This window comes from Rhodococcus sp. NPDC060176, from assembly GCF_042728675.1.
Classification (GTDB): Bacteria; Actinomycetota; Actinomycetes; order Mycobacteriales; family Mycobacteriaceae; genus Rhodococcus_F.
In genome coordinates this window covers 1033247-1260135 of record NZ_JBHWYS010000001.1, presented here as the reverse complement: position 1 = coordinate 1260135, position 226889 = coordinate 1033247, and the positions used below count along the sequence as shown (strand labels likewise).

General features: G+C 61.9%; 228 protein-coding genes and 3 pseudogenes (2 of these 231 running past the window's edge). 108 read left to right on the top strand and 123 right to left on the bottom strand.

Annotated features, from left to right (window positions below; genetic code table 11):
* The 7 genes from ureA to ACFWEM_RS06090 all read right to left on the bottom strand — a co-directional run.
* On the bottom strand, positions 1-292 hold the 5' portion of the coding sequence (gene ureA / locus ACFWEM_RS06120) for an urease subunit gamma (RefSeq protein WP_003939800.1). The gene continues 11 nt to the left of window position 1, outside the view; the window shows 292 of its 303 coding nt (coding positions 1-292); its start codon is at positions 290-292; the stop codon falls past the left edge of the window.
* Between the two features lie 281 nt (positions 293-573).
* Positions 574-1350 carry a phosphate ABC transporter ATP-binding protein PstB gene (gene pstB / locus ACFWEM_RS06115; RefSeq protein WP_230814665.1) on the bottom strand — a complete coding sequence of 259 codons (777 nt, stop codon included), beginning with the start codon at positions 1348-1350 and terminating at the stop codon, positions 574-576.
* A gap of 58 nt (positions 1351-1408) precedes the next feature.
* Complete coding sequence (gene pstA / locus ACFWEM_RS06110) at positions 1409-2317, bottom strand: phosphate ABC transporter permease PstA (RefSeq protein ID WP_003940100.1); 909 nt, start codon at positions 2315-2317, stop codon at positions 1409-1411.
* Positions 2318-2320: 3 nt separating this feature from the next.
* Positions 2321-3412 (bottom strand): phosphate ABC transporter permease subunit PstC, encoded by a 1092-nt coding sequence (pstC, locus tag ACFWEM_RS06105; protein ID WP_378531991.1) that lies wholly within the window; start codon positions 3410-3412, stop codon positions 2321-2323.
* Between the two features lie 68 nt (positions 3413-3480).
* The gene (pstS, locus tag ACFWEM_RS06100) at positions 3481-4599 is read right to left on the bottom strand and encodes a phosphate ABC transporter substrate-binding protein PstS (protein ID WP_378531989.1); all 1119 of its coding nucleotides are present in this window, start codon (positions 4597-4599) and stop codon (positions 3481-3483) included.
* A gap of 193 nt (positions 4600-4792) precedes the next feature.
* Positions 4793-5692 (bottom strand): mycothiol synthase, encoded by a 900-nt coding sequence (gene mshD / locus ACFWEM_RS06095; protein WP_378531987.1) that lies wholly within the window; start codon positions 5690-5692, stop codon positions 4793-4795.
* 1 nt (position 5693) lies between these two features.
* On the bottom strand, positions 5694-6446 hold the full coding sequence (locus tag ACFWEM_RS06090; RefSeq protein ID WP_003939728.1) for a response regulator transcription factor: 753 nt from the start codon (positions 6444-6446) through the stop codon (positions 5694-5696).
* A gap of 141 nt (positions 6447-6587) precedes the next feature.
* Between ACFWEM_RS06090 and ACFWEM_RS06085 the strand changes: the two genes are divergently transcribed.
* From ACFWEM_RS06085 to ACFWEM_RS06050, 8 genes are all read left to right on the top strand, one after another.
* Positions 6588-7367 (top strand): LmeA family phospholipid-binding protein, encoded by a 780-nt coding sequence (locus ACFWEM_RS06085; protein WP_347874593.1) that lies wholly within the window; start codon positions 6588-6590, stop codon positions 7365-7367.
* On the top strand, positions 7364-7840 hold the full coding sequence (locus ACFWEM_RS06080) for a thioredoxin family protein (protein ID WP_378531985.1): 477 nt from the start codon (positions 7364-7366) through the stop codon (positions 7838-7840). The genes ACFWEM_RS06085 and ACFWEM_RS06080 overlap by 4 nt, the downstream gene beginning before the upstream one ends.
* 10 nt (positions 7841-7850) lie before the next feature.
* Positions 7851-7937 carry a putative leader peptide gene (locus ACFWEM_RS06075; RefSeq protein WP_350318872.1) on the top strand — a complete coding sequence of 29 codons (87 nt, stop codon included), beginning with the start codon at positions 7851-7853 and terminating at the stop codon, positions 7935-7937.
* Positions 7938-8068: 131 nt separating this feature from the next.
* On the top strand, positions 8069-8539 hold the full coding sequence (locus tag ACFWEM_RS06070; protein WP_124567684.1) for a DUF4395 domain-containing protein: 471 nt from the start codon (positions 8069-8071) through the stop codon (positions 8537-8539).
* 74 nt (positions 8540-8613) lie between these two features.
* Positions 8614-9447 carry a sulfurtransferase gene (locus ACFWEM_RS06065; RefSeq protein WP_003939859.1) on the top strand — a complete coding sequence of 278 codons (834 nt, stop codon included), beginning with the start codon at positions 8614-8616 and terminating at the stop codon, positions 9445-9447.
* Between the two features lie 2 nt (positions 9448-9449).
* Positions 9450-9755 carry a DUF1416 domain-containing protein gene (locus ACFWEM_RS06060; RefSeq protein WP_003939797.1) on the top strand — a complete coding sequence of 102 codons (306 nt, stop codon included), beginning with the start codon at positions 9450-9452 and terminating at the stop codon, positions 9753-9755.
* Between the two features lie 291 nt (positions 9756-10046).
* Positions 10047-10652, top strand: coding sequence for an FABP family protein (locus tag ACFWEM_RS06055; protein WP_378532754.1), 606 nt, complete (start codon positions 10047-10049; stop codon positions 10650-10652).
* 144 nt (positions 10653-10796) lie between these two features.
* A complete protein-coding gene (locus tag ACFWEM_RS06050; RefSeq protein WP_378531982.1) occupies positions 10797-11837 on the top strand; it encodes a type IV toxin-antitoxin system AbiEi family antitoxin domain-containing protein in 1041 nt (346 codons plus the stop codon).
* A 233-nt stretch (positions 11838-12070) separates the two neighbouring features.
* Here ACFWEM_RS06050 and cydC read toward each other — a convergent pair whose 3' ends face one another.
* The 5 genes from cydC to ACFWEM_RS06025 all read right to left on the bottom strand — a co-directional run bounded on the left by cydC (position 12071) and on the right by ACFWEM_RS06025 (position 19066).
* Positions 12071-13759 (bottom strand): thiol reductant ABC exporter subunit CydC, encoded by a 1689-nt coding sequence (cydC, locus tag ACFWEM_RS06045; RefSeq protein ID WP_378531980.1) that lies wholly within the window; start codon positions 13757-13759, stop codon positions 12071-12073.
* The gene (gene cydD, locus ACFWEM_RS06040) at positions 13749-15437 is read right to left on the bottom strand and encodes a thiol reductant ABC exporter subunit CydD (RefSeq protein WP_378531977.1); all 1689 of its coding nucleotides are present in this window, start codon (positions 15435-15437) and stop codon (positions 13749-13751) included. Before cydD ends, cydC begins: the two co-directional genes overlap by 11 nt.
* A gap of 58 nt (positions 15438-15495) precedes the next feature.
* A complete protein-coding gene (gene cydB, locus ACFWEM_RS06035; protein ID WP_003939727.1) occupies positions 15496-16539 on the bottom strand; it encodes a cytochrome d ubiquinol oxidase subunit II in 1044 nt (347 codons plus the stop codon).
* 9 nt (positions 16540-16548) lie between these two features.
* The gene (locus ACFWEM_RS06030; protein WP_378531975.1) at positions 16549-18048 is read right to left on the bottom strand and encodes a cytochrome ubiquinol oxidase subunit I; all 1500 of its coding nucleotides are present in this window, start codon (positions 18046-18048) and stop codon (positions 16549-16551) included.
* Between the two features lie 154 nt (positions 18049-18202).
* Positions 18203-19066, bottom strand: a complete 864-nt coding sequence (locus ACFWEM_RS06025) for an aminodeoxychorismate lyase (RefSeq protein WP_378446594.1) — start codon at positions 19064-19066, stop codon at positions 18203-18205.
* 79 nt (positions 19067-19145) lie between these two features.
* On the opposite strand from ACFWEM_RS06025, the gene ACFWEM_RS06020 reads away from it, so the two are divergent.
* From ACFWEM_RS06020 to ACFWEM_RS06005, 4 genes are all read left to right on the top strand, one after another.
* Positions 19146-20267, top strand: a complete 1122-nt coding sequence (locus ACFWEM_RS06020) for a YgfZ/GcvT domain-containing protein (RefSeq protein WP_378531973.1) — start codon at positions 19146-19148, stop codon at positions 20265-20267.
* Entirely contained in the window at positions 20264-20932 is a 669-nt protein-coding gene (locus ACFWEM_RS06015) for an MOSC domain-containing protein (protein WP_378446596.1), read from the top strand. Before ACFWEM_RS06020 ends, ACFWEM_RS06015 begins: the two co-directional genes overlap by 4 nt.
* Entirely contained in the window at positions 20929-21882 is a 954-nt protein-coding gene (locus ACFWEM_RS06010; RefSeq protein WP_378531971.1) for an asparaginase, read from the top strand. The genes ACFWEM_RS06015 and ACFWEM_RS06010 overlap by 4 nt, the downstream gene beginning before the upstream one ends.
* Positions 21883-22084: 202 nt before the next feature.
* Positions 22085-22288 carry a DUF3073 domain-containing protein gene (locus ACFWEM_RS06005; RefSeq protein WP_003940337.1) on the top strand — a complete coding sequence of 68 codons (204 nt, stop codon included), beginning with the start codon at positions 22085-22087 and terminating at the stop codon, positions 22286-22288.
* Between the two features lie 148 nt (positions 22289-22436).
* Here ACFWEM_RS06005 and purM read toward each other — a convergent pair whose 3' ends face one another.
* From purM to purL, 9 genes are all read right to left on the bottom strand, one after another.
* Positions 22437-23516: a phosphoribosylformylglycinamidine cyclo-ligase gene (gene purM / locus ACFWEM_RS06000; RefSeq protein ID WP_003940225.1), complete on the bottom strand. Its 1080-nt coding sequence runs from the start codon at positions 23514-23516 to the stop codon at positions 22437-22439.
* 207 nt (positions 23517-23723) lie between these two features.
* Entirely contained in the window at positions 23724-24470 is a 747-nt protein-coding gene (locus ACFWEM_RS05995; RefSeq protein ID WP_003939813.1) for an AIM24 family protein, read from the bottom strand.
* A 13-nt stretch (positions 24471-24483) separates the two neighbouring features.
* Positions 24484-25161, bottom strand: coding sequence for an AIM24 family protein (locus tag ACFWEM_RS05990; protein WP_378531969.1), 678 nt, complete (start codon positions 25159-25161; stop codon positions 24484-24486).
* Positions 25162-25164: 3 nt separating this feature from the next.
* Positions 25165-25773 (bottom strand): AIM24 family protein, encoded by a 609-nt coding sequence (locus tag ACFWEM_RS05985; protein ID WP_020970622.1) that lies wholly within the window; start codon positions 25771-25773, stop codon positions 25165-25167.
* A gap of 173 nt (positions 25774-25946) precedes the next feature.
* Positions 25947-27524 (bottom strand): amidophosphoribosyltransferase, encoded by a 1578-nt coding sequence (gene purF / locus ACFWEM_RS05980; protein ID WP_003940541.1) that lies wholly within the window; start codon positions 27522-27524, stop codon positions 25947-25949.
* A 147-nt stretch (positions 27525-27671) separates the two neighbouring features.
* Positions 27672-28061 (bottom strand): sterol carrier family protein, encoded by a 390-nt coding sequence (locus ACFWEM_RS05975; RefSeq protein WP_214883455.1) that lies wholly within the window; start codon positions 28059-28061, stop codon positions 27672-27674.
* A complete protein-coding gene (locus tag ACFWEM_RS05970) occupies positions 28061-28717 on the bottom strand; it encodes a CPBP family intramembrane glutamic endopeptidase (protein WP_378531961.1) in 657 nt (218 codons plus the stop codon). Before ACFWEM_RS05970 ends, ACFWEM_RS05975 begins: the two co-directional genes overlap by 1 nt.
* Positions 28714-30498 (bottom strand): alpha/beta hydrolase, encoded by a 1785-nt coding sequence (locus ACFWEM_RS05965; protein ID WP_378531959.1) that lies wholly within the window; start codon positions 30496-30498, stop codon positions 28714-28716. The genes ACFWEM_RS05970 and ACFWEM_RS05965 overlap by 4 nt, the downstream gene beginning before the upstream one ends.
* A 3-nt stretch (positions 30499-30501) precedes the next feature.
* Positions 30502-32790, bottom strand: a complete 2289-nt coding sequence (purL, locus tag ACFWEM_RS05960) for a phosphoribosylformylglycinamidine synthase subunit PurL (RefSeq protein ID WP_230814683.1) — start codon at positions 32788-32790, stop codon at positions 30502-30504.
* Between the two features lie 249 nt (positions 32791-33039).
* Between purL and ACFWEM_RS05955 the strand changes: the two genes are divergently transcribed.
* The gene (locus ACFWEM_RS05955; RefSeq protein ID WP_378531956.1) at positions 33040-34029 is read left to right on the top strand and encodes a Dyp-type peroxidase; all 990 of its coding nucleotides are present in this window, start codon (positions 33040-33042) and stop codon (positions 34027-34029) included.
* 11 nt (positions 34030-34040) lie between these two features.
* Here the strand turns inward: ACFWEM_RS05955 and ACFWEM_RS05950 are convergent, their stop codons facing one another.
* Positions 34041-35360 carry a M18 family aminopeptidase gene (locus tag ACFWEM_RS05950; RefSeq protein WP_378531954.1) on the bottom strand — a complete coding sequence of 440 codons (1320 nt, stop codon included), beginning with the start codon at positions 35358-35360 and terminating at the stop codon, positions 34041-34043.
* 88 nt (positions 35361-35448) lie between these two features.
* Complete coding sequence (locus ACFWEM_RS05945; RefSeq protein WP_003939907.1) at positions 35449-35802, bottom strand: VOC family protein; 354 nt, start codon at positions 35800-35802, stop codon at positions 35449-35451.
* 67 nt (positions 35803-35869) lie between these two features.
* Here ACFWEM_RS05945 and ACFWEM_RS05940 point away from each other — a divergent pair, with 67 nt between their 5' ends.
* On the top strand, positions 35870-36475 hold the full coding sequence (locus ACFWEM_RS05940) for a hypothetical protein (protein WP_378531952.1): 606 nt from the start codon (positions 35870-35872) through the stop codon (positions 36473-36475).
* Positions 36476-36487: 12 nt separating this feature from the next.
* Here the strand turns inward: ACFWEM_RS05940 and ACFWEM_RS05935 are convergent, their stop codons facing one another.
* The 3 genes from ACFWEM_RS05935 to ACFWEM_RS05925 form a co-directional block, all read right to left on the bottom strand.
* Positions 36488-37132, bottom strand: a complete 645-nt coding sequence (locus ACFWEM_RS05935; RefSeq protein WP_378531950.1) for a CatB-related O-acetyltransferase — start codon at positions 37130-37132, stop codon at positions 36488-36490.
* A gap of 94 nt (positions 37133-37226) precedes the next feature.
* Complete coding sequence (locus ACFWEM_RS05930) at positions 37227-38456, bottom strand: acyl-CoA dehydrogenase family protein (RefSeq protein ID WP_378531947.1); 1230 nt, start codon at positions 38454-38456, stop codon at positions 37227-37229.
* 91 nt (positions 38457-38547) lie between these two features.
* On the bottom strand, positions 38548-39849 hold the full coding sequence (locus ACFWEM_RS05925; RefSeq protein WP_378531945.1) for an alpha/beta hydrolase: 1302 nt from the start codon (positions 39847-39849) through the stop codon (positions 38548-38550).
* A gap of 69 nt (positions 39850-39918) precedes the next feature.
* Between ACFWEM_RS05925 and ACFWEM_RS05920 the strand changes: the two genes are divergently transcribed.
* Positions 39919-40530, top strand: a complete 612-nt coding sequence (locus ACFWEM_RS05920; protein ID WP_378531943.1) for a phosphoribosylanthranilate isomerase — start codon at positions 39919-39921, stop codon at positions 40528-40530.
* Here ACFWEM_RS05920 and ACFWEM_RS05915 read toward each other — a convergent pair.
* Entirely contained in the window at positions 40518-41429 is a 912-nt protein-coding gene (locus ACFWEM_RS05915) for a hypothetical protein (RefSeq protein ID WP_378531941.1), read from the bottom strand. The genes ACFWEM_RS05920 and ACFWEM_RS05915 overlap by 13 nt on opposite strands.
* A 235-nt stretch (positions 41430-41664) precedes the next feature.
* On the opposite strand from ACFWEM_RS05915, the gene ACFWEM_RS05910 reads away from it, so the two are divergent.
* Positions 41665-42438, top strand: coding sequence for an SDR family oxidoreductase (locus ACFWEM_RS05910; protein WP_378531939.1), 774 nt, complete (start codon positions 41665-41667; stop codon positions 42436-42438).
* Positions 42439-42456: 18 nt separating this feature from the next.
* On the opposite strand, the gene ACFWEM_RS05905 is transcribed toward ACFWEM_RS05910, so the two are convergent.
* Positions 42457-42888 (bottom strand): nuclear transport factor 2 family protein, encoded by a 432-nt coding sequence (locus ACFWEM_RS05905; protein ID WP_283567770.1) that lies wholly within the window; start codon positions 42886-42888, stop codon positions 42457-42459.
* Entirely contained in the window at positions 42885-43817 is a 933-nt protein-coding gene (locus ACFWEM_RS05900; RefSeq protein WP_378531937.1) for an alpha/beta fold hydrolase, read from the bottom strand. The genes ACFWEM_RS05905 and ACFWEM_RS05900 overlap by 4 nt, the downstream gene beginning before the upstream one ends.
* A 111-nt stretch (positions 43818-43928) precedes the next feature.
* On the opposite strand from ACFWEM_RS05900, the gene ACFWEM_RS05895 reads away from it, so the two are divergent.
* A complete protein-coding gene (locus ACFWEM_RS05895) occupies positions 43929-44930 on the top strand; it encodes an NADP-dependent oxidoreductase (RefSeq protein WP_095968655.1) in 1002 nt (333 codons plus the stop codon).
* A 54-nt stretch (positions 44931-44984) separates the two neighbouring features.
* Here ACFWEM_RS05895 and ACFWEM_RS05890 read toward each other — a convergent pair whose 3' ends face one another.
* Positions 44985-46133, bottom strand: a complete 1149-nt coding sequence (locus tag ACFWEM_RS05890) for a CaiB/BaiF CoA transferase family protein (protein WP_378531935.1) — start codon at positions 46131-46133, stop codon at positions 44985-44987.
* On the bottom strand, positions 46130-47302 hold the full coding sequence (locus ACFWEM_RS05885) for an acyl-CoA dehydrogenase family protein (protein WP_378531933.1): 1173 nt from the start codon (positions 47300-47302) through the stop codon (positions 46130-46132). The genes ACFWEM_RS05890 and ACFWEM_RS05885 overlap by 4 nt, the downstream gene beginning before the upstream one ends.
* 159 nt (positions 47303-47461) lie before the next feature.
* Here ACFWEM_RS05885 and ACFWEM_RS05880 point away from each other — a divergent pair, with 159 nt between their 5' ends.
* Positions 47462-48532: a LacI family DNA-binding transcriptional regulator gene (locus ACFWEM_RS05880; protein ID WP_378531931.1), complete on the top strand. Its 1071-nt coding sequence runs from the start codon at positions 47462-47464 to the stop codon at positions 48530-48532.
* A 4-nt stretch (positions 48533-48536) separates the two neighbouring features.
* Here ACFWEM_RS05880 and ACFWEM_RS05875 read toward each other — a convergent pair whose 3' ends face one another.
* Genes ACFWEM_RS05875 through ACFWEM_RS05865 form a run of 3 tightly spaced genes read right to left on the bottom strand, consistent with a single transcriptional unit; the run spans position 48537 to position 50559 of the window.
* Complete coding sequence (locus ACFWEM_RS05875) at positions 48537-49088, bottom strand: SRPBCC family protein (RefSeq protein WP_003940599.1); 552 nt, start codon at positions 49086-49088, stop codon at positions 48537-48539.
* A 50-nt stretch (positions 49089-49138) separates the two neighbouring features.
* A complete protein-coding gene (locus ACFWEM_RS05870) occupies positions 49139-49798 on the bottom strand; it encodes an alpha/beta fold hydrolase (protein WP_007733800.1) in 660 nt (219 codons plus the stop codon).
* The gene (locus ACFWEM_RS05865) at positions 49795-50559 is read right to left on the bottom strand and encodes an MBL fold metallo-hydrolase (RefSeq protein ID WP_003940355.1); all 765 of its coding nucleotides are present in this window, start codon (positions 50557-50559) and stop codon (positions 49795-49797) included. Before ACFWEM_RS05865 ends, ACFWEM_RS05870 begins: the two co-directional genes overlap by 4 nt.
* Positions 50560-50578: 19 nt before the next feature.
* Here ACFWEM_RS05865 and ACFWEM_RS05860 point away from each other — a divergent pair, with 19 nt between their 5' ends.
* Complete coding sequence (locus ACFWEM_RS05860) at positions 50579-51703, top strand: alpha/beta hydrolase (RefSeq protein WP_228401292.1); 1125 nt, start codon at positions 50579-50581, stop codon at positions 51701-51703.
* Here the strand turns inward: ACFWEM_RS05860 and ACFWEM_RS05855 are convergent.
* Positions 51639-52229, bottom strand: a complete 591-nt coding sequence (locus tag ACFWEM_RS05855) for a TetR/AcrR family transcriptional regulator (RefSeq protein WP_030535226.1) — start codon at positions 52227-52229, stop codon at positions 51639-51641. The two genes, ACFWEM_RS05860 and ACFWEM_RS05855, sit on opposite strands and share 65 nt — an antisense overlap.
* Positions 52230-52359: 130 nt before the next feature.
* Here ACFWEM_RS05855 and ACFWEM_RS05850 point away from each other — a divergent pair, with 130 nt between their 5' ends.
* From ACFWEM_RS05850 to ACFWEM_RS05825, 6 genes are all read left to right on the top strand, one after another.
* Positions 52360-53364 (top strand): patatin-like phospholipase family protein, encoded by a 1005-nt coding sequence (locus ACFWEM_RS05850; RefSeq protein WP_042451435.1) that lies wholly within the window; start codon positions 52360-52362, stop codon positions 53362-53364.
* A 13-nt stretch (positions 53365-53377) separates the two neighbouring features.
* On the top strand, positions 53378-54910 hold the full coding sequence (locus tag ACFWEM_RS05845; RefSeq protein ID WP_054187715.1) for an NAD(P)/FAD-dependent oxidoreductase: 1533 nt from the start codon (positions 53378-53380) through the stop codon (positions 54908-54910).
* The gene (locus ACFWEM_RS05840; RefSeq protein ID WP_007733788.1) at positions 54907-55785 is read left to right on the top strand and encodes an SDR family oxidoreductase; all 879 of its coding nucleotides are present in this window, start codon (positions 54907-54909) and stop codon (positions 55783-55785) included. The genes ACFWEM_RS05845 and ACFWEM_RS05840 overlap by 4 nt, the downstream gene beginning before the upstream one ends.
* A gap of 19 nt (positions 55786-55804) precedes the next feature.
* Positions 55805-56323, top strand: coding sequence for a GNAT family N-acetyltransferase (locus ACFWEM_RS05835; RefSeq protein ID WP_378531927.1), 519 nt, complete (start codon positions 55805-55807; stop codon positions 56321-56323).
* A gap of 90 nt (positions 56324-56413) precedes the next feature.
* The gene (locus ACFWEM_RS05830; RefSeq protein WP_378531925.1) at positions 56414-56824 is read left to right on the top strand and encodes a hypothetical protein; all 411 of its coding nucleotides are present in this window, start codon (positions 56414-56416) and stop codon (positions 56822-56824) included.
* On the top strand, positions 56824-57012 hold the full coding sequence (locus tag ACFWEM_RS05825) for a helix-turn-helix transcriptional regulator (protein ID WP_378531923.1): 189 nt from the start codon (positions 56824-56826) through the stop codon (positions 57010-57012). Before ACFWEM_RS05830 ends, ACFWEM_RS05825 begins: the two co-directional genes overlap by 1 nt.
* Before the next feature lie 24 nt (positions 57013-57036).
* On the opposite strand, the gene ACFWEM_RS05820 is transcribed toward ACFWEM_RS05825, so the two are convergent.
* The 6 genes from ACFWEM_RS05820 to ACFWEM_RS05795 form a co-directional block, all read right to left on the bottom strand.
* Positions 57037-57264: a hypothetical protein gene (locus ACFWEM_RS05820; RefSeq protein ID WP_007733785.1), complete on the bottom strand. Its 228-nt coding sequence runs from the start codon at positions 57262-57264 to the stop codon at positions 57037-57039.
* Between the two features lie 81 nt (positions 57265-57345).
* Positions 57346-58173: an ABC transporter ATP-binding protein gene (locus tag ACFWEM_RS05815; protein ID WP_378531921.1), complete on the bottom strand. Its 828-nt coding sequence runs from the start codon at positions 58171-58173 to the stop codon at positions 57346-57348.
* Positions 58157-59257 (bottom strand): aliphatic sulfonate ABC transporter substrate-binding protein, encoded by a 1101-nt coding sequence (locus ACFWEM_RS05810; protein ID WP_378531919.1) that lies wholly within the window; start codon positions 59255-59257, stop codon positions 58157-58159. The genes ACFWEM_RS05815 and ACFWEM_RS05810 overlap by 17 nt, the downstream gene beginning before the upstream one ends.
* On the bottom strand, positions 59254-60111 hold the full coding sequence (locus ACFWEM_RS05805) for an ABC transporter permease (RefSeq protein WP_378531917.1): 858 nt from the start codon (positions 60109-60111) through the stop codon (positions 59254-59256). Before ACFWEM_RS05805 ends, ACFWEM_RS05810 begins: the two co-directional genes overlap by 4 nt.
* A gap of 243 nt (positions 60112-60354) precedes the next feature.
* Positions 60355-60522 (bottom strand): hypothetical protein, encoded by a 168-nt coding sequence (locus ACFWEM_RS05800; RefSeq protein WP_378531915.1) that lies wholly within the window; start codon positions 60520-60522, stop codon positions 60355-60357.
* A gap of 295 nt (positions 60523-60817) precedes the next feature.
* Complete coding sequence (locus tag ACFWEM_RS05795) at positions 60818-61189, bottom strand: hypothetical protein (RefSeq protein ID WP_378531913.1); 372 nt, start codon at positions 61187-61189, stop codon at positions 60818-60820.
* Positions 61190-61277: 88 nt separating this feature from the next.
* On the opposite strand from ACFWEM_RS05795, the gene ACFWEM_RS05790 reads away from it, so the two are divergent.
* From ACFWEM_RS05790 to ACFWEM_RS05775, 4 genes are all read left to right on the top strand, one after another.
* A complete protein-coding gene (locus ACFWEM_RS05790; protein WP_378531911.1) occupies positions 61278-62123 on the top strand; it encodes an LLM class F420-dependent oxidoreductase in 846 nt (281 codons plus the stop codon).
* Between the two features lie 104 nt (positions 62124-62227).
* On the top strand, positions 62228-62800 hold the full coding sequence (locus ACFWEM_RS05785; protein ID WP_378531909.1) for a flavin reductase family protein: 573 nt from the start codon (positions 62228-62230) through the stop codon (positions 62798-62800).
* Positions 62793-63419, top strand: coding sequence for a superoxide dismutase (locus tag ACFWEM_RS05780; RefSeq protein ID WP_378531907.1), 627 nt, complete (start codon positions 62793-62795; stop codon positions 63417-63419). The genes ACFWEM_RS05785 and ACFWEM_RS05780 overlap by 8 nt, the downstream gene beginning before the upstream one ends.
* Before the next feature lie 145 nt (positions 63420-63564).
* Positions 63565-64656, top strand: a complete 1092-nt coding sequence (locus ACFWEM_RS05775; RefSeq protein ID WP_378531905.1) for an alpha/beta fold hydrolase — start codon at positions 63565-63567, stop codon at positions 64654-64656.
* Between the two features lies 1 nt (position 64657).
* On the opposite strand, the gene ACFWEM_RS05770 is transcribed toward ACFWEM_RS05775, so the two are convergent.
* A complete protein-coding gene (locus ACFWEM_RS05770) occupies positions 64658-65926 on the bottom strand; it encodes a VWA domain-containing protein (protein WP_378531903.1) in 1269 nt (422 codons plus the stop codon).
* A 173-nt stretch (positions 65927-66099) separates the two neighbouring features.
* Here ACFWEM_RS05770 and ACFWEM_RS05765 point away from each other — a divergent pair, with 173 nt between their 5' ends.
* Positions 66100-67092, top strand: a complete 993-nt coding sequence (locus ACFWEM_RS05765; protein ID WP_378531901.1) for a GGDEF domain-containing protein — start codon at positions 66100-66102, stop codon at positions 67090-67092.
* Between the two features lie 90 nt (positions 67093-67182).
* Here the strand turns inward: ACFWEM_RS05765 and ACFWEM_RS05760 are convergent.
* Positions 67183-67893, bottom strand: a pseudogene (locus tag ACFWEM_RS05760) (DUF222 domain-containing protein); the annotation flags it as partial.
* 45 nt (positions 67894-67938) lie between these two features.
* Here ACFWEM_RS05760 and ACFWEM_RS05755 point away from each other — a divergent pair.
* Both ACFWEM_RS05755 and ACFWEM_RS05750 read left to right on the top strand, forming a co-directional pair.
* Entirely contained in the window at positions 67939-68169 is a 231-nt protein-coding gene (locus ACFWEM_RS05755) for a hypothetical protein (protein WP_378531899.1), read from the top strand.
* Positions 68170-68238: 69 nt separating this feature from the next.
* On the top strand, positions 68239-68475 hold the full coding sequence (locus ACFWEM_RS05750; RefSeq protein WP_378531897.1) for a hypothetical protein: 237 nt from the start codon (positions 68239-68241) through the stop codon (positions 68473-68475).
* A 97-nt stretch (positions 68476-68572) separates the two neighbouring features.
* Here the strand turns inward: ACFWEM_RS05750 and ACFWEM_RS05745 are convergent, their stop codons facing one another.
* Positions 68573-69091 carry a hypothetical protein gene (locus ACFWEM_RS05745; RefSeq protein ID WP_378531895.1) on the bottom strand — a complete coding sequence of 173 codons (519 nt, stop codon included), beginning with the start codon at positions 69089-69091 and terminating at the stop codon, positions 68573-68575.
* A 962-nt stretch (positions 69092-70053) separates the two neighbouring features.
* On the opposite strand from ACFWEM_RS05745, the gene ACFWEM_RS05740 reads away from it, so the two are divergent.
* Positions 70054-70770 carry a hypothetical protein gene (locus ACFWEM_RS05740; RefSeq protein ID WP_378531893.1) on the top strand — a complete coding sequence of 239 codons (717 nt, stop codon included), beginning with the start codon at positions 70054-70056 and terminating at the stop codon, positions 70768-70770.
* Positions 70767-71099 carry a hypothetical protein gene (locus ACFWEM_RS05735; RefSeq protein ID WP_378531891.1) on the top strand — a complete coding sequence of 111 codons (333 nt, stop codon included), beginning with the start codon at positions 70767-70769 and terminating at the stop codon, positions 71097-71099. Before ACFWEM_RS05740 ends, ACFWEM_RS05735 begins: the two co-directional genes overlap by 4 nt.
* Positions 71100-71183: 84 nt before the next feature.
* Here the strand turns inward: ACFWEM_RS05735 and ACFWEM_RS05730 are convergent, their stop codons facing one another.
* The gene (locus ACFWEM_RS05730; protein ID WP_378531889.1) at positions 71184-71315 is read right to left on the bottom strand and encodes a hypothetical protein; all 132 of its coding nucleotides are present in this window, start codon (positions 71313-71315) and stop codon (positions 71184-71186) included.
* Between the two features lie 97 nt (positions 71316-71412).
* Between ACFWEM_RS05730 and ACFWEM_RS05725 the strand changes: the two genes are divergently transcribed.
* From ACFWEM_RS05725 to ACFWEM_RS05700, 6 genes are all read left to right on the top strand, one after another.
* Positions 71413-71646, top strand: coding sequence for a helix-turn-helix domain-containing protein (locus tag ACFWEM_RS05725; protein ID WP_378531887.1), 234 nt, complete (start codon positions 71413-71415; stop codon positions 71644-71646).
* Positions 71647-71723: 77 nt separating this feature from the next.
* Positions 71724-71915 (top strand): hypothetical protein, encoded by a 192-nt coding sequence (locus ACFWEM_RS05720; RefSeq protein ID WP_378531885.1) that lies wholly within the window; start codon positions 71724-71726, stop codon positions 71913-71915.
* Positions 71916-71917: 2 nt separating this feature from the next.
* Entirely contained in the window at positions 71918-72229 is a 312-nt protein-coding gene (locus tag ACFWEM_RS05715) for a hypothetical protein (RefSeq protein ID WP_378531883.1), read from the top strand.
* 240 nt (positions 72230-72469) lie between these two features.
* On the top strand, positions 72470-73024 hold the full coding sequence (locus ACFWEM_RS05710; protein WP_214924483.1) for an HK97 family phage prohead protease: 555 nt from the start codon (positions 72470-72472) through the stop codon (positions 73022-73024).
* 14 nt (positions 73025-73038) lie between these two features.
* Positions 73039-74460 (top strand): phage major capsid protein, encoded by a 1422-nt coding sequence (locus tag ACFWEM_RS05705; protein WP_378531880.1) that lies wholly within the window; start codon positions 73039-73041, stop codon positions 74458-74460.
* Between the two features lie 178 nt (positions 74461-74638).
* Positions 74639-74941, top strand: coding sequence for an HNH endonuclease (locus ACFWEM_RS05700; RefSeq protein ID WP_378531878.1), 303 nt, complete (start codon positions 74639-74641; stop codon positions 74939-74941).
* A gap of 973 nt (positions 74942-75914) precedes the next feature.
* Here the strand turns inward: ACFWEM_RS05700 and ACFWEM_RS05695 are convergent.
* Together ACFWEM_RS05695 and ACFWEM_RS05690 are read right to left on the bottom strand one after the other, a co-directional pair.
* Entirely contained in the window at positions 75915-77348 is a 1434-nt protein-coding gene (locus tag ACFWEM_RS05695) for a recombinase family protein (RefSeq protein WP_378531876.1), read from the bottom strand.
* 42 nt (positions 77349-77390) lie between these two features.
* Positions 77391-77990, bottom strand: a pseudogene (locus tag ACFWEM_RS05690) (DUF222 domain-containing protein); the annotation flags it as partial.
* Between the two features lie 158 nt (positions 77991-78148).
* On the opposite strand from ACFWEM_RS05690, the gene ACFWEM_RS05685 reads away from it, so the two are divergent.
* From ACFWEM_RS05685 to ACFWEM_RS05665, 5 genes are all read left to right on the top strand, one after another.
* Complete coding sequence (locus ACFWEM_RS05685) at positions 78149-78652, top strand: MarR family winged helix-turn-helix transcriptional regulator (protein WP_378531874.1); 504 nt, start codon at positions 78149-78151, stop codon at positions 78650-78652.
* 11 nt (positions 78653-78663) lie between these two features.
* Entirely contained in the window at positions 78664-79722 is a 1059-nt protein-coding gene (locus tag ACFWEM_RS05680) for an LLM class flavin-dependent oxidoreductase (protein WP_047271106.1), read from the top strand.
* An 8-nt stretch (positions 79723-79730) separates the two neighbouring features.
* The gene (gene msuE, locus ACFWEM_RS05675) at positions 79731-80297 is read left to right on the top strand and encodes an FMN reductase (RefSeq protein ID WP_378531872.1); all 567 of its coding nucleotides are present in this window, start codon (positions 79731-79733) and stop codon (positions 80295-80297) included.
* Complete coding sequence (locus ACFWEM_RS05670; protein WP_378531869.1) at positions 80294-80821, top strand: hemerythrin domain-containing protein; 528 nt, start codon at positions 80294-80296, stop codon at positions 80819-80821. Before msuE ends, ACFWEM_RS05670 begins: the two co-directional genes overlap by 4 nt.
* A 72-nt stretch (positions 80822-80893) precedes the next feature.
* Positions 80894-81226 (top strand): CD225/dispanin family protein, encoded by a 333-nt coding sequence (locus ACFWEM_RS05665; protein ID WP_095968630.1) that lies wholly within the window; start codon positions 80894-80896, stop codon positions 81224-81226.
* 36 nt (positions 81227-81262) lie between these two features.
* On the opposite strand, the gene ACFWEM_RS05660 is transcribed toward ACFWEM_RS05665, so the two are convergent.
* Positions 81263-82432, bottom strand: a complete 1170-nt coding sequence (locus ACFWEM_RS05660) for a lipase family protein (protein ID WP_378531867.1) — start codon at positions 82430-82432, stop codon at positions 81263-81265.
* Between the two features lie 38 nt (positions 82433-82470).
* On the opposite strand from ACFWEM_RS05660, the gene ACFWEM_RS05655 reads away from it, so the two are divergent.
* The 3 genes from ACFWEM_RS05655 to ACFWEM_RS05645 all read left to right on the top strand — a co-directional run bounded on the left by ACFWEM_RS05655 (position 82471) and on the right by ACFWEM_RS05645 (position 85518).
* The gene (locus ACFWEM_RS05655; RefSeq protein WP_378531865.1) at positions 82471-82929 is read left to right on the top strand and encodes a DUF5990 family protein; all 459 of its coding nucleotides are present in this window, start codon (positions 82471-82473) and stop codon (positions 82927-82929) included.
* 73 nt (positions 82930-83002) lie between these two features.
* Positions 83003-84484 (top strand): flavin-containing monooxygenase, encoded by a 1482-nt coding sequence (locus ACFWEM_RS05650; RefSeq protein WP_378531863.1) that lies wholly within the window; start codon positions 83003-83005, stop codon positions 84482-84484.
* 362 nt (positions 84485-84846) lie between these two features.
* Positions 84847-85518: an NAD(P)H-binding protein gene (locus tag ACFWEM_RS05645; protein ID WP_378531861.1), complete on the top strand. Its 672-nt coding sequence runs from the start codon at positions 84847-84849 to the stop codon at positions 85516-85518.
* Here the strand turns inward: ACFWEM_RS05645 and ACFWEM_RS05640 are convergent.
* A complete protein-coding gene (locus ACFWEM_RS05640; protein ID WP_378531858.1) occupies positions 85496-86266 on the bottom strand; it encodes an ABC transporter permease in 771 nt (256 codons plus the stop codon). The genes ACFWEM_RS05645 and ACFWEM_RS05640 overlap by 23 nt on opposite strands.
* A 62-nt stretch (positions 86267-86328) precedes the next feature.
* Positions 86329-86766 (bottom strand): GtrA family protein, encoded by a 438-nt coding sequence (locus ACFWEM_RS05635; protein WP_020908979.1) that lies wholly within the window; start codon positions 86764-86766, stop codon positions 86329-86331.
* A gap of 141 nt (positions 86767-86907) precedes the next feature.
* Between ACFWEM_RS05635 and ACFWEM_RS05630 the strand changes: the two genes are divergently transcribed.
* Entirely contained in the window at positions 86908-87615 is a 708-nt protein-coding gene (locus tag ACFWEM_RS05630) for a TetR/AcrR family transcriptional regulator (RefSeq protein WP_378531856.1), read from the top strand.
* A 49-nt stretch (positions 87616-87664) separates the two neighbouring features.
* Here ACFWEM_RS05630 and ACFWEM_RS05625 read toward each other — a convergent pair whose 3' ends face one another.
* The gene (locus ACFWEM_RS05625) at positions 87665-89161 is read right to left on the bottom strand and encodes an MFS transporter (protein WP_003940566.1); all 1497 of its coding nucleotides are present in this window, start codon (positions 89159-89161) and stop codon (positions 87665-87667) included.
* Between the two features lie 99 nt (positions 89162-89260).
* Between ACFWEM_RS05625 and ACFWEM_RS05620 the strand changes: the two genes are divergently transcribed.
* The gene (locus tag ACFWEM_RS05620; protein WP_378531854.1) at positions 89261-89920 is read left to right on the top strand and encodes a TetR/AcrR family transcriptional regulator; all 660 of its coding nucleotides are present in this window, start codon (positions 89261-89263) and stop codon (positions 89918-89920) included.
* Positions 89921-89929: 9 nt separating this feature from the next.
* Here the strand turns inward: ACFWEM_RS05620 and ACFWEM_RS05615 are convergent, their stop codons facing one another.
* Together ACFWEM_RS05615 and ACFWEM_RS05610 are read right to left on the bottom strand one after the other, a co-directional pair.
* A complete protein-coding gene (locus tag ACFWEM_RS05615) occupies positions 89930-90133 on the bottom strand; it encodes a PspC domain-containing protein (RefSeq protein WP_378531852.1) in 204 nt (67 codons plus the stop codon).
* A gap of 178 nt (positions 90134-90311) precedes the next feature.
* Positions 90312-91160: an alpha/beta hydrolase gene (locus ACFWEM_RS05610; protein ID WP_378531850.1), complete on the bottom strand. Its 849-nt coding sequence runs from the start codon at positions 91158-91160 to the stop codon at positions 90312-90314.
* A gap of 229 nt (positions 91161-91389) precedes the next feature.
* On the opposite strand from ACFWEM_RS05610, the gene ACFWEM_RS05605 reads away from it, so the two are divergent.
* A complete protein-coding gene (locus ACFWEM_RS05605; protein WP_378531848.1) occupies positions 91390-91806 on the top strand; it encodes a PPOX class F420-dependent oxidoreductase in 417 nt (138 codons plus the stop codon).
* Position 91807: 1 nt separating this feature from the next.
* On the opposite strand, the gene ACFWEM_RS05600 is transcribed toward ACFWEM_RS05605, so the two are convergent.
* The gene (locus ACFWEM_RS05600) at positions 91808-92161 is read right to left on the bottom strand and encodes a helix-turn-helix domain-containing protein (RefSeq protein WP_279164427.1); all 354 of its coding nucleotides are present in this window, start codon (positions 92159-92161) and stop codon (positions 91808-91810) included.
* A gap of 110 nt (positions 92162-92271) precedes the next feature.
* Here ACFWEM_RS05600 and ACFWEM_RS05595 point away from each other — a divergent pair, with 110 nt between their 5' ends.
* The 5 genes from ACFWEM_RS05595 (at position 92272) to ACFWEM_RS05575 (ending at position 96861) form a co-directional block, all read left to right on the top strand.
* Positions 92272-92892, top strand: a complete 621-nt coding sequence (locus tag ACFWEM_RS05595; RefSeq protein ID WP_378531846.1) for a malonic semialdehyde reductase — start codon at positions 92272-92274, stop codon at positions 92890-92892.
* 300 nt (positions 92893-93192) lie between these two features.
* The gene (locus ACFWEM_RS05590; protein WP_283302663.1) at positions 93193-93840 is read left to right on the top strand and encodes an ABC transporter permease; all 648 of its coding nucleotides are present in this window, start codon (positions 93193-93195) and stop codon (positions 93838-93840) included.
* Entirely contained in the window at positions 93837-95054 is a 1218-nt protein-coding gene (locus ACFWEM_RS05585) for an ATP-binding cassette domain-containing protein (protein ID WP_378531843.1), read from the top strand. Before ACFWEM_RS05590 ends, ACFWEM_RS05585 begins: the two co-directional genes overlap by 4 nt.
* 35 nt (positions 95055-95089) lie before the next feature.
* Complete coding sequence (locus tag ACFWEM_RS05580) at positions 95090-95869, top strand: ABC transporter permease (protein ID WP_378532752.1); 780 nt, start codon at positions 95090-95092, stop codon at positions 95867-95869.
* Complete coding sequence (locus ACFWEM_RS05575) at positions 95866-96861, top strand: glycine betaine ABC transporter substrate-binding protein (protein ID WP_378531841.1); 996 nt, start codon at positions 95866-95868, stop codon at positions 96859-96861. The genes ACFWEM_RS05580 and ACFWEM_RS05575 overlap by 4 nt, the downstream gene beginning before the upstream one ends.
* A gap of 27 nt (positions 96862-96888) precedes the next feature.
* Here the strand turns inward: ACFWEM_RS05575 and ACFWEM_RS05570 are convergent, their stop codons facing one another.
* The 5 genes from ACFWEM_RS05570 to ACFWEM_RS05550 form a co-directional block, all read right to left on the bottom strand.
* Positions 96889-97665 (bottom strand): trans-aconitate 2-methyltransferase, encoded by a 777-nt coding sequence (locus tag ACFWEM_RS05570; RefSeq protein WP_378531839.1) that lies wholly within the window; start codon positions 97663-97665, stop codon positions 96889-96891.
* Positions 97666-97724: 59 nt separating this feature from the next.
* The gene (locus tag ACFWEM_RS05565) at positions 97725-98762 is read right to left on the bottom strand and encodes a phosphatidylinositol-specific phospholipase C domain-containing protein (RefSeq protein ID WP_378531837.1); all 1038 of its coding nucleotides are present in this window, start codon (positions 98760-98762) and stop codon (positions 97725-97727) included.
* Positions 98763-98829: 67 nt separating this feature from the next.
* Positions 98830-100524 (bottom strand): class I adenylate-forming enzyme family protein, encoded by a 1695-nt coding sequence (locus tag ACFWEM_RS05560; protein ID WP_378531835.1) that lies wholly within the window; start codon positions 100522-100524, stop codon positions 98830-98832.
* 42 nt (positions 100525-100566) lie between these two features.
* Complete coding sequence (locus ACFWEM_RS05555) at positions 100567-101448, bottom strand: acyl-CoA thioesterase (protein WP_378531833.1); 882 nt, start codon at positions 101446-101448, stop codon at positions 100567-100569.
* Between the two features lie 10 nt (positions 101449-101458).
* Positions 101459-102892 carry an MFS transporter gene (locus ACFWEM_RS05550; RefSeq protein ID WP_378531831.1) on the bottom strand — a complete coding sequence of 478 codons (1434 nt, stop codon included), beginning with the start codon at positions 102890-102892 and terminating at the stop codon, positions 101459-101461.
* A 221-nt stretch (positions 102893-103113) separates the two neighbouring features.
* On the opposite strand from ACFWEM_RS05550, the gene ACFWEM_RS05545 reads away from it, so the two are divergent.
* From ACFWEM_RS05545 to ACFWEM_RS05495, 11 genes are all read left to right on the top strand, one after another.
* On the top strand, positions 103114-104280 hold the full coding sequence (locus ACFWEM_RS05545; RefSeq protein ID WP_378531829.1) for a thiolase family protein: 1167 nt from the start codon (positions 103114-103116) through the stop codon (positions 104278-104280).
* 35 nt (positions 104281-104315) lie between these two features.
* Complete coding sequence (locus ACFWEM_RS05540; protein ID WP_378531827.1) at positions 104316-105848, top strand: long-chain fatty acid--CoA ligase; 1533 nt, start codon at positions 104316-104318, stop codon at positions 105846-105848.
* A gap of 162 nt (positions 105849-106010) precedes the next feature.
* Positions 106011-106463, top strand: a complete 453-nt coding sequence (locus tag ACFWEM_RS05535) for a MaoC family dehydratase N-terminal domain-containing protein (protein WP_003940513.1) — start codon at positions 106011-106013, stop codon at positions 106461-106463.
* 37 nt (positions 106464-106500) lie between these two features.
* Positions 106501-107304 (top strand): SDR family NAD(P)-dependent oxidoreductase, encoded by an 804-nt coding sequence (locus ACFWEM_RS05530; protein WP_003939967.1) that lies wholly within the window; start codon positions 106501-106503, stop codon positions 107302-107304.
* Between the two features lie 30 nt (positions 107305-107334).
* Entirely contained in the window at positions 107335-108462 is a 1128-nt protein-coding gene (locus ACFWEM_RS05525) for a CaiB/BaiF CoA transferase family protein (protein ID WP_378531825.1), read from the top strand.
* A gap of 19 nt (positions 108463-108481) precedes the next feature.
* Positions 108482-109285, top strand: coding sequence for an SDR family NAD(P)-dependent oxidoreductase (locus ACFWEM_RS05520; RefSeq protein WP_378531823.1), 804 nt, complete (start codon positions 108482-108484; stop codon positions 109283-109285).
* Between the two features lie 29 nt (positions 109286-109314).
* A complete protein-coding gene (locus ACFWEM_RS05515; protein WP_378531821.1) occupies positions 109315-110502 on the top strand; it encodes a lipid-transfer protein in 1188 nt (395 codons plus the stop codon).
* A gap of 1 nt (position 110503) precedes the next feature.
* Positions 110504-110884: a MaoC/PaaZ C-terminal domain-containing protein gene (locus ACFWEM_RS05510; protein WP_378531819.1), complete on the top strand. Its 381-nt coding sequence runs from the start codon at positions 110504-110506 to the stop codon at positions 110882-110884.
* 24 nt (positions 110885-110908) lie between these two features.
* Positions 110909-112066, top strand: a complete 1158-nt coding sequence (locus tag ACFWEM_RS05505; RefSeq protein ID WP_378531817.1) for an acyl-CoA dehydrogenase family protein — start codon at positions 110909-110911, stop codon at positions 112064-112066.
* Positions 112067-112115: 49 nt separating this feature from the next.
* The gene (locus ACFWEM_RS05500; protein ID WP_378531815.1) at positions 112116-113282 is read left to right on the top strand and encodes a thiolase family protein; all 1167 of its coding nucleotides are present in this window, start codon (positions 112116-112118) and stop codon (positions 113280-113282) included.
* A 1-nt stretch (position 113283) separates the two neighbouring features.
* Positions 113284-114984 (top strand): class I adenylate-forming enzyme family protein, encoded by a 1701-nt coding sequence (locus ACFWEM_RS05495; RefSeq protein WP_378531813.1) that lies wholly within the window; start codon positions 113284-113286, stop codon positions 114982-114984.
* 84 nt (positions 114985-115068) lie between these two features.
* Here the strand turns inward: ACFWEM_RS05495 and ACFWEM_RS05490 are convergent, their stop codons facing one another.
* The 5 genes from ACFWEM_RS05490 to ACFWEM_RS05470 all read right to left on the bottom strand — a co-directional run bounded on the left by ACFWEM_RS05490 (position 115069) and on the right by ACFWEM_RS05470 (position 119963).
* Entirely contained in the window at positions 115069-115716 is a 648-nt protein-coding gene (locus tag ACFWEM_RS05490) for a GntR family transcriptional regulator (protein ID WP_378531811.1), read from the bottom strand.
* 28 nt (positions 115717-115744) lie between these two features.
* Entirely contained in the window at positions 115745-116512 is a 768-nt protein-coding gene (locus ACFWEM_RS05485) for an enoyl-CoA hydratase/isomerase family protein (RefSeq protein ID WP_378531809.1), read from the bottom strand.
* Entirely contained in the window at positions 116509-117579 is a 1071-nt protein-coding gene (locus ACFWEM_RS05480; protein WP_378531807.1) for an acyl-CoA dehydrogenase family protein, read from the bottom strand. Before ACFWEM_RS05480 ends, ACFWEM_RS05485 begins: the two co-directional genes overlap by 4 nt.
* Positions 117576-118703 (bottom strand): acyl-CoA dehydrogenase family protein, encoded by a 1128-nt coding sequence (locus ACFWEM_RS05475; RefSeq protein ID WP_378446659.1) that lies wholly within the window; start codon positions 118701-118703, stop codon positions 117576-117578. The genes ACFWEM_RS05480 and ACFWEM_RS05475 overlap by 4 nt, the downstream gene beginning before the upstream one ends.
* Before the next feature lie 111 nt (positions 118704-118814).
* Positions 118815-119963: a TetR/AcrR family transcriptional regulator gene (locus ACFWEM_RS05470; RefSeq protein ID WP_378446660.1), complete on the bottom strand. Its 1149-nt coding sequence runs from the start codon at positions 119961-119963 to the stop codon at positions 118815-118817.
* Between the two features lie 200 nt (positions 119964-120163).
* Here ACFWEM_RS05470 and ACFWEM_RS05465 point away from each other — a divergent pair, with 200 nt between their 5' ends.
* Positions 120164-121321 carry an acyl-CoA dehydrogenase family protein gene (locus tag ACFWEM_RS05465; RefSeq protein WP_378531804.1) on the top strand — a complete coding sequence of 386 codons (1158 nt, stop codon included), beginning with the start codon at positions 120164-120166 and terminating at the stop codon, positions 121319-121321.
* A gap of 66 nt (positions 121322-121387) precedes the next feature.
* On the opposite strand, the gene ACFWEM_RS05460 is transcribed toward ACFWEM_RS05465, so the two are convergent.
* Positions 121388-122833: an aldehyde dehydrogenase gene (locus tag ACFWEM_RS05460; protein WP_378531802.1), complete on the bottom strand. Its 1446-nt coding sequence runs from the start codon at positions 122831-122833 to the stop codon at positions 121388-121390.
* A gap of 186 nt (positions 122834-123019) precedes the next feature.
* Here ACFWEM_RS05460 and ACFWEM_RS05455 point away from each other — a divergent pair, with 186 nt between their 5' ends.
* The gene (locus tag ACFWEM_RS05455) at positions 123020-123973 is read left to right on the top strand and encodes a TauD/TfdA dioxygenase family protein (RefSeq protein ID WP_378531800.1); all 954 of its coding nucleotides are present in this window, start codon (positions 123020-123022) and stop codon (positions 123971-123973) included.
* 10 nt (positions 123974-123983) lie between these two features.
* Here ACFWEM_RS05455 and ACFWEM_RS05450 read toward each other — a convergent pair whose 3' ends face one another.
* Positions 123984-124538 carry a TetR/AcrR family transcriptional regulator gene (locus ACFWEM_RS05450; RefSeq protein WP_378531798.1) on the bottom strand — a complete coding sequence of 185 codons (555 nt, stop codon included), beginning with the start codon at positions 124536-124538 and terminating at the stop codon, positions 123984-123986.
* Between the two features lie 185 nt (positions 124539-124723).
* On the opposite strand from ACFWEM_RS05450, the gene ACFWEM_RS05445 reads away from it, so the two are divergent.
* Positions 124724-125965 carry a cytochrome P450 gene (locus tag ACFWEM_RS05445; RefSeq protein WP_378531796.1) on the top strand — a complete coding sequence of 414 codons (1242 nt, stop codon included), beginning with the start codon at positions 124724-124726 and terminating at the stop codon, positions 125963-125965.
* A gap of 58 nt (positions 125966-126023) precedes the next feature.
* Complete coding sequence (locus ACFWEM_RS05440; RefSeq protein ID WP_378532751.1) at positions 126024-126281, top strand: limonene-1,2-epoxide hydrolase family protein; 258 nt, start codon at positions 126024-126026, stop codon at positions 126279-126281.
* 97 nt (positions 126282-126378) lie between these two features.
* Here ACFWEM_RS05440 and ACFWEM_RS05435 read toward each other — a convergent pair whose 3' ends face one another.
* The 9 genes from ACFWEM_RS05435 to ACFWEM_RS05395 form a co-directional block, all read right to left on the bottom strand.
* Entirely contained in the window at positions 126379-127452 is a 1074-nt protein-coding gene (locus ACFWEM_RS05435; protein ID WP_378531794.1) for a hypothetical protein, read from the bottom strand.
* Position 127453: 1 nt separating this feature from the next.
* Positions 127454-128065 carry a signal peptidase I gene (locus ACFWEM_RS05430; RefSeq protein ID WP_378531792.1) on the bottom strand — a complete coding sequence of 204 codons (612 nt, stop codon included), beginning with the start codon at positions 128063-128065 and terminating at the stop codon, positions 127454-127456.
* The gene (locus ACFWEM_RS05425; RefSeq protein WP_378531790.1) at positions 128062-128667 is read right to left on the bottom strand and encodes a SipW-dependent-type signal peptide-containing protein; all 606 of its coding nucleotides are present in this window, start codon (positions 128665-128667) and stop codon (positions 128062-128064) included. Before ACFWEM_RS05425 ends, ACFWEM_RS05430 begins: the two co-directional genes overlap by 4 nt.
* 9 nt (positions 128668-128676) lie before the next feature.
* Positions 128677-129417, bottom strand: coding sequence for a signal peptidase I (locus tag ACFWEM_RS05420; RefSeq protein ID WP_378531788.1), 741 nt, complete (start codon positions 129415-129417; stop codon positions 128677-128679).
* Positions 129414-129959, bottom strand: a complete 546-nt coding sequence (locus ACFWEM_RS05415; RefSeq protein ID WP_378531786.1) for a hypothetical protein — start codon at positions 129957-129959, stop codon at positions 129414-129416. The genes ACFWEM_RS05420 and ACFWEM_RS05415 overlap by 4 nt, the downstream gene beginning before the upstream one ends.
* A 15-nt stretch (positions 129960-129974) precedes the next feature.
* A complete protein-coding gene (locus ACFWEM_RS05410; protein ID WP_378531784.1) occupies positions 129975-130484 on the bottom strand; it encodes an alternate-type signal peptide domain-containing protein in 510 nt (169 codons plus the stop codon).
* 217 nt (positions 130485-130701) lie between these two features.
* A complete protein-coding gene (locus ACFWEM_RS05405) occupies positions 130702-131643 on the bottom strand; it encodes an Ig-like domain-containing protein (RefSeq protein WP_378531782.1) in 942 nt (313 codons plus the stop codon).
* Positions 131644-132418: 775 nt separating this feature from the next.
* On the bottom strand, positions 132419-134014 hold the full coding sequence (locus ACFWEM_RS05400) for an amidohydrolase (protein ID WP_378531780.1): 1596 nt from the start codon (positions 134012-134014) through the stop codon (positions 132419-132421).
* On the bottom strand, positions 134011-134967 hold the full coding sequence (locus ACFWEM_RS05395) for a DMT family transporter (protein ID WP_378531778.1): 957 nt from the start codon (positions 134965-134967) through the stop codon (positions 134011-134013). Before ACFWEM_RS05395 ends, ACFWEM_RS05400 begins: the two co-directional genes overlap by 4 nt.
* A gap of 51 nt (positions 134968-135018) precedes the next feature.
* Between ACFWEM_RS05395 and ACFWEM_RS05390 the strand changes: the two genes are divergently transcribed.
* Both ACFWEM_RS05390 and ACFWEM_RS05385 read left to right on the top strand, forming a co-directional pair.
* Positions 135019-135576, top strand: coding sequence for a TetR/AcrR family transcriptional regulator (locus ACFWEM_RS05390; protein ID WP_378531776.1), 558 nt, complete (start codon positions 135019-135021; stop codon positions 135574-135576).
* A gap of 240 nt (positions 135577-135816) precedes the next feature.
* Positions 135817-137457, top strand: a complete 1641-nt coding sequence (locus ACFWEM_RS05385) for an ABC-F family ATP-binding cassette domain-containing protein (protein ID WP_378531774.1) — start codon at positions 135817-135819, stop codon at positions 137455-137457.
* Positions 137458-137525: 68 nt separating this feature from the next.
* On the opposite strand, the gene ACFWEM_RS05380 is transcribed toward ACFWEM_RS05385, so the two are convergent.
* The 6 genes from ACFWEM_RS05380 to ACFWEM_RS05355 form a co-directional block, all read right to left on the bottom strand.
* Positions 137526-138014 (bottom strand): nuclear transport factor 2 family protein, encoded by a 489-nt coding sequence (locus tag ACFWEM_RS05380; RefSeq protein WP_378531772.1) that lies wholly within the window; start codon positions 138012-138014, stop codon positions 137526-137528.
* A gap of 26 nt (positions 138015-138040) precedes the next feature.
* Positions 138041-139354, bottom strand: coding sequence for an MFS transporter (locus tag ACFWEM_RS05375; protein WP_317552316.1), 1314 nt, complete (start codon positions 139352-139354; stop codon positions 138041-138043).
* Positions 139355-139430: 76 nt separating this feature from the next.
* Entirely contained in the window at positions 139431-140888 is a 1458-nt protein-coding gene (locus tag ACFWEM_RS05370; RefSeq protein WP_378531770.1) for an FAD-dependent oxidoreductase, read from the bottom strand.
* On the bottom strand, positions 140885-141667 hold the full coding sequence (locus ACFWEM_RS05365) for an SDR family NAD(P)-dependent oxidoreductase (protein ID WP_378531768.1): 783 nt from the start codon (positions 141665-141667) through the stop codon (positions 140885-140887). The genes ACFWEM_RS05370 and ACFWEM_RS05365 overlap by 4 nt, the downstream gene beginning before the upstream one ends.
* Complete coding sequence (locus tag ACFWEM_RS05360; RefSeq protein ID WP_378531766.1) at positions 141660-142496, bottom strand: SDR family NAD(P)-dependent oxidoreductase; 837 nt, start codon at positions 142494-142496, stop codon at positions 141660-141662. The genes ACFWEM_RS05365 and ACFWEM_RS05360 overlap by 8 nt, the downstream gene beginning before the upstream one ends.
* Positions 142497-142545: 49 nt before the next feature.
* Positions 142546-142995: a nuclear transport factor 2 family protein gene (locus tag ACFWEM_RS05355; RefSeq protein ID WP_378531764.1), complete on the bottom strand. Its 450-nt coding sequence runs from the start codon at positions 142993-142995 to the stop codon at positions 142546-142548.
* 138 nt (positions 142996-143133) lie between these two features.
* On the opposite strand from ACFWEM_RS05355, the gene ACFWEM_RS05350 reads away from it, so the two are divergent.
* The 6 genes from ACFWEM_RS05350 to ACFWEM_RS05325 all read left to right on the top strand — a co-directional run bounded on the left by ACFWEM_RS05350 (position 143134) and on the right by ACFWEM_RS05325 (position 148619).
* Complete coding sequence (locus ACFWEM_RS05350; protein WP_378531762.1) at positions 143134-143856, top strand: IclR family transcriptional regulator; 723 nt, start codon at positions 143134-143136, stop codon at positions 143854-143856.
* Between the two features lie 131 nt (positions 143857-143987).
* Positions 143988-144953, top strand: coding sequence for a pirin family protein (locus ACFWEM_RS05345; protein WP_007731415.1), 966 nt, complete (start codon positions 143988-143990; stop codon positions 144951-144953).
* A 1-nt stretch (position 144954) separates the two neighbouring features.
* A complete protein-coding gene (locus ACFWEM_RS05340) occupies positions 144955-145701 on the top strand; it encodes a pirin family protein (RefSeq protein WP_378531760.1) in 747 nt (248 codons plus the stop codon).
* Between the two features lie 114 nt (positions 145702-145815).
* On the top strand, positions 145816-146598 hold the full coding sequence (locus tag ACFWEM_RS05335) for a pirin family protein (protein ID WP_378531757.1): 783 nt from the start codon (positions 145816-145818) through the stop codon (positions 146596-146598).
* 44 nt (positions 146599-146642) lie between these two features.
* On the top strand, positions 146643-147569 hold the full coding sequence (locus ACFWEM_RS05330; RefSeq protein WP_378531755.1) for a PaaI family thioesterase: 927 nt from the start codon (positions 146643-146645) through the stop codon (positions 147567-147569).
* Positions 147570-147635: 66 nt separating this feature from the next.
* Entirely contained in the window at positions 147636-148619 is a 984-nt protein-coding gene (locus ACFWEM_RS05325; RefSeq protein ID WP_378531753.1) for an intradiol ring-cleavage dioxygenase, read from the top strand.
* Between the two features lie 13 nt (positions 148620-148632).
* On the opposite strand, the gene ACFWEM_RS05320 is transcribed toward ACFWEM_RS05325, so the two are convergent.
* The 3 genes from ACFWEM_RS05320 to ACFWEM_RS05310 are packed head-to-tail and all read right to left on the bottom strand — an operon-like array spanning position 148633 to position 151911.
* Positions 148633-150993, bottom strand: coding sequence for an ATP-binding cassette domain-containing protein (locus ACFWEM_RS05320; protein WP_378531751.1), 2361 nt, complete (start codon positions 150991-150993; stop codon positions 148633-148635).
* Between the two features lie 52 nt (positions 150994-151045).
* Positions 151046-151456 (bottom strand): VOC family protein, encoded by a 411-nt coding sequence (locus ACFWEM_RS05315; RefSeq protein WP_209909792.1) that lies wholly within the window; start codon positions 151454-151456, stop codon positions 151046-151048.
* Positions 151457-151461: 5 nt separating this feature from the next.
* Positions 151462-151911, bottom strand: coding sequence for a helix-turn-helix transcriptional regulator (locus tag ACFWEM_RS05310; RefSeq protein WP_095968571.1), 450 nt, complete (start codon positions 151909-151911; stop codon positions 151462-151464).
* A gap of 113 nt (positions 151912-152024) precedes the next feature.
* Between ACFWEM_RS05310 and ACFWEM_RS05305 the strand changes: the two genes are divergently transcribed.
* On the top strand, positions 152025-153983 hold the full coding sequence (locus ACFWEM_RS05305) for a M13 family metallopeptidase (protein WP_058037706.1): 1959 nt from the start codon (positions 152025-152027) through the stop codon (positions 153981-153983).
* 68 nt (positions 153984-154051) lie between these two features.
* Here the strand turns inward: ACFWEM_RS05305 and ACFWEM_RS05300 are convergent, their stop codons facing one another.
* The 13 genes from ACFWEM_RS05300 to ACFWEM_RS05240 all read right to left on the bottom strand — a co-directional run bounded on the left by ACFWEM_RS05300 (position 154052) and on the right by ACFWEM_RS05240 (position 166859).
* Complete coding sequence (locus tag ACFWEM_RS05300) at positions 154052-154378, bottom strand: YnfA family protein (protein WP_151098199.1); 327 nt, start codon at positions 154376-154378, stop codon at positions 154052-154054.
* Between the two features lie 16 nt (positions 154379-154394).
* Positions 154395-155480, bottom strand: a complete 1086-nt coding sequence (locus ACFWEM_RS05295; protein WP_378531749.1) for an ABC transporter ATP-binding protein — start codon at positions 155478-155480, stop codon at positions 154395-154397.
* 15 nt (positions 155481-155495) lie between these two features.
* On the bottom strand, positions 155496-156827 hold the full coding sequence (locus tag ACFWEM_RS05290) for an ABC transporter substrate-binding protein (protein WP_378531747.1): 1332 nt from the start codon (positions 156825-156827) through the stop codon (positions 155496-155498).
* 37 nt (positions 156828-156864) lie between these two features.
* Positions 156865-157767, bottom strand: coding sequence for a carbohydrate ABC transporter permease (locus tag ACFWEM_RS05285; protein ID WP_378531745.1), 903 nt, complete (start codon positions 157765-157767; stop codon positions 156865-156867).
* Positions 157764-158738, bottom strand: coding sequence for a carbohydrate ABC transporter permease (locus ACFWEM_RS05280; protein WP_378446692.1), 975 nt, complete (start codon positions 158736-158738; stop codon positions 157764-157766). The genes ACFWEM_RS05285 and ACFWEM_RS05280 overlap by 4 nt, the downstream gene beginning before the upstream one ends.
* Positions 158739-158812: 74 nt before the next feature.
* On the bottom strand, positions 158813-159736 hold the full coding sequence (locus ACFWEM_RS05275; RefSeq protein ID WP_378446693.1) for an Ig-like domain-containing protein: 924 nt from the start codon (positions 159734-159736) through the stop codon (positions 158813-158815).
* A 216-nt stretch (positions 159737-159952) separates the two neighbouring features.
* Positions 159953-161635: an FAD-dependent oxidoreductase gene (locus ACFWEM_RS05270; protein WP_378531743.1), complete on the bottom strand. Its 1683-nt coding sequence runs from the start codon at positions 161633-161635 to the stop codon at positions 159953-159955.
* Positions 161636-161716: 81 nt separating this feature from the next.
* Positions 161717-162598, bottom strand: a complete 882-nt coding sequence (locus tag ACFWEM_RS05265) for a hypothetical protein (protein WP_378531741.1) — start codon at positions 162596-162598, stop codon at positions 161717-161719.
* 10 nt (positions 162599-162608) lie between these two features.
* Complete coding sequence (locus ACFWEM_RS05260) at positions 162609-162827, bottom strand: dodecin (RefSeq protein WP_003939815.1); 219 nt, start codon at positions 162825-162827, stop codon at positions 162609-162611.
* A 15-nt stretch (positions 162828-162842) separates the two neighbouring features.
* Positions 162843-164054: a serine hydrolase domain-containing protein gene (locus ACFWEM_RS05255; RefSeq protein ID WP_378446696.1), complete on the bottom strand. Its 1212-nt coding sequence runs from the start codon at positions 164052-164054 to the stop codon at positions 162843-162845.
* 108 nt (positions 164055-164162) lie between these two features.
* Complete coding sequence (locus tag ACFWEM_RS05250; RefSeq protein ID WP_378531739.1) at positions 164163-164714, bottom strand: DUF6764 family protein; 552 nt, start codon at positions 164712-164714, stop codon at positions 164163-164165.
* Positions 164715-164772: 58 nt separating this feature from the next.
* Positions 164773-165813 (bottom strand): non-homologous end-joining DNA ligase, encoded by a 1041-nt coding sequence (gene ligD, locus ACFWEM_RS05245; protein WP_378531737.1) that lies wholly within the window; start codon positions 165811-165813, stop codon positions 164773-164775.
* On the bottom strand, positions 165813-166859 hold the full coding sequence (locus tag ACFWEM_RS05240) for an ATP-dependent DNA ligase (protein ID WP_378531735.1): 1047 nt from the start codon (positions 166857-166859) through the stop codon (positions 165813-165815). Before ACFWEM_RS05240 ends, ligD begins: the two co-directional genes overlap by 1 nt.
* A 109-nt stretch (positions 166860-166968) precedes the next feature.
* On the opposite strand from ACFWEM_RS05240, the gene ACFWEM_RS05235 reads away from it, so the two are divergent.
* Complete coding sequence (locus ACFWEM_RS05235; RefSeq protein ID WP_007731384.1) at positions 166969-167586, top strand: hypothetical protein; 618 nt, start codon at positions 166969-166971, stop codon at positions 167584-167586.
* An 87-nt stretch (positions 167587-167673) separates the two neighbouring features.
* Here ACFWEM_RS05235 and ACFWEM_RS05230 read toward each other — a convergent pair whose 3' ends face one another.
* Together ACFWEM_RS05230 and ACFWEM_RS05225 are read right to left on the bottom strand one after the other, a co-directional pair.
* Complete coding sequence (locus ACFWEM_RS05230; RefSeq protein WP_007731382.1) at positions 167674-168825, bottom strand: magnesium and cobalt transport protein CorA; 1152 nt, start codon at positions 168823-168825, stop codon at positions 167674-167676.
* Positions 168826-169139: 314 nt separating this feature from the next.
* On the bottom strand, positions 169140-169757 hold the full coding sequence (locus ACFWEM_RS05225) for a TetR/AcrR family transcriptional regulator (RefSeq protein ID WP_378531732.1): 618 nt from the start codon (positions 169755-169757) through the stop codon (positions 169140-169142).
* A 100-nt stretch (positions 169758-169857) separates the two neighbouring features.
* Here ACFWEM_RS05225 and ACFWEM_RS05220 point away from each other — a divergent pair, with 100 nt between their 5' ends.
* The 12 genes from ACFWEM_RS05220 (at position 169858) to ACFWEM_RS05165 (ending at position 187009) form a co-directional block, all read left to right on the top strand.
* Complete coding sequence (locus tag ACFWEM_RS05220) at positions 169858-170772, top strand: SDR family NAD(P)-dependent oxidoreductase (protein ID WP_378531730.1); 915 nt, start codon at positions 169858-169860, stop codon at positions 170770-170772.
* A gap of 49 nt (positions 170773-170821) precedes the next feature.
* Entirely contained in the window at positions 170822-172423 is a 1602-nt protein-coding gene (locus tag ACFWEM_RS05215) for a PucR family transcriptional regulator (protein ID WP_378531728.1), read from the top strand.
* Positions 172424-172568: 145 nt separating this feature from the next.
* Entirely contained in the window at positions 172569-174167 is a 1599-nt protein-coding gene (locus ACFWEM_RS05210; protein ID WP_378531726.1) for an ABC transporter substrate-binding protein, read from the top strand.
* A gap of 227 nt (positions 174168-174394) precedes the next feature.
* Positions 174395-175996: an ABC transporter substrate-binding protein gene (locus tag ACFWEM_RS05205; protein WP_378531724.1), complete on the top strand. Its 1602-nt coding sequence runs from the start codon at positions 174395-174397 to the stop codon at positions 175994-175996.
* Positions 175997-176058: 62 nt separating this feature from the next.
* Positions 176059-177072, top strand: coding sequence for an ABC transporter permease (locus ACFWEM_RS05200; RefSeq protein WP_378531722.1), 1014 nt, complete (start codon positions 176059-176061; stop codon positions 177070-177072).
* A gap of 1 nt (position 177073) precedes the next feature.
* Positions 177074-178954 carry a dipeptide/oligopeptide/nickel ABC transporter permease/ATP-binding protein gene (locus ACFWEM_RS05195; RefSeq protein ID WP_378531720.1) on the top strand — a complete coding sequence of 627 codons (1881 nt, stop codon included), beginning with the start codon at positions 177074-177076 and terminating at the stop codon, positions 178952-178954.
* On the top strand, positions 178951-179742 hold the full coding sequence (locus tag ACFWEM_RS05190; protein ID WP_003940215.1) for an ABC transporter ATP-binding protein: 792 nt from the start codon (positions 178951-178953) through the stop codon (positions 179740-179742). Before ACFWEM_RS05195 ends, ACFWEM_RS05190 begins: the two co-directional genes overlap by 4 nt.
* Positions 179739-183122 carry a serine hydrolase gene (locus ACFWEM_RS05185; protein ID WP_378531718.1) on the top strand — a complete coding sequence of 1128 codons (3384 nt, stop codon included), beginning with the start codon at positions 179739-179741 and terminating at the stop codon, positions 183120-183122. Before ACFWEM_RS05190 ends, ACFWEM_RS05185 begins: the two co-directional genes overlap by 4 nt.
* Entirely contained in the window at positions 183119-184282 is a 1164-nt protein-coding gene (locus ACFWEM_RS05180) for a M20/M25/M40 family metallo-hydrolase (RefSeq protein WP_378446708.1), read from the top strand. Before ACFWEM_RS05185 ends, ACFWEM_RS05180 begins: the two co-directional genes overlap by 4 nt.
* Positions 184260-185081: a GNAT family N-acetyltransferase gene (locus tag ACFWEM_RS05175; protein ID WP_378531716.1), complete on the top strand. Its 822-nt coding sequence runs from the start codon at positions 184260-184262 to the stop codon at positions 185079-185081. The genes ACFWEM_RS05180 and ACFWEM_RS05175 overlap by 23 nt, the downstream gene beginning before the upstream one ends.
* Positions 185071-186204 (top strand): o-succinylbenzoate synthase, encoded by a 1134-nt coding sequence (gene menC / locus ACFWEM_RS05170; RefSeq protein ID WP_378531714.1) that lies wholly within the window; start codon positions 185071-185073, stop codon positions 186202-186204. The genes ACFWEM_RS05175 and menC overlap by 11 nt, the downstream gene beginning before the upstream one ends.
* A 124-nt stretch (positions 186205-186328) precedes the next feature.
* On the top strand, positions 186329-187009 hold the full coding sequence (locus ACFWEM_RS05165) for a 3'-5' exonuclease (RefSeq protein WP_317551954.1): 681 nt from the start codon (positions 186329-186331) through the stop codon (positions 187007-187009).
* Positions 187010-187040: 31 nt separating this feature from the next.
* On the opposite strand, the gene ACFWEM_RS05160 is transcribed toward ACFWEM_RS05165, so the two are convergent.
* Positions 187041-188468 (bottom strand): amidase, encoded by a 1428-nt coding sequence (locus ACFWEM_RS05160; protein WP_378531712.1) that lies wholly within the window; start codon positions 188466-188468, stop codon positions 187041-187043.
* A gap of 115 nt (positions 188469-188583) precedes the next feature.
* Positions 188584-189450 carry a response regulator transcription factor gene (locus ACFWEM_RS05155; protein ID WP_378531710.1) on the bottom strand — a complete coding sequence of 289 codons (867 nt, stop codon included), beginning with the start codon at positions 189448-189450 and terminating at the stop codon, positions 188584-188586.
* Positions 189451-189590: 140 nt separating this feature from the next.
* On the opposite strand from ACFWEM_RS05155, the gene ACFWEM_RS05150 reads away from it, so the two are divergent.
* Positions 189591-191195, top strand: coding sequence for an acyl--CoA ligase family protein (locus ACFWEM_RS05150; protein WP_378531708.1), 1605 nt, complete (start codon positions 189591-189593; stop codon positions 191193-191195).
* Between the two features lie 15 nt (positions 191196-191210).
* Here the strand turns inward: ACFWEM_RS05150 and ACFWEM_RS05145 are convergent, their stop codons facing one another.
* Positions 191211-192578 (bottom strand): cytochrome P450, encoded by a 1368-nt coding sequence (locus tag ACFWEM_RS05145; protein WP_378531706.1) that lies wholly within the window; start codon positions 192576-192578, stop codon positions 191211-191213.
* A 90-nt stretch (positions 192579-192668) separates the two neighbouring features.
* On the opposite strand from ACFWEM_RS05145, the gene ACFWEM_RS05140 reads away from it, so the two are divergent.
* The 6 genes from ACFWEM_RS05140 (at position 192669) to ACFWEM_RS05115 (ending at position 197804) form a co-directional block, all read left to right on the top strand.
* Positions 192669-193289 (top strand): TetR/AcrR family transcriptional regulator, encoded by a 621-nt coding sequence (locus ACFWEM_RS05140; protein WP_378531704.1) that lies wholly within the window; start codon positions 192669-192671, stop codon positions 193287-193289.
* Positions 193290-193361: 72 nt separating this feature from the next.
* Entirely contained in the window at positions 193362-194054 is a 693-nt protein-coding gene (locus tag ACFWEM_RS05135; RefSeq protein ID WP_378531702.1) for a TetR family transcriptional regulator, read from the top strand.
* Positions 194055-194213: 159 nt separating this feature from the next.
* Positions 194214-195371 carry an acyl-CoA dehydrogenase gene (locus ACFWEM_RS05130; protein WP_003939784.1) on the top strand — a complete coding sequence of 386 codons (1158 nt, stop codon included), beginning with the start codon at positions 194214-194216 and terminating at the stop codon, positions 195369-195371.
* 92 nt (positions 195372-195463) lie between these two features.
* Positions 195464-196312, top strand: coding sequence for a 3-hydroxybutyryl-CoA dehydrogenase (locus ACFWEM_RS05125; RefSeq protein ID WP_230815396.1), 849 nt, complete (start codon positions 195464-195466; stop codon positions 196310-196312).
* 163 nt (positions 196313-196475) lie between these two features.
* Entirely contained in the window at positions 196476-197387 is a 912-nt protein-coding gene (locus ACFWEM_RS05120) for an oxygenase MpaB family protein (protein WP_378531700.1), read from the top strand.
* A gap of 24 nt (positions 197388-197411) precedes the next feature.
* Positions 197412-197804: an RNA-binding S4 domain-containing protein gene (locus tag ACFWEM_RS05115; RefSeq protein WP_029256216.1), complete on the top strand. Its 393-nt coding sequence runs from the start codon at positions 197412-197414 to the stop codon at positions 197802-197804.
* 3 nt (positions 197805-197807) lie between these two features.
* Here the strand turns inward: ACFWEM_RS05115 and ACFWEM_RS05110 are convergent, their stop codons facing one another.
* The gene (locus ACFWEM_RS05110) at positions 197808-198437 is read right to left on the bottom strand and encodes a GyrI-like domain-containing protein (RefSeq protein WP_378531698.1); all 630 of its coding nucleotides are present in this window, start codon (positions 198435-198437) and stop codon (positions 197808-197810) included.
* Between the two features lie 121 nt (positions 198438-198558).
* Here ACFWEM_RS05110 and ACFWEM_RS05105 point away from each other — a divergent pair, with 121 nt between their 5' ends.
* Positions 198559-199746: a metallophosphoesterase gene (locus ACFWEM_RS05105; protein ID WP_378531696.1), complete on the top strand. Its 1188-nt coding sequence runs from the start codon at positions 198559-198561 to the stop codon at positions 199744-199746.
* Positions 199747-199752: 6 nt separating this feature from the next.
* On the opposite strand, the gene ACFWEM_RS05100 is transcribed toward ACFWEM_RS05105, so the two are convergent.
* The 9 genes from ACFWEM_RS05100 to ACFWEM_RS05060 all read right to left on the bottom strand — a co-directional run bounded on the left by ACFWEM_RS05100 (position 199753) and on the right by ACFWEM_RS05060 (position 209356).
* The gene (locus ACFWEM_RS05100) at positions 199753-200439 is read right to left on the bottom strand and encodes a TetR/AcrR family transcriptional regulator (protein WP_378531694.1); all 687 of its coding nucleotides are present in this window, start codon (positions 200437-200439) and stop codon (positions 199753-199755) included.
* Positions 200440-200486: 47 nt separating this feature from the next.
* Positions 200487-201143, bottom strand: a complete 657-nt coding sequence (locus ACFWEM_RS05095; protein ID WP_378531692.1) for a potassium channel family protein — start codon at positions 201141-201143, stop codon at positions 200487-200489.
* A gap of 77 nt (positions 201144-201220) precedes the next feature.
* On the bottom strand, positions 201221-202138 hold the full coding sequence (locus ACFWEM_RS05090; RefSeq protein ID WP_378531690.1) for a diacylglycerol kinase: 918 nt from the start codon (positions 202136-202138) through the stop codon (positions 201221-201223).
* Positions 202135-203715 carry an FAD-binding oxidoreductase gene (locus tag ACFWEM_RS05085; RefSeq protein ID WP_378532749.1) on the bottom strand — a complete coding sequence of 527 codons (1581 nt, stop codon included), beginning with the start codon at positions 203713-203715 and terminating at the stop codon, positions 202135-202137. Before ACFWEM_RS05085 ends, ACFWEM_RS05090 begins: the two co-directional genes overlap by 4 nt.
* Positions 203716-203796: 81 nt before the next feature.
* A complete protein-coding gene (locus tag ACFWEM_RS05080; RefSeq protein ID WP_378531688.1) occupies positions 203797-204336 on the bottom strand; it encodes a DinB family protein in 540 nt (179 codons plus the stop codon).
* A gap of 155 nt (positions 204337-204491) precedes the next feature.
* Positions 204492-206420 carry a molecular chaperone HtpG gene (htpG, locus tag ACFWEM_RS05075; RefSeq protein ID WP_378531686.1) on the bottom strand — a complete coding sequence of 643 codons (1929 nt, stop codon included), beginning with the start codon at positions 206418-206420 and terminating at the stop codon, positions 204492-204494.
* 130 nt (positions 206421-206550) lie between these two features.
* Entirely contained in the window at positions 206551-207684 is a 1134-nt protein-coding gene (locus ACFWEM_RS05070; protein WP_378531684.1) for an acyl-CoA dehydrogenase family protein, read from the bottom strand.
* Positions 207685-207693: 9 nt separating this feature from the next.
* Positions 207694-208866 carry an acyl-CoA dehydrogenase family protein gene (locus tag ACFWEM_RS05065; RefSeq protein WP_378531682.1) on the bottom strand — a complete coding sequence of 391 codons (1173 nt, stop codon included), beginning with the start codon at positions 208864-208866 and terminating at the stop codon, positions 207694-207696.
* 28 nt (positions 208867-208894) lie between these two features.
* Positions 208895-209356 (bottom strand): MaoC family dehydratase, encoded by a 462-nt coding sequence (locus ACFWEM_RS05060; RefSeq protein WP_042453553.1) that lies wholly within the window; start codon positions 209354-209356, stop codon positions 208895-208897.
* A 96-nt stretch (positions 209357-209452) separates the two neighbouring features.
* Here ACFWEM_RS05060 and ACFWEM_RS05055 point away from each other — a divergent pair, with 96 nt between their 5' ends.
* Positions 209453-210106 carry a TetR/AcrR family transcriptional regulator gene (locus ACFWEM_RS05055; protein ID WP_378531679.1) on the top strand — a complete coding sequence of 218 codons (654 nt, stop codon included), beginning with the start codon at positions 209453-209455 and terminating at the stop codon, positions 210104-210106.
* A gap of 6 nt (positions 210107-210112) precedes the next feature.
* Here ACFWEM_RS05055 and ACFWEM_RS05050 read toward each other — a convergent pair whose 3' ends face one another.
* Positions 210113-210559 carry a MarR family winged helix-turn-helix transcriptional regulator gene (locus ACFWEM_RS05050; RefSeq protein ID WP_378531677.1) on the bottom strand — a complete coding sequence of 149 codons (447 nt, stop codon included), beginning with the start codon at positions 210557-210559 and terminating at the stop codon, positions 210113-210115.
* Positions 210560-210571: 12 nt separating this feature from the next.
* Positions 210572-210976: an EVE domain-containing protein gene (locus tag ACFWEM_RS05045; protein ID WP_378531675.1), complete on the bottom strand. Its 405-nt coding sequence runs from the start codon at positions 210974-210976 to the stop codon at positions 210572-210574.
* A gap of 145 nt (positions 210977-211121) precedes the next feature.
* Between ACFWEM_RS05045 and ACFWEM_RS05040 the strand changes: the two genes are divergently transcribed.
* Both ACFWEM_RS05040 and ACFWEM_RS05035 read left to right on the top strand, forming a co-directional pair.
* Entirely contained in the window at positions 211122-211799 is a 678-nt protein-coding gene (locus tag ACFWEM_RS05040) for a TetR family transcriptional regulator (RefSeq protein WP_378531673.1), read from the top strand.
* Entirely contained in the window at positions 211796-212716 is a 921-nt protein-coding gene (locus ACFWEM_RS05035; protein ID WP_378531671.1) for a TIGR01777 family oxidoreductase, read from the top strand. Before ACFWEM_RS05040 ends, ACFWEM_RS05035 begins: the two co-directional genes overlap by 4 nt.
* Here the strand turns inward: ACFWEM_RS05035 and ACFWEM_RS05030 are convergent.
* Positions 212674-213642, bottom strand: coding sequence for an NAD(P)/FAD-dependent oxidoreductase (locus tag ACFWEM_RS05030; protein WP_378531669.1), 969 nt, complete (start codon positions 213640-213642; stop codon positions 212674-212676). The genes ACFWEM_RS05035 and ACFWEM_RS05030 overlap by 43 nt on opposite strands.
* Before the next feature lie 94 nt (positions 213643-213736).
* Here ACFWEM_RS05030 and ACFWEM_RS05025 point away from each other — a divergent pair, with 94 nt between their 5' ends.
* Positions 213737-214258 (top strand): MarR family winged helix-turn-helix transcriptional regulator, encoded by a 522-nt coding sequence (locus ACFWEM_RS05025; RefSeq protein ID WP_007731333.1) that lies wholly within the window; start codon positions 213737-213739, stop codon positions 214256-214258.
* 36 nt (positions 214259-214294) lie between these two features.
* Here the strand turns inward: ACFWEM_RS05025 and lipA are convergent, their stop codons facing one another.
* The 8 genes from lipA to ACFWEM_RS04985 form a co-directional block, all read right to left on the bottom strand.
* On the bottom strand, positions 214295-215323 hold the full coding sequence (gene lipA / locus ACFWEM_RS05020) for a lipoyl synthase (RefSeq protein WP_378531667.1): 1029 nt from the start codon (positions 215321-215323) through the stop codon (positions 214295-214297).
* A gap of 31 nt (positions 215324-215354) precedes the next feature.
* A complete protein-coding gene (locus ACFWEM_RS05015) occupies positions 215355-216395 on the bottom strand; it encodes a phosphotransferase family protein (RefSeq protein WP_378532747.1) in 1041 nt (346 codons plus the stop codon).
* A gap of 54 nt (positions 216396-216449) precedes the next feature.
* Positions 216450-217661, bottom strand: coding sequence for an acyl-CoA dehydrogenase family protein (locus ACFWEM_RS05010; RefSeq protein WP_030538056.1), 1212 nt, complete (start codon positions 217659-217661; stop codon positions 216450-216452).
* A 72-nt stretch (positions 217662-217733) separates the two neighbouring features.
* The gene (locus ACFWEM_RS05005; RefSeq protein ID WP_378531665.1) at positions 217734-218771 is read right to left on the bottom strand and encodes a phosphotransferase family protein; all 1038 of its coding nucleotides are present in this window, start codon (positions 218769-218771) and stop codon (positions 217734-217736) included.
* Between the two features lie 25 nt (positions 218772-218796).
* A complete protein-coding gene (locus ACFWEM_RS05000) occupies positions 218797-219894 on the bottom strand; it encodes an alcohol dehydrogenase catalytic domain-containing protein (protein WP_083056705.1) in 1098 nt (365 codons plus the stop codon).
* Positions 219895-219919: 25 nt separating this feature from the next.
* A complete protein-coding gene (locus ACFWEM_RS04995) occupies positions 219920-221233 on the bottom strand; it encodes a dihydrolipoamide acetyltransferase family protein (protein WP_030538054.1) in 1314 nt (437 codons plus the stop codon).
* A 25-nt stretch (positions 221234-221258) separates the two neighbouring features.
* Entirely contained in the window at positions 221259-222281 is a 1023-nt protein-coding gene (locus ACFWEM_RS04990) for an alpha-ketoacid dehydrogenase subunit beta (protein ID WP_007735418.1), read from the bottom strand.
* Complete coding sequence (locus tag ACFWEM_RS04985) at positions 222278-223261, bottom strand: thiamine pyrophosphate-dependent dehydrogenase E1 component subunit alpha (protein WP_378531662.1); 984 nt, start codon at positions 223259-223261, stop codon at positions 222278-222280. Before ACFWEM_RS04985 ends, ACFWEM_RS04990 begins: the two co-directional genes overlap by 4 nt.
* A 235-nt stretch (positions 223262-223496) precedes the next feature.
* Here ACFWEM_RS04985 and ACFWEM_RS04980 point away from each other — a divergent pair, with 235 nt between their 5' ends.
* The 3 genes and pseudogenes from ACFWEM_RS04980 to lpdA form a co-directional block, all read left to right on the top strand.
* Positions 223497-224132 (top strand): TetR/AcrR family transcriptional regulator, encoded by a 636-nt coding sequence (locus ACFWEM_RS04980; protein WP_228232242.1) that lies wholly within the window; start codon positions 223497-223499, stop codon positions 224130-224132.
* A 317-nt stretch (positions 224133-224449) separates the two neighbouring features.
* On the top strand, positions 224450-225865 hold the full coding sequence (locus ACFWEM_RS04975; RefSeq protein WP_007735413.1) for an MFS transporter: 1416 nt from the start codon (positions 224450-224452) through the stop codon (positions 225863-225865).
* 26 nt (positions 225866-225891) lie between these two features.
* Positions 225892-226889: pseudogene (gene lpdA / locus ACFWEM_RS04970) on the top strand (dihydrolipoyl dehydrogenase) (it continues 405 nt past the right edge of the window).

Here is a 226889-nt window from a genome sequence, read left to right as displayed (position 1 = left end):
GCTCCGTCACGGTGACCAGCTTGCGACCGTCCGGGAAAGTGGCCTCCACCTGGACGTTTGCAATCATCTCTGGTACCCCTTCCATCACGTCGTCGCGGGTGAGCACTTGCCGACCGGCGTTCATCAGTTCCGCAACCGTCATTCCGTCACGCGCGCGCTCGAGAATCCAACACGAGATCAGGGCCATCGCTTCGGGGTAGTTCAGCAGTACCCCGCGCTCGCGGCGGTCGCGGGCGACCATGCCCGCGACGCTCAGGAGCAGCTTTTCGGTATCTGAAGGGGTGAGGTGCACTGACAAGCCCTTCCGGTTGTGAAACGACATCGATCGACAGCGTGCTGTCGGGCCGAGATTAGCATTGCCCGAAGCGTCGTCAGTATCCACGAGATTCACATCGTCGGCTACTTCAGCACCCACTCGGCGCACTTGCGCTGCTCATCGAATTATTCGGGCGCCCAACGACGCTCAGCGGTGCGCACCGGAGTGGGAACTATCACCACAACCAAAAAGTTTCACCCCCGTCTCCTGTTGGAAACGGGGGTGAAACATGGTCGTGCAGTATGCAATCCCAGGACTTATCCGAAGCGGCCGGAGATGTAGTCCTCGGTGGCCTTCTGCGTCGGGTTCGAGAAGATCTTCTCGGTGTCGTCGATCTCGACGAGCTGACCGGGCTTACCGGTTGCCTCGAGGTTGAAGAATGCCGTCTGGTCACTCACACGCGCAGCCTGCTGCATGTTGTGCGTGACGATGACGATGGTGAAGTCTTTCTTGAGCTCGGTGATCAGATCCTCGATCGCCAGAGTCGAGATGGGGTCGAGCGCGGAGCACGGCTCGTCCATGAGCAGGACGTCGGGCGAGACGGCGATGGCACGCGCGATGCACAGACGCTGCTGCTGACCGCCTGAGAGGCCACCACCGGGCTTGTCGAGGCGATCCTTGACCTCGTTCCACAGGTTGGCGCCGCGCAGCGAACGCTCGGCCACCTCGTCGAGCTTCTTCTTGCTGCGCTCGCCCTGCAACTTCAAGCCCGCGACGACGTTGTCCCGGATGGACATGGTCGGGAACGGGTTGGGCCGCTGGAAGACCATGCCGATGGTCTTGCGAACACCGACGGGATCGACGTTCGAACCGTAGATGTCTTCACCGTCGAGCAAGACCGAACCCTCGACGCGCGCACCGGGAATCACTTCGTGCATGCGGTTGAGCGAACGAAGAACGGTGGACTTGCCGCAGCCGGACGGGCCGATGAAGGCGGTGACACTCCGGGGCGGGACGGACAGGCCCACATCGGCGACGGCGTGGAACTTGCCGTAGTAGATGTTGACGTCCTTGAGATCCAGACGCTTGGCCATTACCGGCTCCCTACTGAGTTGTTGACGCTGTTGAGTACGAACATGTTCCGAGGCCGCATCACTTGCTTCTGACCTGTGAGAAGTGACCGATCAACTTCGCGACGATGTTGAGGATCGCGATCAGCAGGATCAGGGTCAGCGCTGCGCCCCAGATGCGGTTGGTGCCGGCGTCGGTGGGGTTGTTCATCTCGGCGACCATGACGGAAGGCAGAGTACCCATTTCGCCGTTGAACAGATCGAAGTTGATGAACGGCGCGTAGCCGACGAGGATCAGCAGCGGTGCGGTCTCACCGAGCACGCGGGCCAGGGCCAACATGACGCCGGTGATGATGCCGGGAAGTGCCGTCGGCAGAACGATTTTCGAGATGGTCTTCCACTTCGGCACACCGAGCGCGTACGACGCCTCTCGCAGATCCATCGGGACGATGCGCAGCATTTCCTCGGTGGAGCGGATGACGACCGGGACCATCAGAAGGACCAGAGCCAGTGACACGGCGAACGCGGACTTGGGGAAGCCGAAGGTCGCGATCCACAGGGCGTAGATGAAGAGCGCGGCCACGATCGACGGAACACCGCTGAGGATGTCGACCATGAACGTGGTGAGCTTGCCGAGCTTCGACTTCCGGTCGGCGTACTCCACCAGGTAGATCGCGACGAAGATACCGAGCGGGATGGAGAAGACCGCGCACACGATGCCTTGCAGCAGGGTGCCGATCAACGCGTGATAGATACCGCCGCCGTCGGCCGACGCCGTCAATCCGCTGAGCGAGTTCGTGAACCACGTCGGCGACGTCAGAGCGGGCAGGCCCTTGGCGATGACCGTGAAGAGCACCCAGACCAACGGGATGAGCGCGATGACGACTGCCAGGCTGACCAAGATGGTCGCGATGACGTCCTTGGCGCGACGACGGGCACCGACGCCTTGGAAAGTGGGGGCCTTGACCGGCCGGTCCAGAGTGGAGGTCATAGGTCAGTCCTTCTTTCCGGCGATCACTGCGCGGGCAGCCGCGTTGACGACGAAGGTCAGTACGAACAGCACCAGTCCGGCGGCGATGTACGCGCCTGCCTGGATGTCGTTGTTGAACTCCGCGTAGCCGAGGGCGATCTTGGAGGCGATGGTCGAGCCGCCGTCGAACAGCGACCAGCCGAAGGCCTGAGAGGTGGTGCGCAGGATCAGGTACAGCGCCATCGTTTCACCGAGTGCGCGTCCGAGACCGAGCATCGATCCGCTGATGTAGCCGGACTTACCGAACGGGATGACCGTGGTGCGCACAACTTCCCAGCGCGTGGCGCCGAGGGCGAGTGCAGCTTCGATCTGTGATCGCGGGGTCTGGATGAACACCTCGCGGGTCACTGCGGTGATGACCGGAAGGATCATCACGGCCAGGACGATGCCTGCGGTGAAGATGGTGCCGCCGCCGGTGATCGATCCGCTGCCGTCGGCGAAGAGCGGGAACCAGCCGAAAGTCTTGTTGAGCCACACTGCGACAGGGGTGATCGCCGGTGCGAACACGAGAAGCCCCCACAGGCCGTAGACGATGGACGGCACTGCCGCGAGGAGATCGATCGTGTACGACAGCGGCCGGGTGAGCCACTTGGGTGAGTACGAGGTCAGGAAGATCGCGATACCCAGTGCGATCGGCATCGCGAGCACCAGCGCGAAGAGCGAGACGAGGACCGTGACCTGGAAGAGGTCGAGGACACCGAATGCCATCTCGTTGATGTTCTGCGTCACCCACTGGGAGCTGGTCAGGAAGTTGACCTGGTTCCGGCTCAGTGCGGGGATCGCCCGCCAGATCAGGAACGCACCGATCGCCGCGATGACGACGGTGATGAAGATGGCCGAACCGGAAGCGAGCGAGCTGAAGATGCGGTCGCCCGGACGGGTCACGGTCTTTGCTGTGCCGGTACCCGGGCCGTCACCCTTCGGTGACTGCTCGGTGGCCTGGGCCTTGGTGGAAGTAATCGTGTCCTCCGTGGTGCCGTTCGGACCGCCCACCCCGGCCCCGCTGGTTGCGGGGCCGGGAGAACGAGATGTCGAGGTGATGGGCGCGTCACTCATGTGCGCTCACGTTCCTTCACGTCTGAATGTAGATCCATGGGCTTGTCCGCACGAGTCCGCAGGTCAGCTCAGCTGATTGCCGAGATGGATGCGTTGAGTCGATCCTGGACGTTCGAGGGCAGCGGAACGTAGCCCTGCTCGGCCAGGTTGGCCTGTCCCTCGTTTGCTGCGCTGGTCAGGAACGACTTCACAGCTGCGGAGGTGTCGGCGTCGTAGCCCTTGGAGCACACGATCGAGTAGGTGGCGAGCACGAGCGGGTACGCGCCGGCTTCGTTGGTCTTGAAGATCGACGCGAGGTCGAGCGTCAGGTCGCCGGTGGCGTCGGACTTGAACTTGGCACCGGCGATCGACTTGGAAGCCGAATCGTTGGTCAGTGCGACTGCCTCGGAGCCCGTGTTGATCTCGGCAACCGAGAGCTTGTTCTGATCCGCGAACGACTTCTCGACGTAGGTGATCGAACCCGGTGCGGTGGATACTGCCTGTGCTACTCCGGCCGAACCCTTGGCGCCCTCACCGACGCCACCGGTGAAGTCGGAGCCTGCACCCGAAGTCCAAGCACCGTTCGACGCTGCGTCGAGGTACTTCTGGAAGTTGTCCGTGGTGCCCGAGGAATCGGAGCGGATCACGGCAGTGATCTTCTCGTCAGGAAGCTTTGCTCCGGAGTTCAGCGCGGCGATTGCCGGATCGTTCCAGTTCGTGATGCCACCGTTGAAGATCTTCGCGAGAACCTCTGCGTTGAGAACGAGCTTGTCGACGCCGTCGAGGTTGTATGCAACTGCGATGGGGCCGAAGACGAGGGGAAGGTTCCAGGCTTCGCCGCCGACGCAACGCTCCTTGGCCTTGTCGGCCTGCTCGTCCTTGATGGCCGAGTCGGAGCCCGCGAAGTCGATCTGCTTGGCGATGAACTGCGTACGTCCGTCACCCGAACCGCTGGGGTTGTAGGCGACGTTGACCGTCTTGCCCTTTTCCTGGCACACGGAGATGTAGGTGGCGACGAACTGGTCCATGGCGTTCTTCTGTGCCGAGGAACCAGCGGCAGAGAGGTTGCTCTTGCCTTCGCACGTTGCCTTCGATGAGGACGCGTCCACACCCGTCGACGACGAGTTGTTGTCGCTGCCACATGCGGCCAAGGTCATGGCGCCCACGGCCACTACACCGAGCAGGGCACCACTGCGCTTGAGATTCACCAAGATCCTCCGGAAATCGCTACCGCCACGCCCACGATCGGGCGGCGACATGAGATGCAAAATGATTGAAATCTGCATCAGGCAACACGGCGCTGCCCACAGAGAAAAGTAGGCGGGCGCGGTGTCCGGTTGGACCACACATGGTTAACGGAGAATGAACAGACCAGACATTTCTGCGTGTTCGACTGTGACGTCAGCGCGCGCGGGCGTAAGCCATGTCCACGTGGAACCGATCGAAGCCGAGACGCTCGTACGTGTGCAGGGCGGCAGTGTTGTCGCCTTCGACGTACAGAAGGACGGTTCCGAGGCCGCGATCACGCAGGTAATGCATGCCCGCAAGGGTCAGCACTCGGCCGAGGCCGCGTCCCTGCGCCGCAGGATCGATGCCCACGACGTACACCTCACCCAGTTCGGGATCGTCACCTTCCGGCGCGTGCACCTTGGTCCAGTGAAAGCCGAGAAGAGTATCGGGATCGGTGTCCGCGAACGCCATGAACAGACCGGCGGGATCGAACCACCCTTCGGCCGTTCTCTCGTCGATCTCCGACTGGGTCCAGCCGCCCTGCTCGGGATGCCAGGAGAACGCCGCATTATTGACGCGAAGGATCTCGGAATCGTCTTCGGGTCCGCGATACGTCCGCATCGTTACACCTTCGGGCACAACGATTTCCGGAAGCTGCGGAGCATCGAGAGGTCGACGCAACTGGAGGAGCTCACGCACACTGACCAGATCGAGACTCTTGGCGAATTCCACTGCAGCGTCTATGTTTCCGTGCGCCCAGACGCGCGTGCCTGAACGACCCTCGTCGAATACCGCTGCGGCAAGCCTGGTTCCGATGCCGCGGCGCCGTGCCTGCGGGTCGACCACCAACTCCGCCATGTCAGGATGCTCGTCCGAACCGGCTTGCAGCTGTGCGTAACCGACGACGCCCTCACCGTCGAATTCGAGGAAGTGTCGTGCTGCACCTCGTCCAGCAACGGCATGGCGCCCCTGCTCCGAGACCGGCGCCTTGCCGTCGAACTCGGTCGCGCGATCGAGCAGCGCGGAAACCTGCTCGGCGGATCCGGCCGGCAGCGAATCGGTCCAACCCACGTCAGACCACCGAACCGTCGGCCGCATCGTAGTCGACGTCTTCGTCGTCCTCGAACTGAACGGGAGCAGCAGCGCCGCCCTTGGCCCTGGTCGGACGCACTGCCTTGTATCCGACATTTCGGACTGTACCGATCAAGGACTCGTATTCGGTGCCGAGTTTCGCCCGCAGACGACGCACGTGGACGTCAACCGTCCTGGTGCCACCGAAGAAGTCGTAACCCCACACTTCCTGCAACAACTGCGCACGGGTGAATACCCGCCCGGCGTGCTGCGCGAGGTACTTGAGCAGCTCGAATTCCTTGTAAGTCAAATCAAGGGGCCGTCCACGCAGTCGTGCCGTGTACGTCCCCTCGTCGATAACCAATTCGCCCAGCGTGATCTTTCCCGACGCTTCCGGACTGGCCACACCGCCGCTGCGGGCGACCAACAACCGCAATCGGGCGTCCACCTCCGCCGGACCGGTACCGGGAAGCAGGATGTCGTCCAGCCCCCAGTCGGCATTGACTGCGACGAGTCCGCCTTCGGTGAGTACGGCGACCACAGGTACTGCAGATCCCGTGCTTCCGAGCAGTCGACACAAACCGCGCGCGGCAGCAAGATCGGTGCGCGCATCTACCAACGCCACGTCCGCGGAACTCGCTTCGAGAAGCGAGGAAACCTCTGTGGGGGCAGGCCGAACCGAGTGCGCCAGCAACGCCAACGCCGGTAGTACAGCTTCCGGGTTGGGGTCGGAGGTGAGGAGGAGCAGTTCCACACGGCCTCCTATCTAGTAGCCCGCGCAACCCGCGAGGGCAACGCTCGAGTAGTTCGACGCTTTTGGTCGGTCACTACATTAGCGTGCCTGGTACCGGGGCCGTCGCATCGAACCCCGACCGGAGTCCGTCACAATGGTGCGGTGCGCAAACTGATCATCGGCATCGTCTTCCTCCTCGGCCTCGGACTGGTGGCCGATTTCGGCGCTGCCGCGTACGCCGAGTACCGGGTTTCCCGCGAGCTCCGAACCGGCGCGTCACTCGAGGCGGACCCCGAGGTCACCTTCAACGGGTTCCCCTTCCTCACCCAGGCACTCGGTGGGAAGTACAAGGACGTCTACGTCAGAGCCACCGGCGTCCAGAGCGACGTGGTCGGCGAAGTGACCGTCGAGGCCAACCTGCGCGGGGTCACCGTGCCCTTCTCCGACATCGTGAACGGCAACGTCACCCAGCTCCCCGTCGACAAACTCGACGGCCGGATGGGAATCAACGCCACCGACCTCGGAAAGTTGCTCAACATCCCTGACCTGCAGGTATCTTCGCCGCCGGCCAACAAGTCGGACGGCACCGGGGGCAGCGGCGGAACGGGCGCCAGCACCGCGGGCGCCGTCGTGCTGACCGGAACGGTTGCCGTCGGCCCGGTCGAGACTGCCGTGAGCGTGCAGGCCAACCTGGTTCTGGAAGGTGGGCAGGTCAAGATCGTCGCCAGCAACCTGTACTTCGGTCCTGAGGGCAAAGCCGATTTCTCGATCCCCGCGGCTCTCGAACCCGTAGTCCTCGGATTGTTCAGCTACACGATCGACCCGCAGGCACTCCCCTACGGAATCCAGCCGAGCCTGGTCTACGCGGAAGGCGGAAGAATCGTGATCGAAGGCAGCGCCGAAAACACGACGATCGATCTCGCAGAGCTGCAGAACCGATGACCGGGATCACAATTCTGCTGGTCGCGCTCGTAGCCGTCGTCGCGGTCGGACTCTTTCTCAAATCGCGCAACGGAGCGGTCCGAGCCACCACCACGTCCGCAGCCAGCGGCACCGACAGCCGCCTCGAACTGCTGAGCGCCGCCGGAGTCGCATCGCCGAACGGCGGACCCGTCGTACTGCATTTCTCCGCCGACTGGTGCGGACCGTGTGCAGCAGTACGGCGCGTCGTCGGCCAGGTCGTGGTTTCGATGGCCGACGCTCCCCGTCCGCCGGTGGAGATCGAACTCGACATCGACAAGGAACCGGCCCTGGCACGCGAAATGAGCGTCCTGTCCCTACCCACCACCTTCATCCTCGACGGTGGACTCGACGAACAGTTCCGAGTGTCAGGAGTGCCGTCCGCAGCCGACCTGAAAGCTGCGCTCGTACCACTATCCGGACCCCACGAGCCAAAATCCGAGAATTCGGGGTAAACTCGCCGACGTGCAAACCCGCCACGAGCTGATGCTCACCCGACGCCGCGCAGTAGACCTGTGCCGCCTCGGGGGCTGTTGCTGTACCTGTTGCTGATCACCACATCCGTCAGATCTCTCTGACCTTCGAGCTTTCGCTCACGTGATCAATTCACCGAACGGGACTTTTGCGTCCCCGTTTTCTCGGTCCAGGCAAGCACCATGCAATCCAGCGCAGGAGCACTCCCGATGTCCACAACCACACCCCAACTCGAGCAAGTCGACGTCCGCGGACCTCGATTCGCAGCATGGGTCACCACCGGCGTTCTCGTACTCACGCTCATTCTCTCGACCTTCTCACTGCCCGCCGCCACAGTGCTTCTCGCCCTGCAGGCGATCGTCTTCGCGGTCGGAGCGGTACTCGGTCCCAAGCGCAGCCCGTACGGCCAGATCTTCGGCAAGCTCGTCGCGCCGCGAATCTCGCCGGTCAGCGAACGCGAACCCGTAGCGCCACTTCGCTTCGCGCAGTTCGTCGGCTTCGTCTTCGCACTCGCCGGCACGGTCGGTTTCCTGGCCGGGTCGACCATCGTCGGCACCGTTGCCACCGGCTTCGCCTTGTTCGCGGCCCTGCTCAACGCCGCGTTCGGTATCTGCCTCGGCTGCCAGATCTACCCACTCGTCGCAAGGCTGCGAAATACCGGCCGCGCTACCACCGCGTGAAAGCGCTTGCCACACAACCCTGCTGAACCCCTGCTAGATATCGACCGATGCAAGACCACATCGAAAGGAACACCATGGCTCGCTCCGACGTCCTAGTCTCCGCTGACTGGGCTGAGCAGAACCTCAACACCCCCAAGACCGTTTTTGTCGAGGTGGACGAGGACACCAGCGCATACGACGGCGGCCACATCGAGGGTGCAGTCAAGCTCGACTGGCGCAAGGACCTCCAGGACGGCGTCCGACGCGACTTCCTGAACCAGGAGCAGTTCTCGGATCTGCTGTCCGCCAAGGGCATTGCGAACGACGACACCGTCGTTCTCTACGGTGGCAACAACAACTGGTTCGCCGCATACGCGTACTGGTACTTCAAGCTGTACGGCCACCAGGACATCAAGCTGATCGACGGCGGCCGCAAGAAGTGGGAACTCGACGGACGCCCGCTCTCCAAGGATGCCGTCAACCGCGAAGCCACGCAGTACAAGGCCGAGACCCCCGACTTCTCGATCCGCGCATTCCGCGACGAGGTCATCGACGCCATCGGCAGCAAGAACCTCGTCGACGTTCGCAGCCCTGACGAGTTCTCCGGCAAGATCCTCGCCCCCGCGCACCTTCCGCAGGAGCAGGCACAGCAGCGCGGCCACGTCCCCGGCGCCATCAACATCCCGTGGAGCACCACCGCCAACGAGGACGGCACCTTCAAGTCGGACGACGACCTCGCCAAGCTGTACGCGGAGAAGGGCTTCGACGACACCAAGGAAACGATCGCCTACTGCCGCATCGGCGAGCGCTCGAGCCACACCTGGTTCGTCCTGCAGGAGATCCTCGGCAAGAACAACGTCAAGAACTACGACGGCAGCTGGGTCGAATACGGCTCACTCGTCGGCGCACCGATCGAATTGGGAGCCTGATCATGTGTGGAGCACCTACCCAGGGCCAGACCCTGCCTGCCGGCGTCGACGTCGAGAAGGAAACGGTCATCACCGGCCGCGTTCTCGCAGCTGACGGCCAGCCCATCGGCGGCGCATTCGTGCGTCTGCTCGACGGCTCCGGAGAGTTCACAGCCGAGGTCGTGGCGTCGGGAACCGGCGATTTCCGCTTCTTCGCCGCTCCGGGCGAGTGGACTGTGCGTGCGCTGTCCAGCTCGGGCAACGGCACCTCCACCGTCGCTCCCGAGGGCTCGGGCGTGCACAACGTGGACGTGACCGTCAGCAAGTAATTCCTGCTTTCTCAGGCGGCCCCGCACCCCTTCGGTGCGGGGCCTTCTGCATTCCGGCGCCCGATTTTTCCGGTCGGTCGCCGCGGTCTAAGATGTACCCGTGGTCATTTTCTTCGAGGTACTCCTCGCACTCGCATCCGTCATGATCGCTTGGTTCTCCGTGTACGTCGTGTACCGCTTGGTCACCGACGAGTCGTGAGCCAGGCTCCGGATTCAGGGTCCGACGCGACCGCTGACGATTCCGCCGCTGCAGGTGCCGTCAGGCGCGGCAGCGGGGATGAAGCTGTCGCCATCGCCGTCGAGCGCTCCAAGTCGACGGCGTCGCTCAACATTCCGACCCTGCCGGACCTTCCGTTGCCCGAGGACACCGCAAACCTGCGCCTCGGCCCGGACATCAATCCCGAACTCCTCGCACTACTCCCCCTCGTCGGCGTCTGGCGCGGCGAAGGCGAAGGACACGACGAGACCGGCGACTACGCCTTCGGTCAGCAGATCGTCATCTCTCACGACGGTGGCCCCTACCTCAATTGGGAGTCCCGGTCCTGGCGTCTCGACGCCGAGGGCGAGTACGTGAGCCCCGATCTGCGCGAGAGCGGTTACTGGCGCATGGGCGGCGACGGCATCCCCGGCAGCGTCAACCAGGAAGTCGTCGAACTCCTGCTCAGCCACAGCTCCGGCGTCGTCGAAATGTACTACGGGCGCGCACTCACCCAGGCATCGTGGGAACTTGCCACCGACGTGGTGATCCGCAGCCAGTCCGGTGCACTGTACGGCGGCGCGAAGCGTCTGTACGGCATCGTCGAAGGCGGCGACCTCGCGTACGTCGAAGAGCGGATCATGTCTGACGGTGGCCTGGAACCGCGTCTCTCGGCGCGGCTGACGCGCTATATCGGCTAGTCCTGCTGTGCGCCTTTATTAACCCCCGGCGGTTAATAAAGGCGCACAGCAGATTTATCCACAGGCACCGTCAAATTCCACAAGCGAGCTTCCGTGCGGCATCTTCGGCCGATTCCTGTCGGACTGCGATCTCACGGTATTCGCATGAGCTGCGACTACATCGATCCTGATCTCCGAAGACTCTTCGACTTCCAACACGGACTCGCGACCAATAAACAACTGCGCCCTTTCGGCTATTCGCCGCGGCGCATCCAACATCTGGTCGAATCGGGTCAATGGACGACCGTCCTCCACGGTGTTCAATCCAGTACCAACGGCCCACTCAACCGAGCAATGATTCTCGAAGCTGCACTTCTGTTCGGCGGCGGTGAAACATATCTGAGTCACCGGACTGCTGCCGAAGAGTGGGGACTCACACACATCGAGTCCGAACTGCCGGTCCACATCACGGTCCGATACGGCCGATCCTCGCGCTGTCAGAATCCGACGTTCAGACCTGAACGCTCCCCGACGCGCCCCGTTCCGTTGGGGTGGTCCACTGCTCATCCCGGAGTGATCGTTCATCGTTCACGCGCTCAAGCCCATATCGGGGTTGCCACTCAGCCTGCTCGTACGTCGCTGGCCGACACCGCAATCGACCTGGCGGTGGCAGAGCCGTCAGCTCGCGACGCCGCTCGTTCTCTGGTCCGCTCGGCCACGGCGTGCAAGGTGTCGCAGATGGCGCTACGCACCCGAATGGAGTGCCGCCGGCCGAGGCGATATGTCAAAGCGCTGTCCTCGACACTGGACCTCTTGGATCGCGGCGTCCAGTCAGTACTCGAACATCGCTACGCAATCGAAGTCGAGCGCGCACACGGTTTGCCGGAAGCACGACGACAATCGCCGGTCCTCGTTGATGGGAGAACCCTCTACGAGGACGTGGACTACCGCAATTGCGGTGTCGCACTGATCGTTCGACTCGACGGATTTGCCTTCCACTCTTCTCGGGCGATTGCACTGCGTGATCGTCGGCGAGGAAACGCATCCGAACTGTCAGGCAACGCCACACTGGTCTTCGGTTGGGAAGAGGTGGAGGGAGCCTCGTGCCGAACTGCAGCCGAGGTCAGAGCGGTCCTCGAGCGCGGTGGATGGTGGGGGCCTAATCCTTGTCCACGCTGTGCGCCTTTATTAACCGCCGGGGGTTAACAAAGGCGCACAGCACGAAGCGACCCCCGAGCCACACCCTCGCTTTCGCGGGGGTCCCGGTCGGACTGATCGGGGGCTCGGGGGTCGGGTGGCTGCCTGGGATTCGCCGGCCGCTCGCGCGGTAAGTGAATTCCGTCAGCGATTGCGGCTAGCTGGCAGCCACCTCACGCGTCCGTCTGTACTTCAATTTCAGACCACCTCCTTCCTTGTGTACTGGAGAAAGTACGCCCACTTCACGATGACGGCAACGTATTTTCCACAGAAACTTTTCCGACGCATATCACCTGGTCAGCTCCCGTACCGGCCGGAAGTTGGTGAGTGACGACAACAACCGTTCGCGAAGAATCGACCAGCATTCCGTCACGATCGAGCAACTCCCGAAGCAACTGAGCGCCGGCCTCCGCGTCCATGTGCTCGGTCGGCTCGTCGAGCAGCAGCACCTCCGCGGGCGAGACGATCGCGCGTGCCAACAGCAACCGACGACGCTCACCGCCCGAAACCGCTCGCATACCGCCGACCAGGTAGGTGTCGAGCCCGTCCGGCAGTTCCGCCAGCCAATCGCCGAGACCGACTGCGGCAAGTGCTTTCTCCGCGTCCTCGACGGTGAGGTCACCGCGTGCAACGCGCAGGTTCTCGAGTACCGACGTCTCGAAGAGGTGTGCGTCCTCGGCGAAGTACCCCACGTGACGACGCAGCTCGGCCGGATCGACTTCCGAAACATCCACTCCGCCAACGCGAACTGTTCCCGCGACGGGCGGCAGCAGTCCCGCCATCGTCATCAGCGCAGTGGTCTTTCCCGATCCGCTCTCGCCGATGACGGCAACACGAGCACCGCGAGGAAGATCCACCGACAGCGGTTCGGTCACCTTCCCCCCGGGCCAACCCGCCCGCAACGCGTGCACGCCCAGGACCCCGTCCTCCGGCCACGCACGGTCACCTTCGACGTGTTCCTCGTCCGCTCGATCGAGAACCGCCATGATGCGCGCCGACGCCAGTCGCGCCTTGGTCAACGCTACCGCTGCGCTGGGCAGTATCGCGGTTCCCTCGAAAGCCGACAAGGGAAGCAGTACAAGGATTCCCATGGACATCGGTGACATGTCGGTGGTTCCGTAGAGCGCGATTCCGATCAGTAGAGCCCCGAGGACGCTCACGCCGATTGCGAGAGGCGTCGCAGCGGCGGCAAAGGCACTCGGTACCGCCGCACGATCGGTCGCGTCGACCACCTCGTTCTCGGCGGAGACAGCCTCGCTCACTGCTTGATCCAAGCGGCCCGATACCCGAAGCTCGGCAGAATGGTCGAGGGCCGTCACCGCAGACTCGCTGAATCGAACTGCGGCAGCTGAACTGTCGGCTTCGGCGAGTCGAGCAGCACGAGCCGACAGCCAGGGTGCCGCGATCCCGGACACCGCCAGCGCAACAGCGAGAATGAGCGCGGCCGGAACGGAGATGAACAACAAGATTCCCACCGCAGCGAACGCGAGGACAATCGAAACCGCAATCGGGATCAGTGCTTTGACGACGACGTCGCCCAGCGCGTCCACATCGGCGCCGGTTCGTGAGAGCAGGTCGCCGCGTCGCAGTCCGGCAGCGGCCGCGGGATCTCCCGCTGCCAACTGCTGGTAGATCCTCGATCGCGCTGCGGTGGTGCCGCGCAACGCGACGTCGTGCGTCGTCAATCGCTCGAGATAACGAAAGACACCACGCGAGATTCCCAATGCGCGTACGGCAACCACCGCAACGCTGAGGTCGAGAACGGGAGGCATCTCCCAGGCCCGCGTGATCAACCACGCGGACAGCGCGGCCAAGGCGAGGGCGCTGCCGAGTGTTGCGACGCCCGCCGCTACCGCCGTCAGTACTCGTCGTGGCCGAAGTTCCAGTAGCCGCAGAGCACGCAGGAGCGGATCGTGAGTATCACTTCTCATGAGCGTGTACCTCGACGATCCGGTCAGCCGCGACGAGCACACTCGGACGGTGGCCGATCACGACCACGGTGTCGCCGCGCTCCGCTCGTGCTCTCAGAGAAGCCAACACTGTCCCTTCCGAATCGGAGTCGAGGTGAGCGGTGGGTTCGTCCAGGACAAGAACCGCGCGGTCGGAGGCGAGGACGCGTGTCAGGGCCAGGCGCTGCCGCTGCCCCAACGACAGACCAGTGCCGCCGACGCCGATCACGGTCTCGACGCCCGCAGGCAGCTCGGCCAGTACCGCGTCGAATCCCGTCGCGGCCGCAGCTCGAGCCAACGCCTGCGACTCGACAGCCCCGGTGAGATCGAGGTTCTCGCGAATGGTGCCGGGCAGGAGGACCGGATGTTGCGGTAGCCAGGCCAACTGACTCCACCACGCGTGCTCGTCCAGGTCTCGGACATCGACGCCGGCGACGGTCACGCGCCCACTGCTCGGTTCGATCAACCCGAGTAGCGTGTGCACTGCCGTCGACTTGCCGGAACCGTTGGGACCGGTGAGCACCGTGATCTTTCCTGGAGACGCAACGGCGGACAGTTCAGACGGCGCTACTCCCCCACGAGAGGCCACACCGATGCCGTCGAAGACGATGTCGGCGCCGCGAGCGACTACAGTCGTCCAGCCACCCTCCGGCGCAGCAGAATCGGCCTCGATAACCTCGAATGCCTTGTCGGCTGCGGCCATTCCGTCCTCGGCGGCATGGAACTGGGTTCCCACCATTCGGAGCGGCAGGTACACCTCGGGCGCGAGGATCAGCGCGACTATCCCCGGCTCGAGTGTCATGTCCCCGTACACCAGTCGCAGGCCGATGCTCACGGCCACCAATGCAACGCAGAGTGTTGCGAGAAGTTCCAACACCATCGAGGACAGAAACGCGACGCGGAGGGCGGACATCGTCGTTCGCCGATGAGCGTCACCGAGTTCACGGACGCGCTCGGCAGGACCTTGCTGACGACCGAGCGCCCGAAGCGTCGGCAAACCGGCAAGCAGATCGAGCAGTTGCGAAGACAACGTGGTCATCGCTGCCAGCGTCTTCTCCGACTTACCCTTTGTCAGCAAGCCGATCAGAATCATGAAGATGGGGATCAGCGGCAGCGTCACGAAGATGATGACCGCAGACGTCATGTCCTGCACCGCAATGACTATCAGGGTGATGGGTGTCAGCGTCAACGACAAGACCAGAGCCGGAAGGTATCCCGTCAGGTACGGGCCAAGACCGTCGACACCGCGGGTGACCACGGTCGCGATCTCGTCACGCCGAGGATCGAGATCGCGAGGACTCATCGCCGTCGCCGACGTCAGCACGCCGTTCTTGATCTCGGCAACGACGCGAGTCGACGCCCGGTGCGCATACCTGGTCTGCAGCCAAGTCCCCAGAACTCGGACCGCCACAGCTGCGCCTAGAACAACCAATTCGGTTGTCCACGAGGAAACATCCACAGTTCGAGTGGTGATCACTCCGGCCAGCACCCGGCCGATCATGAGCGCCGCGACGATGACCATCACGACGTCCACCATCGACAGAGCAACAGTCAGGATCAGATAGCCGCGCGCAGAAGCGGAATGTCGCCACAGCCGCGGGTCGATCGGCCCCCGGCGACGCTCCCGAGTGGTGGGAGCGTCGCCTACTTCGATAGTCACGTGAATTCGACCGTCAGTTCTTTCGTGATTCGAATCTTTTGTGATTGCGGGTTTGCCACTACCACGTCTTCTCCTTGAATCGCAGGCCGATCGACGCCGGAATCTGCTTGGAGGAGATGCGTTGACGGAACACCCAGTACGTCCAACCCTGGTAGATGATCACCACCGGCGTCATGAATGCCGCGGCCCACGTCATCACCTTGAGCGTGTACGGACTCGACGACGCGTTCTCGATGGTCAGGCTGTATGCCGGATCAAGCGTCGACGGCATGACGTTCGGGAACAGCGAGGCGAACAGCAGCACGACAGTGGCGATGACGGCCACACAAGTGAGAACGAAGGCCCAGCCTTCGCGCTCGGCCCGCGTCAGGAAGACGACGCCGATCAGAGCGGCAGCAGCGGCGGCTACCAGAATCCACGTCCATCCCTTGCCGTAGGCGAGTTGCGTCCACAGGACGAATCCGCCGGCAACCGGAATAGCTGGAATTGCCAGCCGTGCAGCAATTTTCACGGCATCTTCACGAACCTCGTCGGCACTCTTGAGCGCCAGGAACACAGCGCCGTGGAGAGCGAACACCAGCGCGGTGGTCAGACCGCCGAGCAGTGCGTAAGGATTGAGCAGATCGAAGAATCCCGACTCGACCTGCTTGTCGGCGTTGATCGCCACGCCCCGAACGATGTTCGCGAAAGCCACGCCCCAGAGAACTGCCGGGACCCAGGAGCCGAAGATGATGCCCCAGTCGCAACGCTGACGCCATTTGTCGTCGTCGATCTTGCTCCGCCATTCGATGGCGCAGATCCGAACGATCAAGGCCACCAGGATGATCAGCAGCGGTAGATAGAACCCGGAGAACAACGTCGCGTACCACTCCGGGAATGCCGCGAACATCGCGCCACCGGCCGTGATCAGCCACACTTCGTTGCCGTCCCACACCGGGCCGATCGTGTTGAGCGCCACCCGTCGACGCGTATCGGCCGGGAGGTCACTGCCTCTGCCGACGATCGGCATGAGCATTCCGACACCGAAGTCGAACCCTTCGAGGACGAAGTAACCGATGAACAGTACTGCGACGAGCACGAACCATACTTCTTGAAGTCCCATGATCGCCTCCTAGTACGCGAACGACAGTTGTTTGGGCTTGTCCGGATCTTCCGGCTCGTCATGATCTGTATCGCCCGGCGGATGCATGTCGTGCTCCAACGGGCCTTCCTTGGCGTATCGCACGATCAGCTTGAACCAGACGACACCCAGCGCTCCGTACAGGAGGGTGAAGGTGATCAGCGAAGCCCAGACGGTCGCCGATGCGTGGTCCGAAACACCTTGGTCGACAGTGAGTCTGATCATGTCGACGCCGGTCGGGTTGGGATGCACCACCCAGGGCTGACGGCCCATCTCGGTGAAGATCCAGCCGGCACTGTTCGCCATGAACGGAGTGGGAATCGCGACGAGGCTGAGGATTCCGAACCACTTCTGGTCCGGGACTCGCCCCTTGCGGGTGACCCACAGTCCCGCGAGAGCCAGTGCGGCCGAACCGGCGGCAAGGCCGATCATGGCGCGGAAAGACCAGTACGTGACAAAGAGATTCGGTCGGTAGTTGCCCGGTCCGAAGTCCTGCTCCGCCTGCTCCTGCAGTTGGTTCACGCCTTGCAGTTCGACGCCGGTGAACTTGCCCTCGGCCAACCATGGCAGAACGAACGGCACCTTCAGAACGTGCGTCACGCTGTCACAGTTGTTGTGAGTGCCGATAGTGAGGATCGAGAAATCCGGATCCATCTCGGTGTCGCACAGCGATTCCGCCGACGCCATCTTCATGGGCTGCTGCTGGAACATGAGCTTGCCTTGGACGTCACCGGTGTAGATGATGCCGATTCCGGCCACGATCATGACGAGCAAGGCGAATCGTGTTGCCGGGCGGTACATCGTGCGCGCATCGGATTCGAGGCGCTCGGCTTCGGCGGCCTCAGCCTGCTTGGCGCGGCGCATGTTCCGCACCATCCACCAACCACTGATGCCGGCTACAAACGTCGCCGCCGTCAGGAAGGCGCCGGCAACCGCGTGCGGGAAGGCCGCGAGAGCGGTGTTGTTGGTCAACAACTCCCAGATGCTGGTGAGCTCGGCACGACCCGTTTCAGGGTTGTACGTCGCACCGACCGGATGCTGCATGAACGAGTTGGCCGCGATGATGAAGAACGCCGACGCGTTGACGCCGATCGCCACGAGCCAAATGCACGCCAGGTGTGCAAGTTTGGGCAGCCTGCCCCAACCGAAGATCCAGAGTCCGATGAAGACGGACTCCATGAAGAAGGCGACAAGGCCTTCCAACGCGAGTGGAGCTCCGAAGACGTCACCGACGAATCGCGAGTACTCGCTCCAGTTCATGCCGAACTGGAACTCCTGCACGATGCCGGTGGCTACACCGAGTGCGAAGTTGATGAGGAAAAGCTTGCCGAAAAACTTGGTGAGCCGATACCAGTGGTCCTTTTTGGTGACCACCCACATCGTCTGCATGATCGCGATCATCGGTGCAAGTCCGATGGTCAGCGGAACAAGGATGAAGTGGTAGACGGTAGTGATACCGAACTGCCACCTGGAGACGTCCAAAGTATCCATTGGCTACTCCGAGAGTAGGGCCCTGGGACAGGCTTCGGGGTTCGAGACGCGGGCAGTCGCTCGGCCCCTGCGGACACGGTACTGCTGTCCGGTTTGGACCGCAGGACTTTGCTACTACCAAATGTAGTAGAGACCTGTCGCGATTCCTATTCGCCTATCGCCCTGCCGAATCCGAATCAATTGCACGTTCAACCAATTCCGCGAATTCCTCAGAGACCTTCGGCTCTGGCAATGCGAGCCCGTCGAGTGTATGGACGCGCGCGGCCAACGTGACGCTCGAAACCAGCCACACTCCGTCGGCCGCAATCAAATCCGCAGGTCGGAGGGTTTCGTATCGGCAATCGAAGCGCGCACTGCCGGCAACGTCGAACAGAGCACGCTGCGTCGTACCCATCAAAATGCCCTGTGCAGGAGGAGGTGTGATCAAAGTCCTGTCCCGTACGATCACCACCGTCGAGCGTGGCCCCTCCAACACATTGCCCTCGGAACTGACGAAGATCACATCGTCAGCACCCAAATTCGCCGCATATCGAAGCGCAGCCATGTTGGTTGCGTAGGACAACGTCTTCGCGCCCAGTAGCTGCCAAGGTGCCCGGGCAGAGAGATCGACGGAGAAACCTCGCTCGAGAGTCATCACCGACAGCCCCGATTCACGGACCTGCCTGACCCGATCAGCCACCGGGCCGACCATCACGAAGGCTGTCGGCTTGTCACCGCTCTCACGGCCGCGGGTCAGAACAAGACGAAGAGCGCCTTCCTTCTCTGTCCCCCACTCCTCGGCTGCCATCTCGATCGCCAGACGCCAGTCATCGAGAACCGGAGCGGGCAGACCCAGCGCCCGCGCGCTCAGAACCAGTCGACTCAGATGTCCCTCGACCACCCGCGCTCTACCGTCGCGCACCAACAGCGTCTCGAAGACTCCGTCGCCGCGCACCACCGCCAGGTCGTCGGCGTGCAGAAACGGTGCGTCAGCATCGAGCACCTCATGGTCGAGAGTCACCAATACGCGATCAGGCATGCCATCAACCCTAACGATCCGCCGAGCCGCCGGGGCCGCCCTGTAACCGCGATCCCGCCCACACTCCTAGACTGGTCTTGTGGTCGACAACGCTCTTGTGCCCAACAGCCCACTTCTGACTTCCCCCGGCGCGGTCACCGCACCGGACGGTTCGGCCGACATCGGTGTCGCATGGCACTACGGCGATCCCCTCGGTGAACAGCGAACCGCGCAGCGCGCAGCAGTGGTGGTCGACCGCAGTCACAGATTCGTGATCGCCATTCCCGGCGACGAACGCCTCACCTGGTTGCACACGATCTCGAGCCAGCACATCGCCGCGCTCCCCGACGGCAAGAGCGCCGAAAATCTGAGCCTGGACGTCAACGGACGCGTCGAGCACCACTTCGTGCAGACAGACTTGGCAGGTGTCACCTGGATCGACACCGAGGCCGACCGCGGACCAGACCTCCTCTCCTTCTTGAAGAAGATGGTGTTCTGGTCCAAGGCCGAACCCCGAGACGGCAACGAACTCGCGGTCCTGAGCCTGATCGGACCCGAAGCGTCCACTGTCCTCGCCGCACTCGAGGTTCAGACACCCACCGAGGCCTACGACGCTCTCGCGTTTGCCGACGGCGGATTTGTCCGCCGCATGCCGTGGCCCACCGAGAACTCTTTCGATCTCCTCATCCCACGTGAGCAATTGGCGGCGTGGTGGACCAAGCTGATCGATGCCGGCGCGAAGCCCGCCGGAAGTTGGGCCTTCGAGGCACTTCGCGTCGAAGCGACGAGGCCGCGCCTCGGACTGGACACCGACGATCGGACGATCCCGCACGAGGTCCACTGGATCGGTGGGCCGGCCGAGCACGGCGCCGTCCACCTCGACAAGGGCTGCTACCGCGGTCAGGAAACCGTCGCCCGGGTTCACAATCTCGGCAAGCCCCCGCGCCATCTCGTCATGTTGCACCTCGACGGCAGCGCCGAAGCCGTCCCGGAACCGGGTGACCCGATCACGGCGGGCGGACGAGCCGTCGGACGCGTCGGCACCGTTGTCAATCATCACGAACTCGGCCCCATCGCGCTCGCTCTGATCAAGCGCAACATTCCGGTCGACACCGAACTCATGGCCGGACCCAGCGCCGCGTCCATCGATCCGGACTCGATCGTCGCGGACGACGCACCCCAGGCCGGACGTGAGGCTGTCAACCGATTGCGCGGAAAGTGACGGGCACCGTTGACGCGGTCTGCGTCCTCCACACCGAACGTGACAGTGGCGTCAGGCGCGTCCCGCGAACCGCGATCGACAAGCGTCCCGTCGACGGCCGCGTCGCTGTCGGCCGACTCGGACTCGGCGGCGACTACGTCTGCGACACCGAGTTCCACGGCGGCGCCTTCCAAGCTGTCTACGCCTATCAGCGCGACGAAGCCCAGCGTTGGTCGGACGAATTGGGCCGACCTCTCGGCCCCGGATGGTTCGGCGAGAATCTCCACATCAGCGGGATGCTCGTCACGGACGCCGTGATCGGCGAGCGCTGGCACATCACCGGAGCCGAGGCGTCGGACGTTCTCGAACTCGAGGTGACCGCTCCCCGCGTCCCGTGCGGCACGTTCGGCATCTGGGCCGCGGAGAAGGGCTGGGTCAAGCGATTCACCGAGCGGACCGACGTCGGCGCCTATCTTCGCGTCAACCGGACCGGCACGATCGCCGCGGGCGACTCGGTCACCCGAGTCCACGTTCCGGATCACGGAGTGACTGTTCGCGAGGTCTTCGCCGGAACGGACCCCGAGCGGCTTCGACGTCTGCTCGCAGAACACACCGATCTTGCACCGAACGTCACCGCGCGTGTCCAGAGGTTCATCGAACAAGCAGAAGCGCAGGTGCACTCGTGAGTATCGAATTGGTGGAAGTAGTCCGCTCCGGATTCCGCGAATGCGTGCACCGCGGATCGGCCGTCATTCTCGGCGCCGACGGCGAGGTCGTTGTCGGACTCGGGGAAATTCACACACCTATCTACCCCCGCTCCGCGAACAAGCCGCTGCAAGCCGTCGCTGCGCTTCGTAACGGCTTTGCACCCACCAGCCCGGAAGAGTTGGCCATCGCGTCGTCCTCACACGCGGGCGAGGCCGATCACATCGAACTGGTCGCCGCGCTCCTCGCTCGCTACCAACTCGGCGTCGACCAATTGCAGTGCCCGTCCGACCTCCCGGGCAACGAACTGGCCCGAGCCGAACTGATCGCCGCGGGCGAGCTTCCCAGCCCTATCTACATGACCTGCTCGGGCAAGCACTCCGCGATGCTCGCGACGTGCGTCGTGAACGACTGGCCGCTCGAGACGTACATGGAGCCGACTCATCCCCTGCAGCTAGCGATCCAGGAGACGATCTTCGATCTCAGTGGCGAGGAAGAACAGGAACTCGGCATCGACGGTTGTGGTCTCCCGATCGTGCCGCTCTCGCTCACGAACCTGGCTCGGGCATTCGGACGCCTGCCCTCGGCTGAGCCCGACTCCCCCGAACGAGCGGTGGCCGACGCGGTCCGCGAGAACCCCTTCCTCGTCTCGGGCACGGGCCGCAACGATCAGCGTCTGATGTCCGCAGTGCCGGGTCTGTTCTCCAAGACCGGATACGACGGCATCTACGCCGGAGCGCTTCCCGACGGTTCCGCTTTTGCCCTCAAGATCGACGACGGTCACGAGCGGGCGCTCCTGCCCTTGGCGGCAGCTCTGCTCAAGCGTATGAACACGGAGTGGACCGAGGAGTTGGCGGCCCTCGCGTCCGCTCCGGTCTTCGGCGGCGACGCCCGAGTGGGGACGATTCGCGCAATTCCGGGAAACTTCTGAGCAGTTCTCACAAAGTTCTGACGAGTTCTTTCAGCATCCTGGCAGCTCGCGGCCATAGTGAGAGCAATCAGACACGGCGGTGAGGCCTTCGTGGAAGCGGAAGCGACTTTTCCACGCTAGAGTGTGTGTCAGGAAACTTACACACTCAAACGGGGCCGCCAAATTCCCCAGGCCGCCCCGCGAAAGCGCGAGGGGGTCAGCCATGGGCCGCGGCCGGGCTAAGGCAAAGCAGACCAAGGTTGCACGCGAATTGAAATACAGCGTACCGACCACGGATTTCGACAGCCTGCAAAGAGAGCTCGCAGGTGGATCGACCAACTCGCATCGGAGCAGTGTCCGATCGGACCAGACTTCCGATAGGGAAGGGCATGCGCGAGAGGACGACTACGACGACTGGCGGCGTTGACCGCGCACTGCCACCGCGCAGACTGTGAAATGAGGAAGAGCTGATCGCTCTTCCTCATTTTTGCGTTCCATTTTCTGCCTCGCGCCTGCTTGTGCGGAAACAAAACTGCCCCACCGGATCTCTCCGATGGGGCAGTTGACGTTGCGGTTCAGAAGCGCGGGTGGTCTCCGGCCAGGAACGCACGCTCTGCAGCGGCGTCCGACGCCTTCTTGACGCTACCGAGCGTCCAGCAGTCGATGTGGCGCGCGGTGAGGACGGCCAGCGCGCGGTCGACGTCCTCGGGCGCGACGACGGCGACCATGCCGACGCCCATGTTGAAGGTCTGCTCCATCTCGGCGCGCTCGACGCGTCCGCGCTGCGCGATCATCGCGAAGACCGGAGCGGGGCTCCAGGTTCCGCGATCGAGTTCGGCGACCAGGCCCTTGGGCATGACGCGCGCGAGGTTGTTGGCGAGGCCGCCACCGGTGACGTGGCAGAAGGTGCGCACGTCGGTCTCGGCAGCGAGTGCCAGGCAGTCCTTGGCGTAGATCTTGGTGGGCTCGAGCAGTTCCTCACCGAGCGTGCGGCCGAACTCGTCGACGTGTGCGCTCAGGTTCATCCGGTCGATCTCGAGCAGGACCTTGCGGGCCAGCGAGTAACCGTTGGAGTGCAGTCCCGAAGAACCCATGGCGATGACGACGTCGCCGGGGCGAACGCGGTCCGGTCCGAGCAGCTTCTCGGCCTCGACGACACCGACGCCGGTTGCGGAGAGGTCGTAGTCACCGTCGGCCATGATGCCGGGGTGCTCGGCGGTCTCGCCACCGAGGAGAGCGCAGCCGGCCTGGATGCAGCCCTCGGCGATACCGCTGACCAATTCCGCGACACGCTCGGGGATGACCCGGCCGACGGCGATGTAGTCCTGGAGGAACAGCGGCTCAGCGCCACAGACGACGAGGTCGTCGACAACCATGGCGACGAGGTCGAGTCCGACCGTGTCGTGCTTGTCCATCGCCTGGGCGACAGCGAGCTTGGTTCCGACGCCGTCGGTCGATGCGGCGAGCAGCGGCTCCTTGTAGTCACCCTTGAGGGAGAACAAGCCGGCGAAACCACCGAGGCCACCCATGACCTCGGGGCGGCTGGCCTTCTTTGCCAGAGGGGCGAAGAGTTCCACCGCCCGGTCGCCTGCGGCGATATCGACTCCTGCTGCCGCGTAGGAGGCGCCTGCGGTGCGGTGACTGTCCTCGGTCATCGGGTTACTACTCCAGCCTTGTATTTCTCGCGAGCACGTATTGCTCGTGCACAGGTAAGTGGTCTTGCAATGTGAAGTGTTTGCAATCCTCGTGACGCGAGATGGATCGTTCGACTCGAGACCCAGAGCGCGCACACAAATACCGACGATTACGCCCATACGCTACCGGACCGGCCCCCTCGGTGAGACCTCGCGTACCCCGAGACGTCAGTTCTGCAGCCGCGCGCCGATCGAGGCGTGCAGCGCGCGCAGACTGTTCTGCCCGAGTGCGACGGTCTCGGATTCGATGTGTTTGAGGAGATGTCCGTCATGGACGACCTTCTCGCTCGACTGGATCAGTACCGTCCCGGCTCCGGTGAAATCGAACTGGCGTTCTTCGCCGGTGTTCGCGCCGAACATGCTTCCGCGAACCGCACCCAGGAAGCTCTGCATCCAGTCGGCGTCGAAGTGGTGGGACGGTGACGGGCAGTCAGCCCAACCCACCAACGCCTGCGGGTCGATACGCAGCGGCGGCTCCGCGAACATGACCGGCCCGTTGGACGACGCCAGGAACTTGCCCGTCCCCAGAAGCGTCAAAAAGCCTGGGACGATGGACTGTTTGAGGTCCAGGCTCGTCTCGAAGGCGAGGAGATTGGCCGCGCGAATCGTGAGGTTGCCGTCGTCGAGGTCGTAGGAATTGATGTTGAACCCGCGGTCACCGAGGATCAACTTTCCCTGTCCCTGGGCGAGCACCCAGTCGTCCGCGTAGAGCGGCGAAGAGAACCTGGCCGCGACGATCGCCGTCATACTCGTGCGCCCGAGCGGTTCGAAGTTGATGTTTCCGTAGTACGCGATCATCGCGCCCTTGGACGTGAACCACGGCTGCCCGGCCATCTCGACGCAGAAGGCGTAGTCGTTGCCAGGGACGTTGTCGTTCGCGGGCAGAGTTGCCGGATTGTGAATTTCGATACCCATGCTCTGTGCCCTCTCAGAACTTCTGCTCGGACGCCTGGACCCAGACGGTGCCGGCGCCGGTCATCTTCAGCTGGATGGACTCCCCCGAGCCCTTGCCGACGGCCTCGCGCCAGCCGACGTTCGCGGAGATGTCGACGTTGATCTGACCGATGTGGCACACGTACGCCTGCGGGTCGACGACGACCTGAGGATTGTTCGGACCGACCTGCAACGGAATCGCGCCCCCGTGCGAGAGAACCGCGACGCTTCCCTGTCCGTGCAACTGTGTCGTGAACAGGCCTTGACCGGTCATGGCGCCACGTACCGCTCCGCGCACACCGCCCTGCGACGTGAGAGCGACTATCGAACTCTGCAGGTAGCCGTCGTGTGCGAGGAGCCGGTCGGCTTCGACCGTGAGCATCGACGAACCGTCGAGGTGGATGACCTCGACGTAAAGACCGGCGTGCCCGTAGAAAACCTCACCGTTTCCCTCGGCGGCCATCATGCGTGCGTGTTCGCCGGACATCATGCGGCCGGCCATCCCGGCGATACCGCCCATGTTCGGCATGGCGCCTGGCCCACCGCCCATGCTGTGCGGGACGAAGCGGACGTCGCCGGTGTAGTAGAGCATCGACCCGGTGCGGGCGAGCACGTTCTGTCCCGGTGTAAGAGTCGACTTGACGACCTTGCTGTTCACCAATTCCAACGGCATGGGTCAGCGCTCCTCGGGCTGGATGTAGACGACACCGGATCCGTCGAATCGCAGCGAGAACGCTTCACCGCTGCCACCGCCGATCGCGGAGCGCCAGGTGACGTCGGTGACGAAGCTCTGGTTCAGCTGACCGCGGTGAGCGACGAAGGCGTCGGGATCGGCAACCAGCGGATACTGCGGGCTGACTTCGAGCGCGATGATCGGTCCGCCCTTCGACAGCACGGCCACCAGACCCGTGCCGCTGACGACCGTCGTGAACAATCCCTGTCCTGAACCTGCGCCGCGGAGACCGGCAAATTTCACGTCGGTTCGCAGTTGGCCGACCAATGCGAGCAATTGTGAGGCTTCGACATGCAAAGCGTCGTTGTCGAGCTCGATGATCGTGATGTCCTGGGCGTCGACCGCGAAGTAGACGGTGCCTTGACCGCTGACTTCCATCAGGGACAGTGATTCACCTGCCGCCTTCTGTTTGAGCGCGGCACGCAGCCCGCCACCACCGCCCATACCGGCGTTCTTGAAGGTGATCGCGCCCTCGTACGCCACCATCGAGCCGTTGATCGCTTTGATGGTGTCCCCCACCAGGTCTGCGACCAGTACCCGGTGCCCATCCATTCTCAGTTGCGCCACGGAGGGCACTATGCCAGATGCCCACGACGGATGCCGTGTCGTCGAGCAGAAAGTCGTGAACAGAAAATCGTGAACAGAAAATCTGCCGCCCACATGCTGTGGACGGCAGATTCTCGGCTGTCGAATTTCAGGCTTTCGGTGTTCAGCGCTTTCGGTGTTCAGGGACGGCTGAGCGCGCTCGCGTTGTCGTTGTCGCGAGTGGCGGTCGAACCTGCGGTGCTCTCGAGCATCCCCTCGAGGACGTTCTTGCCGATCGACGTTTCCTTGGGAAGCGCGATCGGGTAGGTCCCGTCGAAGCACGCGGCGCACAGACGGCTGGCCGGCTGCTCGGTGGCGGCGATCATGCCTTCGGTGGAGATGTATCCGAGGGTGTCCGCTCCGATGGAGCGACGCACGCCGTCGAGCATTTCCTCGAAAGTCGCGTCCTGTCCGCCCGCTCCATTGGCGATCAACTCGGCCGGTGAGGCGAAGTCGATGCCGTAGAAACAAGGCCACTTGACCGGCGGCGAGGCGATGCGGACGTGGATTTCGAGAGCGCCGGCTTCGCGGAGCATCCGGATGAGCGCACGCTGGGTGTTGCCGCGAACGATCGAATCGTCCACCACCACAAGGCGCTTGCCGCGGATGACTTCCTTGAGCGGGTTGAGCTTGAGCCTGATACCGAGCTGGCGGATCGTCTGCGACGGCTGGATGAAGGTACGGCCGACGTAGGCGTTCTTCATCAGACCCTGGCCGTAGGGGATGCCTGAGCCCTGTGCGTATCCGACGGCTGCGGGGGTGCCGGACTCGGGAACGGGGATGACCAAGTCACCTTCGGCGGGATGCTCGCTGGCGAGCAGACGGCCGATCTCGACGCGGGTCGAGTGGACAGAACGGCCACCGATGACACTGTCGGGACGGGCAAGGTAGACGTACTCGAAGACGCAGCCCTTGGGCGTCGGATTCGCGAAACGCGAGGAGCGAACGCCGTCGGCGTCGATCGCGAGCAGCTCACCGGGTTCGATGTCGCGGACGAACGACGCACCCACGATGTCGAGGGCTGCGGTCTCGCTGGCGACTACCCAACCGCGATCCAAACGGCCGAGGCAGAGCGGGCGGATGCCATGCGGATCGCGCGCTGCGTACAGCGTGTGCTCGTCCATGAAGGTCAGGCAGAACGCGCCCTCCAACGTGGGGAGCAATTCCATCGCGGCCTGTTCGATGGTGCTGTCGCCGGCAGCGTGTGCCAGCAGACCACCGATGAGGTCGGAGTCGGAAGTCGCGGCATTGGGGCGCTTGTCGTTGACCAGGCCGGCCGCACGGGTGCGGCTCGCCAGTTCAGCGGTGTTCACTAGGTTGCCGTTGTGGCCGAGCGCGATGCCCGTACCGGCAGTGGTCGTACGGAAGATGGGCTGCGCGTTCTCCCACGTCGTGGAACCGGTCGTCGAATAACGGCAATGTCCGACGGCGACATGTCCTGGCATCGCTGCGAGGGTCTGCTCGTCGAATACCTGACTGACCAGGCCGAGATCCTTGAACACCAACACCTGGGAGCCGTCGGCTACCGCAATGCCGGCAGCTTCTTGACCACGGTGCTGCAGTGCGTACAGGCCGTAATAAGTGAGCTTCGCCACATCCTCTCCCGGCGCCCAAACGCCGAATACACCGCATTCTTCGCGGGGCTCGTTCTCGTCCTCGTCGGACGGGTTCGAAGCGAGGAGATTTGGACTGTTGACCGACAGATCGGCACGAGTCACCGGGCGCTCCCTTTGTGGGCAGGGGTTGGGGGGCATCCACAGTCTACGGCCATTTTGGGACCCACTTCCCCTGAGGGCAGCCTTGGGCCTCAGATCACTCCGAAGCGAACCGGACGGTCTCTAGTAACTGCACCAACCGCTCTGTCACTACGCCAACCGCAGCAGGGGGAGCCAGTGCGCTATTTCTGGGGCGCGGCTACCTGATGCGTCGACTCGTCCGTCACCTGCGGCCTCGGAAAACTCGAGGAGTCCGGTGACCATCTGCAACCAGGTCCGAGCGTCTGTCTCGACGACGTTGGGCGGGGTTCCGCGCGTGTGACGCGGACCTTCGATGCACTGCACCGCAACAAACGGTGGGACGCGCACCTCGACGCTCGATCCGGGGGCGATCTGTTCGAGAGTGCGCGCACTCATCTTCACTGCCGCACCGAGTTCACTGCGCGAAGGCTTCGGCAGTTCCGGATCTCGAAGCCATGGGCCGACGGCCAGGACGGCGGCTCGAAATTCGGCGGGGTCGACGGCGCGGCGGGGCGGCATCAGTTCACTCCCTGTCTGCGAGTAGCGATACGAACGGCAAGTGCGCCACCGGCATTCGTGGCCAGGTGCAGCAGGGCGGGGGCAAGCACGCTGCCGCCCCGGCGGTGCAGCCACTCGAACAGCAATGCCGAAGCACCGGTGAAGGCCACTGCTGCGGGAACGTTGTCGCCGGCGCCGCGGGCGGGGGCGACGTGCCACAGCCCGAAAGTCAGTGCGTGAACGGCCTGCGCGGTCGGTCTGTTCAATTCGCGGTTCCAGACCGCGGACATCGCGCTACGGAACAACAGTTCCTCGGAGAGCACTGTGCCGAACGGGATGTGCAGGATGATCCATTCGAGGAAGTCTTCGCGGCCGTCTGCGCGCTCGTCGGCAGCGAGAGTCGCGCGCAACGAGGGAACGGCTAAAGCGACGCTGTAACCCGTAAGCACTGCGCCGGCCGCGGCTCCGCCGAACTGGGCGCCACCACGAATGCCGGTGTGCGCCAAGCCGAGTTCCTCGCGGGTGTAACCACGTGCGAGTAGGACGCCGATAGCCGACAGACCAGCTGCGGTGTTGACCACGGCGCGGGCACGAGGCGAAAGACCGAATGCTGGAAGCACGACGTTGCTCCAGGTGACCGCGGCGGCGGAGAGCGCGATCGAGGCTGCTCCCCTCACTTCTCCGGGCCCTCGGATTTCACGGCGACAACCAAAGCCGATCGCACCCGCTCGGTTTCTGCGGCCGTCCATCCCTCGGGCTGGGCAACGCTGATCCAGGCGTCCAGAACGGAGGTTCCGTAATTGTGACCATGACCGTCCGGAACTCCCGCGGCGTTGCCGAGGTCGGCGGACACCTGCCAGAACGTCACGACCGGGAACCACTTCATCGACGGTGAGCGGTCGAATCCCGGTACTTCCTTGAGCCACTCGGGACGATTGAACATCAGGTCGGGCGACCACCACACCACCGGATCGGAAGGGTGCTGGACAAACAGAACTCGCGGCTCCGGCCACGTCATCCCGTCGGTCGGAATGTCTTCGGAGCGATCCGCGAACCGTACGCCGGCCAGGCCGTCCGCGTACACGGGCGCTACTTCGGGGGTGCCGGGATCGCGCCTCTTCTCGATCGAACGCCACAACTGCGTCGCGTTCGGTGGGCCCACCCACAGAATTCCGTCGGCGGTATCGCGCGCCGCTTGCAGTGTGTCGAAGGCTCCGGCGCCGGCCATGACGCCGAGGCTCTCGCCGTAGACCATGAACTTCGGCCTGGTGGCTTCCGGTTCCTGGAGCCATCTTTCGTGCACCCGCTCGATCAACAGGCGTCCGGCAGCTTGCGCCTTCTCCTGGTCGGCGAGGAACGAGATCCAACTCGGCAGGTACGAGTACTGGCTGGCGACAAGAGCAGTGTCGCCGTCGTGCACAAGTTCGATTGCCTGCGCCGCAGTGGGATTGACCCACCCCGTACCCGTCGTCGGAATGACCACGAGAACCTTGCGCTGGAATGCGCCGGTCCTCTCCAGTTCTTTGATGACCAGGTCCATGCGCTCTTCGGGATCTTCGGCGCTTTCGAGGCCGGCGTACACACGAATCGGATCCATCGCCGGCTTACCGGTTGCCGCTTCGAGTTCCTGCGCGTCGAGTCCGCGCGAGACGAAGTTTCGTCCCTCGAACCCCAACGTGTCCCAGGGAGCGGCAGATTCGGGGCTACCCGATTTCATCGGATCCTGCGGTTCGACGACGCCGTCGCGAGTGGTCGAGTTCTGCAGACTGAAGATCGAGTTGGTCGCTGCGTAGATTCCGCGGACCAGGACGCCGTCGACCAGCATGAAGAACAGAACGGTGACAACCAGGACACCGACGCCATTGGCCACCGATCGTGACCAGTGGAACCGCCGCATCAGCTGTCGGGCAATCAGTTTCACCAGACCGTGGAGGACCCGCCAGATCGAGATGAGCAGACCGCCGACGAGCAGGCTCAGTCCGAGGGTTCGGATGTAGCCCGAGGTGGTTGTGCCTTCGGCATCGGTCAGTGCCGCGATTTCGCGTTGCCACCCGGCCGCGTAGACCAGCATGATGATCGCCGCGACGATGGACGCGACCGGAACGAACACTTTGATCGCGGAGGGCACCGGTTCGGGCAGTGGCCACCACCGTCGCCCGCTGAGCAGGTATCGCTCGACAGCCCAGCCGATCGCGGTACCGACCCCGTAGCCGATGGCCGAGTTGATGCCGCCGATCAGACCTTGGAACAGCCAATCTCGCGGAAGCAGCGAAGGAGTCAACGACCAGCAGAAGAAGAACGCGGCAAACGCGATGCCGGTGAAGTCGAGCTTGAGGAGACCCCACGCCCACTCGGTGAAGCGGTTGTCGAGCTTCTCGAGAGATGCGGGAACAGCCAGCCGCAGGTGGTGTTCCTGCGGCTGGCTGTCAGAAGAAGTCAGTTCTCCGGAATCGACCATCTATCACCCGAACAGAGCGGGCAGCGTTCCCTCGAAGGCCTCACGGAGCTTGGCCATCGTGACGGAGAAGTGTCCCTGGACCTCGACGGAATCACTGCCCTCGTCGACGACTCCGATACGCGTCCACGGCAAGCCGCGGGCGGTGCACATACCCGTGAAGCGGGTTTCTTCCGTGCGCGGAACAGCAACGAGGACGCGTCCCGACGATTCCGAGAACAGGGTGACGAACGGATCGGCACCCTCGGGAATCAGGATGCGGCAACCGGTTTCGCCGGCCAGCGCAGCTTCGACGACGGCCTGGGCCAGTCCACCCTCGGAGAGATCGTGGGCTGCGGTGACCAGTCCGTCACGCGAGGAGGCGAGCAGGATGTCCGCGAGCAGCTGCTCGCGGGCCAGGTCGACCTTCGGCGGTACGCCACCGAGATGACCGTGCTCGACCTGCGACCAGATTGAACCGTCGAACTCGTCGTGGGTGTCGCCGAGCAGGATCAGCGTCTCGCCGGGCTCGAGTCCGAGGCCCGTCGGGATGCGGCGGTGAACGTCGTCGATCACACCGAGGACGGCAACCACCGGCGTCGGCAGGATCGCCGTGGATCCGGTCTGGTTGTAGAAGCTGACATTGCCGCCGGTGACGGGGATGCCGAGGGTGGCGCAGCCATCGGCGAGGCCGCGAACAGCCTGCTGGAACTGCCACATGACACCCGGATCCTCGGGCGAACCGAAGTTGAGGCAGTTGGAGACGGCCTTGGGCGTTGCGCCCGTGACTGCCACGTTGCGGAAAGCCTCGGCCAATGCGAGCTGGGCACCGGTGTACGGATCGAGCGCGGTGTAGCGGCCCGAAGCGTCGGTGGACAGCGCGATTCCGCGTCCGGTCTTCTCGTCGATGCGGATGACGCCGCCGTCGGCGTTCTCGGCCAGGACGGTGTTGCCGCGGACGTAGCGGTCGTACTGCTCGGTGATCCACTTGCGGCTGCACAGGGCAGGCGAGGCGATCATCTTCAGCAAAGTGGCTTCGAGTTCTTCGTCCGTCTCGGGACGCTCGAGCCCTGCGGTCGTGTTCGCGATCAACGCATCCTGGCTTGCCGGGCGCTCGACGGGACGGTTGTAGACCGGTCCCTCGTGAGCGACGGTGCGCGGGGGAACGTCGACGACGGTCTCGCCGTGCCAGGAGATGGTGAGGTGCTCACCATCGGTGACCTCGCCGATGTCGGTGGCCAGGACGTCCCACTTCTTGCAGACCTCCATGAACGCATCGACGTTCTCGGGCGTGACCACGGCGCACATGCGCTCCTGCGATTCGCTCGAGAGCACCTCGGCCGGGGTCATGCCGGTGGCGCGCATCGGAACCTTCTCGAGGTTGATGTGCATGCCGCCGTCGCCGGCTGCAGCCAGCTCGGAGGTGGCGCAGGACAGCCCGGCGCCGCCGAGGTCCTGGATACCGACAACGAGGCCGGCCTTGTAGAGGTCGAGACAGCACTCGATGAGCACCTTCTCGGTGAACGGGTCGCCGACCTGAACCGCGGGCAGCTTCTTACGTCCGCCGGTGTCGCCACCCTCGTCGTCGAACGTTGCCGACGCGAGAACCGAGACGCCACCGATTCCGTCGAGACCGGTGCGTGCGCCGAACAGGATGATCTTGTTGCCCGCACCTGAAGCGAAGGCCAGATGCAGATCCTCGACACGCATTACGCCGGCCGCGAGGGCGTTGACCAGCGGGTTGCCTGCGTAGGACTCGTCGAAGACCGTCTCGCCGCCGATGTTGGGGAGGCCGAGGGAGTTTCCGTATCCACCGACACCGCGCACGACACCGTCGACGACGCGACGGGTATCGGGGGCGTCAGCAGCGCCGAAACGCAGCTGATCCATGACGGCGATCGGGCGCGCACCCATGGCCATGATGTCGCGGACGATGCCGCCGACGCCGGTGGCCGCACCCTGGTAGGGCTCGACGTACGACGGGTGGTTGTGGCTCTCGACCTTGAACGTGACTGCCCAGCCGTCACCGATGTCGACGACGCCGGCGTTCTCACCGATACCGGCCAGCATGTTGGCGCGCATCTCGTCGGTGGTGGTCTTGCCGAAGTATCCGAGGTGGACCTTGGAGGACTTGTACGAGCAGTGCTCGCTCCACATCACCGAGTACATCGCCAGTTCGGCGTCCGTGGGACGGCGGCCCAGGATCTCCTTGATGCGTGCGTATTCGTCGTCCTTGAGACCGAGCTCCTTGAACGGCTGAGCGGCATCGGGATCAGCCGATGCGTGCGTGACGGTATCGACCTGGTGAGCAGACACTGGAGAGTGGTCCCTTCCCTACGGGAGTCAAGAGGCAAGCCGGCGCGGAGCGGGACACCACGAATGTGCCCAACGAAAGAACGTGCCGGGGGACAGTCTATCGGTGTGGGCCGACGACTTCCGCAGACGGCAGCACCCGCAACACCTCCGGGCCTGCGAAGTATCGCCGGTCACACCCGAACCGGTTTGGGTAATCCGGTCGGTTTTCTTAAAGTCAGCCCGGTCCACTCTCTCCTCGAAAGGCCTCGCATGCCCCAGGATGTTCGTCAGTCCGATCTCACGGCGCAGTCCCAGTCGGTGACCACTCCCCTCACTCCGGCTGCAATTTTCCTGGTCGCGACCGTGAATCCGGGTGGCGAGAACACCACACGAGAACTACTCGCCGACGTCGCGGGTCTGCAGCGCGCCGTGGGACTGCGCGTCCCCGGATCAGGTTTGGATGTGGTGACAAGCATCGGATCGTCGGCCTGGGATCGACTGTTCGCCGGTCCGCGCCCTGCCCTACTGCACCCGTTCACCGCTCTACAGGGTGACGTTCACTCGGCGCCGTCGACTCCCGGCGATCTGCTCTTCCACATCCGCGCGATGAGCATGGACGCGTGTTTCGAGGTCGCTCGGCAGATCACGAAGCGACTGCACGGCGCGGCCACCGTCGTGGACGAAGTTCACGGCTTCCAGTACTTCGAGAACCGCGACCTCATCGGCTTCGTCGACGGCACCGAGAATCCGGTGGGCCGCGACGCCGTCGCCGCGGTGACGGTCGGCGACGAGGATCCAGAGTTCGCAGGCGGCAGCTACGTCCACATCCAGCGCTACATCCACAAGATGCGGGACTGGGAAGCAATCACCGTCGACGAGCAGGAGCGTGTGATCGGGCGCAGCAAGCTCGAGGACATCGAGATGACGTCGGAAGTGAAGCCGGCCAACTCGCACGTAGCCCTCAACGCGATCAAGGACGAGAACGGCAAGGCTCTCGAGATCCTGCGTGCCAACATGCCGTACGGACGCCTCGGCGACGACGAGATCGGCACCTTCTTCATCGGCTACTGCCGCACTCCGGCGATCACCGAACGGATGCTCGAGAACATGTTTCTCGGCAACCCTCGCGGCAATTACGACCGTCTGCTCGACTTCTCGACGGCCATGACGGGCTCGATGTTCTTCACACCGAGCGCCGACTTCTTCGAGGATCTACCGACTGCGCCCTCTACGCCCACTGGGCTCCCTGCACTTCCTTAACTACGCACCCACTAACTACGCGGCGTGAGGAAGGCGCCAAGAGCGTCGGCATACATGCGGACATCTGCCGCGCCCATCAGCTCGCGGGCCGAGTGCATGGCGAGCTGAGGCGCGCCCACATCGACGGTGGAGAGTCCGGTGCGTGATGCCGTGATCGGTCCGATGGTGGAGCCGCACGGCAGATCGGCGCGGTGGACGTAGCGCTGCATGGGCACTCCTGCCTGATCGCAGGCGAGCGCGAATTCGCCTGCACCGGCTGCGTCGGTGGCGTATCGCAAGTTCTGGTTCACCTTGAGTACCGGCCCACCGTTGATCTCGATCCGATGAGCGGGCTCGTGGCGGTCCGGATAGTTGGGGTGCGTGGCGTGCGCCATGTCGCCCGACGCGCATACCGAGCCGGCCATCGCCTGCAGGAATTCTTCGCGGCCGCCACCGCGTCCCAACACGATCCGCTCGAGCACGGTGTTGAGCAGGTCCGAGAAAGCTCCGCGATCGGACATGCTGCCGACCTCTTCGTGATCGAAGAGTGCGAGCACCGGAACCTGCCGCCCCGGCGACTCGGCCGCGGCCAGAAGTGCTTGTGTCCCTGCATAACACGTGCCCTGGTTGTCGAGCCGAGGGGCGCTGACCAATTCCTTGTCCACACCCACCACTGCGCTGGGCGCAAGGTCGTGTGTCATCAACTCCCAGCCGAGAACCGACGACGCGGCCACACCCGCACGCTCGGCGACAAAACCGATGAAAGACTTGGGCTTCGAACCCACTCCCCAGATTCCGTTGACGTGCCGCTGCGGATCCAGCGTCACGCCCTTGCGATCTTCGGACAGGTGGATAGCCAGCTGCGGAACACGAAGAATCGGGTCGTCGATGCGAACCAGCCTCTGCTCCACAGTGTTTCCCACCCGCACACTCAATCGTCCCGAGATACCGAGATCGCGGTCGAGCCACGAGTTCAGCCACGCACCGCCGTACGGTTCGAGGCCCACCATCTGCCACCCGGCCGAAGTGAGGTCGGGATGCTGTTTGACCCGCAGATTCGGGCTGTCGGTATGACCTCCGACAATCCGGAACGGAGCGGTACTTCCGACGCCCTCGGTGCTCCAGGCGATCAGCGAACCGCCTCGCACGAGGAAGTACCGTCCGGGCTCGGCGGGCCACGACTGCGTTTCGTGGACTTCGACGAACCCGCCGGCCGTCAGCTCGGTCGCCACCGTCGCGCACACATGGAACGGCGACGGTGACGAATCGACGAAGCTACACAAGCCGTCTGCGTCGGCCCCGGTCAGAGAAGCCGCCCCGGCCTGAGACGTCCGAGAAGTCTGAGAAGTCATGCCCCTCATCATGCCCGAACAGGTGTCCGGGATATCAGCGGGCGCGAAATCAGTGGGCGCGAATCAAGCGGGCACAGGACCGGTCAGCTCAGGCGTGCGGACCGGACACGCAGAACTGGTTCCCATCAGGATCGAGGAGCGTCACCCACCGGAAACCGTCCATGTTCTCGCGGTGGTGTTCGGTTGCCCCGGCCTCGACGAGTCGCGCCACCTCGGCGTCGAGATCCGGACTTCCCAGATCGAGATGGATGCGGTTCTTCCCGGCGGTGGGGTCCGGGACTTTCTGGAATGCGAAATTGGTGGCGCTGTCCGGGACCGAGACGATGTAGAACCAACCGTCGTTTTCCTCGACGATGTTTCCGCCCAACTGCGCTGCCCACCACGTTGCGAGCGGACCGGGATCGAGACTGTCGAAGGTGATCATGCCGAGTGTGAGAGTCATGCGCACACGCTAATGGAAGCCACCGACAAAGACTCTCGATCTCGGGCTGAGATGAGACGATCCTCGAATGCGACTCACGACGCTCCGCAACCGCGTTGCGGAACCACTCTTCGCCGTTTTCATCGCGACCGGAATACTCCTGAGCGTCCTCGGAGTGCTCGCCTGGCGATTTGCCACGCCATCTCTGCGAACAGAGCATATCGGCATCCAACCTCCGCCACCGCCGCCGATGGAGGACGGCAAGACCGGATACATGTGGGTTGTCGAAGGCTACAGCTACTTCGATGCCCCTCATTGGTTTCCCGCAACTGCGTGGTTCCTGATTGTCGGAACGGCTGTCGCTATTGCGGTGTCGGCAACACTGAACGCAACGGGATGGCAGCTGTCACGCGACACAGGTGGCAGAAAATTGGTTCTTCCGCTTGCGCTTTCGATTTTCGGAGCGGCCTACGGACTCGCGGTTGCCGTTGTCGGACGAATCTGGCCGCCCACCTTCTATTCGGTGGTCCTTCCCGAACCTCGTGACCCGCAGAACCCCTACCCCGAATCAGCCATCATCCACTTCGACCTCGAACCGAACCTGATCACCTTCACAGCCACAGGTCTTGCTGTCGGTCTTGTCGCCGCCACTCTGCTTCACGTCCGGAACTACTCGCTCACACGAACGAACTAGCGGGCGAGGAGATCACTCGACCGCTTCGAGTTCCGCGACACTCCCGTCCGAGATCACCCGGACGTGGCGGGTGATCTTCTCGATCGGCCAGTCCCACCACGCAATTCGAACCAACTTCTCGATGTCTTCAGCATTGAAGCGGCGCTTGATCTCCGTTGCCGGGTTGCCGCCGACAATTGCGTAGTCCGGGACGTCGCGCGTCACGACGGCACCAGTGGACACGATCGCCCCGTGACCGATCCGAACACCGGGCATGACTGTCACGTTCCCGCCGAACCACACGTCGTTCCCGACGACGGTGTCTCCGCGCGACGGCAGATCCTGCACCAAATCCATGTGCCTGGCCCAATCGCCGCCCATGATCGGGAACGGGTAGGTGGAGACACCGTTCATGCGATGATTTGCGCCGTTCATGATGAAGGTGACGCCGGTTGCCAGCGCGCAGAACTTTCCGATCAGCAGTTTGTCGGGACCGTAGTGGTGCAACATGTTTCGGGTCTCGAACTCTTCGGCGAACTCCGGATCGTCGTAGTAGGTGTACTCCCCTACCTCGATCAACGGGTTGTCGATCAACGGCTTCAGCAACACCACTCGCGGTTGCCCAGCCATCGGATGAACAAGGGCGGGATCCGGCACAGTGAAATCTGACGCGTTCATTACCAACTCCGATCCGTCGGCGCGGTGTCGCCGACCGCAGCAAGACTATCCGGTTCCTGCTGCGGTCGACCGACACGCGCAAACGTGCCGGGCGTCAGCCCAGAAGCCCCTTGGCAATATGGGTGACCTGAATTTCGTTGCTGCCTGCATAGATCATGAGCGACTTGGCATCACGCGCCAACTGCTCCACTCGGTACTCGGCCATGTAGCCGTTTCCACCGAACAGTTGCACGGCTTCCATCGCGACTTCGGTCGCCGCGCGCGAGGAGTACAGCTTCATCGCCGACGCCTCCGCCAAGCTCACCTTGTCTCCGGCTGCGGTGCGTTCGATCGCGTTGAAGACCATGTTCTGCACGTTGATTCGAGCGACCTCCATCTCGGCCAGCTTGAGCTGGATGAGCTGGAACTGCCCGATCTCGCGTCCCCACAGCTTGCGGGATTTCGCGTATTCGATACTCAGACGGTGACATTCGTTGATGATGCCGAGCGAGAGGGACGCGATGCCGATGCGTTCGGCGGCGAAGCTCTCCTTGGCGCTGGACTTACCGTCCGATTTTCCGCTGTCCTCGGTTTCGCCGAGCAGGCGGTCTTTGGTGATGCGGACGTTGTCGAAGAACAACTCACCGGTGGGTGAGGAATTCATGCCCATCTTCTTGAACGGCGGGCTCTGCGTGAGTCCTTCCATGCCCTTGTCGAGGATGAAGGCGAGCACCTTGCGATCGCGGCGATCAACCGACGCGTCGCCCTCGTCGAGCTTTGCGTAGACGATCATCACGTCGGCGTACGGACCGTTGGTGATGAAGGTCTTGTTGCCGTTGAGGATGTAGTCGTCACCATCGCGGCGCACGTAGGACTTCATGCCGCCGAAGGCATCCGAGCCCGAATCCGGTTCGGTGATCGCCCAGGCGCCGACGGTTTCGAAGGTCACCAGGCCGGGGAGCCAGCGTTCCTTCTGCGCGAGTGTGCCGCGGCTGCGGATGGTTCCGGCGGCCAATCCGAGGCTGACGCCCAACGACGCGACGAGACCGAGGCTGACTCCGGCCAATTCACTGTTGAGCACGACGCCCATGCTGCCTGCGCCGCTGAATGCACTCGACTTCTCACCGTCACTGGAGGGCGCATCGCCACGCTCACGTGCCAGCGACTTCTCGAGACCCTCGCGTGCCATGTCGGCGAGACCGAAGGTCGAGTACAGCTTGCGGATGATGTCGAACGGCGGCAGCGCACCACTTTCGAGCTCGTCGACGTGAGGTCGCACCTCTTTGTCGATAAAGCTTAGCAAGGCGTCGCGGAACATCAGGTCGGTGTCGGACCACTCGTACATGTGCCTGAACTCCAGTCGGTGAACGATCGGGAGACTGCCGAACGACAGCCACACACCGAATATAGAACACGTTCCAAAACCGGAACAGGATTCAGCTGATCAGTCCCATTCGCTGCGAGATCCACACCAGTTCCTGTTCGACGCCCGCGGACCACACCGAAAAGCTGTGACCACCGGGAAGCTCGAGATACCTGGCGTCCATTCCGGCCGCTTTGGCCGCTTCGTACACCTTTTGCTGACCGGGCTTGAACTCGTTGTCATCTGTTCCGACCACAAACACTCCGCCCGAGTTCGGGAACTTCCGGGTCGCCAGGAGATCCATCGGATTCACCTTCACGAATGCTGCCTCGTCGCCGCCGAAGATCTCGTCGACGGTCCGCGCTCGGTCACCGAGCGAAGGCTCCACCTGACCGGACAGATCGAGGAACGTCGGATACACGTCGGGGTAGTTGGTCGCCATCTGCAGTGAACAGGTACCGCCGTAGGAGAGCCCGCCGATGGCCCACGCTCTCGGATTCGTGTCGATCTGGAACGCATTCGCCACTGCCGCGGGCAAGTCCTTTGCCAGATACGTGCCGACCTTGCCCTGCGAGGAATCGGTGCACAGCGGATTGGCCATCTGCGAACCCGTTCCGTCGGCGATGACGACCACCGGGGCGAGCCCGGCGTGATCGCGCGCGAAAGAATCCATTGTCGCGGTGAGCTTTCCGCCCTGGAGCCAGTCCTCGGGCTTGCCAGGCTGACCGGCCATCAGCACCAGTACGGGAAGAAGTGGACGCGGATTCGTGAAGTACGACGGCGGCAGATACACCTGAGAGTCACGCGCCGAGAATCCCGAAACAGTTCCGGGGACCGGCAAAGTCGTGACTCGTCCGCGAATCGGCATGCCTTCGGGCGCTTTCCACACCGTGTCGGTGGGGTCGCCGGTGACAACAGGATCCGTCGGACCGGGAACCTCATCGAGTGAAATGCGGTCGAAATCGTCGTGGCCGAACGCAATTCCCACAGTCGGGTAGGCGGCAAAGACCAGATTGATCTGGGTCGCGGCGGTGACGATGACCAGCACTGTCGCAACCACGGACAGCACCGCCTTCGCGACGGTTCCGCCCGCCTTGATTCGCGGCCCGAGAAGTAGCAGCGCGTAGATACCGAGACCGATCCACACGTAGATCGACATCGCGATGGGATCGGGGAACGGCACGATCACCTTTTCGACCGTGATCCAGGCGGCGATCATGATCACCAGTGCGATCAGCCCCGCGATCGGCACGGCTCTGCGGTAGTACCACCGCACGTTCGAACCGAGCAGCCACACACCACCCAGGACCCCAAGGACAGTCAGGATCACCGGCAGCGGTCCCGAGATCAAACTGATTCGGTAGAGCCAGTCCACGTCAAGCCTCTCGCGCGTAGAAATGTCGCACGCACGAGGCTAGACGACGACGCTAGTACTCTGTATCAGGTGACATTCATCAAGGTCTGTGGCCTACGCGACGTTGACACGGTTGACCTCACGGTGGGCCTGGGCGTCGACGCCATCGGTTTCGTCTTCGCCGAGAGCGTCCGCAAAGTCGACCCCACGCTCGCAGTCGACCTGCTCGCGCGTGTCCCTGCCCATATCCGGGCAATCGGAGTCTTTCTCGGCAACCCGATCGATCAGATCCTAGAGATCGCCGAGATCACCGGACTTCGCACCGTGCAGATTCACGATCTTGTCGACGCCGAGCAAGTGCAGCGACTTCACGACGCAGGCCTTACCGTGATCCGTGCAGTCGTCTCCAGCAACGTCCGCGACGGTTACAACCTCGACCTCGGTGAGGACGAACTCTTGATCGACGGCGCAGACGCCGGATCCGGGGTGCCGTGGGACTGGGCCCAACAGCAATCGCGCCCGCAGGGCCAGTGGATCCTGGCGGGCGGACTGTCCCCGGACAACGTGCGCGACGCACTGGATGCCACCGGAGCCTGGGGCGTCGACGTCTCCAGCGGCGTCGAATCGTCCCGCGGCGTCAAGGACCACGCTTTGATCGAGAAGTTCGTGAGCGCTGTCCGCCAGACCGATCACTCGAAGTAGTACGCGTAGTCACTGAAGGCGACTTGACCGGTGGGACTCGCCTTCACCGCGTCGGCAACGGCAGGCGGAATGGGAGCCCAGCGTGCCGGCATCGCTGCCGCCAGTGAGGGCTTCAAGATGTAGAGCAGGGCGAAGTTCACTATCCAGAGCGGCGGCGCCATCGACATGCCGACTTCCGAACTCACATCGGCTTTGGTGTTGGTCACCAGCTGCGCTTCACCCGAAATCTGTTGCGCTGCAAATCCGTAGACCGCTTGCACCGTGTACGCCGACTGATAGAGCGCAATCAGAGAGTGCGTCGCACCGTTGTTGCGTAACCAGGTGCCGACAAAACCGCCGGGAGCGATCAGCGTATTCACCTGCCGCGTCGGCGCATCCGCGTTGGCGGGACTCTCCAACAATCCGTCGGGGTTCACGTACAACCCGTAGCTGGCCAGAACCGACGGCGTAGTGCCGGAGTAGAGAGGGCGCCCGTTCGTATTGGTCAATATTCGGGCGCATTCGTAGATCACCTCGGCGTCCTCGCGATTGCCCCCGACCCCACCGCCGGAGATGAGATCGCGATACTGCTCCTCGGACAAAGTGTCGGCTGGTTCGAGTCCGATCTGCGCGGCAATCTCGTCCGCTACCGGTTGACCCAGCGGCTGGTTGAGCTGATCCGGACTGGTCAGCTGTGTGGGCGCGACGCTCTCGTAGCCAGGTGCCCCGGCAAAGGGGATCACGAACCCGGTATCGACAGTCTCCGCAACAGGTTGAGCGCCGGCCGTCTGAGTCATGGCAAACGAAAGTACGCACACCCCAACCAAAGCCAGTACCGGGATGGTCCCCCGGTGCGACCGTGCCCCACGTCTACAGCCCTCGCCTGAGAAAGGCTTGCCTGCAATTCCCTTGCCGCGCATAGGTCAACCTCCCGGGACACAGTCCGGCGAATCAACTCGAGCTTGCATCTCAGTCAAACGCTGTGAACAGCGCCGTGTCAAGACTCTTGCCAGGTCGAGGGGCCGACGGCACCCGCTCGACCGATACAGTGGTCCTTCCAACTGAAGTGACCTCACCCGCGGTTGACCGCTCGAGTTGTGCGCGTCAGTTGCAGGAAGTCCCGCGTCAGTTACACGAAGTTTCTGGAGGCGAGCAGTGTCTGACAAGCGCGGAACCGTGTTGATCACTGGCGTCGGCCGGCGCAAGTCGATCGGAGCAGGCCTTGCATTGGGTCTCGCCGAGGATGGTTGGGATCTGACGATCGGCTACTGGGAGCCTTATGACGAACGCGCCGGGTTCGTCCGCGGAGCGCACGATCCGCAGGACATTGCAGAGAAGTGTCGCGCACTCGGGAGCCGTGTCGACCTAATTCCCGGCGATCTGGCCTCGCCGGACGCTGCCGGTCAGCTCGTTGACGCTGCCGCAGCGCGGAACGACCTTCGTGGGCTGGTGCTCTCGCATTGCGAAAGCGTCGACAGCTCGATCCTCGACACCACGATCGAGAGCTGGGAACGACATTTCGCCGTCAACGCCCGCGCCTCTTGGCTGCTGATCAAAGCGTTCGCTGAACAACTTCCCGAACAGCACGACGCCAGTCAGGTGACCGGGCGGATCATCGCGCTCACCAGCGACCATGCGGCCCACAATCTCCCGTACGGAGCCAGCAAGGGAGCTCTCGACCGCATCGTCATCGCAGCCGCAGTCGAACTCGGATCACGTGGGGTAAGAGCCAACGTCATCAACCCCGGACCGATCGACACAGGGTGGATGACACCGGAGATCAGGCAGGCCGCCACCCTCCGGACCCCTGCCGGCCGACTGGGTACTCCCGGCGACACTGCAGACCTCGTTCGGTTTCTGATGTCCGACGCCGGAAGCTGGATTACGGGACAACTCCTTCACTCCAACGGCGGATTCAGTACGAACTGAGCCCTGGCCGGACTCAGTTCAGGCTTTGTAGGTCGGTAGCGTCTGCCCGAGCCTCTTGCCCATCTCGGCAGCCAATGCGGCGAGCCCGCTGGCCGGACGTACCATGACCTCGAAATCGACGATCTTGCCGTCCTCGTCGAATTCGACCATGTCGATTCCCTTGAGGCTCTTGTCGCCGATGTTCGCACTGAATTCGAGCACGACCTGCCGACCGTTGGCTCCGGCGAACTGCCGGTGGTACTCGAAGTTCTCGAAGACCTGGATCACCGTATTGAGAATGAGCACAACGGCATCCGCGGACTGGTACGGCTTGAATCCCGTGGGTGACCGGAACTGCGCGTCAGGCGCGACGATGGTCGGTAGCGCCGACAGGTCACCGGTTTCGATCATGGTGTGCCACAACTGCAGGGCTGCTTCGACTTTCGGTTCGAGCGTCAATTCCGTGCTCATGCTTCTACCCTTTCCTCGGCGTTACCTGCTACTTGATTTACCGGCACTTGACTGGCGACGGCCCACGCACTCAACACAGTTCGCACCCCGGTCACGAGTTGCAACGGCTGATCGATCATGACGTGATGTCCGGCTTCGGGAATCTCCGCCACGATGGCGTCCGGTCCGAACAACCCGCGCATGTGTTCCATGAGTCGGTCGGACACAATTCCGTTCTCGGCCCGGAAATATGCTACGCGGCAACGTGGTTCACTGCTCAGAACATCTTCGGCGCCGACACGGAGAAAGAAGTTCGGATCGAATTTCCACGACCAACCACCGTCGACTTCCTCCATCGACGTGGCCGCCACATGATCACGCACTGCGGGTACCCCCGAGTCCTGCGGCGGGACGAAGCGGAATCGACCCATTGCATCTTCTCTGGAGGGGTAAACCTTCTTGGGGCCGAACGCATTCTGGCGTCGAGCTGCCTCTTCTTCGGGCGTACGCGCCTTGAGTGGAGAATCAATGATGACAACGCCGTCCAACAGCTCGCCGTGCAGATGTGAGGCCACGAAAGAAACAATCCCACCCATACTGTGCCCGACCAGAATCGGCTTGCCGTCGATTCCCCCGGCCTCAGCCGCCGCCAGCACCTCCCGAGCCCACTGGGACATCGCGTAGGCATCGCGAGTGTCACTGTCGCCGTGGCCCGTCAGGTCCAGGGCAACGACGCGCCGCCCATCGGCCAATTGCGGGGCGATGTGGTCCCACCACCTGCTGTGGGCCGCACCGCCGTGGATCAGCACGATTCCCGGCCCCGCCGACCCGGCCGACCCCCAAGCCCGAAAGTGCACCGCAGCGCCCTCGACCTCCACCGAACCGGTCTCGACCGGCGCTTCCAGCGCCCGGGTGAACCAAACAGGCGCGTCTTCGACCACATTGCTCATCGATCGAACATACATAGTCGCCAATCGGTTCATCCAACTCTTCCCAGTTCGTGATCCATCACCTATATTGAATCCGGCCTCAAGTTCAATTCGTTTCGCCGAAGGGGAGAGATGACCAACCGCCAAGTACGCCTCGCCGCCCGCCCGACAGGACTTCCCGACGCTTCCACCTGGGAATACGTCGATGCCGAGATCCCGTCCGCCGGACCGGGCGAGTTTGTCGTCAAGGTCGAGTATCTCTCCCTCGACCCCGCGATGCGCGGCTGGCTCAACGACGTCAAGTCCTACGTTCCCCCGGTCAAGCTCGGTTCCGTCATGCGCGCCCACGGCGTCGGACGCATCACCGAATCCCAACACCCCGATTACCAGGTCGGTGACATCGTCGCCGGATCGTTCGGCGCTTCCGAATACGGCGTTTCCGACGGCACCGATGTCACGCGGGTCGACGAATCGATCGCTCCCCTACCGACCTGGCTCGGCGCTCTCGGATTCCCCGGCGTCACCGCGTATTTCGGACTGCTCGACGTCGGAAAGCTGAAGGATGGTGACACCGTCGTAGTATCCGGCGCGGCAGGCGCCGTCGGCAGCCTCGTCGGCCAGATCGCAAAGATCCACGGCTGCAAGGTCATCGGCATCGCCGGTGGTCCGGAGAAGTGCGCGTGGCTCACCGAAGACCTCGGCTTCGATGTCGCCATCGACTACAAGAACGAATCCGTCTACAAGGCACTCAAGTCCAATGCACCCGACGGGATCGACGTGTACTTCGACAACGTCGGCGGTGAGATTCTCGACGCAGCACTGTCCCGCCTGCGCCTCGGTGCTCGGGTCGTCATCTGTGGCGCAATTGCAGGTTACAACGCCACCGAGCCTCAGCCCGGCCCCGCGCACTATCTGTCACTTCTCGTCAACCGGGCCACGATGGCCGGCTTCGTGGTCTTCGACTACCTCGATCGCTATGCAGAAGCGCAGGAGCAGATCGGAAAGTGGATCAAGAGTGGCGAATTGACGGCTCGCGAGCATGTCGTCGACGGGGGCATCGACGCATTCGGCGACAGCCTCAATCTTCTCTTTGCCGGTGCGAACACCGGAAAGCTGGTCCTGAAGGTCAGCTGAGTCAGACACACATGCAGATCGGCCACCGGTGTTCCGGTGGCCGATTCGCGTGCGTCAACCAACGCCCGACGGGGTGGGAACGCTGTCCTCACCCAACCGCGGCGGGGCCGACCGATAGGTTGCCGGAGTGCCGCTCAACCGAATCGGATTGGCTACCTGCCGAGTCGGTGCATCGCGACGCGGATCGTCGATGGTCACCACCGGATCGAGATCCAGCCGCTCCGCCAGTGCAATCGCGTCGGCGATGTCGTTGAGGGGCCCGCACGGAACTCCGCGCTCGGTCAGTGCCTCGAACCACGAGTCTGCAGTGCCCTTGGCCAACGCAGCAGTGACGGCGTCGAACAACTCTTCTCGATGCGCGACCCGATCCCGATTCGAGATGAACCGTACATCCGCGGCAAGTTCGGGAACTCCGAGAACCTCTACCAACGAACCGAATTGGCGATCGTTGCCGACAGCGAGAACCAGCGGGCGGTCGGCGGTCTCGAACACCTCGTAGGGCGCGATGCTCGGATGCCGATTGCCCATGGCTGCCGGCACCACACCCGCGGCCACGTAGCCGGACGACTGGTTGGCCAGCGCGGACAGCAACGAGGACAACAGGTTGACCTCGACGTGCTGCCCTTCGCCCGTTCGATCGCGGTGGCGCAGCGCTGCAAGGATTCCCACGCTGGCATGCAAGCCGGTGATGACGTCGACCACCGCGACACCGACCTTGGTGGGCGTCTTGGAATCGGGACCCGTGATACTCATCAATCCGCCGACCGCCTGAATCAACAGGTCGTACCCAGGCAGAGAATTGTTGCCACCGAAGCCGCTGATCGAGCAGTAGACCGCACGCGGATTCATTTCTCGGACAGCGTCGTAGCCCAGACCCAGACGGTCCATCGTTCCCGGCAGGAAGTTCTGCACCACTACGTCTGCACTGCGAACCAGCTCGCGTGCACTCTCGAGATCCGCGTTCTCGCGCAAGTCCAGGGTGACCGACTTCTTGTTGCGGTTCACCGACAGGAAGTAACTCGACTCGTCACCGACCCACGGCGGACCCCAGCTGCGAGTATCGTCGCCGACACCCGGCCGCTCGATCTTGACGACCTCCGCGCCGAGATCGGCAAGAATCATCGTGGCGTACGGACCGGCGAGGACGCGGCCGAAATCCGCGATCACCAACCCGTCGAGCGCTCCGACAGCGTCTACCGTCACCGGAACGCTTCTTCACCGGTGAGAGCGCGACCGATCACCAGCTGGTGAACCTCGGAGGTCCCCTCGTAGGTGAGAACGGATTCGAGGTTGTTGGCGTGTCGAATCACGGGGTATTCGAGCGTGATGCCGTTGGCGCCCAGAATGGTTCGGCATTCACGTGCGATCTTGATGGCTTCGCGGACGTTGTTGAGCTTGCCGGTGCTGACCTGCTCGGGACGGACCGTTCCGGCGTCCTTGAGACGGCCGAGGTGGATGGCGAGCAATTGCCCCTTGCCCAATTCGACTGCCATGTCGGCAATCTTGGCCTGGGTGATCTGGTACGCGGCGAGCGACTTGTCGAAGACCTTGCGGTCACGCGCGTACGAGATCGCGGTCTCGAGGCAGTCACGTGCTGCACCCATCGCGCCGAAGATGATGCCGAAGCGTGCCTCGTTGAGGCAGCCGAGCGGGCCGGACAGTCCGCGAGCCTTGGGCAGCATCGCCGAGGCAGGCAGACGCACGTCTTCGAGCACCAGCTCCGAGGTGACCGATGCTCGCAGCGACATCTTGTTCTTGATCTCGGGGGCGGAGAAGCCCGGAGTGTCGGTGGGAACGACAAATCCGCGGATGCCGTCGTCGGTGCGCGCCCAGACCACGGCGACGTCCGCGATGGAGCCGTTGGTAATCCACATCTTGGTGCCGTTGAGGATCCAGTCGTCGCCGTCGCGCTTGGCGTTGGTTCGCATGCCGCCGGGGTTGGATCCGAAATCGGGTTCCGTGAGACCGAAGCAACCGATGGCTTCACCGGCCGCCATCCGCGGGAGCCACTCTTCCTTCTGCTCTTCACTTCCGTTGTGGTGGATCGCGAACATGGCGAGCGAACCCTGGACTGATACGAGGCTGCGAATACCCGAATCGACAGCTTCGAGTTCCTGGCAGGCTAACCCGTACGCCGTCGCGCTCATCCCGGCACAGCCGTAGCCCTCGAGGTGCATGCCCAGTACGCCGAGCGCGCCCAGCTCCTTGGCCAGCTCACGAGCCGGCAGTGCTGCCGCTTCGAACCATTCGCCTACGTGCGGGCGAATGCGATCGTCGACCATCTTGCGGACCGTGCCGCGGATCGCGATCTCCTCGGCGTCCAGCAGGGTGTCGATGGCAAAAAGCTCGGACAGGGACTGCGGCGTGGTCACGGGGCCTCCAGTGTTCTCGGGCGCAATCCTTTGCGAGAACGATTGCGCAATCGTTTGCATCGCCTAGAGTAGAGCCCGGTTGCGCACCCGTCAATCCCCGAACTGCCGACCGACACCGAATCAACTCAGGACCGACGCACACCAGGAGCCACGACGCAGATGACGCCCGATCCGTCGAACCGCAGCAACGGCCGTCCGCCGACGTTGCGCGAAATCGCCGACCAGGCCGGGGTCCACATCTCGACGGCGTCGCGGGTCCTCCGTCAGCCCGAGCCCGCCGACGGCTGGTCCGACTCCGCACTCCGAGTTCGTCAGGTTGCCGAGGAACTCGGTTACCAACCGAATCTGTGGGCAGCCAGCCTTCGTACCCGCAAGACCACCACCATCGGCGTCGTGATGCCGAGACTGACAGACGTTGTAGTGGCCACCATGTTCCAAGGCATCGAGGAAGCCGCCACCGCAGCCGGGTACTCCGTCTTGCTCTCCAGCCCGCCCGACGATCTGGAAGCGCAACGCAAAGCGGTCGAGTTCCTGGTGAGCCGACAGGTCGACGGTCTCATGCTGAGCAGCATTCACCTGCCGGGTACCGATTTCGTCGACTCGCTCCCCCTGCGCTCACTGCCGATCCTGCTGCTGAACCGGCACATCGACTCGGCGACGTCATCCGTCAACCGAAGCCTTCCCTTTGTCAGCGGCGACGACCGCCTCGGCGGCTACCTCGCGGGGAAGCATCTACTGGACTGCGGCTATCGCGATCTCGGAGTGATCGCGGGGCCGGATCACGCCAGCACGTCGCGGGAACGCGTCGCGGGTTTCCGCGATGCCCTGGCCGAAGCCGGTCTGGAACTGCCGCCGAACCGAATAGTGGCCTCCGAGTTCGAAGTTCAAGGGGGTGTCGATGCGGCTGCCACACTGCTCAGTGGGAACACGCGCCCTGACGCCGTCTTCACGGTGAGCGACACCATCGCGATCGGCGTACTCGGTGTGGCCCGTGATCTCGGGTTGAGCATTCCCGACGATCTTGCGTTGGTCGGCTACAACGACATTCCGGTTGTCTCCCAACTCCCGGTGCCCCTGACGACGGTCAGGTCCCCCGCTCGAAAGATCGGTGCGACCGGGCTCGAGCGCCTACTGGCACTGATCTCCGGCAAGAGCGTCGAATCCGTGAAGCTTCCCGTCGAACTGATCGCGCGAGCCTCCACCAGAAAGCCTGCCAGTCGCAAACTCTGAGCAGCTACCAGACCTGAGATTCGTCGATGCCCAACTGTCGCGCGTAACCGGAGTTGAGTGCGTCCCAGCCGTACTCGCGCGCCCGTTCACCCACGATCGGTCCGAAGGGCTCGCCTGCCAGAAGGGCATCGAGTACGTCGAAGCACAGATGCCACCCCGCAGCGAGCGCCGACGCCATCCCCTCGGCGCGCGACCTCTGCGTCAGCACGACGCGGGTGCCGCCTTCGATCGGGGTCAGGTCCCACACCAATTCGTCCGGGCCCCACTCGTGTTCGAGCCGCCGAGTGGTCTCCACGACGTGAACGGTGACCGGCAGCGACATTTCGGGGGCGCCGTCCTCGGTGAGCATGGTGATCACCGCATCACCGGTACGGCTCAGATTCCGATCGGCGGTGTACGGCGTCCATTGCGCCAACATCTCCGGGTCGGTGATCGCCTCCCACACCTTCTCGACGGAATACGGCAGCACCCGAGGAAAGCTGACGACTGTGTCGTCACCGTCGACGCTCACCGTGACGTCGGACAGGGCACTGGGCTGATACGGCTGGGCACTCATGGTTCGATCTCACCAGGAACCACCGACACAGGCAACCGCCCGCTCGGCGTTCAGAACGCAAACACCGCCGATGCGGCCGCGATTGTCTCCTCCACCACCGGAAATTTCACCACGGACAAGTCGTGTCGAGCTCCTTCGAACTCCACCAGACGCGTCGCGGCGGGAATCAAGGCGAGTGCTGCCCGCATCTCCTCCGTTGTCGCGAACTCGTCCTTCGAACCGTGGACGACAACGGTCGGTGTGTTCAGTTCGGGCAGGTGTTCGGTTCTGAGCTTCTCGGGCTTCTTCGGTGGATGCAGTGGATAGGAGAGAAGGACCAGGCCGTCGACAAGTCCCGGGTTCTCCGCCGCAAGCATCGACGCCTGCCGACCGCCGTACGAATGTCCGCCGAGCAGAACGGGTCCGGGCACCGAGTAGTCCTTGCGAACAGCAGCAATCACCTCGGCAATGCCCGCGCGATCCTCCGCAGCACGCGACGGATGCGGAGGCCCCGAAGCTCGACGCACCCGAAACGCGAGATCGAAGCGCAGAACTTGCACTCCTGCCGCAGCAAAGCCGTCGGCAACAGCACGCAACAGCACGGTGTCGCAGTTACTTCCTGCGCCGTGAGTCAGTGCAAGCGTGGCGACGGGCGACGCGAAGGACACAGAAGCAGGTCGATGAAGGAAACCGTGCACCGCACCTTCGTCGACCGTTTCGACAGTAGTCATGGACGCATCCTTGTCCGACCCGCTCGGGCCTGTTCGACCGCGGCAGTCATGCTGCCCTCGTAAACCGGACCGTGTCCGGGAAACAGCACGCCGGCAGGTGCAGCGGCGATATTGTCCAACGCCTGGTCGGTCGCTTCACGGTCATGATTGAAGGGGCACACCAGAAATTGTGGTCCGGCGACGCTCGACGTCGCGTGTCCGGTCACCAGAGCGTCACCCGACGCGATCACTCCTGCGTCGGGAACAAGGTAAGCGCTGTGGCCGTCGGTATGCCCATGAGTGGGAATCGGCACGATCCGACCGGGAACGTCCAGCGCACCACCGGACGCAAAGGACTGTGCCCGAGGCAGTTCCGCACCTTTCAACGCGCCGACTCCGATCACGTCGCGAAGCCATTTCGGAGCACCTCGCCGCCACAACAGCAACGGAACTCCGGCCGGCGACAACTGTTGCAGATACTCCCGCTTCGCATGAGGCACTTCCAACGGATCCATCAGGACCGGAACCTCGAGCCGAGTCACGATGTCCGCGATCCCACCGATGTGATCGATGTGCGCGTGAGTGACGAGAATTGCCCGAACATCCCCGAGCTGGTGACCGATCTGTTCGATCGAGCGTTCGACGTCGGTGCCGTTGGCCGGATATCCGCCGTCGATCAAGGTCAGATCGGACCCCTCTTCGACCAGGACCCAATTGGCGTGACCGCACCGAACCAGATGTGTGTTCTCGATCTGCGTGATCGACAGTGCCGCAGTAGTCATGCTTGGTAGTCTGCGCCACGTGTCGGAATCCGTGAAGCAGGCCAGCAGCCGCAGCATTCGAGATCGCGCCGAAGCATCCTTGGTGGCAGCCGCATTCGCACTGCCCAGCGCGGTGAAACGTCGAATCACCGGACCACCCGTCGTCATCGAGGGCAACACGCTCGACGCCGACGCACACCTTCTGCTCACGCTCGCGAAGACGCGGCCACTCCCCTCGCATTCAACCGATCCCCAGTCACTCGCCGCTGCTCGCGCCAATCTCACCCGAACCGCGATCATGATGGGCGGCAGGCCCACGCCCGTCCACACCGAGGAGATCTCCGTTTCGGGTGCCGACGGCCCGCTTCGCGCCCGGCTCTACGTCCCGACAGCCGACACCGGCGCTCTGCTCGTCTATTTCCACGGCGGCGGGTGGGTACAGGGCAGCATCGAATCCCACGATGCCCCGTGCCGCCTGTTGGCCGAAACCTCCGGCGCACGGGTCATCTCGGTCGACTACCGGCTCTCACCCGAATTCGCTTTCCCCACACCGGTACACGATGCCTATGCCGCCTACCTCGATATCGTCGACCGCGCCGACGAGTTCTGCGCAGACCCGACGCGCATCGCTGTCGGGGGCGACAGCGCGGGCGGGCATCTTTCCGCAACGGTCGCGCTGCGTGCCCGCGACGACGGCAAGACCCCACCGGCGGCGCAGCTGTTGATCTACCCCGCGACCGACTTTCACGAGAAGGCCCCCTCGCGAACGACGTTCGGTGAAGGTTTCTTCCTGACCGAGGCCAACATGAACTTCTACGAGTCCAGCTTCCTCGGCAGCAATGCCGATCGACTCGATCCGATGGTGTCGCCGCTACGCGCCCCCGACGCGACCGGACTGCCGCCGGCCATCGTGATCACGGCGGGATTCGATCCACTCCGGGACGAAGGCGAAGCCTACGCAGCTCGATTGCGCGACAACGGTGTTCACGTGACCGATCGACGCTATCGCGGGTTCATCCACGGCTTCGTCAACGTTCTGGGACCGAGCGCGGGTTCGCGCACCGCCGTCGCCGAGATCGGCGGAATGCTCCGCGTTCTACTCACCCACCCAGCAAAATCTCCCGCAACGTATCCACCAGCGGATCAACCGGCAGCTCAGGGCTGATCGCACGCTGTAGCCCCAAACCGATTCCGACGCTGAGTATGCGCAGTGCCGCGGCGTTCGGGTCCAGTGCCGGCGTCACGCCGTTGGACTCGGCAAGATGTTGCACCACTCCGGCAATCAATCCGCGCACCTGATCGGCACCCGTCGCGATCTTTTCGCGGATCTCTTCGCTGTGCCGCGATCGCACCGAGAACTCGACTTCGAGCAACGTCCATCTCTTGTCCCCGATGGTTCGCTCGGCCCATCGCGCGAACTCGGCCACCGCGTCGTCGAGCGTCGAATTGGCTCCGAGCTGTGAGGTGATCTCGCCGACCTTGGTCAACCTGATTCGGCCGAGCACCTCGGCGCACAACTCGTCCTTGTTCTTGAAGTTCGAGTACACCGCACCTTTGGAATAACCGGCATCCTCGGCGATCTGATCGAGCGACGCGGCGGCGTACCCGCGATCGAGGAAATGTTCGACGGCCGTCGCCAACAAGGTCTCGCGGGTCATCGCCTGCGCTTCCTGCCTGGTCAATCGCGCCATCGGAACCTCCTCGCGGTTCTGAGTATCGAGATTCCAACGGTAGCCGAATACCGGAAGCGCACCGCAGGCGCACTCCCGAAACCCAAATTTGGGGTACCCGCGTTATTCAGATACTGATAGTCTCCGAAGTATGACTTCAGAAGTGACCGGCACCACCGCGCCCGGGTCCGGACGACACAGCGCGCCTAGACGGGGATTGGCAATCGGATGCGGCGGCACCCTCGGCTTCGCCTGGACCGTTGCTGCCCTCGCCTCGGTTCGGGACGCCCTCGACTGGGATCCCCGCGAAGCCACCGCCATCATCGGCACGTCCGCCGGAGCCGAGTTCGTGACAATGCTCGGCAGCGGAGTCGGCGTCGACGAGTTGGTAGCCATGCAACTCGGAGAGCCCGCCGCACGTCCCGAACTCCTCGCCCACACAGCATCGGCGCCCGGAAGAATCCCGCCACTTCCGAGTTTGGGGATCGGCAATCCACGACTGGTGACGCGTCGAGATCTTCCCGTTCTGAGCCGGATGAGCGGTATCGCACCGCGTGGTGGCGGCGACCCGTCCTGGCTCACCACGCTCGCCGAATCTCTTGCCCCTGGCGATTCGTGGCTCCCACATCCGTGCGCGTACATGGTATCCATGGACTACAGAACCGGGCGACGGGTCGCGTTCGGGGCACAGGGGGCTCCGAAAGCGACAGTCGGTGAAGCGCTTCGAGCGTCTTGGGCGATTCCCGGCTGGTTCCCACCTGTCACCATCGACGGCGTCAGGTACATCGACGGCGGCGCGGCGTCCACGGCATCGGTAGACCTCCTGCTCCCCCTCGAACTCGACGAGCTGGTTGTACTGGCGCCCATGGCATCTCGAACACTGAAGCCGGCGCGCGGCGCCGCCCGTATCGAACGCGGCGCCCTGCGGAACTCCATGTCCAAGGGCCTCGACCGGGAAATCGAACTGGTCCGCGCTGCGGGAACCAGGGTCTTGCGCATAGACGCCACCGACGACGATCTCGCCGTCATGGGCGCCAACTTCATGGACGGCCGACGGCGGCTCGCCACCTTCGAATCATCCCTACGTACAACACGTGCGAGCGTGAAACGCGAACTCGATGCGCGCCCGTTCCACTCCACCCCGTCCCACCAGTGAAAGCGCAGACTCAGTGAACAACAGAACTGACCACTTCGAGGTCGTGATCATCGGTGGCGGGATCTCCGGGATCGGTGCCGCAATTCACCTGCAGCGCCTCGGGATCGACAATTTTGTCCTGCTCGAGAAAGCTGACTCCCTCGGCGGCACCTGGCGCGCCAACACCTATCCCGGTTGTGCCTGCGACGTTCCGTCCGGCCTGTACTCGTATTCCTTTGCCGCCAATCCGGATTGGACCCGACTGTTCGCGGAGCAGCCGGAGATCCGCGAGTACATCGAGGACACGGCCGTCCGCCACGGCGTCGACAAGCACGTTCGCTTCGGGGTCGAAATGCTCTCCGCACAGTGGGACGCATCGCAATCACTCTGGAAGATCACAACTTCCAGCGGTGAACTCACTGCTCGTTTCGTGATAGCCGCCGCCGGCCCGTGGAACGAACCCTTGACGCCGGCGATCCCCGGGCTGGAAACGTTCGAGGGCGAGGTGTTTCATTCCTCGCAGTGGAATCACGACTACGACTTGACCGGAAAGCGCGTCGCCGTCGTAGGTACCGGCGCTTCCGCAGTCCAATTCGTGCCGCGCATCGTCTCCGACGTGTCCGCCCTTCACCTTTACCAACGCACCGCTCAATGGGTCCTTCCCAAACCCGATCACTACGTACCGCGGATCGAAAGGTCCGTCATGCGATTCGTACCGGGAGCGCACAAGGCTCTACGCAGCATCGAATACGGAATCATGGAAGCGCTTGGATTGGGGTTCCGCAATCCGTGGATCCTGCGTATCGTGCAGAAACTCGGGTCGGCCCAATTGCGCTTGCAGGTGCGCGATCCGAAGCTACGCAAGGCGCTGACTCCCGACTACACCCTCGGTTGCAAGCGACTACTCATGTCGAACTCGTACTACCCGGCCCTCGGCAGACCCAACGTGACCGTCCATGCCAACGCAGTCGAAGAGATCCACGGCAACACCGTGATCGGAGCCGACGGAGTGGAATCGGAAGTGGACGCGATCATCTTCGGAACGGGCTTCCACATCCTCGACATGCCCATTGCATCAAAGGTATTCGACGGAGAAGGTCGATCACTCGACGATCATTGGCAGGGAAGCCCGCGGGCGTACTTCGGTTCCGCCGTCAGCGGATTCCCCAACGCGTTCATTCTGCTGGGCCCGAGCCTCGGCACCGGACACACGTCGGCCTTCATGATTCTGGAAGCCCAACTGAACTATGTGGCACAGGCGATCGGCCACGCTCGTCGGCACGGCTGGAAAACCATCGACGTGCGCCCGGAAGTACAGGCAGCCTTCAACTCTCAAGTTCAGGAGGCATTGGGTACCACGGTCTACAACGCCGGTGGTTGCGAAAGCTATTTCTTCGACGTCAACGGCCGCAACAGCTTCAACTGGCCGTGGTCGTCAGGAGCCATGCGTCGACGGCTACGGGCCTTCGATCCATATGCCTACAACCACACGCTCTCCGACAACCCTGCGTCAGACGACACCCCCGCTGAGCCCACCACCACCCCCGAACCGGAGTACACCACATGAGCCTTTTCGGCACCACCTACCCGCCGATCGATCTCGACGGAGCAGTCGTCGTCATCTCCGGAGGTGGCCGCGGAATCGGCCGGGCCACAGCGGAGTTGTTCGCAGCTCGCGGCGCACTCGTCTGCGTCGGCGACCTCGACGAGGAGACGGCCGTCGACACCGCCGCATCCATCGGCGCACGGGCCCGCGGGTACGCTCTGGACGTCACCTCACGCGAATCCTGGGATGTGTTCGTCTCCACAGTGATCGGCGAATTCGGTCACATCGACATTCTGGTCAACAATGCGGGCGTGATGCCGCTCGGCAGCTTCCTCGACGAGTCCGACGCCACCAGTCGAGTAACCCTCGACGTCAATGTCTGGGGCCCGATTCACGGGATGCGCACCGTGCTGCCCGGCATGGTGGATCGGCGACGCGGCCACGTCGTCAACATCGCATCCATGGCAGGCAAGCTACCGGTGCCAGGAATGGCCGTGTACAACGCAAGCAAGTTCGGTGCGGTGGGCCTTTCCGCCTCTGCTCGTGTCGAATTCGCAGATTCCGGCGTCAGCGTCAGCGCCATCCTGCCCAGCGCGGTGCGCACCGGGCTCTCCTCCGGTGTGCCACTCGGAAAGGGCATGCCGACGGTTGAACCCGAGGTCGTGGCCAAAGCTGTCGTCGACACGGTCGCGCACCGGCGAGCCGAAACTACTGTTCCGCGTTACCTTGCGGGCTGGGACCTCATCGACGCTGTAGTACCCGAATGGATGATCAACATCGGACGCCGGGTGATCGACGATCGCCGCGCGCTGACATCGGTAGATCCGAACGGGCGTGCGGATTACGAAAAGCGAGTGGCACGTCAGGCCGAAAACGAGGAGCACGATCGGAGATGAAGCGGGTAGTTTCGTGGCCATGTACATCCGCCGCGAAACTTCTTCCGACCGTGACGCAATCTATTCACTGCTCGGGGCGGCGTTTGCCGACCAAGCGCCGCCCGGCGAGTCTCCCTACGAGATCGAACTGACACGTCAGCTCTTCGCCTCGAACGACTACTTACCGAAGTTGTCCCTTGTCGCCGTCGCCGGTGATGAGATCGTTGGTTTCGTGATCGGAACACGCGGATGGGTCGGTCCCGTTGAGGCGGTTGGCCTCGGCCCGTTGGCAGTCACACCGGACAACCAACGCAGCGGCGTCGGTTCGGCGCTGATGCACGCGGTGATCGGTGCGTCCGACGCTCTGGACGTGCCACTGCTCGCCCTCCTGGGCAGCACCGAGTACTACCCGCAGTTCGGGTTCGTCACCAGCACGGACGCCGGGATCGATTCTCCGGAAGCCGAGTGGGGCGAGCACTTTCAGACCAGGACCCTCACCACGCACCGCCCCGATCAGACGGGGAAGTTTTCATACGCAGCGCCTTTCGGGGTCGCTTGACCCTCAGCGCGATGTAAGAGTTCTTTGACATCCAGCGCACGTAGACCTACGCTCAGGCATGTCAAAGAACTCTTACACCTGGGAGGCTTCATGAGCACCACGGCACGGTGGAGCCTGATCATCGGTATCGGCGTCGCAGCAACGCTAGCCTTCAGCTTTTTTGCAGCATCGACCGCCGATGATCGGAAGACGTTGGCCTTCATCGTCTTCGCAATCGTCATGGCACCGGCTTGTATCGGGTCGGCGTGGGCCCTTTTTCCATCGGAGAACGACAAGGCCCCCGCCTACCCCGAGGACACCGTCGAAACAGAATGGAGTCGCAAGGCCGGCTTCGGCGCGTTCACCGACTTGATCACTGCCATGGGGATCGCACTGATCGCGCACAATGTCTTCGGCGCTCCCGAACTGCCGCTCGTAATGTTTACAGCCCTCGGGCTGGCCGACTTCGGAATCCGGTACTGGGCAGTGTCGAGGGACCGCACCCCCACTATCGAGATCTGATGCGCAACAACCTTCAAGAACTCCGGACGGCAGCCGGATTGTCACAGCAAGCGTGCGCCGACGCGCTCGGCATCACACGCCAGACCGTGATCTCTATCGAGAAGGGTCACTTCGACCCACGCCTGTCACTGGCGTTCCGAATCGCCGAATACTTCGACAAACGCGTCGACGACATCTTCTCGGATTGACGGAAGATCAGTCGAGCTGCGGTTTCAGTCGAACAGAGTTGGCGATCCGTTTTCGTCGTTCCCGTCTTCGACGGCCGTTGCCTTCTTGCCCGAGCCCTTGCGGACGACGGTCAGTGTCGTCGTTCGACGCGACAACCTGTGCCCGTCACTGTGTTCGAGCAGCGCCATGCCCTGGCGAACTTCGACTACCGTCCACGGACCCGCATGGCCGGCTGCCTGCACGAGGTCACCGGACTCCACCTCAGTTGCCATGACCACTCCTTGTTCGTCGTGTCCTGCACGTTCTCCCTCCTATTATCGACGCGGTCGCCTGGTAGTCGACGCGCAGGGTACCTACGCTGCAGCGGCAACCTTGACCGCGTGGCCGACTTCGGCTCGGAATGCCGCATATTCGGGTGAGCCGCGGAGCTCGTCGGGATCGACGCCTGTTCGTGGCAGATCGATTTTCAGATCGAGCGCGACCTTGCCCGGCCTGCTTGTCAGGACCACGACCCTGGAGCCGAGAAACGCTGCCTCGTCGGCGCTGTGAGTGACGAAGACACTCGTTCGCCCGGACTCGGCGCTGACGTTGCGGAGGTCCTCCTGCAGACGCTCGCGGGTGAGGGCGTCCAGCGCGGCAAAGGGCTCGTCCAACAGAAGCAACGACGTTTCGGCTGCCAAGGCCCGGGCAATTGCCACCCGCTGCTGCTGCCCGCCGGAGATCTCCCAGATTCGCCGGTCCGCAGTGCCGCCCAGCCCGACGCGGTCGAGGAGTTCGTCGCATCTTTGCCCGCGGTCGCTCTTCGCAACGCCGGCGTATTTGAGTGCCAGATCGATATTGCCGCCGACGGACTTCCACGGGAAGAGCCGCGGCTGCTGAAACACCACTCCCGCACTCGACCCGGGGATCGGGTCGGATCCCGACACCTGAACCGTTCCGCTGGATGGGTTTTCGAATCCCGCAATCAACCGCAGCAAGGTGCTCTTGCCGCAACCCGACGCTCCGACGAGGACCAGAAACTCACCAGGTGCGACGTCGATCGATACCGGTCCGAGCGCCGTTACGGACTCTCGGCCGTGGCCGTATTTGTGTGAGACGGTGTCGATTCTGATCGCCCCCGGGCGGTCGGCTGCGAACCCTCCGACCGCCTGCTGTGCGGTCACGCTACTGGTCAAGGACATCGGGAAGCCCCTTCACATAGAGAGCATTCTGAAACACCGTCAGATCAGGCACACTGTCGATCTGCTTCTGCTCAGCCAGGAATTGTGCTGCACTCTGCAGGTTCACTGCCAAATTTCCGGGAGCGCCTTCGGTGCCCAGCCATTCCGGCGAGGAGATCTGCTCGGGAGTGAGGAACACACCCTGCTTCAGCTGCGCTGCCGCGTCTTCCTTGGAGGCGCCCAATTGCGCGGCAACAGCTTCCGCTGCCGCGTTCGGGTCAGTGGCGATCGTCGTGAGCGCGCGGGCCTGAACCTGCCGCCAGGTGTCGACGATCTCGGGGTGATCCTTCGCAAACGCGGTCGACACCACACCCAGGTCCAGCGTCGGCTTTCCCGCCGTCGCCAGCTCGCGGCTGGCGATCAACTGTGTTCCGTCCTTGCGGAGTTCGTCGAGCGTAGGCAGCCAAGTGTAGACGGCGTCGATGTCACCTCGCTGCCAGGCGGCGAGTGATGCTTGCGGCTGGAGATCCACCAACTGAACGTCATCTGCGCTGAGTCCGGCCTGGTTCAGAGCCGCCAGCAGACTGTAGTGAGCGGTCGACGCGAATGCCGTGGCCACTTTCTTGCCCCGCAGATCTGCCACGGTCTTGATTCCGGTTGCGTTGCGGGCCACCAGAGCTTCGTTGTCACCGGCCACATCGAGAACAAACGCAACCTGGTACGGAATGTTCAGCGGTGCCGAGAGTCCACGAGCAACCGGACTCGAACCGATTGCACCGAAGTCGATTTCACCGGCAATGAAGGCGGTGTTGATATCGGCTCCCGAATCGAACTTCGTCCACTTCACGTTGTACTCGGGCAGCGCGTCTTCGAGCCAACGGTTGTTCTTGACTATCAAATCGCCGCTCGGGAAGGACTGGTAGGCAATGCGAATCGTTTCCTTGGACGAATCCTGGCCGGAATGATCCACCGAGCACGCACCGAGAACCAGTGCGAGGACGCCGATCAGCACCGTGAACGCCGTCCGGGAAGCCCTTCCCTCGCTGTACTTCAGGTTGCTGCTGCGCGTCAGATTACTGCTGGCGCGATTCTGATTGTCACTCATACTTTTCCCCTCCAGGGAACGGCGCGGCGCTCTGCAGCCCGCAGCAGTCCGTCGATGATCAGGCCGGAGAATCCGATGGCGAAGATCCCCACCAGCACAACCGGTGTGTTGTTGTAATTGCTTGCATCCTTGACCATTCCGCCGATTCCAGGGATGCCGTTGAACAGTTCGGCTGCGACCACCGACGAGTAGGCCATACCCACCGACAGCCGAATTCCCGTGAATGTTTCCGGCAAGGCCGACGGGACGACCACGTCTCGGATCACTTGTGCCCGTGAAGCTCCCAACGCTCTGGCCGCTTCGACCAGCCCGACGGGCGCCGCGACGACAGCAGCTGTGGTGGCCACTGCTGCGGGCGGGAGAGCAGCGAGCGCCAGCAATGTAATCTTCGGCGCCTCGTCGATTCCCAGCCAGATCACCAGCAGGAAGAAGTACGCCAAGGGCGGCAGCGCGCGCAGGAACGTCAACCACGGTTCGAGCAGACTCCGCAGCCATGACACCGATCCCATGGCCAAGCCGAGGATGACGCCCAATCCGACGCCGATGATCACACCGACCAGCACGCGTCGAAGCGTCATGTAGAGGTGCTCCCAGAGCAAATACCCCTGGTAGCCCCGCACTCCGTCATGTGTGGTCATCGTGTTGACGAAGGCATGCCAGACCGTGCTCGGAAACGGTACGAAGGTCTCACTCCAGGTCCCGCTGGCTGCCGCGACCTGCCACAGCGCCAAGAATGCGATCACCGAGAGCACTGGCAGTCCTACGGTGGTCACACTCGAAGCCCACGGCCGGCGCGGCTCACGGTTCGATTCCGAAACCGGTGTTGGTTCTTTTGCTTCGACAGAAGTCGACATCGCTGTTCTTCCTCGACGTACGGAAATTCCGGCACATATGCAGCTACGAGTGCATATGCAAGGACGAAGGCGCACAGGGTGGCGCCATTCTCACTCAGGAGAGTCGGAAGGAATCAACAGCAACAGCAGTGAGCACCAAGACGGCACAGGTCGACGGCGATGCGTCGTGTCAGTGGCGTCGTGGGCATGGGGGTAATTAGTACCTGTGTCGTCAATTACCCGCAAATGCGGGGGAAATAGGCGTCAGCCTGCCAAGCGAACGGACAGCGAATACATCAGCGGCAGCTCGGGACGTCCGGCCGGGACTCCCCAGCGTTTGCCGCCGAGTTCGGTCATCTCCTCGAATCCTTGCCAGCCGTTGGCGTACGGGTATTCGTCGAAGGACTCGAGCAGCAATCCGGCCCGACGCAACGCGCCGAGTACCTCGGCAATAGACCAGTTGAATTCACATGAGGGAAGGGATTTTCGAAATTCGCGTTTCCAACTCCCGGAGCACCCGGCAAGACAAGATCGACTGAATCTGCCACGTAGTCGCCAACGCCACCGGGTTCGGTCACCGGGGTCCCGCCTCCGTACGGGTATGTCAGCGACCACTTCTCGTCAAAACACATGGCAAATGGATGAAACTCCACCAGAACGAATCGACCGTCAGGCGCCAGAACACCGGCAATCCCCTCTGCCCACTCGTCGAGATCGGGCAACCAGATCACAGTCCCGTACGAAGAAAAGACTCGGTCGAACTTTCTCCGGGCGGCGGCAGCTTCGCGGAGCCATCCAGATACTTCCGCTCGCTCGAACTCGGCAGCAATGCCGGATTCCTTGGACAAGGTCCGGCGAAGTCGATCGCGGAATCCGAGAGGACGACGCCGGTCACGTTGGCACCGAGGGCCGCCAAACTCCACGAATCCTGACCGGAATTGCATTGCAGATGAAGAATCGAGGAGCCGTCGATCTCGCCGAGCAGCGCCAGTTCTTCCGGAAACAGGGTCGACCCGCTGTTGCGAAAGAACTGTGCCTGGTCCCCTTCCACCTCTCGGCCCACAACAAGTCCGCCCGAGTCCACCACGACCTCGGTCACGTCGGCAATCGATTTACTCGGCCGGAAACCTATCCGAACGATCCTGGAACAGGTTACAGTTTTTCGACGGACCATCGAAGGAGAACCAGTGCGCTACGGACTCAGCCTGTTCACCAGTGATCGCGGCATTCGCCCCGCCGAGGCGGCAAAGGCCGCCGAGGCGAATGGATTCGACGCCTTCTACGTTCCGGAGCACACTCACATCCCGGTGTCGAGGGATTCCGATCACCCCGGAACCCAGTCCGCCGAATTACCCGACGACCGTTACATGCGCACACTCGACCCCTGGGTCGCCCTGGGTACCGCGGCGTCGGTCACGAGCACCATCCGGTTGGGTACGTCCGTCGCTCTCCCCCTCGAACACGATCCGATCACTCTCGCGAAAACCATCGCGTCGCTGGACCATCTTTCCGACGGCCGCGTGGTTTTCGGCGTCGGATTCGGCTGGAATGCAGAGGAACTCGCAGACCACGGCGTACCGCCGAACAAACGCCGGACCGCACTCCGCGAGTACCTCGAAGCCATGGGAGAACTGTGGTCGAAGGAAGAAGCCTCGTACGACGGCCAATTCGTGAAGTACGGGCCAAGTTGGGCCTGGCCCAAGCCTGTTCAGAAACCCCGTCCGCCCATCCTCCTGGGAGGTGGCGGCAACGAGAAGACTTTCAAGTGGATCGCCAAGTCCGCCGACGGCTGGATCACCACACCCATCGAGCAGGAGATCGACGGAAACGTAGAACTGCTTCGAAAGATCTGGGCCGAAGCAGGTAGGGTCGGCGAGCCTGAAATAACAGTCCTGGCAGGCAAACCCGACCCGGAGAAGCTCGCCCACTGGGCCGACATCGGTGTCACCGAAGCAATGTTCGGCACTCCGGACAAGAGCCCCGAAGAGGTTGTCGGATACATGGAACGTCTGGCAACCAAGCTCGGACGGTGAGGTCCGCCACAGCGCCTTGACCTCAACTGCACTCGAGGTTTTAACGTCGGTATTGCACAAGACAGTGCAACGACAGAAAAACCGAGGCAGAAGAGGGGCGAGGAGTGACCACAAAACTGGTTGGAACCCAATCTGTTTCGGGCCACCCCGTCGATTCGGAGCTGTCCATCCGAAGCTCCTTCGTCGAGGCGTTCCGGAACCATCCCGCCGGTGTCTCGATCATCACGGCAACGGGCGACGACGGCCCGGCCGGCATCACGTCGTCGTCGGTGATCTCGATCAGCGCCGATCCAGCAGTTCTGGCGTTCTCGCTGCAGTCGTTGCGAGGTTCTGCCAGAGTCATTGCTTGCGCCCGCAGTTTTGTTGTTCACCTGGCAAATTCGGCAAACGAGCGACTGGCTGCCACGTTCGCGACCCGCGGCGCCGTGCGCTTCGGGGACGACATGCCTTGGTCGTTTCTGCCGACCGGTGAACCGTTCCTGCATGGGACGGGCCATGCCCTGCGCGCAGTTCCCTTGAATGCCATAACGTGTGGCTCCGCAGTGATTGTCACCGCACGCGTAGTCGACGTCATCGATCCGCAGCAGGTTTCGGAGCCACTGGTCTATCACGATCGAACCTACAGAAACCTGTCCCCTCACAACATCTCCTCAAAGGAAGGCACGTCACATGACTGAATACGTTCTCCCCGAGCTGGATTACGACTACGCCGCTCTCGAGCCCCATATCTCCGGCGAGATCATGGAACTGCACCACAGCAAGCACCACGCCACCTACGTGGCGGGCGCCAACAGCGCAATCGAGCAGTTGGCCGCTGCCCGTGAAGACGGCACGATTACCGCGAAGGCACCGCTACTCAGCAAGAACCTCGCCTTTCACCTCGGCGGACACACCAATCACTCCATCTTCTGGAAGAACCTCTCCCCCAACGGCGGTGAGCGGCCGGAGGGCGAGTTGGCGGCTGCGATCGACGAGCACTTCGGCTCCTTCGACGCATTCGTCAACCACTTCTCCGCTGTAGCAACCACTTTGCAGGGATCCGGCTGGGCAGTACTGGCCTACGACACGATCGGGAAGCGACTGGTCATCGAGCAGCTCACCGATCAGCAAGGCAACATCAGCATCGGCATCGTTCCGCTGCTCATACTCGACATGTGGGAGCACGCGTTCTACCTGCAGTACAAGAACGTCAAGGCCGACTACGTGAAGGCCTACTGGAATGTCATCAACTGGGAAGACGTCGCACAGCGCTACGCAACGGCCACTGCCGCGACGGGCTTGATCGTCCCGGCTTGATTACTACCGATCAACCCAGCTCGGCACGGTGGCTCCGTTGCCGAGCTGGGTTTCTGCACCCCAGACGTCGATGTATGTGAAGGCAGGTAACATACACCCAGCGCGGTCGACTCGGCCGTAGCCGATTCGACTCCGAGGGGGACCAGTGCTGGATATCAGTGGCTTGATCGCGACGTGGCGTCCGACGCTGGACACCGCAGCGCGCAACGCGTGGGGACTCTCGTTCGGCGACGGCGTCGAGAAGGCCGAACGCACCCCGTCCGTGCTGATCAGCGAAGGTCCACACCGCGATCTATATCGCTTCGGTGCATTGTGGACACCGAAGGGCAACCCGGTTCTTCTCGTGCCGCCCCTCGCAGTTTCCGCCGATTGCTACGACCTTCGTCCAGGCCAGAGCCTCGCCGCCCACCTACTCGACGGCGGCAACACTCCCTATCTTCTCGACTACGGAACCATGCGGTACTCCGACCGCGGAATGGGATTCGAGGCCTGGGTCGACGACATCATCCCCGAAGCGATCCGCTCCATATCGGATCTGCATGACGGCGCTGCCGTTTCCGTGATCGGGTGGAGTCTCGGCGGAACCATGTCTCTACTCACGAGCTCCGCGCACTCCGACCTTCCGATCGCGTCGATCACCGCGATCGGCACACCGATCGACTACACGAAGATTCCCGCCATCAGCCCCTTGAGGCTGATCGGCAAATACACCGGTGACACGCCACTCACGTCCGCGACCAATCTCGTCGGCGGACTACCCGCTCCCCTCGTTCAGGCGAGCTACAAGGTGACGGCTTTGCAGCGTGAAGTCCTCAAGCCGTGGTTCATCGTGCGTAACCTCCACGACACCGAGACGCTGGCTCGCATGGAGTCGATCGACAAGTTCATGGCGGCAATGCCTGGATACCCCGGCAAGGCGTTTCAGCAGATCTGCGAACAACTCATGCTCGGCAACGGACTTTACAACGACGCCATCACACTTGCCGGACGTGAGATCAAACTGTCCGTACTGAAGGTCCCCGTTCTCGCGATCGGCGGCGCCACTGACGTGATCGCACCCATCGCTTCGGTAGAGGCGATCACCTCGGTCCTCACCGGAGCGCCGTCAGTTCGATTCGAAAAGGCACCGGGCAGTCACCTCGGTCTCGTTGCCGGTCCCACCGCGCGAGATTCCACCTGGACTTTCATCGACGAGTTCTTGAAAGAGAATGCACCGCAGCTGGTTTCGACCAGCTGAGTCACGGCTTCGTGATGCCTGCCGCCACAGCCGCCTTGTGCCAATCCGGGAACTCACTCAGCAAACGGGTGTACAGCTGCGCGTCGTCGACGGTGTCGATGTCGTCCAGCGCGAAGAATCCGGCATTGTCGACCGCCCTGCCGTCGAGGTCGTCGAGCTTCTCCAGCACTCCGTAGTTGGCCTTGCCGATTCCGACGAACTGCCAAAAGGCCGGAAGCCCAGACGCTTCGCGCATCAGTTTCGTGATTTCCTTGCGCTCACTGAAGCCGCCGTCGGTGAAGAACAGGACAAGCGTAGGGGCCGAACCACGGGTCAGGCCGGAGAGTATCTCTGTCATGATCGGCACTTCGCGATTCGCGGCGCCGATCTTGTCGTAGTTGAAACCGCCGTGCGAACCGCGTAAGTGCAGGTAGGTGTCAGACCACTCTTCCGCATCATGCACGGAGATCTCGGGAAGCTTGATGAAGCTGACTGCATACAAGTAAGGCTCGAGTTTGCCGTCGTCATCGAGTTGGATCGCAACGGGGACCATGCGTTCGACAACGCGGTGAACCACCCTGGTGCGGTACTGCTTGGCCATGCTGCCTGTTTTGTCGATCACCAGAACCACTCGCGCACGAATTCCTTTGCCACCCTTGGTCAGCAGGACCTTGGCCACCTCACGTTTTCGGAGGTCCAGTTTCTCCCGCTTCACCATCGAGAGTTTCGCCTCGTCAGGCACGCTCCGAATTCCGTCTACCGATTCAGCGGACCCGGCAGGTTGGGTCTGCGGTTCCTCGTCGACAGAAACGCCGAATGCTGTTACCAGATCTGCCAATCCGCTGTCCCAGCCAGCTGACACGTTGCGCAGCTTCCACCCCGCGCCGCGGCGATAGATCTCGACGAGGACCGCCGCTCTCTCTGTCGTCAGACCCAAAGCCGGAGCCACAACCGCTACGGAACCGGCCTGTTCCACCACGACGCCCATGTCACGGACTGAAGAAAGGGTTCCGTTTGCCGCCGCATCCAACGCCACGGCAACACTCAGCTGGTGAATGTCAGCGGGCACCCTTGCGATGTCGATTTCGATTACGCCGCCGGACTCCAAGCGCACCGCGCCTTCGGGTGAGACCGGCTGATTGAAGAAGATGAAATCCGCGTCATCACGCACTTTGTTGCGATCATCGAGCTGGAACACCATCAGATCCACCGTGCCCGGGGCGCTACCGCTCACCGCCACTTTCAATGAAGTTCCGTCAATGACTGTGTTCGCCCCACGCGCCAGCTCCATACCGGAAGATTAGCTGGCCGCTTCCGATTGCCGGCCCGGCGGTCAGAAGAATCACAGCACACTTTCAGCAATCGTTGGGATTCTCGAGGCAGACTGTTGGAGGGAGATATGTCGTACACGGGACCAAGAGCCTGCAGGTCGACAGAATCGGACTGTCGATCAGGAGGTAAACGATGTCGCACGGTCAGGCGCGCACCATCCCGCCGATGACGTTCCCGTCGTTGCCACTTCCCTCAATGCCGTTACTTCCGCCATTGACGAATTTCGACCAAGCAAGTCGCTCGATCGTCTCTTATCTCGACGACCACCTCCCGTTGGCACTCTGGTCGATCACGCGATTCGACGGGTCGAACCAGGTCTTTCTGACCGTTTCACCCAACCCCCTTCACATCGAAGTCGGCGAGACACGCGCATGGCAAGACACCATGTGCAGCGAGGTCGTCTGCGGAAATGCGCCACCGGTCTCGTCCAACCGAGAACTCGTGCCCGCGCTTTCCCGAGATGACAGGTGGGAAGGGATTGGCGCCTACGTGAGCATTCCGATTCTGCACAGCGACGGCAGCCTCTTCGGAACGCTGTGTGGCGCCGACCCGACCCCAGGCGATTCTGTTCTCGAGGACAACGAAGCGCTACTCACGCTCCTGTGCCGGCTTCTCGGAACCATTCTCGACGTCGACTATCAGCGTGCGCAGTCGGTTCGTCTGGCCGAAACTGCGCAACTCGATGCGGAGACCGACCCGTTGACCGGCCTTCTCAATCGTCGTGGATGGAATCGCTTCCTCGAAGCCGAGCAAACGCGATACCGGCAATTCGCCGATCCTGGATCGATCATCATCGTTGATCTCGACGGCATGAAGACCATCAACGACGAACTCGGTCACGCCGCCGGCGACGAGTACGTCCAACGGGCCGGTGAAATCCTGGCAGCGTGCGCGTACCCGGGCGCCGTAGTTTCGCGGTTGGGCGGCGACGAGTTCGGAATCGCCTTGTCCGACACACAACCACACGCTGTCGACTACCTGATCGAGCGTTTGGAGAAGTCCTTCCGGCTAGCCGAGGTGCGCTGTTCGGTCGGGCGGGCTGACTTTTCGATGTCCCAGAGTCTCTCCGAGACTTGGGATGCGGCTGATGCCGAGATGTACCGACAGAAGCGCTCGAACCGCTGATTCGACTCCGCCACGGCCTGTCGGCACCGCATCGGGGGATCCCTTCGATGCGGTGCTCGGCCGTATTCTGTTGTACCCGAAAAGCTGTTCTCAGGTTTTGAAGGTGGTGTTCGCCGGCCTGGGGTGCTGCCCAGGGTCGATCGAGGGCGGCGGGATGAACCACGGTTTGTTGTCGACGCCGATCCGGATTTCCCATTTTCCGACGAACCCCGTTTTCCGGTGCATCAACCGGTGGTGGGAACGGCACAGCAGGACAAGGTTGTTCATCACCGTCGGACCACCGTTCGCCCAGTGCCGGATATGGTGCGCATCGGTCCAGGCCGGTACGCATGTGCAGCCGGGGAACGCGCAGCCCTTGTCGCGGGCAATCAGCGCCACTCTCTGTTCGGCATTGACCAACCGTTTTCCGGGTCTCGCATCCAAGGGTGCGCCGTGATCGTCGAGTAGGACGGTCGACAGGAAACAATCACACCCGAGAAGCCTCGTTTGCGACACCGAGAGTGGCCCCAACCACGGCATGTGCCCGACATCAAGATCCGACCGAGACTCTTCACCATCTGTAGGCGCGGCGGCACAATCCCGATGCTCAGCCAAATCGCGAGCATTGATGTGCACGTTCACATGCGGACGCTGACCACCATCGGTGCCGGTCTTGGCGCAATCCAGATACCGGCGGATCAGCTCGGTGAACCCGTCCGCGGTCCGCTTTGCCGCCGACCGGGCATCGGGAGTTCCATCGGGCGCCGGGGTCGGCATCGTCAAATTCGACAACGCCGACAGCAGCATTTCGCCGGTCAATGACGCTTATAGGCAGCCTGGTAGAAGCCAGCGGACCGGAGGGCAAACATGACCACGAATGCAGTAGCGGCGACAATGGCAGGAAGTCCCGTATTTACCAGCGCCACATATGTTTCCGATTCAATGTCGGAGCGCGCGCTGCTCGCCGCCGAGCTGGTGATGGCGATGCCGGATCACGAATCCTGGCAAGCGCGCTACTTCGAAACGGCAGAAATGCAGGGTTACGACATGGCGGACGCATGGCTGGTAGTCGCAACGGCGCACCTGTTTGATGAATAGGTTGATCGCAGACGGTGCCGGGTATTCCCGATCCAGTGGACGAAAGGATGACTAAAAATGGACCCGCTGATGGACCCGCGCACAAATGAACAACGCATGTTGGACGCCGAGCACTTCCGAGCATTCGACGCACTGATGCAATTCTTGACGGACCGAAAGAGGCCCGACGACTTCAGCGAAAATACCTGGACCTTGAGAAAGCTGGCGGAGAACTACATCGACATTCTCGCCGACGCGCGTCAGTCCGATCCCACGATCACGGCAGTCGAAGGCGTCGCCAGCCTGCTCCGCGAGACTCAGCGTTAGACAGGCCACCTACTCCCGCGCCCCAGGTGAGAAGAGCATCGGTTGGCAGGAACTCCACTGAAAATCCGAGCCGAGGCCGTGCCGGATGGAAGGCTCGCTAAAGCATGTCTTGCGCAACCAACCACGAATCCCAGTCGGCAACCGCTTGCCCTGCCAGGTCCACTGCGTCAACGTCCGCACCGTTCACTCGCACCGTCCACGAGTAGCGAGTCGAACTATCCCCCACACTTTCATTGGACAGAATCTCACCTGCCGACCAATCCGCGACCGCTTCGATGCGGGGCATGTTGATGACGACACTCTGCCCCGTCACTTCGGCGTATTCGCCGCTCGCCGTCCAGCTCTTGCCACGGTCCAAGTGCAGGTGTTTGACACCGTTGGCAATGTCCCTGCACGCACCGAGCGCAGCAGAGTCCTTGAAGAGCTGGAGCGTCTCCTGGTGCATGTACTTCGGCGAGGGCGGGGCGATGATCCAATCGCGCAGATGAAACGCGTCCTGCCAGAAGTGGTAAAGCGCGTCTCTGGCTTCGGGAGCTTCGGCGGCGACAGCACCGCGCAGCCGCGTCAAGGACCGTTGCATCCGTTGGTACTGATCGGGCCATGTTTCGTTCAGCATCAACCCAGAATAGAGAGCAGCCTCTCCAGATATACAACCAAAGCCCTCCAGTGGACCCAATTGACTGGAGGGCTTTGTTGTGCGACCAAGAGCCGAAGCTCCCGGATCGCACGGCGCGGCAATGAAGCCTGAGGAGGGCTTGCCCGAAGGCACCGCGCCTTAGCTCCCAGCGCCGGAACGGAAGGACGAGTCGGGCGATGAACTCCGACCCGAGAACCGCGCTTGGGAACACATTCGAGTCTAGTTGGCGCTGCGCCTCTCCCGATTCTGATTCTCCGCGCCGACAAGCTTTAGTGGCGTTCCTATTTCGTGTCGGCATGTTCTGTTCACCTATGTATAGAGTGAAGTGAAGGCCGCTCGACAGCGGTACCGGGCACAACAATTCTTCGCCGCCGATTCGTTGCGGAAACTCACCAAACACTCACGGGCACAAGTCTGCCCACATCGAACACTGGAGACCCGCCATGCAGAGAACACGCCGAATCTACACGCAATGCGCGCGCGGCCACGAATACAAGCCAGGAACCACGTCGCCGGTCCGAATCAAAGGCGTTGATACCGGCAGGGTTCGGTGCCTGGTGTGCGTTGCCGAGGACTACCGACGGCGCAAAGCTCAGAAGTCCGAAAAGTGAAGGTAATCATGCGTAGCGCGGGCAATGTCCACGGATTCAGATACGGCAACGATCTACCAGCGCCCGCGCCGATTCCCGACGTAGAGCCAAATCCCGCGTACTGCAGCGCCGACGACTGCCAGCGCCCGGTCAAGTGCCGACAGCTGTGCGCGACGCATTACGCCGCACTTCGGCGGCAGGAACTACGGCAGACATGAAACAAGCGCCCCCACCCCGAGAGTGCTTGTCCACGAGAGGAACAACAATGCAAGACCATTCTACCGCCGATACCAATTCGGCACCTGATGACAGCCGTGTGGAGGAAGCGCGGTGAGCACTTACCTAAGTCCGTTGTTCTTCAAGGCACGCACGAACTTCGAGAGCCTGGTATCCAACCACGCACTTACCGCGTCGGACTTCGGTCTCTACTACGTACTCATGTGTGTTTCTAAACGGGATCTACTCGACGGGAAAGTGTCACTACGTACGGTCGCCCACGAGTCACGAAACTTACACTTTCGGGCTTGGAAACCGGCCCTCGAAAAGTTGTTGGAAGCCGGTCTGATTACCGAAGTCGCCGACACGTACATCCAACTCGACTGGACCGGACAGACCACACGAGAAGCAATCGAAAAACGGTCCGTAACCAGGGCAGACGGAACCCACGATGTGGCGAAGATGCACGCGAACGGCGACCATACCTATTGCCGTAAACCGCACTGCGACACGGCGACCGACTGGGCCAAGGGGTACGACGGGAGCGGGAAGAAGGGGGTAACCCGAAAGGTCACCGAAAAGGTCACTGAAGATGACCCCACAGGTGACCGCCCCCCGGTCCCTCAGAGTCAGAGTCAGAGACAGAGGCAGAAGGACTCTGGATATGACGAGGACGAGAAGACAAGGCAGGCTTCGCCTCCCGCTTTCGCGCCTGGGGGCGCTCCGCGTCCGTCTACGCCTGCCGACGAGCTAGGAGATACGAACCGCGCTCCAACCGACAGCGCTCCAACACGACGCGGAAAGAAAATCGAACTCTTCGACATGACCCAGGGCGGAAAGAAGATCGGATGAACATCAGCATCGATGACGACGGTGCGGCGCTCTACGTGACCGTTGACGACGATTGCGCCGACGCAGAATCATGGCAGCAGGTTGGGCATGTCATTTGCCGCGCTGCAATCGAAACACTGTCCGCGCTCAGACAAGCCGGGATCGACTTCAGCGACGTCACGGTCATCGACAACGACATGCAGTTTATGTTCACGTTCCGTGTCAACGAGTCCGAAAGTGCACAACGAGCGCTAGGAATACTCCGCGACGAGCTGCAAACCGCACTCAAAGGCTGGCAGCAGTTCACCGACCCCGGTTTCTGGCTCCCAGATTCAACGGAGACGGATTGAACCCATCAACCTCGAGTGATCGAGCGGGCACACGAAAAAAGACCCCCAGAATCGATCTGAGAGCCTTTTATCGTTTTGTTCCGCCTAGATGAGCACTTCGATTCGACGCAGTACCCGAACTCGCTTGCCGCGATGGTTGATTCGATAGACCGGATCGGGACCGAGATCTACCTCGACAAAGCGCGGATCGGTTACTACAGAGTCTGATACAGACATTCTTTCCTCCATGGTCGCGGGTCAACCAAATTTCTACCTCCAGTTTATCGGACCTAGCGTTCACTAGTTTTCTGACGTAACTACGAAAGGTACTGCAATGCAACCGATCAAACCTAAGGAGCGAACAAGCGACGCGCTCCGAGTAGTGCTCATGCTCCGGGCGGCACCAGGCGCGCTATCAGCCTCCGAACTGGCCGACCGGACCCGATTGCCCTTGGCGACAGTTCTCGACGCGCTCAGCGTGGCTCAGGCGGGCGGAATCGTTGCCAGAGTCCCCGACGCTCGTACCGGATATCCCAGTCGTTGGCGTATCACCGAGTTCGACCTATGACCACGATCGTCGTCCTACTGGCGTTCACCGCGCTCGTCGGAATCCTGTTGCGTCACATCGCAAAGAACGGATAAGCAATGGATAGCAACGAAACAGATCCACTTGCACAAGACACCGGAATAGATCGGCACAGATTCCGCAGTGCAAAAGATTGGGCGAAGGAACACGACTACAAGCGTAAGCAACTCAAAGAACACAACGAGTTCCGAGAAATCCAAGGCTTGGAACCACTGACATACGCAGAGTTCTACTACGAAGGCAAGGAATGACAATGAGTGACTATGAGATTGGTGACGAAGAGTTGCCAGTGAATCCGTATCAGACGACAAGCGACAAGGTTCGGAAGCTCTTGCAATACGCGTACGACCAACTGTCTCCAGCCGACAAGGTGAGAGCGGCACTGAGACCGGGCATCGTGTGCCACACCGGCATGGAATCGGCCGAGTTCATCCTCGAAGCGACCGGCGAAGTCATCGCGATTGCGGACCGAGCGTGGTTGGCCGACGACACCGACGAGAGCTTTCATCCCGAATGGGTGCCCGGAGACCAGAACTGGGATCTGCCCGAGGATCTGACAGACTGAACCGAGGCCTTTGCAGGCGTTATCAAACCCGCGTGATAGCGCCTGCAAAGCTGGTCAGAAACGAAATCCGGTCGCGCCGACTAGAATCGGGGATAGCAGGTCGAACGGCTCACAGCCGGAACCGCCAGCAGACTTGGGTTCACAGTCGGAAGTCCCTCACACCAAGGGAACTGACCGCTGACGTCGCCCTGGAGATTCTGGAGGCATTCCTGCCTCACTCCACTCGACAGGACACCCGAAATGTCTCAAATCATCACGCGTGCAACAAGCACCGATCTGTCTATTCGTTCCGATGGCAGGACCGTTCACGGCATCGCCGTACCCTTCAACAGCCCTACCGACATTCGGGACTTCGAAGGCGAGTACGAGGAATCGTTCAAATTCGGTGCCTTCACCAGGACTATTGCCGAGCGCGGTAGCCGTGTGAAATTCCTTGCACACCATGACAGTCGAGCCATGCCTTTGGGCCGCGCAACCCTTCTCCGGGAAGACCCGGCAGGCCTCTACGCCGAGTTCCGCGTATCGGAGACACAAGCCGGTGACGAGGCCCTCGAATTGATTCGGGACGGCGCATTGGACGGCTTCTCGATCGGATTCCGCGCCATACGAGAAACATGGTCGCGCTCCAGGGATGTTCGAACGATCACCGAGGCAGCACTTCTCGAAGTCTCAGCCGTGAACTTCCCCGCATACGATCCCGCACGCATTGCAGGAGTTCGCTCGAAGATCACCACACTTACGCCCGAACAGGCCGCAGCACGTTTGCGCTTGCTCCAGGCGAGATACCAACTCTGATAAGGAAAATTGACATGAAGATTGATCCCAAAGCTACTGTTTTCGATCGGCTCCGGGCCATGACTGACGCCGAGCGCACTGCCGAACAGGCCAAGCTTGTCGCAGAGGCAACCGCACTCAGTACACGCGCAGACGGATTCACCGCCGAAGAGGCCGAGCGTTTCGAATCCCTTGCGGATGACCTCGAATTCCTGGGAAATTTTGCTGAACAGCGCGCCCGCGTACTCGAATCGGCTCGCGCTGGTAAGTCCGAAAACGGTTTCGGTGGATACCCCACGGCAGCACGCAAGGACACCGATCCCGTACGTGACACGGCAGCGCGCAACATCGAACGTGCACACCAGGAAGGCCGTCTGTCCGACGATTCCGCACATTTGGTGGAAAAGCTCGTGGCAGAGGACAAGACGTCTCTCACAGCACGTTGGGCGGCAGAAACCGGCACCGAAGCCTACCGAGGCGCATTCGGTAAGTTGATCGTCAACCCCGAGCGCGGGCACTTACTCTGGACCGGCGAAGAGGGCGAAGCATTCCGCAAGGTAGACGAGATTCGCGGCATGATCGAAGGCGTCGGTGGTACCGGAAAGTACCTGGTACCTTTCGACCTCGATCCCGCGATCATTCTCACCAATTCGGGTAGCGTGTCTCCGATTCGCGATATCGCCCGCGTGGTGAAGACGACTTCGAGCGCGTGGAACGGCGTCACCTCCGCAGGTGTCACGACCGAATGGCTTGCCGAAGCTGCACAGGCCGCCGACGCATCACCGACCTTGGCACCGGCACCGATCCCGGTATTCAAGCAGGCCGCATGGGTTCCGTTCTCGTACGAACTCGAAGAGGATGGATTGCAACTCATTTCACAGCTGCAGGGTTTGCTTGCAGACGGCGCGCTCCAACTCGAGAATACGGCATTCATCACCGGCAACGGCACCACGCAGCCTAAGGGCATCGTGACAGCGCTCGTCGCCGCTGGTGGATCTGTGATCGTTACGGCAGCCGGTGAGGCGCTTGCGGCAGCAGATCTCTACAAGCTGCAGGGTGCCTTGGGTTCCCGCTTCCAGCCGGGTGCATCATTCGCCGGTAACCTGGCGACCCTCAACACCATTCGGCAGTTCGAAACGACTAACGGCGCACTCAAGTTCCCTGGTGCGCAGGAGGTTCCCGCAAACCTGTTGGGTCGCCCGCTGCACGAAGTGTCGAATATGGACGGCGTGATCAATCCTGCAGCGACAGAGAATAACTACGTGTTGATCTACGGCGACTTCTCGAATTACGTTGTGGTGGATCGCATCGGAACCACGGTCGAACTGGTGCCTCACGTCTTCGGTGCCAATGGACGCCCGACCGGTGAGCGCGGTCTGTACATGCATCGTCGCGTCGGCGGGGACGTAGTGAACCCCAACGCATTCCGTCTGTTGAATGTTGCCACCACGGCATAGGTAAACATCCCGCGCGGCTATCGGAACCTGCTGGCCGCGCGGGTAGGTCTGGCGGCTCTGGCCGGGTCGCTCCCGAATCGAAACAGAGCGCGGCATCACGACCGAACACCGAAGGGCTGTAGTCACTTACTTGTTGGCTACGGCCCTTCGGTGTATCCGTACAAAGAGAGGACTCGACATGAGTAGCAGCGCACCACATCTCAAGACAGCAGCGTGGAAGGCTATACGGCAGTGGTACATCGACAACGCACCTGCAGGCGGATGGGATTGCGCGTTGTGTGGCCTACGTGTCGATCCCGACGCTATCCCGCGCTCTGGTGGGTCACTGGCGATCGACCATATCGTGCCGACGATCAAAGGGGGTGCGGCGCTGGACATCAGGAATACCCAAGCGATGCATCTAGCGTGCAATAGCTCGAAATGTGCCCGAGGAGACGAGTTTCGGCCGCACGCCAATCCGAAAGGTAGCCGGGTCTGGTAGATCCAGTCTTGTGTTTGTCCACAATGATCTGAAATCCTCTCAGGCAGATGCCTCGGAGGACGCACCGATCAAGACCCGCGACGGCAAGGTCATCGACCCCGACAACCAGCGCGGTTCCGTCCTCCGACCCGTTTGGGTTGCAGGAATTTTCAGATCCCAACTGTTGCTCGATCACGACGACACACTGCACACCACATATATCTCACCAATGTCTGTTGCTGCACAACACATCTCATACTATTTACAACCAAAGCACATCGAACATATGCAAACAACACAACCAGTCATGCAACCAATTATGTTGCAACACACTGCCAATGCATACACATGCCAATGCACTTTACCTTGCACACCACTTGCACACTGCATCTCGCACTCAATAAGCTATTGATCAATCAATCCTTTTACTTTCGTTATTGATGTGTTGAATTGCATTGTTTGCTTTCGTTTGCTTTTAGTTTCAATTCATTTGAACAATAAATATCAAACGACATTCACTCACCGATAATTGAATCGTAAGACGTTATCGTGATTGACCTCTTTAGATGCCTTTGCGGCAAGTCGCACCGCGACCCCGAGAGGTGCCGTCTTCCGTAACATTTGTTTGAGAAGATTCGTGCACTCCTTGACCTTGCTCTATCGCATTCATGCATCTTGTCTAATCGCCATTACATCACACTTGACACGTTAGGCAAGTAGGTCCGTAGTCCGTTAGTGCAGTAGGCCACTAATAGGTGAGATGGCAGAGGTAGGGGGGTACCAATTCACCGCAATTCATCGAACATACAGGCGACCCCGCCTCCGCCCATTTCTCTCTCAGTTGAAAATTGCAATGACCTACTTCATAACTGCAGGTCACAGCGTTGCTGTAGGTTCCATGCAGGGCCTGAGGAGGGACGAAAAGGGAATCTGCCACCAGCTCCCCAGGCTTTCCAGGAATCCTGTCGGGAATTTTCCCCGGAGGATCAAGGATTTATCCGCGCCCCTTCCATTTGACGGATACGGCTTTGTCATCGAAATGCCCCGGCTTACTTCTCAATATCCGCACGTCCACTAATGCGCGCACTAATCGTCTCTGCAATTCCAAGTCGGCATCTTCCCATATAGTTTCGGGTGACTTCGCCATGGCCGCTAACATCGGATCGGAAACAACCGCATATTCTTCGGCCAGCTTATTCGCCTTCTCTATCTCTTTTGTAAGTCCAGCTTCCATTCTCATGTATTGCTTCTGATTCATTTCTCCGCGCATAGCGGCATCGGTGAATCCGTCCAGCCGTTGCTGCAATTCCTGTGCCTGTGCCAGATACTTCGCGGACTCGCCGGTCTCGATTTTTTTCTCGTCGTGAAACAGGAATATCTCTGTCTGTTTCTCCGCGATCAATTCGTGCATCTTCGATATGACCAGTGCGTCCACTCGCTCCACGTTGCGCGCTACATGATGCCCCGGCGCGTCTGGTGTCCCGTCTGCCGAACAAATATAGGTCGGCTTACCGTGAGACTTGCGCGCATAGCATCGGGCACCACAGACGCCACACAATGCAATTCCGCTGAGAAGGTAGACCGGATCGGTACCCCGAGGAGATGAGCGCCGCGCCGGATCACTAAGTACGGCTTTGAGTCTCACATGCTCATCGTCGGTGAGGATCGGTTCCCACGTACCCCGCACAGTCGTTTCGTCGTCGGTGCCAGCGCGGTAGACCCGGTATCCGGCTAAGACCGGCTGTCGCAACATCTTCGAGATAGTCGCGCTGGTCCAATTCTTACCGGCCCGAGGGTTCATGTCCCGCAGGATCGAACGCAACGACTCACCACCGAGCACTCGAGTTGCCATCTCCCGCAATATCTCCGCAGCCTCCGGGTCTATCTCCCGTGCGACGATAAGCCCGCTCTGAGGATCTCTGACGGCCCGGTATCCGTACGGAATCTTGCCATGTGGTTTACCTTCGGCGGCGTTGGCCCGTAGAGACCGGAGTACTCGATCCCGAATCTCGTCGGCTTCACGCTCTGCTAGTAGCGCGTCCAGTCCCGTGGTGAATCGGTCGGCACCGACATTCAGATCATGCGTGCGGCCTTTGTAGTTCCACAGCACCCCGAGCGCGGCGCACAGATCCCGCAGCTCGGCATAGGCAGTCAGGTCGCGCTGTGCTCGTGATGCCTCCCATGTGACCAGTACGTCGCCAGGGCGCAGCACTTCGGCTAGTCGCCGGTACGCGGGCCGATCCTTGCCCGACCAGCGAGACGCGCCAGCATCGTTGTCCTGTAGTACCTCACCGACCGGCCACCCTTCCCGCTCACAGACGGCGCGGCATTCGGCCTCTTGTTCGGCGACGGACCGGCCGGTGCGCAAAGAATCTTTCGACACGCGTGTGTAGATAATCGCCCTGGTAGGCGCTGGTTTCTTGCTCATACTCTCAGCCTAAACCGTATGCTGCCTCTTGACTATCTATACCCCGGTGAGGGCGTCGAAATCCCCGCGCACCACCACCCGACCATTAAGTGTCGAGGCGATACGGAGCTCATTGAGATCCACGTCTTCGGCAGGTGGAATCTCATCCGATTCGAAAACTCGCTCCAACGTCGCGATGACATGCCGCACCTTCGTCGTCGTCGCCTCCACCCCCGAGGCAGCCGCCAACAACAAATCGATACAGCGAGGGAGCGCCTCCTCCGGCATCCCCTTCGGCGGAGATTCACAAAACGCCACGATCAAGACGGCGTGATCGAACGAGCAATCCCCGCAATCGAAGCCTGCTGCCACAGCGGGAAACGGCCGCAGCGCCGCACCCAGCGCGGCGATCTTCTTACCGTCACGAACCTGCAGCATCGTGTTCGCCGCCAACCATGACCCGACTCCGCGGCTGGCAATCACCTGATCATCCGGACGCATCGACAGTTCGTCGACCACCACCACCCGAACGGCTTCCAGGCGAAGAATCTCCGCACTCGCCTCGACAGCCGCCTCACGCAACTCGGCAGCAGTCAACTGCCACAGACGTCCGCGTAACCCCACCGCAGAACCCGACACCACGTCCGACAACAAGAAAATCATTGAATCCCCCGATCCCCTCCTCTAACAATACTCGAACACACGTTCGAGTCAATACCTTCCGGCCAGCAAAAATCTGAGCAGGGAATAGTTCAGCCGTCGCGAGCGTATTATTTGAGTAAGCAATACTTGCGATCGCAAATAAATGGAAGGCGTCACCGATGACAACTGATGAACACGTACGTGGTCGCGTGTGGCGCGACCTCGTCGTCTCCCACAGCGTCATCCTCGGCAAGATGGAGGCGGACCTTCGAACCACCACTGGGCTCACCCTTGGTCAGTACGACGTTCTACTCCGACTACATGAAGCTCCTGGAAACACCATCCGAATGGGCGATCTGGCCGAGCTTGTCCTGGTCACCACCAGCGGCGTGACGCGCGTCGTCGATCGATTGGTCCAGGCGGGATTAGTGGAGCGCGTTCGACCGGACAACGATCGACGCGTCGTGACGGTATCGATGACGCCCGAAGGCAAGCAGACACTTCGAACGGCTTCCGCCATACACACGCGAGGAATCGCCGACTACTTCTCCGATCTCATCGAACCTGAAGAGCTTCCGGTACTCGACCGCTTCTTCTCCCGACTTGCCACACACCACACGAATCAAAGCGGCGCTTGCGATGCGCACGCCGAACAGCTTTCCATCACCCCGACGAACAGATAGCGAGAAACAACATGGCTTTCGAATTGGGCGTCTACCATTTCGGTGAACTCACCCCAGATCCCACTACCGGCGCGATGATGAATCCCGGTGTCCACCTTCGTCATTTGGTGGAGCAGGCAACCGTTGCCGATCAGGTTGGACTCGATGTCTTCGGCGTCGGCGAGCACCATCGCACCGACTTCGCAGTCTCAGCCCCTGCAGTTGTGCTCGCGGCAATGGCTCAGGCTACCGACAACATCAAGCTGTCCAGCGCCGTAACCGTACTCAGTTCCGACGATCCCGTACGTGTGTTCCAACAGTTCGCGACAGTCGACCTGCTTTCCGAAGGCCGTGCCGAGATCATTGCCGGCCGAGGTTCGTACACGGAGTCATTTCCGCTCTTCGGGTACGACTTGTCCCAGTACAACGAACTCTTCGCCGAAAAGCTTGACCTACTACTGAAACTGCGCGACGAGAACCCGATCAACTGGGAAGGGCAACTTCGCCCACCACTGATCGACGGTGACGTGACGCCCCGCCCGGACCGTCAGATTCCGGTGTGGATCGCAGTCGGAGGTACTCCGGCCTCTGTCGTCCGTGCCGCGAAACTGGGCCTGCCCCTCTCACTGGCCATCATCGGTGGAAGTTACCAACAGTTCGAACCGTTCGTCGATCTATACCGCAGGGCTGCAGCGGAGTTCGGACACGATCCGAAGAAACTGGCTGTCTCGATTGCTTCGCCAGGATTTGTCGATACCTCGAAGCAAACAGCACTCGACACGTCGTACCCGTACTTCCAGGCCGGGTGGATGCAGAATCATCATCAGCGCGGAAACGGAGTTCCCATGCCGCGCAGGGCATATGAAGCGCAGGCAACCACCGCGGGTGCGTTCTTCCTCGGCGGCCCGCAGGAAATCATCGACAAGACGATGGCGCAGTACGAACTGTTCCATCATGACCGCATCATGATCCAGATGGGGTTCGGCAACGTGCCACAGAAGGACATGCTGCGTGCGATCGAGATCCTCGGCACCGAAGTAGCCCCCGTTGTGCGTAAGGAAATCGAATCACTGAAGTCATCCCAAGAATAGGAGTTTCGATGAGCACACCGCTCAAAATTGTTGCCGTGGTCGGCAACCTCCAAAAACCCTCCAAGACTCGTGCCCTCGTCGACCTGATCGTCGAAACCTTGGGAGACTTCGAGCAGATCGACACACGAGTTTTCGAGATCGTGGATCTGATTCCAGGTCTTGCATCTGCTCTGGATCGCGATCACGTCGACTCAGTGACCGCCGAAGCGCTGGCAGCTGTCGAGTCCGCCGATATCATCATCGCGGCGTCACCGGTGTTCCGCGGTTCGTACACGGGAATGTTCAAGCACTTCTTCGATCTCGTCGACCAGTACGCGCTTGCCAACACTCCGGTGATTCTTGCCGCGACGGGCGGCAGCGACCGCCACGCCCTCGTGCTGGAGCATGCCCTGCGGCCACTGTTCGCTTTCTTCCAAGCGCTGACCGCTCCAGTCGGGATCTATCTCAGCTCAGGTGATTTCGACGGAACGACTATCCTCAACCCCGAGGTATTCGAGCGTATCGAGATGGCAGCAAAGGACGTCCTGCCGGTAGCGAGGATGCTCGCGGAGCGGGATCGAGTTGCGCTGACGTGAACACCCCTCATTCGCACAATACGGCAACAGTTGCCGGTCTGAGGATGATCGAACAGCTACGTCAGGTTCACGAACCTCTGCGAGCCGATATCGAGGTACTCGAGAATGCCCTGCAACTGTTGTCGGACGAAACCGCCGATCTGACTCGGATACCCGAGATGATCGACAATCTGACGATCGCGGATTTCGTCTGGCAACTACGGGTCAACTGCGACTTCTACTGCAACACGCTGACTCTGCACCACACCATCGAAGATCAACGAATGTTCCCGGTAATGACCAGGAACTTTCCCGAGTTGGCCCCTGCGGTCGAACGACTGCAGGCAGAACACAAGCTTGTCGGGGAGATCGTGTCGGAAGCCAAGCGTGCGTCGCTCGCACTGAGCACCGAATCCTCCACGGTCAATCGGGCACACGCCGCAATCTCCGAATTGGCGGACCATATGCAGTCGCACCTCGATTTCGAGGAGGCCACACTCTTTCCGTACTTCCGGAGAATGGATCGCGACTGGCATTTCGGCTGATCACGCGCATTCAGTGATTCTTCAGCTCCATCGCAGTAGCGTCGAAAGGGCCACCTCATGTCAGGAGCCCCCATGACGACCCCGGATCAACCCACCGTCCAGCAATCCGTTCCTCAGCACCCAATTCGACCACCTGTCAATGCCGGTTGGGCAGTGGTCTCGCTGCTGTTCTTCTGGCCGCTCTCCTTCGCCGCCTTCACGCACGCCTTCAACGTGTATCCCTTGTGGGCCGACGGCGATGTCGCCGGATCGCGGTACGCGTCCGATCGCGTGAAACGACTCGGCCAGATTTCACTGTGGATCGCGGGCGGACTGCTACTCCTCGTCTGCATCCTGTACGCGATTGCGGCGATCGTGTGGTTCGCCAACGGTGGCCACGATTACGGGCCGCGACGTATGCGCTGAACAACCACACTGAAACAACAACAACACCGCCGAACATCACCTCATCAATCGATCGATGAACTCCATGGTCTGGTCCATCGAAGCGACCGTCGTTTGACCGTGGCTGATTCCGGCGAGTTCTTGATACTCGAACTGCGTTCCCCGCGAACGCATGTCGACCAGTTGCGCCCAGGTAAGGGCGACAGGAACCGTTGTGTCCGACACGCTCTGCACCACGCGCAGTGGACGGTCGTAGCCGTCGACCGGCACCTGCATCATCTCGCGGAACAGGTCGTACATGCGCGGCGTCCACACCGACCGAGAGAACAACGAGCTCAACTGGATTCGCTCGGTTCGAATTTGTCGGCCGAGATCCCCGGCGCACAGAGTTCGCGCCTTTTCCATCCACTCGATTCCCTGGGGCGAGAGAACCTCACGAATGTTCTCTTCGGGTCGTTGATCGTCGATTCCAGCCAGGACATACAGCGCGTACCCCACTAATCCCGTGATGCCGATGTCGGGAAACAGCGGTCCACCCAACGGAAACAGACCTTCCATATGTGTGGGGCCTGCAACAACAATAGAGCCGCGGAAATCCAATTCCGGTGCACGAGAGGTGGCCTCGTGTCCTGCGAAGTACGTCGCGTGACCACCTTCGGACAGACCTGCGACCATCCACCGCGAGCTCAGCACGTTCCCGTACAACTCGTGTGCGGCCCGCACGATGTCGACGGCATTCGCGCCGGCGGCATGCCCGTCGAGATACGCCAATACCCCATCGGTGCCCAGACCCGAGTAGTCGGTAGCGACAACTGCATATCCCTGGTCCAACCAGCGTTCGATCGGTTCGATCTCCCCTGGACCGAATCCGGTTGACGACGGCGCACACTGATCGGCGCTGCCCAGAGTTCCGTGGGCGTAGGAGATGACGGGCCAGCCGCCGATCGGTGGCGCACCTTCCGGTAGAAACACCGACCCGGACGACTCTCCCCACCTGTCGGCAGTTCGCAGGGTCCGATAGACAACTCGCTCCGCTGCACCGGTACCGACCGGAAGGGCTGCAGCCGAGAGCAGTTCGTGCGATTCCAACGCACCCGCGACTTCCGGTTCGTCCGCTGTCGCCACGGCAACCCCTGACACCACCACAAGACTCGACAACAGCAGGCTCGACAACACAATGCTCGCCACCACGGCCGCAACAAAGGTTCCACCCGAACGCCTCACCACGCCAACCCCTCCCGACCCGTGCAGAGCATGATGTCGATATGCAGATCATCATCACCGGTCACAGCCTGCCCGGACGGGATTGTTCCGAAACCGCAACCTTCGAAGGACGGAGCAACATCCACGTCGGCGTCCAGCGCCGGGGCAAGCCCCACGAAATCCTCGACCTCGTACCGGGAGACACCGAAACAGTGCGGTGGGAATTGGCAGCGAACCTCGACAGAAAGCCCAATGCCTGGGACATTCTCGGACCGTACATCCAGGGCCCACCGCGCGGACGCTTCATCTACCTGTCCTGGGTGACGTTATCCGAGGACCAGACGTTCGAGATGTTCCGGCGCGCAAAGCTGATGCTCGACGCGGTCCCCGAGCACATCATTGACGAGGCCGACCGTTCCGACGTGCTCCACGGAGAACTCGGACTCACCGACGCCGCAGGTAAACCACTGTGTGCGGCGATCCGGCCGCCGACGATCACGTGGACATCCTCGCCTTACTGAGCATCGTTCAGTAGTGTGGTGAACGAACACTTGCTCTGTGGGTGACCACGCAATCGATACGGAGTCCGAACTGATGAGCACCGAACACCTCGATGTCCTGATCGTCGGCGCCGGCTTGTCCGGCATCGGTGCTGCGTATCGACTCCAGACCGAACTGCCCGGCAAGTCGTACGCGATCCTCGAGGCCCGCGCGAACAGTGGCGGAACCTGGGACCTCTTCAAATACCCCGGTATCCGTTCGGATTCCGACATGTTCACGCTCGGCTACCCGTTTCGCCCGTGGACAGATGCCAAAGCAATTGCCGACGGTGATTCGATCCTCCGGTACGTGCGCGATACCGCTCGCGAAAACGGGATCGACAAGAAGATTCGGTACAACCGGAAGGTGACGGCAGCATCCTGGTCGTCAGCGGACTCGACGTGGACAGTCACCGTGACGACCGACGACGAAGACGAAACACTGACCTGCAACTTCCTGTATCTCTGCAGCGGTTACTACAGCTACGACGGCGGATACACCCCCGACTTTCCCGGACGCGAATCGTTTGCCGGCGAGGTGGTGCACCCGCAGTTCTGGCCCGAAGAACTCGATTACTCCGACAAGAAGGTCGTCGTGATCGGAAGCGGCGCCACCGCAGTCACTTTGGTCCCCACGATGTCGCGGGACGCAAGCCACGTCACGATGCTCCAGCGATCGCCGACCTACATTCTGGCGCTGCCGTCCAGCGACAAGGTGTCGGACACCATCCGTGCGGTATTGCCGAATCAACTCGCGCACAGCATCGCTCGATGGAAGAGCGTCGTATTGAACCTCAGTTTCTACCAACTGTGCCGCCGCAGTCCGGCGCGCGCAAAGAGGCTGCTGAACCTCGCGATCAGTCGTCAACTCCCGGAAGAGATCCCACTCGATCCCCACTTCACACCCACCTACGATCCCTGGGACCAGCGCTTGTGCGTCGTACCGGATGGCGATTTGTTCAAAGCCCTCCGATCCGGCAAGGCTTCGATCGAGACCGATCACATCGACACCTTCACCGAGACCGGGATTCGGCTCGCATCAGGACGCGAACTCGAAGCCGACATCATCGTCACTGCAACAGGATTGAAGATGGAAGCATGCGGCGGGATGTCGATCGAAGTGGACGGTGAACCCGTCACCCTCGGTGATCGTTACGTCTACAAGGGCATGATGATCAGCGACGTACCGAACTTCGCGATGTGCGTCGGATACACCAATGCCTCGTGGACTCTGCGAGCCGATCTCACGTCGATGTACGTGTGCCGACTACTGACCGAGATGGCCAAGCGCGGCTATGCGAAGTGTGTGCCGCACGCGACCGAAGACATGGACCAGCGTCCGATCCTGAATCTGGCGTCCGGGTACGTCATGCGCGCGGTTGAACAGTTCCCGAAGCAGGGATCGAAGTCACCCTGGAACATGCGTCAGAACTACATCCTCGATCGTCTTCACTCGACGTTCGGGAGCATCAACGACCACATGACGTTCTCGAAGGCGCCAATTCGAAGTTCGAAACTGGTACCGAGCAAGAGTTGATCGGCGCCCGCATGACCAAGTAGAGCAGTCGAGCAAATCCACCAATCGATCCGAGAACAAAAAACACGCCCGAACCTGCGACGACGGCACAGAGTGCACCCAGGACGATGATCGTCGACGCCTCGATCATCCGACCGGCGGACTCCGATCCGAGAACGTGTATTTCATCAACTCCTTCGTCCATAAAACTATTTTCAGCCAACCGTCCAGCCGGTTTGTAGGGACTTTAGTCACAAGTCGGGTCAAAATGGACTCATAAATGCAGGTCAAGCGTTCAGTTGGTGGTCGCTGTCGGTCGAGTCTCAGACTGTTCCGTAGTGTGCGCATCACAGAAAGCAGAACCAATACCGGCGGGGGACACAATGAAGGTCATCGTTTTCGGGGCAACGGGGATGGTCGGCAACAGCGTCTTGCTCGAGTGCCTGGACGATCCACGAATCGACACCGTCGTCACCGTCGGCCGCAATTCGTGCGGTTCAACTGCCCCGAAGATCGTCGACATCGTTCACCGCGACTTACTGGACTACTCGGCAATCGAAGCAGATCTGACCGGTGCCGACGCCTGCTTCTTCTGCCTCGGTGTGTCCTCCGCAGGAATGAACGAAGCCGACTACACCCACATCACGCGTGACATCACGCTTGCCGCCGCCACAACGCTGTCGCGCTTGAACCCGCAGATGGTCTTCGTCTACGTGTCCGGTGAAAGCGCCGACTCCACCGAAACCAGCAAGACCATGTGGAAGCGAGTACGTGGCGCAACCGAGAACGCGCTACTCACACTCCCCCTCACGGCCTACATCCTCAGGCCGGGGTTCATCCGTCCGCGCCCGGGATCGCCGTCGAAAACGTGGTGGTACAAGCTCTTCTATCAGGTTTCCGTGCCTCTCTACCCACTCCTGCGCAAGGTGTGGCCCAACGGCGTTACCACCAGCGAGAACATCGGCAAGGCGATGATCACCCTCGCGGCTAACACTCCCGATCTTCCCGACCGTGTCCTGCGCAGCGACAAGATCAACGAACTCGCGCAGGCCTGACAGCCTTTCCCCGAAATACGAAACCGCGCGCAACGAGTTCCAAAGCCACAGCTACAGCGCAGGTTTGCGCCAACAACAGCCCAGCCAGGACAAGAATCTGTACTGCACCGGCCTGAACAGCCGACCCCGTCGCAAGCAGAACGCCGACAAAAGCGCCGGGCAAAGTCACGAGGCCGACGGTGCGGGTCTGGTCGACTCCGGGCAACAGGGCGTCGGACGCGGCGGTACGGGCGACTTCCCACCGCGCATCGCGTTGCGAGAAACCCAGGCTCAGTGCGGCTTCCACTTCCCCGAAACGATCGTCGACGGCGTCGAGTCCGCGTTTGGCTGCCATCGACGTCGCTGTCATGGCGCCGCCCAAGACAATTCCGCCGATCGGGACAAGAGCGACGCCTTCGACCGGAACCACTCCGGACAGCAGCATGAGTGGCAACACCACACCGATTCCCGATGCCAACGCGACGGTCAGCCACCCGCCGGAAGTTCCTGCGCCGGAGCGTCGTGCAGCGGTGAACGACGCCGCAGCGAACATGCCGACGAGCACGAGGAGTGCTGACCAGATGTGAGCCAATGCCGCGGCAAGGATCAACGAAACAGCAGCCAATTGAAGGGCGCCGCGTGCGAGCGCGCCGGGAACTATCCGAATGCTACCGAGGCGAGCGAATCGGTAGACGAGTGTGGCCACGAGCGCCATGACAATACAGAGCACGGCCAAACGGACGCCGGAGTCGGCTATCGAAAGGCTCATGGGTCACAGTGTTCCCTACGAGCCAATGTGATCCGAACCCGCGATCCGAACCCGCGAACCGCTCAGAAAACCCAACCGCGAAGTGCGACAAACCGCAGACCGCCGACAATTCCGCTCACTGCGATCACAAGGCCCGCTTGAAGGAGCCCGTCAGCACCGGGCAACAGGAATCCGAGCGCACTGATGGCAGCAGAACTGGCGATCAAACCGACCAGGGCGAGCCCGCCACCTTCCCACTGAGCAGTGAACCAGTTGACGCGATCCGCGGCGTGGAAGGTGAGCCGGCGATGCAGCTCGTTCGCAAGAATGGTGCTCAAGACTGCACCTACAGCATTGGCGACCAGCGCTCCGTCACCGCGCAGGGCCAGAAAAGCGGCGAAGTAGAGAATGTTGCTGGCTCCGCCGACGAGAGCAAAACGAACGAGCTGGGCAAAGGCACCGTCTCCGGCAAGAGCGCGAAGCCTCGTAGCCGCAAAACCCGCGCTCCGCGTACCCACCATCGAGATCGGATTGCTCCCGACCCAGATGTCAGACGTGCTCATATCGGCTTCTCTCGTACTGACAATCGGAACCACACGTTCCGCTTAGCAATATAGCACTAACGGAATCGATCATTCCGCTTAGTGCCGTAGACTGTGAGGATGCCGACAACCCACCCCGACGCTTCTCGTGCGGGGACCTCGGCCGACTGCTCACAGCCGCGCCTTCGGTCCGACGCCAAGGCCAACCTCGAGCGGATTCTCAACTCCGCCCGCGAGGTGTTCGCGGCCCAAGGACTGGACGCCACTCTTGCCGATGTGGCGAAACACGCCGGCGTCGGCGTCGGCACTGTCTATCGGCGGTTCGCCAGCAAGGACGAGCTGATCCAGGCCCTGTTCGACACACGGTGCTCCGAGATCGAAACGATCGCCGCCACCGCCCGCGAGATGCCCGACGCCTGGGAAGGCCTTGTCTACTTCCTCGACGTGATCTCCCTGCGTATGGCGGACAACCGCGGATTCGGTGATCTCCTGATGGACGGGCGCTTCACGTCCGACACTTTCGCTCGCGCGCGCGCGGGGATCGCCCAGCACACCGCGGCACTCGTCAATCGTGCCAAGGAACAGGGCACCCTGCGCAGCGACTTCGAAGTCAACGACATTCCGCTTCTCATGCAGGTCGTCAAGATGGCCCAGAAGTTCGGCGGCGACGAGGCCCCTCAGGCTTACCGCCGCGCACTCGGGTTCATGATCGACGGACTCTGCGCTTCCCGCACCGGCCATCGAGAACTGCCCGTCCCGGCGCTGTCGTCCGAACAACTCGATCACGTCCTTCATCGGTTTCAGGCATCGCCCGATAAGAACTGCTGACTCGATTTCGGGGTCGACGCCGCAATGGCATCGACCCCGAAATTTACTGTCAGTGGGCGATTACCGGCTCACCTTCGGGCGAATCGGGAAGCAGTCCACTCCGCAGAACCAGTCCGGTCAAGACCGCTCCGACCGCGAAAATACCTGCTGCCCAATAGAACGTCGTGGTGTAGCTCTCGACGGCAGCCTGTGCCTGAGTGAGCGGATTCATCTCGCGGCCCACCAGGTAGTTGGTGGAAGCCGAAGCCGCAATCGTGCTGAGCAACGCGGTACCGATCGAGCCGCCCACCTGCTGCATCGTATTGACGGTGGCAGATGCGACGCCCGCATCTTCGTGATGCACGCCGGAGGTTGCGCCCTGCATGGACGGCGCGAAGATGCTGCCCATACCGAGTCCGGTGACCACGAGGCCCGGGAGGATGTGGACGGCATAGGTGCTGTCCACGGAAATCTGGGCCAGCAGCGTCATTCCGATCGCCGCGATGACCATTCCGCTCACGATCAGCACTCGCGGACCAACGCGAGGGAGCAAGACCGCTGTCGAAAGCGTTGCCGCCGTCACGATTCCGAACACCATCGGCATGAATGCGAGGCCGGTCATGATCGGGCTGTACCCGAGGATCAGCTGCATGTAGTACGTCAGGAACAGGAAGACTGCGAACATGCCTGCGCCGGAAAGGAAGATCGCCAGGTACGAGCCCGCCCGGATACGGTCGAGGACCACCCGCAACGGCAGGAGCGGATGCTCGGACTTGGTCTGCCAGTAGATGAATGCCGCCATGAATACAACGCCGGCAACGAGCCACGAGATGGTAGGAGTTGCACTCCAGCCGTCCGACTCGGCCTTCGAGAAACCGAAGACGATGCTGAACAAGCTGATCGACACCAAGATCGTTCCGGGGATGTCGAGTTTCGGCCGCGAGTCACTGGTGTGCGGAGCGAGCAACAGGACTGCTCCGACCAATGCGATTGCCGCGAAGAAGAGGTTCACGAAGAGGCACCAGCGCCAGTCGACCCACTCGGTGAGCGCTCCGCCGAGCAACAGTCCGATAGCGCCGCCGCCGCCGGCAACGGCACCGAAGATACCGAAAGCCTTTGCGCGCTCACCCGGATCCGTGAAGGTCACGGACAGCAGAGACAGCGCTGCCGGAGCAAGGAGTGCACCGAAGACGCCCTGGCCCGCACGAGCGGCAACAAGCATTTCGAAGTTGACGGCTGCGCCACCGATAGCGGAGGCGACCGCGAAGCCGATCAGGCCGACTATGAAAGTTCGCCTGCGCCCGAACAAGTCGCTCAGTCGACCGCCGAGTAGCAGCAAGCTGCCGAACGCCAATGCGTATGCCGTGATGATCCACTGGCGGTCGGAATCACCGAACTCCAGTGAGCGCTGCGCAGCCGGCAGCGCGATGTTGACGATGGTGGCATCCAAGACCACCATCAGCTGCGCAATTCCCAGTACCGCGAGAACCAGCCACCGCTTTGCATGGTTGTCCCCTGAAGGCGCTGAGGACTGCTCGAATTCAGTCCGTTCAGCAATGTCTGACATTGTCCCTCGCCCCACCTATGCGGAGATGGCTTCTCCGGTTAGCAAAAACGCTACACCAAAACGGAGAAGCTGTCTCCACTTGACGGGTAGAGTGGGGACATGAGTACCGCAATGGGGCGCCCGCTTCGCGCTGATGCTGCACGTAATCGGCAGTTGATCATCGATGCCGCACGTGAATTGTTCGCCGAAGAAGGGATCGACGTCACACTCGACGACGTCGCCCGACGCGCGGGTGTCGGCGTCGGAACCGTCTATCGACGGTTCGCAAGCAAGGAAGAACTGATCGACGGAGTCTTCCAGCAGAACTTCGCCGACATGGCGGCGGCCGCCGAGGCATCACTGAGCAATCCGGATCCGTGGGACGGGCTTGTCACGTTTGCCGAATTCGCCTGCAGCCGTATGTCGGTCAACCGTGGACTCAAAGACGTCATGAACGGAACCGACGAGGGTTGCGAGCAGTTGGCATGCCAGCGGTCCATCGTCGAACCGTCGGTCGAGAGGATCTTCTACCGGGCCCAGGACGCCGGGATGCTGCGCCCCGACGCCGTCGTCACCGACCTTTTCGGCCTCATCTTCATGGTGGGCGCCGTCACCGAATTTGCGCAGCCCGTCAACCCGACTGTGTGGCGCCGGTACCTTTCGGTGATGCTCGACGGACTACGCACCGAGGGCTTGCACCGTGACCCGCTCCCCCTCCCCCCGCTCAGTGCCGAAGAACTGCACGAGGCCAAACAGTGCCTGAAAGACCGCCGTCGTTGAGCGGTTCGATCAGATTTCCTCACGAGGAATGAAAATCCACATGACGATGTAGATCAGAAACTGCGGGCCGGGCAGCAGACAGGAGAGCACGAACAGCAGGCGGACGGTCGACGATTTCCACCCGAAGTATCGTGCGATCCCGGCGCAGACCCCGCCGAACATTGCACCTGAGCGCGCTCGAGTGAGTTTGCGGGTCTTCATCGGCGAAGTCATGTTCGGTGCCCCTTCAGTAGATCTCGCGGACTATCCGCGTCGATCTCCACTATCCGCCGGCGGGGCACTCACGCGCATCAGGCCATGGACCCATCTTTTCCGGCCGCAATACATACCCAGGTACCAGTCTGTCCCCGCGTCGCACTCAGGGTTCTCCCCCACACATCGGCCCCAGACTTCAGCACGGGAACAGCCGCCGAAGTCGTTTCGGTGCCGCAAAAGGTTGCCAGTTGTCGACGTCCTGCGCCAGACGGTCGGCGACCGTCCACAACGCCGACGGGTTGTGGGTCAATCCCATGTGACTGCCTTGCACCGCAACGCTTTCCGATTGTCCGGACGTGGTTTCACAACATGCTTGCCACGGAACGATACCGTCGTGTCTGGAGTAGACCGACGTGGCAGGAACCGAAATGGGCGGTCCCTGTTCGGATTCGATGCCGTCGACCGGAGGCAGTATGGCGTGCTTCCCGGACAAACGAGCGTAGAGCGATCCAATTCTCGTCTGCTCCAGACTGGTGAGAGCGAAAGGACTTCCGAGTGTCACCACCTGTCGCACCGAATCCGGCAGGTCCCTGGCCAACTTACGAGCGTAGATACCGCCCAAGCTCCAGCCGATGACCGACACCTTCTGCTCGTACCGATCCGCCACCTGGGCCAATGCGGCGGGCAATCCGTCGACCACCATCGCCGTCGGGCCGGTGTTGACGCCCAGATTCCAGCCGTGGACGCGGTATCCGAGGAAACTCAGGTACGCCCTCAAGGCAAGAGTCGACACGTCCGATGTCAGCAGTCCGGGGAGAACGAGGACTGGGTGCCCGTCTCCACGCGGTGATCGAAGCAACCAAGGGGCCGCGAGAAGCAGTGAAGCGATGTCGACCAGTCCGCGCGTCGGCTCGCTCAGACACATCGCCAGTGATGGGGGACCCGGAACGAGTGGGCCGACTTCACGAATCAGCGCCGATCTCTGCGCCCATTCGAATTCAGTTTCCGCGAAATCGATCGCAGAGACTTCCGCAACTACGGACACCTGGACTCCTGTCAGCCGGTGCCCTGATGGGGGCGGTTCCGCGGGCTGTGTGCTCAACCCGCGGAACCTTGTCCTCGTCCACCACCGGTAGCGAACAGGACCCGTTCTGCCCACAGATTCGTGACCTAATGCCTCTCGACCCCACGAACACTGTGTGATCCAGAACACTAGTTTTGGATACGTTGCATCTACGTTGCGTACATGTTTCGTCGCGCGGAAGGAGAAATAGATGTCATTCACGGACGAAGAAATCGCCTACCTGCAGTCGCAGCCACTGGCACGCGTGGCCACCGTCTCACCGGACGGTCAACCCGATGTCGTGCCGTTGGCTTTCGAGTACGACGGGGTCCATTTGTGGATCGGCGGGGTAGGCGAAGCCGTCCTGAACACCAAGAAGTTCCGCAATATCGGTTCGGGGCAACTCGAAGTCGCCCTCGTCATGGACGACATGCCGTCATTCGAGCCGTTTGTCGCGCGCGGGATCAGGATCTACGGGATCGCTGAACAGCCGATCGAGAGGGTAGGAATGGTCGGCCCCGGAATCTATTCACGCATCACGCCGACAGTCTCGTGGAGTTGGAACTTGGCGGGAGAACCGGCAGGTGACACCTGGTACGAATCTCACAAGACTGTTCACACGCAATAGGTCAGTTCGGGCAACTCTCGGGCGGCAGATTTTCGGCGGCCCAGGTTGTCAGTTCACTGAGAGCGGGAAGCAGCGCCTGCCCCGAGGCCGTCAGTTCGTACTCCACGGCGATGGGCGGACCTGCGTCGACGGTCCTCGTAACCAGGCCTGCCCCGGCCAGCTCCGTCAGGCGTTCCGAGAGCACCGAATCGCTGATCCCGCCGACCGCTCGCTTGAGTTCGGAGAATCCCGCCGGCCCGTTCAGCAGCGTGCCGAGAATGACGCCGTTCCATCGTTTGCCCAGGAAGCCGAACGCACGGGCCAACGCCCCGTCACATGCGCGGGGCTCGTGCTCCGCTTCGCTCTTGCTTGCCACCCCACCATCCTAGTCATAGTGCTAACGTATCCGTAGGCACTATTTTTTTACTAGCAACTAGCTTTACCGGGCAAAGTTCGGTGGAGCTACCACCGAACGGAAGCCCCCTGATGTCTCTCGACGCAGCCACCCCATTCACCGACCAGCAACTCGACCAAGCTGGCCGCGAACTCCTCTTCACCGAGGCTCGCACCGCCAACTCCTTCTCGAACGAACCTGTGTCCGACGACGAGCTCACCGCAATCTGGGAGCTCGCAAAGTGGGCACCGACGGCGGCAAACACCAATCCGTTGCGAGTGCTGTTCGTCCGTACCGAGGAAGGCAAAGCGCGCCTCGTCGAGCACATGGCAGACGGCAACAAGGCCAAGACCGAGGCCGCTCCCGCCGTTGCCGTTCTTGCCGTCGACACCAAGTTCTACGAGCACATCCCGGCGCTGTTCCCCATCCGTCCGGAGATGAAGGACTACTTCGAGTCCGACGACGCTGCCGCCACATCGAGCAGTAAGTTCAACGCCGCACTGCAGGCCGGCTACCTCATCCTCGCGATACGGGCCCAGGGCTTGGTCGCCGGCCCGATGGCCGGGTTCGACGCCGACGGCATCGACGGCGAGTTCTTCGCCGACGGACGCTTCAAGACCATCCTGGTGGTCAACATCGGCCATCCCGGCGAGAACCCGTGGTTCGATCGTCTGCCGCGACTCTCAAATGAGGATGCGCTCACCTGGGCCTGAGGCCGACTCTGAAATATCCATACAAGCGGGAGGGCTCTTCGGGGCTCTCCCGCTTTGCAGTTTCCGGCACGTTTGAAATGCTTATCTGCTGGGTACAAAGACGCGTCTCGTAAATTCTCACGTCCAGAACAACTTCCGACACGCTGCAATCGGAATTAGTTGCAGTATCCGAGTTTTTGGACGACAGTCGAGACAAACCCCTCGGCCGACGACGGCTGCGGGGAAAGCCCTTGTGCGCCGGTCGGTGTCGAGGGAAGACGTTCTTGCGAGCAGAAGTCCGAAGAAAGTGGGTTCGGAAATATGGGCGCGCTATGGGATTTTGTCGTTGCACGACGACAACAATTGATGACCGACTCGTACCTACATGTTTCAGCAGTTATCCAGTCCGTGATCATCGCGACGATTGCCGCCGTGATCATCGGAATTCTCGTCTACAGAAGCCCGGTCGGTTCGTCCGTGGCAACAGCTTTGGCCAGCACGATCCTGACGGTTCCTTCGTTCGCCCTTCTCGGACTGCTCATTCCGATACTCGGTCTCGGCGTCGCCCCCACGATCACTGCATTGATCTTGTATGCCCTGCTCCCGATCATTCGGAACACGATCATCGGCCTGGACGCGGTCAATCCGGCGATCACGGACGCAGCACGCGGTGTGGGGATGAATCGCCTTCATGTACTCAGTCGAATCGAACTGCCGATTGCGTGGCCGTCGATACTCACCGGTATGCGGGTCAGTACGCAGATGCTCATGGGCATCCTCGCCATCGCGGCGTACGCCAAGGGCCCCGGTCTGGGAAACCTGATCTTCTCCGGGCTCTCGCGGGTCGGTAGCCCCAATGCTGTTCCGCAAGCGCTGGTCGGCACCGTACTCATCGTCATTCTGGCCCTGATCCTCGACGGAATCTACGTCGTCATCGGCCGTCTCACTACTTCGAAGGGGCTGCAATGACCGAAACCATTCCGTCCGACGTATCCGCAGACCAGAAGGTATCCGGAGTCGAGATCGTTCTCGAATCCGTGACCAAGCGTTACCCTGGCCAGAAAGCAGCAGCGGTGGACAATGTTTCACTGACTGTTCCGGCCGGTGAGATCGTGGTGTTCGTCGGACCTTCGGGCTGTGGCAAGACGACGACGATGCGCATGATCAACCGTCTGATCGAACCCACCTCGGGCAAGATCACCATCGACGGCAAAGACGCGCTGTCCATCGACCCGGACAAGCTTCGCCGCGGCATCGGATACTCGATTCAGCAGGCAGGTTTGTTCCCGCACTTCACCATTGCGAAGAACGTCGCGACGGTGCCCGGCCTCATCGGTTGGGACAAGAAACGCATCGCAGCACGGACCGACGAGATGCTCGACCTCGTCGGCCTCGATCCGGACACCTATCGCGACCGGTACCCGCGCCAGCTTTCCGGCGGCCAGCAACAGCGTGTAGGCGTGGCGCGAGCACTCGCTGCCGATCCCCCGGTTCTGTTGATGGACGAGCCTTTCGGTGCGGTCGACCCCATCACCCGCGGCCTGCTCCAGGACGAACTGATGCGACTGCAGTCGGAGTTGGGTAAGACCATCGTCTTCGTCACCCACGATTTCAACGAGGCAGTCAAGCTCGGTGATCGAATTGCCGTGCTGGGCAACCAGTCCAGCATTATGCAGTACGACACCCCCGAAGCTATTCTCGCCAATCCCGCCAACGACATGGTCGCGGGTTTCGTCGGCGCCGACGCATCACTCAAGCAGTTGACATTGACCCGGGTGCGTCAGATCAAGCTCAAGCAATGCCTCACCGCGCGCGAAACAGATTCGGTCGACGATTTGAGAACCGCACTCGCAGCGCGCAAGTGGAAGTGGGCCTTGATTCTCGATCAGCGTGGGCGACCGCTTCGCTGGGTCTCACCCGGCCACCTCGCTCATGCGTCGAGCCTCCGAGGTGTCGGCAACGAGATCGGTGAGGCCGTGTCCATCCAGTCCACCCTGCAGGATGCGTTGGAAGCTCTTCTCGCCGAGAGCAATGCGTCCACTGTGGTCACCGGACGGCGCGGCGAGTACGTCGGCCTCATCACGATCGACACACTCGTGAGCCATCTCTCCGAGATGCGCGAGGAGCATGCCCACGATCACGACGAGGAGTCCGACGCCGAGAACGTCGAGGGTCGAATATGAGTGCCCCGACCGAAGAGCGCGTCGCCGCTCCCGAAATGGAAACTGATGCGCCCGATCTCGGTGCCGCCGAAAATGCGGCCACCCGCCGAGCGGAACGGATGCGCCTGTACGTTCAGCCGGTCATCGTTCTGATCCTGGTTGCGGGCGTGTTGACCTGGGCGTTCACTCGCGATCTCAACGCGACGCAGAAGGCCAGCATCAATCTCGACAATATCGTCACGCTGACGTGGCAACACGTGCTGATCACCGCAGCAGTGGTCATCATCGTCGTCGCCATCGCTGTTCCGCTCGGAACCTTGTTGACCAGGCCGAGATTCACCCGCTTGGCGCCGTTCTTCGTCGGTATCGCCAACATCGGAGCCGCGGCGCCGGCCATCGGCCTCCTCGTGCTGTTCTATCTCGCGACCAGAACAACGGGTTTCTGGATCGGTGTATTTCCGATCGCCTTCTATTCGCTGCTTCCCGTGCTGCGCAACACGATTCTGGGCTATCAGCAGGTGGACAAGACCCTCATCGACGCCGGGCGTGGTCAGGGAATGTCTTCTCTGACCGTGCTGCGCCAGCTCGAATTCCCGATGGCTGTCCCGTACATTCTTGCGGGCCTTCGCACTTCGCTCGTTCTGGCGGTCGGCACGGCGACGCTGTGCTTCCTGGTCAGTGCCGGCGGTCTGGGCATTCTGATCGACACCGGATACAAGCTCCGTGACAACGTCACGCTCGTGGTCGGTGCGGTACTCGCGGTGTCGCTGGCCCTACTGATCGACTGGCTCGGCGCGCTCGCCGAAACTTATCTCGGGCCCAAGGGATTACGATGACCAAGACTTCGATCACCAGAACGCGGGGCTGGAAACTCGCCGTTGCCACGCTCGGCCTCACACTCGTCGCTTCCTGTGGCTTGGAATCCGGTGGCGCACTGCCCCTTGCCGTCGGCCCCGGCAGCATCGAGCCCGTTCCCGAGCTAGAGGGTGTGAAGATGACCGTCGGCTCCAAGGACTTCACCGAGCAGATCGTGCTCGGATACATCATCGAATTCGCGATGTCCGCTGCAGGCGCGGATGTTCGCGATCTCACGAACATCCAGGGCTCCAACAGCACCCGAGACGCGCAGTTGAACGGGCAGATCGATCTTGCGTACGAATACACCGGAACCGGGTGGATCAACTATCTGGGAAACGAGACTCCTCTCCCGGACTCGCAGGCCCAGTTCGAGGCGGTCCGTGACGCTGATCTGGCCGCGAACGACATGGTGTGGACGGATCCGGCGCCGATGAACAATACGTATGCATTGGCGATGAGCAAGGAGACAGCCGAGAAGACCGGAGTCAAGACGGTTTCCGACTACGCGAAGTTGGTCGAGTCCGATCCCGGCGCTGCGGTCACGTGCGTCGAGACCGAGTTCAACGTCCGTCAGGACGGATATCCCGGTCTGGCAGCCAAGTACGGCTTCGATGCGTCGCGCGCCCAGCGACAGATTCTGCAGACGGGCATCATCTACCAGGCGACGGCCGACAGCGACCAGTGCAAGTTCGGTGAAGTGTTCACCACCGACGGCCGCATCATCGCTCTCGACCTGGTTCTGCTCGACGACGATCTCCAGTTCTTCCCGAAATACAATCCGGCACTGGTGATGAAAAAGGACTTCGCGGAAGCACATCCGCAGGTAGCAGAAGTCATGGCACCGATCTCGGAGCGACTGACCAACGAGGTGATGACCGAACTCAACCGGCAGGTCGACGTCGACGGCAAGGAGCCGGCAGACGTGGCTCGCGACTGGCTGGTCTCCGAAGGCTTCGTCACCGCGCAGTGATCGGCTGACCGCAAGCCGGCCGACTATCTACCGCTTGCGTCCCACGCAGAACACCCGCCGGAACGGAAACAGCGTTCCGGCGGCTGTTGCGGGATACGCCTCACGCAGCAGATCGGAATACTGGCGCTCGAACTCCGGCGCGTCAGCTTCGCCGAGAACGTCGAGCACCGGCCTCAAGCCCGTCCCCCGTACCCATCCGAGCACCGGGTCGGCACCTGCCAGTACGTGTACGTACGTTGTTTCCCAAGCGTCGACGTCGAATCCGTGTTCCTGGAGACGCTGCGCGTACGCAACTGGACTGTCAACGCCTTCCGGACCGCGCAAGACGCCGCCCAGTCGCTCACTCCACTCCGCGGACTCCGCGAGGTTCCGCATGAGCGAGTGGGACGGAGCATCGAAGTTCCCCGGAACCTGCCACGCCAGCCACGACCCGGACCCCAGAGTGTCCGCCCACTGATCGATCAGCTCGCGATGGCTCGGAACCCACTGCAGTGCAGCGTTACTGACGACGACGTCGTAACCTGTGGCGTCGAACGACATGATGTCCCCCAACTCGACGGTGACGTTTCCCGGTAGGTCTGCCGGGGCCTGCGCCACCATTTCGGGAGACGAGTCGAAACCGGATACCGACGCGTCCGGCCACCTTTCCCCCAGCATCGCGGTCAGGGTGCCTGATCCGCAGCCCAGGTCGGCTACGCGAGTCGGGTCTTCGGTGGCCACCCGGGACACCAGGTCGACGAACGGGCGTGACCGCTCCCCCGAATAGCGGCCGTAGACTTCGGGATTCCACGTGACTGTGCGCATGAACCCATCCTGCACCCTGTTCCTGAGAATTGCCGCCCGTCAGATCTTGTCAGCGGACATCACCGACGCGGCACCACGGTGGACAGTACGTTCGGCAACCTCGACCAGTCCGCGGTGATGTAACTTGCGTGCTGCCCGGCCAACAGGTCGAGTCGCTCGCCCGCCTCGGCTTCCGAGGCGTGGGTACCGTCGATCTGCGGAGCGACCTTGTGCGCGTCGGTCATGACGAGGAGGTAACCCCGTTCGCGGTACCAACTCGGATCCACAACTCCCGAGGTGTAGTCGAGGGCGTCACCGTCGAAAATCACGAACCACGGACGGATCCCCGGGTCGGTGTAGCGGGCGAGACGTGGGTCTCCCGGTGACGCCCGGTGAACAGCGGGAAAGGCCGCGCCGAGTTCGACGAGCCCGGCGGAGGACAGATCCCGCAGGTGCGTCGCATACTGCCGGTCCGTCCATTCCGTATCGAGAGGGTTCCCCTCCTCGATCGTTCCCGGTATCAGCTCGAACAGAAATTTCCCGGCCATTTCGGAGGTGCTCGGCCATCCACGCTCGGTGACGGCGGCATCCGGGGTCGGGTAAGACTCACCCATCAGATCTGCCGGCGTGAAAACCGCGTCTCCGAGTGTCCCGAGTATCAGGGCGTCGAGATCCGCGGGCCCACGTCCGTACCCGGTGGTGAACCCGTCCTTGAGTTCCAACTTGATCATCACCGGCGGATGCTCGGGATTGGCTTCGTGCCACGCCCGCATATCTGCCAAACATCCGCGGAGTCCCTGATCTCGCGGGCCACTTCGCAACTCGGAGGCGTTCGATGCTCCGACGCAGTTACTCTCGTTTGCCACCGGATTCATGTGCGACACACGCCAGTCCGGACCGCCGCCGTTGGTCCACAGGTCGAGCTCGAGCAACGACGCCCCCGAGTCGAGCGCATCGGCGAAGTAGGGAAACGTCGCCGTCTCGTAGGAATTGTGGACCCCGACGGACGTCGTCTCGGAGAACGAGCGAGCTTGGTCAGCGGTCGTCTCGGCGCCGGCAGAAGGCGCCGAGACAATCACCGCGAACGCACTCAGACCGACTGCCAGGATTCCACGCATGTTCGACACTCTCGCAGAAAGTTCACCGCGGCAGGACGGAATCGCCAGAGTTAACTGGACGATCGTCCTAGACCGCGTCTGCGGCGAGACTGTTGCGCAGTTCGTTCTTCTGTATCTTTCCCGTTGCGGTGACGGGTAGCCGCTCGACGAACCTGATCGAACGCACCTTCTGATACGGAGCCACCTTTGCGGCCACGTAGTCCGTCAACTCCCGTTCGAGCAATTGCGGGTCCGACACAGACTTGGACGCAAAGTCGTGGTTCAACTGAACGAAGGCCGTCACACGCTCACCGACCATTGGCGCCTTCTCGCCGACGACGGCCGCCTGCGCAACAGCAGGGTGCGAACACAGAATCTCTTCGAGCGGCTGCGGATAGACGTTGTAGCCCTTGTAGATGATCATGTCCTTCGACCTCCCTACCAGGAAAAGGTGCCCCGCTTCGTCCAGTCGCCCCATGTCGCCGGTCGCGAGCCAACCGCCGCGGAACTGAACCGCAGTCAGTTCCGGCTGATTCTGGTACCCGTCGGCGATCTGCGGCCCGCGAGCCCAGACCTCACCGACCTCGCCGGGCTCGAGGACTGCCGAATTCTCGTCTCGGATCTCGAGTTCGGTGTCGAAGATCGCGACGCCGACGCTGTCCGGCGGCGTCGCGACAAGACTGTTCAAAGGCGCACCGGTCAGGCCCATCGTCGCTTCGCTCAAGCCGTATCCCTCTGTGACCCAGGCGTTGCCGAAAAACGATTGCAGGCTCCGCAGCGAAGTCGTGTCGAACGGGGCTGCACCGGAATTGATCGCACGCACGGAGGACAAATCGTGCGCTCCGATCTTGCTGCTCGCCAACAACGCGTAGTACATCGCGGGCGAGCCGGTGATGTGCGTGACGCCGAGGCGCTCGATGTCTGCCAACATCCGGTCCGGATCGAAGCGCCCGGTGAAGACAACGGTCGAACCGAGCAGTGTGCTGACGTTCTGTCCGACCAAGCCCAGACCGTGAAAGAGTGGCGCCACTGCGATGTTGACGCCTTCGCCCGGGACCAGCGCATGCGGACCGCGATCCGCGGCCGACTGCATTCGAAGCCCCCCGAGTTCGTCGAGTTCGGTGAGAAGCCCGGATCGCCAGGACGCCATCTGGATCACATTCGAAACGAGGTTACGATGTAGTACGCGAACAGCTTTGGAGCGTCCGGTCGTACCACCGGTCAGCTGCAGATGAGCGACGAGTTCCGGATCCACGCGGTACGACGCCAACGGTTGCGCTTGCAGTAAATCGTCGAATGCACGGACTCGCTCCGGCAGAGCCGTTTCAGTCGCCGGCGCTGAGGGTGTCGTGGATACACACACCACTTCATCGACACACTGTGCATCCGCCGCCAGAACGATGCCGACGGATTCGGGATGCGAGATGACCACCCTCGCCTTCACATCGTCCAACTGATCGTGGAGACCGGCGGGCGGGAGAGTCGGATTGACCGGCGCCACAGCAGCACCCGCGCACAGTGCCCCGTAGTACGCCACGACGTACCACAGGTTGTTCTGCATATGGAGCGCCACGACGTCTCCCGGTTGTACCCCCAGTGCACGCAATCCCCCGGCCGCTCGTCGTGCATGGTCGTGCAACTCGGCGAAGGTGAGTGCAAGATCGCCGTCTTGCAGCGCAATTCGTTCAGGGTAGGCGCGAGCAGCTCCTGCCAGAACTACGTCGATTCCCGTCGTCGGATAGTCGAGGCATCGAGGCATATCGGTCGGCCAGGCGAGCGTCATGAGTAGAACCTCCAGCTGTTCGGTATGGATGGAATGAATTTTCTAGTCGATCCGGCGGACCAGCGACTCTTGGACGACGGTGGCTACCAAATCTCCTTGCCTACTCCAGAAGTGCCCACTCGACAGACCCCGACCGTCGCAGGACGATGGGCTGCTCTGCGAGAAGAGCATCCAGTCGTCAGCACGGAAGGGTCGATGGAACCACACAGCGTGATCGAGGGAAGTCACGATCGCCCTGGATTGACCCTTGAGCATCGAGCGATGCGGTTGGATGTCCAGTGACGCTGTCGACGCCAATGTCATGTCGGAGCCGTATGTGAGGGCACAGACGTGAAGCAACGGATTGTCGGGCAAGGCCTGAGCGGGTTTGAGCCACACCGTCTGCTCTGAAAGTCCCGGTACTGCAGGGTGGTCCGATACCCGATCCTGCGGAACAAAGCGCAGGGACATCACTCGGACTGTTGTCGCGGCCTGGTACTCCTCAGGCCGCTCTTTCGCCCAGTGCTCGTACGGATCCGGAAGTTCCTCGGGTGGCGGCACTTCGGGCATCTCCAACTGCCGGTCCGCGCCGCCTTCGGGCAGTTTGAAGGAGGCCGACAACGTGAATATCGGTTCGCCGTCTTGTCTCGCAGTGACTCGGCGGGAGCGATATGACCGCCCGTCTCGGAGTCGTTCCACCTCGTAGACGATCGGTTTCGTGGGATCGCCCGCACTGAGGAAATAACCGTGCAGCGAGTGCGCAAGATTTTCTGCTGGAACGGTACTGCCCGCGGCGGTCAGAGCCTGAGCCGCCACCTGCCCGCCGAACGCCCTCATCGGATGCCCGGCATGGCAGTAGCCTCGAAACTCGTTGCTGCTCAGCTGTTCCAAAGTGAGTAGACTCTCGAAGTCAGGCCAAACATGATGATCGAGTACGAAAGTCATCGCGATCGGCCTATCGGGCAGCAACAACGGGAGCGTTGGGGCGCACCAAGTTCTTGTCACGGGCAGGGTCGATGATGACGATGCCGACAACGGCCACGATGAGCGCAACCCCACCGAGGATCTGAAAGGCGGTCGCGTAGCCGTCGCCACCGTCGCCGGCCGCGTCGACGATGCGTCCCATCATGTACGGCGCGATGAAACCACCGAACGCCATGAGCGACAGGAATACCCCGAGCACCCCGGAAATTTGCCTAGGTGGGCACAATTCGCTGACACAGGCATTGAGAAGCGGGAGCACCGGAGTACATATCGCGTAGCCCAAGGACACCATGAACACGGCCATGACAGGCGTGCTGACGAAGGGCAGGAAGACCAACATCGTGCCGCCGATCAGCATGCCGACCGCAGGAAAGACCACCCGAGCAGCCCGCATGCTGACGCCTTTGGTGATGAGCCTGTCACTGAACCAAGTACTACTCAACATGATCGCAAGGCCGATGAGACTGGGGATGGAGAACATCGAACCGGCCTGTAGTCGCGAATAGCCAAGGCCCAGTTCGAAGTACGACGGCAACCAGGTGAGGACCACCGCTGCCAGTGCATAGGCAGCTGCAATGAGCAGAACTCCGCCGATGAAGGTGCGGGTACGGAAGATGTGCAGCCAGGGCACAGCCGGCTCAGAGTCAGTCGCGGGCGACGATGCCGGATCCGAGTCTCCAGGGCCCGAGTCGGCATCATCGGCCTTACCCGAGCCGCCACTGCGGCCGTACGGGCCTTCCTTCCACACTGCCAGCCACAGCACAGCCCACAACAGACCCGCGATCGCCAATGCGACCAGTGCAGAGCGCCAGCCCCAGGTGACGGCGACGTACGCGAGGATGGGCGCGATCGCAATCTTCGCGATCGACGCCGAGCAGGTCAGGACGGCTCCCGGCAGTCCGCGCCGCGCCGGCGCATGCCAGGAGTACGCGGCGGAGAACAGCAGGGGCGAGTTCGGCCCTTCGGCGAAGCCGAGAATCATCCGACTCACCAGCAGGGTCACGAAACTGGCCGAGAGAATGAGCGGCAACATCGCCACGGACCACAGGACGACCAGCAGCACGAGCGCCCAGCGCAGTCCGAGCCACTTGTCGAGGGCGCCCGAGAACAAGCCACCGAGCGAGAGCATCAGAAAAAAGGCACTACCGGTCAGACCGATGTCGGAAGCGGAGAGTCCCAACTCCTTGGCCAAGGGCTGAGCGATGATGCCGAGAACTGCTTTGTCGGCAAAGTTGATGACGTACATGGCGACCAGCACGCTGGTCATCCCCCAGGCCACTGTCCTGGATTCGCCTGCTTCTCCGAACTTGGCCCGAGGCCGGTTCACCTGCTGTTCGAGTACCACTAAATCTCCTTGAACTGGTAAGGGAAGATTCGCCACGGCTTCGCCATCGACGCCCGACATGACCGAGACGGTGATGGGCATCACATCGTGAACTGAGCAGAATTCAACCACTAAAACAGCTTCCCAGCAAGCAATTCGGCAGATAATGTGAATTTGTCATAACTTGAGGGAACACCAAGTATCGAATCTGGCCACTATCGATTCAATAGTTAGCGCATATTCACTTCCTCCCATCGCACACGAAGACGCCGACCTCAAAGTCAGTAACGAAGGAGCACGCCATGAATGACGCTGTCATCGTCGACGCAGTTCGCACACCGATCGGAAAGCGGAACGGAGGGCTGTCCGGGGTCCACCCGGTCGACCTGTCCGCGCATGTCCTTCGCGCCCTGAGCGAACGCAACGATCTCGACCCGAGCACAGTCGACGACGTCTTGTGGGGCTGCGTCAGCCAGGTCGGTGAGCAAGCCGGCGGCGTCGGCCGATACGCCGTGCTCGCCGCGGGCTGGCCAGAATCGGTCACCGGTGTGACCGTGGACCGAGCATGCGGATCCTCGCAGCAGTCCTTGCATTTCGCCGCGGCCGGAATCATCAGTGGCCACTACGACATCGCCGTCGCCGGTGGCGTCGAAAGCATGAGCCGCGTCCCCATCGGCTCCGCACGCAGCGCCACCCAATTCGGCAAGCCGTTCGGCCCGCTGGTCCGCCGGCGATACAACGGAGTGGAGTTCAACCAGGGTGTGGGCGCAGAAATGATCGCCGAGAACTTCGGGCTGACCCGAACCCAACTGGATCAGCATGCACTCGACTCTCACGAGCGAGCCGCCGCGGCCATCGACTCGGGCGCCTTCGAGAATCAGATCAGCCCGGTCAAGACGACGTCCGAGGACGGCACCGTGTCCGTCGTCGACACCGACGAGGGCGTCCGGCGCGGGTCGACTCTCGAGCGATTGGGCGCGCTCCCCACCCCGTTCAAGGACGACGGACGTATCACCGCTGCAAACTCGTCACAGATCTCCGACGGCGCCGCTGCGCTGCTGGTCACCAGTAGCGCGTTGGCGGCACGCAGAGGGTGGAAGCCGATCGCCCGAGTCCACACCGTGGCGTTGGCAGGCGTCGACCCGATTACCATGGCTACCGGCCCCATTCCGGCCACCGCCAAGGCGCTCGAGCGTTCGGGACTGTCACTGTCCGACATCGGGGCATTCGAGATCAATGAGGCATTCGCATCGGTCACTCTGGCTTGGCTGCAATCGACCGGAGCCGACTACACCAAGCTCAATCCCCTCGGCGGAGCGATGGCACTTGGCCATCCCCTCGGCGGTTCCGGCGCACGCTTGACGACGACTCTCGTACACCACATGCGCGACAACGGTATTCGGTACGGATTGCAGGCGATGTGCGAGGCTGGCGGTCAGGCCAATGCCATGATCCTGGAACTGATCTGAATCAGGCCACGCGCCCGGACCCTTGGAGGAAGCACATGCAACTGACTCAATTCGTTCACCGATCATTGCGGCAGGCCCCGGAAACCCCGATGACGGTGTTCGGCGATCGGGTCCGAAGCTGCCGGGAATCGGTCGAGCGAATCACGAAGCTGGCGGGTGGAATGCAGGCGATGGGTGTGCAACCCGGCGATCGCGTCGCGATTCTGGCATTGAATTCGGACTGGTACCACGAGGCGCTGATCGCCTGTTGGTGGTCGGGAGCAGTGGCCAGTCCCGTCAATACTCGTTGGAGCCCAGCGGAAATCACGTACGCGCTCGAGGATTCCGGCTCGACCTTCCTACTGGTAGACGACAACTTCGCTTCCATCGCGATCGCACTTCGCGAATCGTGCCCAAGTCTGGCAACCGTGATCTACTGCGGCGAAGGACAGGTTCCCGAAGGAATGCTCGACTACGAATTGGTGATCTCGGAATCGACTCCCGTTGCCGATCTACGCGTCGGTGGCGAGACCTTGGCGCTTCTTCTCTACACCGGTGGCACGACGGGCGTGCCGAAGGGTGTGATGGTCAGCCATCAATCTCTGATCACTTCGGCTTTGGGCACGCTCGCCGCGGGAAATGTCGCCGTCAGCGGCGGAGTGAACCTCGCGGTCAACCCTCTGTTCCACATCGCGGGGATAGTCGGATGGTTGGCGCAGTCGTTGATGGGCGGGACTCAGGTCTTCCTGTCGAGATTCAGTCCGGGCGTATTTCTCGAAGCAGTCGACCGCCATCGGCCGACGACTGTCGGCCTGGTCCCGACGATGCTTCAGATGTTGATCTCGCACGAGGACAAGACTTCCTACGATCTGACCAGTGTTCGGGTCCTGAGATACGGTGCATCCCCCATTTCTCCGACGCTCCTGGGTCAAGTCATGCACATGTTCCCCAACAGCGCCTTCGCGCAGGGCTACGGGATGACGGAAACCGCCCACATCAGTGTTCTCAGCCCCGCCGACCACCTGGAAGGCGGCGAGTTGCTCCGAAGCGCCGGTCGCATTCTCCCGCACTGCGAAGTCCGGATCGTCGATCCGGCCGGAACGGAACTGCCTCCGGGAGAGATCGGCGAAATCGTCACGTTCGGCAGTCACATCATGCTCGGATACTGGAACAAACCGACCGAGACCGCCGAGGTACTACGCGACGGATGGATGCACACGGGCGATGCGGGATACCTCGACGAGCGTGGTTACCTGTTCATCGTCGATCGCATCAAGGACATGATCGTCACCGGCGGCGAGAACGTCTACTCCACCGAGGTCGAAAACGCCTTGGCTCGACACGAATCCGTGGCAGCGTGCTCTGTCATCGGACTACCCGATTCCCGGTGGGGCGAACGCGTGCATGCCGTAGTAGTTCTTCGAGCGGAATCGACCGTCGACGCCGACGCACTGCGCGCGCATGTGAAGACCCTCATCGCCGGGTACAAAGTTCCTCGCACCTTCCAGTTCGTCGACGCGTTGCCGGTCAACGGTGCCGGCAAGGTACTCAAACGCGATCTGCGTGCATCGGCCGCAGCGCCGGAGTAGCCAATCTCCGAGCCAGGCGCGGAACCGACCATCACTTGCAGGGAGTTTTCAAATTCCTTGACAACTGCACCTATCTCGGTCAAAGTGAATATGCGCTAACCGCGATTCGAAACTCATTCATCAGCTGGCGGACACTTTCGCCCAGATTCCGAGGAGTTTGTCATGACCAGCCTCGACGCCGGAGTCATCGGCACCCGAATTCCCGAACACTCGGTGGAGGTCGAGCGCGGACGGCTCGCCTTCTTCGCGCGCGCCACCGGTCAGGACGACCCGATCTACACCGACCGGAACGCCGCCGAGCAGGCCGGACACCGCGACATTCCCGTCCCGCCGACGTTCTTGTTCTGCCTCGACATGGAGCGGCCGAATCCGTCCACGTTCTACGCAGATCTCGGAATCGACATACGGACGATCCTGCACGGCGAGCAGGAGTTCACCTATCTCCAAACCGCTTATGCAGGCGACACCCTCCATTTCTCCACTGCGGTCACGGATTGCTACGCGAAAAAGGGTGGTGCACTGCAGTTCCTGGTTCGCACCACCGAGGTGACACGTGAGGGAGAAGCGATAGCAACCCTTCGCTCCACCACGGTCATCCGTGATCCCCGAGCTTGAAAACACTCATTCAACCTAGACTGCAAGGACATTGAACATGGGCACTCTCGACGGCAAGGTCGCCATCGTCTCCGGTTCCGGCCGCGGAATCGGCCGCGACATCGCACTCCGCCTTGCTTCCGAAGGCGCATCCGTAGTGGTCAACGACCTCGATCCCGAACCAGCCCACGAAACGGTCGAAGACATCAAGGCCGCCGGCGGACACGCAATCGCTTGCGTCGGATCCGTGACGGACGACGATTTCGCCGAACGATTTGTCGGCACCGCGATCGATGCGTTCGACGGACTCGACATCATCGTCAACAACGCCGGATACACCTGGGACACCGTCATCCAGAAGATGACCGACGAGCAGTGGGACACCATTCTCGACGTCCATTTGAAGGCGCCTTTCCGCATCCTTCGAGCCGCCCAGCCGTACATCAAGGCCAACCCCACCGACTACCACCGCAAGGTCGTCAACATCTCCTCGGTGGCCGGTCTCTACGGAAACCCCGGACAGTCCAACTACGCAGCTGCAAAGGCCGGAATCGTCGGACTGACAAAGACTCTCGCCAAAGAGTGGGGTCGCTACAAGGTCAACGTCAACGCGGTTGCCTACGGGTTCATCCTGACTCGCATGACCGAAGCGGTTGCCGGCGACGATTCGTTTGTCGAGATCGGTGGCCGCAAGATCAAGGCCGGTGTCAGCGCCGCTGTCATGGAACGAGTCAAGACGTCCAACCCTCTCGGACGCCCAGGTACTCCCACAGAAGCTGCCGGCGCTGTGTACGTGCTCTGCACGCAGGACACCGACTACGTCAGCGGACAGTGCCTGACCGTCGATGCCGGCTCGCGCTAGTCTCCCTACCAGCGAAAGATGCCTATTTCCATGACGACTGACGCCAGTCCAAGCGGTCCGCTCGCGGGCCTTCGCATCGTCGAACTCGGCGGTATCGGTCCCGGCCCGTTCTGCGGAATGCTACTTGCCGATCAAGGCGCCGACGTGATCCGGATCGACCGTAGCACCGAGGCCGGAAACCAGTCTGGACATCCTGTGCTGCATCGCAACCGGCGTTCGGTAGCCCTCGATCTCAAGGATCCGCACGACGTCGACACCGTCTTGAAGATCATCGACACCGCCGACGCGGTCATCGAGGGCTTCCGGCCGGGAGTCACCGAGCGTCTGGGGCTCGGCCCGGACACCTGCCTGGCCAGGAACCCGAAGCTCGTGTACGGCCGCATGACCGGGTGGGGCCAGGATGGGCCGCTGGCGTCAGAACCCGGCCACGATCTCAACTACATCGCCCTTACCGGCGCACTCGGAGCCATGGGAGCCCCCGGGGATGTCCCTCCGGTTCCGCTCAATCTGGTCGGAGACATGGGCGGTGGTGGAATGCTGCTCGCACTCGGCATCACGACCGCCATGCTGCGAGCACGAATCGACGGCCGCGGACAAGTGGTCGACGCGGCGATGACCGACGGCACCGCCGTCCAGTTGGCCTTGATCCACGGACTACTCGCGCGTGATCGCTGGGTGGACGAGCGGGCATCCAACATGTTCGACGGGGGCGCTCCCTTCTACCGGAACTATCGTTGCGCCGACGGCGGATTCATGGCTGTGGGTTGCGTTGAGCCACAGTTCTACGCCGCAACCATGAGAGTGCTCGGCCTGACCGAGGATCCACTGTTCGCACAGCAGCACAACAGAGATGTGTGGCCGGCGATGGCTGACCGACTTGCCGAATTGTTCGCGACCCGTACCCGCGACGAATGGGACTCTGCATTCGACATGCAGGGCGCCTGCGTCTCCCCGGTGTTGAATTTCGACGAAGCAGCGGCACACCCGCACAACGCCTTCCGCGCCACGTTCGGCACGTTCGGCGACGGGCACATCCAACCGAATCCAGCTCCGCGTTACTCCGATACACCGCCCGATGACCCGCGTCCCGCACCCGTCATCGGTCAACACACCGACGAAGTGCTCGCCGAAATCGGCGTAGTCACCGCCACACGCTGAAACCGAAAAGGATCGCATCATGGGAACACTCGACGGCAAGGTTGCCATCGTCTCGGGCTCGGGCCGCGGTATCGGCCGCGAAATCGCTCTCAAGCTCGCCTCCGAAGGCGCCTCGGTAGTGGTCAACGACCTCGATCCCGAGCCAGCCTCTCAGACTGAACATGACATCAAGGCCGCAGGCGGACAGGCCGTCTCGTGCATCGGCTCCGTTGCCGAGGACGGATTTGCCGAACGCTTCGTGGACACTGCCGTCGAATCGTTCGGTGGACTCGACATCATCGTCAACAACGCGGGATACACCTGGGACAGTGTGATCCAGAAGATGACCGACGAGCAGTGGGACACCATCCTCGACGTCAATCTGAAGGCACCGTTCCGAATCCTTCGCGCCGCTCAGCCGTTCGTCAAAGCCAATCCCACCGACTACCACCGCAAGGTCGTCAACATCTCGTCCACCTCGGGTGTCTTCGGCAATGCAGGACAATCCAATTACGGCAGCGCAAAAGCCGCCGTCGTCGGTCTCACCAAAACCCTGGCCAAGGAGTGGGGCCGTTACAAGGTCAACGTCAACGCTGTCGCCTTCGGCTTCGTTGTCACCCGAATGACCGAGGTGACTGCCGATTCCGACACCAAGATCACGATCGACGGCCGCGACATCCGTGTCGGAGTCAATCCCGACCGCATGGCAGCCATGGCAACCACTATCCCCTTCGGCCGTGGAGCAACCCCGGTGGAAGCCGCGGGCGCCGTATACCTGCTCTGCACACCGGAATCCGACTACGTCAACAGCCAGTGCCTGGTTGTCGACGGCGGACGAGTCTGACACCGACCCCTCGATCATTCGGAGAAACTATGAGCCGCAGAGCATTTGTAGCCGGGGTCGGCATGATCCCGTTCACCAAACCAGGTAAGAGTGACGACTACGACGTCATGGGCGCAAGAGCGGCCACCGCGGCGTTGAAGGACGCGGGCCTCGAGTACTCGAAGGTTCAGCAGGCCTATGTCGGATATGTGTACGGCGATTCCACGAGTGGCCAGCGAGCGTTGTACAACCTCGGCGAGACCGGCATCCCGGTGATCAATGTCAACAACAACTGCGCCACCGGTTCGACTGCACTCTGGCTGGCCCGTCAGGCAGTCGAGAGTGGCGCAGTGGAATGTGCTCTGGCGCTTGGCTTCGAGCAGATGCAGCCCGGAGCCCTCAAAGGCGCCTGGACTGATCGTCCGCGTCCGCTCGGTCGCTTCGACGAGGTACTCGAGGCTGCCGCCGGGATCGACACATCAGTTCCGCGGGCTGCGCAGTACTTCGGTGTGGCGGGTATCGAATACATGGAGAAGTTCGGCATGAAGGCCGAAACGTTCGCCAAGGTTCAGGTCAAGGCACGCAAGCACTCGGCCGACAACCCGTACGCGGTGTTCCGCACACAACTGACCGAAGAAGAAGTGATGGCTGCGCCGACACTCTTCGGCCCGGTCACCCGATACCAGGCGTGCCCACCAACCTGTGGCGCCGCGGCAGCGATCATCTGCACCGAAGATTTCGCCCGCGCCAACGGACTTCGCACAGACGTCGCGATCAAGGCGCAGTCGATGACGTCCGATCTGCCCAGCACCTTCGACGAAGGAAGCATGATCAAGGCAGTCGGCTACGACGTCACCGCCTCGGCCGCTCGCAACGTCTACGAGGCCTCGGGCGTCGACCCCCGCGATATCAGGGTCGTCGAGCTTCACGACTGCTTCACGGTGAACGAGGTGCTCTGCTACGAGGCCCTCGGGCTCGTCGAAGAGGGCGGCGCCGAGCAGTTCATCCTGAGCGGCGACAACACCTACGGCGGACGAGTGGTGGTCAACCCGTCCGGCGGCCTTCTGTCCAAGGGTCACCCACTCGGTGCCACCGGCCTCGCCCAATGCACGGAGTTGGTTTGGCAGCTTCGTGGCGACGCCGGTCCACGTCAGGTGGACGGTGCAACCCTCGCTCTGCAGCACAACCTCGGCCTCGGCGGTGCCGGAGTCGTCACGCTCTACGAAAAGGTGAGCTGAGATGAATACCGGAGACACCCTGGACCTGACGGTCCCGAAGATCACTCGCACCACACTGGCTCTGTACGCCGGGGCTTCGGGCGACCACAACCCTGTCCACATCGACATGGATGCCTGTGCGGCAGTTGGCATTCCCGACGTCTTCGCCCACGGCATGTTGTCCATGGCATACCTCGGACGACTTCTCACCGATCACTACGAGCAGGAGCGCATCCGTTCCTTCTCCGTCCGGTTCTCCGCGATCACTCCGGTGAACTCGACGCCGCAGTGCACCGGCACGGTCGTCAAGGTCGAAGACGGCCTCGGTCACCTCGATCTCACCATGACGCTGCCCGACGGCACCGTGACTTTGCGCGGTTCCGCAGTCGTCGCGGTCAACTAACCCTCCACGAGAAAGCAGGACGAGATGAAGCGCAACCTCTTCACCCAAGAGCACGAGGATTTCCGTGAAACGATCCGTACGTTCATCGCGAAGGAGGTCACGCCGTTCTACGCAGACTGGGAGCGTGACAACCGTGTGCCACGTGAGTTGTTCAGCAAGCTCGGCGATCTCGGTGTCATGGGTTTCGACATCCCCGAGGAGTACGGCGGAACCGGCACGATCAGCTACAAGTTCCAGGCGGTCATGGACGAGGAAACCTCGCGCGCAGCGGTGAGCTTCGGCCACTACACGGTCAGTACCGGAATCGTCCTGCCGTACCTCTTGCGTCTGGCGAACGAGGAACAGAAGCAGCGTTGGCTCCCGTCGATCGCCACCGGTGAGAAGACGCTGTGCATCGCCATGACCGAACCCGGTACCGGTTCCGATCTGGCCGGCATCCGTACCACCGCCAAGCTCTCCACAGACGGCACGCACTACGTCCTCAACGGAGCGAAGACTTTCATCACAGGCGCGGTCAATTCGGAACTGTGCGTGGTGGTTGCACGCACGTCCGCGCCTGCAGAGGACGACCGTCGCTTCGGGCTGAGCCTGATGGTGGTTCCCACCGACGCACCCGGCTTCGAATACGGTCGCAAACTCGAGAAACTCGGCCTACGCGCCAGTGACACCAGCGAGCTTTCATTCACCGACATCAAGGTTCCGGTTGCCGATCTCCTCGGCGAGCAGGACAAGGGGTTCTCGTACCTGGGGCAGAACCTGCCGCGTGAACGCCTCTCGATCGGTAGTCGTGGCGTGGCATCTGCCCGTGCTGCAATCGAGTTCGCGAAGGCTTACGTCCAGGAACGCCAGGTGTTCGGCAAGCCCGTCGCAGCGTTCCAGAACACCAAGTTCGTTCTCGCCGAGTGCTCTGCCGAGGTCGAGGCCGCGCAGGCGCTCGCCGATCGCGGCATCGAACTCGACGATTCAGGCGAACTCACTGCCGCCGACGCGGCGCGCATCAAGCTGTTCGGTACCGAGGTCGCCGCGCGTGTCATCGACAAGTGCCTGCAATTGCACGGCGGCTACGGCTACATGCTCGAGTACCCGATCGCACGCCTGTACGCGGACACTCGTGTGAGCCGTATCTACGGCGGTACAAGCGAAGTCATGAAGACGATCATCGCCAAGGACATGGGTCTGTAGAGACCAGAGCCAGATCTTCCCAGTCACACGAACGATCGAAGGAGTTCCCATGCGTGACGCAGTCATCGTCGACGCCGTCCGGACCGCAGTCGGTAAACGAAACGGTGCACTTTCCCGAATGCATGCAGTCTCGCTGTCTGCACATGTTCTCGAGGCCTTGGCCGATCGAGTAGATCTCGATCCGGCGCTCGTGGACGACGTGATCTGGGGCTGCGTCGGCACGCTCGGGATGCAGTCCGGTTGCATCGCCCGGTCTTCGGTCCTGGCGGCCGGTTGGCCCGAACATGTGCCCGGAGTTACCGTCGATCGCCAGTGCGGGTCGTCTCAGCAGGCAGTTCACCAGGCGGCCGCCGGCGTGATCTCCGGCCAGTACGACGTCGCAATCGCGGGCGGCGTCGAGATGATGAGCGCTGTCCCGATGGGCTCCGCGCGTGCGGACGCACGTTTCGGTGAGCCGCACGGGCCGCTTGTCTGGGAGCGCTACAACGGTATTCGATTCAACCAGGGCATGGGCGCCCAGATGATTACCGAAAAGTACGGCATCTCGCGAGCTGAACTGGATCAGCATGCGCTGGATTCGCACGAGCGCGCTGCCGCGGCCGTCGACGAAGGTCGCTTCAAGGATCAGATCACTGCTGTGACAGTGACCGATGCCGACGGCCGCAGCACTGTCTTCGAGAAGGACGAGGGTGTGCGCCACGGTGGCACCCTCGAAAAGCTCGGATCGCTCAAACCTGCTTTCTCCGAAGATGGTTCGATCACCGCCGGTAATTCGTCGCAGATCTCCGACGGTTCCGGCGCGCTGCTCGTGACCACCAGCGAGTTCGCGAAGTCCCAAGGTTGGACACCCATCGCGCGTATTCACACCGCGGTGGTCACCGGTACGGATCCGGTCACCATGCTCGAGGGTCCGATTCCGGCTACGGCGAAAGCTCTTGCAAAGTCGGGTCTCTCGATCGGTGACATCGGTGCGTTCGAGATCAACGAGGCTTTTGCCTCGGTGTCGCTCGCGTGGCTCCGTGAGACCGGCGCCGATTACGAACGCATGAACCCAAACGGTGGCGCGATGGCACTGGGTCATCCGATCGGCGGTTCCGGCGCACGTCTGATGACCACTCTGGTACATCACATGCGAGAGAACGGCATCCGCTACGGATTGCAGTCCATGTGCGAAGGCGGCGGAATGGCCAATGCCACGATTCTCGAGCTGATCTGAGATGACGGCTACAGCGATCCAGAGCCCTGACATGAGTTCGAGTTGGCCACTCGGACTACCCCGAAGCTTGGAATATCCCGACTGTGGTGCCGATGCGATCCTGGCCGGAGCGGCCCGCTCGTACCCGGACCGCCTCGCGCTCGTCGACGGCGACACGTCACTGACCTACTCGCAATTGCATGATCGAGCGCTGCGCGTAGCGCAGGGTCTGCGGGAGCGCGGTGTCCAGCCGGGTGACGCCGTGGGACTGCACATGCCGAACTCGATCTGGTTCATCGTCGCGTACTACGGCGCACTGTGCGCCGGAGCAGCAGTGGCTCCGATAAATCCGGCGCAGCCCGTGGCCGAATTGAAGCGCCAACTCGACGACGTCGACGCCAAGGTCGTCTTCACTCATCCATCCTGTGCTGCAACGGCAATCGAGGTCAACGCACTGTCCGCTCCGCCTCGCATCCTGGTACTGGTTCCGGGAGCCGGCGCGCAGTCCGGCCATTGCGAAGGTCTCTCCTCCATCACGGACCTCGCCTCGTCGAAACCACTGGCCGATTACCGGGTGGATCCCGAACTTGTTGCTCACCTGCAATTGACCGGCGGCACAACCGGAAAGTCCAAGGCCGTACGAGTACTGCACCGGAATCTCGTGGCCAACGTGCTCCAATCCGCCTGTTGGCGCTCCGGGCATCGAACCGAGCTCGTCGACGGGGCACTTCTCGTTCGGCCGATCGACGGCGCAGTAACGCGTTACTCCATCGTTCCGGGTGAGGGCGCGTCGATCTCGATCGCGCCGCTGTTCCACGGCCTCGGTCTGGTCAGTCACAACTTCACCACCTTGCTCGGTGGCACGGTGGTACTCGGGACGCGCTTCGATCCGGATCGATTTCTCGCCGAAGTCGACAAATATCAGGTGACGTACATCGGCGGGTCTCCCACCATGTACTACGCGTTGCTACGCGCACGAACCCTGCGTGAGCACGATCTGGGTTCGGTTCGGATTCTCGGATCCGGAGCAGCCCCACTCGACACGACGGCGATCCGTACACTGCGAGAGGTCTTTCCGAACGCACTCGTCACCGAAGGCTACGGGCTCAGCGAAGCAACAATGGGTCTGACGATGGGTTCACCGTGCGAAGAACGCCCCACCCCGTTGGGTAGCGTCGGCCTCCCCTTCCCCGACACCGAGATTCAGATCCGCGACGAAGTCACCGAAGCTGTACTGGCACCGGGTGAGACCGGACAGATCTGGGCCCGAGGTCCGCAGATCGCCGACGGATATCACGACGAACCAGAACTCAGCGCCGGTCAGTTCATCGACGGTTGGCTTCATACCGGGGACATGGGTTGGCGAGACGAGGAGGGCAACCTGTTCATCGGTGGGCGCTCCAAGGACTTGATCATCTACAAGGGGTACAACGTCTATCCGCAGCCGCTCGAAGAGTTGGTGTGCTCGCACCCCAACGTACTGCAGGCGGCTGTGGTCGGTGCCCCCGACCAACTGGCAGGTGAGATTCCGGTGGCCTTCGTCGTGATCAACCCGGAGTCGGTCGATCACGTCGAGCAGATTGCCACCGAGATCATGGATCACGTTGCCACGCAGGTTGCTCCGTACCAGAAGATACGTCAGGTTTACGTACTCGACGAGTTGCCGTCGACCCAGACCGGGAAGATCCGTAAGAACGAGCTTCGTGACAGTCTGGCGCCCTGAGCGTTCGTCCGTCCCACGACTACACCTGCGCGGTATCCGAGAGCTCTACGGATACCGCGCAGCTGTTCGCTGTCTCGTCAGCGTTCAGTGAGGTTGTCCACGGCCGAGCCGTCTCACGACCAGAGCTTCGGTAGCGGATCGGTGTTCGTCGCTGGCGCGGATCAGTTCGGCGGGATCCTGATCCCGGACGGCCTGGAGAATCCTGCCGTGGTCCTCGGAAACCTGCCGACGCGACGACGGTTCGTGGATGTACAGGGCACGGTAGAAGTCCGACATGTACCAGAGCCGATCCACTTCCTGCAGCACGCGCTGCAGGGGCGAGTAGGAGAACAGGCGAAAGTGGAACTGACGGTTGGCTTCCTGAAACTCTGGCCCCTCCTCGCTCGGTTCGGCCTGGTCCACCCGCTCCTGGATTCGTTCCAATTCGGCGACGTCGACGCCACCGAGGTCTATGGACGCCAGGATCTCCGTTTCGAGCAGACGCCGCATCAGGTAGAGCTCGGAAAGGTCTTCACTACTGAATCTGGCGACGGTGTACCCGGTGTTCGACTTGTGTTCGAGGACTCCCTCTGCCTGCAAGGTCGAAAGTGCCTCGCGGACCGGGATTCTGCTGACGTTCAATCGCTCGGCAAGCTCGCTTTGGTGGACTTTCTGTCCAGGCAGCAGCTCACCCGAGACGATCATCTGCCGGATCTGTTGCAGGCAGCGTTGTGCACCGGTTGGTTCCTTCACGGTGGACACGATAGTGGTCGCGTCGACCTCACCTCGCGTTGAACTGCGGTTGCACTCGTGCGAGGTTGGCCTCGATGCCGGCGACGCAATCTTCGGTCCCCCACAGAACAACCTGCTCCGCCAACTCCCGCTCGAGCACAGTGGCGACCTCGTCCCGCAGCCCTGCGCGCAACGTCGCCTTCATGGAGCGGACGGCCAACGGTGCACTCGAAGCAATTTCGTGTGCGTACGCCAGCGCCTCCTGCCGAATGTTCGCATCCTCAACCAGACGGTCCACCAAGCCGAGTTCGTGTGCCTGTGTGCCGGTCAGCCGCCGCGCCGTGTACAGCAGATCGGCGGCAGACTGTGCCGAGACGATTCGGGGCAAGGTGACGCTGAGCCCGAATCCCTGATGGAACCCCAACGCAGCGAAGTTCGCGTGCAACCGTGTCGACGGCCCGGCAACGCGAAAGTCCGCGGCGCAGGCAAGGCCGAGCCCACCGCCCACCGCGGATCCCTGCACTGCCGCAATCACGGGAACCGGAATCTCGAACAACCGCAACGCCTCGGTGTAGATCGCTCGTACCGTGTCGGCACGATCGGGCCCCAGTCCCCCTTCACCGAAGTTCGCGCCGGCGCAGAAGTGTTTGCCTGCCGATGCGAGAACGATCGCTCGAATATCTCCGCCGTTGACGAGATCGGCTGCCGCATCGGCAATTTGCCGCAACAGTGCCTGATCGAAATAGTTGGCGGGTGGGCGTGAGAACTCGATGGTTCCTACGTGTCCGTCGATTTCCACGTGCACGGCGTCGGTCATGATTTCAGCTCCAAGGTCGGTTGCGGGTCGGTGATCAAGCGGGGCAGGGAGGGCGTTGCCGCGACGGCCGTTCCGAGCTGCGTCGCAAGCGCGATTTCGTCGCCGAACTCCGATCGCCAGGCATGCAGTCGACGGGTGAGTTGTTGCAAGCGGTATTCGCGAGTCATCCCGATTGCACCGTGCGCCTGGTGGGCGGCGCGCACGCTCGCGAGCGCATTTTGCGAAACCACCAATTTGGTTGCACACACTTCGAAGTCGGCGTCGCGACTGGTGAGCGCATACGCAGTGCGATCCACTGCAAGCGTGGACATCGATGCCATCTGAGCGAGAGTGACGATGTGCTGCTGGACGGCTTGAAATTGCGCGATGGGCCTGCCGAACTGCACCCGCTCCGACACGTAACGCCGGGTCAACGTCGACACCGCCTCCATGGCTCCCGCCATCTGCACCGAACGCAGGAAAGCGCCGAGTCTACCGAGAATCCGGGGATCGACCGGGTTGTCACCGTCGACGGTCCGCGCTTCGGAGAACGTCAGGCTCTGACGCGGTTGCCCCGCAAAGTCCGTCCCGGAACCGATCTCGGCGTCAGAGATGTTCAGGAGTGCAACTCGATCACCGAGAACTGCCGCCAGCACTGACGCGGCGCTCCCCCACGGCACATCGTGAAAGGTTCCCGATACCAGGCCGTCGCTGGTCCGACGCGCATCGTCGCGCTGCGATCTCGGGGCGACGGTTGCGATTCCGGAGGGCACCGGTAGCCCGGCCGCTGCTGCCAGTCTGCCGGCAAGGTACGTCTCGGCGAGGGGCAACGGCGCAGCGTGCCTCGCGGCAGCGCGCTGCACAGTCACGGCGTCGAGGAGCGAGCCACCGGAACCACCTGCAGATTCGGGAAGACCGACCAGCGGCAACCCCAGTTCCACTGCCGCGTCCCATAAACCGGTGGGCAGACCGTCGATCTCGGCCTGCGCTACCACCTCGGTGCCGGACTTCTCGGCGAAAAATTGCTCGACCATCGCTTCGAGGTCGGCGTCGAATGTGTGAGCGTTGATCTCTGACCCCGAATTCATCGGTTCAACCCTTTCACGATCACGGTGCGGAGAATTTCGTTGGTGCCGCCGCGAATCGACCACGACGGCGCCACCAGCACGGCCCGGGCAAGCAGTGATTCGTACGGATCGTCGGACGCAAGGTCTGGCGCCCGGCCGAGGTGCCGCGCGACGGTCGCAACACAGTCCTGTTCGAAGCGTGTTGCCATCTCCTTGATCAGCGCGGCCTCCGTGACCGGCGAGCGACCGGCGTCGACCATCCGCGCAATGGACAGCGACATCCCGCGAAAAGCCCAGCAGCGTGCGGCAATCGAGCCCAGATCGGCGAGGGCAGCGGGACCGCCCCGCACCGCTTGGTTGGCTGCCCAGTTCTCGAGGACCGGCATCAGTGACATCCAACGGTCGACGCCACCTCGCTCAAGTGCGAGTTCACCGGTGTTTTGTCCCCAGCCCGCTCCGACGTCTCCGAGGCGACGCGAGTCCGACACGAAAACGTCCTGGAACGACACCTCGCAGAAGTCCTCGCTTCCGTCGATGAACGGAATGGGTGAGACGGTCAGGCCCTCGCTGTCGCGATCGACGATCAGCTGAGTGAGTCCGTTGTGTTTGTCTGCCGAGGTTCGAAGCAGGGCGAGTATGTGTGTGGCGTGGAAGGCGCCGGTGGTCCAGATCTTGGTGCCGTTGACTTTCCAGCCACCATCGACACGTTCGGCGCGAGTGCGTACCGATGCCAGGTCCGAACCAGAGTCGGGCTCACTCATCCCGATCGAGAACGAGAACTCACCGCTCGCGATGCCGGGAAGGAAGTACCGCTTCTGTTCTTCCGTGCCGTTGGCGGCGATGCTCGGACCCGACTGTCTGTCTCCGATCCAGTGATAACCGACCGGCGCTCCCCGCGCGAGAAGTTCTTCCACGACGACCAATCGATCCACTGCTGACCGTCCGCCCCCACCGTATTCCTTCGGCAGCGACATGCCGAGCCACCCACGGCTACCGAGATCTCGCGAGAACACCGGATCCACCGCCCCGGACATCCCGAGTCCGAGTGGATAGCTACCGGGGGTGAGCCGCTGGTCCAGGTACTCCCGTACTTCTGCCTGAAGATCGAGTTCCTCGATCGTCAGTTCTGTTGCGTCGAAACGCATGGACGTCTCCGATCAGTTGAATTCATCGACTAGGTTCGAGAAGAACGTATACAAAAATGTATACCATCTTGAATGTGACTGTCCGCCAACAGCACCCGGCTGATTGCGCGGCTAACTGCCCAGCAGGACGGCGGAGCCGATCTCGAACAGGCGCTCAGGCAGGTCGTCACGACGACGTAGTCGACCGATACGCACGGCGTTCTCCACGACCGTCAGAGCGGCGTTGACGGTGATTCGGGCCGTCGCGGGTTCGAGTCCCGGACGAACGTCGTCGAGCATCTTGACCCACAACGCGATGTACTCACGCTGATTCTGTTCACACGTGCGGCGGAACTTGTCCGGCAATTGGTCGAGTTCACTGATCAACAACCCGATCAGGTGACGCTCGTTGATTGCGAAATCAATATGTGCCGCAAGCAATCCGGACAACGCGTCCTCCGGCCCGGTTGCCGCGGCGAGCGCCTGCGCGACACCGATCCGTCGCCTCTCGCCGCCTCTCGAGACCGCCGCGATCAGAAGATCGATCTTGGCATCGAAGTGGTTGTACACATTGGGGCCCGTGGTTCCGGCAGCCTCACCGATATCCTCGGTGTTGACCGCCTGATACCCACGCTCGTCGAACAAACGAATGGCTTCGGTCAACAAGAGTTCACGCCTCGGCATCGCCACCGGAACGTGACCGGTCGGCGTCTCCACCTTCACCTCGGAGTGGCCGAGTTCCGTATGCACCGCCCGCTCCGCCAACTCTGCCAGCAGCAGTTCCATCTGACGCCTCGGCAGGGACACCCGATGCGAGGACACGCTGTTGAAGACGGCAATGAGAGCCCAGGCGAGCAGATAGCTGTCTTCCTCGTCGAGCTCGGGACGTTCCGTTCGGATCAGCGCAGCATCGCGTGCGGCAGCGCTCTTGAGCGTCGCGCGCATTTCCTCCCGTTGCTCGTCAGGTAGGTAGCGAGCTTCGCGTTGCCACAGGAGCGAGAGCCCTCGACGACGAGATACCGACGCCGCAAGCTCGGCGATCAGCGATTTCAGATCCTCGGACCCGGCGACTCGATCGTAGAGCGATTCGATGCCTGCGTTGACCGCGGCGTAAAGCAGATCCGGCTTGTTCTTGAAGTGCCGATAGAGGGCCGGCGCCGTGATTCCGACTGCCGCAGCCACCTGCGCAACGGACACGTTGTGATACCCGTGCTCACGAAAAAGCTCGCCTGCAGCAGCAAGAATCTGCTGCTTACGGTCGTGGGGCCGACGTACGACCATCGTGACTCTCTCCTTCGCGACAACCAAAATTCGAACAACCTCGGCTGCATCGTCAAACACACATCTATGAGTTATTATTCACTTATTGCTGGAAAACAACAGCTCATTCCGCAATTTTCTCTCAACATCTGGTTAGAGAATCTTACCTCGCCGCAGAACCGGACACCTGACTTCAGGGTACCGACCCCAAGGAGAATCGCGTGCAACGAACCGTCTACAACAGCGATCACGATACGTTCCGTCACATGATTCGGACGTTCATCGCCCGTGAGGTCGTCCCACACTTTCCAGAATGGGAGGAAGCCGGCATGGTTCCTCGATCACTGTATCGACAGTTGGGTGACCTCGGAATATTCGGAATCGAACTGCCCGAGGAGTATGGCGGCGGCGGCGAGACGAGCTTCAAGTATCAGGCCGTGATCCGCGAGGAGACCGCACGGGCAGGGGTCACGTTCGGCGCCGACGTCGTCCATACGTGCCTGGTCCTGCCCTATCTGGTGGAGTACGGCAACGACGAACAGAAAGCGCGATGGCTTCCCGGTTTCCTCTCCGGCGAACTGATGACCGCCATCGCGATGACCGAGCCTGGCGCCGGCTCCGACCTTGCCGGGATCAAAACAACGGCCCGCCTGTCCGCCGACGGCAGCCACTACGTCCTCAACGGATCCAAGACGTTCATCACCGGCGGAGTACAAGCCGACTTGATTCTCGTGGTCGCCCGCACCAGTCCGCCGAGCGAAGTGAATCGCCGCGCCGGTCTGTCGATTCTCTGCGTCGACACCACGTCGGAAGGCTTCAGCGTCGGTCGCAAGCTCGAGAAGTTGGGGTTGCGAGCGCAGGACACCGCAGAACTCTCGTTCACCGACGTCCGCGTGCCGATCAAGAACCTCCTCGGTGAGGAGGGTGCCGCTTTCGGCTACCTCACCCGAAATCTCGTCCGGGAACGGCTCGGCGCCGCCGTGGGGTCTTACGCGAATGCCAGCGCAGCAATCGAGTTCACGACCGAATACGTCAAGGAGCGCGAGGTCTTCGGTGCCCCCGTGGCTCAGTTCCAGAACACGAAATTCGTATTGGCCGAATGCTCGGCAGAAGTCGCGGCCGCGCAAGCTGCGGTCGACCGCGCACTCGATCTCGACGAGATCCGTGAGTTGACCGTCGCGGACGCCGCGAGGATCAAGCTCTTCTGCACCGAGATGGCCGGCCGCGTCATCGACAAATGTCTGCAACTACACGGTGGATACGGCTACATGCGTGAGTACCCGATCTCTCGCCTGTATGCGGACACACGGGTCAACCGAATCTATGCGGGCTCGAGTGAAGTGATGAAGACGATCATCGCCAAGGACATCGGCATTTGACACGAGCTGATTCGGCCCCACCTCGAATATCGAAGTGGGGCTGAACCTTTTCTGACTTTCGCCGGGTCAGGCGGGAAGGAAGATGCTCTTGGCTTCGAGGTACGCCGCCAGACCTTCAGGGCCGAATTCGCGTCCCACACCGGAATTCTTGTAACCGCCGAAGGGACCAACGACATCGAATCGTTGGCAGTTCACCGAGAAGGTTCCCGTCCGGATCTGCCGTGCCACCTCGACGCCGTGTGCAGTGTCCGCGGTCCAGACCGCTCCCGAGAGTCCGAGGTCGGAATCGTTGGCAATCGCGATCGCGTGAGCTTCGTCCTCGAACGGAATCAGGCAGACGACCGGCCCGAAGATTTCCTCGCGAGCAATCCGCATGGAGTTGTCGACGTGACCGAAGACCGTGGGTTCGACGTACCAACCCGTCGAAAGCCCCTCCGGAACAGACCCTCCCGTCAATATCTTCGCGCCTTCGGCCTCACCGATTCCGACGTAGTCGAGCACTCGTCGCTGCTGGGCCGCACTGGTCATCGGACCGATCACAGTCGCCGGATCGGTCGGATCGCCAACTTTCATCACCGCGACCGCAGCCGCAAACTTCTCCGCAATCTCGTCATACCTACTGACCGGCAACAGAATACGCGTCAACGCGACGCAGGCTTGACCGCTGTTGGCAAAGGATCCCGCCAGGATGTTGGGCAGCGCCTGATCGATATCTGCGTCTTCGAGAACTATCGCAGCCGACTTGCCACCGAGTTCGAGGGTCACTCGTGTGAGATTCGCGGCTGCAGCAGCCATGATCGCCTTACCTGCTACCACCGACCCGGTGAAGGCCACCTTGTCGATTCCGGGGTGGGACACCAGATGTGCGCTCACGTCCCGGTCGGCAGGCAAGACGCTGAGCACTCCCTTCGGAAGTCCTGCCTGTGAACAGATTTCGGCCAGCAAGTTCGAATCGAGCGGCGTCTCCGGAGCCGGTTTCAAGATCACCGCACATCCGCTCAGAAGTGCCGGCGCAAGTTTCGCAGCGATCACCAACTGCGGCACGTTCCACGGAACGATTGCTGCGACGACACCCACCGGTTCGTGACGGATCAACATCGGGCCACCGACGCCCGCACGCGACTCTTCGAACGGAAACTGCGCCGCAACGGCGCACGCCGTGCCGTATGCCGCAACGGCTCCCAACACCTGCGTGCGCATCGCCGAACCAGTCGGAGCACCGTTCTGCCGCGAGATCAGCGCTGCGAATTCCTCACTCCTGGCGAGGATCGCGTCCTTGATGCGGGTGACCACCGCAATGCGGTCAGCGAGGGGCGTCTGCGCCCACACTCCGGAATCGAATGCCGCCCTCGCGATCTGCACTGCGCGGTCGACATCTGCCGTCGACGCGGCTGGGACCGAACCGATCACGCTCTCCGTATGCGGCGATATCACCTCGATGACGCCGCTACCGGATGGTGTCACCCATTCGCCGCCGATGAATAGTTCCGTGTACTCGACTCGTGCCTTCATGCTCGCCTACTCCTCAGGTTTAGTGTTCAGCCGATCAGTACCCTGATCACGAGAATCTTCCGTAGACCATCTGATTCAGATCATAAAGTTAATTTGTAATAACGCAACCAAGCGTATTGCTAACCCTTGACACAGTTAAGGATTGAGCCTTACCGTAGCGGAAGACCCCCACCCGAACGAGTAAGGATGACGGACATGACGGCATTCGTGAGCGGACAGATCTACCCGGTAGCAACCGATCCACTCGCTGCTTACGGGCCACTCGTGGCCTCACGCACGGCCGAGGGATTCGACGTGTTGCCGTACACGCGTTTCACACTCACTCCGACGACGCCTACCATCGGTGCGGAAATCTCGGGAATCAGCCTGAGCGGCAAACTCTCGGACGAGACGATGTCGGAACTTCGCCGGGCACTACTCGAATGGAAAGTACTCTTCTTCCGCGATCAAACCATCGACCGCAGCGAACACCGAGATTTCGCGAGCCGATGGGGCTCACTGGAGCAGCACCCGTTTTTCAAGTACACCCAACCGGGCCAGAGCGAAGCCGACATCGTCACTCTCGCCAAAGATGCGATGACCGGCGGTGTGGAGAACAACTGGCACAACGACGTCAGCTGGCACGAATTCCCCTCGTTCGCAGCGGTCTTGCGTGCAGTCGAGGTTCCGTCAGTCGGCGGCGATACCTTGTGGGCCGATACCGGAGCGGCATACGAACTACTCCCGGAGGGCATCAAAGAACGTATCGATAACCTTGTTGCCGAGCATGATTGGATCAATTCGTTCGGCAAGCACATGGATCCGTCAACAGTGGCGAAGTTACGCCCACAGTTCCCTGCCGTTCGACATCCGGTGGTGCGGGTGATCCCCGAGACCGGGCGGAAGGTACTCTTCGTCAATCTCAGCTTCACTCAGAGGATCGTCGGGGTGCCCGAAGCTGAGTCCAACGAGCTACTCACCCTGCTCTACCGACACGTGCATCGCCCCGAATTCCAAGTACGACTCAAATGGCGGACGGATACGATTGCGTTCTGGGACAACCGAACTTGTCAGCACTATGCGGCCAGCGACTACTTTCCCGCTCGCAGAGTGATGGATCGAATCTCGATCGTCGGCGACAGGCCCGTGGGCACTCGCTGACGCGGGAGCCTCAGGAGCTGACGAACGACTCGACCATCCGTCGTTCGGCGGCCCTGTCTGCGAGAGGCCACGCCAACAGCATCAACACGATCCGAACCACCCACTGCGACTCTTGACCTTCAGGATCCAATCCTGCAAGTTCCAGTGCAGTACGCGGCAGCAACGGCGAGGACACGAGATACTCGTCGATTCCGTTGGCCCGCGCCGCCGCAAGGCCGTGGCTCATGGCAGCGTCGGATCTGATCGCGTCGACGGCGACGAGGATCGACTCCACGATGCGCTCGTCGCCGTGCAGTGATTCGACGGCAGTCGCGACCTGGCTCGCCACGGATGCCGCGCCTCGTGACAACAACCCCTCGCGGATCGCGGACTTGCCACCTACGTAGCGGTAGAGCGTTGCCCGCGAACAGCCTGCGCGGGCAGCGACGTCGTCGGCATTGAACCGATCGAATCCCTGTTCTCGAATCAGCTCCGCCGCAGCCGCGAAGATGCGCTCGGTTGCGAGTTCACTGCGGTTACCGCCGGCCAACCAGTCGGCGGCGCGACGCTCGCTCGCACCGGTCACTCTCCGTCACCTCGTCTCACATTGAGACAGATTTAATCAGAAATCTCTATGCCGAGGAAGGCGGTGGGCCTCTGACCTGGGAGAAGTACGAGGGGGTTGAAGTGCGTGAGATTTTCACAAAATACCAGTTCAGAGACCTTTTCCACCTGTTGACTTCTCCTTCCTGGCCGTGAAATCTTCCCTTCGTGACACCATCGACGCTCGACATCAACCCTTTCCTGCCGTCGAACATCGACGACCCGTACCCGCTATACGACGTACTCCGGCGCGAGCACCCCGTGTACCGCATTCCTGATACCGACTTCTATCTGGTGTCCACGTGGGAATTGGTCACCGAAGCCGTTTCCCGTACCGACGACTTCTCCAACAACCTCACCGGCGTACTGGTTCGTACACCGGACGGTTCGGCGGTGACCTTCGACATGAACGGCGGCGGGCAAGCTGTTCACGTTCTCGCGACTGCCGACGAGCCCGACCATCAGCACCAGCGCAAACTTGTCTTGCCGACACTGGTCGCCAAACGTATACGAGCACTCGAGCCGGCGATGACCGAGTACACGCAGCAGTTGTGGGACAACGGCTTCGACGGTCGACGGATCGAATGGGTCACGTCGGTAGCGGACACGCTGCCGCTGCAGATGGTTGCCACGCTGATCGGCCTGCCGGCACACGACGTCCCCCAATTGCTGGCGTGGTCGTACGACAGCACCGAACTTCTCAGCGGCATCGTGACGTCGGAGCGTTTGACAGACGTCGTCACCTCGGCGGCCGAACTCACCGGGTACCTCTACAGCAAGTTTCGTGAGGCACGGGCTCACCCGGTGGATGATCTACTCAGAGATCTCGTCCGTTGCTGTGACGCAGGCGAACTCAGCGAAGACGTGGCCGTGCTGATGTTGGTGCAACTCGTCGGTGCGGGTGGCGAATCCACCGCCGGACTGATCGCCAACTCTGCACGGTTGCTCGCCGAGCGCCCTGAGATTCAGACGCAGCTGCGCGAGGACCCTCTACTCGTGGGCGCGTTCCTGGAAGAAACACTCAGGCTCGAGTCACCCTTTCGCGGACATCACCGACATGTCAACGCAGACACAACACTCGGCGGCGTGCCGCTACCTGCCGGCAGTCATCTCATACTGCTGTGGGGCTCGGCGAACCGCGACCCTGAGTCGATCACCGAACCACAGGTCATGAATCTCGACAGGGTCAATCCCCGAGCGCATTTCGCCTTCGGCAAAGGAGCGCATTTCTGTGTCGGGGCGGCGTTGGCTCGTCTGGAAGCAAAGACCGCGATCGCAGTCCTTCTCGAAAACAGTTCGCACGTCACAATCGATTCCGAATCCCCACCACGTTGGGTCCCGAGCATGTTCGTGCGCCGCCATCAAAGTTTGCACCTGAACGTCTCACCCTGTCGAGAGGTCACACCATGAGCCCCGAAGAACTGGTCACTGCCTCTGCGCCGAGTGGAAGCTCGGTAGTGCCGAGACAATCGCGTCGTACTTCAGTGAAGATGCTGTCTACCATAATATTCCGATGGCGTCGATCGTCGGACGCACCGAAATCCTGAATTTCCTCGAAGGCTTCATCTCCGCCTTCGGTGGGATCGAATTCACGATTCATCACCAGTCCGCCAGCGGTGCGACTGTACTCAACGAACGGACCGACCGATTCGACCTCGGCGACAAACACGTGGTCCTGCCGGTCATGGGAATCTTCGAGATCGCGGACTCGAAAATTGTGGCATGACGTGACTATTTCGATCTTGCACCGATCAACAAACTGTTGGCCGTGCCCCCGGGTCCGGAGACTCGGGGGCACAGTCGAGAGGTCGAGCAATGAGCCGCTACCCGAAGTCAGGCATGTTCTGCCCACTGTCCTTGTAGAACTTCCACGCGCCGTCCTGCGGCGATTTCATGATGCGGTAGACCTCGGTTGCCCCGACAATCCACAGCTCGTCGTTGTACCAGTGCAGGTTTGAGCCCGATTCGACACGGCCGCTTGCAAGTTCGTTACCGTCAGCGTCGACGACCGCGACCTTGTTCCCGCCCGCGGTCCAGCCTCCGGTGAGACCACCATTCTCGACTGTGTCAGTAAGCACCGGCTTCGGAGCTGCCGTCGGAGAAGTCTCCGGCGATGTGGTTCCCGGCGTGGTCGGTGCCGGGGTTGTCGTGTCCGGTGTCGTCGTGGTAGTCGGGGCCTCGGTGGTGCTGGTCGACTCGGTAGACGTTGTCGGAGACGCGGTCTCGCTCGTCGTCGGAGCTTGTGAGGTGGTCGATTCCGACTCGACAACATCCGGCTCGGTCGCAACCATCGCTTCGGCCTGCATCCTGCTCAGAGGGTTCGCCCCGTTCGGTGCCGGAGTGCTCGGATCCCAGGTGGAGACGTTCTCCCACGCTTGGTTGCCAACGCCTGTCCCGGCTCCGCCTTCGCATTGGGTTTTGCTGTTGACCCAGTTCTTGAACGACATCCCCTGCCCGTTGGGTGCAACAGCAAATCCAGACGACTTAGCTGGCCCGTTGAGGGTGTAGACGCGGACATACAACCCGGTGCGCCCGTCATCGGCCAATCGCCAAGTGCGGGCATCAGTACTAGAGAAGGTTTTCGAGGTTTTGACCGTGTTATTCGACCTGTTCATCACCTCGACGTAGTAACCCGTCGCTCCCGGCACTGCAGCCCATGCAATATCTCCCCGAGGATCCCAGTCCCAAGTTCCCCAGTAGGTAGTGCAGGTCACCGACGAGGTCAAAGGCGTCGGATAGAAGTTGCCCGTCGCCACCTGTGCGCCAGTCGAATTGACCACGTCAGTTGGATTGGCCAACGTCCCAGTGGCCTGAGCCAGACCGAAAGCCATTGCAGCAACGCCGCCGACGGCGATCAACGACCGCAGCGACTTCATGCGGGTGCTAGCCCGTCGCATTTCAATCATTATGAGCCTCCTGAAGCTCCCCGCAGGTTTCGTCAGCATCGACGCGGGCGTCATTTGTAGTGGCGGCGCGGGCATTCTCCAGACGCCGGTCTTTAGTTCGTCCAAATGCGATGACCAGCACCGCGCCTACCAATCCGCCGCCGAGGAAAGTTGCGAGCGGGCTGGAAAGCCAAGCAACGACGTAACCGAGCCCACCGACGCTGATGAACACGCGGTCTGCCTCGGTGATGGTGTAGGGCAGTCGATCAGCCACATTGTTGGCATCGCCCTTGAGCGTGGCGAGCACGGTGTCCGCGCCGGCCGGTTCGAGTTCGACCACGCGGTGGGTGATGCGCACGCCTTGGTCGTTGTCGACGCTGATCACGTCGCCGACAGCGAGTTCAGTTGCAGGCACGGTCTTCGCCAGCGCCAGCGCACCGGTGGAGATCGCCGGTTCCATCGAACCCGAGCGAAACACCAACGGCTTGATCCCGAATATCAGGGACGCGAGAGTAGCGATGATGCAGATGAGCCCGGCGACCGCAGCCACATTCAAGGCAAATTCCTTGCCACGATTGCGTCCCACGGTCACCTCCTCATCGGTGCTGTCCATCTCGATGATCACTGCCCCGTTGCGGTGAAGTTGAAGCCGAGGTCAGCGATCTTGAATTGCTCGGTCTGACCCGCGGTGGCATCGACGGTGACCTTCACACACACCTGCTCCGACACACCAGCTGCGAGTGACCTGCCCGAGACGAGCGTCGGGTTGCCGGAGAAGGCCTGCTGCGTGCCGATGATCGGTCCCGAACAGGTGCTGCCGTCATTGGCGCCAGTCTGATGGAGGGACACCTTGAGCTTGCCGATCAGCGCGGATGATCCCGTGGCAGCGGCGGATACGGCCCACTGAAAGTCGGCCGTTCCGGTGTTCTGTACCGTCAACGCCCCGGCCTCACTCTGGCCTGGCAACATGCTGTTGCGCTTGAGTTCGGTGAACTGGTGGGCAGGCCGCTGATTGTCGATTTTCAGCTGGACCGACGAAGTGCTGAACATTCCTGTGGTCGCGGTAGCGCTGTCGGACCAGGCCGCCATTGTGCCGACCGCTCCGAGGCCCAGGACCATACCCAGTGAGAGCACGGCCCGGGTTCGTATCCAACCGGTCTCGCCCAGACGGCTTCGCATCCGCGCCCCGAGACGCGCCTCGCCGCCCGATTTCTGTTCTGTAGACATTCTGCTGTCCTATTTCGATTCGGAGGTTGGTGCCGATGGGTCGGCGGGCAATACTGGCGCGCCGAACTCCGGGCCGGAGGGAGTCGAGTCGGTGCCGCTTTCGTCGTCATCGGCTTTGCCCCGCTTGTCGCGGATGCCGCTGACGACCATCCACACGGCATATACAGCCAAGCCCGCAGCCACACCCGTGGTGAGAATCGAACGCGATTGCCCGTTGATCACCGAGTTCACCCGGCCCAGATACGGCACCGAGTAGATGACACGACCACGGATCTGCTCGGGCACCAGCGACCACGAGTCGGCGACGGGGTTGTTGTCGCCGCGAGTATGGATGCGACGCTCACCTTCACCGGTGTAGTAGATGCCCTCGATACGGTGGGTAACCACGGCGGGATCGCCGGAGACAGGCTGGAACGTGATCACGTCCCCGGTGGTCAGATCCTCGTTGGGGGTCGGCTTGACCACGATGAGCGTGCCGGGAGGCATGGTCGGTTCCATCGAACCGGTGAGCACCGTGTACGCGGTCGAGCCGGTGAGTCGAGGGATGACGACCATCACCGCGAGAAGTCCGACCATCAGCAGCAACAGCACCCACGAGACGATGGTGCGAGTCCACCACCAGAGGGTGGTCTTCTCGTCTGCGCCTTGTTCGGGATCATGTTGCCGCTCAGACTTTTCCACGTGTGCGCTGTGCCGGGGTTGGTACTCGGCACGATCGCCCGCGCGCTGGCTTCTCGCGGTGACGGTCATGACTGACTCACCGAGCTTGCGTCGAAAGTGAACGTCGCGTTGGACTGTTGGCTCGCTGCCGCGCCCTGGCCCAACGTGGCCCGCAGGCACAGCACCTGCACCTGACCGGCCGGCACAAGCTGGGCCTGAGCAAAGCCGGCGCCGTCCATGGACCCGTTGTAGAGCTCTGCACCCACATCACCGGTCGCGGTGCATGCTGCCTCGTTGGCCACCTTGGCCACCCGCAGGGTGAGCGGCGGCGGGGTGGCGCCATTGAGAACCACGTCGGAAAGCACGTAGCTCATCTGCACGTTGCCGGAGTTGATCACCGGCAGAGGCATCTGAATGCTGTCGCCCGGGCCCTTGTTGTCCAACTTGAACCCATCGAGGTTGAACTGCTTGACCCCTTCACCGCCGGCAGAGATATCGAGCATGCCCGCCTGAATGGTGGCTCCGGTCGATTCTGCGGTATCGCGCCACAGCGCGCCGGTCTGCTGCACCGAGACGAACCCGATGAGCAGAACCGACGACGCTGCGATCGCCCATTTGTACTGGGTCTTCACGTGACCTTCTTTGGCTTAGTTGAGCGTCTGCTCGAGGGTGACCGCGCCGCCGGCGAGGCTGGCGGTCTTCGTCTGGCCAGTGTTGTCGCCTGCGGTCCCCGCATTGAACGTGATCGTGGTCGTGAATGTTGCCGCCTGGTCCAGGCCGGCGGTGTACGTCGTCACGGTGCCACTAGCCGGGGCCACGGTCAGCTGGTTCAGTGTGACGAGGTCTCCGGTGACCCCCGTGAGCGAAGGCGTCAACTTCGCCTTCAGGTTCGTGCCAATGAGGTCAATGCTGTAGTTGGCGGTGTAGGTGACGACATCGCCAGGCACAATCAGGTCGCTCGCGGGATTGAAGGTACTGCCATTGGCCCACTTCCACACGCCAGCGCCGACCTGCTCGACCGACAGCGAACCGGCGCCAACCGTCTGCGGAGCGCCACCGTTAGTGGACGAGTTCCACGCGGCCATGGTTCCGGCACCGCCGGCGAGCAGAACGGCGGCCGCACCAGCGGCGATGGCACCCTTTGTGGTCTTGTTCATCTGGTATTCCTCCTGTGCAGTTCGCGGCGGGACATCCGACGCGCTTGGTTGAGCCCGGGCCGTGCGGATGTGCACTCCGGTGAAACAGCCCCAGGAAGGGGCATGGGAATTGAAGCCGCCGTATTGAATTCGGTGGCCGAGAAGGCTGGCGATGCGCGGAGATACTCGAGATCACCCCGCGCATCGCGAGGTCTAAGTGGCCGCGTGGGCCGGAGGGCTATCCGCCCAGGCTTCCGAACAGGTCCAGGCTTCCGAGCGAACCGGTGCTACTGCCGAGCGAACCGCTGCTGCTGCCACCCGGATCGGTGGTTTTCGCTGTGACCTTGACCGTGACCGCCGTGGAGGCGGGGCTGGTCCCACCCGCATTTGTCGCCGTGGCGGTAATCGGATGACTGCCGGGCGTGGTGATCGTCAGATTGCAGCTGAAGTTCCCACTCGTATCCGCGGTGGCGGTGCAGGTGGCGCCGCCTCCGGTCACGGTGACGGTACTGTTCGGCTCTGCCTTGCCGGAGACCTTGACGGGTGTGCCCGCCTCTACCTCGGCCGAACCCAGAGTCAAACCGGTCGGCGCACTGGGAGCAACCACGGCGGGCTCGCCCTCCACCAGGACGAGACCCCAGCCGGGGTTGATCTCGTATCCCTGCAAAACTTCGCCGGCAGGGATGCCGATCATGAAACCGGCCATCACGTTGGCGTTCTGTGCGAGAGGCGTTTTCACCAGCTCGATCCGAGTCGACGAATCCGCATTCGGCCCGATCACGAACTGCTGGCCGACCTGGCCGTCGAGCTTGCCCCGCACTGTCGCAGTGCCGCCGCCCGAGACGGACCAGCTCTCACTGAAAAGAGTGAGGGTGGCGGGCAGGTCGCAGACATTACGAACGTTGAAGGCCAACTGCGTGCCCTCGTCACCGGGGATCGGGATGTAGTCGGTTCCACTGGGATCGAAGGCCGCTGGCTTCACCCAGGGTCCACCGTCCTGGGACATCTCCAGGCACTGGTCCGTGATGTCGTCGCCCGGGGCGGCCGAGGCGATACCGGGTGCGAGCAACGCACCCGAAGTCGCGAGGAGCAGTGCAGCCGGCAGCGCCGCCAACACAGCAGTGGCGCGCCGGGGGAGACGGGATTCGCGTCCGCCCCCGACCGGGAAAAATCGAGGCATGTGAAGACTCATTTCATCTGTCCCGTTACCGGGTATGGGTGAAGAGATGACGGATCCAGGTACATCCGTCATCGGTGCCGAACGTCGAAAATGCCGAACATCAAAAGTGCCGAACTACAAAGCGCCGAACATGTTGCAGAAAGCTTGCAAGCCGAACCGAGATGCTCTGTATGCCCTCGCTCATACATAGCTACTGTTCCGCTTCGAAATCAATTTTTATCACACGTATCAGCTTTTGTGGTGGTTTTACTGGTCAAACGTTCAGAAGGGATTCCGGAACCCACAAAGCGTGAATATTGCACTCTGACCAGTGCTGTTTGAACTAGTTAGCTGTGCATCGCAACTAGTTTACAAAATAGTACCTGCGACCGAAAGGACGATTCGTTCGATTGTCAACGAGAACACGTTCTACATACTCCAGGCTCGCCTGAGCATCCTCACACGCTTGCACACAGATAACAGCGACCCTCGAGCAAACAGAAGGAATAAACGCATTCGACGAGGAGTCACATCGGTTTCACATGTGCGGCCGAGGAAGGGCGCGATCAATCACTGCAGGGTCCCGGATCGGCCGGCTATGACAACGCGAGCGCTGGCGAAATCAACACTCCACCAACAGCTTTTCCGCATCATCGAATCGCGAACACGCGCGCCTGGCCCAAAGCAGTAGGCCGGGAAGCAAATTCGCTTCCCGGCCCACGTACACCGACAGTCACCGGCGCCGGTAAGGAGTTGACTACCGACACCCAAATGCAAAGTAAAATAAAGTGTGCGACTACGCCTCGAAGACGGTCTCACCGCCGACAACCGTGCGCAGGACCGACAATTCATTCAAATCCACCAAAGCGCTGTTCAACGGATCTCCGTCGAGCACAACAAAATCCGCCAAAAGTCCCACCGCTATCCGACCTTTGTCCGATGACTCACCGGTGAGACGAGCGGCAGCACTCGTGTAGCCGGCCAACGCATCGGACGCGGAAACCCGTTGATCTGCACCCAGAACATGACCTTCTCGCGTCACGCGATGTACGGCTGTGTTCATGGTGAAGAGCGGGTTCACCGGAGTGACGGGGCAGTCGCAATGCAGCGCGTAAGCAAGACCGGCCGCCACCACCGACGCCACGGGACTGATCCGTTCGCCGCGACCCGGTCCGAGAAAACGATCGCGGTGCCGGTCGCCCCAGTAGTAGACGTGGTTCACGAAGATCGACGCGACCACCCCGAGTTCGACCATTCGCGCGATCTGATCTTCCCGCAAGGTCTGAACGTGCTCGAGTCGATGCGAGACTTCGACGTCCGGGTGCGCTGCCCGAGCCGCGGTAATTGCGTCCAATGCAAAATCGATGGCCTGATCACCGTTGGTATGGATAGCAACCTGCCGGCCGGCAACGTGATGCTCCTCGACGAGTGACCCGAGTGCACCTGCCGGGATTGCCATTCCGCCGCAGTGACATCCATCCAGATCGTGGTAAGGCTCGCTCAGAGCAGCAGTGTGCAACTGAATCGACCCGTCCGAAATGAGTTTGACGCCACCCACACGGATTCGGTCGCTCGGATCGGCGAGCTCACCCAACTGATCGTGCACCCCGTGGCCCAGATAGAGACGCGCGCGCAGACGCAGTTCACCATCGGCATCGAGTTGCCGGTACGCCCGGTACATCTCGGCCGTGACGTACATGTCGTGGAAACTCGTCACGCCCACCGACGCCATGACTTCCTGCGCCCGCAGCATCGCAGTCTTGGATGCATCCGGATTCATTTCCGGAACCAGGCCGTGTACCAGAGACATTGCCGGAATCTCACACAGCTCACCGGTGGGTACACCGTCGCTGTCCCGAATGATGACACCGCCCTCCGGGTCGACCGTGGTGGCATCGATCCCGGCCTTCTCCAGTGCGATCGAGTTGACATAGATCCCGTGAGCAGACAAGTGCCGCACCAGAATCGGATGCTCGGCGGAAGCCCTGTCGAGATCAGCCGCGGTCAGGCCGCGATCTTCCGCCACGAGGCTGTCGTCGAAGCCCCAGGCTTCGATGGGCTCGCCGACTGGTGTGATCGCGGCCCGCGCAGCCAACGCCGCAATCAACTTCTCGATGGTGGGGCACGCATCCGTCGTTGCGTCGACACCACCGAGCATCAAACCCCACATCATCGGATGAAGGTGCGTCTCGATGAACCCCGGAACAACCACCGCTCCGGCAAGATCGACGACAGCGGTGTCGTGATCGGACAACGCCGAGATCTCGGCATCAGTTCCGAGGGCGACGAATCTGCCGCCCTTTACAGCCATTGCGGTCGGGTTGTCGCCGACCGTACTGTCCATGGGCCTGATATCGCCGTTGATGTAGATGCGGTCAGCCGCCGTGGTCATACGCTTGTCTCCATTCGTTTTCCGACAACAGTCGTCGAGGACTTCTTCGGGGGTGTCCGCGTCGCGACAACCACTCCGGCGAGAATCATTCCGGCACCCGCGAGTTGGACGAGTGTCGGGGTCTGCGCAAGCAACACCGCACCGAACAACAGGGCCGACGCCGATTGCAACACGAGGCTGGCGGCGACGGCACTGGCAGGCAGACGCTGACTGGCGCTGGCCACCAACAGCCACCCGATCACCTGAGACACCAACGCGAGCAGCACAAGCCAGCCTTGAGCTACGAGCGAAGGCGTCAGATCCAAAGTTCCGCTCACGAGGCCGTAGACACCTGCGGTGAGGGCAGTGGCTCCGGTCGAGACGAACATCGGCAGAGCCGTTCTGCCCGCCGCCCGAGTGGCCAGACCCATGAGGAAGATGTAGACCGCGTAGGCACCCGCCGCGACCATGGCGAACGACACTCCGACAGCAGGATTCGATCCCGTGAGCGTGGTGCTCGTCCCGGCCACCAGAGCAACTCCGACGAAGAGCAACGGAAGGCTCGCGACCAATTCCCGGCCGATCCGTTGGCGCAGAACAACGTAGCCGAGGATTGCGACGAACAGCACCTGCAGGTTCAGGATCACAGTCGAAAGACCTGCCCCGATCGAATGAATCGACTCGTGCCAGAGCACCAGATCGATTCCGAGGAAAGCGCCGGCAAGTGAAGACTTCACAATCCAGGGCCCCGAAGACGGCCGGGGTGACCGGCGGCGCTGGACGAGCACGAGTACGCCGAGTGGGACGAGCGCATAGAGGCACCGAAAGAACGCACCAGTCGACGGCGACACCCCGGAGAGTTCGTAGAGCACCGAAGTCAACCCGAGGATGCATGCACCGGTCACGACTACGCGCAGGTCACGACGGCGCAGGTGGTCGCCGGACAACGCGCCCGGCAATACATCATCACTCATGGTGATAATATATCACCAACGCGAGGCCTGTCATACAGGGAAGATGCGTACATGAGAACTCCGGTTACCCGTGAACGCGTGATCGCGGCCGCAGCCGACCTGGTCGACAGCAAAGGCGCCGACGCTCTGGTACTGAGTCAACTCGCCGAGACCCTCGACGTCCGGCAGTCAGCCCTCTACAAACACGTCGACGGGGTCGACGACGTCCAACATCAACTCAGCCTCCTCGCACGCAACCTTCTCGCCGAACAACTGCGCGCCGCCGCGGTCGGCCTCTCCCGCGACGACGCCGTCATGGCGCTTGCCGACGCATGGCGCGCCTTCGTCCGAGCGCACCCCGGCCTCTACGCCATCACCGATCGCTACCCCACCGCTCCGCATCCCGATCTGGTCTCGGCTGTCGGCGAGGTGGTCGAAGTCATCAACCGGGTGGTCGCGGGATATGGTCTGAGCCCGGATGATTCAGAGCAGGCAGCATGGTCTCTTCGTAGCGCGCTGCACGGTTTCTGCATCCTCGAATCGGTAGAGGGCCAACCAGCAGGAACCGACCCCGATCGGGTGTATCGACGACTGGTCGAACTTCTCTGCGCCGGCATTGCTCGCATGTAGACAACGCTCGCACGTAAATACCGGTCGTGATTAAACACCGGCTCCTGTTATCGTCGGATGAAACGACACAGACCACAAGGATCAGACATGGTTGGTGAACTCGACATCTCCGGATAAAACCGGGCATGACGGCCACCGGTAGACGCTTCGAGCGCTGCCGTCGTGGCCATCTTGTCGTTCACTTACCCGACTCTTCGCGGAGCAGCGTTGCCGCGCCCGCACAACACCTGAGGTCTATTCATGTCCGATACCTACATCGTTTGCTCGAATCTGTCTTTTGCCTGGCCGGACGACACTCCGGTCTTCGACGAATTGTCATTCACCGTGCCCGGCGGCCGAACCGGGCTGGTGGCCCAGAACGGCGTCGGGAAAAGCACTCTGCTCAGATTGATCGCCGGCCAGTTGCGGCCGCGAGCCGGCAGTGTGTCCGTCGACGGCGTTCTCGGATACCTTCCGCAGGACCTGCCACTGACGGGCGATCTGACCATTGCCGAGGTCTTGGGCATCGCCCCGACGCTCGCTGCGTTGGACGCAGTCGAATCCGGGGACACACGAGAAGAACACTTCACGACAATCGGGTCCGACTGGGATATCGAGGAACGAACGCGAGCCCAACTCGGTCGACTCGCTTTGGCCGACATGACGTTCGATCGTCGCCTCGACACTCTGAGCGGCGGGCAGGTCGTCTCGCTCGGACTGGCGGCGCAACTCCTGCGACGTCCCGATGTCCTTCTCCTCGACGAACCCACCAACAACCTCGACCTGGACGCGCGCCGCAGGCTTTACGACGTTCTCGACGACTGGAGTGGTTGTCTGTTGGTGGTCAGTCATGATCGAGGACTACTCGACCGCATGGACCGCATCGCCGAACTTCACAGCGGCGAGATCAGCTTCTACGGTGGCAATTTTACCGACTACGAAGCCGTGGCACGCTCGGCTCGCGAAGTGGCGGAGAAGAACATCCGTAATGCCGAGCAAGAGGTCAAGCGCGAGAAGCGCGAGCTGCAGCAGGCCCGAGAACGTGCTTCGCGACGCGCAAGTAACGCTGCCCGCAATCTCGGGAACGCGGGCTTGCCCAAGATCTTTGCGGGGACCATGAAGCGCAATGCTCAGGAGTCGGCCGGCAAGGCCAACGAGACACACCTCGCCCGGGTCGACGCGGCGAAGGACCGACTCGACAAAGCGGGCCGCGCTCTTCGAGACGACCAGACGATTTCACTCGAATTGCCTGGCACACATGTACCCGCAGGCCGGACGGTGTTCCTCGGTGAGCGAATGCAATTCGCGTTCGGCGATCATGCGATCTTCGCCGACTCCGGAATAGACCTGGCCATTCGAGGACCGGAGCGTATCGCGTTGACCGGGCCGAACGGCGTCGGAAAGTCGACGTTGCTACGCATAGTCAACGGGGATGTGGCGCCGACATCCCGTGAGATCACGCGAGCCGACGGTCGGGTGGCCTACCTGTCGCAGAGGCTCGACCTCCTCGACCCCGCACGCACCGTCGCAGAGAACTTTGCCTTGTCTGCTCCAGGCCTTCCGGCACCGGAACGCATGAATATCCTGGCGCGCTTCCTCTTTCGGGGTGCGGGTGCTCATCTTCCCGTCGCTGCGCTCTCGGGCGGTGAACGACTGCGGGCTACATTGGCGTGCGTTCTCTTCGCCGATCCGGCCCCGCAGCTGCTTCTTCTCGACGAGCCGACCAACAACCTCGACTTGGTGAGCGTTGCTCAACTCGAAAGTGCCCTGAATGCATATCAGGGGGCGTTCGTGGTGGTCAGCCACGACGAGAGATTCCTGGCCGAGGTCAAAGTCGAACGCTGGCTCAGGCTCTCGGACGGCCGTTTGACCGAGGTCGCCGCACCGGACGCAGTGGGCTGACACGAGAAGTGAACAGGCGAAAGGCCTTCACACACATCGTGTGTGAAGGCCTTCGTCTGCACTACTGGTCAAGGCGTCCTGGTGTACACCGGATCGTCGAAGGATCGACGTTGCGTCACCCAGTCCGTGGACAGGATGTTCTCGATCACGTCTTCACGGGATTCGTCGAACACGACAATCCGATCGGCTATTCGCCATTCACCATGGCGCCTTTCGAACCTGTCGACGTAACGGCATTTGATCGTCGCAAGCGTCTGCACCGTATCCGTACCGGAACGCTCTTGCCGCAGAAAGCACAAGCAGTACGACTCACACTGAGCGACATCGCCGTTGACGTCGATCAGTATGTTGGAAATGCAGTGAATCGACGAGTCGATCGTCTTGTGTCTGAGCTTCATGTCTTCGATGAGCCCGTCGACGGTTCCGATGTAACCACCGTGGTTGTCTATCGCGTCGTCGAAGTAGCAGAGGGCCACGCTGTCGAAATCCTTCCGATCGACGGCCCGAGCGTAGCGATATAGAACTTCGGCGATTTCTTGCTTGTCAGCGAGGGACACGGTCAGGCTCCTGTTCTACCCGAGGATCAATCAACCTGCAGTTCAACACCCTTGGTCTCCTTGATGAAAAAGACCGTGACAAGGGTGATCACGGCGCAGAAGACGAAGTATCCAGCCGGAGCGAGGGAATTACCGGTCAAGCTGATGAGATAGGTGGCGATGAAAGGCGCGGTGCCGCCGAGGAACATGTTGGTGACGTTGTTACCCAATGCCAGACCGCTGTACCGCACAGATGCTTTCAGCATTTCGACATAGGTCACGTACGAAGCACCGTTGACGACGGAAACACAGATGAAGAGCACCGACTGACCGACAACAGCCTGCCAGATGCCGGAACCGGCCATCATCATGAACATCGGGATTCCGAGAACCACGGCGGCGGCGCTACCGGCGAACAGCACCGGTCGACGCCCGTACTTGTCTGCCATGTATCCCGAGATCGGCAAGGTGATGACGCCGAGAACCAGTGCAAGGGAGGTGGAAAGGAACGCAACCCGTGACGAATGACCACCAGTGGTCTGCAGGTAAGTCGCGGCATACACCGAGGCGATGTAGTAGCCACCGGTAATGAGTGCGCCCAGCATGATGATCTTGACGACGCTGCCGCCGGAGGTGCTGAGCAGTTCCCGGATGGGAAGCTTCTTGGTCTCACCCTTGTCCTGCAGTTCTTCGAACTGTGGAGTGTCTTCCATCTGGCTACGGATCCAGATACCGATGCCACCGATCAGCAGGCTGAGCAGGAACGGGATACGCCAAGCCCATTCGAGGATCTGCTCTTGCGAGAACACCGACGTCAAGCCGAGGGCCATGAGTGAAGCTGCCAGCGAACCCAGGTAGGTGCCGGTATTGACCATCGACGTCTGCGTCGCACGCCACCGCTTGGGAGCGGACTCGGAGACGAACGCGTTGGCGCCGCCGAGTTCACCGCCGGCCGCGAAGCCCTGCAGGCAACGAGCCAGAACGAGGATGGACGTCGCCCACACACCCAACGTGGCGTAAGTCGGCAGCAAGCCCATTCCTGCTGTCGCCAGAACCATCAGGAGGATGGTCCAGGACAAGGCGTTCTTGCGGCCGTACTTGTCGCCGATATGGCCGAAGAAGATTCCGCCTGGCACACGTAGGAAGAAGGCCACGGCGAATGCCGCGAAGGTACCGAGCAGTGCTGCGTTCGGGTCGTGGGAGACGAAGAACAGCGCGGCGATGGTTGTCGCCATATACCCGTAGATACCGAAGTCGTAGTACTCGACGACGGTACCGACGATGGCCGCGCGAATTACCTTCGTCGTCGACTGTCGTTCGGTTGCCACGCTGCTGCCCTCGGTGGATTCGGCTCTCGCCATGGTCTCATTCTCTGACATGTTGTTCCCTGCCTGGATTGGATACTGACTGGATTCGGTGCCGCGCAGACGTCGGACGTCAGGAGTGCGCGATGGAATGGACCGGTGCGCGCTCAGCGCTGGTCCTGGTGTAGTTCGCCGCATTACGTCCCGCTACGCGGCCCATGGTCAAAGCGTTGGCAACTGCATTGCCGCCGCCCACGTATCTCAGTCCGAGGATTCCGGCGCCCGCCTCACCGGCCGCGTACAGACCCTCGATCGGTACTCCGGTGCGCCCGAGCACGGCCGCATCCGTGTTGATCTCCATTCCCGCATGCGTACAGACGAGCTCTGCCGGAAGGATTTTCGCGGCATAGAACGGTGCTGTCGCAATAGGATCCGGGTTGCCGACAGCGCCCTTGTTCCGCAACGTGCGATGGCGAAGGAAGTCGTCGTCGCGACCGCTGGGCAGTTGCTCGTTCCATCGACGCAGGGTTTGCGTCAACGTCGCAACCGGAACACCCGTTGCCACTGCGAGGTCTTCGATCGTGTCCGCACGAATCGTGCCACCGGCAACAACTTCTTCCTCGATGCGTTCGGGATTCCAATCTGCATATCCCGGAGCCAGATTCACGCGAGCGTTCTCGTCGAAGATCATCCATCCGTATCCACCCTGATGGTCGATGATGCCGGTCGAGACGGCGTACGAGCTGTCCTCGTCCATGAATCGTCGGCCGTCCTGGTTGACGTAGATCCGTGACTTCGGCGGAAAACCGGCCTGCCAGTGATGGAATCGCTGGAAGTAGACGGTGGGCAGCATCAAGCCCCAGCCGTCGCCGGCCACCGAAGCCCCGAGGTCCTCGGCAAAGCGAAGGTGATCTCCGCGGCTACCCGCCGCCGCGACGACGAACAACGCGTCCCCAGCCTTGTTCGCGTCCGGGAAGTGGCGTTCAACCAAACCCGGATCTTGCGCGAATCCACCGGAGGCAACAACGACGGCGCCCGCAGGCACCTCGATGTCGTCGGCGACAACGCCGACAACCCGACCGTCTTCCTCGATCAGCTTCTGCACCCGTGTTCCGAAGATGACCTCGATCCCGTGCTTACGACGAGCCTTGTCCAGCACCTGAATCAGTCCGTATCCCTGATCCTTGGGCACGTGGCCGCGCCAGACGTCCTCGACGCCGGCTTGGGCGAGTCCCGGCTGGTGAGCGTTACCCGAGATCGCCGCGGGAATCTCGACGCCGAGTCCGATGAGCCATTCCAGTGTCGGACCGGCGTTTTCGCAGAACGCACGAATCAATCCGGGTGAGAGCATCCACTGGTTGAGGTCCATGTAGTGCTGGAAGAACTTCTCTGCCGAGTCGTCGACGCCGAGGCCGGCCTGGACGCTCGTTCCGGCGGCCGTGAAGATGCCGGCCGACAGCGCGGTGGATCCACCGAGTTCGGTTTCGGATTCGAACAGCAGAACGGATGCGCCTTCTTCAGCTGCCGACACCGCAGCGGCGAGACCGGCTCCGCCGCCACCGATGACAACGACGTCCCAGTGCTCGGTCATGAAAGTTCTCCAGTCTCCGCGATGATGCGGTGGTAAAGACCGTTCGACACCAACCCGCCGTCGACAGTGAGTTCCGTACCGGTGGTGTAGGTCGAACTGTTCGAGAGCAGGAACAGCACTGCTTCGGTGATCTCGTCGAGAGTTCCCATGCGTCCGAAGGGAACCGACTTCAGGGACGCGGCGACGAAGTCGTTCGCGCCGCCGAGCAGCGCCGTACCGACCAGTCCCGGGTGCACCGAGTTGACGCGAATCCCCCACTGCGCGAAGTTGCCTGCGGCCGACTTCGACAGACCCGTCAGACCCCACTTGCTCGACGAGTAAGCCGGAGAGAAGTATCCGATCTGACCGGCGATGGACGAGATGTTGACGATCGATCCGCCACCACTCTCGCGCATCAGCGGCGCCACCGCCTTCATACCGTAGAACGGGCCGAAGAGGTTGATCTTCATGGTCAGCTCCCAGATGTCGTTCGGGGTGTCCATGAATTCGAGCCGACGCGAGATGCCGGCGTTGTTGACCAGTCCGCCGAGTTCCCCACGAGTGGTGCGAATTTCGTCGACAACCCGGTCCCAGGCATCGGCATCGGTGACGTCGAGAAGGTGAGCGGACGCCGATCCGCCGGCGGAGACAATCTCGTCGACCACGCCGGATGAATCCGAAACATCGGCAATGCAGACATGCGAACCGCGCGCGGCGAGCGTGCGCGCGTGATGCGCTCCCATCCCGGCAGCACCGCCGGTAACGAGAACGACGCCGGGATATTTCATGGACTCAGACATGCCGCGAACCACCGTCCACCGCAATGCTGTGCCCGGTGACGTAGCGCGCGCTGTCCGAGAGCAGGAACAGCAGCGGGCCGAAGACCTCTTCGGGCGAGCCCAGACGATGCAGCGGTACCGCGTCGAGTGCGTTCGCGAGCGCGGTCGGATCTTCCTGGACCCACTTCGTCATCGCCGTGTCGATGTAACCGGGCGCAATGGAGTTGACCCGAATACCCTTGTCGCCGAACTCCACTGCAAGAGACTCCGTGAGGTGCGCGACGGCAGCCTTCGACGTGCAGTATGCCCCTCTCCCCTTTCGCACACGCAGCGCCGACACCGAGGACATGTTGACGATGGCGCCGCCGGGACCGAGGTGCCGCGCCGCGGCCTGAGCGCCGTAGAGCACTCCTTCGACATTGACGCTCAACGTAGCCCCGATCTGTTCCGGGGTGATCTCCTCGGCCAGTGCGAACGGGAAGATTCCCGCATTGTTGATCCAAAAATCAACCCGGCCGAACTCCTTCAGCGCCAACTGGGCAAGCAGTTCGTGCTCGTCCGGCTTGGTGACGTCGACCCGAACTCCGACGACGCGACCCGGCTTGTCCGCCAGTGCATTCGACTCCAGGTTCGTGTTGATTCGTGCGGCCGTGGCGAGCATCTGCTCTTCGTTGATGTCGGCGCCGACGACATGTACGCCGCGCGTTGCCAGTCCTTCGGCGAACGTCGCACCCATTCCCTGGGCCGCGCCGGTCACCACTGCGACCTTGCCTGCCAACTCCGGGTACACCGCCGACATCTGCGTCACTACGGTGCGGCCCGGGTTCGTCTGGTCAGAGCTTTCGGTCATGATGAACTTCTCCTACTGAATATTGTTGTGCAAGAAACATTTCGGCACTTCACGCTTGTTCGGATGCTCGGGGCGCGTCGTCACGGAAGACGGTGCGGCGGGCGATTTTCCACTCCGCACCGACGCGAACCACGCGATCAGCGACAGTCGTCATCCGTACCAGTCGCGACTCGCCGCCGCGAGCGGTGGCAACGATCTGCAGGTACCCGCGCACTGCCAGAGCACTCTCGTCCACCGCCTCGACGACGAGATTGGTCAGAACGTGACGATGCACCTCGTCGGCAGCTTCGGCCGCAGCGCAGAAGCGAGCAGCAAAAGCCGCAAGGTCGTCGAAACCGACCACTGGTTCCGGATAACTGGGGGAATGAAACTCACCGCCTTCGGTGAATGTCTGCGCCCAATCCTGCTGGCGCCCAGAGTCTATGCAATGACTCTGGTGGCCGTACAGCTGATGGATTGCGACAACGTCCTCCGTTGCCACGACGCGGTAGTTGCTCATGAAGGTTCTCTCCGAACACGCTGCGCTGCATCCACCCGAAGGTTGTGCAGCTTCGTAAAGTGTGCGATAATCGCACACACTGTGCGATATATTCAAAGCGTAGGTGGCATACCTCACAAACGTCAAGAAAGGGATTTGATGTCAGAGCTGAGCGAGGAACACCGACCGCGCAAAAGTGCAGTTCAAGTGGACTCGAGCATGTCGAAAACGCTGCACCACGGACTCGAGATCTTGGAACTCCTGACGTCCTATCCGCACGGCTTGTCGGTCACCGACATCGCCGACGGAGTGGGAGTCCACCGAACCGTCGCACATCGGTTGATCCGCACACTCGAGGCTCATCACCTGTGCCGCAAGGACTCCTTCAAGCGCGTCACTCTCGGCGCCGGCCTGGTCACCCTCGCCGAACCGGTGGAACAGGATTTGCGCACTCTCGCTCGCCCGATACTTCAAGAACTCGCCGAGGCCACCGAGGCGACAGCGCACCTGGTGGTCCGCGAGAGCGAAACCGAAGTGCGCGCGCTGATGGTGGTCGAACCGCGCAGCGCCAAGGTTCACGTCGCGTTTCATCCAGGGCAGGTCGATCCGATCGACCGCGGCTCCGCCGGGCTCTCCATCCTTGCCTCACTCCCGCCGACGAGCGAGGAACGAGAGGAAGTGACGGCGGCGCGCGCACGCGGCTACGCAGTGACCGTCGGCGAGGTCATCCCGTCCGTCCTGGGAATCTCGGCGGTGATCCCCGGCCGACGCCGCGACGCCATCTCCAGCCTCGGAATTTCCGTCTTCGACTCCGAGGACCAAGCAGCGCTGGGCGCCGAGGTCATGGCAGCTGCAAAGACCCTGGGCAGCATGTTGCGCTGATCCAGACACCAGGCTGATCCGAACACCAGTCGAGCCGCGGGAATACCCGGGGCTCGACTTTGTTGACTCCTGATGAGATAGTTGAACAATCAACTACCTGACATCAGCTTCACGGATACAAGGAGTACGACATGCCTGCTGTGACAGTCGAGAACATCTTGGCCCTGCCCCGTCTCGACGAGCCGGCAGAGTCAGCAGTCGACCGCCCCGTCAAGAGCATCACCACCGCACCGGTCGGATACGAAGGTGAAGGCTTTCCCGTTCACCGCGCCTTCGCTGGCATCGACCTCTCCGCCCTCGATCCCTTCATCCACATGGACCAGATGGGCGAAGTCAACTACGCACCCGGAGAACCCAAGGGCACACCGTGGCACCCGCACCGCGGCTTCGAAACCGTGACCTACATGATCGACGGCATCATGGAGCACCAGGACTCCAACGGTGGCGGCGGCATTATCGGCGGCGGCGACACCCAGTGGATGACCGCGGGTGGCGGCATCCTCCACATCGAAACTCCGCCGGAGCACCTCGTCCTCAGCGGCGGCCTTTTCCACGGCGTCCAACTGTGGGTCAACCTGCCTCGCGACAACAAGATGGCATCTCCGCGGTACCAGGACATCACCGGTAACAAGGTGGCCCTGCTTTCCTCGCCGGACGGCGGAGCCTTGGTACGCGTCATCGCCGGAGACATCGCCGGCCACGCCGGACCCGGTTCGACGTACACACCGATCGCGCTCTCCCACACGACTGTGGCCCCGGGTGCGAGCCTGACGCTTCCGTGGAACCCCGAGTTCAACGCGATCGTCTACGTGCTCGCCGGCGAAGGCACGGTCGGGGCCGAGCGTCGGCCCATTCGCGTCGGACAGACAGCTGTCTTCGGACGTGGTGACTCCATCACCGTCGCCGCTTCCGATCGCCAGGATTCACGGACCGAATCCCTCGAGGTCTTCATCCTCGGCGGTAAGCCGATCCGCGAACCCATCGCCATGGCCGGGCCGTTCGTCATGAACACCAAGTCCGAGGTCATGCAGGCTTTCGAGGACTTCCAGGCCGGACGCCTGGGATCCATCCCGGCGGCACACGAGACGCTGAGCTGACATGTCGTCGATAGTCGTCCAACGAGCTGACGAACGTGCGCATCTGAACTACGGCTGGCTCACGGCGCGTCACAGTTTCCCCTTCGCCGGAAACTTCGATCACGCCGCGTACGCGCACGGACTTCTGTTGGTGAACAACGACGACATCATCGAAGCCGACTACGGTTTCGACACTCATCAGCACCGCGACACCGAGATCGTGACGTGGGTGCTCAGCGGATCCCTGGTTCACCAGGATTCCGCTGGGCACTCCGGAGTCATCCATCGAGGCCTCGCGCAAAGAATGAGCGCCGGTACCGGAATCCTGCACTCCGAGCGCAACGACCGCTTCCGGGCCGACGGCTCACGTGTCACCGAACCCGTTCACCTCGTCCAGATGTGGATACCGCCGGACGAATCCGGAGTGACTCCGAGCTATCAGGAACTCGACATCAACACCGAGCTCGACGCCGGTGGCCTGATCACCCTGGCGTCGGGGATGCCCGCGCATCGTGATCACAGCGCGATAAGCCTGCACAACAAACATGCGGCCCTTCATGTTGCACGCCTCGAGACCGGCGGGTCGGTATTCCTGCCGGACGCACCGTACGTGCACGGCTTCATTGCCAGTGGCACTGTCGACGTCGAGGGAGTCGGATTGCTCGGTCCGGGAGATTCGTTGCGTCTCAAGGATACTGGTGGTCAACGAGTCGAGGGGATCGACGATGCGGAGATACTCGTGTGGGAGATGCACGCGTCGACGAACTGACGACACCACCGAGTACGCCCAATGCTCGGACTACACAGCAGGTTCGTCGTAGGGTGGATTCCGGTAGTGGTGGATCCGGCAGTGATGGATCCCGGTGGCACAGAAGGAGGAGCCATGGCATCTGGTCGAGCACAGGCCCCACGGACGACACCGCACATCGATGTGCACCGCTCCGGTGATCGTTTGAAATCCCGCGTCTCCTGGCTGGATTCGAAACATTCGTTCTCGTTCGGACAGCACTACGACCCCGACAACACCCATCACGGATTGCTTCTCGTCAACAACGACGACACCGTACTGGCGGGAACCGGCTTCGACACCCATCCGCACAAGGACATGGAAATCGTGACGTGGGTGCTTCGCGGTTCACTCGTGCACCAGGATTCCATCGGCCACACCGGCGTCATCTATCCGGGGCTCGCCCAGCGCATGAGCGCCGGTACCGGAATCATGCACAGTGAGAAGAACGATTCGTGGCGTATTGGCGGCGAACAGCATTCCGACCCCGTGCATTTCATCCAGATGTGGGTGGTCCCGGACGAAGGTGGACTCACTCCCGGGTACGAACAACTCGAGATCGACGACGAATTGCTGCGCGGCGGCCTGATCCCGGTTGCCTCCGGAATGGGCCGCTACAAGGATCATTCGGCGATTCGCATCAACAACAAGAATGCCGCCATGCACGTCGCGCGCATTCTCCCCGGCACCTCGGTACATCTTCCCAGCGCACCGTTCCTGCACGTCTTCGTCGCGCAGGGTACTGCCGAGATGGAGGGCGTCGGCACACTGTACGAGGGTGATGCCGTCCGGTTGAGCGATTCGGGTGGGCAGCAACTGACCTCCGACGCCGGGGCCGAAGTCCTCGTCTGGGAGATGCATTCACGTATCGGTGGTTGAGACCCGGTCTCGGCAAGACTGGGTGCGCTGGAGATACTCGACGCATGAGCATCGACAACTCCGCCGCGCCCGTCAAGAAACTTGACCCCCTCAACACGTTGATGGGTGTGCGCGCCGTGTCGGTCGTGCCCGGGGACCTGGCCTTCGCGCAGGCCGTCGGCGAGCGATTCCACGATCACCGTGGCAAGACCGTGCTCGGTTCCATCGGAGTCATGATCGACGGTGCCATGGGCGGCGCGGTGTACTCGGGACTGACCTCGGGCCATCAGTCCGTGCTCGCGCAGGTCACAGTCAGTGCAGGCGCCGACATCCCCGCTGTCGCCGACGTCGGCGCCACCGGCACACTCGTGCATCTCGACGACGGCGTCGGGCTCGCGTCCGGTCAACTTCGCGACGAGAACGGCTCGCTCCTGGCAGTGATGGCCGGCCGCGCCATGGTGGTCTCGCGTCCTCCCGTCGTGGGAATCGACGACTACGTGGAGGGCGAGCCGCTGCCCGTCCCGACGCCGGAGAAGACAAGCAACCTGAGCGGGTTGTCCGGGTCCGACGTCGTCGAAGGAATCCGCGACGGCAAACTCGAACGCGGTCCGCTCGCCGGGCTCCTCGATCTTGCGGTCGTCGACGTGACCCCGGGTTCCGTCGTAGGCGAGTTCGCCCCGGTCGCCTGGATGGCCAACCCGTTGGGCGCCGTTCAGGGAGGTGTCCTCATCTCGGCGGTCGATGCCATCACCGGTCTGGCAGCGCAGACGCTGACCAGCGTCGATCAGGATTATCGCGTCCTCGACCACAAGATCGACTTCCTGCGCTCCCCCGACATCGGTGGGCCGATCATGCGCGCCGAGGCCGTCGTGATTCGTGCCGGGCGCAGGCTCGCACTGATCGAAACTCGCATCGTCGACGCCGGCGGACAGGTCTACGTGCGTGCCACCTCGAGCATTCAAATGCTCTCCCAGCAAGTTCACAGCGGATAACCAGTTCCGAACCAGGTCGCCCGTCCACCATTGAGACAACAGCCCACACAATGGAGGTACAGCGGCGTGAACAAAGACATCGAAGCAAGCCGGCTACGCGTGAGCCGTCGACGGGCCCTCGCACTCGGCGGAACCATCAGCCTGGGCGGGCTCATCGCAGCGTGTTCCGGTAACAGTGGTACCGCCACGACGACTTCGGCTGCGGCCGCATCAACGACAACAGCTTCCGGCACTTCCGCTGCGGCCACGTCCGGCGACGCCGTGACCGCACTTCTGGCCAAGGCACCGCAGTGCGTCATGAGCAAGGAAGAGACACAGGGCCCCTACTGGTTCGACGTCGACTCCATTCGCGGCGACATCCGCGAGGACCGTCCGGGCACCACGCTGCAGGTGGCGATGCGCGTGCAGGACAACAGCCAGTGCAACGCCGACGGCAGTATCGGCGCGGTCGGTAACGCCGTCGTCGAGATCTGGCACTGCGACGCCGGGGGGGTGTACTCCGGATTCGAATCCGGTTCCCTGAGCGCCAACGGCGGCGGTGGCGGCGAAACTCTCCCGGCCGGCGGCATGGGGGAACCTCCGTCAGGTGCACCCGGAGGCGGAATGGGCGAACCTCCGTCAGGCGCACCCGGCGGGACGGGCGGCGGCATGGGTGGTTCCGGTGAGACGTCGGACGGTTCGTACAGCGTCGGCGACACCGAAGCCACCACCACCGACGACGGCACCTACCTACGCGGGGCCCAGACCACCGATGCAAACGGCATCGCGCAGTTCACCACGATCTTCCCCGGCTGGTACATGGGCCGCACGACCCACATCCACGTCAAGGTGCACATCGACAAGAAAACGGTCCTCACGTCGCAGACCTTCTTCGACGAGACGCTCCTCGACGAGGTGTACTCGCAGTCCCCGTACAGCGAGCACACCGGTCGTGAGAACAACACGAACAACGCCAGTGACGGCATCTACGACGACACCGGCCTCATGACCGTCGAAAAGCAGTCGGACGGTTCCTACCTCGCCGTCATCAACCTGGGTATCGACGCCTGAGGTAGGAGCCAGGTCAGCCGCCGACGTATGCCGCGAGGTGCTTTCCGGTGAGGGTGGATCCGTCGGCGACCAGTTCCTCGGGAGTGCCCTCGAAGACGATCCGACCGCCGTCGTGACCGGCACCAGGGCCGAGGTCGATGATCCAGTCGGCGTGCGCCATCACCGCTTGGTGGTGCTCGATGACGATGACTGACTTGCCGGAATCGACGAGTCGATCGAGCAGGCCGAGCAACTGCTCGACGTCGGCCAGGTGCAGTCCGGTGGTCGGCTCGTCGAGGACGTACACACCGCCCTTCTCGCCCAGGTGCGTTGCCAGCTTGATGCGCTGACGCTCACCACCCGACAGCGTCGTCAGCGGCTGGCCGATCGTGAGGTATCCGAGCCCCACATCGGCCAGTCGGACAAGGATCTTGTGCGCAGCGAGGGTCTTGGCCTCACCGTCGCCGAAGAACTCCTCGGCCTCGGCCACCGACATCGTGAGAACCTCGTTGATGTCCTTGCCACCGAATTTGTATTCGAGTACCTCGGCTTGGAAGCGCTTGCCCTCGCACTCTTCGCAGAGAGTGGCAACGCCGGCCATCATCGCCAGGTCGCTGTAGATGACACCGTTGCCGTTGCACGTCGGGCAGGCGCCCTCGGAGTTGGCACTGAACAGCGCCGGCTTCACGCCGTTGGCCTTCGCGAATGCCTTGCGGATCGGGTCGAGCAGCCCGGTGTACGTTGCCGGGTTGCTCCGACGCGAGCCACGGATCGCGCTCTGATCGACCGACACCACGTCTTCGCGTTTCGCGAGTGAGCCGTGGATCAGCGAACTCTTGCCCGACCCGGCGACACCGGTGACCACGACCAGTACGCCCAGCGGTACGTCGACGTCGACGTCCTGCAGGTTGTGCGAGTTCGCTCCACGAATCTCGATTGCGCCAGTGGACTCGCGCACGGTCTCCTTGATTGCGGCCCGGTCGTCGAAGTGACGGCCGGTGACGGTGTCGCTGGCACGCAACCCGTCGACGGTGCCCTCGAAGCAGACGTTCCCGCCGGCGCTACCCGCGCCCGGACCGAGGTCGACGATGTGGTCGGCGATCACGATCGTCTCCGGCTTGTGCTCGACCACGAGCACCGTGTTGCCCTTGTCCCGCAGACGCAGCAGTAGGTCGTTCATCCTCGCGATGTCGTGCGGATGCAGACCGGTGGTGGGCTCGTCGAATACATACGTGATGTCGGTGAGCGAGGAACCCAGGTGACGAATCATCTTGGTGCGCTGAGCTTCACCGCCGGAGAGGGTTCCCGACGGCCGATCGAGGCTGAGGTAGCCGAGCCCGATCTCCACGAACGAGTCGAGCGTTTCACCGAGCGTCGTGAGCAACGGCGCGACCGAAGGTTCCTTCAGTCCGCTGACCCATTCCGCGAGATCACTGATCTGCATCGAGCAGGCGTCGGCGATGTTGACGCCCTTGATCTTCGACGACCGCGCCCCCTCGCTCAGTCGCGTGCCGTCGCATTCGGGGCAGGTGGTGAACGTGATCGCGCGCTCGACGAAAGCCCGGATGTGGGGCTGCATCGCGTCGACGTCCTTGGCCAGGAACGACTTCTGAATCTGCGGAATCAGACCCGTGTACGTCAGGTTGATTCCTTCGACCTTGATCTTGGTCGGCTCTTTGTAGAGAAGGTCGTTCAGTTCTTTCTTCGTGTACTTCTTGATCGGCTTGTCGGGATCGAAGAAACCGCAGCCGCGATAGATCCGGCCGTACCAACCCTCCATGCTGTAACCGGGCACCGTGATCGCACTCTCGTTGAGCGACTTGGTGTCGTCGTATAACGCGGTCAGATCGAAATCGTTGACCGCCCCTCGTCCCTCACACCGCGGACACATGCCGCCGGTGATCTTGAAGCTGCGACGCTCTTTCGTCTGACGTCCGCCGCGTTCCATCGTGACCGCGCCTGCTCCGGAGATCGAGGCCACGTTGAATGAAAACGCCTGAGGCGAACCGATGTGAGGCTTTCCGAGACGGCTGAACAGGATGCGGAGCATCGCGTTGGCGTCTGTGGCGGTTCCGACGGTCGAGCGCGGGTCGACTCCCATCCGCTGCTGATCGACGATGATCGCGGTGGTCAGGCCGTCGAGAACATCGACGTCCGGCCGCGCGAGCGTCGGCATGAATCCTTGAACGAAAGCGCTGTAGGTCTCGTTGATCATCCGCTGCGATTCCGCGGCGATCGTACTGAACACCAGCGAACTCTTCCCCGAACCGGAGACGCCGGTGAATACCGTCAGCCTCCGCTTCGGGATCTCGACACTGATGTCTTCGAGATTGTTCACCCGCGCACCTTGCACGCGGATCAAATCGTGGCTGTCTGCAGTGTGCAGGGCAGTCATCGTGTCTCCATCTGTCAGTCGATCGCCGACGGTCTCAGCGCAGTTGACGGTCTCAGCGCAGTTCTTGAATACGGATCAGGTTTCCCGCTGGGTCGCGGACGGCGCAATCTCGAACACCGTAGGGCTGCTCCGTCGGTTCCTGGACGACGTCGATGTCGCCGGCCTGAAGCCGCTCGAACGTGTCGTCCAGATCTTTCGTGGCCAGGAGAAGTCCGCCGTAGGTGCCCTTGGCCATCATCTCGATGATGGTGCGGCGCTCCTCGTCGGTGATGCCGGGATCGACGGCCGGCGGATGCAACACGATGGAGGTGCCGGGCTGGCCGGGCGGCCCCACGGTGATCCAACGCATCCCGTCGTAGCCGACGTCGTTGCGAACCTCGAAGCCGAGCGTGTCGCGATAGAAGTTCAGGGCAGCATCGGGGTCGTCCTGCGGAAGGAAACTCGAGTGAATGGTGATGTCCATGGCGATCACGTTAATTGCGGTTGTGGGGTCTGCGCTTCTCGATTCCTGATCGGTCTGGTGACTTGTTTCGACACACAGGACGGCATTCCGGCCGTCGACTGCTCGGCCTCGCGCCGATAGACACTGGGCGGAACCCCCACCAATTCGGTGAACTTACTGCTGAAAGTGCCGAGAGAGCTGCAACCGACCTCGAAGCAGACGTCCGTGACACTGAGGTCTCCGCGTCGCAGCAACGCCATCGCTCGCTCGATTCGCCTGGTCATCAGGTAGGCGTACGGAGGTTCGCCGTACGCCTGGCGGAATTGACGACTGAGATGCCCCGCCGACATGTTCACTCCCCGCGCGAGCGCCTCCACGTCCAGGGGCCGTGCGTACTCGCGGTCGATACGGTCACGAACGCGTCGTAGTCGCGCGAGGTCCTGCAGGTGCGGATCTGCGGCAGGTCTGCTGGTCACGTAATCGATCGTGCCATGCCACACCGACGTTGCCCAGCGCAATAGTTGAACTGGGGCTTGGAGCGATCATGCACACACCGAGCAGTTCGTCATGATCGTGTAAGGATGGAGAAATGACCACGGCTCATCGCTCAGGCATCGACCTCACCCACCTCGACGGCGACACACGGGCGCAGGACGATCTGTTCGTCCACGTCAACGGAAAATGGCTCGCCGAATACGAGATTCCGGCAGACCGCGCCGTCGACGGGGCGTTCCGCACGCTCTACGACAAGGCCGAAGAAGACGTACAGACCATCATCACCGAAGCCGCGGAGTCCAACTCCGCCGCCGGTACCGATGCTCAGCGCATCGGTGACCTGTACTCGAGCTTCATGGACGCCGACGCTGTGGAAGCTGCAGGCCTCGGCCCCATCGACGACGAGCTGGACGCCGTCGCCGATGCGCCGGACCGGTCGTCGCTCGCCACCGTGATCGGACGCCACCAGCGCGTCGGCGTCGGTGGCGCCATCTCTCACTACGTCGACACCGACGCCAAGAACTCCGAGCGATACCTGATTCACTTCAGCCAGTCGGGCATCAGCCTGCCCGACGAGTCGTACTACCGCGAGGACAATTACGCGGAAATCCGCGAGAAGTACGTCGCGCACATCGACAAGATGTTCACCCTCGCCGGCGTCGGGTACGACGCACAGCGTGTGTTCGAACTCGAGAAGAAGATCGCGGCCGGGCACTGGGACGTCGTCAAGCGTCGTGACGCAGATCTGAGCTACAACCTCGTGGGCTTCGAGGAACTGACCGAGCAGAACCCCGGGTTGGACTGGGCCGCGTGGCTGTCGGGTCTCGGCGCCGATTCGGAGAAGTTCGCCGAGATCGTCGTCCGTCAGCCGGACTTCCTGCACACCTTCACCGCTCTGTGGGCGTCGGAGTCACTCGACGACTGGAAGGCGTGGGCGGCGTGGAAGGTGCTTCATGCCCGCTCCCCTTACCTGCATTCGGCCCTGGTCGACGAAACCTTTGCGTTCTACGGCACCACGCTGTCCGGGACCGAAGAAAACCGTGAGCGCTGGAAGCGCGGGGTCAGCCTGGTTCAGGATCTGCTCGGAGAGGCCGTCGGCAAGCTCTACGTCGATCGGCACTTCCCCGCCGAGGCCAAGACCCGGATGCTGGAACTGGTCGCAAACCTGCAGGAGGCGTACCGCCGCAACATCTCCGATCTCGAGTGGATGAGCCCGCAGACGCGTGAGGCCGCATTGGCCAAGCTCGAGAAGTTCACTCCGAAGATCGGTTACCCCGACAAGTGGCGGGACTACGCCGGTCTCGAGATCTCGGCTACCGACCTGGTGGGCAACTACCGTCGTGGATACGCCGCCGAGTACGACCGTGACCTGGCCAAGCTGGGCGGCCCCGTCGACCGTGACGAGTGGTTCATGACACCGCAGACCGTCAACGCCTACTACAACCCAGGCATGAACGAAATCGTGTTCCCCGCAGCCATTCTCCAGCCGCCGTTCTTCGACGCGGCAGCCGACGACGCTGCCAACTACGGCGGCATCGGCGCAGTCATCGGACACGAGATCGGTCACGGCTTCGACGATCAGGGCGCGAAGTACGACGGCGACGGCAACATGGTCGACTGGTGGACCGATGAGGATCGCAGCGAATTCGGCAAGCGCACAAAGGCTCTCATCGAGCAGTACAACGAATTCGAGCCGAAGGAACTGCCAGGCCACCACGTCAACGGCGAGTTCACGATCGGCGAGAACATCGGCGACCTCGGCGGACTGTCGATCGCGATCGCGGCGTACAAGATCGCAACCGAAGGCACCGAACCGCCGGTCATCGACGGACTCACCGGCTTGCAGCGCGTGTTCTTCGGGTGGGCGCAGGTGTGGCGCACGAAGGCCCGGGAGGCCGAAGCGCTTCGCCGCCTGGCCGTCGACCCGCACTCGCCGCCGGAGTTCCGGTGCAACGGCGTCGTCCGCAACCTCGACACGTTCCACGAGGAGTTCGACGTCAAGCCCGGTGACGCACTGTATTTGGAGCCGGAGAAGCGTGTGAAGATCTGGTAAGTGGGGCAAGCCCCTGTGCGCGCTTAAGGACCCCCTGGACTCCCTGAGCGCGCACGGGGCCGAAGGCCCTACCGGGCGTACATGATCACCCCGACACCGACGAGACAGATCAGCGCACCGGCGATGTCGAAGCGATCCGGGCGAAATCCGTCCATCATAACTGCCCAGAGCAGCGACCCCGCAACGAAGATGCCGCCGTACGCGGCGAGGATACGGCCGAAGTTGGCATCCGGTTGCATGGTCGCGACCAGGCCGTAGAGGCCGAGCGAGATGACGCCCAGCCCTACCCAGATCCAACCCTTGTGCTCGCGAATTCCCTGCCACACCAACCACGCGCCCCCAATTTCGAGCAGCGCGGCGAGAACGAACAACAGCAGCGAACGTGCGACGGTCATGCCGCACACAGTATCGCTACAGACGGACCCCGGTCTCCGCGGAGAAGAAGTACACCTCACCCGCTTTGGGCAGCAGGTGGAGCGACTCTCCTGGCGTCACGGACATCTTCCGGTCGACGCGGATGACAATCCGTCCGGATCGACTCTGCCACTGGCAATCCGGCGACCCCTTCGCGTACACGAACGATTCGGCGCCCAACTCTTCGAGCAGGTCGGCATCCACGGCCAGCGAGCCCCTTCGCCACGCTCCCACCAGATCCCACGACTCCGGGCGAACTCCCACGACGACCCGTTCCCGCTCGGACGCCCCGGTGGGCAGCGGTATCCGTAGATCACCGACCACTGCGACGGTGCCCTCGACCGGCGCTTCGATCAAGTTCATGCCCGGCGACCCGATGAAGGCGGCCACAAAAGTGTTGACGGGATTGTCGTAAAGTTCGCGCGGCTTCGCCACCTGCTGCAAGCGACCGTCCAACATGACCGCCACCCGGTCTCCCATCGTCATCGCTTCCACCTGATCGTGGGTGACGTAAACCGTCGTGGTGCCGAGTCGACGCTGTAAGGCGGCGATCTGCGACCGTGTGCTGACGCGTAGTTTGGCATCCAGATTGCTGAGCGGCTCATCCATGCAGAACACCTTGGGATGGCGAACGATGGCCCTACCCATGGCAACTCGCTGACGTTGTCCACCGGACAGCTTTGCCGGTTTACGTCCGAGGAGCGGTTCGAGTTCGAGCATCCGTGCTGCCTCGAGTACCCGTTCCCGTCGCTCGGCCTTTCCTACTCCCGCGTTCTGGAGCGCAAAACCCATGTTCTGCTCGACGGTCATGTTCGGGTACAGCGCGTAACTCTGAAACACCATGGCGACGTCACGTGCTCGCGGAGCAAGGTGCGTGACGTCCGTGCCGCCGATCTCGATCCGGCCGTCCGACGCGGATTCGAGACCGGCGAGCATTCGCAGGCTGGTGGACTTACCGCAACCGGAAGGTCCTACGAGTACCAGGAACTCACCGTCGGCGATGTCGAGGTCGAGACGGTCGACTGCCGGTCGATCGGTTCCTTCGTAGCGGTGCGTTACTCCCGCGAATTGCACGTTGGCCATGAGTGTTCTCTCCTACTACTTCGGCAGCTTGGGGGTGATCTGCCGGTCGATGATCTGCTGCAACTGGGTCGCGACGCCGGCGAATGTCGATGCGACGTCGGCCTTCTGGAGAGCGATCTGCTCGAGTCCGGTACCGATGATCTGATCTCCACCCGGCACGAACACGCGTGCGTAGTCCTGCGAGCGCGTGCGCGCAAGCTGATCCACTGCGGTTCGGGAGTTGGGGTTCGCGTCGAGGAACGCCTTCATGCTCGGCTCCGACGTTGCCGACTTGCGGACCGGCATGTAGCCGACGTTCTGCGAGAAGTACGCCGTGTTCTCACCATTGGTGATGAAGTCGATGAACTTGAGCGCGTTCTTCTTACGCTGATCGGAGATCTTGGACGGGATCGCAAGCCCGGCGCCGCCGGTGGGGCAACCGGGAGTTCCGTCCGCCGCGGGGAGGAAAGCGGTACCGAAGTCGAAGTTCGCAGTCTTCTTGATGCCGGACAGATCGCCCGTCGACGCGATGGTCGACGCCAGAATGCCGGTACCGAATTCGTTTGCGATGTCGGTGGAGACCGCGGCGTACTTCTTGTCGTGAATCATGCTGGAGAGGAACTGCCCTGCGGCAATGGTCTTCTCGTTGTCGAGTTGCAGATTCCACTGGTCGGAGTACGAGCCGCCGAACGTCCAGATGGGGCCTTCGTAGGTCCAGCCGAGGTAATCCTTCGCGTTGCCCCACCCGTGTGCCAACTTGCCGTTGCCCACGACCTTCTGCAGCTCAGGTCCCCACTCGTCGAACTCCTGCCACGTCGCGGGCCCACGGTCGGGAAGGCCGGCCTGCGACCAGACCGCCTTGTTGTAGTAGAACAACGGCGTCGATCGAGCGTAGGGAAGCGCATAGTGCTTACCCTGGAAGAGGTAGTCGGCGAGCAGCGAATCGACGTAGTCGGCCGAGTCGACGCCCACCTCGGAGAAGAGTCCGTCGAGCGGCTCGATTGCCCCGGTCAGTGCATAGTTGAACCACCAGACATCCGACAGCACAACCACATCGGGAACATCTCCGCCGGAGAGTGCAGCGTTGAACTTCTGTGCCACCTCTTCGTAGTTCTTGCCACCGTCCACCAAGTTGACCTTCAGGTCCGGGTACTTGGTCTGGAAGCGGTTGATCAGTTCCTTCTCCACGTCGGTGGACTTGCCCGGGTGGTTCGACCAGAAGGTGATGGTGTTGGAATCACCCGCTGCACCGGATGTTCCCGCAGCATCAGCGCTCGACCCGCCGGAACCCGCGCACGCGGTCAGTGCGGCGCCGGCGGCGATTGCTCCGCCGAGGCTCAAGAAACCACGCCTGTTCATGTTTGCCATTACTGCTCCTCGAAAAAGAAATGTGACGGGAAAGCTGTCAGCCCTTGACCGCACCGGAGGTGAGGCCCTTGATCATGTGTCGTTGCAGCAGAAGGAAAATCACCAGGATCGGTAGCATCGTCAGCACCGTTCCTGCCATGACCGGACCCCAGTTGGTGAGTCCGTCGTTGTTCTGCAGTTGGGTCAATCCGATCGGCAGCGGCGCTACCGAGGAATCGTCGGACATGAGGAACGGCCACAGGTACTCGTTCCATTCGTTCACCACCGTGATGATGCCGAACGCCACCATCGTCGGCCCCGACACGGGAAGCACCACGCGCCAGAGCAGTCGCCAGTGGCCGGCGCCGTCCATCCGCGCCGCCTCGATGATCTCCGAAGGGATCGAGAGGAAATGGTTGCGCATGAGGAACGTACCGAAGGCTACACCCGCGAGCGGAACTATGATGCCCTGGAACGTGTTACGCCATCCCCACTCTGCCACGAGCGCGTAGTTCGAGATCACGGTGATCTGGTTCGGAACCATCAACGCTGCGATGATGCCGAGAAAGACGAAGTTTTTCCCCGGGAAGCGCAGGAACACCAATCCGTAGGCACTGAGAGTCCCCAGAACGAACTTCGCCGCGGACAGAATCGTCGTGATCACTATCGAGTTTCGCAGAAACATCCAAAACGGAACCGATGTTGTTGCTTCGGAATAGTTTTCGGGATGCAACGACGACGGCCACCACGTTGCCGGCTGGGTGTAGATCTCCGGTCGCTCCTTGAACGAGGTCATCACGATCCAGTACAGCGGCAGGACGATGATGACCAAGGCGATCACCATTGCCGCGTAGCCGAGGATCTTGACGCCGACCTCACGCCGATCCACGTTCCTGCGGTCCGGGCCCGGCCGGACGACGGAAGTCGGAGCAGCGCTTTTCTTTTCCTCTACCGCTGTCATTTCTCTTCTCCCCGATCCATGGCACGAACCTGGTAGACGGTGATGATCAGCAGGATCAAGAACATGATGGTGGCAACCGTCGCGCCGTAGCCCGCCCGGAAGTTTCGGAACGTCTCGTTGTAAACCTGGTAGACCATCGTCGTCGTCCCCGTCCCCAGCGGGCCACCTCGGGTCATGACGTTGATGATGTCGAAGACCTGGAGCGAGTTGAGCATGACGGTGATGGAGAGAAAGAACGTCGTCGGGCGCAACTGAGGCAGGAGCACGCGGCGGAACTTTGTCCACGGCTTGGCGCCGTCGATTTCGGCGGCTTCGTTCAACTCTTGCCGAACTCCCTGCAGCGCAGCGAGATAAATGACAAACGTGTACCCGAGGTTCTTCCACATGTACGTCACCGTCACCATGAACAGTGCCCAGTGGGGATCCTGATAGAAGTCGGGAGATTGGAGTCCGACACGGTGCAGGAGATCCTGGATCAATCCGAAGTTGGGGTCGAAGACGAACTGAAACGCCACACCGATCGCGGCACCGGAGATCACAAAGGGAGCGAAGATGGCCGATCGGACCAGGTTTCGCCCGACGAGCTTGCGATCGAGCAGCATGGCCAACGCCAAGCCGATGACCATCGAACCCACGACGGTGACCAACGTGAATACCACTGTGTTGGTGACGATCTGCCAGGTGTCGCTTCGTCCGAACCACTCGCGGTAGTTACTCAGACCGATGAACGTCGCCTTCGGGTCCGCAATGTTCCAGTCGAAGAACGAAAGTCGGATGTTGTCGACCAACGGACGATAGGTGAACAAGATCAGCAACGCGAGATTGGGACCTACCAAGAGCGCAAAGAGCGCGTAGTCACGCCATGGTCTGCCCCACAGACCTGGCTTGCCTGAAGTGGGCAGCGTTCTTTCCGGACTCGATCTCACTGAGGCAGTCTGACCGCCCGCAAAGAATGAATGGTGAACGTACAAGACACTCGAGCTGAACGCGACACGAAAAAGGCCCTGCGCGAATACTTCTCGCGCAGGGCCTTCGTCGACGAGGTCTAGCGGTTCCAGTCACCCAATCCGTCGGCGCCGCTGAGGACTCCACCTGCGGTGTTCTGCACGATCACCGGGTCGCCCTTGCCTGCGTTTTCGAAGAACCACTTGGCGTTCTCGGTGCTGACATTGAGGCAGCCGTGGCTGACGTTGGTGAAACCTTGTTGCGCAACCGACCACGGAGCAGCATGGACGAAGATGCCGCTGTAGGAGATTCGTGTCGCGTACTCGACGTAGGTGCGGTAGCCCTCCGGAGAATCGATCGGAACGCCGTACGTGGACGAATCCATGTACATGTCACGCAGCTGCTCGCCGACGATGTACGTGCCGTTCGGTGTTTCGTGTCCCGGCTTGCCGAACGACGTCGGCATGGTGCGCACCACCTCGCCGTTGCGGGTGACGGTGACCTGCTTGGTGTTGTCGTCCGCGACGGTGACGAGTGCGTCACCGATGTTGAACGTGGAGTGCGAATCACCGGCGTCGACGGTCACGGAGATGTTCGCCGGCCAGAACTGTGCCGGCTTCCAACGGACCTGACTGTTGTTGATCCAGTAGAAGTTGCCCTCGACCGGCGGATTGGTGGTCACACGAATAGCGCGTTCTGCCGTGGCACGGTCATCGACGGCCTCGTTGAAACGAATGATGATCGGCTGCGCGATGCCGACGGTCTCGCCCGCGGACGGGTTGAGCGACGGCGCGGAGAAGTTGGGTGCACCGATGGGCGCCTGAATCGGCGTACCCGGGATGCCCGGAACCGGAATTGCCGGGTCGAGGTACGGAACGCCGGGGATCACGGGCAACGGAATGTCGGGTCCACCGGGAAAGAGAGGAACAGCCGCGGAAGGTCCGGCGAGAGCGAGGCCGGCAGCCACCGCTCCGACGATTGCCACGGCAACCCGCGACGTCCGACGACCCTGTTTGCTGCCCATGTCACTACCTTCGCTCGACTGACCACGTACTCACGTGGATCGTGCGCGGCCGGCATCGATACCCGCCTGGTACCGATGCCGATGCACCATTCGGACGCACCGGCCGGGCGCACACCTACACACCCGAGCACGCCGAAGAGAGCAAACCGCACATTTCCATAGTCATTAACACACAAATGCGGCAATCGAGCAATTCGGATGTTCGCCCAACCGTTGCTATCCCTCGCTGCGGGCAGCGGCCAACATGGATTCGATGGAGATGAGTTTGGTTCGCGGGCGTCCGGCCGCGGCACCGGATGCGCGTTCTGCCTTGTCGATACGCTGCCAACCCTGATAGTCCACCTGATCCGGCGACCTGTCTGCCAGCAGAACCTGCAACTTGTCGGCATCCTCGGTGGGAGCGGCAAGGCGTCCACCTGCGAAGTCGTCGAAGATCATCGAAACGGTCTCCGCGGAGCAGTATTTATTGGTGCCGATCACGCCCGTCGGTCCACGCTTGATCCAACCCGCGACGTAGACACCCGGGATCGGTGTGCCGGTCTCGGTGTCGATCACTCGGCCGTTCTCGTTGGGGATCACGCCGCGAGCGTCGTCGAAAGGCAAGTCGGCCATCGGCGTACCGCGGTATCCCACGGATCGAAGCACCAGCGAAGTGTCGATCGTCTCCTCGGTTTCGGTGGGTCGGGCGGAGAGTTGACCGGTCGGCGTTGCAACCAACTCGTTTCTCACGATGCGCACCTGAGAGACCGCGTCGTCACCGAGGATCTCGACGGGAGAGGTGAGGAACCGCAGAACAATCCTCTTGCGAGACGGATCGGCAGTACGTGAAGCAAATTCTTGCGCCTGCTTGACCTTGAACAGCACGGACGGCTCGGCAGCATCACTGTCCACGAATGCCTGACTGGCCTCGTCGAGTTCGGCTTCGATCGGGTCGACCAACACGTCCACGTCCGCCATCTGTCCGAGTGCCAACAGTTCGGGGTTGGTGTACGCGGCCTGCGCCGGGCCGCGACGTCCGAGAATGACGACCTCACGAATCTTGCTGTTGCGCAGCGCTTCCAATGCATGCTCGGCGAGGTCCGTTTTCGCAAGCTTGTCGGGGTCGGTCACCAGGATTCGCGCGACGTCGAGTGCGACGTTGCCGTTTCCGACAATCACCGCTCGCTCTCCGGAGAGGTCGAAAGTTCGGTCGGCATATCCAGGGTGGCCGTTGTACCAGGCGACGAACTCCGTGGCTGCGTGACTTCCCGGCAGATCCTCACCCGGGATCTCGAGCTTGCGGTCCCCCGCAGCACCCACCGCGTAGATCACCGCATGATGATGGTCCAAGAGTTCGGAGTGCGAGATGTGCGCGCCCACCTCGACGTTGAAGTGGCAGCGCACGGTCTTCTTCGCGACCACGGCACGGAACTGGTCGGTGACGCCTTTGGTTCCGGGATGATCCGGAGCCACACCGGCACGCACCAATCCGTAGGGAGTGGGAAGTCGATCGAACATGTCGACCTCAACGCGAGGCTTGCCGGTCAATTCCATCGCCGCGTAGCAGGCGGCCGGGCCGGATCCGACGATCGCCACTTTCAGCGTTCCCAGTTCGGGATCGATCTTGGCCATCGTGATCGGCTCGGGCCAATCCGGGCCCATCGGATGCTTCTCGAAGTACGACGCGTTCATCTGCAGATACGGCGCGTCGTCCTCGTCGAGTTCGTTGTCCGGAAAAATTGCCTCAACAGGGCATTCGTCCACGCAGGCACCACAATCGATGCAGGTGTCCGGGTCGATGTAGAGCATTTCGGTGGTCGCGAACGGAGCTTCGTCCGGTGTCGGATGAATGCAATTGACCGGACACACGTCAACACACGAGGCGTCGTTGCAGCACGGCTGCGTGATCACATACGCCATGACATTCCCCTATCCCTGAAACACGAAGCTCGAACTGGTTCCCAGACTATAACGTGTTCCAATTTGGCGCGAGAATCGTTTTCAGATCACGCCATTGCGCTTCAGCAGCCACACCGCCTGCACGGTGGCGTGACCTCGCCATTCCAGTGCAGCGGCGGGCGAGTAGCTGTCGAAATCCACCGCCCATCCGCCGTCATCACGTTGTCGCGCAGCGAGCGCGGACAGTTCGGACTCGATCACCGATGCATCGAACAACGTGCGGGTCGGACCACCTGGAAGCGGTGAGAAATCGAGTGGCCGCATGAATTCGCCCTCCGCTCCGCCGTCCACGCGAACCAAGCCGTCAGCTGGTATCCGCGAGCCAAGAGCGGTCACCAATGACGACGCTTCGGGGTTGCTCCGGTGAACCGCGTCGAGAAACTGCAACGCAAAGGCCAACTCGAGGGCATGCAGAGACTCCGCCCCGTCGATCGAGTCGAGGCAATATCGAACGGCAGAGACGAACCACGGATGTTCGGCGACAGCCTCGTCGAATTCGGCGACGCTGGCCGCTGCAGCACACACGATGCTGGTGATCTGCAGCGACGGCGCAGTCGGATCCGCGCTCACCCAGAAGGGCGCACAACCGGCCGGGTCGGCGATCGGGAAGGCGAACGGCAAACCGCCGCCGGCCAGCGAATTCGCCTGCAACCAATCGCACAGTTCGACGGCTCTGCGTGTCGGCGTTCCGATGTCGGCAAAAGCTTCGAAGGCATGCAGCGCTCCGCCAGGTTGGCTGGTTGCCGAGCGGAGATCAGGTTCGAGTCCCCAGCCGTACCCACCGTCCGGGTTGCGATAGCTGTCCACAGCCGCCAATGCCGCGGTCCGGTCACCCTGTCCGAGAATCAGATTCAGTCGATGCCGATCGAGCGTCCTGGCGTGTCCTGCCATGAACCCGACGGCCGCCGTGAGATCGACACTCATCAAGGACAGCTCAAGATTCGTCGCCGTCGAGTCGGAAGCCGACCTTCAACGTGACCTGGAAGTGCGCTACGGCGCCGTTCTCGATGTGCCCGCGGGTTTCCACCACTTCGAACCATTCGAGGTTGCGGACCGTCTCGTTCGCCCGGGCGATGGCGGTGCGAATTGCCGCGTCACTGCTCTCGGTGGACGAGCCGACGATCTCGGTCACCCGGTACACGTTGCTGCTCATGGCATTCCCTTCGTGTCAGATTCGACGAACCAACTCCTGCGCCTCGGCACCGAGCCTCGCAAGGCGAAGATCACCGAGAGCTGTCACAGCACTACCCAACCTGTTGGTGGTGAAACCGAGTGAGAGTCCGCTGGACAGGTCCGCGTACGCGCCCGAACCGCCGACTCCATAGTGGCCGATCGCATTACGCGGCTGCCGACGCGCGGCGATGATCGGCGGGTGGTAACCGAGAGTCCAGTTGGGCCGCACCGCAAGGACGTAGTCACGATCGCGAGTCTGGATCGTCGACATCTGGTCGATGGTCGATTCCTTCAGGAACCGCTTCCCGTCGATCACGCCGCCGTTCGCGATGGCGCCGTACATCTTCGCGAGAGCACGTGCGCTGAACACTCCGTTCCAGCCCGGCATCACGGCGTCGTGGACAGCGGGGTTGCGCACCATGACGTCGAAACCGTCCGGCATCGCGGCCTCCGCAAGTCCGCGAGTCGGACCGACGTGTGAGAGCACGGTCGAAGCGAAGGCCCAGTTCAGGCCCGCAGGATTGATATGTGGGAACAGCTTCGCGATACGTGGACGCTCGGTTTCGGGTACGCGATACCAGAATTCGTCGACTCCGAGGGGCTTCGCGATTTCGGCCTGCACTACGTCGATGAACGACTGACCGGACACCCGGGCGACAAGTTCGGCCACCAACCAGCCATAGGTCACAGCGTGATAGCCAGGGCCTCGGAGCCGACGCGGATCAGGCTTCTCGGCAGCCAAGGCAGCCACGACCGCGTCGTAGTCCATGAGGTCGAGAGGATGCGGCATGAGCCCACGCACTCGGTGAAGGCCCGCTCGATGCGACATCAATTCACGGACGGTGATCTTGTCCTTGCCTGCCGCCGCGAATTCTGGCCAGTACTGAGCAACCGGAGCGTCGTAGTCGATGAGTCCACGTTCGGCGAGCCGATGGACAACAGTGCTGGCGACGCCTTTGCCGGTCGAGAACGACAGCGACACCGTGTCGTGGTCCCAGCGCCGATCGCGATCGGCATTGCCGGCCCAGATATCGAGCACTTTCTCGCCGCCCAGGTACACAACGAGCGCGCCGCCACCTTGTTGCGGTTGGCGATACATCGCGAAGAACCGGTCTGCCAAAGGAAGGAATCGCCGGTCCACGTACAGCTCGGTGCGCGAAGGCACCTCCACCCGGGCGAGCGAACCCCGTCGTGCATTGGGAGTCATCGCGTCCTCCGATCCCCACTGATCAAGTTGCCCGGTCACCCGATCGGTGACAGGAGCTTGACACCATTGTGACCACTGTCACGCACGAGGCTCAGGGCCGGGGTGCCCTCACGGGGTGACCCACGTCGAAGTGCCGTCACTGATACATCCCTGACCTGTGGCGATGTTGAAAACAAGGGTGGGGCCGCCCGAGCAGATCGCCCCGACGTCCGCGTCACCCACCGCCGCTCTGCCGCCGGGCCCGCTGAGCACCACGGCAAAAGGTGAGGAGTCGGTGCGGCCGAGTGCCAGCGAACCCGGGCCGTACGCAACAGCGGCAAGTAGACCACCGCGCGACTCTGCCGCCGCAACTCCGCCGAAGAGTCCGACGCCCGCCGACCGGCCACCGTCTCGCGAATCCGCGACGCCGACGCCGTCGCCCTCCACGTGTGAAATCGCGTAGCTGGAGGGATCCGCCACCGCTCGGCACGCGGACGCCCCCTCGACGATCGTCTGATCTTGGCCGCGCGCCGAACAATCCAACGTCGCAGCTGAGGCTGTTCCACTACCGAATGACAATCCGAAGGCGGCAAGAATCATGCCACCCGCCGCCATACCTACTGCTCGCGTTTTCCGGCGATCCATATCCATCCCCCACAGTGCATTCGACGTGACGTGCATTCGACGTGACCGTACATTCGACGTCTGATCGAATTACCCGATATGTCCGCCTCTGACGCTACCCGTCTTTGTTCTTCCGATCGCGGTCCTTGCTCGGTTGAACACGTTTGGGTTCACCGGGCATTTTGGGATAGTTCGGCGGGTACGGCAGATCGCCCAACCCTGCCGCAAGATCCTTCTCCCACATCTCCAGCAGAACGTCGAGGGCAAATGCCTTGTCGTGCATCGCTTCCATCGGATCTCCGCGATCTGCGAGCAGGCCGGGAACCGTGGCGATGGTGCAGTCGTCGGGATGCACGTCGCGCAGTTCGTTCCACGTCACCGGGGTCGACACTGTCGCGATCGGTGTCTTACGGGCGGAGTACGCCGCCGCGATGGTCCGGTCGCGGGCATTCTGATTGAAGTCGATGAAGATTCGCTCCCCGCGCTCTTCCTTCCACCACGCCGTGGTGGCTCGATCGGCACTGCGACGCTCGACCTCACGAGCGAGGGCGATACCCGCGTGACGGACCTCGACGAAATCCCAGCGCGCTTCGAGCGGGATGTAGACGTGAAGTCCTCGGCCACCGGACGTCTTGGGGAATCCCTCCAATCCCAGCTCGTCGAGCAGTGGGCGAAGAACTTCATCCGCGATGGCAACGGCCTCGTCGAATCCGGTCCCCGGTTGCGGATCGAGATCGATGCGGAGTTCGTCCGGGTGATCGGTGTCCGGGCACCGCACGGCCCACGGATGAAACGTGACGGTCCCGAGATTTGCAGCCCACACGATGTTCGCGGCACTGCGCACTCGAAGGACATCAGCCTTGCGACCCGACGGGAACGTGACCTCGCAGGATTCGACGTGCTCTGGCCGCTTTGCCGGCAGACGCTTCTGGTAGACCTCTTCGCCCTCGATGCCGTCGGGGAACCGCTGAAGATGTGTGGGGCGATCTTGGAGTGCTCGCAGCGCTGCGCCCTGCAGCGCCACCGTGCGGTAGTACTCGACGAGATGTCGCTTGGTTCCGCCGTCCTCACCCAGCCGCGGATAGTAGATCTTGTCCGGGCTCGACAACCGGACCGCAATCCCGTCGACGTCCAATTCCTCTGCCGGACTCGCCATCACTTACCACCTGCAAGTACATCCGCGAAGTCGTATCGCACCGGAACCTCCAACTGATCGAATGTGCATTCGTCGGGCACCCTGTCCGGACGCCAGCGCAGGAATCGTGCAGCGTGCCGAAAGCGTTCCCCTTCCATCTGGTCGTATGCCACTTCCAGCACCCGCTCCGGACGAAGCGGAATCCAGGAGCGGTCTGCGGCAGATCGCCACCGACTGGCCTCGCCTTCGGCCACAACGTCGTCCCCGAGCCGCAGAGGCTCGAGCTCTGCCAGCAACTCGATTCTCCGCGCCGCGGTGAAAGCCGAAGCGCCACCGACCATCTTCAATTCCGAACCGTCGAACAGACCCAGAAGCATCGACCCGATACCTGGCTGACTCTTGTGGGGACGGTAGCCCAGCAGTACGACATCCGCGGTCCTGGCGTGTTTCACCTTGATCATCTCGCGCTTGTTCGGCAGGTACGGCCCCGCCAGCTTCTTGGCGACAACCCCGTCGAGGCCCGCGCCTTCGAAGGTTTCGAACCAGGCCATTGCTTCGGCGCTGTCCGCCGTCGCGGCTGTCACGTGGCAACTCGGTCCGCCGCCGACGGAATCGAGGAGCAGCGCACGCCGCACACCGAAATCCTCGATCGAGACGTCTCGATCCCCGAGCGCTAGTAAATCGAACCCGACAAACTGTGCGGGCGTCTGTTCCGACAACAATGCAACGCGGCTCGCGGCGGGATGAATACGTTCGGACAGTGATTCCCAACTCAGGCGCGTCACACCGTCGATTTCACGGGGAACCACCAGTTCGCCGTCCACGACGCATTTCTCGGGCAATTCAGCTTTGACAGCTTCAACTGCTTCGGGAAAATACCGCGCCAAGTCTTTTCCTCCCCGCGACCCGAGCACCACTTCGTCACCGTCGCGAAAGATGATTGCTCGAAATCCGTCCCATTTCGGCTCGTACGACCACGTCGGATCACCGGACTCGGGCTGAGACGGCACGGTGGCCGCGGCCTTCGCGAGCATCGGGGCAAGCGGCGGCATCAGGGGTAGGTCCACCTACCCATACTGACAGTCCGGTTGGCAATTCGACTACCGATGTATTGGAATAGGTCCCGAACAATCTACGAACCATCAGAATTATCCAAGAATCAACAAAGGGGTCCCTATGTCCGGAATCGTCCGGCGACTTTGCACTGCGGTGATCGCAACTTCTGCAATCGCCGCCTTCACCGTCGGTTGCGGTTCCGACATCGAGCCGAAAGCCATTGCGGAATCTTCGTCCTCGGTTGCCGATTCGACAACTACCTCAGCGGCCCCGACCACCTCGAAGATCACCGGCCAGGAGGGCTCGGACGACGGCGGCGACGTCGACATCGACGTGTCGATCGGTGATTGCGTCAAGCTCGGCGGTACCACGACGGCCGCGGAAATCGACAACGCGGACTGCGGTAGCAAGGATTCCAACTACAAGGTGGTCGCCAAGGTTCCCACCTCTGATCTGTGTGCCTCCGATGTCGACTCGTACTACTACGAGACTCTCGCGGGTGACGAGCAGGGCGCTGTCTGTCTCGACGTCGACTGGGTAGTGGGCGGATGCATGGATCTCGGCAGCGGAATGGACGAGCCTGCCCGCATCGAATGCTCGGATACCAGCGGCACCAATGTCGTCGAGGTCGTCGAAATTCTGCAGAACTCCACGTCGATCGACGAATGCGGTTCGGGGGCAGACTCGGGATTCGAGCACCCGGAACGTAAGTTCACGGTCTGCGTCGCCACGCTCTGATTCGAGCGCCTTCCCGAAAACACCTGTGCGCCTTGCCAACCGAATTCGGTTGACAAGGCGCACAGCGCTTTCTACAACGAGTGCTTTCTACAGCCAGCCCCGACGCTTGAAGATCGTGTAGAGACTTCCACACGTCAGGAACATCATCGAGAGCGCAAACGGATAGCCCAAGTGCCAGTGCAGTTCCGGCATGTCGTCGAAGTTCATCCCGTACACGGTTCCGATGAGCGTCGGCGCGAAGAGAATTGCCGCCCACGCCGAGACCTTCTTGATCTCCTCGTTCTGCGCGTAGCTTGCCTGCGTCAGATTGCGCATCTCCTCGTTCTGGTTCTGCGACACCAGAGTTGCGTTCACCGTGAGGATGTTTCCGAGCAACTGACGAAAGCCGTCGGCCCGCTCCACCACAGTCGTCGCATGGTCAGTGACGTCGCGGAGGTAACGCTGGAGTTCTTCGTCCGTGTGGTACTTGTCGAATCCTGCCGACAACCCACGCAGCATCCCCAGCAGCGGACGAGTCGCCCGCTGGAATTCGATCACCTCACGGGTCAATTCGTAGATGCGACGCGATACTCCGGGATCGCCACTGAACACTTCGGTTTCGATCTCGTCGATGTCGTTCTGCAGGCCGGCAACAACCGGCGCGTACCCGTCGACGACCGCGTCGAGAATGGCGTAGAGAACAGCCTCGGTGCCCAATCGCAAGAGGTCGGGGTCGTTCTCCATGCGAGTCCGCACCGCCGACAGATCCGGCGATTCACTGTGACGGACGGTCAGAATGAAGTTCGGACCACAGAAGATGTGCAGCTCGCCGAATTCGACCCGCTCGGTCTCGTCGCGGTACCGCGCTGCCCGCAGGACCACGAACAGCGTCTTGCCGTAGCGCTCGAGCTTGGGGCGCTGGTGCGCGACGATCGCATCCTCGACCGCCAGTTCGTGGAGGTCGAAATGCTGTGCAGCGGCATACAACTGAGCGTCGTCGGGCCGGTACATTCCGATCCACGCCATCGACTGCGAATCCGGAAGGCAGGACAGCGCTTCCGCCAGCGTGGACGGTGACGCAATCCGCTCGCCGTCGCGGTACACGCCACTGTTGACGACGGTCGATTCGACGGGCGCTACTGCCTCGGGCGGGGCGGCCTTGACGACGGTGCGCGCGGCACGTGAGTGTCCGGGATGCGAGTCACCGAGACCCGCAGAACGACGTGGCAGTACCGACCGTGAACGACGAAATTCGCGCATGCTGAACAGCTTTCAAGGGAAGAGTGAACGACGACGCTTGCTTCACAGCAAAGCTGAAGCCGATGAACACACGATGAAGCTGCAGCAAAATGCCGGATCAAACCGGGCGGCTACAGCTTCAGTTGGTACTCGGAGGTTGGCCACGCATTACAGCCACACCTCCTCTTCCCTGAATTCCTGCGCAAGTCCGCGCACGACGCCAACATGCTACCCCGACTGCCAGGGCTCGACAAACCGCACGTCAAACCGAACGCCAAGCCGCAGGACCGCCCGAAACGGCCGAAGGAAACCCGCACGGTGAATGCAGCTTTCAGTCAGCTCGCGGCGCGCAATCCGCCGACCAAGAGTTCGACGATCTGGTCCGCCAACGACTCCGTCTCCGCCAACGTCTGCCCTTCACGCCTTCGGTACCAGAGGTCGATGCCGTTGAGACTGCTGAGGAGTACTTTTGCCGCCATTCGAGGTGAACCCGCACGAATGGAACCATCCGCGACACCTTCGGTCATCACGTCGACGAACAGATTCTCGTAGTCGAGCCGCAGAGAATTCAGTTCCACCAGGACTTGCTGTTGCCTCGGTTTGAGCGCCGAGTTCATCTGGCCCCGGACCCCCTGGTGGATCGTGTGGTGATACCCGAGATGTGTCATGAGATTGACCAGGTGGGCGTGCGACATCGCTTCGAGACGCGCGAGGCCGCTGTCTGCGACGTCCATCCGAGCCTCGACCTCGGCGCGGAGCATGCTCATCCCGCGCTCGTAGATTGCCAGGTAAATGTCGAACTTCGAGCGAAAGTGATAGTAGACAAGACCTTTGGTGGCACCGATCCGATCGGCCAGTAAATCTACAGTCGTGGCCGCGTAACCGTCTTCGGCGAAGGCGTCGGCGGCGCTGGTGATGATCGCGGATCGCACGTCCGGAAAATCACTACTCATTCGACTTCCACTCCCATTCACACTGCCTGCCAGCCCTTGACTGTTTCCACGTTGTCGCATAGTAATACTGAGTAGTATCCCAGATCAGAGAGGTTTTCCAATGTCGTTGGATTTTTCCGGCAAGGTAGCGATCATCACGGGCGCAGGCGGCGGACTCGGCCGTTCACACGCATTGGCCCTCGCGGCACGCGGTGCCCGCGTCGTCGTCAATGACATGGGTGGCTCGGTCAACGGCAGTGGCGGCGCCGATACCGCAGCAGCCAAGGTCGTGGCAGAAATCGTCGAGCTGGGCGGCGAGGCCATCGCGGACCACTGCGACATCACCGATGCCGACGCCGTTGCGGCCATGGTTGCGACGGCCGTGGACAAGTGGGGCCGCGTGGACATCCTCATCAACAACGCCGGAATCCTGCGCGACAAGTCGTTCATCAAGGCCGAGCTCGACGACTTCCGCAAAGTCATCGACGTGCATCTGATGGGTTCCGTCATCTGTTCCAAGGCGGTCTGGCCGCACATGGTCGAACAGAACTACGGACGCATCCTCATGACTACGTCTGCATCGGGAATTTACGGCAACTTCGGCCAGGCGAACTACGGCGCCGCCAAGTCCGGCGTCGTCGGCCTGATGAACGTTCTGTCCATCGAGGGTGAACGCAAGGGCATCCGGGTCAACTCGCTGGCTCCGACCGCCGCAACCCGTATGACCGAAGACCTCCTCGACGAGAAGACTCTCGCTCTGCTTGCACCCGAATCGATTTCACCCGGCGCACTGTTCATGGTCTCCGACGATGCGCCAACCAAGACCATCCTCAGCGCCGGCGCCGGCGTCTTCGCGATCGCTCGCATGGAAGAGTCGCAGGGCGTGTACATCCCCGAAAGCGCACTCTCGCCCGAGGTCGTTGCCGAGCGGTGGGCCGAGATCAGTGACATGACGAATTCCGTTCAGGTACCCGCGGCATTCGATCAGACCCGCCGGTTCGTCGAGAAGGCTGTAGCGGAGCAGCCGACCAACTGAGCAGGGCAACCAGCCAACTGATCGACCATGCTCCCCCTAAGGTGTGGTGGTGACCACACCCACGGGAGTATCGATCGTCGACATCGTCGACAGACTGGGAATGACGTTCCTCAGCGGTGGCGACACCGTCGACGGCGCCCGCACTGTCAGCCGCGTGACCCTGCATGAAGGGTCCGAAGCTACGCAGGACAGTGCGGGCGCCGTCGTGCTCGGTGCAGGTCTCGCCGGCTCGGCCGATATCGCAACGGCGGTAAGAGAATACGGCTCGGCGGGCGCGGTAGCACTGATCGTCAAGGAACCCCTGGACTTCGACGGACTCGTCGAGAAGGCGGTAGCCGACACCGACGTCGCACTCCTCGGAATGGTCAAGGATGCGAGCTGGCTGCAAAGCGCGTCGTTGATCAACGAGATCCTCGAATCCGGCAACAACGGGGACCGCACGACGGCCGCCGATGCCGACCTGTTCGATCTCGCCAACTCGATCGCTCAGGTGATGAACGGCCCCGTCACCATCGAGAACCAGTCGAGCCGGATCCTCGCGTTCTCGGCGGATCAAGCTTTCGGCGACGAGGCACGCAAACAGAGTGTCCTCGGACATCAAGTGCCGCAGCACTATTCCGACCGCCTCAGGTCCATGGGGTACTTCAACAAGATCTACGGCTCGGCCCTTCCGGTCTTTCTACCGGGAATCGGGCCGGGCATCAGGCCCCGAGTCGGCATGCGAATACATGCGGCATCTCAAATCCTCGGTTCGATCTGGGTGATCCTGGACGAGGAGCCGAACGAATTGCAGGTCAAAACGCTCGTCGAGGCTGCGGGCGTGGCCGCCATGAGTTTGCTTCGCGCCAAACTGGCCGCGGATTCGGCACGACGGCTGAGGCTGGGTGAGGTGATCACACTACTCAGTGGCGGCACTTCGGCCAAGGAAGCGGCCGAGCGACTGGGCTACGGTCGTTCGAAGGCAACCGTGCTGGCGGCCGGCTTCCGTGGCGGCGCCGGCGCGTCGTTGGAGGCCGAAGCCGACGTCGATCAACTGGCCCTGACACTCAATACCTATCTCCACCAGGTATTTCCGCTGTCGGTGGCGGCAGCGATCGGCGGTACCGTCTACGCCGTCATCCCCCACACGCGGCACCAGACCGACGACGACTACGTGCGCCGGATCGCGTCGGAGTTCGCAGACCGTTCCCGTTCGGAGAAGTCGGTGGTCATCGGAATCGGCGCAACGGTGGCCGACGTGATGACGCTGGAGAAGTCACGCGACGAAGCCGACCGAGCGCTTCGCGTTCTGAGATCGACGTGGAATTCCTCGGGCCGGACCGTCGCGCGCGCAGACGACGTGCAGATCAATTCCCTTCTTCTGCGCCTATCCGACGCCCTGGCGGACGAGAACGAGACCGCGTCGGGTCCACTCGCCGTGCTAGGTGAATACGACCGCACGCACGACATCAACCTCGTCGACACTCTCCGCGCCTGGCTCGACACGTTCGGCGACATTCCGGCGGCTGCCTCCTTGGTTCACATCCACGTCAACACGTTCCGGTACCGCCTCAAGAAGCTCGCCGGAATCGCCGGCATCGATCTCGACGACCCCGAGACCCGATTCAGCCTGATGCTTCAGATTCGTCTCTTCTATCCGGCGACGTCGTAGCGATCTACCAAATCTCACGGAACCTTCGTAGATTCGGACGATGCTCTCCTTCTTTCGTTGGGTGAAGATTCATGCAATCGTCTTTTGCTCCCCACTCGAGAGATCACGCGTCGCTCGGGTCGGGACTTCATCTTCCGGAGGCACCATGAAACAACGGTCCTACGCACTACTGGCTGCAGCAACCGGCACCGTTCTAGCTCTGACCGCGTGCTCGTCGGGCGGATCGTCGGGTTCGGGCGGTAGTGAGCCCCTCACCGACGGCACCTTCAAATTTGCACTCGTGGCCGACCCCGGCGCTCTGAATCCGCTGATGACTGCCGCTTCACCGGCACACTCACTGGCACGTCTGAGCTACGACTATCTGCTCAACCCAGATCCCGATACCGGCGTCACCAAGCCGTGGTTGGCCGAAAAATGGGAAGAGACAACTACTTCCGCGTCGTTCACCATTCGCGATGGCGTCACCTGTACGGACGGATCCGCCCTGACGGCACAGACTGTCGCAGACAACGTCAACTTCATCACCAACGCCGCAAACAAATCCGCTCTCCGCGGGGTGTACGCACCGGCAACGGCGAGCGCCACCGCCGACCTGGCAACACGGACAGTGACGGTTACAACTCCGGAGCCCTCTCCCTTCCTGCTCCTCAATCTGGCGCGGATTCCGATCATGTGCGAGGCGGGGTTGAAGGATCCGACGGCGGCAAACAAGACGACCATCGGATCGGGCATGTTCCAAATGACGGAGGCCGTGGCAAACGATCACTACTCGTACGTCCGGCGCGACGGATACAACTGGGGACCTGACGACACCACCTCCGACACTGCCGGAGTGCCCAAGAATGTCGTCGCGTCCATCGTGGCCAATACGAGTACGTCTGCGAATCAGCTGTTGTCCGGTGATCTGAATGCCGCCGCCGTCTCCGGCGCCGATCAGGACCGGTTGAATGCCGCGAACCTGAACACGGTCAAGCAGCCGGCTCCGGCGGGCGAGATGTTCTTCAATCACAGCCCGGGTAATCCGACCAGCGATCCGGCCGTGCGCAAAGCCCTTGTCCAGGCGCTCAATCTCGACGACCTCGCCGAGATCTTCACCGCCGGCCGCGGAACCCGGTCTACCACGATGGTGTCCATCGAACCGAGGGCCTGCATCTACGACTCGGTCGCCGGAAACCTGCCGGCCTTCGATACCAGCGCAGCCGCAGCAACTCTCGAATCAGCGGGCTGGAAAATCGGTGCCGACGGTAAGCGCAGCAAGGACGGCACACCGCTCCGACTTCGGATGGTCTACGAAACTTTCGGTGACTCGACCGATGCTGCCGCCGACGTCGCACTCAACGCGTGGAACAATCTGGGCGCAACTGTCGAACTCACCAGCGGAGACTCGAACAAGATCCTCGATGTAGCACTCAGCGGCAAGGACAACACCGCGTGGGATGTTGCGTGGGAGCCGATCAACGTCGCGCTGCCCAGCATGCTCGTACCCTTCCTCTCCGGTCCGGTGCCCGCTGCGGGACTCAATTTCTCGTCGATCTCCAACCCTGCCTACGACGCCGCCGTCGCCAAGGCTTCGGGACTGACCGGCGAGGATGCTTGTGCCGCTTGGGCAGACGCCGAATCGGAGATCATCAAAGCAAACTCAGCGGTACCTTTTGCCGACAAGATCACGACTCTCTACTTCAACAATGCGGGTCTTGCATTCGGCCGTAATTTCACCGGTTCGGCCCTGCGCCTGTACCAGTAGACCGCCCGTAGCGACCGGGGAAATCGTCGTGTTTCGTCGGTCGCTGTCGGGATACGGACAGGTATTCACTGATCCTGGCGGTTTTCGTGGGAGCGGACGAAAATTGACCCGATTTTCGTGAGGATCGACAGAGATGCGCGTCACGTCATGCGCCAAGATTTAGCAGTCAACACTCAACCGCGCCCTCTCGAACTTCGCTCGGGCACCAGCTCCATCCCGGAGGCACCATGAAACACCGCTCCTATCCAACACTTGCAGCAGCCGCTGGGCTCGCTCTCGTGTTGTCCGCTTGTGGCTCGGGAGGCACGTCCTCGGGCGCCGGTGGCGGTGAACCGGCCACCGACGGGACCTTCCGTTTCGCCCTGCAGGCCGATCCAGGTGCACTCAACCCGATCATGTCGGCCTCTCAGGCAACCGCCGAGTTGTCTCGTTTGGCCTACGACTACCTGATCTACCAGGATCCCGATACCAGCGAAGTCGGACCGTGGTTGGCGGAGAAGTGGGAGGAGACCCCGACCTCTGCGTCCTTCACCATCCGTGACGGGGTGACCTGTACCGACGGATCCACGCTGACTTCCCAGACCGTCGCGGACAACATCAACTTCGTGGCCAATCCGGACAACGGTTCACAGTTGCGCGGGTCCTCTGTACCGACCGGTGCCACCGCAACCGCCGATCCGGCAGCGCGCACCGTCACGGTCACCACTGCGGCGCCGAGCCCGTTCCTGCTTCTCAACGTCGGTCGACTGCCGATCCTGTGCGAGGCCGGGCTGAAAGATCCGACAGCATCGAACAAGAAGTCGCTCGGCACCGGCATGTTCGAAGTCACCGAAGTCGCCGCCAACGACCACTACACGTTCCAGCGACGTGATGGCTACAACTGGGGCCCCGACGGCACCGCTTCCGATACCCCCGGCGTCCCCAAGACGGTCATCGCCGCCATGGCACCGAACGTGAGCACCGCCGCAAATCAGCTTCTCTCGGGTGAACTCAATGCAGCTCCGATCGCCGGGCCGGACAAGGACCGCGTCGCGGCAGCCAATCTGGACTCGGTTGGCCGTCCGGTGCCCGCGGGCCAGATGTACTTCAACCAGATCGCCAGCAATCCCACCAGCGATCCCGCAGTCCGCAAGGCCCTGATCCAAGCGGTCGATCTCGACGACCTCACTCAGGTCATCACCGCCGGACACGGGGTCCGGGCAACCAGCCTCGTCGCCGTCGAACCGCGCGCCTGCGTTTACGACTCTGTCGCAGGCAACATTCCGGACTTCGACCTCACTGCCGCAAAAGCAACACTCGACGCCGCTGGTTGGACGGCCGGCTCCGACGGCAAGCGAAGCAAGGACGGAAAGCCGCTCAATCTCCGTCTCGTATACGACGGCACCGACGATCCGCGCAACGCAGCAGCCGAACTTGCTCAGTCGGCGTGGTCCGAACTCGGCGCAAACGTCGAGGTGACCGGGGGCGACTCGAACAAGATCATCGACGTCATTCTGAGCGGCAAGGACAACTCTGCCTGGGACATCGCCTGGGTCCAGGTCAACTCCTCGCTGCCCAGCACCTTCACTGCGTACTTTGCCGGGCCGGTTCCCGCAGCAGGCAAGAACTTCGGATCGGTCAGCAACCCCGCCTACGAAGCAGCAGCCACCAAGGCTTCCGGTCTGACCGGTAGCGACGCTTGTGACGCTTGGGCCGACGCCGAGTCGGAGCTCACCAAGACGATCGCGGCCGTGCCCTTCGCAGACTCAGTCATGAACGTGTACTTCAACAAGGCCGGACTCTCATTCGGCAAGTCGCTCAACGGTTCTGCACTGCGCCTGTACCAGTAGGCCGTCCGCCCACTCTGAAATATCTTCCCGCCCCAGCATCCCGCCCTCCGGAAAGACAGCCCATGAGTCAAACTATTGAAGCCGCGAAACCAGAAGCGGCGCCTCAGGCTCGAGCAAAGTGGCTCGAGTCCGACAGCTGGCCCGCATATCTTCTGCGTCGTTTCGGCACCTTCGTGATTTCACTCTGGGCGCTGGTGACTGCGGCGTTCCTGATGCTCCAACTGATTCCGGGAGACCCGGTTCGGTTGGCACTGGGAATGAACGCACCGGTCGAACTGGTGGAGACAACGAGGTCTCAGCTCGGTTACGACCTTCCCTTGTGGCAGCAGTACTTCCGATTCGTCGGCGGGTTGCTGAGCGGGAATCCCGGTGACTCGATCACCTTGAGGACTCCGGTCTTCGAGGTGATCGCGTCCCGCCTACCGGCAACCCTCGAACTGGCTGTACTCACAGTCGTCACGGTGCTGCTAGTGGGCATTCCGATCGGCCTCATCTTCGCTGCACTGACCCGCAACGGTCGACGACGCGGAGTCGAGATCGGTTACACCGCAACGTCGGGCACCATCGCCGTGATCCCCGAGTTCATGTTCGGTACGGCGCTGGTCTACCTCTTTGCCGTCACGTTCCCTGTTCTGCCCGTCGCCGGCCGCGGTGGACCGGAAAGCTACATCCTTCCGGTCGCGGCCATGTCGATCGGTGCCATCGCCTCGATGTCGCGCATCGTCCGTGCAGAGGCGCTCGGCGTGTTGGACATGGATTACATCCGCACCGCACGCGCCAAGCGAATGACTGTGGCGCGAATCTACTTCCGTCATGCAATGCCCAACCTCATGACGTCGACACTGACGCTCGCCGGACTCCTCCTGGGTGGTCTGATTGCCGGCACCGTGCTCATCGAGAGCATCTTCGCCTGGCCCGGCATGGGCATGGCGCTGGTCAAGTCCATCACCGAGAAGGACTACCCGCTCGCCCAGACGCTGGTCGTGATCTACGGCGCCATCGTCCTTCTCATCAATTTCATCGTCGACGTGGTGCTCGCTCTCATCGACCCACGATCCACAATTCGGGAGAACTGAGTTGAGCACCTCACCTACGGCCCCCACTGCGGCCCCCAAGACGCCTCCGCGACGACACTGGATCGTCGGAACGTTTCGCACCCCACTGGGAATCCTCGCCCTCACGTTCCTGACCGCTCTGATCGCCCTCGTCATCTTCGGACCGATGATCTGGGGTGACGCCGCCGTCGCGGCCAACCCGAAGGCACTGTCTCAGGGACCGAGTTCCGAGCACATCTTCGGCACTGACGCGGGCGGGCGTGACGTCTTCGCGCGCACGATGACCGCCGCGCGACTGTCGGTGCTCATGGCGCTCGGAGCAGTCGCGCTCGGTGTCACACTCGGCCTGATCCTCGGTACGCTCCCGACGCTGGCTCCTCGGTGGGTCGGACGAATGGTCGTGGCATTCCTCAACTTCGCCATCGCGTTCCCCGGTCTCCTTCTGGCCATCTTCCTGTTGGTCGTTCTCGGACAGGGTGCTGGCAGCGCGGTGATCGCCATCGGTCTCGCCCTGGCCTCGCCGTTCGCGAGGTTGACGTACGCGCTGGCTTCCTCGGTCAACGGACGCGACTTCATCGACGCGGCACGCATCCTCGGGGTCACCAAGCCCGGGTTGTTGTTCCGCCACATTCTCCCCAACATCCGTGAACCACTCATCGTCAACGCCAGCATCGCTGTCGGCAGCGGCCTTGTGGTCTTCGCCGGACTCTCGTTCCTCGGTTTGGGCATTCAGCCGCCCGCGTTCGACTGGGGCCGGATGCTCAACGAAGGCCTGTCGAAGATCTTCGTCAACCCGGCCACCGCACTTGCTCCCGGCATCGCCGTCGTGCTCGCCGGTTTGACCTTCACGTTGCTCGGCGAGGCCATTGCACGCGGTGCGGGAGTTCGCAGCCCGATCAGCAGTCGTCTGCCGAAGTGGAAGCCGATCAATGCACGCACAGCTCAGACGGATTCGACGCCCAGCGACGAAGACGCGGTACTGACCGTTCGCAACATGTCCGTCGCGGTCCCCGCGGGTGACCACTGGCGTCGCCCCGTCGACAACATCAGTTTTACAGTTCATCGCGGCGAAACCGTGGGCATCGTCGGTGAATCCGGCTCCGGAAAGTCACTCAGTTGCATGGCAATCGCGCAGCTGACCGACCACCCCACCGTGGTCGATGCCGGCCTCATCGAGTTCGACGGCACCGTACTGATGAAGGACGGGAAGCGGCCGGACGACGCGGCTTCGCGCAAGGTTGCCCGCCAACTCGGCACACGTATGGCGATGGTGTTCCAGGATCCGATGTCGTCCATGAATCCGTCACTCAAGGTCGGATACCAGGTCGCCGAGATCGGTTGGCTCCACGAAGGTATGAGTAAGGCCGACGCGAAGAAGGCGGCGGTCGAGCGACTTAACGCCGTCAAGATCCCCGACGCGCCCAGGCGCGCGAAGCAGTACCCCCACGAGTTCTCCGGCGGTATGCGTCAGCGCGCGATGATCGCCATGGGTCTGATGGGCAAGCCCGCTCTGATCATCGCGGACGAACCCACCACTGCGCTCGACGTGACCGTTCAGCGTGAGGTCCTCGGGCTGCTCCACGAGGTTCGCGAAGAAACCGGCGCCGCAATCCTTCTCATCTCGCACGACATGGCCGTCATCACCGGCATGTGCACCCGTGTCCTGGTCATGTTTGCCGGAGAAATCGTCGAAGACATCGCAGTCGACGATCTGACTGCCGGTCGTGCAAAGCATCCGTACACCCGCGCGCTGATCGCCGCGGTCCCCACCATGAGCACCGATCGCGACAAGCCGCTTGCCACCGTCGACGAAGCCTGGCAGGTGGAGAGCCTCGACGCCGAGGAGAGCACCGCCGACATCGAGTTGGAAGAACTGTTGGCTGTTGCAGAGGAGATCCGATGAGCAGGCTCGAATTCCGTGACGTCAACGTCCACCTCGGTAGCGGTTCGAAAAAATTCCACGCTGTCAAGAACATCAATCTCGACATCCCCTCCGGATCGGTGGTCGGTCTCGTCGGTGAATCGGGTTCCGGAAAGTCGACACTGGCGCGAGCAACTGTCGGCCTGGCCGAGCCCAGTTCCGGCCAGATCCTTCTCGACGGTGTGGACGTCGCTCACGCCCGCGGCGCGACGGCTCGTCTGCGCCACCGGATCCAGATGGTCTTCCAAGATCCGTACTCGTGCCTCGACCCGAGAATGACCATCGGCCAGTCACTCGCCGAGGCGCTGCGGTCCACCGAGCGTCGTGACAAAGCTCGCCGCAGCCGCGGCGACCGCGCTGCCGAGGTGGCTCGACTCCTCACCACCGTCCAACTGCCGGTGGAGAAGGCGCACGAATACCCGTCGTCGTTGTCGGGTGGTCAGCGCCAACGTGTTGCCCTCGCGCGGGCTTTGGCAGCCGCACCGGCAGTTCTGCTTGCCGACGAAATCACCTCCGCTCTGGACGTGTCCGTGCAGGGCGCGGTTCTGAATCTGTTGGTGGATCTGCAGAAGCAGCTGGGTCTGACGGTTCTGTTCGTCAGTCACAACCTGGCGGTGATCCGCTATGTCTGTGACCACGTTGCAGTCATGCTCGGCGGCGAGATCGTCGAACACGGGCCGGTTCTCGACGTGATCGATTCGCCCAAGGAGCCGTACACGGCAAAGCTGTTGTCCGCGATCCCGACCTTCGGGGAGCCGATGTTCCAATGACAACGCCGACCACTCTCGACTCCCCCGCAGCCGTAGCCCGTGCCGAAGAACGTCGTTCGGCGAGAATCCAGGATTACGCGTCCGTGGTTACACCGACCAGCATCGCCGTATCGGCGTCGGGACGCATTGCATACGTACGTACCGAAGCGAATCCGGCCGCGGATACCAACGAGCACTCGATCTGGTTGGCTTCCCCGCAACTACAGCTCACCGCGGGACCTGCCGACACCTCGCCGGCATGGCATCCCGTTTCCACGCTGTTGGTCTTCGTTCGGCCGGATTCCTCGGGCACACCGCAACTGTGGAAGGTCGATGCCACCGGGGGACCCGCCGTTCAGATGACCACCGCGGAACAACTCCCGCTCGGCGCTGGGGCACCGGTGTTCTCTCCCGACGGTGCTCGAATCGCCTTCAGTGCCCCGGTCGACCGCACTGCCGCCGGATCGTCACGCCTCTTGGTGGCAAAACGCCTCAACTACAAGGTCGACGGATCCGGCGTCCGGGGCAGCGTTCGTGCGCACCTGTTCGAGTTCGATCTGGCCGCCGGCTCGCTTCGGCAACTGACGGACGGCGATTGGGACGCTTCGCATCCCGCGTACAGTCCCGACGGCACCGAACTTGCTTTCACCGCGGCGATGGACGGCAATGCCGATCTGACACGGGCGAGTTCCGCGTGGACCGTATCGCTGACTGATCTCGCCTCGGCTCCGCGGATGCTGGGGCACGCACGCGGCATCGCCGGACCACTTGCGTGGACACCTGCCGGCGACGCCGTCGTAGCAGTCGGTTGGCACACGCCGATCATTCACAACAACGAACTTCTTGTCCTGCACCGCGACCAGCGAGTGGAAGACCGCAGTCTGACGTCCGAACTCGACCGAAACGTCATGCCTGGCGGGACCGGTTATCCCGGTGGCGCACCGTGTTTCACCGCCGACGGCGACATCGTCTTCTGCATCCGCAACCACGGCTCCACCGAACTGCACAAGGTCGATTTCGGATCAGGCTCCGCCTCACCACTTCTCACCGGAGAACAGAGCGTGGTCTCCGGCCTTGCCTTGACCTCAGGGAAGGCCGTCGTCGCGCTGGCAACGGCGACGTCCTTCGGTGAGGTCGCCGTCATCGATCTCGAGACTCGCGCCGTCGAAACCGTCACCGAATTGAACACGGAACTGACAACTTCCGTCGCGTTCCCAGTCGCCACCGAGCGTTGGTTCGACATCAGCGACGGCGCCCGTGTTCAGGGTTGGATCCTGCGCGACCCGAATGTGACGGGTGCGGGTCCGTTGGTTCTGGACGTCCACGGCGGACCACACAATGCCTGGACCGGAACGCCCACCGTGATGCACGCGTACCACGCGGAACTGGTCGCGCTGGGATACACGGTCTTGATGATCAATCCGCGCGGAAGTGACGGCTACGGAAACGACTTCTTCGACGGGGTGCGGGACGGCTGGGGCGAGGCGGATCGCGCTGACCTGCTCGAACCAGTCGAAACGCTTGTCGCCGAAGGGATTGCTGATCCGAAACAACTGGTGCTCACGGGCTACAGTTACGGCGGATTCATGACCTGCGCCCTGACGTCGGTCACCGATCGGTTTGCCGTCGCAGTCGCCGGTGGCCTCGTCTGCGACATCGCGAACACGGCGGGCCCGTCGGACGAGGGCATCTTGCTGCAGACGGTCGAATTCGACCCGCAGTCATCTCGGGTACAGGAACTTTCGCCGTTGGGGCGAGTCACGAAGGTGACAACACCGACGCTGATACTGCACGGCGGCAGCGATGTCCGGTGCCCGGTCAACCAAGCCGAACAGTGGTTCGGTGGACTGCGTTTGGCCGGCACCCCGACCGAACTGGTGGTCTACCCGGACGCGTCGCATGCCTTCGTGTTGACGGGCCGCCCGTCCCACCGACTGGATTACAGCACCAGGCTGGTCGAGTGGCTCGAACGTCACCTCTCCCCCACGCCGGCACTCATCACGGTCGACCCCGACTACTGGCAGTACCGACTCGACACCCTGAGCGCGAAGTACGGGGTACCCGGTGCCTCGCTGGGAATTTTGACCACAGGTCGCAGCGGATTCGACCGCACCGTGGTCACTTCCGGTGTCGTCAGCACCCGCACCGGTGTCGCGGCCACACCTGACACGTTGTTCCAGATGGGTTCGATCAGCAAGGTCTGGACGGCCACACTGATCATGCAACTCGTCGAAGAAGGACTGCTCGACCTCGATGCACCTGTTCGGAACATCCTGCCGGACTTCGCGGTTGCCGACACGGTAGCCACCGAAACGGTCACGACACGCCACCTGTTGACTCATACCAGTGGCATCGACGGTGACGTCTTCATCGACGGCGGACGCGGCGACGACTGCGTCGAGCGATACGTCGCAGCCCTGACCTCGACGGTGCAACTCTTCGCTCCCGGTACCGATTGGTCCTACTGCAACACCGGCTTCGTCATCGCCGGACGAATCATCGAGGTTCTCCGAGGTAAGAGTTGGGACGCGGTTCTGCGCGAGCGGATCATCGAGCCGCTCGGCCTGACCAAGACCACGACTCTGCCCGAGGAAACGGCACTGCACCGCGCCGCAGTCGGGCACGTCGGCGGCGCCGCAGTCGGGCACGTCGGCGGCGCCGACAATCTCGAGCAGACACCACAATTCCTCATCCCTCGTTCGATGGGCCCCGCTGGTCTCATCAACAGCACAGCCGAAGACCTACTCCTGTTCGCGCAGGATTCGATGCGCGAGGATCCGGTGCTGCTTCAGCGTTCCACTCATCTGGCGATGCTCGAGGAACGCCGCCAGATCGGTGACGTGTCGTCTGCAGACATCATGGGAACTACGTGGCTGCTGCACAATTGGGGCGGGGTACTGGCGCACGGCCACAACGGCGGAACTCTCGGCCAGCAGTCGTTCTTGCGGGTGGTCCCGTCCTGCGGCATAGCAGTAGTCCTGATGGCCAACGGCGGAGCGATGGACGGTCTCTCGGGCGATCTTCTGGCTGAGGTGATCGCTTCGATCGGCGGCGTCGCCGTGACACCGGCATTCTCGCCTGGTGACCCCCACACCCGCATCACGTCCTCACCCGAGGAACTCGATGCGCTGTGCGGTCTGTACCGCGATGCTGCCGCCGATTTCGTCTTGGAACGGACCGGCAGTTCTCTGACCGCCCGCCGCACCGATCACATCGATCCTTCGCTCAACGCCGAAACGGCAGAGTCCGTCTCTCTCAACCTGATCGAAGTTCACCCTGGAGTGTTCGGGACCCGACTCCCTCAAACATCGAGTTGGATCCGGATCACTTTCTCCGACAACGGGAGTACACAATTGTTACACGTCGGAAGCCGCGCATATCCGCGAGTGAACAACCGATGACCGTTCTCCGCGATCTGGCCGAGCGCCAACTTCCTCAGATCCTCGAGGACGCCATCGCGCTCATCGAAGTCGAGTCGCCGTCTCACGATCTCGAAGCTGTTGCTCGCAGCGCGAAATGGACGTCAGACCTTGTCCACGAACGACTCGGCGTTACACCGGAGTCGATAGTGAGGGAAGGCCGAACCCATCTGGTGACCCGTTTCGGTAGTTCACCGACGCGGCTGATGCTGCTCGGTCACCACGACACCGTGTGGCCGATCGGCACCCTGACGCGCCTGCCCGCAGCCGTCACCGACGGAGCACTTCGAGGTCCTGGCGGCCTCGATATGAAACTTGGTGTTGTTCAGGCGATTCACGCCCTCGCCATCGTTCGAGAGTTGCACGGTGACGATGCACTCGACGGGATCACACTCCTTGTGACCGGTGACGAGGAAATCGGTTCGCCCACGTCGCGGTCCCTCATCGAGGAACTTGCTGCGGGCGCGGTGCTCGTCCTCGAGGCCGGCGGCGACGGCGGTGAACTCAAGACCGTCCGCAAGGGAGTGTCTCTGTATCGGATCCATGTTGCCGGCCGCGCTGCACATGCCGGGTTGGAACCGGAAAAGGGCATCAACTCGGCAGTCGAGCTGGCTCGTCTCGTGATCGCGATCAACGACTTGTCCTCTCCCGCGCAGGCAACCACCGTCACGCCGACCGTCATTTCGGCCGGAACCACCACCAACACGGTTCCGGCAGAAGCATTTGTCGACGTGGACGTGCGCGCAACCAGCGCAGCCGAGCAGGAGCGGGTCGATTCGAATATCCGAGCCCTGCAGGCAATCCACCCCGAAGCAGTAGTAACGGTCTCGGGTGGCGTCAACCGGCCTCCCCTCGAAGCAGCGATGTCCGCACCGTTGCTTGCCTTGGCGGAACGTGTTGCGCTCGAGCATGATCTGACTCCTCCCGTCGGCCTCGCCGTCGGTGGAGCCTCGGACGGAAACTTCACTGCCGGCATCGGCATCCCCACCCTCGACGGCCTCGGTGGCGTCGGCGGCGGTGCACACGCCGAGACCGAGCATGCGCTCGTGTCCGCTATCGCCCCGAGAACGGCGTTGGTTGCGGGCCTTATTCGTTCGATCACGTCTGAAGGGGGCCCTCGTGTCGAAAAGCAAAGCGGTTGAGTTTCGAGAACTGGTCGACACCCGCGAAATAGCCGATCTGTCTGCCGTTTTCGACGAGATCTGGGCAACCAGTCCCGGACCGGCTCATTTCGGCACGGCGATGTTGGTTGCACTCCATCACGGCGGTCACTACGTGGTGGGAGCCTTCTCCGAAGGCGAAATGATCGGCGGTTGTGTCGGATTCTTCGTCGAGCCTCTCGGCCAGGTCCTGCACTCGCACATCGCCGGAGTTCTACCGGGGCATGCAGGCAAGGGAATCGGCCGCGCTCTGAAGCATCATCAGCGGGACTGGTGCATCGAGCGCGGCGTACAAACGATCCGTTGGACTTTCGATCCACTCGTCGCACGCAATGCCTACTTCAACATCCAGCGTCTCGGTGCCGAACCGGCCGAATACAATCCGGATTTCTACGGATCGATGGCAGACGGTATCAATGCCGGCGACGCCAGCGACCGAATGCTGGTCAGTTGGGACCTCGACGCCGATGGAGCTCCGAGTTCTACTGTGGCCGTGGATGATACATTCAAGGTGCTCCAACCCACCGAGGACGGTACACCTCGGATGCTCCCGATCCCACCCGACTGCATCGACATCGCAGTCGGAATACCCAGAGACATAGAGCATCTGAGAACGGTCGACCGCGCCTCCGCCTTTGCCTGGCGACACGCGCTTCGCGAGTACCTCGAACCATTGATCGCCTCGAAGGAATGGCAATCCACCGGCTTCGACCCCAGTGGCTATTACATGTTCACGAAAATCTGCGAGACAACCGGAGAAGAGCAAGTCCATGCACATTGAGTCCGTCGAATTGCGCGAACTGCGCATCCCTCTCGTCTCCCCTTTCACCACGTCATTCAGCACCCAGCTCGAGCGCAACACGCTCGTCCTGAAGGTGAGTGGCACCACCGAGGGCCCCAACGGCTCGGTGGAGACTGTCGGATGGGGCGAGTGCGGCTCGCTGAGCGATCCGTACTACAACTCGGAGTACACCGCCGGCGCGCGAGCGATGCTGCGCGAGTATCTCGTTCCGACGCTGCGTAAGTCGCAGTCGGATCAGCCGCTCTCGGCCGAGACCGTCGGCAGCGTGCTTCATCACATCGTGGGTCATCAGATGTCCAAGTCGGCCATCGAAATGGCAATTCTCGATGCTGAATTGCGTGCGCGCGGACAGTCGTTCGCTCGGTACCTCGGTGCCACTCGCACGCGGGTTCCGTCCGGTGTATCCGTCGGTATCCAGGACAGCATTCCGCAGTTGCTCGAGACCGTCGGCAATTACCTGTCGCAGGGTTACGTGCGCATCAAGCTGAAGATCAAGCCGGGCTGGGACATCGAACCTGTCGCAGCAGTGCGCAAGGAGTTCGGCTACGACGTCCCGTTGCAGGTCGACGCGAATGCCGCATACACCCTCGTCGATGCGCAGCTGCTGCGTCGCCTGGACGAATTTGCACTGCTCCTCATCGAACAGCCTTTGGCCGAGGACGATTTGGTGCAGCACGCCAAGCTTGCCCAGTCCCTCTCGACTCCGATCTGCCTCGACGAGTCAGTCGAGTCGGCCAAGGATGCAGCCGACGCCATCACGCTCGGTGCTGCGTCGGTCATCAACATCAAGCCGAGCCGTGTCGGTGGATACCTGGAAGCCAAGCGAATCCACGATCTCGCGTCGGCGCACGGTATTGCGGTGTGGTGCGGCGGAATGCTCGAGACCGGAATCGGCCGCGCTGCCAACGCCGCTCTCGCCGCGCTGGACGGCTTCACACTGCCCGGCGACATCTCGGCGTCCGATCGCTTCTACAAGGAAGACATCACCGAACCGTTTGTCATCGAGGACGGCCACATCGCCGTGCCGCAGGGACCGGGATTCGGTGTGACTCCGCGTGAAGACGTCATGGAGCGCTTCACCGTCGGAACCGAAATTCTGTAGGTTTCCACAGCGTCGACAAACAGTCACCTCCGCCCTCACCGGGCGGAGGTGACTGTTTGTCGTTTGTGTCGGTAGGGAGGTGCATAGTGATTCGGACATGATGCACCGCACCGAAAGGCCCCCGATGAGTAGCTGGTCCGATCGCCCGATCTGCGCGTTCGACCTCGAAACCACGGGGCGAGATCCGTCGACCGCTCGTATCGTCAGTGCCTGCGTCGCGGTGATCGACGGTTCGAGTGTCGAAACACGCACGTGGCTACTCGATCCCGGCGTCGACATCCCCGCCGGCGCCTCGGCCATTCACGGCATCAGCACCGAGTTCGCGGCGCAACACGGCCAGAATTACTCCGAGGGCTACGAAGAGATCCGTGAGGCCCTGCACAATTCCTGGGCACGCGATCACGCTGTCGTGGCGTTCAACGCCTCCTATGATCTGACGGTCATGCACGCCGAGGGTCTGCGCATCGGCAAGCCCGCCTTCGTTCCGGGGTTGGTCATCGATCCGTACGTGATCGATCGCGCCATGGACACCTTCCGCAAGGGCAAACGAACGCTCGCGGCCGTGTGCGAGCACTACGGGATTTCCCTCGAGTCGGCCCACGAGGCTGAGGCCGATGCCAAGGCAGCGGCAGCGTTGGCTCGCGAGCTGGCCGTGCGGTTCCCCGACATCCTGGGGCTCGATCTCATGGTCGATCAAGCCGATTGGCACGCCGAGCGCCAGCGTGATTTCGCCGAGTACCTACTCAGCCAGGGGAGGGACGTCGCAGATGTGAACGGCCAGTGGCCAATTCGCATCATCGCCTGACGCCCTCCCCTTGCTCGAACAACCGCGCGCGTTAGACCGGGACCGGCGGCCACACCGGCGCAATGGACCACGGACGGGCCGTTTCGAGCTGCGACGCAACCTGGATCAGCAAATCTTCGCGTCCGAACGCACCGACCAACTGAACGCCGATCGGCACACCGGCCGAGTCGTGCCCCATCGGCAAGGAAATCGCCGGCTGACCGGAACTGTTGAACGGACTGGTCAAACCGCTGTATCCGGCCGAGTGTTCCCAGATCGACATGGGATTTGCCGTATCGAGCAGACCGAGCGGAGCTGCCGGCCGAGCCATCGTCGGCGTCAGCAACAGATCGTGATCGACAAAGAACGCACCGATCACCTGGGCTGCCCGCTCGAGTTCCTGCAACGCCGTGACGACGTTCGTCGCACTTTCGGACTTCGCACGGTCGTAGATCATCCGGGCCATCGGCTCGAGGTCGTCGTCCCGGATTGCGCGGTTCAGGACCGCGAGTCGTTCGTCGACCTCGATCGTCATCGGAATACCCATCAACACCGAAAGCCCGGCAGTAAGCGCATCGAGGGGAAAGTTCGGGGCACTCTCGGTGACATCGTGACCGAGTTCTTCGAGCAGGCCGGCAACACTGGTTGTGACGGCCGCACATTCCGGATCAACCGGGGTGCCGTCCGGCAGCGCGTTACGCAGACCAATCCGCAACCGTCCGGGATCCGCGCCCACTTCCTCGACGTACGGCCGCTTCGGCGCCAGAATCACGTAAGGATCGCCAACTGTCGGTCCGGCGGACAGGTCGAGAAGCAGCGCGGTGTCGCGGACACTTCGGGTGAGTGCGTGATGAACACTCATCGGCGACGAGAAGAGCGTGCGCGCCGGCGCCGTCGGAGTGCGTCCACGGCTCGGCTTGAGGCCTACCAAGCCGCATGCCGATGCGGGTATACGGATCGATCCACCACCGTCGCTGGCATGTCCGCCTGGCACGATCCCGACGGCAACAGCTACAGCCGTGCCACCCGAAGATCCGCCGGGCGAACGATCAAGTGCATACGGATTGCGGGTGGGTCCGAACAGCGCAGGTTCGGTACTGGCGTTCTTGCCGAACTCCGGGGTGTTCGTCTTGCCGATGACAACCAGACCAGCCTGACGGTAGCGCTCGACGAGCGTCGAATCTTCCTCTGCCACAGCGTCGGCGAACAATCGAGATCCATTGGTGCTCGGCAATCCTGCGACGTCCATGCCGAGGTCTTTGATCACGAACGGGACGCCGTGCAGTGGACCTTCCGGCAGACCGCCTGATACCTCGTTGCGCGCTTCCTCTCGACGCTCGCTGATCACTGCGTTGACTGCCGGGTTGCGCTCGTCGAGCCTGTCCAGGCTGAACTCGAGGACTTCCTTGGCGGAGACGTCGCCGCTCTTGATTGCTTCGGCCAGGCCGGTCATGTCGTTGTTGTCGAACAAATCCTGCATCGATGCCCTCATCACTCGTGTAGAACTCTGCCGATAGTGAGGTCCGTCATATCAACCGGGGCGGCGACGCAGTTCCGAAATTCCGCTTGGCGGGACCGATCAGAGAATCAAGCCCTCACAGAATCAAACCCTGCCGCCGCGCTTCCACGACCGCTTCATGACGACTGCGGACGTCGAGTTTTCCCATCAGATTCCGCATGTACGTCTTGATCGTTTCGACGCTCAAGGACAACCTCTCGGCGATCTCGGCATTTCGTAGTCCGAGGGCGACGTACCCCATCACCTCCCGCTCGCGTGGTGACAGGACAACGGCGTTCGCGGCTGGAGTGTTCGCGGAGGGAATCGGCGAGGCCAATGCCCGAAGCTTTGCCTCGACGGCGTGGACCTGCGCGCTGAGAGTCGTGTCCTCGAGGTTCGCCGCGATCTCGCCGAGCGCCAGTACGCTCTCGGTCAATCCCTCGGAGATCTGGGCGTCGCGGTTCGAACCATGTTCCACCGCAGCGGTATCGAGCATCGTCACGCGCCGATCCACTTCGTCGCGGATCTCGAATTCGCGGGCCAACGCGTACGACGATCGCATCATCGTCTCGGCGATCACGTCGCCGATCGGCAGGTTGGCACGCAGTCCTCCGTAGATCGCTCCGCGAGTAACCCCGCGTACGACGATCGGGACTGCCATCAAGGATTCGATCGCTTCGGCGCCCACTTCGTAGTCGTAGTCGTGCGTGATGTGCGACGAGTTCGCGTAGTCCTGGACCGCGCCCGGTCGTTGTTCTGCGATCGCCCGGCCACCGAGTCCGCATTCGGCGTCGATTTGCAGGTTTCGCAGGATGTTGCTGCGAGTGCCCACGTGCCCGGTGATGGTGAGCGACCGGTCGCTCACACAACCGCTGAACAGAACCGGCAACTCGGTCCGGGGATGTAGTCGACGCAGCTCGGCGCGCAACGCGTCGTCGTCGCTCGGCCTCAATACCCTGCTCACACGCACCTCCCGGCATCCCACATACCCAATTCAGAGGGTAGCGGCACCTGTGACTGGGCAATAGCGTGCATCCAGACCATTTGTAGTGCCGATCACACTTATCGTGACACCAACCGTGCCACGTCGCCTTCGGAGGAACCTTGTCTGTCCCGACAGCTGTTGCAGCCAACAACACCCCGCTCAGTCCGCTGCGCTTTCTCGAGCGCAGCGCCGCGGTGTTCCCCGATCGCACCGCCGTCGTTCACGGCGACCGGACCTACTCGTACCGCGACTTCGGTGACGAGGTCGCATCGCTGGCCCGCGTCCTGCGTGAACGCATTCAGCCCGGTGACCGCGTTGCATATCTGGCTCCGAACGTTCCCGAGATGCTGTTCGCGCATTTTGCCGTCCCACTCGCCGGCGGAGTCCTGATCGCCCTGAACTCACGCCTCGCTGGTCCCGAACTCGAGTACATTCTCGATCACTCGGGAACCACGATCCTGTTCGTCGACTCCGAATTCGTCGGTTCGGTCACCTCGTCCAAGACAAACGTGGCGAGCCTGCGCGAGATCATCGAGGTCCCGGACTCCACCGTGCCGTACCCGGAAGTGCCCGCCGGAATCGTCACCTGGCAATACGCTGATCTGATTGCCGAAGGCGAAGCTCTCGCCGATCAGCCACTGCACTGGGGCGTCGACGACGAGCAGCAGTGCATCGCCATCAACTACACCTCGGGCACAACCGGAAAGCCCAAGGGGGTCATGTACTCCCACCGCGGGGCGTACCTGAACTCGCTCGGCGAGACCTTCCACAACGGGTTCGACGGATCGACGAAGTATCTGTGGACGCTGCCGATGTTCCACTGCAACGGGTGGTGCACGCCGTGGGCCGTCACTCAGGCAGCGGGCACCCACATCTGCCTGCGTGCGGTCCGCGCCGACGCGATCTGGGACGCCATCGACAATCTGGGCGTGACGCATCTGTGCGGCGCCCCCACCGTCTGCTCGACCATCGCCGATGCCGAGCAGGCCCATAAGGTCGACGCCCTGCGCATCACCACCGCCGGGGCTCCCCCGTCGCCGACGATCATCGGAAAGCTCGAAGACATCGGCGTCACCGTCGTCCACGTGTACGGGCTCACCGAGGTCTACGGGCCGTACACGATCTGCGAGTACCAGGAGGCCTGGGACGACAAGCCTCAGTCCGAGCGTGCCGCACTTCTCTCCCGCCAGGGAGTCGGCATGGTGCAGGCCGAAAATGCTCGCGTTGTCGATGCCGAGATGAACGACGTTCCCGCCGACGGTCAGACGATGGGTGAGATCGTGCTCCGCGGCAACAACGTGATGCTCGGGTACTACCGCGACGAGGCCGCGACTGCCGAAGCGTTTGCCGGTGGCTGGTTCCATTCCGGGGATCTCGGCGTCATGCATCCCGACGGTTACATCCAGCTCAAGGACCGCGCGAAGGACATCATCATCTCGGGCGGCGAGAACATCTCCACCGTCGAGGTGGAGCAGGCGATCATGAGTCACCCCGCCGTGATCGACGTGGCAGTCGTCGGTGTTCCGGACGAGAAGTGGGGCGAGCGGCCGAAAGCATTCGTGGTGCTGGGCAAGGGGTTACAGGCTTCCGCAGAAGACATCGTGGAGCACACCCGCACCTTGCTGGCCGGGTACAAGGTTCCCCGTGACATCGTCTTCCCCCTCGACCTTCCTCGCACCCCGACCGGCAAGGTCCTCAAGTTCGAACTGCGGGCGTCGAAGTAACTCGGACGTAGGGGCTCAGCGCACCGGAGTGGGACGCCGACGCAGATCGACAGGTTGACCGTCGGAGGGGAACGGTAAGGACGTGAAGTCGAGCGGGGCGACGTAATCGGCGTCGACATTCCATTCGAAGCGCAGGAGGAGGTGATGCATGATTGCCTTGATCTCGGCGCCGGCGAAGTGCATTCCGAGACATTTGTGCACTCCACCGCCGAACGGCTCCCACGCGTATCGATGAACCTTGTCTTCGCGTCGGTTCTCGGCGAAGCGCTCGGGATCGAAACGCTCGGGATCAGGCCAGTACTGCGACATGTGGTGTGTGAAATGAGGGGCGACGGCGGCATACGTTCCAGCCGGTACGAAGCGACCCTGCACTTGGGTGTCGCGGACCGCTCGCCGCGCCATGACCGGTACGGGAGAGACGAGTCGGAGGCATTCCTTCATCACCAGATCAAGACTGCTCAGCCCGTCGAGATCTGCATAACTCGGCATCGAGGTCCCCAGAGCAAGTGATTCTGTGCGGCACTTGTCCTGCCACGTTGGGTGCTGACCCAGGTATTGCATCATCGTGGAAAGGGTGATGGTCGAGGTATCGTGAGCGGCCATCAGAAGGAAGATCATATGGTCGATCACTTCGTCGTCGCTGAAGCGTTGTCCCGCTTCGGATTCGATGTGACAGAGCACGGAGAACAGGTCATCGGTTTCGAGACTTCGACGCGCCGGCAGGTAACGACGAAAGAAGTCTTCCAGGACCCGGCGGCCGTCGAGCCCTCGCTTCCATCGCGTCCCCGGCACGGGGTAGCGAACCAGAGAGGTTGCTGCCTGGACACAATCGACGAAAGCCTTCTTCACCGAGGATATTTCGCTCTCGGTGCTTCCTTCCGCGCCGCCCATGAAAATGTCGGTGGCGAGATCGAGGGTCAACGTCTTCAGTGCCGTATAGGCACGGAATCCGTCAGCGGGAGACCATGCGTCGAGCGCCGAGTCGATTGCCGGGTTGAGAACGTCGACAGACTTCTCGAGTCGTGATCGAGTGAACGCCTGCTGCATGATTCGACGGTGTCGTAAGTGTTCTTCGGAATCGAGCAGCATCAGCCCACCGTGAAAGAAGGGGCCGATCAGCACCGACCAGCCGTCGCTGTTGACGAAAGCCCGATCTTTGTTCTGCAGGACCTCCTGACATGCGTCAGGTCCGAGTACAGCGATCCATCGCCGACCGACCATGGAGAACCAGGACACCTCGCCGAATCGATCCCAGTTCTCCTGCATGAGAGCGAGTGGATCGCGAATGTATGCCAGCGCGTGCCCGACCAGGGGCAGCCCGGAACGACCCGAAATCGGGTGCAACGGTGAGTTCATCGGGGGTCGAGCCAGGATCTTGGGCACTGTGACCTCTACTCTCGCTCAATCTGACAGTGTCTCCTGTCAGATTGACAGTAGTCTGCGTCACACTCATGCATCTGTCAATATCGACCTATGACTCCCCCTACGCCGCGTCGATATGCCGGCCTGAGCAGCGACCAGCGCTCAGCGCTGCGGCGCGAGAGCTTGATGGAGGCAGGGATGGAACTCTTCGCGGCCTCAGGCAATCGCGGCGCCACGATGACCGCTATCTGCGCACAGGCCAAGTTGACGGAACGCTATTTTTACGAAAGTTTCTCCAGCAGAGACGAATTGCTGGAAAAGATCCTGGACGGGATTGCCGACGAAGTCCGCGACGCAGGCCTGGCTGCACTACGAGCGAGCGACGGGACCCTCGAGCAACGCGTGCGAGATGCCATCGCGTCGTTTGTCACCATCCTCACCGAGGATCCCCGTAAAGGCCGTGTAGCAATGATCGAATCCGCTGCATACGAACCCCTGCGTACACACCGACGCGCAGTACTGCACGGCTTCGCCCAGATGGTCGCGGACGAAGCCACGCAAATGTACGGCGACCGAGCTTGGCCACCACGTCAAGGTCAGATCAACGGACTGCTCTTTGTAGGCGGCCTCGCCGAGTTGGTCACCGCATGGTTGAACGAGGAGATCGCTATCTCCCCCGAGGAGATCGTCGAGGCGGCAACCTACCAATTCACATCCACCGCACACCGTTGATACAGAACTGCCCGGCACCTCGATCCTGCCCGTCACACCGGGATCGTGCTCACAGGCGCAATACTTGTCCCCATGAGTGAACGCGCAGACTTGCCCGGAACTGACCCCGCACAGTTTCGGGTGCACGTCGCGTCTCAAGCGATCCGGTTGTTCTCGGAGAACGGGTACGAAGCCACCACAGTCGAGCAGATCGCCGCTGCCGCCGGTGTGTCGCGTCGGACGTTCTTCCGGCAGTTCCGCTCCAAGGAAGACGTGATCTTCGCCGATCACGAGTCCCTCCTCGAACACGTCGCCGAGTTCCTCGCGTCCGATTCCGCCGATCCCTGGGCGTCCGTGTGCGAGGCCGCGGGACTGGTCTTCGACTTCTTCCGCCGGAACCGAGACCTGTCGATGCGGCGATACCGCGTCGTACAGCATGTCCCGGCCCTCCGCGACCGCGAGCTGGTCACCGGATTCCGCTACGAGCGCCTCTTCGTCGATTACCTCCGCAGCGCTGTTCCCCGCGAGCCCGTCCTCGAGGTTGTCGGTTTTGCCGCAGCTGTCACCGCGTGCCACAACTACCTCTTGCGGAGCATGATCAAGGGCGACGAGGACGCCACAGCCGAAGCGCTGAGTCAGGCGCTTCTCGACGTTCGGCGGACGTACGGCGTGGCCCCCGGATCCAAGACCAGCACGCCAGAATCGAAGTCTGTGCTGGTAGTAGCGTTCGCCCCGGGCACTTCCCCCGAGGAGATCAGCAGAAAGATCCACGAACAACTCGGGTGACACTCCTCGTGCACCGAAACTTCACACGCCCATCCCTTGACCTGGCACTCAGTGCCGTGTTTGACTGGACTCATAAGCACCGGTCTGTCCGCGAATCTCGCTGGTAACGCCGGAGCCGCACCGACCGCCTTCAAGCCACCTTCACCAAGGAGCGTTCCCATGGCAGGAAACCCGGATTTCAATCTCTTCGCGCTGAACGAAGAGCACGACGAACTGCGGGCTGCTATCCGCGGACTCTCCGAGAAGGAAATCGCGCCGTACGCCAAGGACGTCGACGAGAACGCACGGTTCCCCGAGGAAGCTCTCACCGCCCTCAACGCGTCGGGCTTCAACGCCATCCACGTCCCCGAGGCTTACGACGGCCAGGGCGCCGATTCCGTCGCCACGTGCATCGTCATCGAGGAAGTTGCTCGCGTCTGTGGCTCCTCCTCGCTGATCCCCGCCGTGAACAAGCTCGGCACCATGGGCCTGATCCTCAAGGGTTCCGAAGAGCTCAAATCCAAGGTGCTCCCGGACCTCGTCAACGGCGGAATGGCGTCGTACGCACTGTCCGAGCGTGAAGCCGGATCCGACGCTGCCTCGATGCGTACCCGCGCCAAGGCTGACGGCGACGACTGGATCCTCAACGGCTCCAAGTGCTGGATCACCAACGGCGGCAAGTCCACCTGGTACACCGTCATGGCTGTCACCGATCCCGACAAGGGTGCCAACGGCATCTCCTCCTTCATGGTCCACAAGGACGACGAGGGCTTTGTCGTCGGACCGAAGGAAAAGAAGCTCGGCATCAAGGGCTCCCCCACCGCCGAGCTGTACTTCGAGAACTGCCGCATCCCCGGCGACCGCATCATCGGCGAACCGGGCACCGGCTTCAAGACGGCTCTCGAGACCCTCGACCACACGCGCCCCACCATCGGCGCACAGGCCGTCGGCCTGGCCCAGGGTGCACTCGACGCAGCCCTGGCATACACCAAGGACCGCAAGCAGTTCGGCAAGTCCATCAGCGACTTCCAGGCTGTTCAGTTCATGCTCGCCGACATGGCGATGAAGGTCGAAGCCGCACGTCTGATGGTCTACACCTCCGCTGCTCGCGCCGAGCGTGGCGAGAAGAACCTCGGCTTCATCTCCGCTGCCGCCAAGTGCTTCGCTTCGGACGTTGCCATGGAGGTCACCACCGACGCCGTGCAGCTGTTCGGTGGCGCCGGCTACACCACCGACTTCCCTGTCGAGCGCATGATGCGCGACGCCAAGATCACGCAGATCTACGAAGGCACGAACCAGATCCAGCGCGTCGTGATGTCGCGTGCGCTGCTGAAGTAGGGCCTCCGGCCCTGTGCGCGGTTAGGCAGTCCATAGACTCCTTAACCGCGCACGGGGGCTTGCCCCCTGTCTGAAGAATCTTGAGGAGAATCGTGGAACTCGTAGGCGTAATCGGCGGCGGCACCATGGGTGCCGGCATTGCCGAAGTTTGTGCAAAAGCCGGTAGCTCGGTACTGGTGCTCGAAACCAAAGAAGAATTCGCGGCCGCCGCTCGCGAGCGGATCGCCAAGTCGATCAACCGTGGCGTAGCCAAGGGCAAGATCACCCAGGAAGATGCCGACGCCGCCATCGCACGCGTTCGCGTCACCCTGGACATCGAAGAGTTCGCCGATCGCGATCTGGTGATCGAAGCGGCTCCGGAGATCGAAGCTCTCAAGTACGAGATCTTCGGCAAGCTCGACAAGATCGTCAAGCCTGCAGGCATTCTGGCGACCAACACCTCGTCGATCCCCGTCATCAAGATCGCCAAGGCCACCTCGCGCCCCGGCCAGGTCGTCGGCGTTCACTTCTTCAACCCCGTGCCGGTCATGCCGCTCGTGGAGATCGTGGTCAGCCTCACAACGTCCGAAGAGACCGTCCTCGCCGTCACCGACTACGCAAAGAACACCCTGCGTAAGAAGACGGTTCGCGCGGGCGACCGTTCGGGCTTCATCGTCAACGCCCTGCTCATCCCGTACCTGTGCCAGGCCGTCCGGATGCTCGAATCCGGTTACGCCACAGCAGAAGACATCGACGAGGCAATGAAGGGTGGCTGCGGCTACCCCATGGGTCCGCTGACGCTCCTCGACACCGTCGGTCTCGACATCGCTCTCGCAGCAGCAGAGTCGCTGTACGCGGAATTCGCAGAACCGCACTACGCTCCGCCGGCACTGCTTCGCCGCATGGTCGACGCCGGTCGCCTCGGCAAGAAGACCGGTCGCGGCTTCTACGAATACGCCTGAGTCCGACCGCTTCACTCTTCCGGCCCCTCACCTGTCGCAGGTGAGGGGCCGGAGTTGTTTCGGGCATATCTTGCCGAATCCATTGACAAATTCGCGCGGCGCAGCAAAAGTCATCATGTGACAACATCCGTTGTCACATGAGCGCAGGCGGAGGGTCAACCAGATGAGCAGCGATCCGGACACCGACATTCGTCGACCCAAGCCCGGGGAACTACCGAAGCCCGAGGCGCGACCAGAGCCCCGGGAACTACGAGCCGATCCGATCGGCCCCGGCTCCCTGACGTGGACACACTTCGGCGACGTTCGCGGTCTGCTGTATCTCGGACGCGCAGGCACGCTGCAGAACATGCACCCCGCGGTAAGTGGAGCGCTGCAAGATCATTCGAACTTCTTCGACAATCCGCTCGACCGCCTGTTCCGCTCACTTCCTCCCATCTACGGGGTCGTGTACGACCGGACCGAAGAGGGCACAGGCACGCTCGTTCGCAACTTCCACACCGATCTCAAAGGAACAGACGAAACCGGCGGGCGCTACCACGCCCTCGCTCCTGACACTTTCTGGTGGACTCACGTCACGTTCTTCGAGGTGATACTCGATTTCAACGAACGATTTGCATACAAGAAGTTCACACCGGAGCAGAAGGACCAGCTTGTCCGTGAGGCCGTAACCTGGTGGCGTTGTTACGGTCTCACCGATCGACCCGCTTTCGACGATTACGCGAGTTTTCGCGCGTACTGGGAAGACATGCTCGACAACCGGTTGATCAACACTCACACCACGAAGTGGTCGACGCGCATCTCCGAGCACAACATCGCACCGGCGCCGAAGGTGCCGACGTGGTTGTGGAAACTCTCCTCGCGCCCCACGATGGCCGTGGCGAACTGGATCGGCAAGGCACTGATGCCGGAGAAGGCGCGCGAAACCCTCGGATGGGAATGGACGCCGCGCGACGAACGAATGTACTTCTGGTTCGCCCGCTTCCTGACACTGACCGATCGGTTCTGGCATCTACTTCCCCTACGTCTGCAGTACGCACCGCGCGCATACTCGGGTATCCGCGCACAGGGTCTTTGAGCCTGCATCGGTAGGCTGGAGAGCGTGCCAGCCCAACTCCCCTCCGACGCGATCAGTGTCCGCGTGGACAGCTGGACGTGGGCCGTTCGACTCTTCAAGACACGCTCGCAGGCGGCGACCGCATGCCGATCAGGACACGTTCGGGTCAACGGAACGTCGGCAAAGGCGGCTCAGCAGGTGAAAGCCGGCGACGAGGTACGGGTGCGCGTATCCGGCATCGAGCGCATCGTCGTAGTAGTCAAGCCGATCACGAAACGAGTCAGCGCCGTGCTGGCCGCCGATTGCCTGCAGGATAATTCACCACCCCCACCGCCTCCCGAACTGATCGCGTCCATCCCGCGACGTGATCGCGGCGCCGGCAGACCGACCAAACGTGAGCGACGCGACCTCGAGAAGTTGCGCGGCCTCGAGCCGTAATCGCTACCTCGAAACAGGCTGACGCAGAACCGTCTTCAGTTTCTCGGGCGGCGTCCGGCGAGCGTCGCTGAGGTATATCTCGTGATGATCGCCGTTGAAGCTCAGGCTGTTCGACGGGATGAATGTGTTGTGCAGCCGGTCCAGGGTGGGAGCTTCGTCGTCGTACGAGCCGACGTGAAGAATCTGAACGGACAGGCCTTCCTCCAACTCGAGAAACCTGACCTTGTCGAGAGCGGCAATGTCCTTCTTGGCCCGCACCGCCTTGGCCCGGACTGCGTCAATCGACGCAGACAGTTCGGTCTCCGTGATCCACTCCGGTTGCGAGATCATCATCGTCCAATCCCACGACGACTTGTCCCGCGTCACGAACACCTCGGGGTCATCTGCCCGCCACAACCCTTCCAGCGGGCCCACGACGAAGTCGCGATCCAGTTCCTTCTTGCTCGCGAACTTGGTCGCGTAGGACACCGAATACAACGCTTCGAGCGCCTCGGAGTACTCGGTGGCAGTGTTGGGATCACCGTGACCGTCGACGGCAAAGTAGCCGAAGCGAGGGACGGTCACGAAGGCAAAATCGCGACGGCCGGGCGAATAGAGATCCTTGTAGGCCTTTTTGACGTCGTACTTCTCCATATGCCACCCACCTGAGCTCGGACCGAGTTCAACATCAGGAAACTAGCCGAAGACACCGACAACCGAATAGCGGACCGGCGTCTCCTTGTTAATAGACCAGTGGACCTTTACTCTGGATGGGGTGACTACACCCCAGGCGACCGACGTCGTCCAAGCTCCGCGCCGGAGACCGTTGCGGATCGTGGCCATTTCCGCGATTGTCGCGTCGATCTTGGCCCTACTGTTCGTGTACCCGTGGTGGAGTTTGTTCATCCGGCCGGACTGGCCGCCGACGGCCGTGACAGTGTTCGGCACCGTTCTGTTTGCCGCCCTCCTGATCACCCTGCCTGCCTCGATGGTGCTCAGCCATGGCCACACCGATCGTGATCCCATCCGCATGGTCGGCGATGCGCTCCTCGGAGTCATCTGGGTCGTGTTCGTGTGGACGCTGCTCGGCGAAATCCTGCGACTCGGACTCCTCGTCGGCGGCGTGGAGGATCCGCTTCGGTCGAGAATTGTCGCCGTTGCGGCGCTGATCGTCTCGGCCGTGCTGCTGATCTGGGGCTATCGGGAAGCCATGCGACTGCCACGGATCAAGCACGTCGACGTCACCATCCCTCGCCTCGGAGCGGGAATGGACAAGCTTCGGGTAGTCGCAATTACCGACACCCATTTCGGCCCGATCAATCGCGAGAAGTGGTCCGCGCGCGTTATCGCGGCAGTCAACGAACTCGACGCCGACATCGTGGCCCACGTCGGTGACATTGCCGACGGAACAGTGGAGCAGCGCCTCGGCCAAGCCACCCCACTCGCGTCAGTGGAAGCCAGACTCGCTCGTGTCTACGTCACCGGGAATCACGAGTACTTCCACGAGGCTCAGGAGTGGCTCGACTACATGACCTCGATCGGCTGGGATGCCCTGCACAACCGGCACCTCGTCGTCACCAAGGGCGGCGACAACCTGGTCATCGCCGGAGTCGACGACGCCACCGCTCTGGGATCGAAGCTCGACGGTCACGGCGCGAACTTCGATATGGCTCTTGCCGGCACCGACCCCGATTTGCCGATCCTGATGCTCGCCCATCAACCGAAGCAGGTAACTCAGTCCGCTTCCGCGGGAGTGGATCTGCAGCTCGCTGGTCATACCCACGGCGGACAGATCTGGCCTTTCAACCTTCTGGTCAAACTCGATCAACCGTCGGTGCACGGGCTCACCCGTCACGGCGACCGCACACAGTTGTACACAAGCCGCGGAACCGGGTTCTGGGGTCCACCATTCCGAGTGTTCGCACCGAGCGAGATCACCGTCCTGACGCTGCACAGCGCCTGAACGTGCTCAGCTCGTTCGGGTTGCCGCTCGCGCCGACAGCCCGACGAGCTGATTGATCAGTCCTTCACGTAGGCCGGTTGCGAACATGTCGGCAGCAGGGGGCGCCTGCATCTCGTTCAGTACGACGACCATGGATTCGGCAGGCTCGGCAGTCGGCCACAAGCCGGCAACAATCACCAGGGTCACCTTGGCGAATTGAGCGGCGTCACCCTCCGAGAGATGGGGCAGTTGCGAATGAACCAGCGACGCAAACCTTCCCGAGTTGACCGTCGCCCGCCTCTTGAAGTCACGGGCGAAGTCGACGGAGATGTTTCTTTCGAGGACACCTGCCATGACGCTCATCAACTCACACAGTAAACGCTGTGCGACAAGCGATTCCGCAACCGTCGATGCCACATGGATTTCAGTGGCGAACGGTGAGTCGTCACCGGCCGGAGTCAACGACTCGGACAACCCGTCCAACCACGCAACCCAGTTCTCCTCGAGCACTTCGAGAAAGATGGCTTCGCGACTGTCGAAGTAGCGAAGCACGTTCGACTTCGCCAGTCCGACGCTCTCGCTGAGCTCACGCAGGCTGATGTCGGCGACGGGCCTGGACCCGAGCATCGCGCGGGCCGCATCGAGAATCGCGCACCGACGCGCTTCGATCTGCTCGGGCCTGCGCGCGCGCTGAAATCCGTGGGTCGCCACCATCACACAAGATTATCAGACCATCGTTCTATTGTTCGCTCCGATGCATGTCAGTTGCCTGAAGACGCGTGCTGCGCCACGACTCCCCTCGACGCCAATTCACGACGCAGCGAATCGGTATCGACGGACGCGAGATCAACTCGGTGAGTGCGGGCAGCCAAGGCTCGGACTTCCTCGGACAGATCCGCCACCTGCTTACGCGTCGCAGCCTGGGATGCCTCGTCCTGTTCCGCCACGCGCTCGACCAACCAGGAAGCGAGTGTGGCAGTCACGATGCCCAGCAACGCAATTCCGCCGATCATCAATGCTCCGGCGATCATGCGCCCGGTCGTGGTAACGGGAGCCATGTCTCCGTAACCGACGGTCGTGACCGTCTCCATCGCCCACCACAATGCCGTTCCGTACGACGTGATGGCAGCGCCCTGCGCGTGACGCTCGGCATCGAGCATGGCCAGCGCCGCAACACCGATCAGCAAGGCCGTGGCAGAGGTGGCGTACACGACCACTCGTCCACGCAAGCTTTGCCCGCTCGAGCGGTGGACTATCGCAAGCAGTGTGACCAACCGAAGTAGGCGCAGCGGACGCAGCATGGGCAACACCACCATCGCCAAATCCAAGAGATGCCTGACGAACCAGCGACCGCGGGCAGGTGCCAACCACAGGCGAACTGCGTAGTCGACGGCAAAAACGACCCACGCAGCCCACATGGTCCATTCGGTCAGACGATGTGGAAGGCCCGTCGGTTGCGACAGCAACCGCTACCGCGTGACCGGCAGGACCCAACTCAGATCCGCGTGTGCGTCAAGATGTTGAGCGCCATGGGAACTGCCTCGATCGTGATGGGCAACGGCCCCACCCGATCGCCGTCCGCGTAAGCGATGATGCCCTCGGAGACCAACCGCACCTTCTTGGATCGGTACGTCTGCACCGCGTCGAGCGAGACGTGAGTTCCCTTGTACACCCGCGGAAACAGGCGCACCAGACGCAACCTCGAACCGTGCCCGACGACGGTCAGATCCAACAACCCGTCCGACTTCGACGCGCCCGGAGTGATGAGCATGCCGCCACCGTACGAGCGGCCGTTGCCAACAGCGACCAGCGTCGCGTCCACCGTGATGACCTCGTCGTCGAGTTCGATCCGGTACGGCAACGGCTTCATCTTCGCCAACTCGGCGAGCATCGCCAGGTTGTAGCGCATCGGCCCCTTGGGCCAGGACATCCGATTGGCCCGCTCGCTGACCAGCGAGTCGAATCCGCTGGCGATGATGGTTCCCGACCAGACGACGGAACCGTCGGCCAACGTGATCTTCGCCAGATCTGACTGCTGCACGACACCGTCTGCGATCACATCGGCTGCTGCTTCGGGATCGCCTGTGGGAATGCCGAACTCACGGGCGTGATCGTTGCCGGTGCCTGCCGGAATGAGCCCGATGGGCGTCTCGGTCAACGCGGCAGCCTGCAGTCCGATACTGATGGCACCGTCGCCGCCGACCACTACGAGTGCGTCGGTGCCCTCCTCGATCGCACGACGCGCCAACTTCTTGGCGTCGTCGGCGTCGGTTCCGATGATCTCGGTGACGGCAACTCCCCGAGCACGCAGTCGCGCAACACCTTTGCGTCCGGCCGCCGGCGCGTGACCATGCCCCGCCATCGGATTGATCAGGACGGTAACCTTCTCGATCTGACTGCGGGTTTCGGTCACGGAATCAGCTTTCCAGGATTGAGGATGCCGGCAGGGTCCACTGCATTCTTCACTGCGCGAAGGATATTCGCGCCCAATTCACCGATCTCGTCCTTCATCCACGGGCGGTGATCGGCGCCGACAGCGTGGTGATGGGTGATCGTGCCACCGGCGGCGATGATCGCATCGCCAGCGGCAGTTTTCGCCTTGTGCCACTGAGCGATCGGATCCTCGGTCTGCGCGCTGACCACCGTTAAGTACAGCGAAGCACCGGTCTTGTACGTGTGCGAAATGTGGCACATCACGAGCGGCTGAGTCCCCTGCTCGACGAGAGCCTTGGTCAGCGCCTCGGTGACCGAGGAGCGCAGGTTCGCGAGGTTACCCCAGGTGGTTGCTGTCTCGAGGGTTTCACACAGTGCGCCGACGTCGAGCAGAGCGTCACGCAGATACGGCGCATCGAATCGCCCGTGTTCCCAGCTGTTTCCGGGCTCCTCGCCGAGCGACGTGCCGCCGTGAGCGGTGAGAATTGCTCGGGCCTCCGCCATCCGTTCAGCGGTGTGCGAAGCGGTGCCCTCGTAGGTGGTGATGCCGAGGCAACCACCGGTGAAGGCGTTCTCGCCGATCTTGTCGGTGGTCGCCAGATTCACGCCGCTCTCGGCCTCGTCGGACAACCGCAGCACGGTCGGAGCCGATCCCTCCTGGACAAGCTCACGCAATGCTGCTGCGCCGGTGGCAAAGTCGGGGAAGCTCCACCCTTCGCGCACTGTGGTCTCGGGCAGGCGGTGAACCCGCACACGCACGTGCGTGATGACGCCGAAGGTGCCCTCGGAGCCGACAAAGAGCTCACCCAGGTCGGGGCCGGCGGCGGATGCCGGCGCGCGCCCGGTCTCGACCACACCACTCGGAGTGACGACGGTGAGGCCCTGGACCATGTCCTCGAAGCGTCCGTATCCAGCCGACGCCTGTCCCGACGATCGGGTAGCGGCAAACCCGCCCAGAGTGGCGAACAGGAAGCTCTGCGGGAAGTGCCCGACCGAGAAGCCGTGTTCACGCAGAAGCTCCTCGGCCCGTGGGCCGGTGGTTCCGCCGCCGAACGTCGCGATGCCCGACTCCTCGTCCAACCCGACGAGTTGATCGAACCGACGCAGGTCGAGAGAAAGAACTGCGTCGAACCCGTCGCGGATGGGATCGAGCCCGCCGACGACGCTGGTGCCGCCGCCGAACGGGACCACTGCGATCCGGTTGGCAGAGCAGTATCGGAGAACCTGCTCGACCTCTGCGTCTGTCCCTGGGGTGACGACTGCGTCGGGGGCATCCTGCGGCTCGGCGCTACGACGGCGAAGCAGATCCGGGGTGCTCTTGCCACCGGCCCGAAGAATTCGATCGGAATCCTCGGTGCTGACGTACTCGGCCCCGACCAGCCCTGCCAGCGCTTCGACATGCGACTGAGCCATAGCGGACGGAGTCACCTGAACGTCTTCGATGGCGAGACGCGATCGAGTCGGTGCGGAGACACCGAGAAATCCGGTCAACAACGATGTGACTGCGTCCGACAGTTCACGCTTCTTGGCCGGATCGCCCCAGGCGTCCCACTGCATCGGCGGTTGCAAGGCAGGCTTTTCGGTGCTCATAGACACTAGTGTTACATATTTGTGTGATGTGTAACCATCACAGGTCGATCAACCCATCGTCTTGGAACCGTCGATGGCTTCGCGAAGCATGTCCGCGTGGCCCGCATGCTGGGCCGTCTCGGCGATGATGTGCAGCAACGCGCGTCGGGCTGACCAGCGAGCCCCCGCTTCGAACCACGGTGCCGACGGCAGTGGATGCGAGATGTCGAGGCTGTCCAGCGAGGCCACCAACTGGTCGGTCCTGGCCGCGATCCCCTCGTATTCGGAAACGATGCTTGCCAGGGTTTCACCCTCGACCATGGCAAATTCGTTCGCCCGTTCCTGCTGCATCTCTTCCGACCACTGGGTGGGATCGAAGTCTCCACCCAGTCCGGCCGGCCCCTCCAGGATGAAGTCGACCCAACCCTTTTCTGACTGCCCCACATGCTTGACCAATCCGCCGAGGCACAGTTCGCTCACGGCCGGCCTCGAAGCAGCCTGTTCGTCGGTGAGGTCTTTGACGGTGAAGAGAAGGAATTCACGATGCTGTCGCAGGCTCTGGAGGAGATCCGCGCGCTCGCCGGTGACGGTGGTGGTCGGTGCGTTCATGATGTTTTCCTTCGCTAGTGGGTTCGTGCCCTGTGAGAACTACGTTAGAAGTTATTGCGGACAGAAACGGTCCTCAATAGAAAACGATCAAGAAAAAACTCCCGGCACCCACCGATGAAGGTGGATGCCGGGAGTTCGAGGCAGCTAGGACCAGATCAGACTGTGCGAGCCAAACGATCGGCCAGCAGACGCGTGAAGTGCGCCGGGTCGCTCAGCTCGCCGCCCTCGGCAAGCAACGCCATGCCGTAGAGAAGCTGAGCGGTTTCCGTCAGGTTCTCTGCATTGTCGTTGGCGGCCTGCGCCTCCCGCAGACCCGAGACCAGCGGGTGTGCCGGGTTGAGCTCGAGGATGCGCTTGCTGTGCGGAACAGGCTGACCCGAAGCCTTGTACATCTTCTCGAGTGTCGGCGACATGCTGAACGCGTCGCCGACGATGCAGGCAGCCGACGTGGTCAGGCGCGTCGAGAGACGCGTTTCCTTGATGTCGTCGGACAGCGTTTCGGTCAGCCACGTCAGTAGCGCGCCGAATTCCTTTTCCTTCTCTTCGCGCTCGGCCTCGGCCGCCTTCTTCTCGTCCTCGGTGTCCAGGTCGACTTCGCCCTTGGCGATCGACTGGAAGGTCTTGCCGTCGAAGTCCGAGACAGCGTCGACCCACATCTCGTCCACGGGGTCGGTGAGTACGAGAACTTCGAGGCCCTTGGCCTTGAAAGCCTCCATGTGCGGAGAGCTTTCGATGAGGTGACGAGATTCGCCGGTCATGAAGTAGATCTGTTCCTGACCGTCCTTCATGCGCTCCACGTACTCCGCGAGGGTGGTCACGCCCTCTTCGCTGTTGGTCGAGGCAAACGAAGAGATATCGAGCAGCGTCTTGCGGTTGTCGGCATCGGCCATCAGGCCTTCCTTGAGCGCGCGCCCGAACTCGGTCCAGAAGGTCGAGTACTTCTCCGGCTCGTTCGCCTTCATGTCCTTGATGGTCGAGAGGACCTTCTTGGTCAGACGACGACGGATGGCAGCGATCTGCCGGTCCTGCTGCAGAATTTCACGAGAGACGTTGAGCGAGAGGTCTTGTGCGTCGACGACACCCTTGACGAAACGCAGGTAATCGGGCACCAACTCTTCGCAGTCGTCCATGATGAAGACGCGCTTGACGTAGAGGTGGATGCCGGCCTTGCGCTCACGCATGAAGAGATCGAACGGCGCCGTCGACGGAATGAACAGCAGCGCTTGGTATTCGAAAGTACCTTCGGCCTTCATCGGGATGACCTCGAGAGGCTCGTCCCAGGCGTGGCTGACGTGCTTGTAGAACTCCTTGTACTCGTCCTCGGACACCTCGTCCTTGGAGCGAGTCCACAGCGCCTTCATCGAGTTGATCGTCTCGGTCTCGATGGTGACCTCGGGCTCCTCGCCCTCGGCCGGCGTCGACGTACGAGCGACATCCATGCGGATGGGCCACGCGATGAAGTCGGAGTACTTCTTGACCAGTTCCTTGATCTTCCATTCCGACGTGTAGTCGTGCAGGCCGTTCTCGGAATCCTCGGGCATCAGGTGCAGGGTCACGGAGCTACCCTGCGGTGCCTCGTTCACGTGCTCGAGCGTGTACGTGCCTTCGCCGGTCGATTCCCAGCGCGTCGCGTGATCTTCACCGGCGCGGCGGGTCAGCAGCGTGACTTTGTCCGCGACCATGAAGGTGGAGTAGAAGCCGATGCCGAACTGACCGATCAGTTCTTCCGATGCCGCTGCATCCTTGGCTTCCTTGAGCTTGCGACGTACCTCGGCGGTGCCGGACTTGGCGAGCGTGCCGATCAGGTCGACGACCTCGTCACGCGACATGCCGATGCCGTTGTCGCGGATCGTAAGGGTGCGTGCTGCCTTGTCGATGTCGATCTCGATATGCAGATCGGAGACGTCGACGTTGAGGTCTTTGTCCTGGTACGACTCGAGGCGGAGCTTGTCCAGCGCGTCCGAAGCGTTGGAGATCAACTCACGAAGGAAGCTGTCCTTGTTCGTATAGATTGAATGAACCATCAGATCCAGCAGCTGACGTGTTTCTGCTTGGAACTCGAGCTGCTCGGTATGCGCGGTCACTTCGATCCCTTTCTCTTCTCGGACTGATCACAGGAATTTTACTCGACCTCGAATACCGCCGGTCGGCCCCCGCACAGACAAGGGAGGCCACGCGACCTGCGCGTGACCTCCCATTATCTTCACGACCGATCTACTCGGTGACGTTCACCATCGAATAGTTCGAGACGCCGGCGGCCAGCACCCTGAGGTGATCGTCCGAGGCACCCAAAGTGTGTTCGATGGCCACCAGCCGCGAGACGTAGTGCCCTACCGGATACTCGGCTGTCATTCCGATACCACCGTGCATCTGAATTGCTTCCTGACCGATCTGATGCGCGGCGCGACCGACAGCCAGCTTCGCGCGCGACGCGATGGTCGGATCGATCACGCCGTCGGCGATGGCCATGGTGGCGTACAGACTCATACTGCTCGCCAACTCGAGCGCCACGTACATGTCGGCAGCCCGATGCGTCAAAGTCTGGAACTTCGCGAGCGGAACGCCGAACTGCTTGCGCTGCTTCAGGTAATCCGTCGTCAGTCGCAGCGCTTCGGTCATGATCCCGATCGCCTCGGCGCACAGAGCCGCCTGCGCCCGAACCTCTGCTTCGACGATCGCCTCCGCGACATCGCCGCCCTCACCAAGTTGTTCGGCCGCGGCATCGGTGAACGTGAACTGCGCACCGCGCCGGCCGTCGTGAGTGGCGTACGTGCGCCGTACGACACCCGAACCGTCTGCATCTACCAGGAAGAGCCCAGTGCCGCCGCCTGGAAGTGCGGCGCTGACAATCACGACGTGCGCGCTGTCGCCCTGCAGGACCGGGTTCTTGACGCCGGTGATCGTCCACCCCGATCCCGAATGTGAAGCCGCGGCCGTGACGGTGGCAACCGGCCAGCGCGTGCCAGGTTCCGTATGTGCGAAGGCCGACAGAGTGGTCCCGTCGCTGAGCGCCGGCAGGAGCCGCGCCCGCTGATCTGCCGAACCGAGCGCCGCGATCAAACCGCCGGGGATCAGAACACCACCCAGATACGGCTCGGGTGCAAGCGCTCGGCCCAGTTCGGTCATCACGACCATGGTCTCGACCGGTCCAGCGCCCATTCCGCCGTCAGACTCCGCGAACGGCAGGCCGAGCAGCCCAAGCTCCGCGAACTGCTTCCACACCGCGGCATTCCATCCCTCGTCAGTAGCCGAGGTGGCGTTGCGCTTCTCCGCGTCGTAGCTGCGGTTGAGCAATTCACGCGTCGTGTCGCGAAGCATCGTCTGCTCGTCGTCGAGTTCGAAATTCATGTCAGATGCTCACAATCCGAGAATCGAGGAGGCAATGATGGAGCGCTGCACCTCACTTGATCCGCTGTAGATGGAAACCTTCCGGTAGTTCAGGTAGCGCGGCGCCGCTTGCTGCGCCCACTCCGGCGAGTCGATCTCGGCCGTGTTCACCGGCAACGAGTCCGGACCCGCAACATCCATCAGCAATTCCGTTGCTGCCTGCTGCAATTCGGAGCCACGGAGCTTGAGCAGCGAGGACGCCGGGTTCGGCTTGCCGTCTGCCGAACTCGCCACAACTCGCAGTTGAGTCAGATCCAGCGCAAGCAAATCGTTTTCCAGCTCAGCCAACCGAGCCGCGAACAACGGATCATCGAGGAGGGTGCCGGTTCCGACGCGAACCTCCCGCGCCTTCTCTTTTGCCGTGGCGACAAGAGTTTTGGAGAACCCGACCCGCGTGACGCCCGTGCGTTCGTTGCCGAGCAGGAACTTGGCGTAGTCCCAGCCCTTGTTCTCCTCGCCGACAAGATTCTCCGCAGGCACGCGGACGTTGTCGAAGAACACCTCGTTGACCTCGACGCTGCCGTCGATCAGTTTGATGGGGCGAACCGTGATGCCGGGAGTTGCCAGATCGATGAGCAAGAACGAAATTCCGGCCTGCCGCTTCTGGGCACTGGCATCTGTGCGAACCAGACAGAAGATCCACTCGGCGTGCTGAGCGAGAGTAGTCCACGTCTTCTGACCGTTGACGATGTAATCCGCTCCGTCACGGACAGCGGCCGTCTTGAGTGAAGCGAGATCCGAACCGGCTTCGGGTTCCGAAAAACCCTGGCACCACCAGATATCGGCGTTGGCCGTAGCGGGGAGAAATTTCTCCTTCTGCTCCTGCGAACCGAAGGCAGCGATAACGGGCCCAACCATGCTCACGTTGAACGGCAACGGGTTGGGTACCGACGCCAACTGCATTTCCTCGGAATAGATGTGGCGCTGAACCGGAGTCCAGTCCTTGCCACCCCATTCGACCGGCCAGTGTGGAACCGCCAACCCGTGTGCGTTCAGAATCTGTTGGCCCGCAACGATGTCCTCACGAGTCAGCTTTCCGAATCCGGCTGCACGTGATCGAAGTTCGGGCGAGAATTCAGTGGTGAAGAACTTTCGCATCTCCTCGCGGAACGCAACTTCCTCAGTGGTCAGTTCGAGATTCATGTGGAGTCTGCTTTCTTCTTGCAGGATTTCAGAACAAGATTCGCGCGACGGTCTGCGCAACGACGGCAGGTTTGCCCACGCCTTCGATCTCGACGGTGTTGGTGATCTGACTCTGCAGCGAGCCGTTCGGCAATTCTTCGATTGCGGAGAGCACTGCGGTATTTCGAACCTTGGCCCCGACGGGCACCGGACTCGGGAATCGAACCTTGTCGGACCCGTAGTTGATGACCATTTTCGCGCCGTCGATGCGATACACGGACTTCGACAGAAGCGGCAGGAGTGAGAGCGTCAGATACCCGTGCGCAATCGGTCCACCGAAAGGCGATTCGCGCCTGGCTCTTTCGTCGTCGACATGAATCCACTGATGGTCACCGGTCGCGTCGGCGAATTGATGGACCATCTCGCGGGTGACCTCGACCCACTCGCTCGAACCCAGCGTTTCACCGACTGCCCCCAGGAGATCGGACTTGTTCTCGAACACCCGTGTCATCTGATCCTCCACGTTCCCGAACACTGTTAGGTTAATTCGATAATAAACTCACGGTGTAAGGTTGTCCAGTACTTTCAGACGAAAGGGTTCTGTGCGATGGCGCGACCGCGGGTTCCACTACTGAGTAAGCCGATCATCAGGGACACTGCCCTGAAACTGGTGGACGAGCACGGTTTGACCGACTTCTCGATGCGCAAACTCGCCACTGTTCTCGGCGTACAGGCACCGTCGCTGTACAGCCATTACGCCAACAAGGACGAGTTACTCGACGACGTCGCGAACGTCATCATGGAGTCCGTCGACGTAAGCGGCTTCGACTCCGACGATTGGCGCGGCGCGCTGCGTACGTGGGCGCGGTCCTACCACGCTGCCCTGGGCAAGCATCCCAACATCGTTCCCTATCTGGCCTACGGTCCGAGCGTCAGGCCCATCGCCCTCGATCGCGCGAACGCCATCCACGGCGGCCTGGTGCGCGCCGGATGGCCGCAGCGCACGGCAACGCTGATCGGCGCTTCCGTCAAGTACGTGGTCATGGGTGCTGCGACGGCAACGTTCTCCGGCGGATTCGTGGACGATCCCGCTATCTACGCCGAGCGTTACCCGCACCTCACACGAGCACACCTGTTGCGTGAGCGTGCCACCGAGATCGACGGCGCCAGCTTCGAACTCGCACTGGAATCCCTGCTGGACGGACTGGAAGCCAAATACGCACTGCTGCAGAGAACTACAGAGCAATCTCCTCGAAACTGAGGGTTGTTACCGTCGATCAAGCGCGCCGAGCATCGCGACGAAGGCCGTCTGACGATCCCCGAGAGCGGCGAAGAATTCCCGGTCCGAAGATTCCACCGCGCGATTCGCCCTGCCGGCCAAGGCCGCACCCACCGGCGTGACGGCAAGCGAGCGAGCACGAGCATCGGTCGGATGTGGACGTCGTTCGACAAACCCCTTGGATTCGAGGGTCCGAATCACCTGTGACGTCATCATCGCGTCGGTGCGCGCGTACTCGGCAAGGCCGCGTTGAGTTATCGGCGTCTCTGCATCCAGCCAGGTCAGTGCTGCCAGCAGAACGAACTGCACGTGGGTCAGGTCGAAAGGTCGCAGCGCAGCGCGAATCGAGGCCTGCCAAGCGTTGGTGACACGCCACAACATCAGACCGGGACTCTCGTCCGCGTCCTCGAAGTCGGTTTCCAGTTTCTTCGCCACAGCGCCAGTGTGTCAGCTCGTCGTCGAACGCAGAACCTCGACGTCGTTGTCATCCAACGGAATCAAGCCACGCCGGAGTTGATACCCCCAATTCTGTGCCGAGGTCAGCGCCAATCGACTCCGGACTGCGTCGAGAGGAACGGGGTTGAATTGTTCGTACCGAACTCGCCGCCGAAACGGCTTGAAACACCCCTCGTCCGCCTGCCAGATCTCACCCTCTTCGATCACACCGAGAGCTGTGAACTCGCGCAACGGATCTCGGTCGCCGATGGACTCGACCGGCGAATAGTAGACCAGCACGTCACCTGCTTTCATCCGTGCCAATCCGGCTCTCTTTCCGTGCCCGATCTGTGCGATACCGAGATCCACTGCGCGACGCACATGTTCGGCAGAGACAACCCCTAACCAGGCATTCATCGCCGGCCCCCTGGCGAACCGAAAGCACATCCATTCATGCATTTAGTATGCGCGCTTATTATCTTACTCGCAACAGATTGAGTCTTGAACGTGTTCAACTACAGGGCGTACGCTGTACTTGAACGCGTTCAAAGAAGGAGAGCCGATGAGTAGTCGCGGGATCAAGACCAGGGAAAAGCTGGTGGAAACCGCTTTGCGGCTCTTCCGCGACGAGGGCTTCGCAGCGACGACCATGCGCAAGATCGCGAATGAAGCAGAGGTCTCGCTCGGGAATGCCTACTACTACTTCGCCAGTAAAGACGAACTTGTTCACGAGCTGTATCTCGTCATCCAACGCGATCACCGCGCTCTGGCGCTTCCACTCCTTCGCGAAGGTGGGTCACTGACAGAAAATCTCAGGATTGTTCTGCATACCGGACTCGATGTCATGGGGCCCTATCACGGCTTCGGTAGCGCGTTTCTGCACGTTGCACTGCCCACCGCATCACCGTCCAGCCCGTTCTCGGCCGAGTCGACCGATGCGAGATCGATGGCCGTCGATCTGATGCGCGAAGCACTGGCGGCGTCGAAGCAGCGGACGCCGTCGTCATTGGAGACCCAGCTCCCCACGCTCTTGTGGCTCAGCTATCTGGGCGTGACGCTGCACTGGGTTACCGACTCATCTCCGGGGCAAGCGCGCACCCGTTCCCTGGTCGACGGCCTGGTACCGATCATCGCGAAAGCGCTCACACTTGCCCGGCTGCCAGTGGCACGAGGTCTGGTCGGCGATGTCGCCGCCCTCTTGGCCAAAGTGATTTCTCCAGAAGGGAACACAAAATCATGAAGACCGTTGTTGTCTGTGGTGCGTCGGGTTACGTAGGCCAACACCTTCTTCGAACGCTCGAATCCAGCGGGGTCGACGTTCGGACGATCGGCCGGGGAGGAACGAGCGATGCCACGTGGTCCGACGAGCACGGCGTCGCCGATGTGCTCAGCGGCACGGATCTGCTCGTCAACCTCGCCGGCCGCTCCGTGAGCTGCCGCTACAACAAGCGCAATGCCGACGACATCTTCTCCTCCCGAGTGGAAACGACTGCACTGTTGGGTCGTGCGCTGACCCGTACGCCGCAGCCACCCTCACTCTGGGCGAATGCCAGTACCGGCACGATCTACCGAGACGCACGAGATCGACCGATGGACGAGAAGAACGGAGAGCTGGGAAAGGGATTCTCCGTCGCGGTCGCGCGAGCGTGGGAACACGAATTGTTCTCGGCACCAACACCCGTTCGCAAAGTGGCACTTCGGATGTCGATCGTCCTCGGCGCGGGCGGCGGGGCGATCAACCCGTTCGTCAACCTCTCCCGAATGGGCTTCGGCGGCAGGATGGGCGACGGACGACAAATGTTCAGCTGGATTCACATTGCCGATGTCGTTCGCTCGATCATCCACATCTACGAGCATCCGGAGATCTCAGGCCCGGTCAACATCGCATCCCCGTACCCGGTGACCAATGACGAGATGATGCGACAGGTGCGCGCAGCGTTGGGTCGACGGTACGGTTTGCCCACACCCGGCTGGATGCTGGAGTTCGGAGCTCGGGTCATCCGCACCGAGGCCGAGTTGGTGCTCAAGAGCCGCTGGGTAGCGCCAGGAGTGCTCGCGGACAACAACTTCCGCTATCAGTTTCCGACACTGGAGTCTGCGCTGGACCAGATCGCTCAGGAGACCCCGCGAGGGCTGCTTCCGGTTTCACTCGGCTGAAGTTCGGCTGCGATCGCCACCGCTCGCACGATATCCTGCTCGAGCAGATAGTGATTCAGTGCAATCGCAGCCTTCGATCCAGCAGCGGCGGCGGTGATCAACTGCGCCGGCGAGTCCGACACATTCCCCGCGGCCCAGGCTCCAGGCACGCTGGTACTCCCCGCAGGATCAGTTACCACCCAACCGTTTTCGTCGGCTTGACACCCCAGGTCAGTCAACAGATCACCTCGCGGAACAAATTGTGGGCCGACAAACACCACGCTTCGCGGAATCACCTGACCGGAGGCCAGTTCGACGCCGTCCAATCGACCATCACCAACCGACACCCCGGCCACGTCGCCTTCGACAATGCGAATCCCCCTGGCAGTCAGCCGCTCCCGTTCAGTTCCGGTCAGCTCGATGCGATTCGGAAAGAAGACGACATCCTCCGACCATTGACGCACCAACGACGCCTGATGAATGGTGAACGGCCTGTTGTCACCACCGAGCACACCGATCGGGGAATCTCGAACCTCGTATCCGTGACAATAGGGGCAATGCAGGACATCGACTCCCCACCGATCGTGCAGCCCAGCGATGTTCGGCAGCTCGTCACGTAAACCAGTGGCCACCAGAACAGTCCGTGCCTCCAGCGGCGCGATCGCATCGGTTTGCACAAGAAATCCACCGTCATCCGTGCGCTCGATTCGGATTGCGGTGCCTGTCGTCATTTCGCCGCCGTACTCGAGAACCTCCTCGCGGCCGGCCGCAAGTAGTTGCGTAGGACTCGCCCCATCCCGCGTCAGGTACCCGTGCAGGTGCTCGGAGACACCATTGCGCGGGCTACCTGCATCGACGATCATCACGCGCCGCCGAGCCCGAGCCAGAACAAGCGCGGCACTCAACCCCGCCGCACCGCCACCGACAATCACCACGTCGAACCTCATGTGCTCCCCCAGTCCGCAGATCGTCCCACCCGAGACGGTGGGCTATTCTGGCAATCTAGCAAATTTGTTTACCGGTTAACAAAGTTGAGGAATCGTGAACGAACCAACACTCCGCTCCCGTACCTGCAACCTCTGGGCCGAAAACAATCCCGACCTCGACACCTCGCCCATGGAAGTAGTCGCGCAACTCAAACGGATTACGGCGCTTCTCGAACTAGCAGTCGAACCGGTATACCAAACCGCGGATCTCACCGTGTCGGAAGTGGAACTGCTTGTGCCACTGCGATACGCCGAGGAACCGGTCACCGCGATTCGTCTCGCCGAACGCCTCGGTATGTCTCGGGCCGGGGTCAGCAAGGCACTCGCGCGACTCGAGAAGCGAGGACTCGTCTCCCGCACAAGCAATCCCGAAGACAGGCGATCTGCACTGATCACGATGACGGTCCAGGGAAACGCTGTCGTCGACGACGTCTTTCCTCGCGAACTCGCCGCTCACGGTGAATTGTTCACCCAACTCGGCCGGGACCGGGGGAAGGTCCTTGCCGCACTCGAGCGACTGGCAGTATCCATGGAAAGTGGGCTCGATCGGATGAGCGATGCCCGTTCGCGTACCTGAGTCGCCCAATTCCTGTATCGAACTGACGTCGGCGCACTAGATATCGACGACGAGGCGTGCGATGAGTGAGCTGGCCTCCTGGGAAGCGTCTCCGCCCTCGGTCAGATGACGCTGCGCCTCGGGAAGTTCGCGGCCGTGATGTGCCATGGCCTGCGCATACAGGCGGCCGGCGCGGTACGACGAGCGAACCAACGGACCGGCCATGACGCCGGCGAAGCCCATCTCTTTTGCAGCCTTCGAGTGTGCGACGAACTCCTCGGGCTTGACCCACCGCTCGACGGGGTGGTGCCGCGGTGAGGGGCGCAGGTACTGGGTGATGGTGAGGATGTCGCAGCCGGCGGCGTGGAGATCGGCCATCGCCTCGGTGACTTCTTCCGGGGTTTCGCCCATGCCGAGGATCAGGTTGGACTTGGTGACCAGTCCGTACTCTCGTGCCGCAGTGATGACGTCGAGGCTGCGCTGGTACCGGAATGCTGGACGGATCCGCTTGAAGATGCGGGGAACGGTCTCGAGGTTGTGTGCGAGTACCTCGGGACGTGAGGCGAAGACCTCGTCGAGCAGTTCAGGCTTGCCGCCAAAGTCCGGAACCAGGTTCTCGACGCCGGTGCCCGGGTTGAGTTCGTGGATCTTGCGGACGGTCTCGGCGTAGAGCCAGGCGCCGCCGTCGGGGAGGTCGTCGCGGGCGACGCCGGTGATCGTGGAGTACCGAAGTCCCATGGCCTGAACGCTTTCCGCGACGCGACGGGGCTCGTCGCGGTCGAGGGCTTCGGGCTTGCCGGTGTCGATCTGGCAGAAGTCGCAGCGGCGTGTGCACTGCTCGCCGCCGATCAGGAACGTGGCTTCGCGGTCTTCCCAGCACTCGTAGGTGTTGGGGCAGCCCGCTTCCTCGCAGACGGTGTGCAAACCTTCACGCTTGACCAGGCCCTCGAGCTCCGTGTACTCGGGGCCCATCTTTGCTCGGGTCTTGATCCAGTTGGGTTTGCGTTCGATGGGCGTCTCCGCGTTTCGGATCTCGAGACGGAGCAGCTTACGCCCCTCCCCGGTGGTTCGATTGTCGTGCGTCACGACTTTCCTCCAAGCATTCGTTGGGTCTCTGTCATCGCGTGAGCACAAAGGATGCGGCAAGGTGACTGCCTTCCAAGGCTGCAACTGCGCGGGTGATCAATGGTGTCACCAAGGCCGACACATCGCCGAATCTATTTGTGCTCGAGAGCCATTCGCGTCTCTCATCGCACAGTTCGAGCACACGTGCAGCAACCTCGAGAAACCCCACCGAGTAGAACCACGGCAACACGCGTGTATCGACATCGAAGGTAACTGACCTTCGATACCGGGACAACAACTGCTCGAATGCCGGGTATCCGAAATGAACTGAAGGGCAACCCGATACAACGCTGGGAATTCCTCTCAAACCTGCCCAGAAAACGTAAGCGATACCAACGTCCAACAGCGGGTCACCGAAACCTACTCGACGCCAATCTGTCACTGCGCGCAATAGTGGGGAGTCGGCGAGGTCGAAAATCATTCGATCCAGACGATATTCGCCGTGGAGCAAGCAGGGCTTCTGCGGCGCCGGCACCGATCGCGCGAGGGAATCGAGGAGCGCGTTCAACGCAGGCCTCACACTCAATTCGTGCCGAGCGAGCCTTATTCCAATCTCGGACAAGTAGTTGTGCAGTTCCCCGCACATCCCGGGGAGAGCACTCACACCGTTGAGGCCGACTTCGAGCGAATGAATCCCGGCAAGCGTGTCGGCAAATGAGTTCGCTACCAGGCTTCTCGCGCCGATCTCGACGTCGGCTAACTGAATGTCGGTCCGGAGAGATGATCCATGCACCCGTCGAGAGACGACCAATCCAGAGACTTCGTCCCGGTAGACAAGGAGAGGTACTGGAATGCTGCTCTTTTCGAGCATGTGCAGCGCAGTGGCCTCCGCTCGAATTCCTCGTGTTCCAAGACTGTCATCACTGCTCGACGAACAGCGCAAGATCCATGCTCCTTCACCGCTGGTCAAGGAGTAGGCCTGACCCGGCGGCGAACTGGAAACCTTGTTAGCACTGAATCGCGAGTACCGATCCAACTCGCCACAGTCGATCAGACGCCGTCGAATCTCACCGATATCGAATGGGAGTTGCATTCCCACCAGTTATCCCCATTCGGCATCGATTCGTCATTCGTGAAACCCGGACCGCTATCGATGAAGGCGCAATTCTCGTGACGCGACGACCATCCGATGAACCTCGTCAGCGCCGTCGATGAAACGCATGGTCCGAGCCTGCGCCCACAACATCGCCAGCGGATAGTCTTGCGTCATTCCGCCGGCGCCGTGCACTTGAATTGCCTTGTCGATCACCCAACCCACAGCATCCGGGGCAGCCACCTTGATAGCCGAAATTTCCGTACGCGCCTCACGCGCCCCAACTGTGTCGATCAACCACGCAGTCCGCAGAACGAACAACCGCAACTGATCGATCTTCACACGGGACTGCGCAATCCAATGCTGAATGATCCCCTGATCCGCCAAAGACCTACCAAAGGCCTCACGCTCGTTCGCCCGGCGGCACATCAACTCGATCGCACGCTCTGCCATCCCGATCATGCGCATGCAGTGATGAATGCGCCCCGGACCAAGCCTGGCCTGCGCCAACGCTTGCCCCCGACCACGCTCGCCGAGCATGTGGTCCTTGGGAACAAGCACGTCCTCGAAATGCACCTCCGCGTGACCGCCATGGGCACCGTGAGTGAAGCCGAACATCTTCAGCCCCCGGACAATACGCACGCCGGGAGTCTCACGCGGAATCAGAACCAAACTGTGGCGCGACCGCGGATCCGCATCAGGATCTGACACCCCCATCACGATCAACAACGCACAATCGCTGCTCATCGCGCCGGTCGACCACCACTTACGTCCATTGATCCTCCAACAATCACCCTCATCAGTGATTGAGCAGGTCAAGTTCGCGGGATCAGACGACGACACATCCGGCTCCGTCATGCAATACGCCGACCTGATGTCACCGTTCAACAACGGATCGAGCCACCGATGTTTCTGCGCCTCAGTCCCGAACAGCGTCAGCAACTCCATGTTCCCGGTATCGGGCGGGTTGCAGTTGAACGCTTCCGGCGCAACCTCAGGACTCCAACCCGTTACCTCGGCCAACGGTGCGTACTGCAGATTCGACAGTCCCGCACCACGCGGATCGTGCGGAAGAAACAAATTCCACAACCCCCGCGCCTTCGCGTGTTCCTTCAGCTCCGCCATCACCGCCGGACGCTCCCACTGCCGATCCCCAGCTTCCGGGTTGTCGTGGAAGAAATGCTCTGCAGGAAAAACGAACTCGTCCATGAATGCCGACGCGAGTTCCTTCAAATCAATAGTCTTCGCGTCGAACTCGAAGTCCATGTCACACACCTTCACCCTTCGTGGGCCGAGTACGACCGAGATCAGAAATTACTGTTTCACAACAATTTTCGGCTACGCAAGTGCCGAGAGCCCGCGCTCTGCCAAAGGAACGACCATCGAGCCGATGTCCTCGAAACCGTCGCCGACTGTTTCCCCATTGACGAAGCGAAGATGGATGCCTTCCAGAATCACTGCCATCTTGTAGAATGCGAAGCTCGAATACCACTGCAGCGCATCGGTATCGAACCCGGCGCCTAGGGAATATCTTTCGACAAGGTCGTCGAACGAGGGGAAACCCTCATGCGCAGAAGGCGTCCCGGCAATCGGATTATCGATACCCGCCCATCCCGACCAGAACAGATGGACTAAACCCAAGTCTGTCAACGGATCACCCAGTGTTGACATCTCCCAATCCAGCACTCCGACAATGTCCGACGGGGCACCTAACCGAACAATCATGTTGTCGAATCGAAAGTCGCCGTGAACGATCGAGGTTGCAGACTGCCCCGGAATCGACGACGCGACCCGCGCCCCCAGTTTTTCCAACATCGGAAGATCGCGGGACTTCGACGACGCCAACTGCTTGCTCCATCGCCGTACCTGGCGCTCGAGGTAACCCTCCGGCCTACCGAAACCAGACAAACCCAGGCTACGAAAGTCTTGCGTGTGCAGTGCAGCCAGGCAATCGACGTAGCGATGCGCCAACTCGGAGCGATTGCCCTCGTCCACGGAAGCGAAGTCGTCATCGGTTCGCAACACCTGACCTTCGATCTTGTCCATGACGTAGAAACTTCCACCCGATGTAGCGTCGAACTCCTCGGAGAACACGATCCGCGGAACCGGGACAGTGCTTTCCGCGAGGGCTCGCTGAACGGTCACTTCCCGACCCATGTCGTGAGCAGTCTCCAGACGGTGACCGATCGGCGGACGACGCAGAATCCATCTTCTCGACTTACTCGCCAACTCGAACGTCAGGTTGGATCGACCGCCTGCCAATAGTCGCACAGTCAGTTCCTCGCCCGTACCCAACTCGCCCATCTCGACCAACCTGGACCGAACCAAGTCGGCGTTGAACTGCTCGCTCTCCGCTATTGATTCAACCTCATTCATTACAACGTCCTCATCCCATAGTCCGTTACTCGACGCCACAACGCACCACACCCGCACCGGCGGGCAGGTCGGGCCGAACCAAAACCTTCACGTGCTCTATCTCGTCACCCGCGGCCGGGCGCAGCGCAGAGAACACCTCACTCACCGCATCCAGCCCGGCAAAGCCCGTGACCATCAATCCCGGATCGAAACGACGCTCCACGATATGTTCGAAAGTTCGGGAAAACGCTTGGTACGTATGTTCTCCACGCCCCGGACCACCCACGAATTCCAAACTCACATTCTTGAGAATCCCGATTACGGGTCGAATCGACTCGTGCTCCATTGCCGATCCGACAATCACAATGCGTGTGAACGGTGGAACGACAGACATCAAGGAACCCAGTAGATTCCGCGCTCCGGATGCTTCGAAGACAAATACTTCGGTATCTGCCGGAATCATTCCTGCAAGTGTGCTCAGTGGATCCGAGTGCCTCGGATCGACTGCCACATCGGCCCCGTACGCCAAAGCCACAGTTCGTCGAAGTTCCGAAGGGTCGGATACGACGATGGGGTGAACGCCACGTTGCGCCAATTCGATGACTGCGCCGAGTCCCACAGGCCCGCAACCGGTCACCACTGCGGCGGCGCCGGCAACGATTCGTGAACGCAGCACGGCGTTAACACCAGTAGCGAGAGGTTCGGTCACTGCAGCGGTAACCGGATCCACGTCCGGAGGGATGTGCAGGTGCCCTCCAGCCTGGATAACAACCCTTTCAGCCAGCCCTCCCGGCTTCGAATTGCAGTATCCGACTGTATGAGTCAATCCATCGTCGTCAACGACCCACGGCAGAACCACCAGACGGTCACCGACTGCGTAGTCGACCACTCCGGTTCCCAACTCGGTCACCGTTGCAGTGAACTCGTGTCCGAATACAACATCGTGCGCCGGATCGAACAGCGCTCCCGGCACGTCCGCCTCACGATGCGCAGCCAGGAAATCATCGGTGTGCTGCCAGGCCGAAAGATCACTGCCGCAGATCCCGGTGGCTATCGGCTCCACCAGAAGCTGATTCGGTCCCGGTGACGGCTCCGGAATGTCGGCAAGTATGACGTCTCCACCTCGAAGCACTGCTGCCCTCATCTGATGTCCTCACGTCGAGAAGTGCCTACGATTTTGTCGGCCATTGTTCGAGATACTTCTGTACGGACATCAGCGTGCGCAAGGCTTCGGCGCCGTCGAATGCCCTGTGGTCGAAGGTCAATCCGAGTCGTGCAATGGGCCTGATGGTGAGGAGCTCGGATTCACCGTCGACGCTCTTTCGCGCGACGGGGGTACGCACGATGGCTGGGAGACCGATCGAGGCAACTTGCGGACGAGTCAGGATCGGAGTCGAGACCACGCCGCCGACACTTCCCGAGTTGCTGATCGTAATTGTTCCGCCCGAAAGATCCTCCGGCTGCGCGGAACCCGAGAGTATCGCACTACTGGTCGCGACTATTGCGTCCGACAGTGCCTCCAGTTCGAGATTCTGCGCATCACGTATGACGGGGACGATCAGTCCGTCCGGAGTGTCCACGGCAATTCCCAGGTTGACAGTGTTCCATCGCACGAGGTGCTTGTCCGTGAACGTGGCATTGGCATCCGGGTGGTCTGCGAGCGCCCGGCACAGTGCGTGACCGACAAAGGGAAGGAAACTGAGTTTCCCTTCACCTCGAGCTGATCTCTCACGGTTGATCTTCGCTCGGGCTACTGAGACCGCAGTGAAATCGACATCAACCTGCGCCGTCAATTGAGGAGCCGTATTCCACGATTCTGTCAGATTCTTGGCGATTGCCCTACGCAGGCGAGTGTGTTCGATAGCCGTGTAGGTCACCGCCTCGTATCCGGCGGGAATCGCCACGGTGTCAGCATCTTCCGGTACTCGATCCCTGGCTCCCGGCAAGAATTCGCTCTTGCTCTCCAGCGACATATCAGTCGAGCCCGAATCGAGGCGGAGGCGTCGACTTCCTTCGGGCGGACGATTGACCGGAGAGAACCACGACGCAGCCAACACCAGTGAATCGTTGGGTGGGCGAGAACCCTCGGCGGCGACTGTCGGGGCCGCGCTCTCGAGAGCCCGATCCGGCGAAATCGGGAACGGACCCGCGATCGGACCCGATGTCGGCGCCGCCGGCGCGACATCTTCACCGACTGCATCTTCACCGGCAATGGCTTGCGCGACGGCTACCGGGTCGGCGTCGAGTGAGGCAAATCGAGCAATGACGTCACCGACAGGAACCTCCTGATCCACTGCGGCAACGTAGCTGATGAGGATTCCCGAAGTTGGCGAGTCGACTTCGGTGTCGACCTTGTCGGTCGACACCTCACAAAGCGGATCGCCCTCGGCGACCCTGTCCCCAGGCTTGAGCAGCCATTCGGTGAGCAACGCGAATTCCACCGACCCCATGTGGGGCATGTGGACGTCGAATAGTGTGAGCATGGTGAATGTCCTCGTAGTCGAGTAATTAGTCGCGAACCAGGTGACGGGCCGTCTCGATGATGTCGGAAACACTTGGGAAGCAATGATCTTCGAGGAACCGACTCGCCGGAATAGGCGCATCCACAGAACCGAGACGCGCGATCGGAGCGTGGAGCCAGTAGAAGCAACGCTCCTGGATGAGCGCAGCGATCTCGGCGCCAGGACCAGCGGTTCTCGGCGCCTCGTGAACGATCATCGCCCGCCCGGTCCGCATCACCGACGCGATGATCGTGTCGTGGTCCAGCGGAACCAGCGTCTGCAGGTCGACAACCTCGAGTTCGATACCCTCCGCAGCCAGCACGAGTGCTGCTTCGAGCGAGCGAGGCACCATACATCCATAGCTGATGACGGTCACTGTGTCGCCACGCCGTGGAATCGATGCTTTACCCAAGGGCATTACGTACTCGGGATCGGTGAATACCTCACCCCGTTTGAAGTTGAGCTGCTTGCTCGGGTAGTACAGAACAGGATTTGGGTCCCGGATTGCGGCCTTGAGTAGGGCTTTCGCGTTGGCAGGATTGGACGGGACAACTGCTTTGAGTCCCGGAAAATGCATCGGTAGCATCTCCATCGAACCCGAATGTTCTGGTCCTGCACCACCGCTCGGCCCGATCGGCATGATGATCACAGCGGGAAGTTCGAATTGACCACCGTGCATATGGCGCCACTTACCCAGTTTCTGAAAGATCTCGTCCCCGGCGATCAAACTGAAGTCTGCAAACCCCAACTGTACGATCGGACGCATTCCGGTCATGGCCGCCCCGGCAGCTGCACCCACCATGAATGCTTCGGTGATTCCGGTGTTTCGGATCCTGTCCAGGCCGAATTCCTCTACCAGGCCTCGGGTTCCGCCGAAGAAGCCGCCTGAGGCAATGTCCTGCCCCATGAGAAACACCGAGGGGTCACGGCGCATCTCTTCGGCAATCGCCGCACCCTGTGCGGCCTCGTAGCTTTGCACCGTAGTTTCCGGAGCCGTGCGGTTGACAGACGTGTCGTCAGTGATAGTCATGCAAAAACGTCCTTCATGATAACGGAGGGGTCAGGCAAAGGAGCGGCTTCTGCCTCGGCGAGCGCTTCGGCAACTTCCGCACGCGCTGCGGCGACGATCTGGTCGGCCAGCAAAGCATCGAGTCGAGAACGCATGATGTCCAACGGATCTCGGTACGTCGACAGGAAGTCTTCCGGGCGATACTTCTGCGCGTCACCTTCCCAGTGTCCACCGACACGGGTGACGACTGCCTCGATCAACGACGGCCCCTGACCATCGCGCGCTCGATCAATCGCAGCCTTTGTCGCATGGTAGACAGCGACGGCGTCATGACCATCGACGCGAACGCCGGGAATCCCGTATGCAGTCGCGCGTTCGGCGATAGTGCGTGTCGGACTCACAGATTCAAATGTGGTGGTTACCGAGATTCCATTGTTCTCACAGAAGTAGACCAGCGGTAGTTTCCACCGCGATGCCTCGAGAAGAGTTTCATGGAAGGTGCCACGTGCCGCCGTCCCGTCGCCGAAGTCCGCCAGCGCAACTTGCCCAGTGCCTCTCATTTGCGCCGACAATGCCGCGCCTGCTGCCACCGGATACACCGAACCCAGCGTCGCACCCTCCCCCATGATTCCCAGCGCCGGATCAGCCCAGTGAGGAACGCCGGCACCCTTTCCGCCGGTAGAACCTGTCACTTTTCCAAGCAGGTCACCGATGATCGGCCCCATCGTCATCCCTTTGGCAAGCGGCCATGTGGCTCCTCTTCCCTGATAGAACAGATAGTCGTCGTCTCGCATCGCTGCCACCGCTCCAGCGACAGCACCTTCCTGCCCTTTGCCCGGATGCCAAAATCCGGCAAATCCGTGGTCCCGGATGTGAATCTGCACCGCGTCCTCGATCGCACGCGCACGGGCCATGACGGTGAAAATGTCGATCGCCAACCGTGGGTCGAGTGACTCCGGTTCCACTACTTCGGTCAGCTGTTCGCTTGTGTGCGTGGCCATTCCGATCTCCTTCTGACAGTCCGACATGCAAGTACGAGGTTCGCGCCTTTGACAACCCGGCATCGATTGCCATTCGTGTGGCTGCTGTCACATCACCCTATGTGGATCAAGTGATTCAATCAAGTGCATTCTCTAAATCGCCTGAGATCTACTCAGACATCACCGGGTCAGCAGGCCGGAAATCAGGCCGCGACATCGCGATATGATGGGGTCAACAAACCGAAAGGTTGCGGAAATGCCACGATCCAGTCCACGCGACGGCGCAGCAACTCGCCGTGCTCTGATCGACTCAGCGGCAAAGCTGTTCGCAGCAGAGGGAGTCGAGGCCGTCTCGATTCGAGCGATCAATGCCGAAGCCGGATTGGGAGCAGCATCCGCGCACTATCATTTCGGATCCAAGGACGCGATCCTCGACGCCGTCCTCCTCGACTCCGGCGCCGAAGTACTCGCACACATTCATCGCCTGGCCAAGAACATGGTCGATTCCGACACCGTTCCGACAGCGAGGCAGATCGTCGATCTCCTGGCACTGCCGTATCGCCAGTTCCTCGATCAGGAACCTGACAAAGGTGTTCGGTGGCTGACTATTTGTGGACAACTCAGCCTCGCCAACGATCCTCGGCTATTCCCCGTCAAGGACGACACAGCAGAGTTGCTGCGCAAACTACTCGAACGCGCCTACCCCGCAGCCGACGACACCGCGATCGAACTGAACTGGTCACTCACCGTGAACACGCTGATCGTGATGGCGGCACGATGGTCGGACGCAAGCATCGAGGGATCTCGCGCGCTGTCCAACGGTCGATTCGACACACTGGCGGATTTTGTCGCAGGCGGACTCGAGTCACTCATGGATCCAACCCGGACCTAGCTTTGCGGATGGATCTTCCCAGGTAGGGTTGCGGATCCACCATCCACAGAACGCGCCGTCTCCGTGCGCGCTTTTGCAATTTTCTTGGGAAAAATTTAGTGGATCACTTGACAGAATCAATCGATCCATTTTACTGTGCCTCACATCACAAAATGCTTCAGTGGGTCTGCACACTCGCCGCGCCGACTGTCCCGCTCACTGCCCCGTCTTCCCGTCAGAAAGATGCAGGAGCCACGATGACCGCTCCATCCACGGATAATCCTTCCTCGACTCCATCGGAATCTTCCTCCGCAAACCCCACTCTCGCGATAGAAGGCGTGGGAAATCGATCAACCGCCGGCTGGGTCGGAATCCTCCTGATCCTCTGCCTTCTGTCCGAAGAAGTCGCATACGCGTTCAATCTGGTGACGCCCGCACTCCCCAGCATGGCTGGTTCATTCGAGACCTCGAACATCGCCTGGGTGTCAACACTGTTCACACTCTCCGGCGCTATCAGCGCACCGTTGATCGGCAAGCTCGCAGATCGAGACGGTAAGAAGAAATGGCTTCTGATCGCAACCGCCTGCATGGCAACAGGCTCGCTGATCGTCGCAATCGCGCCGACCTTCTCCGTAGTACTAGTCGGTCGTACCGTCGAAGGACTCGGTCTTGCAATCGTGCCGATAACCTACTCGCTGATGCGCGACATCTTCCCGAAGCGCATGCTGGCGATGGCGGTCAGCATGACAACCGCTGGAATTGGTGTCACCACGATCACCGGTCCTGTCATTGCCGGAGTTTTGATCGATAATTTCGGCTTCCGCGGAGTGTTCTTCGCATTGGCGCTCTTCCCTGTGCTCCTGGGCGCCTTGGTAATGCTCGTTGTTCCCGAGTCCCCGATCCGAGTGAAAACGTCCATCGACTGGGTTGGTGGGATCATGCTCGGGCTCTCGATCGCACTCCTCCTGTACTGCATCGGCGAAGGCGGAACGTGGGGCTGGACGTCGTGGAAGACACTTCTCTGCGCCATCGCCGCGGTGGCAATTTTCATCGGATGGGCTCGATACGAAAAGCGAATCGAGAACCCACTGATTGACATTGCGGTGCTGCGCGGTCGCGCTGTCGTGACGACACTGGTCGCGCAATTTACCGGCCAGGCCGTCATCGTTCTCCAATTCGTCCTATTGTCTTTCATCGTTCAGACACCTATCGCCCTCGGCGTTACCTACGGGTTGGGGGAAAGCGCAAGCTACATGGCGCGGTTGACCACACCGGCCGGCGTGGCCACCGTCGCAATGGGGTTGCTTGTCGGCATAATCGCAGAACGTCGGGGCGCACGCCTGCCGAACTGGATCGGCTTCGCCTTGATGGCGATCGGCTCCGCATCACTCGCCCTCTCCCACAAGGAATTCTGGCCGATACTGTTGGGATACTTGGTATATGCATTCGGGGCCGGTCTGATCAGTGCGGCAATACCCAACCTGGTGATCGCCGCCGCGCCGGTTCGACTGCAGGCCGTCACAGCCTCGACGGTCAATGTGGTGGGATCCGTCGGCAGTGCTGTTGCTGTACAGATTGGTTTTGCCATCCTCGCCCTGAACATTGCAACGGTTGCCGACGGAACGCCTATTTACGCTGGAATTGGCTACACAACAGTCTATTTCGTTGCAGCAGGTCTGGCGATAGTCGGACTCGCCGCGACTCTCCTCATGCCGCACGGCCGAAAGCCCCAGTCTGTGGAAGCACTGACCTGATCTGAATCGACTACCTGAGAATTATCGTGACCTCACACTATGACGTCGTTGTCCTCGGAGCCGGCCCCGGTGGGTACGTCGCTGCTATCCGCGCGGCACAACTGGGCCTGAGCACCGCCATCATCGAGCAGAAGTACTGGGGCGGTGTATGCCTGAATGTCGGCTGCATTCCGTCCAAGGCGCTTCTCCGTAACGCCGAACTCGCGCATATCTTCACGAAAGAAGCGAAGACGTTCGGCATGTCCGGAGACGTATCCTTCGATTTCGGCTCCGCTTTCGATCGCAGCCGCAAGGTCGCGGACGGGCGAGTCAAGGGCATTCACTTCTTGATGAAGAAGAACAAGATCCCGGAGTACGACGGCAAGGGCACGTTCGTCGACGCCAACACCATCAGCGTGGAGCTGAGCAAGGGTGGCACCGAGACGATCACGTTCGACAACGCGATCATCGCGACGGGTTCGTACACCAAGCTGCTGCCCGGCACCTCGCTGAGCGAGAACGTCGTGACCTACGAAGAGCAGATCCTCACCCGTGACCTTCCGGGTTCGATTCTCATCGTCGGTGCCGGCGCGATCGGCATGGAGTTCGGTTACGTCCTCAAGAACTACGGCGTCGACGTCACGATCGTCGAGTTCCTCGATCGGGCACTGCCCAACGAGGACGCCGACGTCTCGAAGGAATCGCCAAGCAGTACAAGAAGCTCGGCGTCACCATCAAGACCGGTGCCGCTGTGCAGTCCATCAGCGACGACGGCAGCAAGGTCACCGTCTCGATCAAGGACAACAAGTCCGGCGAGATCGAGACCGTGGTCGTCGACAAGGTTCTGCAGTCCGTCGGCTTCGCACCGCGCGTGGAGGGCTTCGGTCTCGAGAACACCGGTGTCGCGTTGACCGATCGCGGCGCCATCGCGATCGACGACTACATGCGCACCAACGTCCCGCACATCTTCGCCATCGGTGACGTCACCGCCAAGCTGCAGCTCGCGCACGTCGCAGAAGCTCAGGCTGTCGTCGCTGCCGAGACC

Bases quoted from the DNA above. Each gene is read 5' to 3' on its own strand.
- pstB (WP_230814665.1), bottom strand. From the start codon at position 1,350: ATGGCCAAGCGTCTGGATCTCAAGGACGTCAACATCTACTACGGCAAG.
- pstA (WP_003940100.1), bottom strand. From the start codon at position 2,317: ATGACCTCCACTCTGGACCGGCCGGTCAAGGCCCCCACTTTCCAAGGC.
- pstC (WP_378531991.1), bottom strand. From the start codon at position 3,412: ATGAGTGACGCGCCCATCACCTCGACATCTCGTTCTCCCGGCCCCGCA.
- ACFWEM_RS06080 (WP_378531985.1), top strand. From the start codon at position 7,364: ATGACCGGGATCACAATTCTGCTGGTCGCGCTCGTAGCCGTCGTCGCG.
- ACFWEM_RS06070 (WP_124567684.1), top strand. From the start codon at position 8,069: ATGTCCACAACCACACCCCAACTCGAGCAAGTCGACGTCCGCGGACCT.
- ACFWEM_RS06065 (WP_003939859.1), top strand. From the start codon at position 8,614: ATGGCTCGCTCCGACGTCCTAGTCTCCGCTGACTGGGCTGAGCAGAAC.
- ACFWEM_RS06060 (WP_003939797.1), top strand. From the start codon at position 9,450: ATGTGTGGAGCACCTACCCAGGGCCAGACCCTGCCTGCCGGCGTCGAC.
- ACFWEM_RS06050 (WP_378531982.1), top strand. From the start codon at position 10,797: ATGAGCTGCGACTACATCGATCCTGATCTCCGAAGACTCTTCGACTTC.
- cydC (WP_378531980.1), bottom strand. From the start codon at position 13,759: ATGAGAAGTGATACTCACGATCCGCTCCTGCGTGCTCTGCGGCTACTG.
- cydB (WP_003939727.1), bottom strand. From the start codon at position 16,539: ATGGGACTTCAAGAAGTATGGTTCGTGCTCGTCGCAGTACTGTTCATC.
- ACFWEM_RS06030 (WP_378531975.1), bottom strand. From the start codon at position 18,048: ATGGATACTTTGGACGTCTCCAGGTGGCAGTTCGGTATCACTACCGTC.
- ACFWEM_RS06025 (WP_378446594.1), bottom strand. From the start codon at position 19,066: ATGCCTGATCGCGTATTGGTGACTCTCGACCATGAGGTGCTCGATGCT.
- ACFWEM_RS06005 (WP_003940337.1), top strand. From the start codon at position 22,085: ATGGGCCGCGGCCGGGCTAAGGCAAAGCAGACCAAGGTTGCACGCGAA.
- purM (WP_003940225.1), bottom strand. From the start codon at position 23,516: ATGACCGAGGACAGTCACCGCACCGCAGGCGCCTCCTACGCGGCAGCA.
- ACFWEM_RS05995 (WP_003939813.1), bottom strand. From the start codon at position 24,470: ATGGGTATCGAAATTCACAATCCGGCAACTCTGCCCGCGAACGACAAC.
- ACFWEM_RS05990 (WP_378531969.1), bottom strand. From the start codon at position 25,161: ATGCCGTTGGAATTGGTGAACAGCAAGGTCGTCAAGTCGACTCTTACA.
- ACFWEM_RS05985 (WP_020970622.1), bottom strand. From the start codon at position 25,773: ATGGATGGGCACCGGGTACTGGTCGCAGACCTGGTGGGGGACACCATC.
- ACFWEM_RS05975 (WP_214883455.1), bottom strand. From the start codon at position 28,061: ATGCCGCCCCGCCGCGCCGTCGACCCCGCCGAATTTCGAGCCGCCGTC.
- ACFWEM_RS05965 (WP_378531959.1), bottom strand. From the start codon at position 30,498: ATGGTCGATTCCGGAGAACTGACTTCTTCTGACAGCCAGCCGCAGGAA.
- ACFWEM_RS05955 (WP_378531956.1), top strand. From the start codon at position 33,040: ATGCCCCAGGATGTTCGTCAGTCCGATCTCACGGCGCAGTCCCAGTCG.
- ACFWEM_RS05950 (WP_378531954.1), bottom strand. From the start codon at position 35,360: ATGACTTCTCAGACTTCTCGGACGTCTCAGGCCGGGGCGGCTTCTCTG.
- ACFWEM_RS05945 (WP_003939907.1), bottom strand. From the start codon at position 35,802: ATGACTCTCACACTCGGCATGATCACCTTCGACAGTCTCGATCCCGGT.
- ACFWEM_RS05940 (WP_378531952.1), top strand. From the start codon at position 35,870: ATGCGACTCACGACGCTCCGCAACCGCGTTGCGGAACCACTCTTCGCC.
- ACFWEM_RS05935 (WP_378531950.1), bottom strand. From the start codon at position 37,132: ATGAACGCGTCAGATTTCACTGTGCCGGATCCCGCCCTTGTTCATCCG.
- ACFWEM_RS05930 (WP_378531947.1), bottom strand. From the start codon at position 38,456: ATGTACGAGTGGTCCGACACCGACCTGATGTTCCGCGACGCCTTGCTA.
- ACFWEM_RS05915 (WP_378531941.1), bottom strand. From the start codon at position 41,429: ATGCGCGGCAAGGGAATTGCAGGCAAGCCTTTCTCAGGCGAGGGCTGT.
- ACFWEM_RS05905 (WP_283567770.1), bottom strand. From the start codon at position 42,888: ATGAGCACGGAATTGACGCTCGAACCGAAAGTCGAAGCAGCCCTGCAG.
- ACFWEM_RS05900 (WP_378531937.1), bottom strand. From the start codon at position 43,817: ATGAGCAATGTGGTCGAAGACGCGCCTGTTTGGTTCACCCGGGCGCTG.
- ACFWEM_RS05895 (WP_095968655.1), top strand. From the start codon at position 43,929: ATGACCAACCGCCAAGTACGCCTCGCCGCCCGCCCGACAGGACTTCCC.
- ACFWEM_RS05880 (WP_378531931.1), top strand. From the start codon at position 47,462: ATGACGCCCGATCCGTCGAACCGCAGCAACGGCCGTCCGCCGACGTTG.
- ACFWEM_RS05875 (WP_003940599.1), bottom strand. From the start codon at position 49,088: ATGAGTGCCCAGCCGTATCAGCCCAGTGCCCTGTCCGACGTCACGGTG.
- ACFWEM_RS05870 (WP_007733800.1), bottom strand. From the start codon at position 49,798: ATGACTACTGTCGAAACGGTCGACGAAGGTGCGGTGCACGGTTTCCTT.
- ACFWEM_RS05865 (WP_003940355.1), bottom strand. From the start codon at position 50,559: ATGACTACTGCGGCACTGTCGATCACGCAGATCGAGAACACACATCTG.
- ACFWEM_RS05855 (WP_030535226.1), bottom strand. From the start codon at position 52,229: ATGGCGCGATTGACCAGGCAGGAAGCGCAGGCGATGACCCGCGAGACC.
- ACFWEM_RS05850 (WP_042451435.1), top strand. From the start codon at position 52,360: ATGACTTCAGAAGTGACCGGCACCACCGCGCCCGGGTCCGGACGACAC.
- ACFWEM_RS05840 (WP_007733788.1), top strand. From the start codon at position 54,907: ATGAGCCTTTTCGGCACCACCTACCCGCCGATCGATCTCGACGGAGCA.
- ACFWEM_RS05835 (WP_378531927.1), top strand. From the start codon at position 55,805: ATGTACATCCGCCGCGAAACTTCTTCCGACCGTGACGCAATCTATTCA.
- ACFWEM_RS05830 (WP_378531925.1), top strand. From the start codon at position 56,414: ATGAGCACCACGGCACGGTGGAGCCTGATCATCGGTATCGGCGTCGCA.
- ACFWEM_RS05825 (WP_378531923.1), top strand. From the start codon at position 56,824: ATGCGCAACAACCTTCAAGAACTCCGGACGGCAGCCGGATTGTCACAG.
- ACFWEM_RS05820 (WP_007733785.1), bottom strand. From the start codon at position 57,264: ATGGCAACTGAGGTGGAGTCCGGTGACCTCGTGCAGGCAGCCGGCCAT.
- ACFWEM_RS05815 (WP_378531921.1), bottom strand. From the start codon at position 58,173: ATGTCCTTGACCAGTAGCGTGACCGCACAGCAGGCGGTCGGAGGGTTC.
- ACFWEM_RS05810 (WP_378531919.1), bottom strand. From the start codon at position 59,257: ATGAGTGACAATCAGAATCGCGCCAGCAGTAATCTGACGCGCAGCAGC.
- ACFWEM_RS05805 (WP_378531917.1), bottom strand. From the start codon at position 60,111: ATGTCGACTTCTGTCGAAGCAAAAGAACCAACACCGGTTTCGGAATCG.
- ACFWEM_RS05780 (WP_378531907.1), top strand. From the start codon at position 62,793: ATGACTGAATACGTTCTCCCCGAGCTGGATTACGACTACGCCGCTCTC.
- ACFWEM_RS05770 (WP_378531903.1), bottom strand. From the start codon at position 65,926: ATGGAGCTGGCGCGTGGGGCGAACACAGTCATTGACGGAACTTCATTG.
- ACFWEM_RS05765 (WP_378531901.1), top strand. From the start codon at position 66,100: ATGTCGCACGGTCAGGCGCGCACCATCCCGCCGATGACGTTCCCGTCG.
- ACFWEM_RS05755 (WP_378531899.1), top strand. From the start codon at position 67,939: ATGACCACGAATGCAGTAGCGGCGACAATGGCAGGAAGTCCCGTATTT.
- ACFWEM_RS05750 (WP_378531897.1), top strand. From the start codon at position 68,239: ATGGACCCGCGCACAAATGAACAACGCATGTTGGACGCCGAGCACTTC.
- ACFWEM_RS05745 (WP_378531895.1), bottom strand. From the start codon at position 69,091: ATGCTGAACGAAACATGGCCCGATCAGTACCAACGGATGCAACGGTCC.
- ACFWEM_RS05735 (WP_378531891.1), top strand. From the start codon at position 70,767: ATGAACATCAGCATCGATGACGACGGTGCGGCGCTCTACGTGACCGTT.
- ACFWEM_RS05730 (WP_378531889.1), bottom strand. From the start codon at position 71,315: ATGTCTGTATCAGACTCTGTAGTAACCGATCCGCGCTTTGTCGAGGTA.
- ACFWEM_RS05725 (WP_378531887.1), top strand. From the start codon at position 71,413: ATGCAACCGATCAAACCTAAGGAGCGAACAAGCGACGCGCTCCGAGTA.
- ACFWEM_RS05720 (WP_378531885.1), top strand. From the start codon at position 71,724: ATGGATAGCAACGAAACAGATCCACTTGCACAAGACACCGGAATAGAT.
- ACFWEM_RS05715 (WP_378531883.1), top strand. From the start codon at position 71,918: ATGAGTGACTATGAGATTGGTGACGAAGAGTTGCCAGTGAATCCGTAT.
- ACFWEM_RS05710 (WP_214924483.1), top strand. From the start codon at position 72,470: ATGTCTCAAATCATCACGCGTGCAACAAGCACCGATCTGTCTATTCGT.
- ACFWEM_RS05705 (WP_378531880.1), top strand. From the start codon at position 73,039: ATGAAGATTGATCCCAAAGCTACTGTTTTCGATCGGCTCCGGGCCATG.
- ACFWEM_RS05700 (WP_378531878.1), top strand. From the start codon at position 74,639: ATGAGTAGCAGCGCACCACATCTCAAGACAGCAGCGTGGAAGGCTATA.
- ACFWEM_RS05695 (WP_378531876.1), bottom strand. From the start codon at position 77,348: ATGAGCAAGAAACCAGCGCCTACCAGGGCGATTATCTACACACGCGTG.
- ACFWEM_RS05685 (WP_378531874.1), top strand. From the start codon at position 78,149: ATGACAACTGATGAACACGTACGTGGTCGCGTGTGGCGCGACCTCGTC.
- ACFWEM_RS05680 (WP_047271106.1), top strand. From the start codon at position 78,664: ATGGCTTTCGAATTGGGCGTCTACCATTTCGGTGAACTCACCCCAGAT.
- msuE (WP_378531872.1), top strand. From the start codon at position 79,731: ATGAGCACACCGCTCAAAATTGTTGCCGTGGTCGGCAACCTCCAAAAA.
- ACFWEM_RS05665 (WP_095968630.1), top strand. From the start codon at position 80,894: ATGACGACCCCGGATCAACCCACCGTCCAGCAATCCGTTCCTCAGCAC.
- ACFWEM_RS05655 (WP_378531865.1), top strand. From the start codon at position 82,471: ATGCAGATCATCATCACCGGTCACAGCCTGCCCGGACGGGATTGTTCC.
- ACFWEM_RS05650 (WP_378531863.1), top strand. From the start codon at position 83,003: ATGAGCACCGAACACCTCGATGTCCTGATCGTCGGCGCCGGCTTGTCC.
- ACFWEM_RS05645 (WP_378531861.1), top strand. From the start codon at position 84,847: ATGAAGGTCATCGTTTTCGGGGCAACGGGGATGGTCGGCAACAGCGTC.
- ACFWEM_RS05640 (WP_378531858.1), bottom strand. From the start codon at position 86,266: ATGAGCCTTTCGATAGCCGACTCCGGCGTCCGTTTGGCCGTGCTCTGT.
- ACFWEM_RS05635 (WP_020908979.1), bottom strand. From the start codon at position 86,766: ATGGTGGGTACGCGGAGCGCGGGTTTTGCGGCTACGAGGCTTCGCGCT.
- ACFWEM_RS05630 (WP_378531856.1), top strand. From the start codon at position 86,908: ATGCCGACAACCCACCCCGACGCTTCTCGTGCGGGGACCTCGGCCGAC.
- ACFWEM_RS05625 (WP_003940566.1), bottom strand. From the start codon at position 89,161: ATGTCAGACATTGCTGAACGGACTGAATTCGAGCAGTCCTCAGCGCCT.
- ACFWEM_RS05620 (WP_378531854.1), top strand. From the start codon at position 89,261: ATGAGTACCGCAATGGGGCGCCCGCTTCGCGCTGATGCTGCACGTAAT.
- ACFWEM_RS05615 (WP_378531852.1), bottom strand. From the start codon at position 90,133: ATGACTTCGCCGATGAAGACCCGCAAACTCACTCGAGCGCGCTCAGGT.
- ACFWEM_RS05605 (WP_378531848.1), top strand. From the start codon at position 91,390: ATGTCATTCACGGACGAAGAAATCGCCTACCTGCAGTCGCAGCCACTG.
- ACFWEM_RS05595 (WP_378531846.1), top strand. From the start codon at position 92,272: ATGTCTCTCGACGCAGCCACCCCATTCACCGACCAGCAACTCGACCAA.
- ACFWEM_RS05590 (WP_283302663.1), top strand. From the start codon at position 93,193: ATGGGCGCGCTATGGGATTTTGTCGTTGCACGACGACAACAATTGATG.
- ACFWEM_RS05585 (WP_378531843.1), top strand. From the start codon at position 93,837: ATGACCGAAACCATTCCGTCCGACGTATCCGCAGACCAGAAGGTATCC.
- ACFWEM_RS05580 (WP_378532752.1), top strand. From the start codon at position 95,090: ATGGAAACTGATGCGCCCGATCTCGGTGCCGCCGAAAATGCGGCCACC.
- ACFWEM_RS05575 (WP_378531841.1), top strand. From the start codon at position 95,866: ATGACCAAGACTTCGATCACCAGAACGCGGGGCTGGAAACTCGCCGTT.
- ACFWEM_RS05570 (WP_378531839.1), bottom strand. From the start codon at position 97,665: ATGCGCACAGTCACGTGGAATCCCGAAGTCTACGGCCGCTATTCGGGG.
- ACFWEM_RS05565 (WP_378531837.1), bottom strand. From the start codon at position 98,762: ATGCGTGGAATCCTGGCAGTCGGTCTGAGTGCGTTCGCGGTGATTGTC.
- ACFWEM_RS05560 (WP_378531835.1), bottom strand. From the start codon at position 100,524: ATGACGCTCGCCTGGCCGACCGATATGCCTCGATGCCTCGACTATCCG.
- ACFWEM_RS05555 (WP_378531833.1), bottom strand. From the start codon at position 101,448: ATGACTTTCGTACTCGATCATCATGTTTGGCCTGACTTCGAGAGTCTA.
- ACFWEM_RS05550 (WP_378531831.1), bottom strand. From the start codon at position 102,892: ATGTCGGGCGTCGATGGCGAAGCCGTGGCGAATCTTCCCTTACCAGTT.
- ACFWEM_RS05545 (WP_378531829.1), top strand. From the start codon at position 103,114: ATGAATGACGCTGTCATCGTCGACGCAGTTCGCACACCGATCGGAAAG.
- ACFWEM_RS05540 (WP_378531827.1), top strand. From the start codon at position 104,316: ATGCAACTGACTCAATTCGTTCACCGATCATTGCGGCAGGCCCCGGAA.
- ACFWEM_RS05535 (WP_003940513.1), top strand. From the start codon at position 106,011: ATGACCAGCCTCGACGCCGGAGTCATCGGCACCCGAATTCCCGAACAC.
- ACFWEM_RS05530 (WP_003939967.1), top strand. From the start codon at position 106,501: ATGGGCACTCTCGACGGCAAGGTCGCCATCGTCTCCGGTTCCGGCCGC.
- ACFWEM_RS05525 (WP_378531825.1), top strand. From the start codon at position 107,335: ATGACGACTGACGCCAGTCCAAGCGGTCCGCTCGCGGGCCTTCGCATC.
- ACFWEM_RS05520 (WP_378531823.1), top strand. From the start codon at position 108,482: ATGGGAACACTCGACGGCAAGGTTGCCATCGTCTCGGGCTCGGGCCGC.
- ACFWEM_RS05515 (WP_378531821.1), top strand. From the start codon at position 109,315: ATGAGCCGCAGAGCATTTGTAGCCGGGGTCGGCATGATCCCGTTCACC.
- ACFWEM_RS05510 (WP_378531819.1), top strand. From the start codon at position 110,504: ATGAATACCGGAGACACCCTGGACCTGACGGTCCCGAAGATCACTCGC.
- ACFWEM_RS05505 (WP_378531817.1), top strand. From the start codon at position 110,909: ATGAAGCGCAACCTCTTCACCCAAGAGCACGAGGATTTCCGTGAAACG.
- ACFWEM_RS05500 (WP_378531815.1), top strand. From the start codon at position 112,116: ATGCGTGACGCAGTCATCGTCGACGCCGTCCGGACCGCAGTCGGTAAA.
- ACFWEM_RS05495 (WP_378531813.1), top strand. From the start codon at position 113,284: ATGACGGCTACAGCGATCCAGAGCCCTGACATGAGTTCGAGTTGGCCA.
- ACFWEM_RS05485 (WP_378531809.1), bottom strand. From the start codon at position 116,512: ATGACCGACGCCGTGCACGTGGAAATCGACGGACACGTAGGAACCATC.
- ACFWEM_RS05480 (WP_378531807.1), bottom strand. From the start codon at position 117,579: ATGAATTCGGGGTCAGAGATCAACGCTCACACATTCGACGCCGACCTC.
- ACFWEM_RS05475 (WP_378446659.1), bottom strand. From the start codon at position 118,703: ATGCGTTTCGACGCAACAGAACTGACGATCGAGGAACTCGATCTTCAG.
- ACFWEM_RS05470 (WP_378446660.1), bottom strand. From the start codon at position 119,963: ATGGTCGTACGTCGGCCCCACGACCGTAAGCAGCAGATTCTTGCTGCT.
- ACFWEM_RS05460 (WP_378531802.1), bottom strand. From the start codon at position 122,833: ATGAAGGCACGAGTCGAGTACACGGAACTATTCATCGGCGGCGAATGG.
- ACFWEM_RS05455 (WP_378531800.1), top strand. From the start codon at position 123,020: ATGACGGACATGACGGCATTCGTGAGCGGACAGATCTACCCGGTAGCA.
- ACFWEM_RS05435 (WP_378531794.1), bottom strand. From the start codon at position 127,452: ATGCGACGGGCTAGCACCCGCATGAAGTCGCTGCGGTCGTTGATCGCC.
- ACFWEM_RS05425 (WP_378531790.1), bottom strand. From the start codon at position 128,667: ATGTCTACAGAACAGAAATCGGGCGGCGAGGCGCGTCTCGGGGCGCGG.
- ACFWEM_RS05420 (WP_378531788.1), bottom strand. From the start codon at position 129,417: ATGACCGTCACCGCGAGAAGCCAGCGCGCGGGCGATCGTGCCGAGTAC.
- ACFWEM_RS05410 (WP_378531784.1), bottom strand. From the start codon at position 130,484: ATGAACAAGACCACAAAGGGTGCCATCGCCGCTGGTGCGGCCGCCGTT.
- ACFWEM_RS05405 (WP_378531782.1), bottom strand. From the start codon at position 131,643: ATGCCTCGATTTTTCCCGGTCGGGGGCGGACGCGAATCCCGTCTCCCC.
- ACFWEM_RS05400 (WP_378531780.1), bottom strand. From the start codon at position 134,014: ATGACCACGGCGGCTGACCGCATCTACATCAACGGCGATATCAGGCCC.
- ACFWEM_RS05395 (WP_378531778.1), bottom strand. From the start codon at position 134,967: ATGAGTGATGATGTATTGCCGGGCGCGTTGTCCGGCGACCACCTGCGC.
- ACFWEM_RS05390 (WP_378531776.1), top strand. From the start codon at position 135,019: ATGAGAACTCCGGTTACCCGTGAACGCGTGATCGCGGCCGCAGCCGAC.
- ACFWEM_RS05385 (WP_378531774.1), top strand. From the start codon at position 135,817: ATGTCCGATACCTACATCGTTTGCTCGAATCTGTCTTTTGCCTGGCCG.
- ACFWEM_RS05375 (WP_317552316.1), bottom strand. From the start codon at position 139,354: ATGGCGAGAGCCGAATCCACCGAGGGCAGCAGCGTGGCAACCGAACGA.
- ACFWEM_RS05370 (WP_378531770.1), bottom strand. From the start codon at position 140,888: ATGACCGAGCACTGGGACGTCGTTGTCATCGGTGGCGGCGGAGCCGGT.
- ACFWEM_RS05365 (WP_378531768.1), bottom strand. From the start codon at position 141,667: ATGTCTGAGTCCATGAAATATCCCGGCGTCGTTCTCGTTACCGGCGGT.
- ACFWEM_RS05360 (WP_378531766.1), bottom strand. From the start codon at position 142,496: ATGACCGAAAGCTCTGACCAGACGAACCCGGGCCGCACCGTAGTGACG.
- ACFWEM_RS05355 (WP_378531764.1), bottom strand. From the start codon at position 142,995: ATGAGCAACTACCGCGTCGTGGCAACGGAGGACGTTGTCGCAATCCAT.
- ACFWEM_RS05350 (WP_378531762.1), top strand. From the start codon at position 143,134: ATGTCAGAGCTGAGCGAGGAACACCGACCGCGCAAAAGTGCAGTTCAA.
- ACFWEM_RS05345 (WP_007731415.1), top strand. From the start codon at position 143,988: ATGCCTGCTGTGACAGTCGAGAACATCTTGGCCCTGCCCCGTCTCGAC.
- ACFWEM_RS05340 (WP_378531760.1), top strand. From the start codon at position 144,955: ATGTCGTCGATAGTCGTCCAACGAGCTGACGAACGTGCGCATCTGAAC.
- ACFWEM_RS05335 (WP_378531757.1), top strand. From the start codon at position 145,816: ATGGCATCTGGTCGAGCACAGGCCCCACGGACGACACCGCACATCGAT.
- ACFWEM_RS05330 (WP_378531755.1), top strand. From the start codon at position 146,643: ATGAGCATCGACAACTCCGCCGCGCCCGTCAAGAAACTTGACCCCCTC.
- ACFWEM_RS05320 (WP_378531751.1), bottom strand. From the start codon at position 150,993: ATGACTGCCCTGCACACTGCAGACAGCCACGATTTGATCCGCGTGCAA.
- ACFWEM_RS05315 (WP_209909792.1), bottom strand. From the start codon at position 151,456: ATGGACATCACCATTCACTCGAGTTTCCTTCCGCAGGACGACCCCGAT.
- ACFWEM_RS05305 (WP_058037706.1), top strand. From the start codon at position 152,025: ATGACCACGGCTCATCGCTCAGGCATCGACCTCACCCACCTCGACGGC.
- ACFWEM_RS05300 (WP_151098199.1), bottom strand. From the start codon at position 154,378: ATGACCGTCGCACGTTCGCTGCTGTTGTTCGTTCTCGCCGCGCTGCTC.
- ACFWEM_RS05295 (WP_378531749.1), bottom strand. From the start codon at position 155,480: ATGGCCAACGTGCAATTCGCGGGAGTAACGCACCGCTACGAAGGAACC.
- ACFWEM_RS05290 (WP_378531747.1), bottom strand. From the start codon at position 156,827: ATGGCAAACATGAACAGGCGTGGTTTCTTGAGCCTCGGCGGAGCAATC.
- ACFWEM_RS05285 (WP_378531745.1), bottom strand. From the start codon at position 157,767: ATGACAGCGGTAGAGGAAAAGAAAAGCGCTGCTCCGACTTCCGTCGTC.
- ACFWEM_RS05275 (WP_378446693.1), bottom strand. From the start codon at position 159,736: ATGGGCAGCAAACAGGGTCGTCGGACGTCGCGGGTTGCCGTGGCAATC.
- ACFWEM_RS05270 (WP_378531743.1), bottom strand. From the start codon at position 161,635: ATGGCGTATGTGATCACGCAGCCGTGCTGCAACGACGCCTCGTGTGTT.
- ACFWEM_RS05265 (WP_378531741.1), bottom strand. From the start codon at position 162,598: ATGAGTGTCGATCTCACGGCGGCCGTCGGGTTCATGGCAGGACACGCC.
- ACFWEM_RS05260 (WP_003939815.1), bottom strand. From the start codon at position 162,827: ATGAGCAGCAACGTGTACCGGGTGACCGAGATCGTCGGCTCGTCCACC.
- ACFWEM_RS05255 (WP_378446696.1), bottom strand. From the start codon at position 164,054: ATGACTCCCAATGCACGACGGGGTTCGCTCGCCCGGGTGGAGGTGCCT.
- ACFWEM_RS05250 (WP_378531739.1), bottom strand. From the start codon at position 164,714: ATGCACGTCACGTCGAATGCACTGTGGGGGATGGATATGGATCGCCGG.
- ligD (WP_378531737.1), bottom strand. From the start codon at position 165,813: ATGGCGAGTCCGGCAGAGGAATTGGACGTCGACGGGATTGCGGTCCGG.
- ACFWEM_RS05235 (WP_007731384.1), top strand. From the start codon at position 166,969: ATGTCCGGAATCGTCCGGCGACTTTGCACTGCGGTGATCGCAACTTCT.
- ACFWEM_RS05230 (WP_007731382.1), bottom strand. From the start codon at position 168,825: ATGCGCGAATTTCGTCGTTCACGGTCGGTACTGCCACGTCGTTCTGCG.
- ACFWEM_RS05225 (WP_378531732.1), bottom strand. From the start codon at position 169,757: ATGAGTAGTGATTTTCCGGACGTGCGATCCGCGATCATCACCAGCGCC.
- ACFWEM_RS05220 (WP_378531730.1), top strand. From the start codon at position 169,858: ATGTCGTTGGATTTTTCCGGCAAGGTAGCGATCATCACGGGCGCAGGC.
- ACFWEM_RS05210 (WP_378531726.1), top strand. From the start codon at position 172,569: ATGAAACAACGGTCCTACGCACTACTGGCTGCAGCAACCGGCACCGTT.
- ACFWEM_RS05205 (WP_378531724.1), top strand. From the start codon at position 174,395: ATGAAACACCGCTCCTATCCAACACTTGCAGCAGCCGCTGGGCTCGCT.
- ACFWEM_RS05200 (WP_378531722.1), top strand. From the start codon at position 176,059: ATGAGTCAAACTATTGAAGCCGCGAAACCAGAAGCGGCGCCTCAGGCT.
- ACFWEM_RS05190 (WP_003940215.1), top strand. From the start codon at position 178,951: ATGAGCAGGCTCGAATTCCGTGACGTCAACGTCCACCTCGGTAGCGGT.
- ACFWEM_RS05185 (WP_378531718.1), top strand. From the start codon at position 179,739: ATGACAACGCCGACCACTCTCGACTCCCCCGCAGCCGTAGCCCGTGCC.
- ACFWEM_RS05180 (WP_378446708.1), top strand. From the start codon at position 183,119: ATGACCGTTCTCCGCGATCTGGCCGAGCGCCAACTTCCTCAGATCCTC.
- menC (WP_378531714.1), top strand. From the start codon at position 185,071: ATGCACATTGAGTCCGTCGAATTGCGCGAACTGCGCATCCCTCTCGTC.
- ACFWEM_RS05165 (WP_317551954.1), top strand. From the start codon at position 186,329: ATGAGTAGCTGGTCCGATCGCCCGATCTGCGCGTTCGACCTCGAAACC.
- ACFWEM_RS05160 (WP_378531712.1), bottom strand. From the start codon at position 188,468: ATGCAGGATTTGTTCGACAACAACGACATGACCGGCCTGGCCGAAGCA.
- ACFWEM_RS05140 (WP_378531704.1), top strand. From the start codon at position 192,669: ATGACTCCCCCTACGCCGCGTCGATATGCCGGCCTGAGCAGCGACCAG.
- ACFWEM_RS05135 (WP_378531702.1), top strand. From the start codon at position 193,362: ATGAGTGAACGCGCAGACTTGCCCGGAACTGACCCCGCACAGTTTCGG.
- ACFWEM_RS05130 (WP_003939784.1), top strand. From the start codon at position 194,214: ATGGCAGGAAACCCGGATTTCAATCTCTTCGCGCTGAACGAAGAGCAC.
- ACFWEM_RS05120 (WP_378531700.1), top strand. From the start codon at position 196,476: ATGAGCAGCGATCCGGACACCGACATTCGTCGACCCAAGCCCGGGGAA.
- ACFWEM_RS05110 (WP_378531698.1), bottom strand. From the start codon at position 198,437: ATGGAGAAGTACGACGTCAAAAAGGCCTACAAGGATCTCTATTCGCCC.
- ACFWEM_RS05100 (WP_378531694.1), bottom strand. From the start codon at position 200,439: ATGGTGGCGACCCACGGATTTCAGCGCGCGCGCAGGCCCGAGCAGATC.
- ACFWEM_RS05095 (WP_378531692.1), bottom strand. From the start codon at position 201,143: ATGTGGGCTGCGTGGGTCGTTTTTGCCGTCGACTACGCAGTTCGCCTG.
- ACFWEM_RS05085 (WP_378532749.1), bottom strand. From the start codon at position 203,715: ATGCAGTGGGACGCCTGGGGCGATCCGGCCAAGAAGCGTGAACTGTCG.
- ACFWEM_RS05080 (WP_378531688.1), bottom strand. From the start codon at position 204,336: ATGAACGCACCGACCACCACCGTCACCGGCGAGCGCGCGGATCTCCTC.
- ACFWEM_RS05070 (WP_378531684.1), bottom strand. From the start codon at position 207,684: ATGAATTTCGAACTCGACGACGAGCAGACGATGCTTCGCGACACGACG.
- ACFWEM_RS05065 (WP_378531682.1), bottom strand. From the start codon at position 208,866: ATGAATCTCGAACTGACCACTGAGGAAGTTGCGTTCCGCGAGGAGATG.
- ACFWEM_RS05060 (WP_042453553.1), bottom strand. From the start codon at position 209,356: ATGACACGGGTGTTCGAGAACAAGTCCGATCTCCTGGGGGCAGTCGGT.
- ACFWEM_RS05055 (WP_378531679.1), top strand. From the start codon at position 209,453: ATGGCGCGACCGCGGGTTCCACTACTGAGTAAGCCGATCATCAGGGAC.
- ACFWEM_RS05045 (WP_378531675.1), bottom strand. From the start codon at position 210,976: ATGAATGCCTGGTTAGGGGTTGTCTCTGCCGAACATGTGCGTCGCGCA.
- ACFWEM_RS05040 (WP_378531673.1), top strand. From the start codon at position 211,122: ATGAGTAGTCGCGGGATCAAGACCAGGGAAAAGCTGGTGGAAACCGCT.
- ACFWEM_RS05035 (WP_378531671.1), top strand. From the start codon at position 211,796: ATGAAGACCGTTGTTGTCTGTGGTGCGTCGGGTTACGTAGGCCAACAC.
- ACFWEM_RS05030 (WP_378531669.1), bottom strand. From the start codon at position 213,642: ATGAGGTTCGACGTGGTGATTGTCGGTGGCGGTGCGGCGGGGTTGAGT.
- ACFWEM_RS05015 (WP_378532747.1), bottom strand. From the start codon at position 216,395: ATGCAACTCCCATTCGATATCGGTGAGATTCGACGGCGTCTGATCGAC.
- ACFWEM_RS05010 (WP_030538056.1), bottom strand. From the start codon at position 217,661: ATGGACTTCGAGTTCGACGCGAAGACTATTGATTTGAAGGAACTCGCG.
- ACFWEM_RS05005 (WP_378531665.1), bottom strand. From the start codon at position 218,771: ATGAATGAGGTTGAATCAATAGCGGAGAGCGAGCAGTTCAACGCCGAC.
- ACFWEM_RS05000 (WP_083056705.1), bottom strand. From the start codon at position 219,894: ATGAGGGCAGCAGTGCTTCGAGGTGGAGACGTCATACTTGCCGACATT.
- ACFWEM_RS04995 (WP_030538054.1), bottom strand. From the start codon at position 221,233: ATGCTCACACTATTCGACGTCCACATGCCCCACATGGGGTCGGTGGAA.
- ACFWEM_RS04990 (WP_007735418.1), bottom strand. From the start codon at position 222,281: ATGACTATCACTGACGACACGTCTGTCAACCGCACGGCTCCGGAAACT.
- ACFWEM_RS04985 (WP_378531662.1), bottom strand. From the start codon at position 223,261: ATGGCCACGCACACAAGCGAACAGCTGACCGAAGTAGTGGAACCGGAG.
- ACFWEM_RS04980 (WP_228232242.1), top strand. From the start codon at position 223,497: ATGCCACGATCCAGTCCACGCGACGGCGCAGCAACTCGCCGTGCTCTG.